Raw genomic sequence first — 225,600 nt, forward strand, 5'->3', positions numbered from 1 at the left:
TAGCTCTCCCGTGGCGCCCCATGGCGCAGATGGCGAAACAGTGAATGTGACGGCTCGACCAGTCCTCAGCCTGTTTCGAACAGGTGGCTGCGATCGTCGATCCGGTGTGATTCGATAAATGACTTGCTCGCTCAGGCTCCGCAAGAGGCAGGGCAGTGAAGTGCCGATCCGGCGAAAGAAAGCACCAAGATTACTGGCAGGCGCAACTGGTCTCATTTCGCCAAAATGGGCAGATATTGAAACAAAATCGGCACTTCAATGCCGATAATCGTTCCATCTGCCAGGGATTTTGCCGCTGCCAGCGATAGTCCTGAACAACGATGGGCATGAATGAAAAGGAGAAACTTCAATGGTTCGAGCAACGCGCAGCTTTAAACTGACCCTCTCGCCGGCCGGGATCGACATACTGATCGAAAGTCATTGTCATCTGATTCGTGCGACACGCGCTTTGATTGCCTGGGGGACGACCCTCCATGTGGCGGTCGATCACCTGGCTACATTGCCGGCCGCGAGGATATTGGCGAATCTCAGGCAACTTGATGTGCCCCGTTATAGTGGCGAGCATGAGCATCATGTCGGAGCACCGCACCGGCTAAAGTCGGTCGCCATCGCTATAGTAGAGCGGGTCAGGACGGTCGCACCAGGGCAATCCGCGCCGACGCTCGGTGCAATTTATATCGTTGCGCTTCATGAGCTCGCGAAGGCGGATCGTGCTGCATTGTTGGAGGCATTTGGACGAGTCCAATCGTCAGATTAGCTATCGACTATTGGCCTTGGGACCGGCAATTCAAAAGACTAGCTCGGCCAATCGCGACAAAATGGCCGATGTTGTCGTTGACACTGTTGGTATTACCAACTTAGCAATGAATCAGCTGAGGCCTTGGCGGGCGGACCCTCCATAAAGGAGATGCGGTATGTCGCGAATACATGCGGCTTCCGTTGCCGAATGCCCGATCGTGGACATCAAGTTACAATCGGGACGAAAAATCGAAGAGGCACGGAAGAGATGCGGAATAACACAGCAACAATTCGCCAGAGATTCTGGCATGGGTGTCCGTTGGCTGCGCGAAATCGAGGCAGGAAATCCAAGGTCACGACTGGATGACCATCTGATCTGTTCATATCTGCTCGATCTTTCGACAGGACACATTTCCATCCCGCTCCTATTTGCGGGGCAGAAGATGAACTTCCCGCTTCAATTGGCCACAGGCGATCTCAGTGAATTCGAGCGCACGTGCATCGAAGTGATATCGCAGCGCCACCTCGACCATCTGACACGCGCGCTAACGCCCTTATGGCTGTCGACATCTGGTGAGACCGGAGTAAAAATCTGATGGCGGCAGCGATGCCCTTTGTTCAGCAACGGATCTACAACGCGCTGAAGGCGGACTATCTGTCTGGGCTTTTTGTGCCGGGACGCAGGCTCGACATACAGGACCTTGCCGACCGGCATAGCGCGAGCAAAACGCCGGTCCGAGAAGCGGCCTGTATTCTGGTCGGGGAGCGCATCCTCGGCCATCATGCCGAGAGTGGCTTCATGGTGCCAGATCCGGTTTCAACGGACATCGCGGATCAGCAGGCGTGGCATATGCAGATGCTGATCTCGATCGTTGGGGGTCTGAAAGTCTCGGCCCTCCGGTCGGCATTATTGCGATTCGACGGGGCAGTCGACGCGACAGGGCCGGTTGGCGCGGCATTGCTGACGGCGGAGATCTTCATTTCCATCGCATCGGCGTCCGCTAATCAGCGGCTCCGGGATGACATCCGGCTCACGAATGAGCGGCTCCATTATGCGCGGATTGCCGAGCTGACCAATCTGCCGCTGGCTCTGGCAGAGCTTCGGACTCTGGTAAAATCGGATGTGAGGGATCTTCAGAAAAGCATGAGACGGCGTCTGGAATCCTATCATATGCGGAGAATTGGCCGTCTGAATATGACCAGCGATAGCCGGTGATGATCGCTGATAAGTAATTATATTCATAAAAAACAAAGAGATAATGTCGGAAAGGGGTTTGCCTGCATGTTTGGGGCGGTCGTGCAGGGTATTTCTCGCCAGAATGTCCAAAAATATCGAAGAAAGTCTTCGCGCTATCCGCCCTATTGTGTCCAGGCCGCAATTCTTTGGCGGCTGATATGAAGGAGCGTGTCATGCAGAATATCGAAACCCGTGAGGAAGATTTCGTCGATCTCGGTGTCGCCACAGAGGAAACGAAGGGCGGCATCTTCGGAGTTCTCGACGTGCAGCAGTCGCTGTATATCAACGGCGGCATTTCCGACGATTGATCCACCAGGGGCGCATGGTCCTCTGATCGTGCGCCCATTTTTTGAGAGTTCGCCATGCACTTACGATTGCGGGATGGTTTACATTTCTGCAACTGCGCCGGGCGCATCGTCTTTCTCGATGTGCATACCGACCGCTATTTTGCCTTGTCTGGAAATGCTGATCAGGCTTTTCGGGCGTGGATCGCTGGCGAAGTGACCGTTGAAGAACCAGATGAGCACCTCAATTGCCTGATGAGGATAAATCTGCTCGTGCTTGAGACTGGCCAAAGCAGGACCGGTATAGAGCCTTCGCTTCAGTGTGCGACACGCGATTTTCAGCCCCGTGCGGTCGGGAGCGCGTGCATTATCGGTGCCAGGGCGTTTCTGCTCAGATACGGCGCCCGCCGAAACATTCGCTCTCAATCCCTCAGGACGATTCTTTGGGGCGTGCGGGAGCGCAAGGCAGCGTTGACGTCCTTTGCGCAGGACGCCGTGGCGGAAATCTCTCTGGCTTGCAAAGCTTTCGGATCTACGGGATGGGCCTTCCAGTCAAAGGACCAATGCCTGCCGGAATCGATCGCATTTCATCGATTGTGCCTCGATCGGGGTGTTCCGGCCTCCCTTTTTATCGGCGTCAGCGTCAACCCTTTCATAGCGCACTGCTGGGTCCAGCACGGCGATATCGTGATCAATGACCGGGTGGAACGCATACGCCAGTTTACGCCGATATTGGAGATTTGATGGCACACCGCTACCTGATCCTCATTCCGCGTGGCGGCCGGAATGAGTTGGCCATTGGCTCGATTGCCGCGCGAACCGGGATGACCCATCACAGCGCCGTTGGGTCGGCCCATCTCCTGACCAACCAAAGCGGGTCACCACTGCAATTCCCCGGGGGCTTGGTCATCGGCAATCTTTTTCACCGTCATGGCGTCGGATCGGCGCTGACCCAGTTGGAGGCGGCTGACGCAACAGCGATCGGCCAGGACGTCGTCCGCATGCTCGCCAGCCGATACTGGGGCTCCTATGTTGCGCTATGGAACGAAGGCGGCCGAACCACCATCCTTCGCGACCCGTCAGGAAGCACGCCATGCTATTACAGCCGGAGCTCGCATGCGATTGCTTTTGCGTCGGATGCAGAACTCCTGGTGGGGGCAGGCATCGTCCAACCCGCGATCGACTGGGGCGGCGTTGCCATGACGCTCTATGCCAGAGACCTACCGCTCAGCGAAACTGGATTGGAAGGCGTCACTGAACTGCTTGCCGGTCATATGGCTACCATCGTCCAGGATGAGGTGGTGGCCCGCGAATTCTGGTCGCCATGGGACTTTGTGGCCCATGATTTGAAGATCAGTCCCGAAAAGCAAGCCGAGCGTCTGGGGCGCGTCGTACACAATTGCGCGCGGAGTTGGGGCGCGACACACAAGAGGGCTGTTCTTGCTGTTTCCGGAGGACTCGATTCCTCGATAGTTGCCACCTGCTTGAAGGGCACGCTAGATCTCGACTGCTTCACGATTTCCACGGTGGAACCGAGAGGAAATGAAGAGCCATTCGCGCGAGTGCTTTGCGATGAACTTGGATTCGGTCTGACAGCCAGGACCTATCAACTGGCCGATGCAGATATTGGCGTGTCAACCTTTGCGCATTTGCCGCGGCCCGGCGGTCGCACCCATGGATTGGCCTATGATGCGCCGCTCCTACGCCTGATAAAGGACAATGGAGCCGATGCCTTTTATACAGGCAGCGGCGGAGACAATGTCTTCCATTCCAGCCAATCCGCGCGGCCGCTCGTCGACCAGTATCTCGCCACCGGACTCAATGGTGATCTGATTTCCACGTGGCGCGACATTTCCGCCCTCACCGGCGCAAGCCCATGGGAAATATTGCGTCATGCTCTGCGTGTGCCGCGACGTGGTAGCCAGAAATATCGCTGGAAATTAGATTCTGAATTTCTTTCGCGCGATGCGCTAGAGATTGTCGAGGGACGGCCCCCCTCGCATCCTTGGCTGGACTCCCCCAACAAGGCGTTGCCTGGAAAGGCCGCGCATGTCGCCATGATTTTGCGAGCCCAGCACTATCTTCACGGCTATGATCGGCGGCTTCCTTTCACGCCCATCGCGCCATTGTTGTCGCAGCCCGTCATCGAACTGTGTCTCTCGATTCCCAGCTGGTATGTGTGCCGGGGCGGCGTGGACCGGTCGGTTGCGCGCGCCGCCTTCGCCGACCGGCTTCCGCCGTTGATCCGCGATCGCAGGATCAAAGGCGGGCCGGACAGCTTTGCGATTGAGTTGCTTCAGGCAAATCTCCCGGCGGTCAGGGAGCGGTTGCTGGACGGCCAATTGGCCGCGCGAGGCATTATCGATCATGCTGCGGTGGAACTCGCTCTCCAGCCAACAAGGCTCGCAACTCGGACAGAATATGTCCGCCTACTTCTCCTGCTCGATTCCGAAGCCTGGATCGACGTGTGGCAGTCGCGGGCCGGAACGCCAGTGGCGCAGAAACTCCGCTGAAAAGCAAAGCGTCACGAGATGTGGTGTCCTTAGGGTGATGGTTCTTAATGATTCAACGCATTCTCTGAATTTAGTGTATATGTTGGCTAAATATTTCTTGCCATAATGTCCTGAAATATTCGTGAAAAATTACAATGGACTGGGTATAGTATAAGCAAGCCAAAATTTTTTGGTTCAATAAAGAGGAATATGTGATGAAGTATATTCAGACCCGCGATGATGATCTTATCGATATGGGCGCTGTCATTGAGGCAACAAAAGGCGGCGGTGCCATGATTCTTGATCATCAGCAGTCCATGATGCCTATCGGACTTTCTGACGACTGATTGATTGAGGGCGCGCGCTCGTTGGAGCGTGCGCCCAGATGTCGGCATTTTACTCCGAGAATGCATTTCGGAAAGCAAGAATGGCACCGTATCTGCTTGGTATTGAGACGCAGGGGTTGGGAGTTACCCCCCTTTACCGTTTGACGTGGCCGTCATCGCGGACAACTGGTCCTCTCGCAATTTTTCGTGCCCGTCCCGTAGCACTTCCCAATTTCGCGCTTCAGCTTGGCGCCGCCCCTCTTCGGGAAGCTCATGCTTGAGCCAGAAATTGAACCAATCCAGGGATCGCTCATAAACGGCCAGTCGGTGGGATGGCTGCCACTTAATGTGATATTCGTCGGGAAACACAAACATATCCACGGGCATGCGCGCTTGGCGCAAGGCGGTGTAGCTTTGCAGTGCGGAGAGAAGTTCGTCATCGGAACTGCTGAACAGAAGGGGGAAACGTACCTTGCGCGGATTCCGGGCCAACGAAACCTGGGACCAGAAGTCAGGATTGTCGTCGATGAGCTTTGGCCATCCTATCCGGTGCAGCATAGCGGTCGTTGCGGGGCCGAACACAATGTCTTGAATGGGGTCCCAGCAACAGGCGGAAACTGCGCCCGCTGCGAACAGATCGCTGTGTAGAGCCGCAAACTGGACCGTTGATGATCCATCGCTTAGCCCTGTAATCCCGATACTCTTCCGATCTACAATTCCGCGCCTTACAAGCTCGTTGAGCGCTACCTCGATAGACGACAAGGTGCTGCGGCGATCCGCGAACCCGACAAGGTTTTTGGCGTTCGCCTCGTCCTGGTCCTTCGCCGACCCGTCAAGTCCAACGGGCCGAGGCCGTTGTACGCTCAGAACCGCATATCCGGCATTCGAATAGAGCTGGATTGGGAATTCGTCCCCGGTTCCACCCCGCAGAAAGCCCCTCGATATATATTGCACCACAATGGTGGGATATGCCCTGCCGGGTTGGTAGCCGACAGGGTAGACCAGATCCTCGAAGCTCTGCAGGCCAAGATCGTTGAGGCTGTTGATGCGCTCCGTCTTGCCGAGCGTCAGGTTTGCGAATTCTGGATTGGGATCGAACAATAGCTCTACCTGTGATCGTTTGAGGTCGATCCGGGCGAGATGTCGGGGAACCAGCGACTGTTCGCGAGCGCATAGCAGATCATCCCCCAGTGGCTGGCAGTCGACCAGATAGTCTTGTGTTTGATAGAGCCGCCTGACGCGATTGTTGACCAAGTTCCATTCATAGATACCGGTCAAGCTATTGGCCCAACCCTCACGCCGAAGGAAGCGGACGGAATTTTTATGGGCCGTCTTCCAAATCGGTCCGATGGCGTTAGCACAGCTCTCAGCCGGGCAGTGCGTCGCGGTTCCGTCGCGCGACCGTACTGTCGGGCGGGTCACAGGTATCAGTGCCGTCGATCCCATAGTCGAGAGCCACGCGTCGGGAGGGTTGGCTGACATAAGAGCATTCTCGTCTCCACGCGGGGATCGGGGAGCGGGGGTTTCGAGCACGGCCCGCTCGGCGTCGCTGGCTGGACGTTCTGTCCCGCTGGAGAGATCGAGCGCTGTAAAAGCGGATGGCAGACCATCTTTCGCGATTGGACGATTGCTTGCGACTGGCGAGTACCGGTCATCATAATGATAGCCGGTGCGTCCCTCGATATTTATCTGCTCCCTGGTGCGGGCAAGGGCCGGTCGGGTCGAATAGATCAGGGTCTTCCCGTTCGGGAGCAGTCGAAATGCCTCAATGTCGATGTCGGTGCGTGTGATGGCATGACTATCGCTTCCGTCTGTGCGGGCCAGCCATATTTGCGTTGGACCATTTTCCCGCTTGAGGAAAAGGATTGATTTGCCGTCGTTCGACCATTGCGGCGTGATGGGGAGGGGAATGCCGGACGGCATGCCGCTCTTGCCGAAACCATCGAGCGTAGCCCTGATCAAATCCCCGCCCAGGTCAACCGGCTGGGGTATGGCTCCTGGCCGTAGCGGCACGACAAACATACCGAGGCAATAGCTGTTGGTTTCAGGGATCGCTTGGCGCAATTGCAATGCCACGGCTCGCCCGTCCGGCGAGATGGCGAATAAGCTGTGTTCAGGCAGCTCATTATTGGCTGGCCCGATGTCACGCAGGCTGACCAAATCCGCTGCTGTCAGCGCCCGGCGATATTCTTTGGGGTTAATCGAGGTAGGGGGGGTAAGGTTTCGACATTCCGTGGACGTTGGTGGTTGAACGGCCTGCGCTGTCGGTTGAGTGAAGGCAGCAGACGTGGAAGCCAGAAGCAGGGCGATGTTGATCGGCATGGATTTTTACCACTTTTTCGAAAGGGTGAGACTGACGGCGCGTCCCGTCGCCGGATAATTTGTCGAATCGAACCCCGGATCGACGCTGCTCGCGCTGCGAATGCGGGAGGGCCCACGGTCGAAGATGTTGGACAATGAGAGGGTCGCATCCACGTCCTGGAGTGGACCCATTTGGGCGCTGCTGTGCCATTGGGCTACCATATCGACCGAGAAGAAGGATCCGACGCGGACGTTGGGAGCGCGGCGGTTATCCAATGTTCCGCCGATATAGCTTCCAAAGATCGAGACGCTGAAAGGCTCATGATCCCAGGTCCCGCCGGCTTGAGCTCGCCAGTGCGGTGGATTGAAGATCGTGCCGGCCTTCTGGATAGCCGTTTGCCCGGACACAAGCTGGAGTTCACTTTTGAGATAGCTGGCAGAGCCAGTCAGATTGAGCTTGTCAGCCTTCCCGAGCGTGAGGCTGTAGTTCACTGCTAGGTCAAAGCCGTCGGCTGATTGCGTAGAGATATTCTGGAGCCGGTTGTCGATGATCGCGATGACCGTGGCGGGATCATAGGCACGTCCGGTAAAGTTCTCCAATCCAAACAGGGCGGCGTACGTCGCTGCATCAATGGCAGCACCAGACGGCTGGTTCTGAATGAACGGACTGAACGCAAGGTTCGAGAGCGCGCCAAAAAGCGAACTTATCGGAGTTCCAACGCGGTTGCCGTATCGGATGTTGAAATAGCTCCCCTCGACCTTCAGTCCGTCGAGAAATTGTGGCGTTAGTTCGACGGTCACGGACCATGTCGTCGCTCGTTCGGGCTTTAGGGTGTCATTCCCGTCGGCCGCATAAAGGACGCTGTCAGTCGGTGCAGTCCCGCTACCGAAGAAGGAGGCGGGCAGCAGCAGTGTTTGATAGCCTCTGGACTGATCGTAGAGCGTTGGAGCCTTGAAGGACTTTCCCCAGTTTGCGCGCAGCGCGACAGAGCGGTCGGGGCGATAAACGACGCCGATCTTGGGCGCCGCGATGCTACCGACATCATAATGCTTCTCATATCGCAAGGCGCCGGTCAGCAGCAGGGAGTGGATAAGTGGAAGGCTGTTTCCCTCTCCCACAATCGGAACCGCGATTTCTCCGAATGCATAGGCAACGTCCCGATGGCGATCGAAAGACTGGATCGGGGTCACGGTCGTCCCGGTCGTCTGTGAGCTATCGGTCTTCAGGCTGACGGATCGATATCCACCGCCGAGCGCCAGTCGGACGTCGCCGCCAGGCAGAGTGAGCAGAGGCCCTTCCGCAAAGGCTTCGGCGCCTTTGGTCCCGTTTTTGTATCGGACGTCGCGATGAACGTTAAGGCTGCCATTCGTGTAGGTGTCGCCGGGCACGCGGCTGGTGCTCATCCCGTAAGTGCCGTTGAGCCGGGCTTCCCATCCGGCCCCCAGGCGAATGCGCAGCGAGGGGGAAACGGAGAAGGTTTTGACCAGAGGCCGGGTGACGACTCCGTTGGTGAAGATGTCCTGATCCACGAAACTGGGCAGGTAGAGCGTCGACCGGCGGTTGCTATACTGCCCGTCAAACTCAAAGGTCAGGGCGTCGCCGAATTCCTGATGCCCAGACAATATGGCGCTGATCTGGCGTTGTCGCGGGATGAGGGTCGCTGAGCCGTCGACGGCATCAGCGAACGATCTCTGGCCAGCTCTGATGCCGGTCGAGTGGCGATAGTCGGCCGTGGCGAGTATGCCGCCGGTCGACCATTTTGTTCCAGTGACAGCGCTATATTGCTGCTCGGTGCCGGCGCCTCTTGTCGTGGTTCCCAGCCGCGCGGAGGTCCAAAGTCCCTCAAAGTCTCGTCGCAGGATGATGTTGGCGACACCCGCAACCGCGTCCGATCCGTACTGTGCCGACGCGCCGTCCGCGACAATCTCGATCCGGTCGACCGCTGCGAGCGGAATAGACGATATATCGACACCCTGCGACACGCCGTCATAGGCAATGCGGTGGCCGTTCACGAGCGTCAGCGTCGCATCAGCGCCCAGCCCCCGGAGATTGAGCGTGGAGGAGGAGGTCAGATTTTCATTGCCACCCTGTGCGCCGGCACCCACCACGCCCGGATTCTGGCCCCCACTGTAATTCTGTGGCAGGTCGCGGACATAGGCGCCAAGGTCGGATCGGCCCCGCCGCACGATGTCGCTCCGGGTCGCGGAGATAATCTGTGAAACCGGTTCACTCCCCCGAATGCGCGATCCGGTCACGAACAGCTCGACTACATTCGCCGGATCTGAAGGAAGACCCGACGCTTCCGATCGCCCCCGGATCAGGATCACGTCCTTTTGAAAGTCTGCGACAAGATCCGATCCGCGAAGGAGGAGCTGCACAGCCTCGTCGGCGCCAAATCGCCCGTGGAGCCGGGGCGCCCGCTTGCCCGCGACGGCATCGGTATCGAAGATGATTTCGCGCCCGGAAAGGCGGCTGACGGCCCGGAGCGAGTTCCCCAGGTCGTCCGCGGGAAGGTTATATTCCTGGGCACTGGTCGCCTGCGCGAACGCACCGGGCACACTGGTCACTTGTACTGCTGCAACCGCAAGAAGCAGTTGGATTTTAAGCTTGTTCCGCATACGCACCATCACCGGCCCCCGCTCATTTCCCGCCCTTTTGGCGGGACCTCACGGAGTGCATCGCAACAAAAGTGCAATCTACGGGGTCGCCTTTCAAATAAATGTCACCGGCCTTTACCGCCGGCGAAGAACGATCATGTTCGGGGTTTCACGCTTGGCTTCGAGATCGAAGAGTGAAGCCAGCCGACCGGCAACCTGCTCCGGGCTGTCAACGCGGAAACGGCCTGAAACCTTGAGATTGCCGATCGAAGGATCGGCCAGGCGAATCGCGGTCAGGGAATCGCGGTTCGTTTCCGACACGACAGCAGACAGAGGCGCGCCATCAAACTCACGCACCAGCGAAAATTCGGGCTGATTGTCTGTCGCTGGGAGTCCCGATCCTGCTTCCGTCGCGCCAAGCCGCTGAACCGGTAGCGCGAAACTCAGTTCATCGCCAATGCTTAACCTCGTGACGGTGGAATGGACCGGTTGGCCAGAAGATCGCGCGGGTCGCTCAACATCGATCGCGCCCCGCAGCAGGCGGACGACAACGCGCCCGGGCGAGGTCAGGCTGACATCAAAGAGCGTGCCGCGCGCCGTGACACGTCCGCCGCCGGCGGACACGGTGAACGGCCTCCGCTCATGCGCGACATCGAATCGGGCACTGCCGCGCTCCAGTCGCAATTCGCGCCGGTCTGCGTCATATTGCGTGCGCACTATCGTGTCCGCTTCGAGCGCGACCACGGAACCATCGGGCAGCTTCACGCTGCGTCTGGTTGCACCGACCGTGGAATAGGAGCGGCTGTCGCCGATGGCCACCTTCGACATCAACGTCTGCGGGGCGCGATCGGGGCGGGGGCGGCTGAAACCGACCCAGCCCGCAACCCCCAGAGCGAGGACCAGGGCGGCGGAAATCGCGTAGATGCGCCACGGCGTTTCCGGGACGTAAGGGGTGCTGGCAGGAGCCGTGGACTTTTCATGGGCCAGAAATCGCCCGATGGCGAAGATTTCGCCGGCTCGATTATAAGCTCCCAGATGGGCGGCTCCCAGCGAGAGCCATTTCTCGAACTCCGGGCGATACGTCTCGGCGTCCGGACCGCGCATCCGCGCGAACCACAAGCTCGCTTCCTCAAGAAGCTGGTCCATACGCTCAGGCTCCGATGACATGCCGGTCTCAGGCATCGAAGCCAATGGATTTGCTTATGCGCACGATTGCCTGGGCCACATGCCACTCCACGGTTCGAATGCTGATGCCAAGTTGATCGGCGATTTGACGATATCCGAATTCTTCCGCCCGATGCAGCAAATACACTTCCTTTGTCTTGGGCGGAAGCCCGTCGATCGCCTTGCGATAGCGCTCGCGCATATCGCTGACCTCGGCGGCTACGTCCGGTGCTATCGGTTCCATTCCGCCTCCGATCTCCATTTGGCTGGATCGCTCAGACCTTGCCCATGCTCGAACCCTGTCTGCCAGAAGATGGCGCACGATGCCATGCAGATAGGCGCCCGGGTTTGCTCGGGCTGCACCCGAGGGCGAGGCCACGAGCCGCAGAAATGCCTCCTGAACGATATCGTTTCGATCCTCTTCCGCCCAGATCCGACGCTTGAGAAAGCGCCGCAATCGTGGAGCCTCGATCCGGTAGACTTGATCGAACCCATCTGCATCAGCAGTCGCGTCGGCAGGGCTGCTGCTGGCCCTTGCCCGATTCCGATGTGGCAGCATGGGTCAAGATGCTGCCGGACGATCCGCGACGCGGATTGAATGAAGGTGAACATTTCTTGATAACATGACAAGGCCACCGATCGGCGGCGGGTCTATCTGTCCAATGCCTGAGCCCAACCATCAGGGATGGGCTCCTTGTCATGCCTGGTAGGTTAATCCTGCAACGGGTCCCAGCCAATTTTCCACGTTGCGTCATGAAGTTGCTTCAATTTTCTTACGCTTGCAAGCCTGAGTTTTTCAGGCCTCTTTCATGCGCCAATGGGCCGCCATTACCGAGCGCTGCCTTTGTCCGGGTCGGATTTTGCTGTGCGAGCGTAACGAGCTGATCGAAAAAGCTGTCCAGCTCCTCAATCGCCTCTGGGGTCAATTCGACGATTTTTCGGCGTCCGTCTTTGGGATCTCGATAGCATTGCAAAAGGCCAACCTCGACCATTCGATGAATGATCCTTTGGGAATTGCGCTCCGATTGGCTGGAGGCAGCCGTCAGCGCAGTCAATGACCTGGGTCGGGGGCGGAGATAGAGATCGAGCAGCATTTCGAACGCCGGTGCCGAGAACAGATCCCTTCCGAACCGCAGCATCATGAGATGATGCGCTTTCGATGCGAGATTCGTCATCGCAATACGGTCGAGTGCAAATGTTGACCAATTTGTCTCATGCATCATCGGCAATGTTCCTTTTCTTGATCATGTTCCATTCACGATAAATTGTTGAAAATGATTTTGGTTACAATTGGGCAATATTTCCTGATCGCTATGATTAGGTGGTTAGTGTTTGATCGGTTTAGTCGACAATGGTTCGGTGGAAATTCGAATGAGTTTGTTATTGAATGCTTTGATATTCAAAAGATATTTGCAATATATTCGTTATATATTCCATGCGGTTCTCCGGCGTTCGATCAGCGAATGATCGCACTTTTCAGCCGGTCATCTTGTAGATTCGTGCGCCAAAAGCGCGGCGAGGATTCGTTTGCGTCCATTCTCGATGCAGCGCTGCAGCGTCGCCTTATCGCGGGACGGAGGGCACCTTGATCCAGAGGAGTTGACGCTCACCCGGTCAGGCGGCATCTGGGCTCGCGCTTCCACTACAAGGTATCAAATGTCCGCCGTTGCCTCGCCCAAAGATCTTCGTCGGCAACTCATGCAGCTATGGTCTGCGGAAACGGATAAGCCCAAGGCGTTCATCTTTCTGGCGGTCCCGGGGCGGGTGCCGGGTGATGAACTCCGGCCGATCGCCGAGGAGCTTGGGCTTCAGCTCATCAACATTCACCTCAGCCAGGTGGTGACGCCTGAGCAGCATTTGCTGTTCACCCAGGATAAGCCGCGGATGGTCGTCATGTCCGGGATCGACCGACTGACACCTGGCGAACGGGACGCCTTCGTTCGGCTCATTCATAATGGTCCCAGAACGCTTCCCATCGTCCTATGTCCGGTCGATCTGCACCAGGCCCAAAGGATTGTCCGAGCCTGGGCGAGGCTGCGTGCCCTTGAGCAGGAGCAGGAAAGCCGGATGGCACGGTACGCGGCCGCAAAGGGCTCCAGCCCGCAGGCAGCAGTTCCCATTCGTGCATAGCCCGCCGTTGGTTCGCGTTTAATGAAAGTCATGGCTCCGAATCGGCAGAATGTCGTCCGGCGCCGCTGGTGCATTACGATAGGGCGGTGACCCAAGCGTCCGCCCGTTGGGGAAGGCCGGATCGCGCGGATCAGGACCACCGTCATGGCTCGCGCCGTCGCCCCGACCCGGCGCGACATTGAAGTCCATGCGGCCCACGGAGCGCAGCATCTCGTCATGGTCGATGATCCGATCGCAGATGATGTGAATAACCTCGCCTTCTTTCTGGAGCCGTCCGCGCATCGCGATCATGGAGGCGGACATGACCTGCCGCCGGTAGATTTCGAACCGATCGGGCCACAGAATGCCTTGGGCGACCCCGGTTTCGTCCTCGATGGTGACGAATAATACGCCCTTCGCTGAGCCAGGCCGCTGACGCACCAGTATGACGCCGGCCACCTCGATATTGCGACCATTGCGGATCGACTTGAGGTCGGCGCAGCGCGCGATCCGCATGGCGTCGAGCTGGGGGCGCAGGAAGCTCAGCGGATGATTGCGAAGCGAGAGCTGGAGCGAGCGATAATCTTCCACCACCTCGCGGCCTTCGGTCATGGATTGGAGGGTAACCGGAACCTCCCGGCCTTCGGGCGAGAATTTGCCCTCGCGCGCGTCCGCGGCCGCGAAGAGGGGAAGGGGTGCTTCGCCCAGGCCCTTGACCTTCCACAGGCCCTGACGCCGATCCTGCGCGATGCAGGCAAAGGCGTCGGCCTCGGCAAGCCGCTCGATCGCGGCGCGCGGCACGCCCGCGCGGCGCCAGACCTCCTCGACGCTCTCGAACGGGGCAGGGCCGCGCGCACCGACGATGGCGGCGCCATGGAGATTGGCGAGTCCTCGCACCTGCCGGAACCCCAGGCGCACCGCCAGATATTGCCCGCGCGCCGGTTCGAGCGAGCAATCCCAGTGGCTATGATTGATCGAGACCGGCCGGACCTCGACGCCATGATTGCGCGCATCGTGCACGATCTGGGCGGGCGCGTAGAAACCCATGGGCTGGGCGTTCAAGAGTGCGGCACAGAAGACATCGGGATGATGATGCTTCATCCAACAGGAGGCATAGGCGATCTTGGCGAAGCTCGCCGCATGGCTTTCAGGAAAGCCGTAGCTGCCGAACCCCTCGATCTGCTTGAAGGTCCGCTCGGCAAAATCCTTGGGGTATCCCCGCGCGATCATGCCATTCACCAGCTTGTCGTAGAAGTGGCTGACCCCGCCGGTGAGCTTGAAGGTGGCCATCGCGCGGCGAAGCTGATCGGCCTCGGCGGGCGTGAACCCGGCACCCACGATCGCGACCTTCATCGCCTGTTCCTGGAAGAGCGGTACGCCCAGCGTCTTCTTGAGGACCGCTTCGAGCTCAGGCTTGGGATATTCAGGCACCTCCTTGCCTTCCCGGCGGCGCAGATAGGGATGGACCATGTCGCCCTGGATCGGGCCGGGACGGACGATCGCGACCTCGATGACGAGATCGTAGAATTCCTTGGGCTTGATCCGCGGCAGCATCGACATCTGCGCGCGGCTCTCGATCTGGAAGACGCCCAGCGTATCGGCCCGCTGGATCATGGCATAGACGGCGGGATCATCGTCCTGAAGATCGGCCATGCCGACTCGGACGCCCTTATGCTCCTCGAGCAGGTTGAAGGCGCGGTTCATGCAGCCCAGCATGCCGAGGCCCAGCACGTCGACCTTCATGAATTTCAGCGCATCAATGTCATCCTTGTCCCATTCTATGATTTGGCGATCTTCCATCCGCGCTGGTTCGATAGGTACGAGATCGTCGAGACGATCCTGGGTGAGCACGAAGCCACCGGGATGTTGGGATAGATGGCGCGGTGTGCCGATGAGTTGGCGGGACAGTTCCAGCGTCAGCTTGAGCCGATGGTCATCGGCATTCAAATTGACGCTCGCAATCTGCTCATCGGTGATGCCGTCCATCGACCAGCCCCAGACGAGGCCGGTCAGCATCTTGGTAAGATCACGGGGGAGCCCCAGCGCCTTGCCCACCTCCGCGACCGCGCCGCGCGTGCGATAACGGGTGACCACGGCCGTCAGCGCCGAGCGGGTGCGGCCATAGGTCTCATAGATCCACTGGATGATCTCTTCACGCCGTTCGTGCTCGAAATCGACGTCGATATCGGGCGGCTCCTTGCGCTCGCCCGAGACGAACCGTTCGAACAGCAACTCATGCTTGATCGGATCGATCGAGGTGATGCCGAGCATATAGCACACACAGCTGTTCGCCGCCGACCCGCGACCCTGGCAAAGAATGCCGCGCCGACGGCTTTCCGCGACAATCGAATGTACCGTCAGAAAATAGGGTGCGTAACCGAGCTGGTCGATCAATCGCAGTTCATGGTGGATCTGCTTGGTATAGGGCGTCGGCAGGCCGTCGGGAAACATCCGGGCTGCGGCCTGGCTTGTCAGGGCCGCGAGTGCCTGCTGCGCGGTGCGGCCCTCCATCACCTGCTCATAGGGATATTGATACTGGATTTCGCCCAGATCGAACCGGCATCGGTCGGCGATGTCAGCGCTCGCCTGGATCGCATCGGGAAAGGCCGAAAAGCGCCGCTCCATCTCCTCAGGCAATTTGAGGTTCCGATCCATGTAGCGCTCGCGCCTGAACCCCAGGCCATCGATCGTCGTCTTCTCGCGGATCGCGGTCATCACATCCTGGAGCGGCCGGAAATCGGGTGAATGGTAGAGGATGTCGCCGGTCGCGACGCTGCGCACGCCAGTGGCCCTCGCCATGGCATCCAGCTTGTGAAGGCGGGCGATGTCGTCGGGGCGGCGGCGCAGCGCGAGCGCCATATGGGCGCGCGATCCGAACGCCGTTCGGACGTCGTCCAGGTGGGCGCGCGTGACGCTGTCCGGCTCATCGGGCACGAGGATGGCAATCTGTCCCTCGGCATGAGCGGTGACGTCGGCCCAGTCGAGGAGGCAGCAGCCCTTGCCGCCGCGCGCCTTGCCGATCGAGAGCAGCCGGGTGAGGCGGGACCAGGCGGGGCGATCGGTCGGATAGAGGAGCAGGGCGCGGCCATCGGTGAGATCGATCCGCGCGCCTGCGATCATCCGGACGCTAGTCGCCTTCTGCGCGTCCCAGCCGCGCACCACGCCCGCGACGCTACCCCAATCGGCAAGGCCGAGCGCCTTGTGACCGAGCAAGGCGGCGGCCGAGAACAATTGCTCGGGAGAGGAGGCGCCGCGCAGAAAGGAGAAGTGGCTCGTCACCTGGAGTTCGACATAGCGGGCCATCAGCCAAAGACCCCATGCATGAACCAGCTGAGATTCCCCGTCTGCTCGTCGACGCCATCGCCCCGGCGGAACAGCCAGAAACGCTCGCCACCCTCTGCCTCGACCCGGAAATAGTCCCTGACCGCCCACATCTCCTGGGCATTGCGCCACCACTCGCCATGGATGCGCTCCGGGCCATCGCCGGCGATCACGCGATAAGGCTTGCCCCGCCAGACGAAGCGCCGGGGCGGATGGTCGGGCAGCAGCGCCACGACATTGGAGAGAAGCTCCGGCTTTTTAAGCATCCGTACCGGCCGTTTCCAGCCCGGCCAGCCCTTCGGCTTTGCCAAGGGACTTACACGCCGCACCGCGCGCTCGGGCACATCGCTTTCGTGGGAGGAGAGACGGAAGGGCGTATCAGGATCGATCCGGCCGGCAAGCTGATCGACAAGCGGTGCGATGTCAGGCGCGCGGTCGCCGGTGATAAGGCCGGCCTCCAGCATCTGCGCCTTCAATTCCTCGACGTGCGGGGCACCCAGCCTCATTACCTCGATGCCGAGGCCGGGGTCGATCCTCTCCACCCGCATGGTGAGCATTCGCTTGAGATGCTTTGCATCACGCGTGGCCCTGGCGGTGCCGATCGCGACGCGCTGCTCGCTCCCGTCGACAATCTGACAGGCGAGATGTGCGGCACGCAGGCCAAGGCCGCGCTCCATCAGCAGGGCCACCAGATCGTCGACCAGATCACTGATCACCTGGTTGATGGTCTCCGCCGTACCGATCGGTTCGAGGAGCCGCCGCTCCACATGGGGCGCCTCGAAGGGGATGACGGGAACGATGGGTTCGGCGATCATTCCGCGCGCCTGATCGAGCCGTCGCACTGTGGTCAGGCCGAGTCGGCGGGCCATTGGTCCGCGGGGCATGGGATAGAGGTCGGCGATGCGTTCCAGGCCGAAGCGGGCGGCGGCTTCGAGTACCCCCGGCTCTAGCCTCAGCGCGGAGAGCGGGAGATCAGCAATGGCCTGGGTCTCGCTGCCCTCCGCCAGAATGGTGACAGCCTCGCTGCCGTAGCGCGCGAGCGCGAAGGCAGCGCCGGGCGTGCCGGCGATCGCGATGCGGGCGGTGAATCCCAGGCGCTTGAGAAAGCCCAGTAGCCTTCGGCAGAAACGCTGCTCACCGCCGAACAAATGGGTGGTGCCGGTCAAATCAAGCCACAGCCCGTCTGCGCCTGAGATGCAGGCCGTGGGCGTCCAATGGGCGACCGCGTGCAGCGCCAGCCGGTCGAGCCAGGCCTGATCGGCATCCGGCTCAGCGTCACGCACCTCAAGGTCGGTCACCAGAGCGCGCGCATGGGCGGCGGCCATGCCGGGACGAAGTCTGAGGTCTTGGGCGACCGGACAGGCCGAGGTCACGATGTCCCGCTGCCCGGACCGGGCGATCAGGATCATGGGTTGACCCCAGAGCGTTGCCCAGCTGAGAGCAGTGGCGGAAGCTCGGCTGCTGCCTCCTGCATTGGCCGGCATGGTCTTGAAAGGATGTTCCGTCGACTCGCTGCGTCGCCCCATCTCGCGCATCGTCGGGCGTTGATGGGCCGGGAGCGCCTCGAGATCCGCCTGGGTGGGCTTGCTTCCCAGCGTGCCGTCGCGCGCCCAGCGCGCGCCGGGACGCCAGCCGCCCGCCTTGGGGACAGAACAGGCGCCTGGGGTATCGTCGATCGGCGGCGGGAAACGCGGGGCGACCGGTGTCGGGGCCGGCTCAGGCAGCCTGGTGGGCCGCTCCAGCTGCCGCAACCGCTCTATCGGGAGCTGCGGCAGGTAGAGCGAGGCAACCCGTGTCATCACACGCCTCGATTTCCAGAGAGAAAGGATTGCCGTTCCGTTGGCGGACCAGCTCAACCGCCCAGCGCGGTCGGCCAAGGCCGGCATGGGGGAGGGGGCTCGAAGGCGCGGTGCCGATGCGCCAGCGCGTCATGGCCGAGGAAAGGCCGCTCAAGGGGCAACGGTCGCGATGGCGGTGGCGGCGGAAGAGCAGCATCGGCGTCTTGCCGTCAGATGCTGCCAGCTGAAGCCGGCGGGTGGCGGTTTGGTCGGCGACTTTTACCTCAGCGACGACGCAGGCGAGAGACCCGTCGCGAAGGCCATCTTCGGCAAGCGCCAGAACTTCGGCATCCTTGCGACCCTGCGCATAGAGAATCTTGTCGGGGCCGAGCCCAATCTGCTCCAAGCCCGGCGCATAAAGGTCGAACCGCGTCACGGCCCAGAGGATGGTGAAGCCAGGTTCTGCGGCAAAACGCGCGGCGATCCCGGCGGTGAACAGGGTGGCGCAGGCATCATCATTGAAGCTGGCCGACGCGGCCGCGACCTCATGCAGGCCCGCGCCGTCAAGGCCATGATCGGCCAGGCGCTCGTCAATCGCGGGCAGCCCGAAGGGCAGCGCCGGCCCGCGTTCTGCGCGAGCATTCGCCAGCTGTGCACGAAGCACGGCAAGCTGATCGACCCGGTTCTGGTCGAGGGGAGAGGGACAAACGGACATGGGAACAACGACTCAAATGTTCCCTATATGTTCATTTGAGTCTCAGGATTCGTCAAGCGGCATGAATCTCGGTTCGTCCGAGGCTTAGGCGAGGAGGCGGAGCGTGCTGGCATCGCGCTCGCCATCGAACCAACGTTCGAGGGCATCGTCGATGAGCGATGATGTTCTGGCCGCCTCGAAAAGCGTCAGGGACGAGCGCAGTTTCATCGCGTCAACCGAACCGAAGACGGCGACCGGGTCACTGTTCGTCAGTCCCTGAAGCGCTTTCACGCATTCCAGATAGCGCGGACCCAGCACCGGATGATCGAGATACGCGCGGGCTTCGGCGAGCGAGGCGATCCCATAATAATGCGCGGTCGGGCTGTGGCCGAGGCCGCGAAGCTGCGGAAAAATGAACCACATCCAATGGCTGCGCTTCGCGCCGGCCCTGATCTCGGCAAGCGCTGTGTCGTAGCTTTTGGCCTGCGCCTCGACAAAGCGGGCAAGCGTTGCGTCAGCGGTCATAGGAGCGCCTGCTGCGCGGGCGGCGCGCCATAGACCTGGATCACCGGCAGGTTACCCTGCTTCAGCCAGCCCAGCACGTCTTTCGCCGGGACGGTGGGATCGAGCCAGTCGACCCACTGGTCGCGGGTGAGAGGGATGATCTGGCGATGGTGATAGGGGGCAACATCGGGGCCGGCATCCATGGTGAGCATCGTGAACGCCTCGCCTGCCGGGCTCTCCCGCCAGATGCCAGCGATGCAGAACCAGTCATGGTCTTTCATGGTGAAAAGCCATTTGTCGAGCCGCTTGTCCTTGGGGCGAGGGACGACAGGGTCGGTAAACTCGTAGAAGCCGTCAGCCAGGATGAGGGCGCGATGCGATTTGAACGCCCGGCCTTCGGACCGGAAATTATAGACGGGCTTTCCGTTGTTTCCCGGCCAACTCCATCGCCGGTTGACCAGTTCGCCCATACCTCGCTCGCCTTCGACGCTGCGCACGATCGGCGCCATGTCGGTCATCCTGATATCATCGCGCGCCGGCACATTGGGCTTGCCATCGGGCATCTTGATCTTGATCTTGAGGTCCTCGAAATCCTCGACGATCGAGGCAATGTCGACCTTCAGGCGATAATCATTGCACATGAATCCTCCGCAAGTCGCTTCAGCTTGCCCTTCTCAATCGTTCGCTATATGTTCTCATCATGGACTCGAAAGCAACACCCTTCGACTCCGACGCTCTCGGAAGTCGCCGTGCCATTATCCGGCGCAACCCCGATGATTGCCAAGAGATTGAGATGATCGAGGCGGCCTGGGGTTCCAACCCGCGTTTCAGCGATGGCGTCTCCTACGAGTTCATCCGGTCGGAAGGGAAAAACTTCCCGAGCAATCGCTGCCTCGTCCCGGCGTCGGAATTCCACATCCGTAACGGCGAGAAGAAATTCCGGGCCTTCCGGGAAGACGGCAATTTCTTCTATCTCGCCGCCATCTGGGAGCCGCCCATGGGCGACTGGCCGGTCAGTTACCGCATCCTTACGGTCGACGCGAACCCCGATGTCATCCGCTACCAGAGCCGGCACGGCGCGATCATCGAGCGGCGGCAGGTCATGCAATGGCTGGATTTCACGGTGCCCGAGGAGGAACTGTTGGCGACGCCGCCGGGCGACATCTTCACGATCGAGGAAATCCTCACGAAGCCCGTGCAGACGAACTTTGCCCTTTGATCGGCATGATCCGATGACCATGATGCTTCCACTCGATTTGCCGCTACCCACTCGCCATCGGGATGATCCGGTGCTGCCCGGGTTGCGCCAGCAGGACGATTTCATCACGGCCGACGAAGAGCGCGCCTTGATGACCGGGATCGATCGTGCGGGCCTGACGCCCTTTCTTTTCCAACGGTGGACCGGCAAGCGGCTGACCAAAAGCTTCGGGTGGAGCTATGATTTTCAGACCGGCGTCTTCGCGCCGACCGAGCCTATTCCGGAATGGGTTACGCCCCTCAAGGCGCGCGCGGCGCGATTCGCGGGCCTGGCGCCGGACGATCTCGAGCAGCTGCTGCTGATCCGCTATGATCCGGGCGCAGGGATCGGCTGGCATCGTGATCGCCCCGCTTTTGAGCATGTGATTGGGGTTTCGCTGGGTGAGCCGGCCACCATGCGCTTCCGGCGACGGATGGAGGCAGGGTTCAGACGCGCAAATGCGCCGCTCTTACCGCGCTCCATTTACCATTTGAGCGGCGAAGCGCGGCATGATTGGGAGCACAGCATCGTCCCTATGGAGGCGTTGCGCTGGTCCCTGACATTTCGCAGCCTGAAGCTATGGCCCCCAGAGCGGCAATAGAAAGGCACCTCGCCTGGAACCTCCCTCCTGTTCACCAGTTACTCACGCATCGGACCGCTTCATTTGCCCCCCGCTTAGGCGGTTCGATGATATTGCGGCCCGTCAACCATCCCCCCGGTTGGCGGGCCGTTTCTCCAGGCAGGAGCGCTTCACAGCTCGCTGGTCGGACAGCGTTGCCCCGGCTATCATGAAGCCCGGCGGTTGCGGTGACCTCATGCCCAAACCGCACCAGATGCAATGTCAGCGTCTATCCGGTATTTCGATCGTGACGAGCCTTGGAGGTCATCATGCGCCAAGAAAATGGGACCGACGATGAACGAGCCTATTTCGCGCTGGCCCTGGTAGAGCAATGCGTGCGCACCAGCTGTCTGGAAGATTTGCATTCCGGCGTGACGCCCAGTTCGGCGACAGGGGATTATAGCGACGTCAAAGTGGTGACGCCCTATGGAGAAATTCCCTGGAACGACCTTTCGCGGATATCCGACGTTGAGATGAAGGGGTTGATGATCGAGGTTACGAACCGGGTGTTCACCTTCCTGACGCATGCCGAGCATCTCCTGGAGCTTGGGCCGGCCGCGCGGTGGAACCGGCCGGAGCATGATCCCAATCTGCTGAAGACCGCGCAACGCCGGGCGACATTGCGCAAATGATCAAAACAGCCGCCGGGACGTTTGCTATCGAGTCATTGGAACGATGAGATCGCTGGTGTCCTCGACTGCGGCAACGAAAGGCCGCTCACCTTCAACCCGCCCGACCGCGGAAATGCCTCACTCGACGAGATTGGCCAGATTGCGCAAACTGGACGACATGCCCTCCCGGTGATCGGTCTCGGAGATACCAGGAGGCACGTTCTCTGCGAGGAAGGTGACCTTGCTGCTGTTTCCTTTTTCACGCTCGATCGTGGTGGTGACCGTCATGGTTCCGGCAAAGGCTGGGTCATCGCTTTGAAACGTTACCGTCTCGACGATCTTCTGGTCAGGAATGAGATCGACGAACTCACCTTCGAAAACGTCCTCACCATCCCCGCTCTTCCCTTCAGCGCTCCCCTCCGAGTAGACGAAGGCCATGCGATAGCCTCCGCCAATCTTCGGAACAAAGCGTTCGATGCGAGCTGTCATGCCACTGGGCGGACGCCAGGACGCGACGGCTTCCGCGTCCAGGAAAGCCCGATAGATGGCGCGCGGAGACGCGAGAATGGTGCGGGAAGCTCTATGGGTCTGCGAGTCGGACATAATGCCGACCTGTAAGGGGAGGGGACGGCAATCGGCAACTCGGGAACAGCAGATAAACGATAGGCCGCCTTGTGAAGGGCGGCCTATCCATTGTCTGTGCCTTGTGCGGCAGGCTTAGAGCCTGACCCCCGCGGAGGCCATGCCCAGACTCTCTGCCGCGCGCGGCGTTTGACAATGAGACATCTGACCACCTCCTTTCCGTTGTTGAACGTTAACCGGATATGGGTTCGAGCGCAGGACAATCAAGCGGTCGTGATGCAAGCAAGAAAGCCTAGGGTTAGGGGTACCCGGGGCAGATTTCCGGGCATGGGGATGTACAAATCGCTTTCGATCTGATTCACACTTTGGATGACTTCTGGTGGATCTGGCCCTGACGACGATGGCGGTTTTGCCGATTTACGCCGTGTGGTCGGTGCGCTGGCGGCGCAGGTCGGCACGCTTCAGGAGACGGTTGAGCGTCTGACGATAGAGAATGCCGAACTGAAGGCCGAGAATCTCGCGCTGAAGGACGAGATCGCCCGGCTGAAAGGGCTACCGCCGCGACCGAAGTTCAAGGCGAAGCCGTCGGGCATGGAGCAGGCAATATCGAAGCCGAAGAGCAAGAAAGGCCGTAAACGCGGCCGGGGATCGGTGCGTGCCAAACTGGCTGTAACGTCAGAAGTGAAACTGAAGGCCAATGCCCTGCTGGATCGAGGTTTCGCGGCTACGAAGACGTGCTGGTGCAGGATCTGAAGATCAGCGTCGAGGTGGTGCGCTATCGCCGGGAACGCTGGGAGACGGCGGCGGGCGAGCGGATTATAGCACCTTTACCGCCGGGCATTCTGGGTGGTTTTGGCCCCGAGCTTCGCCGCTTCATTGCCGCAGGTCACTTCCAGGGGCAGATGACGAGTGAACGGCTGACAGCCATCTTGAACGGGATGGGTCTGCACATCTCCAAGCGGCAAGTTGTTCGCCTTCTGAGCAGGGGACTTGAAGCCCTGGTGGCTGAAGATCAGGCCGTTTTGCGCACAGGACTGGAGACCGCCCGGTGGATCAGTGTCGATGACACCAGCGCTCCCCATGCCCGGCGCAATGGCTATGTCACGCAACTGGGTGACCAGCGCTTTGCGGTGTTCCGGAGTGGCGTGTCCAAGTCCCGTGCCGCCTTTCTGGGTCTGCTCCAGGCCGGGCGCAGCGAGCATGTCGTCAATGACGTGGCAGTGGCCCGGATGCGCGAGATGAACATGGCTGCGGCCCAGATCGATGCCCTTGCAAGCCATGGTGACAAGCGCTTCGCTTGTGCCGAGGCCTGGGCTGCCCACCTTGCGGCGCTGGGCTTCGACAAGCTCAACGTCCAGCCCGATCCGGTCAAGGTCGCTACCGAAAGTGCCCTGTGGGGTGCCATCAGCGAGCAAGGCTTGCTGGGCGACACGGCGATCGTCTCCGATGGTGCCGGCCAGTTCCGGGTCGGAGACAATCATGCTCTGTGCTGGGTCCATTGCGAGCGGCTGGTGCACAAGCTCCAGCCCAGCTCGAAGAAAGATCGTGATGCCGTCGAACTCAAACGGACGCTGATCTGGTGGCTTTATGCCGACCTCAAGGCATGGCAGCGCTATCCCGATCCCAAACGAGCCAGAGCCCTGCGGGCCCGCTTCGACCGTATTTTCACCAGGCGTACCGGCTATGTCATGCTGGACCGGCTGCTCACGCGCCTCCATCGCCACAAGGCACAGTTGCTGCGCGTCCTTGAGCGTCCGGAAATCCCGCTGCATACCAATGGCTCGGAAAACGACATCCGCGCCTTCGTCACCAAGCGCAAAATCTCCGGCGGCACCGTCAGCCAGGCCGGAAGGATCGCTCGCGACACCATGATTGGCCTGCTCAAGACATGCGCCAAGCTGCGCATCTCTTTCTACCAATTCCTCGGCGACCGCTTCGCTGTCCCCGGTGCCCCACATGTCCAATGGCTACCCGACCTCGTCCGGAACGCGCCAGCCTGAGCGCACGGGAATCTGCCCCGGTTACGGGTTAGGGACGTGCAATCGGCTGAAAAAAAAGGGGCATGGATGGTTAGGCGCACCCATCGCGCTAATGCTGGTCGCGCATTGTCGGTCATTTTTGGTGGCTTCGCGGCGCGGCTAAGCTTGGGACTTTTGCGAAGGGCGGCTTGAGAATCGTCGACTCGAGAAAGCCGACATTCGCAGTACCCAGATCGACGTATATGCGGCGACGGCAACGCCACTTTTTGCCGTTCCAAAGACACAATGATGATCCTGAAACCTGATTGCCTGCTTTTTGAGGCGATGCCCAGGCGACATGGTAATTGGTCATAGAGACAGTAGTCAGGATGCAGATTGTGGCACGGCTCAACGGTAGTGCATCAATCGATACTGCGAATGACAAGGCCCCAAGTATGTGTTTATCGTCGGCGCTCATTCGCGGTTACATCACATACCAATCCTCGGCAAGTTCCCGTTTGTCAGGTGGGAATCCAGTTTGATACTTTATGGTCAGTCCTCACCGTCGACGCAAGCTTGAGATATGCTAGAGACTCAAGCGATTTCCGACTATGATAGGCCGATGGGATATCGCGTCGCCGAAAAAACAAAGCTCAATCTGATCATTGCGGCGGAGGAATTGGTCGCCATTCATGGACTAGGTGGTGTTTCCGCCAGGGAGATAGCCAGACGCAGTGGCAAGAAGAATAATGTAGTTGTCCAGTATCATTTCAACTCAATCGACCAGCTTTACGACGAGGTCGTCAAGTTCAGAATGGCACAACTGGAGGCCATTCGAGCTGCCCGCGTGATCGGCTGCGATCTCGATGATCTTGGCATCGACGAGTTGGTCGCGCTGGTTTGCCTGCCCCATCTTCAGATCCGCGATAGCGATGGCCGTTATTCCTACGCGGCGTTCCTGTGCCATTATCTGAGTTTCAGCCAGCCCGCGGCGCCCGATCAGCGCCACACGCAGGTGTTCGAGATGATGCAGAATATGGGCATCTATCGTGATGGCTGGATGGCGGGCACCGCGCCCGCGGCGGCGCCATGGGACATCACCAAAGCGCAGAAGATTGACCTGACAAAGCGGAAATGGGAACTTTATCAGGTCTCAAAGGACTTTTCGCAGTCGAAGGATCTGGCGGCGGCCCAACCCGACAAGCTCAGGGAAATGCAGGCCCTGTTCTATGCAGAGGCGGAAAAGGCGAAGATCCTGCCGATCCATGGCATCATGGACGGTGCACAGGGCCGCCCCTCTCTGGCGGAAGGGCGGACCAGCTTCACCTATCATGCGGGGCTGACGAGGGTGCCGGAAAATACCGCGCCGCATGTCATCGGCCGGTCCTTCGACATTACCGCCGACATGGAGATTCCGGCGGGCGGCACGACCAACGGCGTCATCGTCACGCAGGGCGGCCGGTTCGGCGGCTACGCCCTCTATGTGAAGGATGGAAAGCCCGTATTCCACTATAACATGACCAATGACATGCAATATCGAATCGCGTCGCAGACCGACCTGACGCCGGGCAGGCATCAACTGGTCATGCGCCTTGTGCTCGACAAACCCGAACGCGGATCGGGTGGCGTGGTGACGCTGCTGCTGGATGGTGAGGCGATCGGCAACGGCCGGGTGGAGCATACGCACCGCGCCTGGATATCGAACGCCGAAGGTTTCGATGTGGGTGAGGATACGCTGACGCCGATAAACGACGACTACAAGATTTCGGAGAGTCGCTTCAACGCAAGGCTTGAAAGCGTGCGCATCGATCTCAAATGACCAATTGGGGGAGGGGCTTGCTTGAAGCAACGCCTCCCCCCTATAGATCTAATATATAGACCTAATATGAGGTGCTAATCTTCGGGGGCGATCGTAAACGATAATCCCTCCATATGCCTATCCACGATCAATTGGCATGCGAGCCGTGACGCCGAAAGGCGGGATGAAGAACTCTCAAGCAATTCATCCTCGTCCGCAGATGGTGGCGTGAAATGATCCGACCAGTCGTCCTGGACATAGATGTGGCAGGTCGCGCAAGAACAGCATCCGCCGCACAACGCGAGCAATTCATCGACGCCGGCGCTGCGGATGCCTTCCATAATGCTCAGCCCTTCCTCGACATTGATGGAAGAGATTCGGCCGTCGCGCAGCGCGATATGGATCATCGGCATGATCGCAACCTCACGCCGGCCAGACGAGGGGAACATTGTCGACGGCAGCGACAATACCGGAATGATAGGCCGGACTTTCCCCGTCCTTGAAGCCGAAACTCGGTATCCGCTCGAGCCATTCCTCAAGGGTCACGATCACCTCCATGCGGGCGAGATGCAGACCTGCGCAGCGATGGGGGCCGCCGCCGAACGTGCTGTGTGAAATGCCACGCCTTTCGAGATTGATCCGCCAGGGATCAGGATTTAGCGTTTCGTCCAGGCCGTGCAAGGCGGTGGGCAGCAGGATCATGTCCCCGCGCTTGAGGGAAAGTCCCTTATATTCCTGATCCTTCGCCACCATGCGCGGTAAGCGGGGCAAACTCCCGGGCGGTCAGGCGGGAGCGGCGCTGACGAGGTCCGGCAGCCATGGAACGGATGGCGCGCCGGGAACGGCGAAGCGATCACCGAGGAATTGGTAGAAGGAGACGCCAAGCTTGGCACAGGTTTTGATCAGGCCGAGCATGATGTCGCGAGCGATCCGTCCTTGTTCGCTAACGGTGCCACCGGAAATTTTGCGCTTGGTGACAAAGCTGCGGATATCGTTTTCCGAACCGTTGGTATGCAACGGGATTTCGGGACGTGTCAGAACGCGCAGGAGATCGTTTTTCTGGCGGTAGAGGCGTGCCAATTGCCGATCGAGCATCACAAAGCCGGTTTTGCGGGCAAAGATCCGGTCAAAACGAACCCTGAGGGCACGGCCCCGTTTGGGATCCGGATGCTTTTGCCAGGCTTTGAGATCGGCGTAGAACCACCAGATCAACGTGCGGATGAGTTCGAGCGCTTCACGATCTTTCTTCGAGCGGGGATGGAGTTTGTGGACCAGCCTTTCTGCATGTACCCAGCACAACGCATGGTTGCTGCCGACGCGGAACTGACCGGCGCCATCGGAGACGATAGCTGTGTCGCCGAGCAGACCTTGTTCGCAAAGGGCGCCCCATAGCGCGCCTTCGGTCGCGACCTTGGTGGGATCGGGCGTGACGCTCAACTTGTCAAAGCCCAGCGCGCAAAGATGCGCCTGCCACGCCTCGGGGCTCTCAAAATGCTTGGCTTCGTGGGCTTCCAGCACGGCAATCGGTTCGGACGCGAGGTTCATCTCGCGCATTTTGGCTAGCGCTTCGTCGTTGACGACAAAATGGCTGATGCCCGCCTGAAGAAGATTGAGAAAATTGCGCCGCGATTTGGAAAAGCTGCTGCGAAACACCGCGAAGCGCCGATCCCCAAGATGGGTGACATACCCATTCTTGCGAGCATGCGGAGCGGAAGTGTCGTCGACATTGATCCATTGCGCCGTGGAAATCCCCGTGGCTAAAATCGCCCGATCTTCGGCAACCAGATCGTCGAGCCCACGGCTGAGCAGTCGTACGACCTGGCGTTTGGAAATGGCCAAACCCATCCCGTTCAACATCGAGCACAGCCGTTCGCTGGTGATCTGACCTTGGAAATGACCCGCCGTGATAAAGCGCCGTAGCTCGGGGCCAAAGCCTCCCAAAATGCCCGCCGGCAACTCTGCTGCGATCCGCTTACCATCAGGACCCCGCCAAATCTCGCGACGATAGCGGATGACGTCAACTTCAAGCCGAAGATCCTGCACCAAGACGTCTTCGTAACCCTTGAAACGTGAGCCATCAGGAACTGCCGCTTTCAGCGTCACATCCCGGCTGACGGTGAGCTTCGATTGCACCGCCCCACGCCTCCGCTTGCTCCGCTTCTTCCCCGGTGTCGGTGACGTCGACTTCTCCATCCCCGATGGCTTCGACTTGAAGCGGGGACGCGGCGGATCGCCCTTCAATCGCGCAATCTCGTCCCGTAATGCCTGGATCTCCAGCTTGTCAGCCGCCCTCTCGATCAGCAGATCCTGGTTCGTCGCTTCCAGACGGTCGCAACGCTCAACCAGCGCAGCAACAACCCGACGAATATCCTCCTCGCCTCTTGTACCGCCAATGTCGTTGCCCGAAGTCATCGGCAGTGTGAATCACGCCAAACCAACCTTGTCCAGTCCCCCTGCCCGGAAATTTGCCCCGCTTACCCATGCGCGCTTCCGACACGACCGGGAAGCGGCGGAACATCTCCTCGGCGCTGCGCATCAGGGCGAGACTGTCCTGGCGCAATTCATCCACCAACGCGGGGTTCTTCGCCAGGTGGATCATCATGAAGCTGAGGAAATTAACGACGGTGTCCAGCCCGCCCAGAAGAAGCAGCGAGATCAGTCCCAACGCCTTGTCATGGCTGATCGGTGCGCCGTTGATCTCGGCATTCACCATGATGGTGATGAGGTCTTCGCGGTCGCTTCCCCGTCGCGCATGGATGATCGGTTCGACATAGGCGAAGAAGCCGTCATTGCCCGCTTGCAGGTCCGTCGCCATTTCTTCGGGCGTATGGCCTTCGGGCCGCGTCATCATGCGGGCATAGCGGCTGAGTGTCGGCACATCCTCCATCGGAAGATCAGCGAGCGCCATGAACACCTTGACCGGAAAAACATTGGCATAGTCGGCCGCAAAGTCGCACTCGCCCTGCGCGACGAAGCCTTCGATCAGTTCGACCGCGATGGCGCGGACCTTGTCCTCCACCTTGCGAATCTGGGCCAGGCTGAGGCCCTTGTCGAGCGCCTTCCGATAAGGCGTGTGCTCGGGCGGGTCCATGCGGGTGGGCACCATCTGATATTTCTCGCCGGCTTCTTTCGGCAGGAAAATCACTTCGCTCGAAAAGCGTGAGGGATCGCTATAGACGTCGCGCACGGTGTCGCCGTTGGTCGCGATCCAGTGGCCGCCGGTAAAAGGTGTCCAGACAAGGTCGGGCACGCCCAGCTTCTGAATGCTTTTCCACGCCTCATGATAGCCCTGCTCGATCCCGTCCAGCGCATACATGTCGATTTCATAGACATGATCGTCGGGCACATGGGCCGGCTTTGCAGCCCGGCTGCGTGGGGGAGGGGCGGGACGGTCGTCGGATATCGTTGCCAAGGCTGCTCTCCTGTCGTTGGCCGATATGGCGCTATCAGCATTATGCGTGTAAGTTACACGCATGGATGGGCCGCCGCAATGATTCTTTCAACGCATACGTTGATATGCAATGGCGGTGTTGAGGGAGATGCTTTGCGGATGAAGATGCGCGAACTGGAAGAGCGGACGGGCGTGGACCGGGAGGTGATCCGCATACTCATCCGCGAAGGGCTGCTGCCGCAGCCGGAGCGCCCCGCCCGGAACGCGGCCGAATATGATGAAAACCATGTGAGAGGCATTGCCGCGGTCCGCGAGCTTCAGAAAGGCGCGCGGCTGACGATCAAGCAGATCAAGGCGCTAATGAATGGGGATGGGGGTCAGCCGCTTGCTCCAAGTTCGCCCTATGCGCATCTTGAACAACTGCTCTCACACCGCTTCGGACTCGATACTGCGCCGACCGTATCTCTGGCGTCGCTCCAGCAACGCCATTCAGCCGCCGAGCGTGACGCCCAGGCCTTTGCGCAGATGGATATGCTCGACATGCGGGAGGGCGCGGATGGCCCCGAACTCAGCCTGCCCGATGCGCGCCTTGTCGAGATATGGGGTCGCATCCGTGAAGCCGGCTTTGTCGATGAAAATGGCTTCCCGCCGGAGAATATTGCCTTCTACAAGGCGTTGGCCGAACAGGTCGCGGCGCATGAAGCGGCGATCTTCTTCAATGCCAGCGATGGCCGTATCGAAGAGGAGAAGGCGGCGGCGATGCTGCACACCGCTCTTCCCCTGATGCTCGATTTTTTCGGTCTGCTGCGTATCAAGGCGTTCATGCGGCTGGTCAATGCCGCAACCAGCCCCGATGCGGCGGCCTAGGACACCAGCCGCACGCCATTTTCAACCAGCGGGCGCTTGGCGACGACGGTCAGCCCGAACCCTTCGAGCGCGGTCAGCTTGCCGGTGCTGGAGGTCAGCAGCACCATCTCGCCGACGCCCAGATCCTGCAGGATTTGCGCGCCGATGCCATAGTCGCGATAGCCGTGCGTGTCGGCATAGGCCTTTCGGTTGCCCTTGATCCGTTCCGAGATCGAGGTCGGACTGGGATCCCGCACAAAGACGGCCACGGCCGGGCCATCATAATTGGCCAGTTCCCTGAGCGCGGCGGGCACATAGTCGCGATGAGCGGCCCGCCAGCCAAGGACGTCGGCGGTAAGGTCGAGTTGATGGACGCGCACCAGCGTGGGACGGTCTTTGCTGGGCGTGCCGCGCACCAGCGCGACATGCTCACCGCCATCGATGACGTTGCGATAGACGATGATGCGAAAGTCGCCATACCAGCTTTCGAACGGCGCTTCGGCGACCCGTTCGACCAGCGATTCGAACCGCCGCCGATAAGCGATGAGGTCGGCGATGGTGCCGATATTCAGATCATGTTCCTTGGCGAATGCGATCAACTCGGGCAGCCGGCTCATCGATCCGTCATCGTTCATGACCTCGCAAATGACGCCGGCCGGCGTCAGGCCCGCGAGGCGCGAGATGTCGACCGCCGCCTCCGTATGGCCCGCGCGCACCAACACGCCGCCGTCGCGCGCGGTCAGGGGAAAGACGTGGCCGGGCGACACCACGTCCCGCGCGCCCTTGGTGGGATCGACGGCGACCGCGATCGTGTGGGCGCGATCATGGGCGGAAATGCCGGTGGTCACGCCCTCGCGCGCTTCGATGGAGACGGTGAACGCCGTTCCATGGCCGCTTTCGTTGCGCGGTGCCATGGGCGACAGGCTGAGCGTGCGGGCGCGCTCCTGCGTCATGGCAAGGCAGATCAGGCCGCGCGCATGCTTGGCCATGAAGTTGATGATGCGCGGCGTTGCAAACTGCGCGGGAATGATGACGTCGCCCTCATTCTCGCGGTCCGGCGCATCGATGAGAATATAGGGCAATCCGTTGCGGGCGTCCTCGATGATGCGCTCGATCGGTGCGATGCCGTCAACTCGGGTCATGGTCATATCCTGATAACAAGCGGGAAATATGGTCGGGAAGCGGATGCGGGAGGATGCCGTCCGTGACATCCCGCACATAGCCGACATGGCTGGTCGCGGTACGCCATTGCTCGCCGGCATAGCTGTAGCAGGCGTCCTCCATGTCCTCATAGGTGGTCAGGGGGACAGGGGCGGCATCGACGATATGGCGCCGGCCCCGCGCGACCCAGATACCGCGCTGGAGCATGATGGCGGCTTCGAGGTCGTCACCCTGGAAATGGGTCCGAGCGCTCGCCATGAAACCCCGCATCAAGGGCATGCCCGCCAGAGGCTCCGGCGCGATGACGGTGGAGCCTGATACCAGCCAATTGTGGATCGGCTTCCCTGCCTTCGCGATTTCGATCCGGAAAGGGGTTCCGTCATCGTCCTCGACGCGGATTTGATATTCGACACGACGGCCCACATTTCCGCTATGTGCGACCCGCAGGCTCCATGCGGCAAGGTCGGAAAGATGGGTGCAGTTCTGGACGCGGTCGAGAGTGGCGATCGCGGCCTGGCTTTCGGCCTGAAGAGGCAGGCCGACCAGTTTGCGCAAGCCGGCCGCCGATCCACGGCAACTGGTTGCGGGGCCTCGGCTGATGTCCGCTTCGACCGCCTCGATCCGCTGTCCATCATGACGCAGAAGGATCCACATGGCATGATGGCTGTCATCGATCGTGCCCAGAACGGCGCCGGGCAGCGCATAAAAGCGCAGCAGGCGACGATAGCAGCCCGACCCATAGTCCGGGTTCAAGGGGAAGCGTGCAAGTGTCATTCATCCTCTCCAGCCCCATCATATCGAAGCCTGTCTATTTTATCAACATCTACGTTGACGTTGTAACGTTGTTGAAAGTCGTACCCTTTCCATGCATCGTGCGCCCATGACGCAAACGAGCAATATTTCGCGCCGCCGGCGCACCAAGCAGGCCAAGGGTGGCGCAGATTATGAAGCCAAGCGCGCGGAACTGCTGCGAATCGCCGCCGAACTGTTCAAGGAACAGGGGTTTCAGTCCACCCGGCTTCTGGACATCGCCCAGGCGGCAGGACTGGACCGGGCGACGGTCTATTATTATGTCGGCAGCAAGGAAGAACTGTTCCACGAGACGGTGGAAGGGGTGCTCGACGCCAATATCGCGGTCGCCCAGCAGTTGATCGAGGACGACAGTCTAAGAGCGATTGAACGGCTGAAAAAAATCTTCGTCTCCCTGATGATCAGTTACGAGGATAATTATCCCGCGACCTTCGTCTATATTCAGGAGCAGATGCATCAGGTCGCGGCCGACGAAACGGCCTGGGCGCAGGACATCATGAAGAAGACCAGACAGTTCGATCAGATTCTGATCGGCTTTATCGGCGACGCTATCGCGCAGGGCGATCTGCGTGGCGATATCCCAGTCCGTCTGGTGGAAAACGCTTTGTTCGGGATGCTGAACTGGACCCATCGTTGGTTCGTCCCCGGCAAGGGCATGACCGGGCAACAGGTCGCGGAATCCTTCTGGTCGATCTTCATCGGCGGCATGGTGCCTGCCCGAGCGGATGCCTGACGTTTCCGATCATCCCGTCCCTTGCTTCAACCTTTCGCGCAAGGCGCGTTTGTCGATCTTGGTTGCCGACATCGGCCAGTCCGCCGCCTGCACGAAATATATGGCTCTGGGAACCTTGTAGCTGGCGATCCGACCGCGACAATGCGCGATCAGGGTCTCCTCGCTCGCTTCCATCCCTGCTGCCAGTTCGATGAAGGCGACCGGGACTTCGTCCAGTCTTGGGTCGGGGCGACCGACCACCTCCGCCGTTTTGACCGCAGGATGAGTGCAGAGAAAGGTTTCGATCTCGATCGCGGCGACATTTTCGCCGCCTACCTTGAGCATGTCTTTGTAGCGTCCGCCGAACACCAGACTTCCGCCGGACAGGCGCGTGTAGAGATCGCCGGTTTTGAGCCAGCCGTCCGACGTGAAGCTTTCCGCCGTCTTTTCCGGCGCGGCCCAATATTCGTCCATGACATTATAGCCGCGTACCAATATTTCGCCCAACGTGCCGTCGGGCAAATCATCGCCCGTTTCCGGATCGACGATTCTTACCTCGACGCCGGGGCAGGCCTTCCCATGCGTTGTGGAACGCGATTCGCGGCTTTCGTCGGGATCGCACATTGCAAAGAGCCCGGCGGTTTCGGTCATCCCGCACCCCTGGATCACCTCCGTATTGGGGAGCGCCAACTGTACCGAGTCGACGAGCGTTGGCGGCGCGATGATGAAAAGCTGGCGGAGCGATCCCAGCCGGGCCGCATCGAAATCGGGATGGCTCATCAACCCCTGCACGATGGCGGGGAACCACGGCCAGGCGAGGGTCACGCCTTCCTCGACCATGAGCTTAAGGCTGCGTTCCGGTTCGAAATAGCTGTCTGTCAGAAATGTCCCAGCGACCCCGACCGTGCCGATGAAGGGCGCCATCGTGCCGATGTGGAAGAGCGGGCCGGAACCCCAGACGACATCGCGGCCATCGGCTTTCAGCCGGTAGCGGGACCGTTCGACAGGGCCTCTGGTGACGGCCTCATGGCTGAGGACACAGCCCTTGGGATGGGCGGTCGTGCCGGAGGTGTAGATGATGATGGCGGGGTCCCGCACGCGGACCTGCCGGCGCAGCCTTTCGATGGCGTCCGCAGGCACCCGGTCCGCCTGGCCGGCAAACGACTCGAACGATTCGAATTCGGCATCGCCCTCGCCACGCATCAGAACGCGGTGCCGTAGATGAGGCGACGCGTCACCGGTCAGCGCTTCGCGCAGCACCGCCGGGAAATCGACGGGATCGCTCGCATGCCGGCTGGTGAGCAAGGCGACCGCTTGCGCATTGCGGATGATATATCCCAGTTCAGCCGCCTTGTGCCGGGCATTGAGCGGCACGGCGACGGCGCCGATCAGGGCGATGGCGAACAGGCTGATCGCATATTCGCAGCTATTGGGAATCAGGATCGCGACATGATCGCCGCGCTTCACATCCTTTGCGATCAACGCCTTCGCAACGGTTCGCGCGCGATCGAACAGCCCTTCGTAGCTGATGCGTTCGTCCGGCAGAACCAGGACATCACGCGCCGGATGCGTTTCGGCGGCACGCAGCAGCAGGTCGCCCAGCGTAGATACCTCGGTGACGATGGAGCCCATCATATCATTCCTCTTCCCGTTCTTCTGCTGTGCCGCACGGCATCCGGCAACGCTTATGGGAAAAAATTTCGCTGTTCGTCAACACGTGAGTTGACAACTTCGCCGGAAAGGGTTTGGATTAGGCGTCGACACAAGATCAACCTGATGTCGCGGCGTGGACCGCGACCCCATTTTTGGGGCGGAGAGGCTATGAAGTTCCATCTTATGCAAACCGGCGTCGTTGGACGCCGCAAGGAAATCGAGGCCGGCATGGCCGGCCAGCGGCCTGAGCTGTATCAGCGCTTCCTCGAAGAAGTGCGCGGCTATGTACGGCTGGCCGACGACCTGGGTTATTACGGCTATTGCCAGCCCGAACACCACCTTCAGATCGAGGGTTTCGAGGCGAACAACCATCCCGGAATGTTCAGCCTGTTCGTCGGGCAGAACAGCAAGCGCCTGCACGCGGGAACGATGGGCTACACGATGACGACCCATAATCCGGTCCGAGTCGCGGAGGAGCTCGCGACGCTGGATCATATGTTGCAGGGACGGCTCTATTGCGGCTTCACGCGTGGCTATCATGCCCGCTGGGTCGACGCCTATGGCGCCAAGGAGGGTGTGAGCGCGACCACGCCGGACAATGTCAAGGCACGCGACCAGCAGGATGCCCGCAACCGCTCGCTCTTCGAAGAAGGTGTGCGTGTCGTGAAGAAGGCTTGGACGAGCGACGTTTTCAGCCACAAGGGCGAAAACTGGCAGTTCCCGCCGGAAGGGGGCTCCACCGGGCATCCGGCCTATGCCAAGTTCGGCAAGGGGCAGGATGAAAACGGCATTGTGCGGGAAATCGGTATCGCGCCCCGCTGCTATCAGGCTCCGCACCCGCCGATCTATGGCGGCTTTGCGGCTTCGGGCCGGACGATCGACTTCTGGGCTGAGGAGGGCGGCAAGCTGATCGTCCTGTCGGACAATCTCGATTTCTGCGAATCGCTCAACAATCGTTATATCGCGACGGCCGCGAAGAATGGCCGTGAAGTGACTTCGACCGACGCGTCGGCATGGGGCGGTTTCCTGATGCTGACCGACAGCAAGGATCGCGCGGCCGAACTGATGCGGGAGCATATGTGGTTCTGGGACGAATGGTTCATCCCGCTGGGCCAGCGGCCGCCAAACGTCCTGATCGGCACCGCCGACGAAATTGCCGACCGGATCGGCGAGGCGCATGATCGCCTCGGCTTCAACGAGCTGTTCCTGATGTTTGGCCAGGGCCACCTGGAACCGGAAGCCAATCAGGAAGAGCTGGAACAGTTCATCAGCAAGGTTGCCCCGCGCTTCTCGACCAAGAATGAGAATGGTGTGTTCGTCTGATCGAACCGCGCGATAAATATTCAAGGAGAGTTATATCATGGCCATGCAGTGCGGGATCTTCATGACCCCTTATAACCCGCCGAGCCGCACGGCGCGGCAGGTGTTCGACTGGGCTCTCGACATCGCCCGGATCGCGGACGAGGCGGGCTATGCCGACTTCATGATCGGCGAACATTATACGCTGGGCTGGGAGAATATCCCGGTTCCCGAAGCCATCATTGCGGCCTGCGCGCAGACGACGAAGCAGATCCGTTTCGCGCCTATGGCGCACTTGCTGCCCTATCATGACCCGGCGACGCTGGCGGTCCGTATCGGCTGGCTGAGCCAGGTGATGGAGGGGCGCTATTTTCTGGGCGTGGCTCCGGGCGGCCACCATACCGACGCGATCCTGCATGGCTTCGACACTATCTTCGAGCTGCCGCCGCGCCAGATCGAGGCGCTGCACATGATGGAACGAGTTTGGGAGGGGAAACCCTTCCTGGAAAAGGGCAAATATTATCAGGCCGGTTTCCCCGGCCCGGACACTATGCCCGAATATGACGTCATCATTGCCGACAACAGCCCCTATGGCGGCCGCGACAAGCTGGAAATCGCTGTGACCGGCCTGTCGCAAAGCTCGTCGTCGATGAAATTCGCGGGCGAACGCGATTATTCCCCCATCTCCTTCTTCGGCGGCACGCCGCAGATGAAGGCGCATTGGGAAACCTGGGCGAATGCGATGGAATCGCAGGGACGCAGGCCCGATCGCAAGCGGTACAGGGTATGTCGCGACGTTTTCATCGCAGACACCGATGCGGAGGCCAAGCGGCTGTTCCTCAAGAGCGGCCTGATGCAGACCTGGAAACATTATCTGAAGGAAATCTACGTCAAGTTCGGCCTGTTCAATGGCATCATCGCAGACTCCGGCAAAGACGTCACGCCTGAGACGATTGATGAGGATTTCCTGGCCGAGCATGTCGTCTTGTGTGGATCGCCGGAGACCTGCATCGAAAAGCTGGAGTCTCTGGCCGACAAGGTCGGCGGCTGGGGCCAGATCGTCTACAACCAGCATGACAGCATCGACGATCCCAAGCCGTGGGAAGAGTCGATCCGCCGGCTGGCGACCGAGGTGTGTCCCAAGGTCCGCATGCCGAACTGAGGATGACCGGGGGCAGGCGCAGGATCAAGGCGCCGCCCCCTGCTTGCAGGAGAGAAGGCATGGCGACGGGCCGCGCGACCGTGTTGGTCGAACCCAACAGACTGGAAACCTGGGACGTCCCCGTGGTCGATCCGGAACCGGGCGGTGCGCTGGTGCGCATCGTCCTGGGCGGGGTATGCGGCAGCGACGTCCATATCGCCACGGGCGAAGCCGGGGTCATGCCTTTTCCGATCATCCTGGGGCATGAAGGGATCGGCCGGATCGAGAAACTGGGCGGGGTTGAGACGGACTATGCCGGCGTGCCGGTCAAGCCCGGCGATCTCGTCTACTGGTCGCCCATTGCCATCTGCAACCGCTGCTATAGCTGCAATGTGATCGATGAGACGCCCTGCGAGAATTCGCAATTTTTCGAGCATGCGGAAAAGCCGAACTGGGGCAGCTACGCCGATTATGCCTGGCTGCCCAATGGCCTGGCTTTCTTCCGCCTGCCCGACGGGGCGGACCCGCTGGCTATTGCGGCGCTCGGCTGCGCCTTGCCGACCGTACTGCGCGGCTTCGACCGCTGCGGCCCGGTGAAGATGGGCGAGGCCGTCCTGGTGCAGGGGGCAGGGCCAGTGGGCCTGTCCGCCGTGCTGGTCGCGGCACAGGCGGGCGCGCGCGAAGTGATCGTCATCGACGGCTTCGACAAGCGGCTGGACGTGGCCCGGTCGCTGGGCGCGACGGCCACCATTTCCCTGCGCGACAGCGCGGAGGAAAGGCGTCGCAATATCTATGATCTTACTGGTCCGGCCGGGCCTTCGCTGGTGGTCGAGGCGGCGGGTGTGTTGCCGGCCTTCCCCGAAGGCGTCGATCTGGCCGGAATCCATGCGCGCTACGTCATATTGGGCCTGTGGGGGGCGATCGGCACGCAGCCTATTTCGCCGCGCGACCTGACGACCAAGAATCTGACCCTCGCGGGCGCGACCTTCCCCAAACCCAAACATTATTATGAGGCCATGCATCTGGCCGCGCGGCTGCAGGACAGGGTGCCACTCGCCGCGCTGGTCAGCCATCGGTTTGCGATCGAGGATGCGTCCGCCGCGCTGGATGCAGTGCACAAGGGCGACGTCATCAAGGCGGTCATCGATCCGGAATGCCGCGCATCGGCGCGATAGGCGGTCTGCAAGGCAACGATCAGCAAGACAGGAGAAGAGATTTGGGCAATCGGCTGGACGGAAAGGTCTGCATCGTCACCGGCAGTGGCAGCGGCATGGGCCGCGCCTGCGCAATCGAGATGGCGGCGCAGGGCGGGCGGGTGATGGTCACCGACGTCAACGAGGCATCGGCGCGCGAGACGGTGGACAGCATCGTCGCTGCGGGCGGCGACGCGGACATGTTCGTCTGCAACCTGCGCAAGGGCGACGAGATCAAGGCGCTGATGGGCTTCACGGCGGAGCGCTTCGGCGGGATCGACGTGCTGCACAATAATGCGGCGGTGCATGAGACGGACCTGACCGAGAAGACCTCGATCGAGGAGCTGCCCGAAGAGATTTGGGACATCGTCTATGAGATCAACCTCAAGGCGCTCTGGCTGACGACCCGCTATGCCGCGCCCTATCTCAAACAGTCCAAGCTTGGCCCCGCCATCGTCAATGTCGCCTCGACGGGCTCGTTCGTATCCTATCCGCAGGCAGGGGCCTATTGCGCGACCAAGGGCGGGGTTCTGCTGCTGACCAAGGCGACGGCGGTGGATCTCGCGCCCTATGGCATCCGCTGCAACTGCTATTGCCCCGGCGCCATCGACACGCCCATGCTGCAAAAATATTATGAGGCGGCGCCCGATAAGGATGCGATCATGTCGGTGCTGACCGGCGCGCACCTCATCCCGCGTCTGGGCAAGGTCGAGGAAATTGCGAAGCTGGCCTGTTTCCTGGCGTCCGAGGACAGCTCATTCATCAATGGCGCATCCTATGTGATCGACGGCGGGACGCTCGCCTGGCGCGGGATGCGCGCCGCCGATTGAGGTGGGGGGCGCTCAGGCGACGCCGGCATGGGCCGGTGTCGCCTGAGCCAGTGCCACGCATTCCCTGATCGCCTTCCTGCCGGCACCCAATGTGACGGCATTCTTCAGGTGCAACCGCAGGCCCGGCATGAAGATGTGGGTCGGCATCGCATCGGTCGCCAGCGCGACCAGTTCCTTGACCTTTGCGCGAACCGTGCGGCTTTTCCAGGGAACGCTGCAATAGTCGAAGAAGGCTTCGAACTGGTCTGTGGACAGCAGCAGCATCGAGCGAAGGAAGCCGGGCAATTCCGCCTCCATCGCCAGCCAGAACGGATCGTCGCCGACACGGGCGTCCCAGATGGTCTGTTGCTCTGGCGTCAAGACCTTCTCCAGACCATGTCCCGCAAGCTCGGCCTGCTTCACGATGATGGCAGAGCTGACCATCAGGGAGTGAACGCCGAGTCCGGAGACAAGAGAGACGATCTCCTGCACCTGCGTCGGAGAGGCGCCCGTGCGGAAGGCGCCCTTGACCGCAGCCTCTATGTCCATCTGGTTGAGGCAGGGTAGGGAGGTGGCCAGTCCCAGCGACACAAAGGCGCGCTCCTGGGCGGACAATGAATCGCCTTCGGGCGCATTGAGCGCATCCAGCAGGGCTTCCAGACCATCTTCACGAAACAACGACAATCTCCTCTCCATTTATCGTCAACTTATGTGTTGACGATTCATATTTCGTATGTCAACTCATGCGTTGACAAGAGACCATTCTGAGTCTCGGTTGCAAGAAGGAGGAGGATATCATGAGGGCAATTGGAATGCGCCGCATCCACGCAGTTTCACTGTTACTGGCAAGCACATTCATCGGCGGATCGCTCTGGTCGGTAAAGGCAAATGCGCAGGAAGAGGCGCCCCAGGAGGGGGTTGCGAGAACCAGCCTGGACGATATCGTCGTGACGGCGCGTCGTACTTCGGAACGTCTGTCCGATGTCCCGGTTTCGGTCGCCGCGCTGAGCGGTGAGCAATTAGCCGAGCGCCGCATCCTGAGCGACGCCGACCTCCAGTCCGCCACACCGGGCCTCACCATCCGCCAGACCAATTCTTCGAACCAGATCAGCTATTCGCTGCGTGGTCAGTCGGTCGATGCCTTCTCCTTCGCAGCACCGGCGGTGTTGAACTATGTCAACGAATTCAACGCGCAGTCGACATCGTCGAGCGCCTTTTTCGATCTTCAGTCGATCCAGGTTCTGAAAGGGCCGCAGGGCACGCTGTTCGGCCGCAATGCCACGGGTGGCGCGGTGCTCTACGAAACCCAGAAGCCCGAGGATGATTTCGGCGGCTATCTGCGCCTGAGCTACGGCAATTACGACAACAAGCTGGCGGAAGGCGCGATCAACATTCCGGGCGAGGTTGTCGCTGGACGCCTCGCCATGCAATATCAGAAGCGCGACGGCTATCAGCACAATCTGCTGCTGGGCACGCGTAACGCCTCGGTCGACAATTTCAGCATTCGCCCGACCATCCGGATCAAGACCGGCGGCTTCACCAACACGACCGTCTATCAGTATAATTTCTCCGGCGGCGTCAGCGCCGGTCTGCGTGCGACCAACTATTATGGCGTCAACGGCAGCACGGGTGCGGCCGGCAATCCGCTGAACAATTATGTCAATGGCCAGCCCGTTTCCAACAATCTCAATTACGGCCTGCCTTCCGCGACCCTCTATCCTGACGGCATCGCGTCGTCGCTGGATGGCGGCGCGGCGTTTGCGCAATTCGGCTTCTCCGGCCTTCCCAGCTTCATCGACGCGCAGAAGAATTACGGCTTCTACGATATTTTCAACAACCAGACCGGCCGGCATCGCGCCCGCCAGCACATGGTCACCAATACGACGACCTATGAATTCGACAGCGGTATCCAGATCAAGAATGTCTTCGGGTTCAACCATAGCCGCTCGCGCGACAATACCGATGTCGACGGAACGCCGTTCGAGCCGCTGAACATCGGCTTCGGCGGGGGCACTGGTCCGAACAATCCGGGCAATCCCAATGTCGGCGGTCCCACGATCGAAGGCTATACCTATGTCCAGCGCCAATTGTCGGACGAATTGCAACTGTCTGGTAAAGCTGGCCGACTCAAATATATTGCCGGTCTCTATTATTTCAAAGGTAAGGACTATCAGCGGCTGCCCTTGGCCTTTGCACCCGATTATAGTCCAGCGCTGGGCGACAATCTGGGCTTCTTCCTGCGTGAATATACCAACCGCACGGTATCGAAGGGCGCCTATGCCCAGATCACCTATGCGCTGACCGACGCCCTGAACGTCACGGCAGGTGGTCGCTACACTTGGGAAAAGTCGATCTACAAACCCGCCGATCGCGTCGCGGGCAGTTACGACCCCTATTATGACGACTTCAACACCAGCCTGGGCGTCACCGGCGGCACGCTGAAGGCGAGCAAGCCGAGCTGGCAGGTCTCTCTGGACTATAAGGTCACGCCCGAACTGATGCTCTATGCCGTCCATCGCGGCTCGTGGCGCACTGGCGGCTTCAATGGCACGGCCGTCAGCGCCGACGCCAATGGCAATATCATTCCCAACTCGTTCAAGCCTGAAACCACCTATGATTTTGAGGTGGGCGCCAAATATAATGGCGATCTGGGCGGCATGCGGACGACCTTCAACATTGCCGTCTACGATCAATATATCAAGAACGTGATCCGGGCGATCTATCTGGGCGTGGCGGCGGTCAGCGGCAATGTGGAGCGCGCCCGCGTCTCCGGTGTCGAGGCCGATGCCTCCATCCGTCCCACCGACTGGCTCCAGATCGGTGCGACGCTCGCCTATACCGATGCGCGCTACACGCGGAATACGGCGACGGTTGGCAACACCGTCGTGCTGTTCGGCCCCTATGGCGACACGCCAAAATGGACCGGATCGGCCTTTGCCAAGGTGGAACATGAGCTGGGCGACGCCGGCACCGTATCGCTGCGCGGGGATGTCTACCGCCAGAGCAGATTCTTCTACTCGAACGCGGCCAACACGATTTTGCCGGGCACCGACATCAAGGGGTACACGCTGGTCGATCTGCGCGCCGAATGGGCGAATATCTCGGGCACCGGCCTTGGCGTCGCGGCCTATGTGAAGAACCTGACCGACAGGAAATATAATGTCGGCGGCTTCGCGCTGGGCGCGGTCAACGCGATCAATTCCGTCCTGCCGGGCCTGCCGCGCATGTACGGGCTCGAACTCAACTATAAATTCTAAGAAATCCGGGCGCCGGGCGCAGGCCCGGCCCCACGCTTTACATGGGGTTGGAATATGGATGACGTAAGCAAGGTCGTGGAACAGCAGGCCATCGAACGCATGATGTTCGACTATTCCTACCATCTGGACATGAACCATCCCGATCAACTGGCGGCGCTGTTCGTGGAGGATTGCGAGGTCAGCTACGCGCCCAATTTCGGCGCGACCGGCATGGAAGCCTATAAGAAGACGCTCGAAGGCATCGGCGCCTTCTTCAGCGGCACGAGCCATCACAATAGCAACATCACGGTCGATTTCATCAGCCCGACCGAAGCGGACGTCCGCTCGATCGTGCTGGCGATCCACCGCTATGTGAAGGAACGCCCGGACGGCATCCTCTATGGCCAGTATTTCGACCGCGTCGTGAAGGTCGACGGCCAATGGAAGTTCAAGCGCCGCGAACTGCGCACGACGATGACCACCGACTATCATGTGCGAGCGTCCAATCCGATCGGCCGGGCGGCCTAGTGCCATGACCGATTACCAGACCATCAGGTTGGAGCATGAGGCGTCGGTCAGTTGGATCGTGCTGAACCGGCCGGATGCCGCCAATGCCCTGTCGCCGCAACTGCTCGACGAATTTTCCGACGCGCTCGAACGGCTGAAGGGCGAGGGCGCGCCGGTCATCGCGATCCGGGCGGAAGGGCGGGGTTTCTGTGCCGGCATGGATCTGGGCAATTATGGCGGCGATGACAGCGGGCCGCCAGACATCATATCCGACCGCGACCGCCTGCACCGCAATGTCGAGCGCTGGCTGGCGATGTGGGACCATCCCAAGCCGGTGATCGCCGCCGTGCATGGCTATTGCCTGGGCGTGGCGGCGCAGATGTGCGTCTTCACCGACATCACCATCGTCGCTGACGATGCCCGCATCGGTGAGCCGACCATTCCGATCGGCGGCGGCTATGTCGCGCCGACCTGGGTCAGCCTGGTCGGCGCGAAGCGGGCCAAGGAACTCGCCTTCGTGCCCGGGAACTGGATCGACGGGCCGACGGCGGTGGAATGGGGCTGGGCCAATCATTGCGTGCCGCTGGCGGACCTCGTCCCCTCGGTGCGCAGCCTTGCCGAACGGATCGCCTTGATCCCGCCAGAAGTGCTGCGCATCAAGAAGCTGTCGATCAATCGCGCGGCGGAGGCGGCGGGTTTCCGCCAGGCTCTGTCCGGCATCGCGGAGATGGACTCGCTGCTCCATCTGGCGCCCGCCGTGCTGGAGGTACGCGCCCGCATCAAGGAACGCGGCCTCAAGGCCGTGATCCAGGAGTATAAGGTGCCGCCAACGACACCGCTGACCATCACCGAGGAGCAATAATGGCAGACGTCGAATTTTCGCGCGAGGGCAATGTCGCCCACGTTCATCTCAACCGGCCGCAGGGACTGAATGCCATCACGCAGGAGATGGACGATCTCCTGCTCGACGCCTGGACGACGATCAACGAAGACCCGGATATCTGGTGTGCGATCCTCTCGGCCGAAGGGGAGAAGGGCTTCTGCATCGGCGCCGACGTATCGGGTGGTGCGGAGCGCAAGACGCGCATGGCGCTCGGCGGCGGGCTGACCGGCATCGGCGGTCCCTGGGTGCAGCTCAGGAAGCCGTTGATCGCCGCGGTGCAGGGCTTCTGCGTCGGCGGCGGCTTTGAGCTGGCCATGTGTGCCGACATCATCGTGGCGGCGGACACGGCGCAATTCGGCCTGCCGGAAACCAAGGTCGGCATCATCGGCGAATGTGGCGTCGTTCATCGTGCGGTGCGCCAGTTGCCCCATCATATCGCCATGGCGATGATCCTGACCGGGGAACGGATCAAGGCGGACGTCGCCGAGCGTTTCGGCCTGGTGAACGAAGTCGTGCCCTATGCTGATCTCGCCGCCGCGGCGCAGAAATGGGCGGGCAAGATCACGGCTGCCTCGCCACTGGCCAACCAGGCGGCAAAGGCGGCGGCACTTGGTCGCCTCGGCCATCCGCTCGAGGTGGCGTTGATGACCCGCTTCGAGGAAATCGAGCAATATGCCGAAAGCGCCGACAAGCGCGAGGGCGAGGTCGCCGCGGGCGAGAGGCGCAAGCCCGTCTGGACCGGCCGCTGAGCTGTATGCGGCAGGGCAGGGACATGCCCTGCCGCACCGGCATTATCACAGCGTGAGAAGGCATCATGTCAGATAGTCAAACAGTCGATCCCAAGCTCTATCGGCAGGTGCTGGGCCAATATCCCACCGGCGTGTGCGTCATCACGGCCATCGGTGAGGATGGTGTGCCGATCGCCATGGTCGTGGGGTCCTTCACATCGGTGTCGCTCTCGCCGCCGCTGGTCGGCTTCTTCCCCGACAAAGCGTCCAGTAGCTGGGCCAAGTTGCGCTCGAGCAGCCATTTCTGCGTGAACATGCTGGCGGCGACGCAGGAGCATGTGTGCCGGAAGCTCGCGTCGAAAGACCCGGACAAATTTTCCGGCACCGCGCACAGCCTGTCCGACAAGGGCATTCCCTTGTTGCATGATGTCGTCGCCCGGATTGAATGCGACATGCACGACATTACCGACGCAGGCGATCATGAGCTGGCTCTTGGGTTGGTCCGCTCGCTGGAAATCGTATCGGACGCGCCTCCGCTCCTCTTCTGCCAAGGTGGCTATGGGAGCTTTTTGCAAGCGTCGCCTCACGCGCAACAAGGAGTGAAGTGCATTGGCTGAACCCGCCTATATCGTCGATGTCGTGCGTACAGCCGGAGGACGGCGCAAGGGCATGTTCGCGTCGCTACATCCCGCCGATCTGGGCGCCGCCAGTGTGGACGCCCTTCTGGCCCGAACGGGGATCGCTCCGCAGACAGTGGATGATCTCATCTTCGGGTGCGTCAGTCAGATTGGCGAACAATCCAACCATCTCGCCCGTCATGTCGTGCTGGCGTCCAAACTGCCTCAGTCGGTGCCGGCAGTGACGATCGATCGCCAATGCGGGTCTTCGCAGCAAGCGCTGCATTTCGCCGCGCAGGCTGTCATGTCCGGAACGCAGGACGTGGTGATCGCGGGTGGGGTCGAACATATGACCCGCGTGCCGATGGGCTCGCCCTTTCGTCTGCCGGCCGAAGCGGGACTGGGCGTCGGTCCCCTGAGCGAGCGGATCCAGCAGCGCTATGGGGTAAAGGCCTTCAGCCAGTTCATCGGCGCGCAGAGGATCGCGGACAAATATGGCCTCGACAGGGATGCAATGGATCGCTTCGCGCTGGAGAGCCACAGAAAGGCGGCGCAGGCACGTGCGTCGGGTGCCTTCGAGCATGAAATCGTCCCGCTGAGCATCGACCTGCCGGACGGACAAAACCTGTCGTGCGATCGCGACGAAGGAATACGCGAGGACGCTTCGCTGGAGGCGATGGCTGCCGTCGCGCCGATCCTGGAGGGCGGAACGGTTACGGCGGCGAATGCGAGCCAAATGACCGACGGCTCCTCGGCGGCTTTGATCGTCAATGAAAGCGCGCTGCGCCGCCACGGCCTGACGCCAATCGCCCGCATCCACGCCATGGCGGTGACAGCGGGCGACCCCGTCGTCATGCTGGAGGAACCCATCCCGGCGACGCGCAAGGTGCTGGAGCGGGCAGGGTTGTCGCTCGCGGACATCGATCTGTTCGAAGTCAATGAAGCGTTCGCGTCCATTCCCATGGCCTGGCTGGCGGGTATCGGCGCGGATCCTGCGAAAATGAACGTGAACGGCGGAGCGATTGCGCTGGGCCATCCGCTCGGCGCGACGGGAACCAAGCTGATGGCGACCCTGGTTCATGCCTTGCGCGCTCGCGGCAGGAAATGGGGGCTCCAGACCATGTGCGAGGGCGGCGGCATCGCCAATGCGACGATTGTCGAGGCATATTAAGGACAAAAGGGGCAAAATGGATATTCACGGCATTACGGCCATCGTCACGGGCGGCGCGTCGGGGCTTGGCGGCGCGACGGCCGCACGGCTGGCGGAGCGGGGCGCCAAGGTCGCCATTTTCGATCTCAACGAAGCGGCAGGCCGCGCGCATGCGGAGGCCATTGGAGCGTCCTTCCATAGCGTGAGCGTGGCCGATGATCAGGGCGTCGCCAATGCCATCGCCAGCGTGCGGTCCGAACTGGGCGTCCCCCGGTTGCTGGTGAACTGTGCCGGCATCGCCCCGGCGATCAGGACGGTCGGCAAGGATGGTGCGCCCCATCCACTGGATACCTTCCGCAAGGCTATCGAGATCAATCTGGTCGGTACCTTCAACATGATCTCCAAATTTGCGGTCGCACTGATTTCTGCCGATCCGATTGGCGAAGAGCGCGGCATCATCGTTAACACGGCGAGCGTCGCCGCCTATGATGGCCAGATCGGACAGGTCGCCTACGCGGCGTCTAAGGGCGGGGTTGTCGGAATGACGCTGCCGGTGGCGCGCGACCTTGCCCAGCACAGGATACGGGTGGTCACTATTGCACCCGGCATCTTCCTCACGCCTATGCTGATGGGCCTGCCTCAACCCGCACAGGATTCGCTGGGACAGCAAGTTCCGCATCCAAGCCGGCTAGGCAAGCCGGCAGAATATGCGCAACTTGTCGAAAGCATCGTGACCAATCCGATGCTGAATGGCGAGACGATTAGGCTGGACGGAGCGATCCGCATGGCGCCGCGATAGACAGGAGACGATGATGAGCGATCTGGAACTGCGTATCCGACGGCTGGAGGATCGGGCCGCGCTGGACGATCTCAACGTCCGCTATTTCCTAGCCTGCGACAACGATGATTATGCTGGGATTGGAGATATCTTCTCCCGGGAAGCGATTTTTGCGACCTCCGGTAAAGTGGCTGCCACTGGACGGGACACGATTGTTGAGTTCATCCGGGTTTCGCGAAGTCATATGGGGTTAACCGTACATACGCCTCATTATGGACTCTATACCTTCATTGACGATGATCATGTCCAAGGTTTGGTTGGAGTCCATCTGGAACTCGTTCTTGGGGAAGAGACTCTTTTTGGAGCCATGCGGTACCAGGACGAGTATCGCCGCACTGAGGATGGTTGGCGTGTCGCCAGCCGCAATATGCGAACCATTCATATCGCGCCTTGGTCGCAGGTGGGGCAGTCTCTGCTGTCTGACACGCCCGTCCGCTGGCCGGGCGTGCAACCCCTGCCAAGCGACTATCCGCGGCAGCGTTAAGCATCCCGCTTTTCCTGCGATCGTTGAAGATTCTTTTCGCAATCCGCAGTGGTTGAAAGGCAGCTATCCACCGTTTGCATCTTAAAGGAGACTGACCGGAATCGGCCAGCTTTGAGGTGCGTGGACTGGATAGCTGCCCTTCCGGATCTGGAGATCGAAAATGGGTCCCTGTACGGCAAAGAAGGGTCGCTCTCGGTGCCGCAGTTGACCCAATTAATGTTTCGTGACCGATGACAACTGCGAGCCACCTCCGAACGTCAAGGTGAGGGGCCAGAGCGCTGTCTTCGTGAAAAAACGCTCATTCCGGTTTTGCCGGGCCTCATGCAATAGGCCGAGCCAGCTAAGGGGCCGAAGGACATGCACATAGACGAGCGATTTTATATGGTAATCCTTATCATCGCTGCCCGTCAGCCTGGCGCAAAATTGCTTGTCCGTCACACCTGAATGGGCTTCGACGTTCACGGCGTTGAGGACGGAAACCCATTCGATTTCCATCATGTCATCGTGACCGGCGGAAAGGAGCAGATGCTGGGCTAGGGTAATCCAGAGGCTCCCCGGATGCTCCAACAGATCCTTTCCTATTTTGGTTATATGCAAGAAGCCTTTGCGGTGGCGGGCGAGTTTGGCGGCCAGCAGCAAATCATGCAGAATGGCCAATGGCGGGAAGTCATGTTCGTTCAGGACCTTATTGATCGCATAAAGTTCGTCGGCGGTGTAACCAGGCCAATTGAAGGCTTCGGCGGCCCAGGTGACGAAGTAGCGCTTTATCGCCCTGTTGGGCGTGAGGCCGATCGGACCGGCTTCGGCGAGATGACGCAATGTGAGCACGGCCGCTCGATGGAGGGGAGATAGCGCCAACTGCGGGGCGTCAGCGGCTGGGGCGTGAAACTCGATCATCGTGACACGGCTTCTGCCGCGTCGGGGACCTGGAGACAAGAACCGTCTAATCAGCTCCCGTGGCGCGGCTGCACTGCGCCATGTCTTGGAAGGAAATGTGGAAAACCGGGCTGACCGCAGCTGGAGATGAAAAATCGGCGGCTAAACGTCGTATGAGGGTCGACCAAGGAAGCGCTCGTAACCGCCGACATAATTGAGAGAAGAATTCGTAACCTGCCCCTCAGGCATGATGGTAAATTAAGGCGGTCTTCGGCGTACGCGCAGTGTCCCACGCGAAAGGCGTGTTTTGAGGAGGTCACCATGTACAAAGATCCGGCCCAATGGGCGCGTATCCGGCGTCGCGTGGCGGAAGGTGAGGCCATCAGGCAAGTTTCTCGGGCAGAGGGAATCAATCGTAAAACAGTTCGGAAAATCCTGCGAACTGAGCACCCCCTGAAATTCGTTCGTCCGAAGCGATTGACTTTGGTCAGCCATTACGAGGGGTTGATCGATTTGATGCTGTCCGAGGACGAGACCCGACCGCAATGCGATCGCCGAAGCGTGGCCGCCATCTTCCGCGCTATTCGAGATCAGCATGGCTACGTTGGCAGCTACGATTGCATCCTTCGATATTGCCGCAGTGTGCAAGTGCCTCAGATCAACTTTGTGGTTCGACCGACCGCCGGGTGCGGATCGATTAACAGCCTGAGCATCACAAGGGCGCCACGGGCTTACCGGCTCGATCCTCATGCCCTGCAAGAATCGCCCAATATCACACTCAGCCTTCACCGTGATCGCCGAACAGAGCGTGCTGCCGAAGTGGCGAATTGGATCGATAAGCTGCGTGGAGACCGACTGCAACTGCCCTTGCGTGGAGATTCCGAAACCAACCACCGGCTCCTTCGCTGCGTCCACGATTCTCGTAGCCGGCAGCGCAATCGGGCCATCACAGCCTTGGCGCACGAACAAGGCTTTCCCATCCGACGGATCAGTGAATCCCTTCAGATAAGCAGGAACACTTGTCGCCGTTATCTACGAACATATCGAGAAGGAGGCGTCGAAGCGCTTTTGGCGCCAATGACGCGAGGGCCGCGAAAGGCTGAAGATGAAGATCTGAAAACTGCGGTCTTCCGCGTTCTTCACGAACCGCCGAGGGATCATGGGATCAACCGAACGTCTTGGATCATGCGCGATCTCAGAGCCGTGCTTGCGCAGCAAGGACATCCAACCTGCTTGCACGTCCTTCGCCAGATCATCCACGACGCTGGCTGGAAGTGGCGAAAGGCCAGAATCGTCCTCACATCGCAAGACCCTGCCTATCGCGAAAAACTCGCCACAGTCCAAGCGATCCTGTCGAAGCTGGCATCAGACGAGGCCTTCTTCTCAATCGACGAGTTCGGCCCCTTCGCCGTCAAGATGAAACAGGGACTGATGCTCGACCCGCCCGGTCCTCATCGGGTCGTGCCGCAATGGCAGAAATCCAAGGGATGTATGATCATGACAGCGGCCCTTGAACTGAGCGGCAATCAGGTCACGCACTTCTACAGCGACAGGAAAAACACGACCGAGATGATCCGCATGATGGATGCCTTGCTCGACAAGTACGCGGATCGCCGCACGCTGTACCTGTCTTGGGATGCGGCGTCGTGGCACGTCTCCAAGAAGCTCAAGCAACGGATCAACGAGCATAACGCGACAGCGGAGGCATCCGATTTACCGCGCGTCGAGACGGTGCCACTTCCGTCTGGAGCACAGTTCCTCAACGTCATCGAGTCCGTGTTTAGTGGTATGGCGCGCGCCGTAATCCACAACAGCAATTACCTATCGGCCGACGATGCGCGTGCTGCGATCGATCGCTATTTTGCCAGCCGTAACCCTCATGAATCCCCTCATTCAAATGATTCCGAAAGTCCGTTTGAGGAGCTGATGGTGGCGGATAAGGTTCTCGAACTGTAGGATGAGAGGGCGTAGTCTTTCCTCGGGCATGTTGGGGATGAGTTGATAGTACATCACGCCCTGCCGGAAGAGTGAATGCACGCGTCGCGATGTCGTGCTGGTGCGCAGATGGCGGTCGTAGCCGATGGCCTCGCCGGCGGCGCCGAGCACGGTCAGGAGGACAATGGCGAGAGCGGCGATCAGCCACAGCCTGTCGCGCCGGGCGGGCGTGGAGACGCGGGTTGCCGACATGCCCATCCCGAACCGCCAGTCCTTGGCATCGCGAAACGAGCATTCGATGCCCCAGCGCCGCGAGTAAAGATCAATGAGGGTCTTGGCCGTCACCGTGGTCAAGCTGGTCGCGAGGCACCACGGCTCTTTCATATCCTTGGCCTGGACGCACACGACCGCCCCGACGGGGCAACCCTGCGCCGTGACCGTGGCCTCGCGCAACAGCCTGGCACGTCCCGATGGGCCGAGCCACTCCTTTGCCGGACGGCACTCACCGGCGGCCGTCACCTTGATGTTGCCACGAAAGCGGATGACATAGTCGAAGTGCAACTCGTCCTTGAGGACGCCGTAGAGCTTGGTGTCGCCAAAGCCGCGATCGGCGACGAGCAGCACCTTCACTTCTTCTGTCGGCAAGAGCTCGGCAAGCCGGGTGACGATCCAATATTCATAGTGATTGCGCCGCTCTTTCAGCTCCGCCTTGCGTACCGTCAACCACAGTAGCGGCGTTGCCCGGCCATGCTCGGTAAGCAGCGACAGCATCAGGGTCGAGTGCCCGTCGGCATCGAAGTCGGTCCAGTCCATGGCGACGGCGATCTCGGTGCGGCTACCCAGGCAATAGCCGGCCCAGTCGGCCATCAGCGCGTCGACATCGATCCCGTCATTCGACAGCATCCGGTCGACCTGCTTGATCGCGTGACGCGACAGCCCTCCCTGGGCCAGTGCGAGACCGTGGCCAATCGCGCTCACCGCCAGCGACGACGCCTGCAACGTGCCCACCGTCGCCTTCGCCAGCGATGTCACCCGCTTCGCGTGCAGGTCCGCGCCAAAAAGTTCGTCGACAAAGGAATGCACCGCCTCAGAAGAAAACTTCGCCTTGCCGCTCATCTCAATCTGATCCCCCTTCGACACGGAGATGCTGAATCATCTTTCCTGCCCTACGTCATCTCAAAAATGAGGGGATGCCTGAGGCCGTAACCAGCAGTTCCAGGACAACCCCAAGCGTGCTGGCAAACGTATCTGGGGTGAGGAACGTGTTCCATCAGCATTCACCGCGAGCAATAACTGCAAGGATCCTCGCTGGCGATAGGACTCTCTTCTCGGAGGTACGAATGCCCGTTCGCCACATTGCAGACCGACAGAAACTGGGAACGACAAATTGGCGGGTGACCGGCAAGAAAGGGTCGAGGCTGTGTAAAAACGCGTAGGTTTGGCTGGAGGAGCGAGGCGCGAGTAGGCGATGATCAGGCCCGGATCATCTGGATGAGTGGCCGGGTTCCGAAGATCTGGATCATGCGCTTCATATTATAGGCCAGGACGCTCAGGCTCATCTCGGTTCGGACGTTTTTCAGTGTTTTTGTGAGGAAGGGCGTACTGCCCATCCAGGCTTTAAGGGTTCCGAAGACATGTTCGACGGTCTGTCGGCGCAAGCCCATGGCGTCGGGCAGCCTGTCCAGGCGTTGCTGCATCGCATCCAGTACCGCCTCATGGGTCCACCGCTTTACGCGCTTCACCTTCTCCGGCGTACAGCGGGGCCGGAGCTGGCAGGTGGGGCAGGCAGCGAGATTGCGATACTGGTCGATATCACCGTGATGGTCGACGCGGACCCTGCCGCGGGTCAGGTGGGCACCGGCCGGACAAGTGTAATGATCATGGACGACATCGTAAATGAAGTCGGGCTTCGTGAAGTGGCCATGCTTTGCCCGGCCTGTGGTGTCGACCTTGGGCACGCAAGGCAAGACACCAGTTCCTTCGCATTCCAGCACCTGTGCACCATTGTAGTAGCCGCGATCTGCCAGCACCGTGAGTTGATCTGATCCTATGGCATCCAGCGCCGCTCGCCCCATCGGCGCCAGCTGGGTACGATCATGTCCATCGTTCAGAACCTCGTGCGCGACGATGAGGTGATGCTCGGTGTCGACTGCGGCCTGCACATTATAGCCGACCATTCCGGTGCCGCGGCCGGTGGTAGCCATGGACTGCGCGTCGAGATCAGTGAGAGAGACCTGATTGTCGGGAGCCACCTCGACCTGAACCGCCATGTCCTGCAGATACTGCATCTGGCGCCGTAATCCCGCGATCTTCTCCCGGATCTTGTCGGTTCGCACTTCGGGGATGTCGCTATTCTCACGATCGGCCCGGTCCAATGCCGCCAGATAGCGATCTATGCTGGCCTCGACCTGTTCGATCCGCTTGGCGGCCTTATGCGCAGTGAAGTTACGGTCCCGGTTGTTCACCGCCTTGAACTTGCTGCCGTCCACCGCAACCATGGCCCCGCCGAACAAGCCCATGCTACGGCACAGCATCACGAATTGCGCGCATACCGAGCGGATCGCGGTCCCGTTGTCGCGCCGGAAGTTGGCGGTGGTCTTGAAGTCAGGTGCCAGCCGACCCGTCAGCCACATCATCTCGATATTGCGACCTGCCTTACGCTCAAGCCGGCGGCTCGAATGGATCCGGTTGAGATAGCCGTATAGGTAAATCTTCAACATCGTCGATGGATGATAGGCGGGTCGCCCCGTCGCCGCCGGTTCCGCCCCGGCAAAACCAAGAACCGTTAGATCCAGCTCATCGATGAAGGCCTCAACCACCCGCACCGGATTATCCTCGGCGACATAATCATCCAGCGATGCAGGCAGAAAACTGTCCTGCCGCCGGTCTTCCCCTTCGACGAAACGGCCCATGCGAAAGCCCCCCGAAACACCGGAAAACTCTATCACAAACAGGTGTTTTTACACAGCCTCGGTCGATGAGGGCCACCGCCATTTAGTCAATTGCGGTTCATGCTTAAGCTGAAGGAAGCCATGGCGGTTTTTGTACATAGGTCCGCGATGCGATCATGTTCATCGCCTCCAGCCCTGGCAGGTCAAGCATGAAGTCTCTGCCGGTACGTCGAAGCAGCGAACGGCCTTCAAGCTCGTGGAGCATGCGGTTGACGTGGACAGCGGTCAGCCCTAATAGATCGGCAATTTCCTCTTGGATCGCCTCGGCAGCGCAGTGTCCGTTCCCTGCTCATTTTTTTTGGCCGAAACATCTTGAAAGCCGCGCGACTGAAATTAGCTCAATGATACCGGACGCCAAACCGGGTCCGGTTGGACATCGAGAGCGCCGGCTCTTGGTTACCGGCGCATCTCATGCCCAAATTGCTTCGTTTGGAGGATTTGGAGATGAGACCGAACTTTGACTTTACCCCCTATCGCCGATCGACGGTCGGTTTCGACCGGCTGTTCAACCTGCTCGAGGCGGGCGCGCGCGAGGACGATGGCTATCCGCCTTTCGATATCCAGCGGCTCGACGACGACAATTTTCGCATCACCGTCGCGGTCCCCGGCTTCAAGCCGGAGGATATCGAGATCGTCGCGCATCAGAACCTGCTCTCGGTGACCGGCAAGCGAGCCGATGACGCCGACAAGGGCGAATACCTGCATCGCGGTATCGCGGCCCGGGCCTTCGAGCGGCGCTTCCAGCTCGCCGATTTCATCGAGGTCGGCAACGCGAACTTCGAGCACGGCCTCCTGTCGATCGAACTGACGCGCGTCGTGCCGGAGGCGATGAAGCCGCGTCGGATCGAGATCGGCGGCAATGCGTCCGACAGCAAGCGACTGGGCGAGGTGAAGGAAAGAGCGAGCGAGCCTGCCTAAGCCGCGTCCACTGGCCTGCCGGCGCCGCCTCCCGACACACCCCCGCGCGCGGCGGCCGGCAGGTTCAGCCTTTCATCCAGCCAGAAAAGGAGATGTCATCATGGCAATTCGTGATCTCATTCCCTGGAGCCGGCAGGAAAACCGGCTGCCCGTTCCGGTGAGCGCCGAACGGGAAAGGGACACCCATCCACTGCAGTCGCTCCACCGCGACGTGAACCGTCTCTTCGACGATGTCTTCCGCAACTTCGGCATGCCCGCCTTTGCCGGTTTCGACCGCTTGTCGGGATGGCCCCACCTCGAGCTCGGCGAGACCGACAAGGAAATTCGTGTGACGGCGGAACTACCGGGTATGGACGAGCAGGACGTGGAGATTTTCGTCGAAGACGGCGCCTTGACCCTGCGCGGCGAAAAGAAGTCCGAAGTCGACGACAAGGATCGCGGCTACTCGGAGCGCAGCTATGGCCGCTTCGAGCGCCGCATCGGCCTGCCCAGAGGCATCGACCGCGACAAGGTCGCGGCCACCTTCAAGAACGGCGTCCTCACGGTGACGTTGCCCAGAACGGAGGCGGCGGAACAGAACATCCGCCGGATTCCCGTCAATGGCGGCGCCCGCTGAGGGCCGGGCCCGGACTTTCGAGTCCGGGCCTTCGGCCAACGACAACCATGCAGTTGCCGTCGCGGGTGCGACCTCGTTCCCGCACGGCGCCAATGCGATCATCGAGCCGCTGGCCTTGACGACAAACGGCGGCCGACGCCGCCAAAATCGATGGCGGGTCAGGTTCGCGCCGCGCTGGGGCCCGGTCGCCGACCCGCTGATTGGTTGGACCGGCGGAGGCGATCCCCTCGCGACGATCGAGCTACGCTTTCCCGACCGCGCCTCGGCCGAGCGATATTGTCAGAGGCAGGGTCTCATCTTCGAATGCCGGACGGCACGATCGCCAGGCCAAATCCGTCCCGCTATCCCCGATGCCCTGGGTCCCGAGCTTTCCTGCTGGCCCACGGGCCCGCATGCCTTGTGCTGCGGCAATTTCCCTTGTGCCAGCGCGGCCGCCAATGAGGACGATGATCGCAGGTCTGCATAACCTGGGGCGCGCTTCATGTGGGCGAGGACTGCTTGCCAGAGCTTGCAGCGTGCGATGGATGCTCGTGTCGATGCCATGCCTGGTCGAGGGCGGTGAGCACGCGGTCGATAACGGCCGTGTTGCTCGCCGCCTTGGGCAGTTCGCGCACCGCGAAATGCTGCAAGCGGGCAAGGTCTTTCTTGGGCAAGCGCAGTTCGATCTGCTTGGTGGCCAGTTTGTTCGGCGGCTCGGCCACAAGCCAGCATGTGATGGAGCAGCCTTTTGCGTTGGGCAAAGGTCCACCCCAGCGCTCGCAGTTCGCGAGGGGTGATCGACAGAAGCGCGATCGCGAACTCCATGATGTTGCTAAACGGCAGACGTACCGGCACGTCGTCCGGCTTCGGCTTGCGCCACCGCTTGAGCAGACTGCGCGTCACCGGATATCGATCACGCCATCGACCGCGCGCCACTTGGTGGGGCGGATCATCCCCTCGTGCGATATGCACACCGAGTGCAGCGCGGCCTCGATCTCGCGCCGCCAATGCTCGAGAAACTCGAACAGCACTGGAAAATCGGGCGCGAGATCGTACTCCTGCCAGACGAACAGTTGCAGCAGCGAAGGCGCATCGGGACGGTAGTAGTGGATCTGAGCCGTCGTCAGCCGACGGCCCTCTAGCTGCACGATAAAATCCCGGCGGCTCATGGCGAAGGGCGGTGACCTTCCAAGGGCCTGTCGATCGAATGTATGGCGGCAAGGATGTCATCGATCGGCACCGCGCGCCTGGCGCCGGGCGGCTTGCGCAGGCCGGGATGGTCGCGCACCGCGGCGCGGTCGGACGCCCAGGATGCCAGAATGGCGCGCTTCACTTCCGGCTCGAGGCTCGGGCTGTGCGCAACGTCGAAGGGATGAAGATAACGCGAAAATGGCTGCGACATGGCTGTGCCTCCTTCCTTTGTGTCGCTCCTTTTTCATCTGCGGGCGCGGCGGGCCCACGCTGCGAATTTTGGAACGCCGGCGAGTCGAGTCAAGAGGGGAAATTGGTCCAACAGCAAGCCGATAACGCTGGCATTGGCACTCAGCGCTTACGAGTGCCAAATTTTTTCGCGCACCATCTTGACGCAAAAAATGACCTTTCCTAATTCCGCGTCACCTGTCGTTCGAAGGATCGGCAGGTCTATCACATCTCAGTTTTGCATCTGGAGGTTATGCATGCATTTCCGCCCCTTGCACGACCGTGTGGTCGTCCGCCGCATCGAAGCCGAGGAGAAGACCTCGGGCGGCATCATCATCCCCGACACCGCCAAGGAAAAGCCGCAGGAAGGGGAAGTGGTCGCCGTCGGCGCGGGCCTGCGCGACGATAGCGGCAAGCTCGTTGAACTCGCCGTTAAGGCGGGCGACCGCGTGCTTTTCGGCAAATGGTCGGGAACCGAGGTCAAGATCGACGGCGAGGATTTGCTCATCATGAAGGAGAGCGACATCCTCGGCGTAATCGAGGCCGCGGCCCAGCTCAAGCAGGCCGCCTGACAGCGACCTGCATCCTCTGACACGTGGAAGGAAATCGAAGAAAGGAGACGAGGCAATGGCTGCCAAGGAAGTGAAGTTTGCGTCCGACGCGCGTGATCGCATGCTGCGCGGCGTGGATACGCTGGCCAACGCAGTGAAGGTGACCCTGGGACCCAAGGGCCGCAACGTGGTCATCGAGAAATCGTTCGGCGCGCCGCGCATCACCAAGGACGGCGTAACCGTCGCCAAGGAAATCGAACTCAAGGACAAGTTCGAGAACATGGGCGCGCAAATGCTGCGCGAGGTCGCGTCGAAGCAGAACGACAAGGCCGGCGACGGCACCACCACCGCGACCGTGCTCGCCCAGGCGATCGTGCGCGAAGGCACAAAGGCCGTCTCGGCAGGCATGAACCCGATGGACCTGAAACGCGGCATCGACCTCGCCGTCGGCGCCGTGGTCAAGGACCTCGAAGCCCATGCGCGGAAGGTCAGCGCCAACAGCGAGATCGCGCAGGTCGCGACCATCTCGGCGAACGGCGACGAGGAAGTCGGCCGCATTCTCGCCGAGGCGATGGAGAAGGTCGGCAACGAGGGCGTCATCACGGTCGAAGAGGCCAAGAGCCTCGCGACAGAGCTTGAAACCGTCGAGGGTATGCAGTTCGATCGTGGCTATCTGTCGCCTTACTTCGTGACCAACGCGGAGAAGCTCAAGGTCGAGCTCGACGATCCCTACATTCTCATCCACGAGAAGAAGCTGTCGAACCTGCAGGCGATGATCCCGCTGCTCGAGCAGGTAGTGCAGTCGGGCCGGCCGCTCCTTATCATCGCCGAGGACGTGGAGGGCGAGGCGCTGGCGACGCTGGTCGTCAACAAGCTGCGCGGCGGCCTCAAGGTTGCAGCGGTCAAAGCGCCGGGCTTCGGCGATCGCCGCAAAGCCATGCTGGAAGACATCGCGATCCTAACTGCCGGCAACGTCGTCAGCGAGGAACTCGGCACCAAGCTCGAGAACGTCACGATCGGGATGCTCGGCCGAGCCAAGAAGGTCATCATCGACAAGGACAATACGACCGTCGTCGATGGTGCCGGAGCCCGCTCAGACATCGATGCCCGCGTCGCCCAGATCCGCGCACAGATCGAGACCACGACGAGCGACTACGATCGCGAGAAGCTGCAGGAACGCGTGGCCAAGCTCGCGGGCGGTGTCGCGGTGATCCGCGTCGGCGGCGCGACCGAGGTCGAGGTGAAGGAGAAGAAGGATCGCGTCGATGACGCACTCCACGCCACCCGCGCCGCGGTCGAGGAAGGCATTCTGCCGGGAGGCGGTATTCCGCTGCTGCGCGCGCTCAAGGCGCTTGGCGGCCTCAAGGCGGCGAACGACGACCAGCAGTCAGGCATCGATATTGTCCGCCGCGCACTTCGCGCGCCGGCACGGCAGATCGCTGACAACGCCGGTGAGGATGGTGCCTTCATCGTCGGCAAGCTCCTGGAGAGCGAGGACTACAATTGGGGCTTCAACGCCGCCACCGGCCAATATGAAGATCTGGTCGGCTCCGGGGTGATCGATCCCGCCAAGGTGGTCCGCACCGCGCTTCAGGATGCCGCTTCGGTGGCCTCGCTGCTGATCACGACCGAGGCGCTCGTCGCCGAAGCGCCCAAGGATGACAAGGGCGCAAAGGCCGCGATGCCGGAGATGGAGTACTGACACACCAAGGGGCCGGCTGCAGCCGGGTCCCATCATCGAACATGAGGAACTCGACGATGAATGACCACTATCTGCGCTACCTCGAGCGCGAACATGCGCGTCTCGAAGCCGAAATTCGCGAGGAGGAGAAGCGTCCCCTTCCGCGCCATTTCCTGATCGGCCGGCTCAAGAAGCTGAAGCTCGCGGTCAAGGACGAGATAGCGGCCTGCTCGGGGCACGAGGCCGAGCGCGAAGCCGCCTGAGCGAGAGTTCGGTGCGGACGATTTGCGCATTTGCCCGTAACTTTTCGGCAACGAGCGTTTGCCGGAAACCTGAGGCCGACCATCTGCGTTGCATGATCGTCCGCCTCGTTCGGGGAAGCTCGCGAGGATGGAAAGGGGAGCCCCGAGCCAGCCGCCGGGGCTCCTTTCTCTTTCAGCAGCATGGAAAAGCGAGAGGGAGCCTATCACGGCCCTGAGCTGTACGAGCGCTTCGGCCTCGTGCGTCTGGCGGACTTGGCCGCAGCCCGCCGTGGGTGAAGGCGTGATGTCTTGTCCGAGAGCCGGATGCGGGAGATCTGCACGTCCGGTTCGATGAGCAGGGAGTGGAAACGGACCGTCTGGCAAGCCCCACAGCGCGCCGCACGACACCGCGCCACTTCCTGACTCTACCGAGCACGTCGGCGTTGTAGAACCGCGATCCCGCCCGTTAGACCTTAGTTCAGTTCGCAGCGGTAGCGAAATCGACCATGATCTCTCCCGATATGCCTTCGAGTGCCTCGCATACTATGTCGGTGGAGAGATTCTCAGGAATCAACAGCTTCATTTTCCCCTTAAACAGCGGCGCGCCGGACCATGCACTGCCTTCAATGGCAGTAGCAAAATCCTCGATATTGACTTCCAGCCCAGCGAGTACGGTGGTCACTTCACGAACGATTCCGGGGCGATCCTGCCCGACGATTTCGATTGTCAGCGATTGTCCTGCTCGCTCGTCCGTTTTGGCAGACCCGATGATGTCGACTTTGATCCCGAACGCATCGATCCCGCGGGCGGCCTTCTCAAGTTCATCCAGACGCTCTTCAGGCAGTTCGACCAACACCGAGCCGACATATTTTCCGCCGAGCCGCGAAAGATGGCTCTCCAGCCAGTTGCCGCCTGCCGCATATACCGCATCGGCTATCGCGCGAGTGAGGCCGGGGCGGTCGCTGCCGACCACCGTCAGGATTACCGTTCGATCCATGTTTTCACCTCTAGGTTCGGCACTCTCCAGCAACCACTGATAGGATGTTTGGCTTCTTTTGGAGAGGCCAAATGTCATCCCGCCTCCAAAAAATAGACGACAATGGAAGTCGGATTTGTGGAACATGATTTCCATCTCTGACTGGTCGGTCAGGCTCGGGGGCAACCATTTCAATAGGAGGTCGGTTCGACAGCCACAGCGATAGCATGGGCGTTGGATCGCCAAGAAAGATCGCAGGGATAGTGGCGCTTGCGGCTCGAAATTGTCGGGCAGGGGGGAGATTGGTAGCCTTCCACTTGGGCGCCGAGAACCACTGGCAAGGGTGCCACATGCCTTGATTTCCTCACCCCTTGCGGCGCGATCCGCGCCGTTTCCTGGTCTTGGACAGGGAACGAGAACGCCGTCCTCTCTCCCCCGCAACGACAATCGGCCGGGCCGTGGCTCGGCTGCGCCTGCGCCCGCACCACCCCGGCAGATTGTCGTTGCCCCCCTCTCTCCTGCTGCTCGCCGCGAGGCAGGGGCCAGGCGCCGATGACGGTGCCTGACCCAGCATCAGGAGCTTTAAGATGGCAAAGACACCGCAGCAGGAGGCGCGTTCGACCGGTATTCAGGCAAAGACCCAGTCCGTACCCCGCAACCGTATCGCCCATGGCAATTGTATCGAAAAATTGAGAGCGCTACCCAACGGCGCGGTCGATCTTGTCCTGACCGATCCGCCCTATATCTGCCGATACCGTTCGCGTGACGGACGCACGGTTGCCAACGACGATAATTCCGACTGGCTTCGTCCGGCCTTTGCCGAGATTGCGCGCGTGACGAAGCCTGGCAGCTTTGCCATCAGCTTCTATGGCTGGAGTGCGGTCGAAAAATTTGTGCTGGCCTGGCGTTCGGTCGGGCTTGTCCCGGTCGGTCATATCGTCTTCCGCAAACATTATGCCTCATCGACGCGCTTCCTGCGCTACGAGCATGAGCAGGCTTTCCTGCTGGCGAAGGGGCGGCCGGCGCAGCCCGCGCATGCTTTGCCGGATGTGATCGACTGGCCGCGCTATACCGGCAACAGGCGGCATCCCACCGAGAAGCCGGTGGAAATTCTGCGGCCATTGGTCGAGACATTCAGCGCGCCTGGCGACATTGTGCTTGATCCCTTTTGCGGCTCGGGATCGACGCTGGAAGCGGCTCGGACATGTGGGCGCGCTTTTCTTGGCGTCGAACTGGATGGCGAGCATTTCCGCACAGCGAGCAGTCGCATGGGGCTCTTGTCCTGATTTATGAAATGGGGCGCTTCCGTAATGGAAGCACCCCATTCGGAACCTCGGGGGAATGCCGATCGCCAGATGTAGAATCAGGGAATGACGACCGGAATCGTGTTCAAAGCCTTGGCACGCTTGGCCAATTTGCGGTCGAAGGTCAGAAATTCCGTGCAATGGTCCGATCGCGCCAGATGAAGGGCGTCGGCGAAATCCATGCCGCCTTCCATCCACTCCAGCGCCAGCGCCAGTTGAGCCGGTTCCTCCACGGTCATACCCGGCAGGCCGGCGAGCCCGCGCAAGGCGCCGGCAATCTGGGCGGGTTTAAAATCATAACCCGCGCGCAAAACCCACTCCGCCTCCAGCAGCACCGTCACGCCGAGAAAAATCTCCTTGCCTTCAATGGCTCGTCGGGCGGCTTGCGCCTGTTCCGCATCGTCAGCGGTCAGCAGCCGTACAACGATATTGGTATCAATCCCGCGCACGTCGCTTCGCTTCCCTGGCGATGACCGCGTTCATGGCATCGATGGACAATGCGGGCTTGGTCGACCGCAGCGAACCGAAAACGGCATCAATGTCGGTTGGTGCGAAGATCGGCATAGGTTTTAGGAGGACGCCCTCCGGCGTTTCTTCGACGATCAGCTTCGTACCGGCAGGCCAATGCCGCTGCTCGCGGATCGCCTTGGGCAAGATGACCTGTCCCTTGGTCGACACCGTGGTCGTAATCCGTTCCTGCACGCCCATGGCGCCCTCCAAAGTAAGACGAAGGTAAGGTAGGGTAGGCTGTGCTTTAAGGCAAGCGTCCCGGAATTTCAGTCTTCGGCTCCCAAGCCGATTTCGGCTCAGGGCCGAGCCTGTCGCACTGGCCCGCCGACTAAGGGTCAGGCCAAGCGGCCAGTCCAGGTGGACCGGGAGTTTCGGGGTGCTTCTTGCACCTTTTGTAGCAGGGGAGAGCCGCCGCGGCATGTCGGCGGTCGCACTGATCATGGCGCTGAACGACCGCCGTTGAGACTGCCGGACCTCCCGCTGACTTGACCGGCTATCTCTTGAGACCGTCGTTCATGGCAATGGCGGCCGGATAGCGACAACCTTGCCTCCCAGGCTTGACGAAGCGGCGCATGACTTTTCTGGAATGCAATGGGTTCCAGGCCGCTTGTGTCAGCCTTGAATGATCAGTGGAAAATGGAAGGAGGGCGCATCGTCGCCATGGCCCGGGCGTAACGCCGAATGAGAAATTCTCTTTGGACGGTGATCAGTTCAGACCGTTCGTCTGGAACTATCGCATCCCGTGTCTCGTGCGGCGGCTGGGACAACAAGTCGGCGTCATTGGACGTTCTCATGACGACCTCAGGCATCCCCTCATTTTTGAGATGACGTAGGGCAGGAAAGATGATTCTCATGTCCGAATTCAAGAGTGAGGTCGCGGGCTTCCAACCGCCTCTTTTGGCGTGAGAGGATATTGGCTGTGCAGGGTCGGACGCGGCGGCAGTAAGACGACGGTTGCTCAGACTCTGATACGCGGGTTGGATACCGCAGGACCGTGGTTCGTCTCGGGCCTTCCTCTGTCTCACGTCGCGCGAACTGAAGATCGCCGAATCACATCGAGGGTTGCCCTCAGACTCTGATACGCGGGTTGGATACCGCAGGACCGTGGTTCGTCTCGGGCCTTCCTCTGTCTCACGTCGCGCGAACTGAAGATCGCCGAATCACATCGAGGGTTGCCCTGACCGGCCACCGCGCCCGACGCTGCACAGCATGATGAGAAATTTGCTGCTCCTTTTTGCCTGGTTGCGGGGGTTCAAGCGGTTTGCGCCGGAGCGGGAGTCTGGATGGCTATCGCCCAGACGAAGGCGGCGAGTTCGCGTGCGATGGCGACTGTCACGACATTCTTGGGCCGTCCTGACCGCAGCAATCGACGGTAGCGCGCGCAGAGGCGAACCTGCGCCTTCCACGCGATGTCCCGCGCTTCCTGGGAGAGATTGGCACTGCGACGGAGGAGGTCTCCGGCGATCCGCGCCGGGAGCCGATAGGTCCAGGCGCTCTCCACCAACATGCGGCGGGCCCGGCTATTGCCTGCCTTGGTGATTTTTCCCTGTGAGCGGGTAGACCCCGACGACCGTTCGCGTGGCACAAGTCCGAGCCATCCCATAAGCTGGCGAGGATTGGCGAAGCGCCGGAAATCGCCCACCTCCGCGATGATGGTTACCGCCGCGATGAGCGATACGCCACGCAATGCCTGGATAGCTGCCACCACCGGATGGAGAGACCAGCTGGGAAGCAGCGCTTCGATTTGCTTCTCAAGTCGCGAACGGCGATCCTCGGCCTGCTCGATGGCGCGGATATATTCCTCGAACGCAATCTGCTGAGCGGGATGATCGAAACGCTGGTCGCCCAGCCAGCGACGATGCCTCTTGCTCCAATGTTTGATGCCATCCTTATAGATCCGGCCGTGGCGCAGGAGGAAGGACAGCAGTTGTTGTCGCGCCCGGCGCACCGTTTCCACTGCGGAAATCCGGACCCGGATGAGGTCACGCATGGCTTCATGCTCTGTGTCGGGCACCCAGATCGATGTCAGTTCACCGGCGCGAAACAGGCTGGCCAGAACGACGGCATCGCGGCGGTCGGTCTTGATCTGGCTGCCAGGCCGGGCCGGCGTCATCGAAGGCGCCACTACATGACAGGCATGGCCCAGTTCGATCAGTTGCCGATGCAGGCCATACCCGGTTGGCCCTGCCTCGTAAGCGAAGGCCAGCGACCTGTGCTTTGCCGCCAGCGTCTTGATCAGCTTGGCTACCGACTCCGGTTTACTCGAGATGGTTCCGTAAAACCGCACCTCGCCACGGCGACCACCGTCGGCGATCGCGACCGCGATCGTTTCCTTACTTACATCCAGCCCGATAAATGTTGTATTCCGTTCCATGGCTCGTCTCCCATGTCTGAGGCTCTGGTCGCAATACTAACCCTCGATACCGACATGTTCGAGGCGAGCCACCTGAAACCACCTCGGACATGGCGTCTCAGCATCTCCGTGTCGAAGGGGGATCAGATTGAGATGAGCGGCAAGGCGAAGTTTTCTTCTGAGGCGGTGCATTCCTTTGTCGACGAACTTTTTGGCGCGGACCTGCACGCGAAGCGGGTGACATCGCTGGCGAAGGCGACGGTGGGCACGTTGCAGGCGTCGTCGCTGGCGGTGAGCGCGATTGGCCACGGTCTCGCACTGGCCCAGGGAGGGCTGTCGCGTCACGCGATCAAGCAGGTCGACCGGATGCTGTCGAATGACGGGATCGATGTCGACGCGCTGATGGCCGACTGGGCCGGCTATTGCCTGGGTAGCCGCACCGAGATCGCCGTCGCCATGGACTGGACCGACTTCGATGCCGACGGGCACTCGACCCTGATGCTGTCGCTGCTTACCGAGCATGGCCGGGCAACGCCGCTACTGTGGTTGACGGTACGCAAGGCGGAGCTGAAAGAGCGGCGCAATCACTATGAATATTGGATCGTCACCCGGCTTGCCGAGCTCTTGCCGACAGAAGTGAAGGTGCTGCTCGTCGCCGATCGCGGCTTTGGCGACACCAAGCTCTACGGCGTCCTCAAGGACGAGTTGCACTTCGACTATGTCATCCGCTTTCGTGGCAACATCAAGGTGACGGCCGCCGGTGAGTGCCGTCCGGCAAAGGAGTGGCTCGGCCCATCGGGACGTGCCAGGCTGTTGCGCGAGGCCACGGTCACGGCGCAGGGTTGCCCCGTCGGGGCGGTCGTGTGCGTCCAGGCCAAGGATATGAAAGAGCCGTGGTGCCTCGCGACCAGCTTGACCACGGTGACGGCCAAGACCCTCATTGATCTTTACTCGCGGCGCTGGGGCATCGAATGCTCGTTTCGCGATGCCAAGGACTGGCGGTTCGGGATGGGCATGTCGGCAACCCGCGTCTCCACGCCCGCCCGGCGCGACAGGCTGTGGCTGATCGCCGCTCTCGCCATTGTCCTCCTGACCGTGCTCGGCGCCGCCGGCGAGGCCATCGGCTACGACCGCCATCTGCGCACCAGCACGACATCGCGACGCGTGCATTCACTCTTCCGGCAGGGCGTGATGTACTATCAACTCATCCCCAACATGCCCGAGGAAAGACTACGCCCTCTCATCCTACAGTTCGAGAACCTTATCCGCCACCATCAGCTCCTCAAACGGACTTTCGGAATCATTTGAATGAGGGGATTCATGAGCATGACGACCTCTTCTGCGAGTCGTGGGGCGAGGACCATATGCCCGCCCGGACGCCGGGGGAAGGCACATATATCTTGCCGTGACGGCGGCAAGCAGGCGCCCGGCCTTATGTCGTCTGTCATAGCCCATAATAGCCAGTGCAGGGATGACGCGGGCTGAGCATAATGGCTGCCTCTGAACCGGCCCCGCCTCTTCCCTTGGTAGGCGGGGCTTTTGTCAATCGGGTTCGGCGGCTTTGTTTTGGGCAGGCGCAATGACGCCGCTGATCGTCCGTGAATTGGCGGTCATTCACCCAATTTCCTATCCGCCGGTGGGTCTGCCGAGAACTGCCGATCAACAATCGGCCCGGGTCATGCTACATCGCCATGCCACGCCGGGAGAAGCCTCATGGCCCTGTTCGAACAGCGCGACCTCCATCTCGTCAAGAAGGGGCTCTGCCTGAGCGTGCTCGTCATGGGGGAGCAACCCGAAGGACCGTTCCGGCCTGATTCGGACCTGGCCGACATGAAGGATTTGTTGGACCGGCTGCTGCGAAGCGACAAGGAGTTGGGCCTCTATATGCGTTCGGCCCATCTCATCCTGAAAGGTTCGCCCGGCTGAAACGGCTACGGTCCGTGGGTCTCATGGGCATGCCGGCGGAGATGTGAGTTCGCCGGACCTGATCCTTCTCCTCCTGGTCTTCGGCATCTGTTGCTCTGGCACCCCTCATGCAGAGAGGGAGGGTAGGGCGTCTCCCCTGCTGGGGTGGGCCTGCTCCGCGTGCCGCTCCGTCGAGCCGGCTTTGCCGTCTCGACCCTTCGGCGACGATTCCTGACGCGGGCGCGGATTTGCGATCGAGGGCGATGGCGGTTTGGTATTGGCTGGCCGATATGCCAAGGGGGCCGGATTGATCCTGGTTGGAGAGCTTGATGACGGACGAATTGCTGGCAGCGCGGAATAACCTGATCACCCTGACGGCGGATATTGTGTCGGCGCATCTGTCGAACAATATGGTGCCGGTGCCCGAGGTGGCGGGGCTGATCGCCCAGGTGCATGGCGCGCTTTCCGGCCTGGGCACGCCTGCCTCCCCGCCGCAGGAAGACCTGAAACCCGCCGTGCCGGTCCGTTCCTCGGTGAAGCCGGATCATATTGTCTGTCTGGAGGACGGCAAGAAGCTCAAGATGCTCAAGCGCCACCTGATGACCCACTATCAGATGACGCCCGACGATTATCGCCGGAAGTGGAACCTGCCCGCCGACTATCCGATGGTCGCGCCCAGCTACGCTGCCAAGCGGCGCGATCTCGCCCTGACGATCGGCCTTGGCCAGAAGCAGAAGGGGCAGGGCGCGAAGGGGCGGAAGGCGTCTCCCAAAAAGGATTGATGGGCTTGCGCGGAACCTCGGTTATCGGGGTTCCGCGTCATGCCGTCTCGTCACGGCGGGTCAAGGGCGAACCGGTTCGTCGTTTGCGCCTGCCATGCGGTTTGTATGGTGGTACATGATTTCACTGATGGTCATGTTGAATTCCACCAGCCAGGGCGCGCCGGCAGCGAAAGTATGAAGGGCCGCTCCCACCAGGAAACTGATTACAAGCTGGCCTATCCTGCCTTCATAGGGCTCCAGCACTTTCGCTGCCTCGCGGATTTCGTTCGCGATGGCCTCGTCTTCCACCAATCCGAAATACTCCAGGTCCGTCAGCGATTCGGCTATCTGGGAGCGGGCGTTGGTCATCTTCAGGTTCGGATAGATGATGGGCGGGCGGGTCTTTTCGATCAGCCTGAATGTCTCATCGTGATTCAGGAGCTCGATGCGGAGCGCGGGAGATTCATTTGGCTCACACCGGAATGATCCGAGCATCATGGAACCGCTCCGGTTCGCCACCACCTGAAATTGTTCCAGCAACGCTTCGAGTTCCATGAACCTGCGCTCCATAGATATCATAATGATTACAATCGATAAGCTTGCGGAAGGCAGGAGGCCAGCGGTTTTGCAATTGGCGCGGCCCGGCATATTGCCTTGACCGTCCAGCTTGCAGCGTCGCGCGCGAAAAGCACCGCGATCCTGTCCTTCCTGTTGTGCCCGACATTGCTGTCTGCCGACCATCCATCCTGGGTGTCGCGCAGAATCGGTAACATCCCTTCTCAATACGGCTCGTACTTCCAAGGCTTGTCCAGCGTAACCGGCATCGCGAAGATCGTAGTGCTTGCGGGCGGTGCCACTGATCGGCCTGGATGGCTGACCTGGCCCACCGAGCATGACACTGGTTCCAAAGCGAGGAGCATCGATATTTCCACTACGATGCTGTACTGGCAAGATACGGAAATCCATGGCATTTGCCATTTCAATTAGGAAGCTGGTGCTCGATCGGAGTGGATCTCGAATGCTTGTCGGCGATGCGGTTCGTTTGCTTTTCCCCCAAGGTAATCTCGACTGGTGGGTCGATCTCAAATCGAAAATGGAGAATAAGGAGGCGTTCGGTCCCAAAGGCGATCAATATGGCCCTTGGTATCTGCCGCCGGTCGATCCGATCGATCTCTTCGCAATCACCGCCTTTCTGCTCTCGCGCAGCGGCGCCTATCATCATATTCAGCCAGAAACCCATCAAGGACCGCCAGCTGAGTTCCGTAAGCTGGAAGTCACGCTTTCCGACCGCCAGCATTGGGTCGAAATTGGTCGCGCGTGGGCTCAGGCGACCGTCCGGCAAGATGTGTCCGGCAATAGGGTGACGCTTGAAACCCCTGAGGCAGTTGGCCAGATGTGGTCTCGCATCTGGGCCGCATTCGATGAACCTCTCTTCAACGCCCTGGACGCGAGAGCAGAGCCTCCTGGTTGGTGGCGCGACGCAGTGGGCCTCCTGGCTATTGCTGATGAAGCAGCGACTGATGTGGGATTCCTGGCAAATGAGGAATTGCAGGAGACCACGCCTCCGCTTCTGACACTCGCGGTAGAATTCAGGATCCTCGCGGCCATGAAGGAATTGACCGACGGGGAAGGGCGGGGCGCCTACACATTGTCGCAAGCAGCACCAGATGTTGCGTGCGTTCTACCAAAATCCCGCACCCCTTCACGCGGCTGCACGGTCCGTTCCCTATCGCACAATCTTTCGCTCTTGCCGCCTCGCGGTCTCGCGCGCGCAAGATGGCTCGCACCGGTGGGTGAATATACTGCACGGCAGGCGCAGGCGTCTCTCAACCTCCTCATCATTCCCTATCCGTTTTCGATCGCTGCAAAGTCCTTCCATGTTGCAGGCCTGTCGGAGAGCGACGCGCGTGCGCCTTGGGGTTGGTTCGGCGTTGAACCGCTGAATGCCAAAGCGCAGGAGAGCCTGCTGTTGGGTCTGGTAGATGCCCTGATCGAGGAAGCACGCAGGGACGTGGGACAGGTCCATGGCGTCATTTTTCCTGAACTCGCCTTGAGCGGTGCCACCTATGCGAAGCTTATCACGCAGCTCGAGAAGGATGACGATATTGAGTTTGTCGCGTCGGGGCTGCACAGCGATGGAGAAGGCCGGGTTGGAAATTTCGCCGCTGCGACCATCATTCCGGTCAGGAGCAAAAGACAGAAAGTCAGGCGATGGGTCGAGGATGTCCGCCAGAAGCACCATCGTTGGCGTCTCGATGCCGACCAGATCAAAAGCTATGCCCTGGGATCTGTCCTCGATCCTGGGATGGGATGGTGGGAAAGGCTCGATGTCCTGAGCCGTAGTCTGACGGTCGGCGTGCTGCGCGGCGAAACCACGATCACCACGCTCATCTGCGAGGACCTTGCGCGCGTCGATCCGGCCCAGGAGCTGTTGCGGGCGATCGGACCCAATATCGTGATTGCGCTCCTCATGGACAGCGCCCAGCTTCAGACTCGCTGGCCGAATCGCTACGCCACGGTGCTGGCCGAAGACCCCGGCTCTTCGGTCCTGACCTTTACCTCGCTTGGTCTGATAGAGCGCGCCAACAAGACGGGATTTTTTCCGCCCAGTCGATGCATCGCGCTTTGGCGGGATGATTGCGGCGTACGCGAACTCAGCCTGCCCAAAGACAGTCATGCCCTCTGCCTGACGCTTAACCCGTTTAGGATTACAGAATCGACTCTGGATGGCCGAACCGACAGCCGTAATGCGCTCTCATGGCGACTGGGTGGGGTTCAGCCTGTCAGGACCGATGCGGAACTGCCTGAATGGTAATCTTAGCGCCGAGGAGGCTCGATAGGGCCGCGAGGTGCTGGCTGCCGGGGCTCGGACCGCTGGGGCGCATTCTGGGCAAGCCGCGTCATGCGCTCGAACAACTCGTTCGTACGCTCCCTTTTATAGCGATCGAAAGTCTGTGACGTCCGAACCATGCTAGCCTATCCATTTCCCGTCAGCAGATCGCTGACAAACCCTATGTAATCCGCAATAGATGAAGGAACAACGATCAAAGCGCGAAAATGGCCGCAAATCTGCGCGCTCGATCGCAAAAACCCTCCGCCGATCGGCTTTGCGATCCGATTGGATCGGTGTCCACACCATGAAAATAGGCCGTGGTTGATCGGATCGCAATGAATGAGGCCTGCCGGATCGCATTGAGCGAACAGAGCCAGGCGAAAGCAATTCATTGCCTTGGCGGTTTCTGGCGGACGGGAGCGAACGCTGAATGATGGCTTCGTGAAACTCTGGTGAAGTGAGGAGGGGATTTCGCCGGAGGTCGTGATTCGAGGGATTTACGCAAGTGCGATGGCGCGATTATCGGGCAGGCGATGAGCATCATCGCAACCATCATGAATTCCACTACCGGCCAGCCCATCCAGAAGATGACCTTCGGCCGGATGCCCAAGCCTTGGTCCACATTCAATCTGGAAACCGGCGAGCGCGTGACAGCGGATCGGGTTCACGTCGGCAAGCCTGCCCCTGGCAAATTCGTCGCGCCGGTCGAGGTCTGGGTGACGCCCAAAGGGTGAGACTGGCGCGGCATTTCGCTGGCCACCTCCATTTGGGCACAGGGCGATCGTGATATTCGGGGAGCCGATCACGCTGGGAAAGGATGGCCCCATTTTTGGTGGGCAGGTATTTTCTGCTGATCGGCGCTTCGCCCCTTGGGGGAAACGTGTCGGCCCGAGGGCGTGCGCTCTTCGGCAGAAGCATTCAAAAATATTTTCGCCGGCAATTATCCGATGGCGCAACGCTCAAATGGAGTCGCCGATGTTGAAGCACATATTTGACAAGAGGCTGGGGACCGACGAAAATCACCTTGCATGGTTGCGACGGGTCGATGACATCATCGTGAGGTTCGATGTCACGCGAGACGAAATCGCGCCCTGCATCGCTGAGCGAGACGGGTGGAAGACGATCACGGTGACGCTGCAAGGTGCGTCGGACGGTCAGCTGTTCGCTGCCTTCATGATAATTTCCTGCATGCGGTGATCAGGTGAAAAAGATTTTCAGCGGCCTTCGATCGTGCTTCTTCAGATCCGTTACCGGATACCATTCCGCCTTGCCTTTGCCCTTTGTGAGCGGCGCGCACAGCGCCCGATCGTTGGCGATGGAATCGATGCGCATCAGAAGCCGACGAGGAATGACCTCCACGACTTCTCCTACCTTGAAATCCATTATTTGCTCTCCAGGATCGCCCCGATCATACGGTCCCACGTCCAGCCTGCGATCTGCGCGCCGATCTTGAATCCTTCGGTCGATATCTGCTCGCCACCCGCTGCGGACACTTCCGCGCCGGGGTCCCTGACGGCCAGAAGCACGGCGCACGCTTGCGGCAGATAGCTTTGCCACATGGGCCTGCCCTCGAAAGTAGCGTTTTCCGGATTGCCTTCGAGGCTGCAAAGTGCGCGGGCCGCGCGCTCAAGGGGGGATTTCACCATGGAGGTACATTATCATAATATTGTCGGGCGGCCAGCGAGATGCACTTTACCTTGGAAGGAGGTTCTGGCCGCCGTCGGTTCTTCAAGGATCTGGCTCGACGAAGCTAACCGGTCGATCAACCAATTCACGGCCTCACCAATTTCTGGCCTCTTCGGCTGCTTCTATAAGGCGCCGCGCCGAAACCGCGAGCTCTTCATTTCCTTCGGCAGCAATCCGTTGGAGACGGGCAAGAATTTCGTCGTAATCCAGGAACGGGGCGATATTCTCGCGTCTTATGACCGTGTACCAGCTGTCGCTGGTGTCTATCCGGGTCGTCAGCCGGTTCATGATGCCGACCAGTCCGGCGTCGGTCCGCGTGGCTTCGGCGAGCAGTTTGCGTGGGCCGTCCGGGTCTCCGGCCTGGTTCCAGGCAAAAAATATCCAGAGCGGTCGGGGCGCCGCGATCACCTCGTCGATCGTCAGGGTCGAGAAGCGTGCAATCATGAGGCGGTTGGCGTGGTCAAGCTCCTCCTCGCTTAGCACCCAGTCGCTGTTCGGGCGTCTTTGCTCTCCAACGCGACCATGAGCGAAGGTCTCCCGTCGCAACAAATTGGTTGCCCAGCCAATGGCCGTGGCTTTGCTGAACAGCTGCTCAGTGACTTGCTCGCGGTCAGTTGCGTCAAGGCGTGGATAGAGGAGGGCAACCAGCTTTTCCGCACGATCCCAGGTGGTGATGATGATATTAGGTTCGCGGGGGCCGCGCCGAAAGGCGTCATCCATCATCTCCCCCAAAGCCAGCAGGAGGTTTGTCGCTCGCGTGCTGGACCAGAGCGCCAGGTCCGTCCCCCTCAGTCGCTCAAGGAGTATGTCGAGTTTCCTGAGCGTGCCAAGCGCCTTCTGCCCTTGGAATTCAAGCAGGGTTGCAGCAGCAGCAGCAGGCGTCTTGTCGACCGAATTCCAGAATTGATCGAAGCCCTCCTGTGTCACCGCGTACGAGGGCCCAACCAAGCTGAAATAAAGGCGGTAATGATCGGGGCTGGCGAGCCTGCGTCCAGCGATTGCCGCTTGAACGGCCTGGGGCGTGACGGCCTGGTGAATTTTGACCGGTTCATCCTGGTCGTCCATCGAGGTCTCAATGCCGGGGAGCAGTTCGCTGAAAAAATGGCGATAAAGCATGTCGTGGAGTTGCCGATCCTCCACTATCTCCAGCAGATTGGTGAGGCGAGTCTTCACGCTCCTTTCGGTAACCCTTGCCGTGCCGAAAGACGTTGCAGCGACGGAAGCGACATAGGTTTCGACCCAACGATAGAGATCGGGATTCCCATCCTTGATGAGCTGGAGCCAGACAAGGTCGGCCGCATCGATCTTTTCGCTGCGGGTCGCGGGCCAGAAGAAGCGGATCGAATCGAGGGTCCGAACGACCGACCGTGGTGTGCGGAGCTGGGCGCCGCCCTCCTGATCGATCACCGATTTCAGCCGCTCGCTCACCTCGTCCGAAATGGGTCCGAGGAGCGGGGCCAGATCTTCGGCGAACCATTGCCGAAGTTCAAACGGCTCGGGTTGGGGAACCATGACCGTGAGCTGGACAATTTTTTCGAGATAGTCCTTGCCGTCGTCCACCTGCGATGTGGTCTCAATGGCTTCGGCGAGCCGATCCACATCATAGCACAGCAGATAGATGATATTGGGAAAGTCGGCGACCGACCGCACAAGGCGCAGGACTTCCATGACCTCGGAAGGTTCAAGCCGGTCGACATCGTCCACCGTCACGATGAACCGGTGCCCTAGCTTGTGCAGATCCCGCGTGATTCTGGCTTTGAGCGTTGCTAGATCAGGACCCGTCTCTTCTTTCGAGCCTTTGTCGAAAAGCTTTCCGACCCCCTTGATGATCTTCCCGATCCATTCTGCCGGCGCCCATAATTTGCCGCCCGCCTCGACAAGCTCGCCCGTTCGGCCAAGCAGCGCGGCAAAGGTTCTGACCTGCCTCGCCAAGGCTGTCGCGGCGATCATCGAAGATTTGGTCGCGTCGCCTTCGGCGTGGCTGACGCTCGCAATTTTTCGTGCGAGATCGTTGAAGAAACTCGACAGCAGCGCGTCCCGGCGACCGACGAGCCAGGGACGAAAGCTAATGATCGTAGGGCGCTTCTCGTCTGGAAGCTGGTTCAGCTTGCGCTCGATGAGGTGCAGCAGGCTCGATTTTCCGGAACCCCATTCACCATCAATGCCAATGACCAGGCCATCGGCCGATGCGCGATCCATGACCGACAACGCGATTCGTTCAGCGACATCGGAGAAGCCGAGACGGTCTGGTTCGTCGTCCCGCAGTGCATGTTCACCCCGGATTCCAGGTTCGTTTTGCGTCATCTATGCCGTACCCCCGTTTGACCAATGGCACAGCAAGGCCGGAAGGGTCCAGTTGAACGGCCTCTGGTGCGAAGCAAGAAACTGCCAGACTGGTCAATCCCCTGCGCGATCGCAGGAGGGGGTATAGGTTCCGGTTCCCGGCCGTTCTTGTCCAGTTGATCGACGTCCGCTTCGTTACGGCGCTGAAGTTCATATCGGGCGTCTGACGCGAGAAGGGAACGGAATCAAGATTTGTGTTGCAATGGCTCCGGCAGTTGCGTGGGGCCGCCGGATTATTCCTTGACAGGATGCTGCCAACCCTAGGTCAATATTCTTCGTCCCATTCGGGCAGCCAGCCATGGACGGCTTTGATCATCGACGTCATGCGGCTGATCGTCAAAGCCATCTCGATGAGTTGCACCGGATCGATCGGCCGAGCGTGCATCGTCGGCCGACGAATCCCGTTGAGGCGTTGCATGTCCACCCGAAACGCCTCCATGCTGCCGAAGATCGGCTCGAAGATGGGCCAGTTCTTGCCGAACGTCACGATCGGAATGAGATCGCCTAGATCGACAAAGGCGATGGGATCGCTCGCGGACTCCCCGGCGCGCAACGCCTCGGCCCTGCGCTCGCGCGCCCGTTTGAGAACGTCGCCGGGAACACGCTGCTTGAACCAAGCGTCCGGATTGTCGCCTGCATCGCGTTGCGCCGTCATGAGAAGCCGCGAGATGAGGTCCCGCATCACGATTTCAAAAGCCGTGATGGCGCGATAAGCGCCGATGCGGGGGCGCGAGGCGGATATGCGCACGTTGATCGGTCCCGCCTCGATTATGGCCGAGACCGTCTTTCCACCCACCACTCCCTCGATGATGCCGCTTTCGACGAGGATTTCCACGGCCTCGCCGTTGCTTGCGTCGATAAGACCGGCGTCGACCTCGGCCTCTTCATAATAGCGTTGCCGAACTGATGGGCGTTGCCAATATTCCGTTGGGAGATCGGGTCTGGTCTGCCAGTCGCCAAGAATCGAAGCCAAGGCGGCCCCGCTTGTGGCACTCAGCGGGCCGACCGTATCCACTGCGCCCGCAAAGGCAGATAGCTTGGTTAGTGTCTGGGCGATTTCGGCGCTTTGTGCCAGGAGCGCTTCGATCCCAGGCGTCGATTTGAAGCCCTGCGCAATGTCCATCACGCGCAGTCCTTGAGCCCGCTCAGCGATGAGTTGGATTTCTTCGTCAAAGCCGATCGGAGCCGCGATCCGATTGATCCGGCCCGCGAGCAATCCAATCGACTCAGGCGCCCATCGTCCGGCCCAGCGCTGCTCGCGCATTAACTGGCCGATCTTTGAATGTTCCTGAAAGAGCATCCAATGGGGCAGGGCCATGCCGGGAGAGCTTTGCGCGAAAGCCTCCAGCGCCGGATAGCGGGCGATTACGCCGCCACCCGTGGCGAGGCTAAGACCGCCATTTAATTGCTGCAGGAGCCTTGACGAGGGAGGTACCAGTTCAGCGGCGCGCGCAAAAACGTTCATCTCAGCGAGCTTCGTAAAAGGGGATAGCTCCTTCGCCAAGACTCCCAATGCACCGCTTCCGGTCATCCTGGCGAGTGCCCCGATCTGCGTCCCGCGCGTGAGGGCGTTGAATTGCTCGTCGTGAAAGTTTAGGGCCCGGATGGACTTACGGGCCGGGGTAGCGGACCGGTCCTGAGAAGAAGGATCCGGCGTTTCCTGCGGTGGCTCAACGGGCTTCTCTATCCCGCGATCTGACTTGTCTTCAGGCTCGTCCATCATATTTCAAAAGGCCATCGCTCGTCTTGATCCGTTCCAAGGCACCGTCAGAGCATGGGGTCACACAGTAACGGTCTGTCCCGTTATACCGGCTTCATTGAACTTGGGCAGGGCGTAAATCCGATCGGCTTTTCATGGTCTTCGGGATGCTTTGGTCGTGGGCCGCATTGCTTGTCCCGACCTGTCACCGCTTTTTCAAGCCGGTACGGCAAATTCGAAAAGGGCGCGGCGTCTCCCCTGCGGGGCCGGGCTCTGCTTCGCGTGCCGCTCCGTCGAGCCGGCCTTGCCGTCTCGCCCCTTCGGGCATCGATCCCTGACGCGGATGCGGTCATCGCGCTGGCGCGCGATGGCGTTGAATTCGGCCGCGGCAAAAACGCGGTGGACGGCGCTGCCCTTTAGGCCCGCTGCGGCGGGCTGCAAGCCGGCATGCCGGCTCCTTCATTGCATTGCGGTCCTGGCGGATGCCGCCCGCCTCTGCCGGCGGGCCTGCCGGTTCGCTCTTGCCGCCCACCCCGTTTTCGCCGGGCCGGTGGTGTTTGGAAGCAAGGAGTGAATAGCATGGAACTCAAGCATATCGATATCGCCAATCTGGCCGTTTCGACCGCCAATATGCGGGGCGTGAAGAAAGCGCCCGACCTCACCAATATCCTGCCGTCCGTCCGGGCGCGCGGGGTATTGGTCCCGCTCATCGTCCGTCAGAACGGGTCGCCCGAAACCTATGAGATTGTCGCGGGCAAGCGGCGCTACCATGCCGCGCTCATCGTGGCGGAGGAAACCGGGATCAGTGACCCGCTGCCCTGCGCCGTCATGGCGACGGGGGATGATGCCGCAGCGCTCGAAGCCTCGCTCATTGAAAATATCGCACGGGCTGACCCCGATGAAATGACCCGGCACGAAACCTTCACCCGGTTGGTTCGGGAGGGGCGCAGCGTCGAGGATATTTCCCTCACCTTCGGGCTGACGGCCTTGCAGGTTAAGCGCACCCTCGCGCTCGGCAACCTGCTGCCCCGCATCCGCAACCTCTATCGCGCCGAGAAGATTGACGCGACCACCGTGCGTCATCTGACGCTCGCCTCCAAGGCCCGGCAGAAGGAATGGCTCGCGCTGCTCGACGATGAGGATGCCTATGTGCCCAGTGGCTACAGGCTCAAGGAATGGCTGTTCGGCGGGTCGTCGATTTCGACCAGCGCGGCCCTGTTCGATCTTGCAGGCTATGCGGGTGAGATCATTTCCGATCTGTTCGGCGAGGACAGCTATTTCGCCAATGTCGATCAGTTCTGGGAAGCTCAGCGCGCTGTCATTGAGGCGAAATCCGAGAGTTACCGTGAAGCAGGCTGGAGCGATGTGGTTACGCTCGAACCGGGCGAGCATTTCAACAGCTGGGAGCATGAACGCGCCCCCAAGAGAAAGGGCGGCAGGGTCTATATCGCCATCGACCATCGCGGCGGGGTCAGCTTCCATGAAGGCTATGTGACGATGAAGGAGGCGCGGCGGATCGAGAGGGGCGAGCCGATTGGACGGCCCGCCCGTCCCGAATTGTCCGCGCCGCTGGCCGATTATGTGAACCTCCATCGCCATGCCGCCGTCGCTGCCAAGGTGGCGGAAACCCCGTCCGTCGCCCTGCGGCTGATGGTCGCCCATGCCATTTGCGGGTCCACCCTGTGGCGGGTCGAGAGGCAGAGCCAGACCAGCCGCACCGATGCCATCACTGAAAGCGTCGAGAGCAGCCCGTCGGAAGGTTCGACCGACTTCTTCCGCCGGGAGGCGCTGGCGATGCTCGGCATGGACGAGGAGGAGCCGAACATTGTCGGCAGCGCGGATCACATCGTCCCTCTCTTCGTGAAGCTGCTCAGCCTTGCCGACAAAGATGTGCTTGCGATCCTTGCCGTGGTCATGGCCGAAACGCTGCAATCGGCCACCACCCTGATCGAGCTTCTGGGCAGCTATCTGGAGGTGGATATGGCCCAATGCTGGGAAGCTGACGAAGCCCTGCTCGATCTTATCCGGGACAAGGAAATCCTTGGGGCTGTCCTTGCCGATGTGGCCGGTGCCGATGTGGCGGCGGCCAACGCCAAGGAAACCGGCAAGGTCCAGCGCGGCGTCATTGCGGACTGCCTTGCCGGTGCCGGAGGGCGCGACAAGCGGACCGGATGGGTTCCGCGCTGGATGCAGTTCCCGCCCAGCGCCTACACCGCGCGCGGTGGGGTCGCCACGGTCGATCTGTGGACCAAATTGCAGGGCCTGCTTGAGCCTGAGCAGCCTGACGATCCGCAGTCGCCCGGTGATGCCGAGGTGCCCGTCATAGTTCCCGAGGCCGAAGCATCCGAACCACGGCAGGACGAGGAAGGGGGCGACCTGCCGCTCGCGGCCTGATCGTCTTGCCCGGCAGGCGGCGGGGCTTCCCGTCGCCTGCCTCATCCTTGAAAGGAGCCAGTCCATGCCTGTCCGCAGACCCGAAGGCACGATGGCCGACCGCTACCGCATCGGCCTTGCCACCCTCAATTATCTACCCCGCATCGTCTATTATCTCCATGTCCGGGATGACTTCACTTTTCCTGAGATCGCGTTCCGGCTGGGAACCTCCGTCTGGGAAGTCGAGGACCATTTCGCCGCCGCCCTCGCGCATCTCGACAGGGCCGTTCATCGCGAAGGCGAGGGGTGAGGCGGGCACCTCGCGCCGGGCGGCATCGCCATTGGGTTGGTGTCCACCATGGAAATGCGGTGCGCTGCGAAGGGCAGCGCGAAGAGTTGGCCAGCGGCCACCGCGCGGGGCGCGGTGAAGTCTTTCGGGTTTGACCGGCCTGCGGCGCGGCGGAGGTGGGCGTCGCTGCCCTATAGGCCCACCGCGGCGAGCCGCAAGTCGGGGCTGCGCCCCAACTCCTCCACTTCGTTGCGGCCCTTCGGGTGCTGCCCGCCTCATGCGGTGGGCCTGCCGGTTCGCTCCTGCCGCCCACCCCCGCCACTCCGGCGGCCGGTGCGCGAAGGGAGTAAGGAAAATGGGATATCATGACAAAGATCATCATACCGGTTCCACCCTCTACAGCGAGGTGACGGACCGGATCATTGCAGAACTGGAGGCGGGAACCCTGCCTTGGGTCAAGCCTTGGGATGACGGCAGGGCGCCGCTCGGCCTTCCCCGCAACGCCGGAACCGATCGGCGCTACTCAGGCATCAACATTCTCATATTGTGGCACACCCTTTTCGAGCGTGGCTATCATTCGCAGCGCTGGCTGACCTATCGTCAGGCGGTCGCCATGGGGGGCCATGTCCGCAAGGGAGAGCAGGGCACAACCGTCTGCTATGCCGACAAGTTCACACCGAAAAATGGCGATGATGCCCGCGAGCCGGATGGCGATAACCCCCGGCAGATTGCTTTCCTCAAGCGCTTCACGATCTTCAATGTCGACCAATGCGAGGGGCTTCCCGACGATTCGACAGACAGGATCACCACCCATAATGAAGCGGTTCTGATCCCCCGCGCCGAGGCCCTGATCGCGGCGACCGGCGCGGAAATCAGGATTGGCGGCAGCGATGCCTATTACGCCCCCGCGACCGATCACATCTGCGTGCCACCGCCCGAAGTCTATTATGAGCCGATAAACTGGTACCGGACAGTTCTGCATGAGCTCGGTCATTTTTCGGGCCACCCCAAGCGCCTCGACCGCCTCCCAAAGACCGGATTTGGCTCGCCCGACTATGCGAGGGAGGAGCTATGTGCCGAATTAATCAGCGCTTTTTTATGCGCCGAATTGGGGATCGCCCCGACCGTGCGGCATAGCGATTATCTGGGGGCGTGGCTGGGGGTCCTCAGAGAAGATTCCCGTGCCATCTTCCGCGCCGCCAGTCTGGCCAGCAAGGCCGCCGACTATCTGCTCGGCTTCCTTCCGGCACCCGATCAGGGGGAGGATGGGATAGCCACCGAAGGGAGGCTGGCATGATCCTCCTTGAACCCCAGCATATCGCGGCCCTTGAAGCGAACACCGCCGCACGGCGCGCAGCGCAGGCAGAGGGGAGAAGGGAACTGGACCCGGCCCCGCTGGTCAAATTCTTCAACCCCATGGGCGCGGCGACGTGGCTTGTAACGGAGCTTTGCGAGGATGGCGATTCCATGTTCGGACTCGCGGACCTTGGCTTTGGTTGTCCTGAACTGGGCTATTTCAGCCTGATGGAGATTGCGGCCATCCGACTTCCTTTCGGTCTCAGGATCGAGCGGGACATCGCGTTCAACAGCCTGACGCCGATCTCCGTCTGGTCCGATTGGTCGCGGCGCACAGGGTCTATCATCACGGCGCAAGCGAAACTGGCCCAAGCGCCCCATCCGCTACCACCCGGCTTTGATCCCGACATGATCGGCAAGGGTGGCCGGTAGCGATGATCTGAAATCCCAACGACGAAATCGGGGTCGCATCCGCGATCCCGATTTCTCCCCCAATAATCCCAGCATCGGAATCTGACATGACCCAAAATTCCATTGGCGCCGACGCCCATCGCGAGAACCCACTTTCGACTATCCGGGCGCAGCTTGAACGCGCCGCCGCCGAGGCGCAGCGCGGCTGCGGCCTCTCTTATGATCTCTATGTCCGGCGCTTCAACGCCGCAGCCGAACCCATTCTGAACGCGGTTGATCCCGATTTACGGAGCGAGGCCGCCGCGATTGCTGCCGCGCTCGGATATGGTGATGACGAGGCGGATGCCGACTATGGGCCGGGCATCTGTTCGCTCACCGGCATCGATGAATATTGCTGTCCTTGCGGGCGACATCCTTGAAAGAGGGGCCACCGGTCCGGCTCGCTCGCGTGTCGCGCGGCCCGGCCGGTCCGCGCGGCGCTACGCCTCGACCGGCCCCGGCCAACATCCAAACTCTCTCACAGACTTCCCATTGTGCCAGACCGCCTTCACCCGCCTCAAGGATCGGTGGTCCCCCCAATTTAGCCGCCGCCGCCGCTACGCTTCGCGCGGCAGCGGCGGCAACTAAATCGGTTCCCCCACCGCCCGCTGCGCGGTCACCGGCTGCGCCGGCGCTCCTTGACCCGTGCTCGCCGGCCCGACGCGAGGCCTCCCGTCTTTTCGACATGAAGGAGGCTCCCATGCAGACGAACGCCGCTTACAACCACAGCGCCTTTCTTGCCGCACTCCAAACCGCCCACCGTCGAGCGGCATGCAGCTATTACGATCAGCATGTCCTGGAGGATGGCGAGCAGGGCTATGTCGCCATCGACGAGGGGGATTATACCGAGCTGCCCCCGATGCTCATCGAGCGGATCGTCCACACCGTACCGGGCGCGCTCATCGACGAACTCTGATCCTAAGGGGAGGGCCAGCACGGCCCTCCGGCCCTTCCCGGTTCGAGACACGATCATGGGGGCATCGAACCCCCATGATCGTCATGGCGAGGGGAACGTCTCGACTTCAGGATGGTCGGGGCGGCAGCGCCTTGAGGGCCTGAAGCGAGGCCGTGGACCCGGCCTTGATCGCGAGGCTTATGAGGTCCCGAAAATCCCGCTCGGTCAGCAACTCCACCTCCAGTTCGGAGATGATGGCCGCATATTTGCCGCGCAGCGCGACGCGGGTCTGCTCTATCTCCTCGGCGATCTTGCGCTTGCGCTGCTCCAGTTCAGCTAGTCGTTCGCGGTCCGTCAATTTGGGCATGATGACACCTTCTACTCAGGAAGGTCGGTCCGCCACTCACGATGGTAGCAGGGGCGTCGGACGCGGCAAGAAGGATCGCGGCCAGAATGGCGGCTTTTGCCGATCAGGCGGGGAAGGGGCGGGCGTGAGGATGGGGCTTGCCTCTCACGAAGGGACCCGCGCCTTCCGGCACGAGGTCGGCGCAGCGGACAAGCGCGCTGCGAAGAGGGGACGCACGCCCTTGGGCGTTTGTAATGCACCGTACGCACGGGTGCTGCGGGCCTGAAACTCCAGCTTTTCCGCGGCTTTTCGCTGGCACAAGTTGGCAGCCATTTTGGCACAGGTCGGCAGCCGGCGGCAGCCATCAGCTGAGCGGGGAACGGCTAAGTCGCTGATCTGGCTTGGCACTTTGTGGCTGCCACCGGCAGTTTTCATAAACTATTGAGTTTGCGGCATAATTAGGCTATCAGGGCTGTGCTTCATCACTGTTTTCGCGTGTCGGATAAGGAGTCCGGCACGTGGCACGTATTACAATCCGAATAGATGACGACCTCTATGCGCGCCTTGTCAGGCAGGCGCGCGGCGCTGGCGTGGGTACGGCGAGTTATTGTCGCGACATATTGGACAGGTTCGATGGCGCGGACCCGACCGGTTATCACGCCCGCTTCGACGAACTCCATGCGACGGTCATTCAGGCCTTCGCCATTCTCGCGACATCGGTCGGTGAGCGTTCGCCCGAACTCCTCCAGAAGGGGCTGGTCGAGGCACGCCGTCTCCTCCGCGACAGGGGATTGCTCGAAGCCGGGGAGGACCGGCCATGAGTATCTTCCGCCATGATACGCTCGGTTCCTGGACCAGGGGCGGGCAGGCCATCGTTCACAATGTGCGGATGACGACGCAGGTCTTCTACCAGACGTGCCTTGCAGGGTTCGTCATCTGGATCGGCGGCATCATCTGGTATGCCTGTGAGGCGTCCACCGATTATGAACGGTTCGTCCTTCTGAAGATCGGGCAGGCGACGATCATGGGGGACGCGGTCCCCGGCAATGTCACGCCGATCCTCTTCAGGACGCCCGATGGGCAACAATATTGGACGAACCCCAAGGCTCTCATCGAGTCGGGCATCGCCCATAAAACGCTCGGTGCCTTCGAGACCTATCTGATCCACGGGGCGCTTATCTCCGGCGCCTTCGCCCTCCTCATGCTTTTCTGGGCCTGGTTCTACTTCACCCGGACGGGGAGGGGGCTGGGCTCCAACCAGTTCCTGCGCGGGGCGCGGTTCGGCACGGTCCGCCAGGTCCGCCGCGCGCTCTGGCGGCATGCCAAGGGTAGCTTCGATATCGGCGGCGTGAATGTGCCGGACATCTTCGAGCCGGAACATATTCTCATCTGCGGGGCCCCCGGGACGGGGAAGACGAACCTCATCGTAAAGATGCTTGAAGGGATCCGGCAGCGCAGGCGGCGGGCGATCGTCTATGACACCGCCGGCACCTTTGTGGAGAAATTCTACCGGCCCGGGATCGATGTTCTGCTCAATCCGCTAGATGCCCGTTCCGACTGCTGGTCGCCCTGGGTCGATGTTCCGCGCGACTATCATTATGACCAGATCGCGGAGTCCACGATCCCGGACAAGGCAGGTGATCCCTTCTGGGCAAAGGCCGCGAGAGGAACGCTCGTCGCGGTGTTGCGCAAACTTGCCCGGCAAGAGCGGCCGCTCATTTCGGTCCTCCTCGATATCCTGCTGCGCTCGAAGCTCAAGGATCTCGCCACCTTCGTCGACGGGACGGAAGCCGCTGCCTTCATCAGCCCGGAAGGGGAGCGCACCTCGGCCGGTGTCCAGGCGGAACTCGCCTCGGTGATGCGCAGCTTTTCCTATCTTGACGACACTGCGGACGGGCTTTCCATCCGTGACTGGGTCGAGCACGAGAAGGACGACAGCTGGCTGTTCATCACCGTGAAGTCGGATCAGCTGCCATCGCTGCGGCCCCTCATAACAGTATGGCTCGACATCGCGATCAGTGCGATCATGAGCATGACGCCCGACCGCAACCGCCGCCTCTATTGCGTGGTCGACGAACTTCCTACGCTCCAGAAGCTACCTTCGCTATCGGACTTTCTTGCCCGTGCCCGGAAATATGGCGGCTGCGGTGTCCTCGGCTTCCAGAGCTATCCGCAGCTCGAGGCGACCTACGGTATTCAGGATGCCGCCGCCATCACCGGCTATTGTTCGACCTGGGTCGCACTGCGCGCCAACGACACGCCGACCGCGAAGCATGTCAGCGAGAATCTGGGTCAGGTCGAGCAGGTCGAGGCCAATGAGGGCATGTCTTACGGCGTCAACGACATGCGCGATGGGGTGAACCTTTCGCGCATGCAGGTGACCCGTCCGCTGGTGATGCACACGGAGGTGACGAACCTTCCCAATCTGGCTGGCTATCTGCGATTCGGAAGGAGCCTGCCGGTCGTTCGTTTCGAGGATCGGTTCAACAAGGTTGCCTCCATCGCCACCGCTTTCGAGGAACGAACAGCTCCACCCGTTAGGCTGGACGGAGGCGCGCCAACGCCAGCGAGTGCGCCGCCCGAGCCACCGCGATCTCCCCGGGCAGCCGCGCCGAAGGCGAAATCCCGCAAGCCACGAACCGCACCCGAGGGGGCGGAACTGCCACTCCTGCCGCGTCCCGAAGCACATTCCGGGAAGGACAACGATCAGGCAGAGCCGACGGCTCATCCAGCTGGCACCGGACCGGGCGAATCGCCCGCAGTCCCCCAGCTTGAACTCTTCGGCAAACCTGCCGGCTTCCGTCTCCGGCAGCATGGCCGGCGCAACGGCCACCGTAACTCAGCGAGGCCGGCATGATCCATCCCCGCCGCCTCAAAGGCACACCCGCCAATATCGCCCGCTACTATACGGTGGGCGACTATTATACGAAGGGCGCCGACGAACATAGCGAATGGGGTGGGGCCATCGCGCGAGACCTCGGTCTCGAAGGGAAGGTGGACGGTGGCATCTTCGCGGCGTTGCTGGAAGGGAAGGTCGCGGACCAGCAACTCGGCCGACATCGCGCCAACGGGGAAATCCAGCATCACCCCGGATGGGACTTTGCCGTGAACGCCCCCAAGTCGGTGTCGATCATGGCGCTCGTTGCCGGTGACCGGCGCATCATCGACGCTCATGAGCAGGCGGTGGGAACTGCCCTTTCCTGGATAGAAGAGCATGCCGCGACGAGGGCGCGCGTTAACGGCGAGATCACCGAGCGCACGACCGGACGCCTTCTCTTCGCGCGCTTCACCGAACATGCCTCGCGCGAACTCGACCCCCATCTCCATACCCATGTCGTGGTGATGAACCTCACCAATGAGGGGGTAGGGCAGCGATTCACCAGCCTTGAAACCAGGGCCATGTATGCCGAGCAGATGGTGGCTGGGCAGATCTATCGCAACGAGCTGGCGCATCTTCTGCGCGAGCGCGGCTACGGCGTGGAGTTCGATCCGCGAAAGGGGCTGTTCGAAATCAGGGGCGTGCCCCGTGACCTGATGGCGGACATGTCGCAGCGCGCGCAGCAGATCGAGGCCCACGCCAAAGAGCACGGCCTCACCGGACAGGCGGCTCGCCGCCTGTCCTTCTACGCTACCCGGGGGCCGAAGGAGAAAGTCTCGCTCGAGACCCTTCATGACCAGTGGCATGTCCGCCTCGGCAAACATGAGCAGGCGGTCGAAGAGACGCGACTGGCGGCGGAGAAGATCGGTGACCGGACGCTTGATGTTCCTACCCAGCTGGCGGCGCGCTCCATGCTGTTCGGTCTGCGGCAGTCAGAGGGAAGGGAGGCGGTCAATAATCTGGGCCGGCTGCTCCGGGTTGCCCTGGCGTCCCATGTCGGGGAGGTCCGCCTGAGCGACATTCGTCCCCTGGCACATGAGCATGAAGCGCGGCGAAAGCTCCTGGCGACCCGGCACCAGACAGGAGATGAAATCCACACCCAAGGCCGCACGACTCGCCGAACCGCGCGGCTGGAGCTTGCCTTCTCGGATCACCTTGCCCTGGCCATTGGTGACGCCAAGCCGCTCGCGACACAGGCGCGACTCGTCGAGCAGGCAAAGGCGCATGACCTCAATGCCGGGCAGCGCGCGGGCCTCCTGCATCTGGGGACCAGCGAGGATCGGGTGATCGGCGTGCATGGGGTCGCGGGATCGGGTAAGTCGACGCTGATTGCCTCCCTGAAGCACGCCGCCGGCCCGGACGTGATTCTGGTCGCCCTCGCTCCGACATCGTCAGCGGCGGCCGAACTGGGGAAGAAGGCGAAGATCGAATCGCGAACCGTCGCGAGTCTGATCGCCGGGGGTGGTCGTGGCCTTGATGACCAACACACGCTCGTGGTCGACGAGGCAGGGCAGTTGGGTAACCGGCAGGCGATCCGCCTGTTGGAAATAAGTCGGCTCACTGGTGCCCGCATCATTATGCTCGGTGACAATCGCCAGACCGGCGCCATCCAGCAGGGTAAGCCCTTTTGGCTGATGCAGCGTCTGGGACTTCCAACGGTGGAACTCACCGAGCCGGTCCGCCAGCGGAATGACGCCATGCTGGCCGCGGTAGCGCAGGCCCGTCTTGGCAATTACGCAGATTCGATCGGGCATCTCGACAAGATCGTGAGCGGCGCATCAAGCGACAAACTTGCGGCGGGGCTGGTGGAGGAATGGACGCGGCTGAGTTCTCGCAGCAGGGACCGCACGAACATCCTCGTCCTGGAAAATGCCACCCGGCTGATCGTCAACTCCAAGGTCCGTGAGGCTCTCAAGACGGAAGGGGCTATCGCCGCTGAAGATGCGCGGCTCTCGATATTGGCCCCGTCCGGCATGACCGATCAGGAGAAAAATTTCGCCCGCTTCTATGCTCGCGGACAGGTCGTGACCTTTGCCCGTGACAATGCCGGCCTCGGGATTGCCCGCGATGCCCCATATAAGGTCATGGGCCTGTCTCGCGACTCGCGCGGTCGGCAGAGGGTCAGCCTCTCCGACGAGAATGGAAGGACGATCCAGTGGGATCTGCGACTCGGGCGAGCGTCGCAGATCAACGTGTTCAGGGAGGAAGACCGCGTTCTCGCAGCTGGCGACCGGATTCAGTGGCGGCTGGTGAACCACGAACTTGGTCTGAAGAATGCCGAACGGGGAACGGTCGAGCGCCTTGAAGGGCCGATCGCTTCAATTCGTTGGGACCGCGACGGAAAGGTGCAGGAGGTCGACCTGTCCCAGCACCGGACCTGGGACCACGGCTATGCCGAGACCATTTATGCGGCTCAGTCGAAGACCTATGATCGGGTCTATGTCCTAGCGCCGGTCAATTCCCCGCTGGTCACCGGTCAGAATTATTACACAGCCATCACCCGCGCCCAATTTGGTGTGAAGCTCTGGACCGAGGACCCAGAGCGGCTCGCCGAGAAACTCACCCAGAAGTCTGGGGAAAAGACCTCCTCTCTGGAGGGGCTCGGGCGCCTTGACCGGAGTTCCATCAAGGGACGAGCAAGGCAGCATGGTGAGCGGCTGGAGAGGTTGCGCGAGCAGCAGCTTGGAGATCGCGAAGCCCGTAGGGCGCGGCTGGCAGCAGAGCGGGCGGAACGGACGGCCAAGGAACCGGACGGAATTGCAGCGCTCCTTGCGGGCAGGGCTCAATCGGCGGCGCGCTACCTGGATCAGTGGCTCGTAAACCTTCTTGAACGAAATCGGAGCGCTTCGGATCGCGATCCACAGCCAAGTCGATCGGAAGCAAAGGCACCGACACCCGAGCCGATTCGCAACGAAGTTCAGGACCGGGGAGGCTCCCATGATCGCTGATCGGCTTGGGACCCGCATCCCATTCCTGCTTTTGCTATGTTTGGTCCAACCTGCCCATGCGAGACCCCGGCTTCCGAGGGATCATGAAATTCGCGTGGGTCAGTGCATCCGGCAGGCCGCAGATGGCCGAACATGGTTGGTACGAACGCTCTGGGGGCTGCGGGACCAGGAGGCCGGATGGATCGGGGCTGAAATCCTCAACAGCAATGGCTCGCATGATCTGGGGCCACTCCAGGTCAACAGCTTCTGGATTCCCAAACTGGCCGTGATGGTCGACCGGCCGCCGGCTCAGGTGCGGACATGGCTCGCTCATGATCCATGCTTCAATGTGCAGGCGGCGAGGTGGATCTTTCTGTCGGCACTTTCGGCGACGCGCGACTATTGGAAGGCGGTCGGGGTCTATCATAGCCCAACCGACTGGCGGCGACGCCGCTACGCTCAAAGCGTGGCGGCCCATATGAAGATGCGGTTTGGCAGTACCATCTTCGCGGCCACCCAGACTGTGCGTGGTTCTTCAGGCGAGGGGGGCAGGCCATGAGAAAAGGTCCGTCCACTCCTCCGCCGACCCATTTCGTCACCGTGGAGGAGTTTGCATCGATGGCGCGAATCTCGCGAAGAACGCTCGATCGCTATCGCCAAAGCCGACCTGCGGGTTTCCCGACGGAATATGATGTCGGTTACGGGCAAATTCGCCGGCCGCGTTTTAAGCTTTCTGACGTGGAGCAATGGCTCGATTCCCGCGCGCTCTGGTGAGGACTCGCCTTCGCCGGTCCAGTCCGTTGGCTTGGAAGAGGGGCTCCTCCACATCTCGATTTCAGGATCGGCTGATTTCGATCGGTGCGATTTATTCGAATGACGCTGGATGGCTTCGTGCTTTTCCTACTGTGCGATCACGGCGTGAGATGATGCCGGAAACAAGCAACAGTGGGATTATGACGGCGAGCGTGACGGCAATCGCTTTTGAAACGAGTAAGGGTGTCTTGAGCCCCGGTGAAGATCATGTTCAAACTGTATTGTCACTGGTCGGCGCCGGTCTAAGATGAATTTGTGAATCGGTCTTTGGGGGAAGGATTCGAGATGAACATTTATCGCTGGGACACTGTACTCGTGACGGTCACCGCAACGCTGTTGCTCGCCGGCACACCGCTGCAGGCAACAGAATGCCCCTTAAAGACGGGTTTCACTTTCAACGAGACGGTCAAGGTTAAATCGAAGGCGGGGATCACGAAGAAGGCGCATCCCGTATCCGTCCAGATGGGGCCGGCAAGCAGTCTGGTCTATACGAACAAATTGCGTGTCAACACCGATGGATCGCCACGGAGTTACAACCAATATGGCCGTGATGCTCCGGGGGCTGTGCAAGCGTACAACAGGCTTTGCAATGCGCTCAGCGTGAAACTGAAATCCGGTGAAATCCTGTCCGCAGAAACACAACCAAACTGTCACTTCATCACGCAATATTATCAGCCTACGCGTGACAGTGGCTGGAAGATCTCTCCAGAATACACCATTAAATGGTATGCCATCGAACATGAAGATCCAAAGGATGGACGTTATCGTCCTTGTGTTCAGCAGAGCGGCCCTTTCAAAAATTTCTTCATTTCCACCACCGCGCTGCCAAATGTCTTGAATCAAAAATCCTGTAACGTGGCAAACTGGGTCGACTCCGACCAGATTCCTTATATCACTTTGCCGCCCGACGGTCGGTTCGATCAGGGAGGTAAAGCGATGGGGTCTTTGGCACTCGTTCGTGCAACGATTGCAGGTCAGCGGCGGACTGTCGTGGCGATCGTCGCTGATACAGGGAACAGCTTCGAACTGGGCGAGGGGTCGATCGCCCTCCATCGGCTACTGCGCGGAATGACGCCTGACTCTTTCGCCCCCTATCAGAGCTATGAAATCGGGAGCGCGGTCACCACCATCTTGTTTCCGGAGCTCAAGGCTGAACGCCCCTTCACAAATGAGGGGCTCCAGGCGCAGCGCGAGCACCTCGAGGCTTTGCTGGGTGATGCAGATACAGCGGAGAATTGTCTGACTGCGCGTCCGTGAGATCAGTCACCGATGCGCCCGTCATTTGAGGGGAAATAATGTCTTATTCGAGAATAGCGCTCATCCTGGCGCTTGGTGCACTAGGCCTGCCTGGTTATGCCTGCGCTCAGGGACAATATGGCGAGACCACATTGCGCAAGGGTCTTGCGGGGCGCGTCGTGGAACTCGGCTCTGCCGAGGGGATTCAGCCTTCCCGAGACGAGCAGGGTCGGATCAAGGCCGGCTATTATCGCCTTCGTTTCACGGGCGTCGGCCTCACCAATGTCGGCCAATGTCCTCGAAGCCAGTTCCCGTCCAATTCCGAATTCAAAAAATGGCGTAGCGCTGAGAGCGGTCTTTATAACAAGGTGTTTAGCAGCAAGGGGCTGTGGAGCATCACCGCGTCCATGACCCTCCTGAAGGACAATATCGAAAGGACTCCGAGGGAGATCCGTCTCATTCGGGTTGAAAATCCCGAAGAGAAAAGTTGCAACGTTGTCGTTGCTGGCTCGCAAGCGGGCGATGCAGCAGCCATGGAATCTCTGTCCTTCCCGATCCCCATCAGCAGCGAGAATAAGGTCTACAGCCAGTCCCTGAATGTGGTGCTTCGATCGGCCTATCATCTGGATCCCGATAAAAACAGGATCGATCAGGTTTGGAAGGGACTCAACCTTTTTGCCACTGCTGTGAGTGCCGGTCTCGGCCCCATCGTCGGTGCGGTAACGCCCAATGGAAAGACCGAAACGATCAAGGCATTGACGGAAAATGTCGAGACAGCAGTGCCAATTCTTTTTGATGGCGTGCCCGCATCGGGAAGCCGAGGCAACAAGGTCTTTGTCTACCTTGGCTTCCCGCCATTGCCCACAACGCCCCCGACGGCCATTCAGGGTGGCTATGTTATAGCGCTAGACTATCAGGCGACACTTTATCGTGAGGGCCAATTTTTCGACCCCGTACACCCTATCACATCTGACGAAGTGTTGGCGGCGACGCCGATTCCTGGGGCTGGAGGCGGTGGAAGCGGTCTGCGTACTATAAGCGCTGCTCTTGATACCAACATGCTGCAGACCCTGCTGAAGGCAGCTGATGTTTCGGCATTTGATAGCGCATGCTTGGTAGCCCGACCCGCCCTGCGCCAGTTGGACCTTTCCGACGTCGATGCTGATTTGTATCTTTGGGCTATGGCCAGGCAATCGCCGCAGCCGGGCGTTTCGGGCAATATTGACAAGCTGACATGCTTCGGCTCCGTGGCCCGTGCCAATTTGGCAAGAGCGGGCGTGACGATCGAGGACCGGGTCCCGCAGATTAGCGTTGCGAATCTCAAGGACATGCATGACGCGATGACTATGCTTGGCTTCATCGCCCAGTCGCCAGTGCCCGCGTCAGGCGAATCATATCCCTCGGCGGTGCTCGATCCCTTTGCTGAGCAGATCAAGATCGTGGTGGCGGACGATGCTACCCGCGCCTGGGTTGGCTTGCCTGGCGTGGTACAGAACCTGTCGCGTCAAGACGCTCTGAAATTGCTTGCGAGTAAATTCTCCCGGATCGGTTGCTATGCGCCAAGGGCCGGACGCGACGACCTCATGTTGCCACTCCGCCCGGAATTCGCCCCGCTCCCAGCCAATGGTCGGGCCAGCGCCGCCCTTATCCTTTCCGATGAAGACAAGCCGCGTCCCTACATTGCGTCGCTCGGATTTGATCCCGTGCCGAAAGGCTCCCGCGCTAAAATTTCGATCATTCAGATAAGCCAGCGCGGTCTCGATGCTGACGCGGTGACCAAGGAACTCACAGAGAATCGCCGTCCCGTCAGTTGTTCCGAGAGCTGGATGGACGAAGCGTTCGTCGGTGTGAGCCAGTCAGGGAGTCAGGGTGGCGCATTGAGGGCGGGGCGATGACCGGTCGCGGCATGGCGATTGAAGCGTGACGTAGCTATGGCTCAGCGGGAGAGTGAGATACCGCGCTTGGGTTGGTCTGTTGATCGCTATTGAGAGGCGACGCGGGGTTCCTTGTGAGAAGTGACCAGCCGACTGGTGCTGTTTCGGATGTCATGGTCGAACATAAATTGTGTCATTATTTGTGTCATTGACCCCAAGGCCTTTCTGAACTACCTAGCGCGACACGGCAGATTTCTGCCGTTTTCGTTGCGTCGTTAGAGTTGGGATTGCGGAATCATAATCCGCGTGTCGGGGGTTCAAGTCCCTCCTCCGCTACCATTTTTCAAGCATTTGGAATCGCCAGAAAAGCACGGTTTACAAATAACTGTAAGCTGGCCGGCCGTTTTTGCACCCTGTAAAGCTTGTGTGGTGCAGCATGCCCCTCATCCTCATCGACACATGTGCAGCGTCCGGGCGGGCTGGAGGAGGGCGGCTGCCGCCCTGCGGGTCAAGCTGAACGTCAGCTAAACCGCTCATTCAGGTAAAGGCCAAATTGAGACAGCCATAGCCCCATAACGGATCAGGGAGACTGTCATGAGGATCAAGAACATCACTTTGGCGCTGAGTTTGGCGGCTGCGTTGTGCGGCGCCGTGCCCTCGGTTGCACTGGCGCATGATAACGGCTTGCATCGCGGCTGGTACAAGCATGGTCGCGACTATGATGGCGGCCGGTATGAACGGCGGCGCGTCTATGATGATCGCCGCTATTATCGCGATGATCGCCCACGTTATGCGCATCGCGGGTGCCGGACCAGCGGCACGACAGGCGCCATCATCGGCGCGGGTGCGGGGGCTTTGCTCGGCCGCTCGGTCGATCGTTACGGCGACCGCTTGCCTGGCACCATTATCGGCGCCGGCGCAGGGGCGCTGATCGGCAAGGAAATCGGCAGCAAGAGCCGATGCTGATTCGGTGAGGCGTGCACGGCGCGATCGGCTCCCGTCGGGAGCGTTCGCGCCGGACGCAAATCGCTACTCCTTGAACGGCCTGCCTGATTGGCTGTTGCGGATTTTCCGCTTGCATTCGTTCGTCCCTGTTGCACTAATGTTGCAACGCACAACCAGCTTTTGGCTGAGGGAGGATCGACACGTTGCCCTTCCATGAAATGTTTGAGCCTGATGGTTCGATACGCCCCTGCTATGCGGAAGTGCAGAATTGGGTGGAACGAACGGGTATAGCCGGGCTCAATCGTCGAATGGATGAGGCAGAGGCGATTTTCCGGCGGATCGGGATCACCTTCGCCGTCTATGGCGAGGGTGGGGACCCGGAACGCCTGATCCCCTTCGATCTGTTGCCGCGCATCTTCACGGGGCAGGAATGGCGCGTGCTCGACAGGGGCATTCGCCAGCGGGCGCGGGCGCTGAACGCCTTTCTGCATGATGTCTATCATCGCGGGGAGATTGTGAAGGCGGGGATCATGCCCGCGGACATCGTTTACCGGAACAACGCCTATCTCCCGGAAATGGCCGATTTCACGCCACCGGGGAAGGTGTACAGCCATATCGTCGGCATCGACATCGTCCGCACCGGGCCGACGCGGTTCGAAGTGTTGGAGGATAATTGCCGCACGCCCTCCGGCGTGTCCTACATGCTCGAAAATCGCGAGATCATGACGCGCATGTTCCCCGAACTGTTCGAGCAGGGGATGGTGGCGCCGGTCGACGATTATCCAGCGGAGTTGCTGAAAAGTCTGAAAGAAGTCGCGCCGCCGGCCTGCAAGGGCGATCCGGTGGTCGTGGTGCTGACGCCGGGGTCGCTCAACAGTGCCTATTATGAGCACAGCTTCCTGGCCGATCTGATGGGCGTGGAACTGGTGGAGCCTGCCGACCTGTTCGTCGACGAGGATCGGGTCTGGATGAAGACCACGCTGGGGCCAAAGGCGGTGGACGTCATCTATCGCCGCATCGATGACGAATATATCGATCCGCTGGTGTTCCGGCCCGACAGCCTGCTGGGCGTGCCGGGCATCTTCAACGTCTATCGCAATGGCGGGGTGACGCTGGCGTCGGCGCCGGGATCGGGGATCGCGGACGACAAGGCCGTCTATATCTACGTGCCGGAGATGATCCGCTTCTATCTGGGGGAGCAGCCGATCCTGGACAATATCCAGACCTGGCAATGTTCGAAACCGGATGAACGCACCTATGTGCTGGAAAATCTGTACGAACTGGTGGCCAAGGAAGTCCATGGCTCGGGCGGCTACGGCATGTTGATCGGTCCCAAGTCCACCAGGGACGAGGTTGCCGCCTATGCCGAGCGGATCAAGGCCAATCCGCATGAATTCATTGCCCAGCCGACGCTGGACCTGTCGACGGTGCCGACCCTTGGCCCGGCGGCGGTGGTCGGGCGTCATGCGGATTTCCGGCCCTATTGCCTGGTGGGCAAGCAGATCAGGCTGGTGCCGGGCGGTTTGACCCGCGTGGCGCTGACCGAAGGGTCGCTCGTCGTGAACTCCAGCCAGGGCGGCGGGGTCAAGGACACCTGGGTATTGCAGGACTGATCGGATGCTGAGCCGGACCGCCGAAAATCTCTTCTGGATGGCACGCTATATGGAGCGTGCCGAGGCCACAGCCCGCCTGCTGACCATGGGGCAGCGCATGGCGATCCTGCCCGGAGCGCATCATCGCGACGAGTGGCGGTCGGTGGTGCGGGCGACGGGGGCGCTCAACCATTTCCCCGAAGGCGGACAGGTGACGGAGAGCGATGCGATCGCGTTCCTGATGCTGGACCTCGACAATCCCTCCTCCATCCGCTCCTGTCTGCTGAAAGCCCGCGCCAACGCCAAGTCGGCGCGCACCATGCTGACGCAGGACATGTGGGAGGCACTAAACGAGGGTTGGCGCAAACTCGACAGCTATGATGTGGCGGAGGCGCGGCAACAGCTTCCGGCGCTGATCGACTGGGTGAAGACGCGGGTGATGACCTTCCGCGGCGCGGCCCATTCGGGGCAGCTCCGCAATGAGGGGCATGACTTCCTGCGCACCGGGTCGGCGCTGGAGCGGGCGCAGATGACGCTGCGGCTGCTGGACGTCAAATATTATGTGCTGCTGCCCGAAACCGAGGTGGTGGGCGGCAATCGCGATCATTATCAATGGACGTCGGTGCTGTACGCCCTGTCGGGCGCGCGGGCCTTTCACCATATTTATGGCGGCACCTACACGCCCTGGCAGATCACCGATTTCCTGATGCTCAACCGGCTTTTTCCGCGCAGCGTCGCCTATTGCTACGACCAGCTTGCCTATCGCCTGAACCGGCTGGCGGGGTGGCATGATGCGCGGGCGTCCTGCCATGATACCGTGCGCGAGATGGTGGCGGATCTGGAGCAGCTCGACAGTGGCGAGATTTTCCGCGTGGGCCTGCATGAAACGGTGCAGAACGGCCTCATGACCACCAACCGGCTGGGGGCGGAAATCGCCCAGGCCTATCATTTCGGCTGAAGGGGGCAGGGAATGAAACTGCTTGTCCGCCATCAGACGATCTACCGTTATCAGGTCGCGGCCGGGCGGGTGGCGATGCGGTTGAAGCTGATGCCGGTCGATACGCCCGCGCAAAAGGTGCTGGACTGGCAGGTCAGCGTGAACGGCGACGTGCTGACGCGTTTTGGCCCCAACGGCTTTGGGGAAATGGAGGCGATCTGGGTCCGGCATGACCGGATGGATCATGCCGTGATCGTGGCCGAGGGGCTGGTCGAAACAAGGGAGAGCCATGGCGTTCTCGGCTGGCCGCGCACTGCCGTGAACCCGCGTTATTTTCTGCGGGAGACGCGGCTGACCGGGGCGTCGGCGGCGATCCGGGACATGGCGCGCGCGCTGCCGGAGGGGGATGGAGTGCTTGCCCGGCTCCACGCGCTGTCGGCGGCATTGCGCGACGCGGTCGATTATCGCAGCGGCGTGACGACCGCCGCCACCACGGCGGCAGAGGCGTTCGCGCTGGGCGCCGGCGTGTGTCAGGATCATGCGCAGATTTTCATTGCCGGGGCGCGGGCGCTGGGGATTCCGGCGCGCTATGTGTCGGGTTATCTGCTCGCGGATGAAGGCGATGTGCTGCATGAAACCCATGGCTGGGCGGAGGCGTTGGTGCCGGAACTCGGCTGGGTCGGCTTCGATCCGTCGAACCGGGTCTCCGTGACGGAACGCTATCTGCGCGTCGCCAGCGGCCTGGATGCGGATGCGGCGGCGCCGATCCGGGGATCGGTCACCGTGGCAGGCGATATCCGGATTGACGCGGACGTCCGGATCGCGCAGGCGGAGGAAGGTGTGGAACAGCGACAGTTGCAACGGCAACAACAACAAAGTGCGCAGGCCACCACGCGGGGTTGAACGATTGAGAGGGCCTTCGGGCGATGACTTATTGCGTCGCGGTGCGCGTTGATCAGGGGCTGGTCATGCTGTCCGATACCCGCACCAATGCGGGAATGGACAATATCGCGCGTTTCCGGAAGAGCTTCACCTACAGCGTGCCGGGTGAGCGCGCGATCACCATGATGTGTTCGGGCAATCTGTCGATCACGCAGGGGGTGAAAGCGATGCTGGGCCGGGCGATCAAGGACGCGGCGCTCGATCCGGAGATCGAAACGATCCTCAATTGCCCGACCATGCACCGCGTTGCGCAGATTGTGGGGGACGCGATGTGCGCCATGCAGGGGCGCTATCGCAGCACCATCGAGATGCAGGGATCGGGGGCGGATGCCTCGATCCTGATCGCCGGGCAACGCAAGGGCGGCAAGCCGCGGCTCTACCTCATCTATTCGGCGGGCAATTTCATCGAGGCGACCGAGGACACGCCCTTCTTCCAGATCGGTGAGCATAAATATGGCAAGCCGATCTTGGATCGCATCATCCAGCGCGAAACCAGTCTGGAAGATGCGGCCAAGGCGGTGCTGTTGTCGATGGATTCGACCCTGCGCTCCAACCTGTCGGTGGGGATGCCGCTGGACCTGACGGTGATCGAGCGGGATCAGTTCGACTTTCGTGTCCGCACCCGGATCGAGGCGGATAATGAGGAGTTTCAACTCCTCTCCCACGGCTGGTCGGCCGCGCTGCGCAAGGGGTTTGAAGACCTGCCCAATGTGATCGACTGAATCCCAGCTTCTCGCCGTCCAAGCAAATCCATGGCTTGCGCGGGCGGGATGGCGGCCTATCTCATCGCGACAGACGAATCGTAGCCGGAAAGATTTTCATGACCGCCACCCACTCGACCCGCATGCTGATCCTCGGTTCCGGCCCCGCCGGCCTGTCTGCCGCCATTTACGGCGCGCGCGCGGGTCTGGCGCCGATCGTGGTGCAGGGCATGCAGCCGGGTGGGCAGCTGACCATCACCACCGACGTTGAAAATTATCCCGGCTTCCGCGACGTCATCCAGGGCCCCTGGCTGATGGAGCAGATGCAGGCGCAGGCCGAACATGTCGGCGCGCAGATGATGTACGACCAGATCGTGGACGTCGATCTGTCGGAGCGGCCCTTCCGTCTGAAGGGCGATAGCGGGACGGTCTATTATGCCGACAGTCTGGTGATCGCGACAGGCGCGCAGGCCAAGTGGCTCGGCGCGGAAGGCGAACAACTGTTGCAGGGCAAGGGCGTTTCGGCCTGCGCGACATGCGACGGCTTCTTCTATCGCGGCAAGAAGGTGGTGGTGATCGGCGGCGGCAATACGGCGGTCGAGGAAGCGCTCTACCTCACCAACCACAGCCACGACGTCACGCTGATCCATCGTCGCGACTCGCTGCGAGCGGAGAAGATCTTGCAGCAGCGCCTGTTCGCCCATCCGAACATCAAGATACTGTGGAATCAGGCGGTCGAACGCTTTGTCGGCGGTGGCAATCCGGAAGGGCTGGTCGGGGTCGACCTGATCGACACGGTGACGGGCCACAAATCGCATATCGAGACGGATGGCGCGTTCGTTGCCATCGGCCATCAGCCCGCCACGGAACTGTTCGTCGACAAGCTGCCGATGGATGAGGGCTATCTGTTGGTCGAGAAGGGCACGACAAGGACCGCCATTCCCGGCGTGTTCGCGGCGGGTGACGTCAGCGACAAGATCTACCGTCAGGCGGTGACGGCAGCCGGCATGGGCTGCATGGCGGCGCTGGATGTGGAGAAATTCCTGGCCGAGGCGGATTTCGAGGCGGTCGCGGCCGAATAAGGCTTCGTCTTGGAGCCATTTCCTCTCTGGAAATGGCTCCGGGCCGAACCGATCAGAGGGTCATTTCCCCTCAAGCATCTCGATCATCAACGAAAAGTCGCGTGCCGCTTCGCCGCGATTGGCGAGCAGTTGATAGAGCGCCTCCGCCGCATTGCCCATCGGCACGCTCGCGCCGACCGATGCTGCCGCTTCGCTGGCCAGTTTCAGGTCCTTCAGCATCAGTCCCACGGCAAAGCCGCCCTGATAGCCATTATCCGAAGGGCTTTGCGGCCCGACGCCCGGCACCGGGCAATAGCTGGTCATCGACCAGCTTTGTCCCGAGGACACGCTGGAAATATCGTAGAAGGTCTGCGGGTCGAGGCCGAGCTTCTTGGCCATGGCGAAACTTTCGCAAGTCGCCACCATGGTCGCGCCGAGCAGCATATTGTTGCAGATCTTGGCCGCCTGCCCATTGCCCGCGCCGCCGGCATGGATCACCGCCTTGCCCATGGCCGACAATATCGGCTTGGCCCGGCCGAAAGCCTGATCCGAACCGCCGACCATGAAGGTCAGCGTACCGCCATTGGCCGCCGCAATGCCGCCCGACACCGGCGCATCGACCATTTCGAAGCCTTTGGCGGCGGCGGCATCCTCGACGCGGCGCGCGGTTGCGACATCAATGGTCGAGCAGTCGAGGAACAGAGCGCCCGCCTTGGCCGCGCCGAACACATCGCCCGTATAGACGCTCTCGACATGCTTGCCTGCGGGCAGCATGGTCACGACCGCATCCGCGCCCGTTACCGCTTCCGTCGCACTTGCGCAGCGGGCGGCTCCGGCCTCGACGGCCTTGGCCAGCGCTTCCTCCGACAGGTCGAAGGCGCGCACGGCAAAACCATTCTTCAGCAGATTGGCGGCCATGCCACCGCCCATATTGCCCAGGCCGATAAAGGCGATGGTCTGGCTCATTTCAGGCACTCCTCTTGTCTTTCAGCCCCGTAATTCAGGCAGCGGCGTCCATTCCTTTTCCGGGGGCAGGGGCGCGAACAGACTGTCGACCAGTTCGTCCGTCACATCCTCCGGTCGCGCCGGGTTCCAGCGGGGCGCATTGTCCTTGTCGAAGATCACCGCGCGCACGCCTTCGATGAAATCGGGGCGACGGATGACATGATGGCCGATGCGATATTCGTTGCGCATATTGTCGGCAAAATCCGTGAAGGCGGCGCCTTCCACCATCTGGCGCAACGCGACCTTGATGGTCTGCGGCGACTTGGTGGCGAGGGTGGCAAGCTGCGCCCGCGCCCAATCCGAACCGTCCGCTTCCAGCGCGGCGAGAATGTCCTCATAACGGTCCGAAGCGAACAGCCGGTCGATCTGCTCCCGATGCGCTTCCCAATCGGAGGGCGGCGGGACGTCCGCCATCTCGTCCAGAATTTCCGACAGGCCATAGGGATCGGCGATGATCCGCGCTTTCACCGCCTCCAGCTTGTCCGACGCCATATAATGGGTCGCAATGCCAATGGCGGCGCAATCGGCGCCCTTGATCCGCGCGCCGGTGGTGGCGAGCCACGCCCCGGTCCGTCCCGGCATGCGCGGCAGGAACCAGCCGCCGCCGACATCGGGGAACAGGCCGATGCCCGTTTCCGGCATGGCATAGGTGGTCCGCTCTGTCGCGACGCGATAGCGGGCCGGATCGGAAATCCCCACGCCGCCGCCCATGACGATGCCGTCGATGAAGGCGACGATCGGCTTTTCATAGACGAACAGCAGATGGTTCATCCGATATTCGGTGAAGAAGAACCGCTCGGCCTCGGAGCAGTCGCCCTTGGCGCTGCTGGCGATCATGGCAATGTCGCCGCCCGCGCAAAAACCGCGACCCTCCGCATGGTCGAGCATCACGGCAACGATGCTCTCATCCGTCCGCCACGCCAGCAGCGCGTCGATGATGGCGCTGCACATCTCCGTGGTTAGCGCGTGGATCGCCCTGGGCCGGTTCAGCCGGATGCGCCCCACGCCATTGTCGATGGAAATCAGAAGCTGATCAGTCATATTGTCTCCCGCGCTCATTGCCGCAGCATGTCACGGGCGATGATCATGCGCATGACCTGATTGGTGCCTTCCAGGATGGAATGCACGCGCAAATCACGCCAGAAGCGTTCGATCGGATAGTCCATCAGATAGCCATAGCCGCCATGCAGTTGCAGCGCCCGGTCGACCACGGATGAGCCGGTGTCGGTCGCCAGCCGCTTGGCCATGGCGGCAAAGCGCGTCTTGTCGGGCGCATTTTCCGTCACCTTGACCGCCGCCGCGTAGAGCAGGGTGCGCGCGGCCTGCAATTCCGTCTCCATATCCGCCAGCATGAACTGGCTGTTCTGGAAATCCGCGATGCTCTGGCCGAACTGCTTGCGGTCCTTGCTATAGGAGAGCGCTTCGTCGATGCAGCGCTGCGCCCCGCCCAGCGAGCAGGCGCCGATATTGAGCCGCCCGCCGTCCAGCCCCATCATTGCGATGCGGAAGCCTTCGCCCTCCGCACCGACCAGATTTTCCACCGGCACGCGAACGCCGTCGAAATTGACCTGCGCCGTGGGTTGCGAATGCCAGCCAAGCTTGCGTTCCTGCGCGCCGAAGCTGACGCCGGGCATGTCCTTTTCGATGACGAGGCAGGATATGCCCTTGGGGCCTTCGTCGCCGGTGCGGACCATGACGACATAGATTTCATTCTCCCCGCCGCCCGAGATGAACTGCTTGGAGCCGGTGACGACATAATGGTCGCCGTCCCTGACCGCTTTGGTCTTGAGCGCCGCCGCGTCGGACCCGGACCCCGCTTCGGTCAGGCAATAGCTGCCGATCCGCTCCATCGGCACCATGGAGGGGAGATATTTGTCCTTCACCGCCTGCGAACCGAAGCGGTCGATCATCCAGGCCGCCATATTGTGGATCGAGATGAAGGCGCTGGTCGACGGACAGCCATAGGCCATCGCCTCCATGATCAGCGCCGCCTCCAGCCGGCCAAGGCCGATGCCGCCCGCTTCCTCCGACACATAGATGCCGCCAAAGCCCAGCTCCGCCGCCGCGCGGATCGTGTCGCGGGGGAAGATATGCTTTTCGTCCCATTCCGCCGCATAAGGCGTGATCGCATCGGCGGTGAACCGCCGCGCCATCTCCGCAATGGCCAACTGGTCCTCGGTGAGATCGAACTGGCTCACATGCTCTCCCTGATATCGGTGCGATATCTTCCCTAGATAAGATGCGGAATTGCACGCAACAACGTAGTTCTGCATAGCATGGCCGCAATTTTGCAGATGGGCGTGGGCGGCGGATGTTCGATTGGGATGATCTGAGGGTGTTTCTGGCGGTGGCGCGCACGCGCAAGATCGCGCCGGCGGCGCGCGCCCTGGGCATCGATGCGACGACGATCGCGCGACGGCTTGCCCGGCTGGAGCAGAGTCTTGGTCCCGAACTGTTCGAAGTCGGGGCCGGGGAGCGGACGCTGACCATTCGCGGTCAAGCGCTGCTGCGCCATGCGGAGAGCATCGAAAGCGCGGCCCTCGCGGCGATGGAGGATGCGACCGGCCAGGAGCATCATCTGAGCGGACAGGTGCGGCTCTCGGTGGCCGAGGGCTTCGGGACATGGGTGCTGGCGCCGGGCCTGGCCGATTTCAGCCGCCGTCACCCCGGCATCCGGCTGGACCTCATCACCGCCTCGGGCTTCCTCAACCCCTCGAAGCGTGAGGCGGACATGGCGGTCATGCTCGCGCGGCCGCAGCGGGGGCGGCTGTCGGTGCGGCGGATGGGGGATTACCGGCTGCATCTCTACGCGTCGCCCGACTATCTGGCGCGGGCGGGCACCCCGAAAAGCAGTGAAGAGCTGAGCGATCATGTGCTGGTCGGTTATGTGCCGGAATTCATCTTCTCGCCTGAACTCGACTATCTGGACGAGGTGGAAGCGGGGCTGGAGGCCGATCTGCGCGCCACCAGCATCAATATGCAGCACCGGATCATCACGGAAGGGGCGGGGATCGGCGTGTTGCCGGATTTCATTGCCGGGCGCGATTCTGCCCTGATGCCGGTGATGGCCGAAAAGGTGGAGATCACGCGCAGTTTCTGGCTGGTGACGCATGGTGATCTGAAAAAACTGCCCCGGATCGGGGCCGTCGCTTCATGGTTGCAGGAACGTATCGAAACCTTGAAAGCGTAAAGCCAATCGACGTCGCTCTTCCTGCCCGCTAAGGGAGTCGTCATGTCACGAAATGGTCGCACTTCGCTCATGCACAAGTCAAAGCGCAGCCGCGCGATCACCTTGCCGAACAATGAGTTCCGCGCCCGGGCGAGCGAATATCTGGATTTCCTGGCCGCCTGGGTGAAAAAGCCGCGCCAGACCGCCTCGGTCGTGCCCAGCAGCCGCTATCTCGCGCGGCTGATGGTCGAACGGATCGATCCAGAGGGCGGCCGGGTGATGGAACTCGGCGGTGGCACCGGAGTCTTTACCCGTGCGATTCTGGGCACAGGCCTGCCGCCTGAACATCTGGAGGTGGTGGAGATCAATCCCGCTTTCGCGCGCGGGCTACGCCGCCATTTTCCGCAGGTGTCGGTGCTGGAAACGCCGGCCCAGACCGTTTCCGCTTCCGCGGCCGGTGCGCCGGGCGATTATCAGGCGGTGATCAGCGGCCTGCCGTTGTTGGCGATGGACCGGCAGATGCATGCGGAGATCCTGTCGGAAAGCTTCCGGATGCTTCAGCCGGGTGGGGGCTTCATCCAGTTCACCTATTCCCTGCGCCCGCCCGTCAGCCGGGACATTCTCGACGCGCTGGACCTGGATGTGGTGCGTATCGGTCAGACGGTCCGCAATTTCCCGCCCGCAACCGTTTTCCGCTTTTTCCGCAAGGGCGAATAGCCGCGCGGTTGCGTCCCGGCGGCGGCATCCTATCTTTGCCGCTCAGTCAAAGGGGGCACAGCCGCGCATGGCGTCCATCATGAGCATTACCGGCCTGACCAAAAGCTATGCTTCGGGTTTTCAGGCGCTTAAAGGCGTCGATCTGGAAATAGAGGAGGGGGAGATTTTCGCTCTGCTGGGGCCGAACGGCGCCGGCAAGACGACGATGATCTCCATCGTCTGCGGCAATGTCCGCCCTAGCGGGGGCAGGGTGACGGTCGCGGGGCATGACATCATCACCGGCTACCGGGGGTCGCGCTCCGCCATCGGACTTGTGCCGCAGGAACTGTCGACCGACCAGTTCGAGCGGGTGATCGACACCGTCACCTTTTCCCGCGGCCTGTTCGGCAAGCCGCGCAACGACGCCTATATCGAGAAGGTGCTGCGCGACCTGTCGCTCTGGGACAAGCGCAACAACAAGATATTGGAACTGTCCGGGGGCATGAAGCGCCGCGTGATGATCGCCAAGGCGCTGTCGCATGAGCCGCGCGTCCTGTTCCTCGACGAACCCACGGCGGGCGTCGACGTGGAACTGCGCCGCGACATGTGGAAGCTGATCGGCGAACTGCGTCTGACCGGCGTCACCATCATCCTCACCACCCATTATATCGAGGAGGCCGAGGAAATGGCCGACCGGGTGGGCGTCATCAACAAGGGCGAACTGGTGCTGGTCGAGGAAAAGACCACGCTCATGAAGAAGCTGGGCAAGAAGACGCTGACCGTGACGCTCGGCGATCCGCTTGCTGCCGTGCCACCGGAGCTTGGTGAATGGCATGTGGCGCTGAAGAATGACGGCCATGAGATCGAATATGTGTTCGACACCAAGGCGGAACGCACCGGCGTATCCACGCTGCTGCGCAAACTGGGCGACCTTGGCATCGGATACAAGGACCTCAACACGCAGCAGAGCAGCCTGGAGGATATTTTCGTCAGTCTGGTCCATCAGGAGAAGGCGGCATGAGCGGCTTCAACTATCGCGCGATCTGGTCGATCTACAAGTTCGAGCTGCATCGTTTCCGCCGTACCTGGCTGACCGGATTGCTGGTGCCGGTGATCACCACCTCGCTTTATTTCGTGGTGTTCGGCGGGGCCATCGGATCGCGCATGACGCAAATCGACGGCATTCCCTATGCCGCCTTCATCGTGCCGGGCCTCATCATGATGTCGATGTTCACGGAGAGCATCTTCAACGCCAGTTTCGGCATCTACATGCCCAAATTCACCGGCACCATCTACGAACTGCTGTCCGCGCCCGTTTCGGCGGTGGAAACGATCATCGCCTATGTCGGCGCGGCCGCGACCAAATCGCTGATCGTCGGCTCGATCATCTTCCTGACCGCCCATCTGTTCGTGGACCTGCCCGTCGCCCATCCGCTGGCGATGGCGGCTTTCATGATCCTGATCGCGGTCAGCTTTTGCCTCTTCGGCTTCATCCTCGGCATCTGGGCACAGAGCTTTGAGCAGTTGCAGGTGATCCCGCTGCTCATCATCATGCCGATGACCTTTCTGGGCGGGGCCTTTTATTCGATCCACATGCTGGCTGAACCATGGCGGACGATCACTTTGTTCAATCCGATCGTCTATCTGATCTCGGGCTTTCGCTGGACCTTCTTCGGGCGCGGCGACGTGGGAATCGAGTTCAGCCTGCTGTTCATCGCCGGGATGTTGACGCTATGCCTGGGGATTATCGGCTGGATGTTCCGGACGGGATATCGGTTGAAGAAGTAGGTTGTGGGTTGGGTGGCGGTTTGGGGTGGGAAGTGGAATGTCGGGTTCATGTGTTAAATAGAGTATTATCGGACCAGACATCTTCATACCCCGGTGCAACCAAGAACCTCCATCCGGGTGGCAAAGCCAAAAATGGTAAAGCAGCAGGGCAGAGTTCTGGCATGTGATATAGATGCAAGGGTTGGAAAAAGTCGGGATCATCAGACCATTCGCCTGACCAGATGAACCAACCTGTTGTCCCGCTCTCTGGTGGGTGACGCAGGCCATTGAGCGGCAATTCTCCGCGCAGGGCACTCGCGGATATGCCCAGCTTATATGTCTCCTCGGATGGCATAAATTTCGTGCCATACCGGTGACATACTTCTAGCTGAGCTTGGTCCATATATGGGATTTAACGTGGCTTGCGTTGGTCCGCTATCGGGAAGTCTAGCGCTCACCATGAACAGCAACAAATGGTCGACTGTTTCCGGGCAGCTTGCCCGCCGGGGACTGGACCAGCGGCTGATCGGCGGCGCGAAGCAATTCGTTGGCTAGGGAACGACGATGCCGGGTGGTTTCGAGATGGTCGGCTTCCGGGAACTTTGTGATGAAAAGCAAACCTAAATATCCATGTTCCAGTAACCTTGAAACACGAACACAATCTGTATCAATGCGGTGGCGGTAAAAAATCCAGTAGCGACTTTCATGGCAACATCATCAAAGTTAGTAGCGAAGATACCGATCATCAAAAATGCCCAAGCAGGCAAACCGATGCAGATCGTGAAGAGCTTTACCCAGGTCGGCTGAACAGACCAGTGGGCCGCTTGAAGCGTTTGCGGGTCATCGTCTTTTTTCAGCCAGCTCATCCAACCATTTTGCACAGGCACGCAGCGTCTGCAATCGGTGGTAGAATTGTGCTCCACAAACGGCAAAAAGTGGTCGCGTGGATCGTGTCCCATTGCGTGGTGTAGGATCGCGGGCGTAGCCACGTCGATCTCCGGCTAGGCCGGGTTGATCACGCTGCCATGTTGGGCAACGTGATGAGGCTATTATCGCTCAATCCCGCGACGCTCTCAAGCGTCATATAGCGGGACCGCTGGACCGACCATTCATCGTTCTGTTCCAGCAAGATAGCGCCGACGAGTCGGGTAATGGCTTCTTCGTTGGGGAAGATCCCGACTACCTCGGTGCGGCGCTTGATCTCGCCATTGAGGCGCTCGATGGGGTTGTTGCTGTGAAGCTTGGTGCGATGCTGAGCCGGGAAGGTCATATACGCCAGGACGTCCTCCTCGGCACTGTCCATCAAGGCGGACAGCTTCGGGACGGAAGAGCGCAACTGGTCTGCGACCGCACGCCACTGGGTTTTTGCCGTTTCGGGTGTGTCCTGGGCGAAGGCGGTTGCGATGAACGCTGAGACGACGCGGCGGCCGCTCTTTCCGGCGTGCGCCAAGGCGTTGCGCATGAAGTGCACACGGCACCGCTGCCAAGTGGCGCTCAACACCTTGGCGACAGAAGCCTTGATACCCTCATGGGCATCGGAGATCACAAGCTTCACGCCCCGCAAGCCGCGGCGCGCCAGGCTGCGCAGGAACTCGGTCCAGAAAACCTCCGCCTCGGAATGACCGATCGTCATGCCGAGCACTTCGCGGCGGCCGTCACTGTTCACGCCGACTGCGATGATCACGGCAACCGATACGATCCGGCCTTCCCGGCGAACCTTGATGTACGTCGCATCGAGCCACACGTACGGCCAGTCGCCCTCGATCGGCCGCTCGAGGAAAGCTTTCACGCGTACGTCGATTTCTTCTTCGCACAGGCGGCTCACCTGGCTTTTTGAGATCCCGCTCATGCCCATCGCTTTGACCAGATCGTCGACTGACCGCGTCGAGACGCCCTGAATGTACGCCTCCTGGATGACAGCGGTCAGTGCCTTCTCCGCCATCCGGCGCGGCTCCAGAAACCCGGGGAAGTAGGTTCCCTTACGCAGCTTGGGAATCCGCAGCTCCACCGTGCCGGCCCGCGTCTCCCAGTCCCGCTCGCGATAGCCGTTGCGCTGGGCGAGACGTTCAGGAGCCTTCTCCCCGTACGCCGCGCCCGTCAGGCCGCCAACCTCCATCTCCATCAGCCGCTGCGCCGCAAAACCAATCATCTCACGCAGGAAATTGCCATCGGCGCTCTTCCCAATCAACGACTGCACGTCCATCATGTCCTTGGTCATCGGTGTCTCCGTAAGTTGAGTTTCGCAACCCAAGCTTATCCGAAGTTCGCCGATGGCCACCCGCAAAACTGACCGGCCGCTACAGCGCTTTATCGATGAGCGCGCGTCCGGTCAGTTTCGCTACCCTCAGAACCTACACCACTCGGCGGGGCACGATCGTCGCGTGCCGCTGGGCAGTTTTTCAATCCCGAACCGGACCAGCGGGTTATTGGCGGCTCAAAGCGACTCGTGCGCCGGGAGCGACGATGCTGGGTGGAGAGCGGAATGTCTGGTATTGGCACTCGGTGGGGTGGTGAGCGGACATTGAGGTAGCCCAGATCAGAACCGTCTTTGTCGAAAAATATCCGCAATTGCGACCCAGCCATGAAGAGCCATTGCCATAAACACTGGCAGCATGGGCCACAGCCGATCTTCTGGAGGGTCGGTGATGAAAAAGGTGATGAAGGCACCGACAGACAACAACGCAACGCCCGCCAATCTGACCTTCGCTAACGGCCAATATCTATAATCGAAGCTCGTCATCTTCTGCGCTGCGCCGTTCACCATCACCCAATCATAGATCGGTGCGCCGATGATTGCAGCAATGATTGCTTCTTTAAGGGCCATGTCAGTTCCCTATGCGGAAGTGACCCACGTCTGCAATTGGCAGATGATCTGAAAATCGTGAACGACAATAACTGGTCGATCAGCCCCAACCGCTATTTTCCAACATCTCCTGGCGCTCGTCATCGGCAAGCATCGCCATCTGACCGAGGCTGATGCGACCTTTCCCAAAGGCCAGGACGGCAATGATGCTGTCTGTCAATTCGGGCGCTGCCGATCCCGGTAGCTCATCCATTGCGAGTCTTTGCAGCTTCTGCCAAGCGGCGGCGTAATCATCTACCAGCCAATCTGGTAAACCGGGATTGTTTGGGTTGTGACGCGCCTCTTCAATAGTCGCTGCCAAGGCGTAAGTATTCCAGTCGGAAACGGCTCTCGCTTCATGCATGTCCGCTAGAGCAGTGAGCGCAAAGTAGGAATCGCGGACGATTCCTTTTTGCGCGGATTTGTGATTCATGTGCCTGTGGAGGTGAACCATGGGCAGAGCATATTCGGCTGATTTGCGGGAACGGATATCGGCGCACGTAAGGGCGGGACACTCGCGCCGGGCGGCGGCCCGCCATTTCGGTGTGAGCGCGAGTTGCGCAGTGAAGTTGTTGCAGCGAGTGGAACGAACAGGTTCGGCTGCTTCTTCACGAATAGGGCGGCCACGCGGCGCTGGTAAGTTGGCGCCGTATATGGCCCGGTTGACGGGCTGGGTGGATAGGGAACCAGACATCGGCATGTCGGAGCTGTCCAACAAGCTTGCAGCGGAGACGGGCGTAGTTGCCCATCCGGCATCCCTCTCGCGGGTGCTGATCCAGGCTGGCTATCGGGTAAAAAAAAACGCTGCTGGCCAGCGAGTGCGGACGCGATGATGTCGCTCATGCGCGACTGCGATGGCGCCTCGACCGGCAGCCGCAGATGCGCGCAAAGCCTCATCACCTCGTCTTTCTGGATGAGACGGCGACCACCACGAAGATGACCAAGCTTCGTGGCCGGGCGCCAAAAGGAGAGCGTCTCAAGGCCCGCGCTCCGTTCGGTCATTGGAAAACGCAAACCTTCATCGCGGGGCTGCGCTGCGATTGCTTGGTTGCCCCGTGGGTGATCGACCAACCGATGAACCGGCGCCTGTTCGAAACCTATATCGAAACCCAGTTGGCGCCAACGCTCAGCCCCGGCGATGTTGTGATCGCCGACAATCTGTCGAGCCACAAAAGCGAAAAGGTCAAAGCCTGCCTTAAAGAGCGAGGTGCGTGGATCCTTTTCCTCCCCGCTTATTCACCCGATTTGAACCCAATAGAAATGGCCTTCGCTAAATTGAAATCGCACCTGCGACGGATCGGGGCGCGGACCATCGATGAGCTATGGAAGGCTCTCGGACATATCTGCGACCTCTATTCTGCCGAAGAATGTTGGGAATATTTCAAGGCCGCCGGATATGCGTCCAACTAATCGCTCACCGCTCTAGCAATGGCACAGCAGCGTAAGACGCCTCCCCCACATCTCCTTGATGATACAATTCCTGCCAAAGCTCATCCCAAGCAACCTTAGCATCACCGTCGAGCAGTTTGCCAATCGCATTGCGCGGATCGTAGGGCGTGCGATAACCGCCGCAAAGTCCAGTCCACCGTCCTTCGTCCGCCATTCTCACCTCCCTCCAATCACCCGCAGGAACGGCAGGTTTAGGGAGCATCGATGTGCATCGCTATCGTCTTTTTCTGGTCGAAACCTGCCGCCAACTCATCCTCAAATGCAAAGGGCGGCCTATCAGGCCGCCCTTTGCCGTTCCCTAACCGTTCAGCCTTGCTCTTAGGCCGCAGCGCTCTCCGGCTCGATGGCGAACAGGGTCACGCCCTTATATTTGGAGTCGCTCTGGTCGTAGAGGCCGTGCATCGCCTCGAACTGTTCATCGATCAGGCTGACGTCGTTGAGACCCGCCAGCTTGAACGTGCCGAGCTTCAACTCACGCGGTGGGCGTCCGTCGCGTTCGATCGTCACCGCGTCGATGAACATTTCATCATGGCGGGTGTAGAGGATATGCGGCGCCAGTTTCACGACCATCTTGTTATAGGTCGCCATCAGGCATTTCTGGAGCGCGATTGCTTCGAAGAAGGTGGTTGGAGGGGTCATAACCCGTTTTTCATGACCGATTTGACGCGCCGGTTCAATTGCTTTGTGCGCCGCACCATCGCTTCGTGGCGCAACTGGCCTGTTTTCGGGACGAAAGGCGTTCTATTTCCTGCGTTTGCCTTGATCGCGAGGGGGCGGGGCGATGCTTTCAGTGCTTCTTGAACAGATGCAGCGCCGCCACGATGACGCCGCCGACGACCAGCCCCACCAGACCCCCGCCAATGGCATTCACCAGCCAATCGACAAAGGACGCTATGGCGGGAACGGCATGGGCGGCCAGTTCAGCGACATGATGGATCGCGCCGGGAATCGCGTCCCAATGAAACTCATGCAGGCCGTGGACGATCAGCCCGCCGCCGACCCACAGCATCGCCGCCGTGCCGACCGCGCCCAATATCGACATCAGCACCGGCATCGCCTTCACCATGGCGCGCCCAAGGGCTTGCGCGCCTGCCGAACGGCGCTCGGCAAGGTGCAGGCCGATATCGTCCATCTTCACGATGAAGCCGACCACGCCATAGACGCCCGCCGTGATGAGGATGGCGACGACCACCAGAATGATCGCCTGTTCCCAGATCGGTTCGCTGGCCACCGTGCCGAGCGCGATCGCCATGATCTCCCCCGAGAGGATGAAATCGGTGCGGATCGCGCCGGACACCTTCTGATCCTCCAGCTCTCGCGAGCTGTGCGTGGTCAGCGCGTCTTCCGCCACATCATGCCCGCCCTGAACCGCCTCCAGCAGTTTCTCGACCGCCTCGAAGCAGAGAAAGGCGCCGCCCAGCATCAGCAGCGGCGGCAGCAGCCAGGGCGCAAAGGCGCTCAGCACCAGCGCGGCGGGCAACAGGAACAGTAATTTGTTGCGCAGCGACCCCTTGGCGATCTTCCAGATGATCGGCAGTTCGCGTTCGGGCGTCAGGCCCATGACGTAGCGCGGCGTGACGGCGGTATCGTCGATCACCACGCCGGCGGCTTTCGATCCCGCCTTGCCCGCGGCGGCGGCGACATCGTCCAGCGAACTGGCGGCAAGCTTGGCAATCCCCGCTACGTCATCGAGCAGCGCGATCAGACCCGAAGGCATTGAACTTATTCCCCTGTTGATACCGGCGCACGACCGGAAGCCGTCTCATAGAGACGGGGCAGGGGACGGGCAATGCTCCTCAATCGTTGCGGCAAGGCGGCTTAATGAAGGCCGCGATAATTGCCCGGCGGGTCGCTGGCGGGGAAGCTCTCGTCAAGCTGTTCATCCACCATGTCCCAGTCGCGGGCGTCGATATGCTGCTCTGCTGGCCCGGCGTCGCGCACTTGGCCAGAGGAGAAACTGGGCGCCCAGACCTCTCCCTCACGCCTGGCCTGCCATTCCTTCCAGCCCTTCCATGCCGCCGCGCCAAGCCCGGTCAGGAAGGCGAGTTTCAACAACCCTTTCATTTCGGCTTCTCCTCTGGATCATGCAGATGCACCCAATCGGCGCGATTGCCGCTGACGCCATCGGGCGACAGGGCGATTTCGCCTTCCTCGTCGGTTCCGGCGAGCGGTTCGCTTGCCTGGGATGGCGCCCCGACGGCCCATCGTTCACGCAGCGCCGCGTCGATCATCGCTTCCCATATGCGTCCGTCGCCCGCCTTGCTCATGGCCTCATCGGGGCTTTTCAGCAGGGCGATCAGGCTTGCGGCATCCTCGACATGCTCTTCCCAGCGATCGGGATCGCGGGCGGCCAGATGGCGGGCCAGCCGTTCGATGAGAGTGCGCTGCTCCATGCCGCCATGAACGCCGTTCGGGTCGCTCTGTTCCGTCAATTCATAACGTCTGTGCAGCGGTGTGAACGTCGCTGCGCGCCGCTGTTTGGAGAGCGCGAAAAAGGCTTGGGGCGCAGGGCTGAAGCGGAGCGTTATTTCTCCATCCTGATCTCGAACAGCTTCGCCCAGTTCTTGCCGGTCACGAACAGGCGGTCGCCCTTGGCGTCATAGGCGATGCCATTGGCCACTGCGTCGCTTTCCCTGGCGCCGCTGTCCTTGATGAGGGGGGTGATGTCGAGCCAGTCGATGACGGCGCCGGTGCGCGGATCGATCCGGACGATATGGCTGTCGTACCAGATATTGGCCCAGATCTCGCCCTTCACATATTCCAGTTCATTCAGCCGTTCGACCGGGCGGCCATTCCAGGTTACGGTGATGCGCCGTTCCTCGGTCAGTTTTTCGGGATCGAGGAAGCGTAGTTGCGGGGAACCGTCGCTCATGATGATGCTGCGGCCGTCCTGCGTCAGCCCCCAGCCTTCCCCTTCATAACGAAAATCGGAAATGGGCGAAAAGTCATTGAGTTTCCAGACGAAACCCTGCCGGTGCCGCCAGGTGAGGCTGATCAGCCGGTCCTTCCAGTTGACGATGCCTTCACCGAAATAGGGACGGGGGATGATGCGGCGCTTCAGCGTCTTGCCGGTCTTGAGGTCGACCTTGCGGATGTCCGACTGCCCTTCAAGGCCGGTGCTCTCATAGAGCGCGCCGTCGTGGAAGAAGAGGCCCTCGGTAAAGGCGCCCGGATCGTGGGGCCAGGTTTTGACCAGTTTCCAATGCGTCTCGGCCAGCGCCGGAGTGGCCAGCAACAACGCGCCCAGCAGTGCGACGGACAGGTGCCTCATTCGGCTGCCTGCTCCGCCATCGCGCTGGCGAGCCAGCCGGGCAGGGCGGCGGGGTCGAGATCCTCTACCCGGCGCAGCTCGATGGAGAGGTCAAGATCGGGCAGCAGGGCCTTCTGGCGCTTCTCATCGGCCTGCGCCAACGGCACTGCGACCAGCCGCCGGTTCACCTTGTTGCGATAATGCATGCGGGCTGTATTCTCCTGCCCGACATAGCAGCCCTTGTCATAATCGACGCCGTGCAATTCCTCGGCATTGGTTTCCAGCCACAATATCTGATCCTGCCCCAGTTCCCCGACGCCCTCGAACACGCCCAGCGCCAGCCGGTGCGCGCGGAAAGCCGCCGACGCATCGCCGCCATCAGCCGGTGCGATCCAGCGATGGCCCAGGGCATTGAGGCGCGGATCGCGGGACTTGTCCTCCGCCTCCGGCGCCCAATGCACGGCCAGCCCTTCCTCCCTGGCAATCACGACCTTTCGCCGCAGCCGGTAAAGCGTCAGCCGCTTCGCCAGCGCATCGGCCTGTGCCGCTTCGCAATCGATCAGCACATCCGCGCCATCGGCCCAAAGGATGAAGTCGAACAGGGCCTTGCCCTGCGGTGTCAGCAGCCCGGTCCAGCGCGGCTCATCCGGTTTCAGCGTCGGCACGTCGCGGGTCAGCAGGCCCTGCAGAAAGGCTTTTGCTTCTTCACCGGAAATTCTGAGGATCGCGCGGTCGCTTAGGGTGGTGCCAGTCATCGGCTTTAGGTAGGACACTCGCCAACCATATCCAAGCGGTGAGCTGTGTCATGTCCCAAACTTTCGACCTTATCCTGAAGAACGGCACCGTCCACACCCCCGGCGGCGCGGAAAGCGTGGACGTGGGCGTGCGGGGCGGCCGGATCGTCGCCATCGGCACGAGCCTGGGGAACGGGGGAGGCGATGCGGGCGAGACGATCGATTGCACCGGACTCGACGTGTTGCCGGGCTGTATGGACAGTCAGGTCCATTTCCGCGAACCGGGGCTGGAGCATAAGGAAGACCTCGAATCGGGCAGCCGCGCGGCGGTGCTGGGCGGTGTGACGGCGGTGTTCGAAATGCCGAACACCAACCCCAATACCGACACGGCCGAACGCGTCCACGACAAGCTCAATCGCGCCCATCATCGCATGTGGTGCGATCATGCCTTCTATGTCGGCGCCACGGCCGACAATGCCGAGCAGCTTAAGGAACTGGAGCGCATTCCCGGTACTTCGGGCGTCAAGATCTTCATGGGTGCGTCCACTGGAAGCCTGCTGGTGGACGATGATGCAGCGCTTTCGCGGGTGCTGGCCAGCGGCACGCGCCGCGTCGCCATCCACGCGGAGGACGAAGCGCGGATGAACGCCCGCAAGGACTTGCGGGTAGAAGGCGATCCATCCTCCCATCCCGTCTGGCGTGACGATGAAAGTGCGATGATCGCGACGAAGCGCATCATCGACCTGGCCCGAAAGGCGCGCCGTCGCATCCACATCCTGCATGTCACCACGCCTGCCGAACTGGAATATATCGCGCAGCACAAGGACATCGCGACCTGCGAAGTGACGCCGCAGCATCTGACCCTCGCGGCGGAGGATGCCTATCCGCGCCTTGGCACCTATGCCCAGATGAATCCGCCGATCCGCTCGCAGGCGCATCGCGACGGGCTGTGGCACTGGCTCAACCAGGGCGTGCCCGATGTGTTGGGCAGCGACCATGCGCCCCACACGATCGAGGAAAAGGCGAAAGCCTATCCCGCGTCGCCCAGCGGCATGCCCGGTGTCCAGACGCTGGTGCCGCTGCTGCTCAACCATGTGGCGGAGGGGCGCCTGTCGCTGCGCCGCTTCATCGAGCTGACTTCTTCGGGTCCGCAGCGTGTGTTCGGGCTGGTGGGCAAGGGGCGTATCGCGCTTGGTTATGACGCCGACTTCACCATCGTCGATCTCAAGAAGCGCTGGACCGTCGGCAGCGACTGGCTCGCCTCGCGCTGCAACTGGTCGCCGTTCGAGGGGATGGACCTTACCGGCAAGGCGGTCGGCACCATCATTCGCGGCCATCGCGTGATGTGGGAAGATACGCTTGCCAATGAAGCGGTCGGTGAACCCGTACGCTTCGAAGCGACCGAATTCGCCTAAACGGTGGCCATCCGGTTGCGGCGGGCGGCGGTGAGGCTGTCCGTCGCAAACAGGATCAGACCAAGCCAGATCAGCGCAAAGCTCATCATCTGCCCTCGGGACAGTTTCTCTCCGAACAGCAGGACGCCGCTCAGAAACTGGAGCGTGGGCGCGATATATTGCATCAGCCCCAGCATCGCCATCGGGAGCCGCTGGGCAGCCATGGCGAACAGGACCAGCGGCACGGTCGTGACCGCGCCGCTGATGATCAGCAGCGCCGTCGTCCGGCCGTCGCTGCCGAGCGCCGAGCCGCCATGGCCCGACAGCCAGAGCAGATAGGCGAGCGCCAACGGCGCCAGCAGCATCGTTTCCGCACCCAGCCCCAGCATCGGCAACACCGGGGTCAGTTTCCGTACCAACCCGTAAAGCGCGAAGGTCAGGGCCAGAGCCACGCTGATCCACAAGGTGGTGAGCGCCGACGCCGCCATGATCGCTACGCCCGTTGCCGCGATGACAATGGCCGCGATCTGCCCGCGCCGCAGCTTTTCCTTGAGGACGACCACGCCCAGGCCGACACTGACCAGGGGATTGAGGAAATAGCCGAGGCTCGATGCGATCACATGCCCGCTGTTCACGGCCCAGACATAGGTCAGCCAGTTCGCCCCGATCAGCATGGCCGATGCGCCAAGCGGCAGCATCAGGCGCGGATTGCGCAGCACGGCCAGCAGCGCGGGCAGGTTCCGCCTGGCACCCAGCACGCTCAATATCAGGATCAATGACCAAAGGACGCGCTGCGCGACGATCTCGACCGGCGCGACATGGTGGAGCAGCCGGAAAAAGATCGGCAACAGCCCCCATGCGCCATAGGCGCCAAGGGCAGCCAGCAGGCCTGCGCGCGTCCGGGCGGCTTCTTCGGTCAGAATATGCCTCCGCCCAGAAACAGCCGCAGCGCTCCGAACCCCGCGACGGTCAGGCAGAAATTGCGCCCGCCATTGCTGGAGGAGAACAGGCCGACAAAGGCGCCGAAAAGCGCCATCGGCACCAGCAGCCAGTTCAGCGCGCCCAGCAACGGAAACACCGCCGGGATCATGCAGATCAGCGTGACAAGTCCGATCAGGGCTGACAGGATGTTGAACATGGCCGCACAGATGGCGTTTCCACAGCGTCGCGGCAAGCCGGGCGGAGATGCCAGTTGGCGCAAAATGGCCCGACCGCGCAAAAAGCCGATGATTCACCAAAATCCCTAACGAAAAATTAACCTCTGCTCTTCATCCCTTGTTTACGAAGGAGTGAAGCCATGGCGTCTGTTCGATCTTTCGGTGCCCTCGCGCTTGTCTTGGCCCTGTCGCTGACGGGTTGCGGCAAGGGGAAGAAGGAGGCCGATCTGAACGCGCTGGACAATGCGCTGACCGGCAATGTGGCGGAAGGAGCAATGGCCGGTGAGCCGGAGGCGAAGCTGCCTGCGCTGAAGGGCGATGCGGCCAAGGCGCTGGCGCAATCGGTCAAGCTCGCCGGGGGCAAGCTGCTCGCCACGCCCGCCGCGACCCAAAGCGAAACGCCGGAACCGGCTGACCGCCTGGCCACTGTCGCCAGCGAACAGCAAAAGCCCGGCGGCAATGCGTTTTGCCGCAAGCAACTGGATTATGGTGCGCAATGGGCGAGCCGCCTGCCGGAACCCTTCACCCTCTATCCGGGCGCGCAGCTGACGGAGGCGGCGGGTGCGGAGAAAAATGGCTGCACCTTGCGCGCGGCGACCTTCGTGACGCCGGTGCCGCGCCAGAGCGTGATGGATTTCTATTATACGCAGGCCCGCCGCGCCGGCTTCGATGCCGAACATAAGGTCGTGGGCGCCGATCATGTGCTGGGCGGCACGCGCAAGGATGACGGCAGCGCTTTCCTGCTGCTCTTCTCCGACGCACCGGGCGGCAGGACCAGCGTGGACGTGATCGCGGACAATGGGCGATAGGATGCTGCATCCTTTCCAATGATCGCTTCCCAATGCCGCCAAAAATGCTCTAGGGCGGGCGGCATGATCAATATCTTCCTCGTCATGGCAGGCGGCGCCGTTGGATCGGCGCTGCGCTATCTGCTCGGGCGTCTCGCAGGCCAGTTGCTTCCCGGCGCCCTGTGGCCCTGGGGCACCTATGCGGCCAATATCGTCGGCGGCTTTGCCATGGGCCTGCTGGCGGGCTTCCTTGCGCGCTTCAATACCGGGCCGGGCGAACCGATCCGTCTGCTGCTGGCCGTGGGCGTGTTGGGCGGCTTCACCACCTTCTCCTCCTTCAGCCTTGAGACGGTGCTGATGATCGAGCGCGGGCAGTTGGGCATGGCGCTGGCCTATGCCGCCTTTTCCGTCATCGGCGCAGTCGGCGCGCTGGCCGGCGGCCTTGCCATTATGAGGAGCGTAGCATGAAGGGGAAATCCTCCGGCCCGTCGCGGGGCGGCCCCCGCAAGCCCGGCGCTGCTCCGCAAGGCCGCGCTCGCGGCGCAGTGAAGGCGGCCCGCGCCCGCAAGCCCGATGCCCCCAAACCTGCGCCCAAGGCAGCGGCCAAAGCCGCGCCTGCCAAGGCGTCCCCGGCCAAGGGCGTCTCGCTGGACGTGCGCCAGTTTCGCGTGGGCGCGGATGATGACGGAATCCGGCTCGACCGCTGGTTCCAGCGGCATCTGCCCGATATCGGCTTCAACACCGTGTCGCGCTGGGCGCGCACCGGCCAGCTTCGCGTCGATGGAGCGCGCGCGGCGCCTGGCGACCGCGTTGCGGAAGGTCAGGCCATCCGGGTTCCTCCCGCCGAGCCCAAGGCCGCTGAGAGAGCCAGGCCCAAGCGTGTCCGCCCGGAACTGACCGACGATCAGGTCGCTTTCGCGCAGAGTCTGGTCATTCATCGCGACGCGCAGGCCATCGTCATCAACAAGCCGCCGGGCCTCGCCACGCAGGGCGGGACCAAGACCGACGATCATGTCGACGGGCTGCTGGATGCGCTGGAGTTCGAACTGGACCAGCGTCCCAAGCTGGTCCACCGGCTCGACAAGGACACGTCCGGCGCGTTGCTGATCGCGCGCACGGCGCGTTCGGCCGCCTTTTTCGCCAAGGCTTTTTCCAGCCGCACGGCGCGCAAGGTCTATTGGGCCATCGTCATGGGCGTCCCCTCCATCGAGGACGGCATGATCGAACTGCCGATCGCCAAGCAGCCCGGCACCGGCGGCGAGAAAATGCATGTGGATGAGGAGGAGGGGCTGCCCGCCCGTTCGCGTTATCGTGTGATCGAGCGTGCGGGCAACCGTGCCGCCTGGGTCGAGCTGCAACCCTATACCGGGCGGACCCACCAGCTTCGCGTTCATATGGCGGCGATCGGCCACCCTATCGTGGGCGACGGCAAATATGGCGGCAAGGAAGCCTTTTTGAGCGGCACGATCAGCCGCAAGATGCACCTCCATGCCCGCCGCATCCGGGTGGATCATCCCGATGGCGATCGCGTCGATGTACGCGCGGAGCTTCCCGATCATTTCGCGGCCAGTCTTGTCTCGCTGGGCTTCGACATCCATGCTGGTGATCTGCCGCTGGATGAGGAGGTTGCGCGCAAACCGACCCGCGAGGATGAGAAAAAGGCTGCCCGCGCCCATGCCAAGCAGATTCGCAAGGGCCGCAAGGGCGAACGCCGCGCACGCGGTTCGACCGGCGGCGCAAAGAGCGGTGGAGGCCAGCGCAGGAAATGAGCAACCGTCTGGCCGTGTTCGATTGCGACGGCACGCTGGTCGACAGCCAGCATAGCATCTGCACGGCCATGATCCGCGCCTTTGAGGGCGAAAAACTGGTCCCGCCCGATCGTGCGACGATCCTGTCCGTGGTGGGCCTGTCGCTGCCGCTCGCCATGGCGCGGCTGCTTCCGCAGGCGGACGCGGCCTATCACGATCATCTGGCGGAGGGGTACAAGCTCGCCTTCCGGCAATTGCGCCGTGAAAACGCCGTGTCGGAGCCACTTTATCCGGGCATTGCCGATCTGATCCGCGAACTGGATGCCGATGGCTGGCTGCTGGGCGTCGCCACCGGCAAGTCCGACCGGGGCCTTAATCTCTGCCTCAGCCATCATGGCATTCATGCGCATTTCGTGACGCTCCAGACCGCGGATCGTCACCCGTCCAAGCCGCATCCCTCAATGCTGCTGACGGCCATGGCGGAGGCGGGCGCGTCGCCGGAAAGCACGGTCATGATCGGTGACACCAGCTTCGACATCGACATGGCTCTGGCGGCGGGCACCCGCGCGCTGGGCGTCGGCTGGGGTTATCACACGCCGCAGGATCTGGTCGCGGCGGGCGCGCACAGCGTGGCGATGGACAGCGAAGAATTGCGCGGCCATATCCACGCCCGATGACCGAAATTCCACCGATCCCGCCCGTCGATCCTGAGAAGGTCGCCCGCCAGCGCTTCTTCGCATTGGGTCTGTTCCGCCTGTCCGGCGCGCTGCTGGTGATGTTCGGTTTCCTCGTGCTGATGCAGCGATTCCATTGGGTTCAGGGCAGCAAGGCCAAGGCGATGGGGGCGATCTTCGTGGTCGTGGGCCTGTTCCAGTTCGTCATTGTGCCCCGCCTGTTGCTGGCATTGTTCCGAAAGCCTCCAATATCATGAAACGCTTCTACAAGGATGTCAGCGTCGTTCCCACCGATGGCGGGTTCGAGATCCGGCTCGATGGCCGGCCCGTCCGCACTCCCGCCCGCGCGCCGCTGGCCTTGCCCAATGCCATGCTGGCCGAGGCCATTGCCGAGGAATGGCGCGCGCAGGGCGAGACGATCGATCCGCGCTCCATGCCCTTCACCGGCCTTGCCAATGGCGCCATCGACCAGATCGCGCCCAATCGCGAGAGTTTCGCCAGCGGCATTGCCCGCTATGGCGAGAGTGATCTGCTCTGCTACCGCGCCGAAGGGCCGGGGGAACTGATCGCCCGTGAGGCGGCCGCCTGGGACCCGCTGCTGGATTGGGCGCGTCATCGCTATGATGTGACCTTTGTCGTGACGCAGGGCATCATCCCTGTCGCCCAGCCTGTCGAGACGCTGGAGCGGCTGGACGCTGCGGTGGCTGCGCTCGATCCGTTCACGCTTGCGGGTCTGTCCACGTTGGTCACGCTTTCCGGCTCGCTGGTTTGCGGCCTCGCCATTGTCGAGGGTGGGCATGACGCCGAGCTGATCTGGACGGCAGCCGAAATCGATGAGGCGTGGGAAGTCGAGCAATGGGGCGAGGATGCCGAAGCGGCCGCCCGTTCAGCGCAGCGTCGAAACGAATTTGCCATGGCGCGAGCTTTTTGCGGGATGACCCGAGCCTGATCGGGTGGGATCGGCGGTCTATCTCTGGTCAATTGTCAGGGCAGGGCGCGGGGAGGTGCCCTGCACCTATTTTGGATGAAATCTCCAAGGAGACCTTGACCTTGTCCCGTTCCTTCATTGCTGCCCTGTTGACTGTTTCCGCCTCTCTGGCGCTGGCCGCCCCGGCAGTCGCCCAACAGGCCGCTGCTCCCGCCGCCAGCCCGATGACCTCGCAGCAGATCGCCGCCTTCAATCAGGCGGTCACGGACTTCACCGCCGGCCAGACCGCCCAGCAGGCAGGCGACAACGGCACCGCCGCCGCCAAATATAACGCCGCGCTCCCCGCCATCCGTGATGCAGTGGCGGCCGATCCGGGCAAGATCGAGAATGTGAACTTCCTGGCCAATGCGCTTTATGCCGATGCGGCTGCACAGGGCGCGCTGGGCAAGATGGACAGGGTGATCGCCCTCTACACCGAATCCGCGCCCCATTGGCGCAAGCTGGTCGAGGCCAAGCCGACCGATGCCGCCAGCCGGAACATCTTCGCTGGCATATTGATCCAGATGGGCAATCAGAAACTCGCCTCTCAGGACAAGATCGGCGCCGATCCGCTCTACAGGGAAGCGCTGACGCTGGCGCGCAGATCGGTGGCGGAAAACGGTACGGATGCGGTGAGCAGGAACGTCCTGTTGTCCGCGCTGATCGGCGCCAGCCAGACCGCCAACGACCCGGCGCTGACCAACGAAGCGCTGAGCATGGGCAAGGCGATGTTGAGCGACGGGTCGATCGACGCGATGAACAAGCCTTCTATCGAGGCGATGACCAGCGCCAGGGCGGGGTGATTTGGGTGTCGGCCGGGACGCTTGTCTCGGCCGGCCTTTTCAAAGGCGGCGTGCCCCTCAGGCCCCGATGATCTTGTCGGCGTAAAGCAGCCGCCCGGGTCCGACCAGCCCGATGAACTGCGGCAACATATGGCGGGCGAGCGCGAAGCAGCCTTCGCTGCGCCCGATCTTGCCCCAGGTCGCGATATGATCCTCGCTCACATAATCCGCGCCATGCACGACGATGGCGCGGATTTCGGCATTATTGTTCTGAGGGTCCAGCCCCATCAGGCGGATGGCGCGGCCGTGCTGCCCTTCATAGATTTCGCCCGTCTTGAACGCGCCCGAACAACTGGCCAGCGAATTGGGTTCGTTGGAGAAGCTCTGAAGCCATCCCGAATGTTCCGGGTCCGACCCCCGGCCATGGGCCACCAGATAGGAACTGGCCTGCCCGCCGATCAGATCGACCACATGAAAGCGCAATTCACGCGAGGGAGCGTTGAAATCGGCCAGCGCAACACGGTCGCGCAGTTCGAACAGATGCCCGTGCTGGTCTAGCGCGGCCTTGGCCCGCTCCAGCAATTTTGCATAGGGCTGCGCCGCCAGCGGCCCGGTGGGAATCGGACGCGGCGTTGCCGGCACAGGGAATTTGGGCAGCGTTTCGCCCAGCGAAGCGGCCCGACCCGCACTGTCGGCAAGAAAGGAAAAAGCCAGTCCGCTCAAGGCGAGCTTGGTAAAACTACGACGATCCATGCACCCAATATAGCAAATGCGCGCCACTGCTCCAAGGGCAGGGCGATCAGGCCCAGCCCATTGATGTGGCATTTGACGGGAAAGTCGACCTGTCGTCCCGTTTCCGGGACGAGGTGCAGGCCCTTACTGAGTCGAGTTGCTCGATTGACCCACCTCATCCCGGCTAAGGCGGGATGTCATGCCGGTGGCGGCGGCGTCATCCTCGATCTGCTGCTGTTCCGAAATGCTGGGCGGCGGCGCGGGCTGGGGCGCGACGGCGTTGTTGCTCGGCTCCGGCACGGGGGCCGCTTCCGGTTCGTTGACGATCACATTTTCGACCGGCGGCTCGACCAGATTATTGGTCGGCGCCTGCTCTTCCTTCTTGCCGCAGGCTGCGAGGGCGAGCGTCCCGGCAAGGGCGATAAGGGCGAATTTGCGCATGAAAAATCAGTCCTTGGATGCAATGGAGGCCGCAGGCGCGGCGGTCGGGTCGACGCGGCGGCTGGACGCCTCGATCTTGGCGGCGAGCAGCTTGTCCCAGCCATAGGGGTCGGAACGGAAGCTCATCGTGCCGTTATTGCTGGCAAAAGCGGTCCAGTAGAGCAGATAGACCGCCACCTGCTTGGGCAGAGACACGCGCTGGGTCTTGCCCGTGTCGATCAGCGACTGGATCTGCCCGGCCAGATCGGGGTCGCCCGCGACCATCAGTTCAGCCAGCGGCACCGGCTTTTCCAGACGGATGCAGCCATGGCTGGCCAGCCGGTCATAGCTGGAGAATTTCGCCCGCGACGGCGTATCGTGCAGATAGACGGCAAAGGGATTGTTGAAGTCGAACTTCAATCGTCCAAGCGCGCTGCCCGGCCCGGCGGGTTGCACGATCCGCTCGCCGGTTTCAGGCGTCCCGACGATCTTGTAGCCCTGCCGGATCAGCGTGGCGCGCCCCTTGGGCCACAATTCGCGCTTGGCGATGGAGGCGGGGACGTTCCACGGCGGATTGACGACGATCGAATGGATGCTGGAGGACAGCATCGGCGTCGCATTGTCGGGCGAACCCGTCACCGCGCGCATCGATGTCACGGGCTGATCGCCCTCGAACACCGTCAGCACGGCGGCGGCGATGTTCACCTGAACGCGGTTGACCGGCAATTCGCGCGGCATCCAGCGCCAGCGTTCCATATTCGCCATGATCGCGGCGATGCGATCGTCGACGGGCACGTTCAGTTCCTTGAGCGTCCGGGCGTCGAGCAGGCCGGTGGGGTTGAGGCCGTAGCGCCGCTGCGCCCGCTGCAACACCTCGACCAGCTTTTCGCCGGGCGCGACGCTCCTGTCCTCGATGGCGATGCGCGCCCGCACCACGTCGGGGGAGGATTGCGCGGTCAGCGTGGGCCAGCCGCCCGCGTCGCGAATCCGCTCATAATTGGCGAGACCCTTGCGCAGCCCGTCATAGCCTGAATAGGGCGGCGTCAGATTAAGCGCCCATTGCGGCAGCCGATCTTCGCCGAGTGCCTTGGCCAGACCGGGGCGCGGATCGAAGGGAGCAGGGCGCAGCGCCCAGATTTCCAGGAAGTCCGCCGTGTCGACGCGGCCGGTGCTGAGCGCCCGCGCACGGTCCAGTGCCGCGGACATCAGGGCATCGCCCTTGAGGTCGCCGGTCGCCTTGCTGCGCGCCATCAGCCCCTGCTGCGTGCCGCCCTTCAACCAGTCGTTGAGCCAGCGCTCCTGCGCGGCGGTCGGCTGGGGCAGCGGAACCGGAGGCGGCGGCGTCACGATGGACGGCGGCAGGATCACCTGCGGCTGCGGGGCCGGCAATGTCGGCGTGGCCGCCGGAGGTTGCGCCAGCGCCGGCACAGCAATCGTGCCAAGCAGGGAAAGAACGGAAAAATGGATCAATTTGGGACGCTTCATGCTGGACCAGATAGCGCAAAGCCCGCATCGTTCAAACTCGAAGATAGCGGAAAAGATGATGCTGCACGTCGTTCACCATCCGGCCTATGTCTCTCCTGCAACAGGGGGCAGTTCCTTTCGCTTCGATAAATATGGGCTGGTGATGGAAGCGCTGAGCATGGCGGGTGCGCCCTTTACCGTGCATGAACCTTCTCCCATGCCGCGCCGCTGGATCGAGGCGGTGCACGATCCTGCCTATGTCGAGCAGGTCGCGACGCTGAGCGTACCGCCGGAGAAGGAGCGCCGCATCGGCTTTGCCGTGACGGAGCGGGTGATGCGCCGTTCGATGCTTTCGCCCGGCGGCACCTGGGCGGCGGCGCGGCTGGCGATGGTGCATGGCTATGCAGCGAACGCGGCGGGCGGGAGCCATCATGCGCTGCATGACAGCGGCGCGGGCTATTGCGTGTTCAACGACCTGGCCATCGCGGCCAACCGGCTGATCGAGGAGGGGGATGCGCGGCGGATATTGATCCTGGATCTGGATGTGCATCAGGGTGACGGGACGGCGGCGCTGATGGCGGGGAGGGATGATGTTTTTACGTTCTCGATTCATGCCGAGAAGAATTTTCCGGTCCGCAAGGCGCGGTCCACGCTGGACATAGGGCTGCCCGATGGGACCGAGGATGAAGCCTATATGGCAGCGTTGAGTGGAGTGCTGCTGGGCGTCTTGGACGATTTTAGGCCTGATCTCATCTTGTATCAGGCCGGGGTCGATCCCCATGCCGACGATCGGCTCGGCCGATTGTCGCTGAGCGATGCCGGGCTGGATCGCCGCGACCGCACCGTCATGCGCGCCGCGAGGAGCCGGGGCATCCCGCTCGCCAGCACCATGGGCGGTGGATATGGCGAGGATCGCATGGCTGTTGCCCGGCGGCATGCGGATTGCATGATCCGATTGGCGGAAGAAAACGGAATGATGATGATGATGCGGTGAGGGGGCGGAATCGAGCAGCCTAATGCATCGTCTGTCCGTTCCCCGGCTGTGAAGCGGAGGCGTTCCTGCCCTCCATCAGCTTCGCCGCGATCAGGCCTGCCGCCGTCAGCGCGATGAAATCGCTGAAGGCGAGATAGAGGATATATCCCCAGGGCGCATGGTTGAACACGGCCTGCCCGACATGCAGCCACAGCACGGCAACCAGTGCGAACATGATGCTCAGCCGTGCGCGCACGCCGAAATCGCTGCTCACAAAGCGCAGCATCAGCGCGATCAGAAGGCCCACGACCAATGCCAGCATCAGTCCGCCGATCAAGGCTCCGGGGTCCGTCACCGGAAAGCCGCTATTATTGTAGAAGACCATCGCCACCGGCCCCTTGCCATAGAGCACGGTGCCTTGCGCGGTCGCCGGATCGGGAATCACATAGACGCCGGTGCCCGATGGGGTCAGCGTCTGCGCCATGGCGGCTTGCAGCGCGCCGCTCGCTCCGGCGTCCGCGCGATGAAAGGCAAGCGCGCTGAGTGGCGTGCCCCAGAAGATGAACCCGACAAGATACATGGCGACTCCGCCGATCAGGCCGCCCAATATGGTCTTGATCATATGCCCTCCTGTCCTCTCCTGAAATGAGAGGCTGAAGGACAAAGGCCGGATCGGCAACAGTTTTTCGCGTCCGGCCGGGTCGGATCAATCGGCTGGGCGCGAAGCCTTTTCCGCGATCCCCGAAACGCCTTCGCGCCGGTCCAGTTCATCCAGCACATCGTCGAGCGATATGTCGAGATCCGCCAGCAGCACGATGAGGTGGAACAGCAGGTCCGCGCTTTCCCCGATTGCGCCCTCACGGTCGGATGCCATGGCGGCGATCACCGTCTCCACGGCCTCCTCACCCACTTTCTGGGCGATCTTGCCGCGTCCCTTGGCGGTCAGCTTGGCCACATAGCTTTGGGAAGGGTCAGCCTGCCGCCGCTGGCGGATGGTCCGTTCAAGATCGAAAAGGGTCGCGCGCATGGCGCCATCAAGCGCCGCGCGCGCGGGCCGTCAAATGAAAACTGATTTCTTCCCCACTCACGGGCGACGAAAAGCTGCGTTCAGCCCGCCCGGACGGGCACGCCTGCCGCCGCAAGCGCCTGATGCGCCTCAGCAATAGTGTGTTGACCGAAGTGAAATATGGAGGCCGCCAGCACGGCGCTGGCATGGCCTTCGATCACGCCCTCCACCAGATGCTCCAGCGTACCGACGCCGCCGCTGGCGATCACCGGGACCGACACCGCATCGGCAATGGCGCGGGTGAGGGCAAGGTCGTAGCCCGCCTTGGTCCCGTCCCCGTCCATGGAGGTGACGAGCAGTTCTCCCGCGCCCAGTTCCGCCAGCCGGATCGCATGCTCCAGCGCGTCGATGCCGGTCGGTTTGCGCCCGCCATGGGTGAAGATTTCCCACCGGCCTTCTCCGACCCGCCGCGCATCGACGGAGCCGACGATGCACTGGCTGCCGAAGCGGTCGGCGATGTCGGCGACGACTTCGGGCCGGGCGACGGCGGCGCTGTTCACCGCCACCTTGTCCGCGCCCGCGAGCAGCAGCGCCCGCGCATCCTCCGGGCTGCGCACGCCGCCGCCGACCGTCACTGGCATGAAGCAGACCTCTGCGGTCCGCCGCACCACGTCGAGGATCGTGCCGCGCGCCTCATGGGTCGCGGTGATGTCGAGGAAGCAGAGTTCGTCCGCCCCGGCCGCGTCATAGATCTTGGCCTGCTCGACCGGATCGCCCGCATCGCGCAGATCGACGAAATTGACGCCCTTGACCACCCGGCCATTGGCGACGTCGAGGCAGGGAATGACGCGGGTGCGGACGGTCATCTTATGCCGCCGCCTGCGCCACGGCCAGCGCGGTCTTGAGGTCCAGCCGCCCGTCATAGAGCGCCCGGCCGGTGATCACGCCCTCAATGCCTTCATCGGCGTGGAGGCTGAGGATGCGGATATCCGCGATCCCCGCCACGCCGCCGCTGGCGATCACCGGAATGTCGGTGGCGCGCGCCAGATCGACGGTCGCCTCGATATTGCAGCCCTTGAGCAGGCCGTCGCGGCCGACATCGGTGAAGAGCAGGCTGGCGACGCCCGCATCCTCGAACCGGCGGGCAAGGTCGACGACCGGCATGTCGGACTTTTCGGCCCAGCCGTCGGTCGCGACAAAGCCGTCGCGTGCATCGACCGCGACGACGATGCCGCCGGGGAAGTCGCGGGCGGCCGCCTTGACGAATTCAGGGTCCTTCAGCGCTGCCGTGCCGATCACGATGCGCGAGGCGCCAAGGTCGAACCAGCGCTCCACCGCTTCGCGATTGCGGATGCCGCCGCCCAGTTGCACATGGCCCGGAAAGGCTTCGACGATCGCCTCGACCGCTTCGGCATTGACCGCGTGACCGGCAAAGCTGCCGTCGAGATCGACGACATGCAGATGTTGGGCGCCCGCCTGCGCGAACAGTTGCGCCTGTGCGGCGGGATTATCGCCATAGACGGTGGCGCGGTTCATGTCGCCCTCCGCCAGACGGACGACCTGTCCGCCCTTGAGGTCGATTGCGGGAAAAACGATGAGGCTCATGGACGCCACTCCAGAAAGCGGGAAAGGAAGGAAAGGCCATAGCTTTGGCTCTTTTCCGGGTGGAACTGGCAGCCGATGATCGTATCGCGCGCCACTGCGGCGACCAGCGGGCCGCCATGATCGGTCACGGCGGCGATATGATCGTTCTGCGCCACGTCGAAATGATAGCTGTGCAGGAAATAGGCTTCCCCCGCCTCCAGCAACGGCGGGTTGCCGCGCAGGGTCACGTCGTTCCAGCCCATATGCGGCACCTTGATCGCCGGGTCCTTCGGTTCGATCAGCCGCACGGTGCCGGGAATCCAGCCCAGCCCCTCATGTCGCCCGAATTCCTCCCCGGCATCGGCCAGCAATTGCATGCCCACGCACACGCCCAGAAAGGGCACGCCGCGCCGGTGCACGGCTTCGTTCATCGCCTCCACCATGCCGGGAATCGCGACCAGCGCATCGCGGCAGGCGCGGAAGGCGCCCACGCCGGGCAGGACGATGCGGTCCGCCTTCGCCACCAGATCGGCGTCGGCGGTGATGACGGCATTGTCCGCTCCCGCCTTGCGCAGGGCGTTATGCACCGAATGAAGGTTGCCCGCGCCGTAATCGATCAGGGCCAGAATGGTCACAGCATCCCCTTGGTCGACGGGATGGCGTCGGCCTTGCGCGGGTCGATCTCCACCGCCTGCCGCAGCGCGCGGGCCAGCCCCTTGAAGCAGCTTTCCACGATATGGTGGTTGTTGCTGCCGTAGAAATTTTCGATGTGCAGCGTGATCCCAGCCGCCTGCGCGAAGCTGTGGAAGAAATGCTCGATCATTTCCGTGTCCCATTCGCCGATGCGCTGCACGGTGAAGGGGGCCTTGAACACCAGCCAGGGGCGGCCCGAAATGTCGAGCGATACGCGGGTCAGCGTTTCGTCCATCGGGGAATAGACGCTGCCGTAGCGGGAAATGCCGCGCTTGTCGCCCAGCGCCTTGGCAATCGCCTCGCCAATGGCGATAGCGGTGTCCTCGGTCGTGTGGTGCTGGTCCACATGAAGATCGCCGACTGTCTTCACATTCATGTCGATCAGCGAGTGGCGGGACAGCTGCTCGATCATATGGTCGAGGAAGCCAATGCCCGTCGAAACGGTATAGATGCCGGTGCCGTCGAGGTTGACGGTCACGTCGATCTGCGTTTCCGCAGTGTTGCGGTGAATGTCGGCCGTGCGCATGGCTGCGCCCTATACCGAAGTGGGGGCGGCATGCAATGTGGTGTTGAATGTGCCGGGGCGCACTTGACCAGCGCCACGGCGTCGTTAGGACAATGGCGCATGAGTGACGACCTGCCCGACAGCCTGATTCCCTATGACGAAATCGTGCAGGAAGCCCTGCGTGCCGTGGTCGGCCGCGTGCTGGGCGAAGTCCAGCAATCGGGCGGTCTGCCGGGCGTGCATCATTTCTACATCACCTTCAAGACTCAGGCGCCCGGAGTCGATATTCCCCGCCATCTGGTCGAACGCTTTCCCGATGAGATGACCATCGTCCTCCAGAATAAATTCTGGGACCTGAAGGTCAGCGACGATGCGTTCGGCGTCAGCCTGACCTTCAACCAGGTTGCGGCGCATCTGCAGATTCCCTTTGCCGCGATCACGGCTTTCGTCGATCCGGCGGTGAATTTCGCGCTTCAGTTCCAGGTTCAGTCCGACACGGCGCCCGAACCGCATGAAGAGGCGGAAAACGACGCGCCGCAGGTGACGAAGGAAGACGGCTCCAATGTCGTCACGGTGGATTTCGGAAAGAAGAAATAAGCGCTGGAATCGGAGCGTACAGCTCCCCAGATTGGCGGCGCCCCATCATCAAGGGAGTGCCCGATCTTGAGCGATAGCCGCACAGAGTCCGATAGCATCGGCGTCATAGACGTTCCGGCCAGCGCCTATTGGGGCGCCCAGACCCAGCGCAGCATAGAGAATTTCCCCTTTGGCGCCCATGAGCGGATGCCGATCGGCATCGTCCATGCGCTGGCGATCGTGAAACAGGCCGCGGCGCGGGTGAACCGGGGCCATGGGCTCGACTCGGATCTGGCCAATGCGATCGAGGCGGCAGCCGCCCAGGTGATCGAAGGGCGTCATGACGATCAGTTCCCGCTCGTCATCTGGCAGACGGGCAGCGGCACCCAGTCCAACATGAATGTGAACGAGGTGATCGCGGGAATCGCCAATGAGGCGCTGACCGGCAAGCGCGGCGGGAAAAGTCCGGTTCATCCCAACGACCATGTGAATATGAGCCAGTCGTCCAACGACAGCTTTCCCACGGCCCTGCATATCGCGGCGGCACGGGCGGTGACGGGGCGGCTTTTTCCGGCGTTGGACCGGCTTCATGCGGCGCTCGATGCCAAGGCTGCCGCCTGGAACGGCATCGTGAAGATCGGGCGCACCCATTTGCAGGATGCGACGCCGCTGACATTGGGGCAGGAATTTTCCGGCTACGTCCATCAACTCTACCGCAGTCGCAAGCGGATCGAGCCGGCGGTCCTGCATGGCATGATGGCTCTGGCGCAGGGGGGCACGGCGGTCGGCACCGGGCTGAATGCGCCCAAAGGCTTCGACGTGGCGATTGCGCAGGAAATCGGCGTGCTGACCGGCCTGCCGTTCCGCACCGCCGACAACAAGTTCGAGGCGCTGGCCTCCAACGATCCGCTGGTGCATCTGTCCTCCACCCTCGCGACGCTGGCCGTGGCGCTGACCAAGATCGCCAATGACATCCGCCTGCTCGGGTCCGGGCCGCGATCCGGCCTTGGCGAACTGGACCTGCCCGCCAATGAGCCGGGCAGCTCGATCATGCCGGGCAAGGTCAATCCGACCCAGTGCGAGATGCTGACCATGGTGGCCGCGCAGGTCATCGGCAATCATCAGGCGGTGACTGTCGGCGGGCTGCAGGGCCATATGGAGCTCAATGTCTTCAAGCCGCTGATCGGGGCTGCGGTGCTGCGCTCGATCCATCTGCTCAGCGTCGGGATGGACAGTTTCGCGGAACGCTGCATCGAGGGGCTGGAGGCGAATGAGAAACGGATCGCCGAACTGGTCGACAGGTCACTGATGCTGGTGACGGCGCTGGCGCCGGAGATCGGCTATGACAATGCGGCGAAGATCGCCAAATATGCGCATGTCCAGGGGTTGACGCTCAAGGAAGCGGGGCTGGCTTTGGGGCTGGTCGATGAAGCGACCTTCGACCGGCTGGTGCGGCCGGAGAATATGGTCTGATCCAGATCAACATGGTGGAACCGACTGATATGCGGTACATTAACGCCTTATGAAAAAGAAAATCGATCAGGCGCCGACCAAGGGCCGTCCGCCGCGCAAGTCCAGTCTGCTGCAAAAGGCGGCGCGTGTCGGGGCGACGGTGGTGGCGGCGCGGGTCGCGGCGGATACCGGCAAGAAGGGTGTGATCGGGCTGTTGGCGGGCATGGGCGCCAAGCGGCTGATCATGCGCTATCCGGCGGGCGCGCTGTTCGTGACGGGCGCCTATATGGCGGGCAAGCTTTATGAGGCGAAGCGGGAGGCTGATCGGAAGCGCCAGGCCAAGGCTTTGCCGGACCAGAGCGCCCAACCCATATTGATCGAGGAAGCGCGCAAGGCCCGCAAAGGATAGAGTTCGTTTGGAAAATGCGCGAAAGCGCATTTTCGGTGCCGCAAATCCGGTTACAGCCAATAAACGCCCCGATAGTTCCTCTTGCCAAATGCCGTCCATGGCGGCACTAGCGGCCATGGCCGACAGCACCTCCATCGAGACGCCCGATTTCAAGCGCCGCGGCGTCCTTTTCGTTCTTTCATCGCCCTCCGGCGCCGGCAAATCCACCATTGCGCACAAATTGCTTGCCGCCGAGCCGGATCTGGCGATGTCGGTATCCGCGACCACGCGGCCGATGCGGCCGGGCGAGGTCGAGGGCAAGGATTATCATTTCGTCGATCTGGAGGAATTCCGGCGGATGACCGCCGATCATGAGTTCCTTGAATGGGCGCATGTTTTCGGCCAGCGCTATGGCACGCCGCGCGCGCCGGTCGAGGCGATGCTGAAGAGCGGGCGGGACGTGCTGTTCGACATCGACTGGCAGGGCGCGCAGCAATTGCACCAGATTGCGGGCGGTGACGTGGTGCGCGTGTTCATCCTGCCGCCGTCGATGGAGGAACTGGAGCGGCGTCTGCGCGGGCGGGCGACCGACAGCGAGGAAGTGATCGAGGGCCGCATGTCGCGTGCAGCGGGTGAGATCGCGCATTGGGACGGCTATGATTATGTCCTCTGCAATGTCGATGCGGAGGATTGCTTCCAGCGGGTGCAGACGATCCTGCATGCCGAACGGATGAAGCGCAGCCGCCAGACCGGCCTGATCGGCTTTATCCGCCGCCTGAGCCGCTATCATCAGGAGGATTGAGGGCTTTTCAGCCCTCAAAACCCGCCGGGTCTGCCCAGTCGGGGTGAACCCAGGCCATCGCCTTGAACAGCGTTCCCATGGCGTCATCGGCCGTCAGCCGGTGGCGGGCAGCCTCCACCTCTTCCGCGCGGGCGGGAGCGGTGCGGCTAAGCTGGTCGGCGCGGGCGTCTATGCCAAGCTGGCGCAGGAACGCGCCCTGACCGACGGTTCGCGTCACCCGAAGCCCGGCCTGACGCGCCATATTGCCGAGCATGGTGAAATCGACATGGGTGGTAAGGTCGCTTTCGCCCGGCTCCAGAAAAGGATCGGCGAAACGATGCGCACGGACCGCCTGGAGTGTGTCGCCGGTGGCGGGGCCTTCATAGCCATAGTCGATGATGATTGCGGCGCCGCCCTGCCGCAGGATGCGATGGGCCAGTTCGAGCGCAATGGCCGACCCGGCGAGCGGCATTTCCAGAATCGTGCCTTCCGGCGCGTCGGCAGCCATGGTGGGGATGCCGGCTTCGACACGGCGATAGCCGGCCATGGGGGCGAAGCGATCCGGTTCGTCGGGATCGGGCCGGACGACCACCCGCTCGCGCCACTCGTCGCCTGTGCGGACCAGTTGCCGAACGGGCAGCGCGTCGAAAAATTCATTGGCGACCACCAGCAGCGGCCCTTGTTCGGGCAGGCCGGAAACGGCGTCATGATGGAGGACATTGGGGACCAGCGCCCGCTGCCTTTCCCGCAGGCTGGGGCTGGTTTCGACGAAATGGACCCGGGGATGGAGCGCCGCACTGGCCATGGCCCGCAGCGCGTCGGAGGCCAAAGTGCCGCGACCGGGGCCGAGTTCGACATAATTTATTTCCGGACGGCTGCCCGATCGCATCCAGACGTCGGCGAGGCAGAGGCCGATCAACTCCCCGAACATCTGGCTGATTTCGGGGGCTGTGGTGAAATCGCCCGCCGCGCCGAGAGGGTCGCGGGTGCCGTAATAATGCTGGTTCGCCTCCGCCATATAATGGGCGACCGAAATCGGGCCGCCCGACGCAATCTGGCGCGCCAGCCGCTCTGAAAGGCTGAGTTCAGCTGACACTCGCGCTGCCTGCGATCGGTTCCACCCTGACCCGACGCCCCTTGGCGGTGACGATCAGGTAGAGGCCGCCAAGGATCATCGGCACGCAGAGCCACTGGCCCATGTGCAGGCCAGTGCGGGCGGCGAATTCCATAAGCTGGGCGTCGGCTTCGCGGAAATATTCGACGCCGAAGCGGAAGATGCCGTAGCAGAAGAGGAATATGCCCACGAGCATGCCGGGCTTGTAGCGGGCGCGGGTCCTCCAGAAGGCGAAGGCGAGGATCAGGAACAGCACGATGCCTTCGAAAAAGGCCTCGTAAAGCTGGCTGGGGTGGCGAGGGAAGGGGCCGCCGGTCGGGAAGATCATCGCCCAGGGCACGTCGGTTTCCTTGCCCCACAATTCCCCGTTCACGAAATTGGCGAGACGGCCGAAGAACAGACCGAAGGGAACGCAGCAGGCGACGAAATCATGGATGCGCAGCCAACTCAGCTTTTCCTTGCGCGCCATGTATAGGATGCCGAGCGACACGCCGATCGCGCCGCCATGGAAGGACATGCCGCCATTCCACAGCTTGAAGATGTCCAACGGATGCTGGAGGATTTCCGGCTGGTAGAAGAAGACATAGGCCAGCCGCCCGCCGATGATGATGCCCAGCGTTGCGTAGAAGATCATGTCGTCGGCATGGCGGCGCGCCATGGGCGAGCCGGGCTGGGCGATCAGCTTCAGCAGATACCAGTAGCCGATCAGGATGCCCGCCAGATAGGCGAGGCTGTACCATTTCAGCGTGAAGAAGCCGAGGTCGAGCGCGACCGGGCTGAGGCCGAGCTGGTCGAAACGGATGGCGCCGGATGCGGCGGCGGCAAGGTCAAGGATCAAGTCTTCGTTCCCCTTGGGAATATTGCTGCCGCCATAGAGCAAGGCGGGGGAGGGAGAAAGGGGTGATAGGATTTGGATTGCAAAGCTGACAGGCCCCAAGGGGGGAGCGGACAGGGGGTCAGTTCATAAGGTCGGCATAGCGGGTTGGCGGCGGGGGCAGCGCGATGCGCGCGATCGTGCCGGTGATCAGCAGCGCCGCGATGGCCAGCGCGCCGGGCATGGTCCGGCGGAGCCATGGGCGGCGGGGGCGCAGAATCAGCCAGCCAAGGGCCGTCGCGAACATGGCCCAGAGATGGTAGCGCAGGTCGGAGGATATGCTGATCGCCGCGAAGCTGGCCTCCTGAAACAAGGCGGAGAGGAAGAGCGCGAGGGCGAGGCGTCGTTGGGGGCTATCGGTTTCGGACGTGGCGAGCCACAGCCCCCAGAGCGCAGCGGCGACCCAGAGGATCGGCCATGCCAGCGGTGTTTCGACCAGCCGGGCGGCGATGCCCTGCCAGCGGATGGCGGCGCAGCAGGCAGGATTGGCGAGGCCCAGATTATTGGGTTCCGCCATGGCCGGCGGTCCGGCGAGCGGCCAGTGCAGCGGGACCAGCCAGCGCTCCGTGGAGTTCAGATGGGCGAAGCGGTGGGCGAGATAGGCGAAGGGGTGCCGCAGCGCTGCCTTGGCGAGATCGGCATAAAGCTGGCTGACGGGCCGTTTCTGCCAGGCTTTGGTGGTGGCTTCGCAGGCGGGGCTATTGCCGATCGGGTCCCAGAACAGGGGTTTGACACAATGGTGCTGGATCAGTGTCTGGATGGCGGAGGGGGGCAGGCCTCCGACGGACGGGTCGCCGGTTCGCACGGCGATGCCCGCAAGATCGTACAGGGGCTGGGTCCGGGTGACTCCGCTATCCCGCGCGCCGAGCAGGCCGTGGTTGATCGGCTGCGACAGGAGCAGGATTGCGGGGATGGCGGCGATCATCGTTAAAAATCGGGCGATGGTTCCCGTGGGACGCGGTATCAGCAGCATCGCCAGCGGGACTGTGGAAAAGACCGCATTGGCGCGGACCAGCGTGGCATAGGTCAGGCAAAGGATCGCGATAGCCAGAGCCGGGATCGGCATCGGCCGGTCGCGCAGGCGATAATGCGCGATCAGGCCCGTGGCGAGGCTGAGCGCGCCGATCATCTGGCTGTCCTTGATGACGATGGCGAGCCAGCCGAGCAGGAACGGGGTCGCGCCGATAGCGAGCAAGGCGACGGCCCGGCGGCCACCAATCGCGTGTGCCAACAGGGCGAGGCCAAACCAATAGGCGGCCATCTGCGCAATGAAGAGGGGCGAGGTGCCGGGGCCGGTGAAGGAAAGCGCTGTCCAGAGGCGGGCCATGATCGGCGGATGCCAATCGTCATAGCTCGCGCTCAGCACCTGTTGATATTGAACCGCCGTGTCAAAGCTGGCGATGCCGGGCCAGAAGATGAGCAATGATGCGAGCAGCAGGGCGAGCGCCGCGAGGATCGGGGGAGAGCGGAAAATGCTCACTGGGCGGCGAAGTCGGCGCGCACGACGTCGGTGAAATAGGCGACCCTGCGCCGCGAGATCATCGCTTCGGGACCGTGCCGACGCATCAGGATGCGGGCGCGGCGCGGTAGCAGGTTCTTGCTCCGGGCGGGGGACATGGCGATGGGCATAGAACATTCCTAAGTCCGCTGGAACAGTCGACGGCTCGCAATTTGCGGGAACTTAAAGTGAATTGGCGTGGAAGAGGGGGGCATTCTTGCCAGCTTGCCGGAAGGCATTTTCTCGCAAAACAAAAAAGCCGCCCGGCGAGGGGCGGCTTCTCTGCTCAGTCCGATACTGAAACTCAGGCTTCTTCGGCCGGAGCTTCTTCGGCTTCCACGGCGATCTCGCCCGGTTCCGCGTTCGGATCGTAATCTTCGGTGAAGCCGCTCTCGTCCTTTTCGAACAGGTCGGCCATCACGTCGACGCCCTGCGCCTGCAGATCGGCTTCTTCCGGCGAACGCGCGACGTTCACCGAGATGGTGACGGCGACTTCGGGGTGCAGCGCGACCTTGACGTCGAACAGGCCGAGCGTCTTGATCGGGCGTTCCAGCACGACCATCGCCTTGGTGACGTTGGTCACGCCGTCAGCGTGCAGCGCTTCGACGACGTCACGGACGGCGACCGAACCGTAGAGGTGGCCGGCGTTGGACGACTGGCGGATCAGGACGATCTGCTTGCCGTTGACGCCTTCGGCAGCCTTTTCGGCGTCCGAGCGGCGGGCGGCGTTGTCGGCTTCGATCTTCGCGCGGTTGGCTTCGAAGACCTTCTTGTTGGCGGCGTTGGAGCGCAGGGCCTTCTTGTTGGGAAGAAGGTAGTTGCGCGCATAGCCGTCCTTCACGGTGACGACGTCACCGATGGCGCCCAGCTTCTCGATGCGCTCAAGGAGAATGATTTCCATGGGTCTTTCTCCCTTACTTCACGATGTAGGGCAGCAGGCCCAGGTGACGGGCGCGCTTGATGGCCTGGGCCAGCTCACGCTGCTTCTTGGCGGACACCGCGGTGATGCGGCTGGGGACGATCTTGCCGCGCTCGGACACGAAGCCCTGGAGCAGACGGACGTCCTTATAATCGATCTTCGGCGCATCCTTGGCGGCGAAGGGGCAGCTCTTGCGGCGGCGGAAAAACGGGCGTGCCATGTTTCAGATCTCCTTATTCGCCAGCCGGGGCTTCTTCGCGCTCGCGGCGCGGGCCACGATCGCCGCGGTCACCACGATCGCCGCGCGGACCACGCTCAGCGCGTTCCTGCTTGCGCATCATGACCGACGGGCCGGCTTCCAGCTCATCGACCTTGATGGTCATGTAGCGGATGATGTCTTCGTTGATCTGGGTCTGACGCTCCAGTTCCGCAACGACACCGGCGGGGGCGTCGATGTTCAGCATCACATAGTGAGCCTTGCGGTTCTTGGCGATCTTGTACGCGAGCGAACGCAGGCCCCAGGTTTCGACCTTGGTCACCTTGCCAGCATTTTCCTCGACGATCTTGGTGGCGGTTTCCGCCAGAGCGTCCACCTGCGCCTGTGCCAGATCCTGGCGCGCAAGGAACACATGCTCATAAAGAGCCATGGGTATTGCCTCATCTGTTGGCCGATCGCTGACGCCCACCCCATGTGGAACGCCCCTCCGGCTGTCGTCTCAAGCATTGATCCGCGCGGCCCCGAGTCACCCCGTGGCCGTGCGAAGCGGCGCCTATGACGGAAATGCGGGCGAAAGGCAAGTGGGCATCGGTGCAGCAAATGCCGTCATTTCCACGGCGCCGGCCCTGCTTGTGCGCCCGGTCTTTCTCTCTATCGTGGCGGGCAAGATATTCGAACGAAAGGGGAGGGCGGGATGGCGGTCGGGATCGCGGCGCTGTCGCTGATATTGCTGATGGTTGCGGCCTACAGGGGGATGAGCGTCATCCTGATGGCCCCGCTGCTGGCGATGCTGGCGGTGTTCCTGACCGATCCCGCGGCGGTTCCGGCCGTGTTTTCCGGGCTGTTCATGGAGAAGGTGGGGAGTTTCCTGAAGCTCTATTTCCCGGTCTTCCTGCTGGGCGCGATGTTTGGCAAGCTGATCGAGATTTCGGGCTTTTCGCGTTCCATCGTGACGGCGGTGATCGCCCTGGTGGGCGCGCATAGGGCGATCCCGGCGATCATGCTGGTGACGGCGCTGCTGACCTATGGCGGCGTTTCGGTCTTCGTGGCGGTGTTTGCCGTCTATCCCTTTGCCGCCGAGATGTTCCGGCAGGGGGATATTCCCAAGCGGCTGGTGCCTGCGACCATCGGACTTGGCGCGATCACCTTCACCATGGACGCGATGCCGGGGACGCCGCAGATCCAGAATATCATTCCGACGAGCTTTTTCGGGACGACCGCCTGGGCGGCGCCGGTGCTGGGACTGATCGGCTCGGCCTGCATCATGGGGCTGGGGCTGACCTATCTTGGCTGGCGGCGGCGGGCGATGAAGGCGGCCGGAGAGGGCTATGGCGCGCCCGAGACATTGGTGAACGAACCGGAAGCGGTGGATGAGGGGGAGGGGCGCACGCATCCGCTGATTGCTTTGCTGCCCTTGCTGGTGGTGGGGCTGGGCAATTTGGCGCTGACCATGGTGATTCCGCGCATGGTGTCGGGGGAGGAGGTCAGCGTGTCGCTGGCGGGCCTGACCGAGCCTTTGGTGGTGAAGGTGGCGCAGGTGGCGGCGCTCTGGGCGGTGGAAGGGGCGTTGCTGATGGGGATCGCGACGATCCTGTTGTTCGCCTTCCCCGCAGTGGCGCGGCGTTTTGCCGATGGGTCGAGGGCAGCGGTCGGTGGCGCTTTGCTTGCCGGGATGAATACGGCGGTCGAATATGGGTTCGGGGCCGTGATTGCGGCGCTGCCGGGCTTTCTGCTGGTCAAGGAGGCGTTGAAGGCGGTGCCCAATCCGCTGGTCAATGAAGCGATCACCGTGACATCGCTCGCCGGGATTACCGGATCGGCTTCGGGGGGGCTGTCGATTGCGCTGGCCGCGATGGCGGAGCAGTTCGCGGCTGCGGGCGATGCGGCGGGGATTCCGCGCGAGGTGCTGCACAGGGTGGCGTCGATGGCGAGTGGGGGGATGGACAGCCTGCCGCATAATGGGGCGATCATCACCCTGTTGGCGGTGACCGGGCTGACGCACCGGCAGGCCTATAAGGATATTTTCGCGCTGACCCTGATCAAGACCTTCACCGTCTTCGTGGTGATCGCGGTCTATTATCTGACAGGGCTGACATAAGTGATTTCAAGTGAAATGGACCATTTCACGGCTCGGAAATAACGGACAGATAAAAGCAAAACGCCCCGGAGACGATCTCCGGGGCGTTTCTGGTGATTCTTGCTTGCCGCATTTTGCGAGCCGCCAGCTGTTCCAGCTGGCTTCAAAATGCTCTAGCGGATCGCGCCGGTGATGACCGAGGCGATGATGCCGCTGGTGATCGCGACCAGGACCGCGTCATTGCCCGAGCGGACCCAGTGATAGCCGCGCGGCGGGGCCTTCAGCTTGTAACCGCGATAATTGTCGATCACGCGATAGTTGTTCGCATAGCGGCGGTCGAAGCGCTGACCCTTGGCCCAGCGGCGGTGGTCATCCTTGCGAACGACCGTCTTCTGCTGGACCACGGTGCGGCCGTGCGGGCCCTGCTTGACGATGCGGGTTTCCTCGCGATGCGGGGCGGCCTGCGCCTGCACGCTGATCATCGGGCTGGCGACCATGGTGGTTGCGGCCAGGGCCATCAGAAACTTCTTCATCATCTTGTTGCTCCTCTTTCAATCTCGGCGCCGCTGTCCGGCGTTGAAAACAGATTTAGGAGGCGCTCGTCGCAGGGATGTGTCGCAACGCGGCGCAGTTTGTCGGAAATTGTAACAGAAGTGGAATTAGTCTGAACATCGGTTCAGAAAGCCACTGTTTTTCTACAAGAAAAGCCCCGGAAGTGGTCCGGGGCGAAGGGAGGGAGGGGAGGAGGTCAACTGGGGAGCAGGGTGGCCGTGACGATTATGCGTTTCAGGAGGATAGGACGGTCCTTGCCCTCCAGCAGCGGAGCAGGCGCGTCGGACTTGGCCGTGGCGAAAGCTGCGATGCTGGCACCCATCAGCAGGGCGGTGGCGGTCAGGCTGAGAGCGATGGTCTTCACGGGCTTCCCTTTCCATGCGTGCCCGGCGGGGCGGCATGGAAAGGGTCTTAGGAGGCAGGTGTCTCAGGATTATGCCGGAGCGCGGCAAAGCTGTCGCGAAATGTAACCTCTATTCATGGCGCAGCGCGTCGATCGGATTGAGCGCGGCGGCGCGGCGGGCGGGGAAATAGCCGAAGACGACGCCGATCGCGGCCGAGAAGAGGAACGCGATCAGGTTCACCTTTATGTCGAAGAGGAACGGCACCTGCATCAGCGGCGCAATGACGACCGAGGCGATGAGCGCCAGGAACAGGCCAATCAGGCCGCCAAGGCAGGAGAGCACGATCGCCTCGACCAGGAATTGCATCAGCACTTCGCGGGCGACGGCGCCGATGGCGAGGCGGATGCCGATCTCGCGGGTGCGCTCCGTCACGGACACCAGCATGATGTTCATGATGCCGATACCGCCGACCAGCAGCGAGATCGCCGCCACCGCCGCGACGATCTGCGTGAGGATAGTGGTGGTGCCGGTCAGTGTGTCGCTGATCTGCTTGGTGTCGAAGACGTTGAAATTATCCTCCGTGCCGGGCTTGATCTTGCGCCGCTCGCGCATGAGTTCCTCAAGGCTGGTCTGGACCGTGGCCGTGTCGTAGGCGTCGTCCACCGCGACCAGGATCTGGCTGATGTCGCGGTCGCCGGTAAAGCGGCGCTGGACGAACTTGATCGGCATCACGACGACATCGTCCTGATCGCCGAAGCCGCCCTGTCCTCGAGTGGCGAGTGCACCGATCACCTGACAGGACACGCCCTTGATCCGCATGCGCTTCCCGACCGGGTCATTGCCCTGGAACAGGTTGGTGCGGACCGTATTGCCGATGATGCAGACGGGTTTGCCGGCCTCTTCCTCTTCCGGCATGAACAGGCGGCCGGTGTCGGCCTTCCAGCTTTGCACCTCGAAATAGGCGGCGGTGGTGCCGTAGACGGTGGTGGACCAGTTGCTGCCTTCATAGATGGCGGTGCCGCTCGATTGGACCATCGGCGCGACGGCGCGGACGCCGGTGAGCTGGTTTTCGATGGCGGTCAGATCCTGCGGCTTGAAATCGGGCGGGCGCGGGCCGCCGCCGCCCCGGCCGAAGCCCTGACCGGGGCGCAATTGCAGGACATTGGCGCCCAGCGAACTGATCTGTTCGCGGACAGCCGCGGTCGCGCCATTGCCCAGCGTCACCATGGTGACGACCGCCGCCACGCCGATGATGATGCCCAGCGTGGTGAGGAAACTGCGCAGCTTGTGCCGGTTGATCGCGCGGAAGGCGAGGATGACGGTGGTGCCCAGCATCAGGCCTTCACCCCATTTTCGATGCCGTCGACCAGGCCGTCCTTGAAGTGAACGATGGTGCGGGCAAAGGCGGCCATGTCCGGTTCATGCGTCACCATCAGGACCGTGATGCCGCTGTTGCGGTTGAGGTCGGTCAGCAGTTCCATGATCTCCACCGAGCGTTCCGAATCGAGATTGCCGGTCGGTTCGTCGGCCAGCAGCACATCAGGCTGGGTGACGATGGCGCGGGCGATGGCGACGCGCTGTTGCTGGCCGCCGGAAAGCTCGGCTGGCGTATGGTCCCACCAGTCCTTCAGGCCCACCTTGTCGAGCGCGGTCAGGGCGGCGCGATGGCGGGTCTTCTTGTCCTCGCCGCGATAGAGCAGGGGCAGTTCCACATTCTCCAGCGCCGTGGTGCGGGAGAGCAGGTTGAAGCCCTGGAACACGAAGCCGAGATAACGGCGGCGCAGCAGGGCGCGCTGGTCGCGGTCGAGTTTTTCGACATGGCGGCCCTTGAACAGAAATTCTCCGGCCGAGGGCACGTCGAGGCAGCCCAATATGTTCATCGTCGTCGACTTGCCGGAGCCGGACGGCCCCATGATCGCCACAAAATCGCCCTGCGCAATGTCGAGGTCGATGCCCTTCAAGGCCTGAAAGGCGGTCGGGCCGGAGCCATAGACCTTGGTAACGCCGCGCAGGGAGATGATGGGATCAGCGGTCATTTCAGGTTCCGCTCTTGCGGCCGGTGCCGCGATTGCGGTCGCCCTTGGCGCCCTGATCGCCATTCTGGTCTTCGGCGGGCGCCTGTTGTCCGCTGGCAAGCTGTCCGGTGATGACCTTCATGCCGGGTTTCAGGTCGCCGCCGGTGATGACGGTGCGCGCGCCGTCGCTGGCGCCGACGGTGACGTTGACCGCCTTGGGATTGCCGTCCGCGTCCACGACATAGACGGTCTGGCTGCTGCCGATGCCGAAGCTGACCTGCCGCTGGTTGCCGCCCTGACGGAAGCGGCGCGGGCCGGGGACGATCTGGCTGGTGATGCCGCCGCCCTTGTTGCCGCTGCTGGGCTTGAAACGCAGCGCGCTGTTGGGGACGAGCAGCACGTCATGCAGTTCCTGAGTCACGATATCCGCCGTCGCGGTCATGCCGGGGCGCAATGTCTCGCCGCGATTGTCGACCGACAGCACCGCGGTATAGGCGACCACGGTGCCGGTGGTGCTGCTCGTGGTGGTCGTGGAGGAGGATGACGACGAGCTGCTGGAGCTGTTCGAGCCGACATTGACCCGCGTGACATTCGCCGGGAAGGTGCGGCCGGGGAAGGCGTCGACCGAGAAATTGGCGGTCTGGCCTTCCTTGACCTGTCCGACGTCGGCTTCATCGACCGAGACTTCGACCTCCATCTTGGTGAGGTCCTCCGCAATGGTGAAGAGGACCGGGGCGTTGAAGGAGGCCGCGACGGTCTGGCCCGGCTCGATATCGCGGGACAGCACGACGCCGGTGACGGGCGAGACGATCTGGGCGATGGAGAGGTTGGTCTGGGCCGTTGCAAGGCCGGCCCGCGACACCTTCACCTGCGCCTGTGCGGAGCGGAGCGTGGCGAGCGCGGATTCATAGGTGGCGCGCGCCGAATCCAGTTCGGTCTTCGCCGGGACGCGGCCGCCGGACAGCCTGTAGACGTTGAGCTGCCGGTCGAGCGTCGCCTTGGCCAGTGCCGCCTGCGCCTGCGCCTGCGCGACGCTGGCCTGAGCGGAGGAAACCTGCGCGCGGGTCTGGTTGACCGAGTCGACCAGTCGGCGGGTATCGAGTTCGGCGAGCTTCTGCCCCTTGGTCACGCGGTCGTTGACGTCGACATAGATCGCCGTGATCTTGCCCGACTGTTCGGAGCCGACATCGACCTGATTGATGGGCTTCAGGTTCCCCGTGGCCGACACGGTGACGGTAAGGTCGCCGTTGCGCGCTTCGCGGGTGGCGTAATTGGGTTTGTCCTCACCCGCGAAGCAGCGCGCGACGAGCAATATCAGGATCAGAAGGACAAGGCCGATGCCGCCCCGGATCGCCCAATTGCGCCACGGCTTTTCGGGGCGCGCGCCCAGAAAATCGTCGAGGTCCTGATCCTTGGTCATCTCATTGCTCATTGGGGGCGGTTTTCCATATTCTGCCAGCCGCCACCCAATGCATTGTAGAGTTGGGCGATGGCGAGGGCCTCATCGGACTGCGCCGAGGCAAGGCTGTTGCGGGCGCTCAAAAGCGTGTTTTCGGTGGTCGAAAGCGTCTGGAAGTCGATCAGACCCGACTGATACTGGCTGCGGGCCATGATTGCGGCGTTGTTGGACGCTTCATAGGCGGTGGCGAACTCGGTCTTGCGGGCGCGGGCGCTGGCGAGCGAGGCCATGGCGTTTTCCACATCCTCCAGGGCGGTCAGTACGCTTTTCTTATAGGCGGCGAAGGCGCCGTCGGTGGCGGCCTTTTGCGAGCGGACCTGGGAGACGCGGCGCCCGGCGTCGAAGATCGTCTGCGCGACATTGGCGAAGACGCCGCCGGTGATGAGGCTGAACAGGTCCTTGAACGCGTTGGAGGTGGTGCCGATGTTTCCGCTGATCCCGAGCGAGGGGTAAAGCTGGGCCTGCGCCACGCCGATGCGTGCGGTGGCGGCGGCAAGGGCGCGCTCGGCGGAGCGGACGTCAGGGCGCTGGCGCAGCGTGTCGGCGGGGATGCCGATGGCGATGTCGGTGGAGGCCGTGGGGATCGGCGCGGGGGTTTCGAGCGTGCGGGTGGCTTCGCCCGGCGCCTGCCCCGTGAGCACGGCGATGCGGTTGAGGCTGCCCTTCAGACTGGCCTCCAGTTGCGGGATGGTGGCGTTGGTCTGGGCGAGTTGCGCCTTGGCCTGCTGCTCGTCCAGAGCGGAGACGAGGCCCGCCTGAAGCCGCCAGTCCGCGATCTTGTAATTGTCCTGCTGGATCGTCTGGGTTTCGCGGGCGACGCGAAGCTGCTCCTGCGCGAGCCGGGCTTGCACATAGTTGGTGACGAGTTCGGAGATGATCGTCATCCGGACATTGGCGAGGTCATAGCCCGATGCCGCCAGATCGGCGCGCGCGGCTTCGGCGGAGCGGGAGAGTTCGCCGAACAGGTCGATCTGCCAACTCGCATTGGCGCCGACCGAATAGCTGCTCGACCAGTGGCTGGAACTGGAACTGATCGGCACGCCGTTCGAATCGAAACGATTGGCCGACGTCTGGCTGGTGTAGTTCTTGCCGCCACTGGCTGATCCGCTGAGCTGCGGCAGGAAGGCGGCATTGGCCTGACGCAGCGACTCCCGCGCCTGACGCAGCCGGGCCTGCGCCTGCACGATGTCGGGATTATTGGCGATGGCGCGGTCGATCAGCGCGCTCAGCGCCGGATCGTTGAGGCGGGTCCACCAGTTGGCCAGTTCCGTTTCGTCGACCGGAGTTGCATTGCCCTGGCTGTAGGTCGCGGGCACGCCGAGCGCAGCCGGGGCCGGGGCGCGATAATCGGGGCCGGCCGCGCAGGCCGAGAGGGCCATTGCCGTTCCGGCGATCCAAGCCTTGCTATATCGCACCTTTTCCTTGCACTCCGTCATCGTTAAAGGGACGCACGATTTCATGGTGAGGCAGTGAGGCGGATGCCTCAATGGCATTTGTGTCTCAAAGTGTAACGGCTTTGATAAATTGCGCTTTTGGAGCGCCAGCGTGTCAGAAGGTGGATGATGAGGGCATTTCTTTTTCCGGGGCAGGGCAGCCAGTCGGTCGGCATGGGCAAGGCGCTGGCCGAGGCGAGTCCGGCAGCGAAGGAACTGTTTCAGGAGGTTGATGACGCCCTGTCGCAGCATTTGTTCCGCATCATGGTGGAAGGGCCGGAAAGCGACCTGACGCTCACCGAAAATGCGCAGCCCGCGATCATGGCGAACGCGCTGGCGACGCTGCGCGTGATGCAGAAGGAGGGCGGTTTCTCGCTGGCGGAGAAGGGCGATTTCGTCGCCGGACACTCGCTGGGCGAATATAGCGCGCTGTGCGCGGCGGAGGCTTTCGACATTGGCACCACCGCGAAGCTGCTGAAGCTGCGCGGGCAGGCGATGCAGGCGGCCGTGCCGGTGGGCGAGGGCGCGATGGCGGCGCTGCTGGGCGCGGACATCGAAAAGGCGCAGGCGTTGGCCGATGCAGCGGCCGAGGGCGAGGTCTGCACCATCGCCAACGACAATGACCCGACGCAGGTGGTGATTTCCGGCCATCGCGGCGCCATTGAGCGCGCGGTGGCTCTGGTGAAGGAGCATGGGATCAAGCGCGGCGTGCTGCTGCCGGTGTCGGCGCCCTTCCACTGCCCGCTGATGCAGCCCGCTGCCGAGGCGATGGCGGAGGCTCTGGGCAAGGCGGCGATCAATACGCCGCTGCTGCCGGTCTATGCCAATGTGCTGGCCGCGCCCATCGCCGATCCTGAAGAGATCAAGGCGCGTCTGGTCGAGCAGGTGACGGGCCGGGTACGCTGGCGCGAATCCGTGGCGGCCATGTGGGACGCGGGCGTGACCGAGTTCGTCGAGCTGGGCGGCAAGGTCGTGGGGCCGATGGTCAAGCGCATCGCGCCCGACGCAACCGTGCGCAGCATCGTGACGATGGACGATATCGAGGCGGCGCTGGCCGCTTTCTGACGGGGTAAGGATTAGCAATATGTTCGATCTGACAGGCATGACCGCGCTGGTGACGGGCGCTTCGGGAGGCATTGGTTCCGCCATCGCCAAGGCTCTGGCCGCGCAGGGCGCCACGCTCGCCCTTTCGGGGAGCAATGAGGAGAAGCTGAAGGCCTTTGCCGCGGAACTGGGCGGGGATCACAAGATTCTGGTCTGCAACCTCAGCGATCCGGCTGCGGTCGATGCGCTGATCCCGCAGGCCGTGGAGGCGCTGGGCGGCAAGCTCGACATTCTGGTCAACAATGCCGGGATCACCCGCGACAACCTGATCCTGCGCATGAAGGATGAGGAATGGTCGGACGTGATCTCCGTCAATCTGGAGGCAGCCTTCCGTCTGGCGCGTGCCGCCGCCAAGCCGATGATGAAGGCGCGTTTCGGCCGCATCATCTCCATCACCTCGGTCGTGGGCGTCACCGGCAATCCGGGGCAGGCCAATTATGCCGCGTCCAAGGCGGGCATTATCGGCATGTCCAAGTCGCTGGGGCAGGAACTGGCGAGCCGTGGCATCACGGTGAACTGCGTCGCGCCGGGCTTCATCCGGTCGGCGATGACCGATGCGCTGAACGACGCGCAGAAGGGCGCGATTCTCACCAAGATTCCGGCCGGCGATCTGGGCGCGGGCGAGGATATCGGCGCCGCCGTCGTCTACCTTGCGAGCAAGGAGGCCGGGTACGTCACCGGCCAGACGCTGCACGTCAATGGCGGCATGGCGATGATCTGAGGGACCGATCGGCAATCAGCCCATACGGGCCTGCAAAGCGCGATTTTCTGCGCGCCGGCGCTCACGGACTTTAAGTCCGCTGCGCTCCGGTGCTCGAAAATCCCACTTTTCGGCTCCGTCTGAACTGAATGTCGACCGGCCCCTGCTAATTCGGGCGCGGCGGATTATTCCTTCGTGCCCGAAAATTTTGGGCATTTGCAAAGACGCCGCCTTGTGCCATCGGAGCAGCAGGAGTCGAATGCAGGCGAACGGGTGTGCGTTTCCCGATTGTCTCTTGCCTCTTGCCTCTGTAGGGGCTTGCCTCTAGGGCATGCCTTAACAAATATTCAGAACCATCAACGATACCCAGTAAAAAGGACCACTCATGAGTGAGACCGCGGATCGCGTAAAGAAAATCGTCGTCGAGCATCTGGGCGTCGAAGCCGAGAAGGTGACCGAGGACGCGAGCTTCATCGACGATCTGGGCGCTGACAGCCTGGACATCGTTGAGCTGGTGATGGCGTTCGAGGAAGAATTCGGAGTCGAGATTCCTGACGATGCGGCGGAAAAGATCGCCACCGTCAAGGACGCTATCGATTACATCGACAGCAAGCAGTAAGAACGCTTGGCGGCCTGCCTGATCGGGGTGGGACCGCAGTCGTTTGAAAGGAAATGGCTCCTCCTGTCCGGTAGAACCGGGTCTTGGGGAGCCTTTTCGTATCTGGCATGCCGTTCACAAGCGCTTTTGAAGCGGCTAAGGGACGGCAAACGCCAATGAGAATTTTTCGGAGCAAGGATATGCGTCGCGTCGTCGTAACCGGCCTAGGCATGGTGAGCCCGCTGGGCGGGAATGTCGAAACCACCTGGAAGAATATCATCGCGGCCAAGTCTGGCGCAGCGACGATCACGCGCTTCGACGCCAGCGAGTATAAATGCCGTATCGCCTGCGAAGTGAAGCCGGCGGACCATGAATATGGCTATGACGCGTCGCTGGACGTGGATCACAAGATCCAGCGCCAGGTCGATCCGTTCATCGTCTTCGGCATCTCCGCCGCCAGCGAAGCGCTGCGCGACGCGGGTCTGGACAATATGAGCGAAGAAGAGCGTCTGCGCGCCGGTTGCTCCATCGGTTCGGGCATCGGCGGCCTGCCGGGCATCGAGAGCGAATCGCTGGTGCTGGCGAACAAGGGGCCGAACCGCGTGTCGCCGCACTTCGTCCACGGGCGCCTGATCAACCTGATCTCCGGACAGGTCTCGATCAAATATGGCCTGATGGGGCCGAACCATGCGGTCGTGACCGCCTGCTCCACGGGCGCGCACTCCATCGGTGACGCCGCGCGCATGATCGCGATGGACGATGCCGACGTGATGCTGGCCGGTGGCGCGGAGAGCGCGATCTGCCCGATCGGCATTGCCGGATTCGCGCAGGCTCGCGCGCTGTCGACCGGCTTCAACGACACGCCGGAAAAGGCGTCGCGGCCCTATGACGTCAACCGCGACGGCTTCGTCATGGGCGAGGGTGCGGGCGTGGTCGTGCTGGAGGAATATGAGCGCGCCAAGAAGCGCGGCGCGAAAATCTATGCCGAGGTCATCGGTTACGGCCTGTCGGGCGACGCTTATCACGTTACCGCTCCGCATCCGGAGGGCAATGGCGGCTATCGTTCGATGGAGATGGCGCTCCGCAAATCAGGGCTGTCGCTGGCGGACATCGACTATGTGAACGCGCATGGCACTTCCACGCCTTTGGGCGACGAACTGGAACTGGGCGCGGTGAAGCGGCTGTTCGGCGATCACCTGAGCACCATGTCGATGAGTTCGACCAAGTCGGCCATCGGTCATCTTCTGGGTGGCGCGGGCGCGGTGGAGAGCATCTTCTGCATTCTTGCCATGCGCGACCAGATCGTGCCGCCCACGCTGAACCTCGACGAGCCGAGCGAAAGCTGCAAGGGCGTTGATCTGGTTCCGCATGTCGCCAAGGAGCGCAAGGTGCGCGCGGTGCTGAACAATTCGTTCGGCTTCGGCGGCACCAATGCCTCGCTCATCATGAAGGCGATCTGAGACGAAACCCATGCGGCGGCTTGGCTGTAGCATATTGCTCATCGGTCTGGCCGTCGCGGCCTTTGTCGCGTTCCGCTTCGTCTATGGCTGGACCGAGGCGGGGCCGGCGAAAGCCGATATCACGATCGTGGTGCCCGACGGCGCGACGATCGCGGATGCGGCGGTGTTGCTCAAGCAGAAGGGCATTGTGCGCTCCGCCGATGCCTTCCTGACCCGTGCCAAGGTCTTCGGGCGCGGCAAGTCGATCAAGGCGGGCGAGTTCCTGATCCCCAAGGGCGCCAGCAACAGCGATATCTTTCGGATTTTGCAGGGCGGCAAGACGCTGACCCGGCTCATCACCATACCGGAGGGCATGCCCTCGATCCTGGTCTATGAGCGGCTGAAGGCGAATGAGGAACTGACCGGCGACGTCGCGGTGCCGGAAGAGGGCAGCGTGCTGCCCGACAGCTATGCCTTCGACAAGGGCGAGAGTCGGGACGTGGTGCTGAAGCGCATGCAGTCCGCGATGGACAAGGCGCTGGCGACATTGTGGGCGGACAGGGCGCCCGATACGGTGGCCAAGTCCCCCAGGGAAGCGATCATCCTCGCCAGCATCGTAGAGAAGGAAACCGGCGTTCCTTCCGAACGGCCGATGGTGGCGGGGGTTTACGGCAACCGTCTGAAATCGCACATGATGTTGCAGGCGGACCCGACGATCATCTACCCCATCACCAAGGGCAAGCCGCTCGGGCGGCGGATCAAGAAGTCGGAGATCGCGGCGGTCAACGATTATAACACCTATGCGATGACTGGCCTGCCCAAGGGGCCGATCGCCAATCCGGGGCGGCTGTCGATTCTGGCGGTGCTGCATCCGGCGGAGACGAAGGCGCTCTATTTTGTCGCCGATGGGAAGGGCGGGCATATTTTTGCCGATACGCTGCAAGAGCATAATGAAAATGTGCGGAAATGGTTCGAAATCCGCCGGGCTCGGGGTGAGCTGTAAACTGGCTATTGGGTTGGCCTCGCCCATTTTCGATGGCGCTCCAATTTTTCCTTTTCTCCTGTAAAGCAGCGATTGCCAAACCGTCTTCGCGTGCCTAAATGGGCGTCAGCATCAAGAGTTGGGGCGACGCCCAACGCCAACCTGCCGATCCGGGCAAGGTGGCACTCCCGCAGGGAGGATGTGGCCGATCCGGCAATCAAGCGGACCCAAGCCACGTCGTCAAGCGTCGCTCCCTGACAAGGAATGACGTGAAGTGCCGATCAAGATAGCCGATGACCTGCCCGCCCGCCGCACGCTGGAGGCCGAGGGCGTCGTTGTCATGCGCGAAGCCGATGCGGTCCGGCAGGATATCCGCCCGTTAAGGATCGCGCTGCTCAACCTCATGCCCAACAAGATCAGCACCGAAACGCAACTGGCCCGGCTGCTGGGCGCGACGCCGTTGCAGGTGGAACTGACGCTAGTGCGGATCAGCGATCATGTGTCGCGCAATACTTCGGCCGATCATATGGCGTCCTTCTATCGCCCCTGGAGCGATGTACGGGATGAGCGGTTCGATGGCTTTATCATCACGGGCGCGCCGGTGGAGCAGCTGCCTTTTGAAGAGGTGAGCTATTGGGAGGAACTGCGGTCGATTTTCGACTGGACGCAGACCCATGTGCACCGTTCCCTCAGCATCTGCTGGGCGGCGCAGGCGGCGCTGCATCATTTCCATGGGGTGGAAAAGCATGCGTTGGAGCGGAAGGCCTTCGGCGTGTTCCGCCATCATGTCCATTTGCCGTCATCGCCGTGGATGCGGGGGCTTTCCGATGATTTCTGCGTGCCGGTGTCGCGCTGGTCGGAGGTGCGGCGGGAGGATATTCCGGACGGGCGCGGCTTGCAGATATTGGCGGATAGCGCGGAATCGGGCCTGTGCCTGGTCGGCGATCCGGGACGCGGCTTCCTGCATATGTTCAACCATCTGGAATATGACGGCCAGACGCTGGCCGACGAATATGCACGCGATGGGGCAGGGCAGTTGCCGGCCCATTATTTCCCCCATGACGATCCCACCCAGACGCCGCAGAATCATTGGCGCAGCCATGCGCATCTGCTGTTCGGCAACTGGATCAACGAAATCTATCAGACCGTGCCTTTCGAATTTGGCGCGATCGGGCAGGGGGCGGTGTTGAACGCCGCCTAGTGGAGAAGGCCCCTGCCGGTCAGGGTGCGGGCATAGCGCCACTGGAAGATGGCGATGATCAGGATCACGGCCGGGAAGATTGCGGCCGTGGCGCCTTTTACCGCCAGCAGGTCGGTGTGGATGAAGCTGTAGCCGAATTGCACGATCACGCCGATGATCGAGAGCAGGAACAGGGGCACGGCGGCCGCTTTGCGGAGCAGCAGAAGGATCGCCCCCAAAGTACCGGCGCCGACCGCGACCGCATAGGCTGTCCAGGCCCAGCCGGGCATGGCCGCGAAGATTCGGGCGGTATAGGGATCGGTCTTCGCCAATTGGTTGAGGTCGGCGCTATATTGCATGATGAAGGCTGCTACCCCCATCAGGTTCCAGAGCAGCAGGACGATGCCTATGCCCCAAAAGGATCGCGCTACGGTCATGGCTGTTTCCCCCTCCGTTGGCGGCCCGGCCTTTCAGGGTCGCTGACGATGGATCATACTCTTAGCCATGACTTTTCGGAAGCGGTCGCAGCGCCGATCATAGTGACGGCCCTGATGAGCGCGTCGGATTTCCGCTGGGCGGAAGGACTGCGGCGCGCGCATTTCCCGGCCGAGCGCAATCGGGTGCCAGCGCATGTCACGTTGTTCCATCATCTGCCGCCCTCGGCCCTTGATGAAGTGGCGCGGCGGTTGAAGCGGCTTTGCGTGGGGCCTGCCCCTGCCGCGCGGCTGACGGAAGTGATGCTGCAGGAGAGGGGCGTCGCCTATCGGGTAGACAGCCCGGAGCTGATGGCGATGCGCGATGAATTGACGGAGGCTTTTGCGGGCCTGCTCGTGCCGCAGGATCAGGCGCGGCCGCGCTTTCACATCACGGTGCAGAACAAGGTCGAACCCCAAGAGGCCAAGGCGTTGGCGGAGGCGCTCAGGCGGGATTTTCGTCCGAGGCCGCTCATGATCGCCGGGCTTGCGGCCTGGTATTATCGTGGCGGCCCCTGGGAATTGGCGATGAAGGCCGGCTTTCGGGGCTGACCTTCATCGGATCGATCAGGCGAGGCCGACTTCCTTGAGCGGCACGGCTGGGTCAGCGAGCTGCGACTGGTCCAGCACCGCGCCGGAGATGACATGGGCGCGGCCCTGCACATAATCCTTGACCGCATTGACGCAGTCGAGCGCGATCAGCTTGCCGCCCTTCAGATACAGGACGGAAAAGCTGCGGGTCGCCGGATCGCCGCGCAGGATCGTCTGGTCATGGCCGGTGGAGAGGCCCACGGTCTGGAGCTTGAGGTCATATTGGTTCGACCAGAACCAGGGCACCGCATGATAGGCTTCTTCCTTGCCCATGATGTGGCTGACGGCGACCTTCGCTTGATCGTTGGCGTTCTGCACGGATTCAAGGCGAATCTGCGCGCCGCGGGCGAAGCTGTTGGCATGGGCCGCGCAATCGCCCACCGCATAGATGTCGGGCAGGCTGGTGCGGCAATATTCGTCCACATCCACGCCATTGCCGCCCACCGCGCCGGCCGCGATCAGCGGGCCGGTTTCGGGGATGATGCCGATGCCGACGATCACCATGTCGGTTTCGATCCGTTCGCCATCCTGCATCAGCACGGCGGTCGCCTTGCTGTCGGTCACTTCGATGCAGTCCATCCGCGCGCCGGTGCGGAGATCAACGCCATGGGCGCGATGTTCGGCTTCGTAGAAGCGCGACAATTCCTCGCCCGCCACGCGCGCCAGCACCCGATCGAGCGCTTCGAGCAGCACCACCTTCTTGCCGAACTTCGACAGAACGGCAGCGGCTTCCAGACCGATATAACCGCCGCCAATGACGGTCACATGATTGATCTGGTCGATCTTCGCCATCATCGCATCGACATCGTCGCGGCGGCGGACGGCGTGGACATTGGGGGCATCGGCGCCGGCGCAGGTCAGCATGCGCGGGGAGCCGCCGGTCGCCCAGATCAGCTTGCCATAGCCGATTTCGCGATCGCCCGCGGTCACGAACTTGCCCACCGGATCGACCGATTTCACCCGCAGGCCCAACAGCATGTCGATCTTGCGCTCTTCCCAGAAGCTCGCCGGACGGATCAGGATGCGATCGAAGCTCTTGTCGCCTGCAAAATATTCCTTCGACAGCGGGGGACGCTCATAGGGCGGGTCCTTTTCATCGCCGATCATGGCGACCGAACCGTCAAACCCGAGCTGGCGCAGCGAAATCCCGGCCTGCGCTCCTGCATGACCGGCGCCTACGATCAGGACGTCATAATAGCTCATTAGCGCGCAATCCCCTCACAGCATAGTGTGGCGTCCTTGGCGCGCTTTCGCGGGGCTGGCAAGCGGATTGTCGTGCGATACCGCTATCATTGGGATCGGTGGCCCGATGCGCTGTCGGCGAATTTCCGACGATTTTCATGAGCGCCTGGAGAGCCCTGTGATCCCGTTCAAAGGGTCGGTTAAAAGGCGGAAGAAGCGATCGCCCTGTCTGCCCGACGCCATGCCGCTTCGAAATCGGCGCGAGTACGGGCTGCTTCGGCGCCTTTGCCTTGCTGTTCGAGGGCCAATGCCAATCCTTGAAGGGCCCAACCATTGGCTGGATTGCGTTTCAGGTCCTCACGATAGACGGTTTCCGCTTGGGCCGTCTGTCCAGCCGCCAGCAACGCCGCGCCCAGAAGATGGCGGGTCGGGAAAAATTCGTCGCTGGGCTCGTCGTAGGACAGGCTGTCCTCCTTGCCCACGGCTTCTGTGAGCAGGGCGATCTCTGCCGTGCGATTTCCCTCCGCCTGGGCGATGCGCGCGCGGGCGCGCAGCAGAGCGATTTCGTACAGGGGCTTGCCAGCATTCATCGCGGCGGTTGCATCGGCGGGCATGGCGGCCGTTGCCTTTTCCGCCGCCGTCAGTTCGGTCCGGGCCTCCGCCAGCCGGCCAAGAGCTGCAAAAGCCTGTGCGCGGTCGGCCAGATAGGCGATCATCAGCCCTTTCAACCGTGGATCGGGCATGGGTTCGGCGATCATTGCCTCCCACCGGCCGAACCGGATCATCGCATCGTAGGAAAAGCCGAGTATCCAGTCGGAGCCAGCCATTCCGGCGACCATATCGTCGGACATGACGGTACGGACCTTGTGCAGCGCGGCCATCGTCTCCGCCTCGCGGCCTTCCATGGAAGCGGCTGCCGCCAGAAACTGGAGGTTGTGCGCCGAATACATGGGATAATAATCGATGGCGGCGGTCTGTTTGTAATAGGCCTCGTCCGACTGGGCGGCGCGGCGATTGGCTTCGGCCGAGGCTTCATAGCGTCCCACCCGCTGCATGATGTGGGACGGCATGTGGACCAGATGGCCCGCCGCGGGCATCATCGCCCCTACGCGCTCGGCGGCGGTGATGCCCTTGTCGGGGGCGTTCGATGCTTCGATGGCGTGGATATAATAATGGTTCGCGCCAGGATGCTCCGGGTTTCTGGCCAGTGCGCGTTCGAGGGTCGAGACGATTTCCGCCGTGCCGGGCGCGGGTCTGCCGTCATTGTCCCACAGTTTCCAGGGGTTGAGGTTCATCAGGGCCTCGGCAAACATCACCTGGACATCGATATCGTCGGGATAGGCATTCGCCACCGTCCGCATCGCATCGGCATAGGCCCGAAGCAAGGGTGGGCCATTGGCGGGGCCGATCCCCTTCGTGCCGTCGAATCGCCGGGCCAGCGCTTCGATCAGCGCCCGGTCGACGTTGGGCGCTCTGGGGGCGAGTGAGCGAGCCTGTTCCAACGCCTGCCATCCCACTTGCGCGCGAATATCGGCCATGGTCATCATGTTGTAATTGGGGCCAAGGCTCAGCGCCACGCCCCAGAAGCACATGGCGCAAGCCGGATCGGCCACCGTGGCACGCGCGAAGGAGCGTGCGGCCTCATCATGATTGAACGCCCAGAGAAAGCGCATGCCCTGATCGAAATAGGCCTGAGCCTCCGCCGAATTCGTGCCGGCGGGCCGATGGAAACTGCCCATGCCATCGAATATCCGGGCGCCGTTCGCCCATTCGCCGATCGTGCGGGGAAAGGCATGATGCATGCCCGCCATGTTCTCCTGGGCGTGAAGCGGGCTTGCCGCCAATGCTGCCATGACGGTCAGAAGCGTTGCGAAGCGGCGCATCCCACTCTCCCCCAAAGCCTGGCCCGCCACAGGACATGGTTGCTGACGCTGTTTCGACCAAGGATGGTGCTCAGTTTATGCACGATCCGTGCGCATGAGAAGCCATGGCCAGGGCCGTCGAAAAGAATATTTGTGGGATGAACTGCCCTGACGCCATCGTCTCGCAATGGTCATGATGTCTGGGGGAGCGCCTGTCTTCCCGGCGCATCGGGACTTGACGGCTCGTCGACGGCCTTCGGGACAAGGATCGTGATGAGGTATGAAGGCGTGTGGCTCCCCGAGTAGGATTCGAACCTACGGCCATTCGATTAACAGTCGAATGCTCTACCGCTGAGCTATCGGGGAGCAGCCCGGCTTCCGCTGGGCAGGCCGCGCCTATAGCAGCGGCTTTGTTGAAATGACAAGGGCTTCGGATGCCTTGAATCATAAAAAATACAGAAAGACGTCATGGACATTCACGCCCGCCGCGACCGGCTGGCTGTCGGGCATGGTGACGTTCACCGTGCCTGGGCCGCTTCCCAACCTCGAACGCTATGATCGGTTTATTGGCGGCTCAAAGCCATTCGCGGATGGGCAAGGACGGGGTAGGAGGTTATGTTACAGGCAGTTCCCGAACCGCACCGGCAATGTTCGCCGTCAAAGACCGCGGCACTGTTTCGGAAGCTTCCCGAAGTGTCCCATGCTTTTGCTTCGGTTGGCAGGGCGACCAGCGGCGGCATGGAAGCCACGTTCGGCGCCCCCTGATGGATAGACGGAGACATTTCCCCTCGCTTTTGGCAAGGTGATAATCAGCAGCAGCTATTGGGAGGGGAACAACCGTGACCGCTCAAGTTCCTTCGGAAACCGTCACCTGTCCGTTCCATGATGGGGAAGATCAGCGCAAGTCGGCAGTGGCTTCGGCCGGCGGTGGTACGGTGAAGGCGGCGGTGCGGACCCAGACGTTCGAACGGGCCCGCGCGGTGCTCCGGAACCAGAGCGCGCGGCAGGCGGGCTTCATGGCCGAGCAGGTGGGCAAGATCGGCAGCGCCACGCGCCAGCCGATCCTCTTCCTCGAAGGTGAGGCGCATCGCGTGCAACGCAGCGCCACTGCCCGCTTCTTCACACCCAAAATCGTCACCACGCGCTATCGTGGCCTGATGATCCGCCTGTCGGATGGCCTCGTCAGCCGATTTCAGGCGCGCAAGCGGGCGAAGCTCGACGATCTCAGCCTGGAACTGGCCGTGGCGGTCGCGGGCGACATCGTCGGCCTGACCGACAGCGATCCGGATGGCCTTGCCAGACGGCTGGATGTTTTCTTCACCGGCAATTTCGATCCGCCGAAAAATCCGATCAAGGCATTCGCAAGGTTTCTTCACCAGCAATATCTGGTGCTGCGCTTCTACTATAAGGATGTGGCGCCCGCGATCCGCTCACGCAGGAAGCAGCGCAAGGACGACGTGATCTCGCACCTGATCGATCAGGGTTATAATGGCCGGGAGATATTGACGGAGTGTCTCGTCTACGGCGCTGCCGGGATGGCGACCACGCGCGAATTCATCGTCATGGCGGCCTGGCACATGCTGGGCAATGACGAGATTCGTACCGCCTTCCTTGAAGGCGATGAAGGTGACAGGATCGGGCTTCTCGAGGAAATTCTGCGGCTCGAACCGGTGGTCGGTTACATTTACCGCCGCCTGCATGAGGATCTGCCGACGGCGGACGGGAGCGCGCAGCATGTCCGTAAGGGCGACGCGGTGGCGATCGACGTGCGCGCCGCCAATACCGACGCGGCGGCGTTCGGCGCCTGTCCGATGCAGGTTCAGCCGGGGCGCAAGGTCAGTGCCAAATATGGCAATGCGGGCCTCGCTTTCGGCGATGGGGAGCATCGCTGCCCCGGCGCGCAGGTTGCGCTGCAGGAGACCTGCCTGTTTCTGGAGCGGTTGATGCAGGTGCCCGGACTGAAGCTGGAGCGGGCGCCCGATCTTGCCTGGAATCGGCTGGTGACCGGCTATGAGCTGCGCAACTGCGTGATTATTTGCGACTGAATGAGTCTCGTTGGATGCGCTGGCGGAGATCGACCAGGCACGCCATGATTTCGGACGAACGTAGTTTGGCGGATGGCCATGGCCCGTTGCGGGACCCGTGCATGAGGCGGGAGAGGGGCGTTTTGCCCGCTATCCGGGGTGTCAGGAGTCAGTGTTCCCGCCTGTCACCTGAATGTAAGACGAGGCAGGTCGCCGGAGATGGTGACCTGTCTTTTTTGGGCGATAACTGAATCATGTCGGAACATTTCGTTAATGTAACGAAATCTGCTTTCAAGATATGGATATTTATATCTATAGATATATAAATAATGGGATGATTTTATTTCATATGTGGAATTATATCAAGGCATGATTTTTCTGTTTTGACGATAGAGTCTTTCAATATTTCATTCGTAAATAATGTATTAAAACTTGATATAATATAGAGATTAACGAGATTGTAAGAGCTGTTTGGCGGTGGCTTTGTGCAGTTGCTGCCTTTGTATTTTGAACCATTTTGTCTCATAAGAAATATGCCGCTTCCCCATTTGCGATGAGAAGATCGCTAACGGTTCTCTAACCTTTTTCGAGCAAATTGATCCACGTTAAGACGTGTCGACTTTAAGTTGGGGAGGAACGTCGTGTACAGATCGTGCATAATATTCGTCATGCTTCTGGCACCAGAAGCTGCGTGGGCAACAGATGCCACGACGACTATGGGTGTATCAGCTACGGTGTTGAATGCTTGTCTGGTGACGGCAACCAGCCTTGCCTTCGGAACCTATAATCCCACCTCTTCGACGCCGACGGACGCGACCAGCACGATCAACGTCACGTGCACGCCCGGAACATTGTTCAATGTCGGGTTAAGTGCCGGAAGCACAGGTGGAGCCACGGTTACCACCCGGCAAATGCTGAACGGTGCAACGCCGCTCAACTATTCGCTTTACAGTAATGCGGGGCGCAGCACCAATTGGGGTAATACGCCAGGATCGGACACAGTCTCGCAGACAGCCTCGACCATCCTGCCGATATCGTTCACCGTCTATGGCCGCATCCCTCAACAACAGAGTGTGGGGGCCGGAAACTACACAGACACTGTCACCATTACTGTGAGTTACTGAAGAGACATCAACCATGACAGGAAATTTATATGGCTCCAGACCCAGCCGGGGTCTGGCGGCGGCGGGCTTGTGCGCCCTGCTGATCGCGGGCACACCCCCTGCGGACGCTGCATCTTTGCGCATCCTGCCGGTACGGATCGAAATGGCCGCAGAAAAGCAGTTCTGTGCGCTGAGCATCGCCAATGACGACGCGAATGCGACAACGGTGCAGATCAGGGGCTTTGGCTGGCGCAAGGATGAGACGGGCAATGACCAGTTGGACCCTGACACCGGCCCCATGGTCAATCCGTCGATCGTCAGCATTCCCAGCGGGGGCACTCGTCTGATCCGTTGCAGCCTGCCTGCCAAGGCCAGGCCGCGCGAGGAAAGCTACAGGCTGGTCATTGACGAACTGCCGACGGCGACGGCTGCTCCCGGCACCGTGCGGACGCTTTTGCGCTTCAGCATTCCCCTGTTCCGCGTCCGGTCCAGCGCATCACCCCTGCTTAGCTGGTCGCTGGGGAAGGGTGCCGGTGGGCAATCGAAGCTCATTCTTGTCAATCAGGGGGACCGCCATGCTCAAGCCGTGGCAATAAGCCTGCGGTTCAGAGAGGGGGGCAGGCAGGCCGTGAAACTGGACCGCAGCTTCTACCTCCTGGCTGACGGGCGTATCGAATTGCCGGTCGGTCCACTGGACGGCCGCAGCATCATGGGTGTGGAAGTGGAAACCACCCAGGGAAAGCTGATCGCTTCTCGCGCGAGCAGCGAGCAGTAAGGCTCCTGTTCGATGATAACCGCCCCTGCATTGCGACGCGTGGGGCAAGGTACATCGATCTTGGTCGTGACCCTGCTCATCGCCATGGGCAGGCCGGCCATGGCGTCCGGCCTGCCCATGGCCCTCTCGGTTCCGACGGTTTCGACGCCAGAGATGCTGCCAAAGACGCGGGCCATACCTGTCGGCGTTATCGTCAACGGGCAGCCGGTCAGAGACCCCTGTCTGATCGTGAAAAGCCAGGGGCAATTGTTCGTAAGGCAGGACGTGCTGGGCCAATGGGGCCTGCAACTGCCCGAGGGGCGTCCGCAGATCCGCGTGGACGGCGCGGATTTTTCCTCTCTGGATGGACTGCCCGGCCTTTCAGCGAAGCTGGACAGCACGGGCGCGACGTTGCTGATCGATGCGGCGCCGTCATTGTTTCCGACTCTGTATGTCGGGGGATCGCAACACAGCCTGCCTGTCATGGAGGCCACGCCCGCTCAATATATTGGCTATGATCTGTCCTTGTCACGATGGAGTGGGCAATGGGCCGCCTCCGCCGTTCTGGATGCAGGGATGTCGGGCGGCTGGGGTGTTATCGGCACGACTGCGCTGGTGCAGCAGGGCACGGATAGCCGGGGTGCGATCCGGCTTGACAGCAATTTCATCCGTGACTTTCCCGATCAGCGCCTTCGGCTGATGCTGGGCGATGCAGTGACGCGCGGCGCCGACTGGAACCAGCCGGTTCGGTTTGCGGGGATACGGTTGGGCACGGATTTCTCACTGGCGCCTGATGATATCACCTATGCCCTGCCCCGGCTGTCCGGCTCTTCCACCCTGCCTTCGGTGGTGGAACTGGCGGCGGTCAGCAGCCGCCAGAGCATGGCCGTGCAGCCGGGTGATTTCACGATTGATTATCAACCCGTCTTCACGGGTGCAGGAGAGGTGACGATGACGGTCCGCGACGCCAACGGCACCGCGCACACCGTTACGCAAAGCTTCTACACCAGCCCGCGGCTGCTGCGTGAAGGGCTGGACGACTTCTCGCTGGAGGCGGGGTTTCTGCGCAAGGATTTCGGCGAACGGAGCTTTTCCTATGGCGCGCCCTTCGCTGCTGGTTTCTGGCGCCATGGTCTTGGCGGCGGACTGACGCTGGCCGGGCGTGTGGAGGCGAGCAAGGATGTGCAGATGGCCGGGCTGGGTCTGGGTGTCATACTGTCCTCCTGGGGCGAGATCGCATTGTCAGCGGCGGGATCGCAAAGCCGTTTCGGCGATGGTTTCATGTGGCGCGCCCAGTTTCAACGCATCACCCCGCGCTATTCCGTGACTGCCAGCTATCAGGAAGAAAATGCCGCCTTCGTTCAGGTCGGTGATGACAATCCTGCACCGGAAAGCCGCCGGGAACTGATCGTGGCGGGCAGTCTGGCTCTTGGTCGATTGGGTAGCATGTACGCCAATTATCTGGAAACGGATGGAGGGGAGGGGCACCACTTTTCCACGGGCTCTGTTTCCTACGCTACCAATGTCGGGCCCGCCTGGCTGTCGCTGGGGGCGCGGCAGACGCGGATGGCGGAACAACGGAATAACAGCCTGTTCGGATCGCTCACCTTGCCTTTTGGCGCGCGCTCCAGTGCGGGACTGTTCGTCGATGGAAAACGCGTCGCCGCCAGCGTCAACCAGACCCCGCCGCCGGACAAGGGCTGGGGCTATCGCTTCCTTGCCTCACGCGACGCTCAGGACCTGTCGCTCATGGAAGCTGGTGTTACGTGGCGCACGGCGGCGGGTGATATCGATCTGTCAGCAAGCCGTATGGGCGATGTCGAAGGCATGCGTTTGCAGGCGCGGGGCGCGCTTTTGCGGGTGGGTGGGAAGATCGTCGCCGTGCCCCAACTCGATTATGCCTTTGCCGTGGTCGATGTAACCGCGGATCAGGCGGTGACGGTCCTTTTCGAAAACCGCCCGGTCGCGCGCAAGGCGGGTGACGGCAGGCGAGCCGTCATCACCGGGCTGCAACCCTATTCGGCCAATCGGATTGCTGTGGATCTGGATGATCTGCCCATCGATACGATGGTCACATCAGCGGAAAAAACCGTGGTTCCCGGCTACAGGCAAGCTGTCAAGGTCAGCTTCGGGGGCGCGCCGACCCATCCGGTCACATTGCGTCTGGTCGATGCGGATGGGGTCGCGGTCGCGGAGGGGCTGGCTGTCACTGCGGCTGATTCTGCACCCGGCATCACCGGTCATGATGGCGCAGTATTCCTGGCCGACGCGCATGCCGGGCAAGAGATTGTGCTGACCGGCCCAGCTATGGCATGTCGTGCAGTTGTTCCGGCCTTGCCAGCCGATCAGGCCGTGGCGAGAATCGCGCCCGTGCCCTGTACCGCATTGCAGGAGGGAAAATGATGAAGGCCGTTGGATATGGGCTGGTTGCTCTGGCCAGCATGACCATGGCAACACCGGGCTGGGCGTGCACGCTGTGCAGTTGTTCGGCTTCGACGACAGGCGTGAGCTTTGGCGGCTATGACCCCGGCTCCTCCAGCCCGAAAGACGGTTCCGGGAGCGTCACGCTCAGCTGCACGGGTCTGGTTTCGTTGGCCGGAACCATAGACATCGCCATGAGTCCGGGCAATTCGGGCAATGTGCTCGCCCGCCAAATGTCGCAGGGCGCGTCAGGTCTGAACTATAATCTCTACACGAACAGCAGCCGGACAACCATCTGGGGTACGGGTTCGGCGGGCACCAGCACCGTGAGCGCTACATTGACGGGCCTTTTGTCCTTCAGCCAGACCGTCTCTGTCTATGGCCGGATTCCGGCAGGGCAATGGGTGCAGGCTGGCCCCTATGCCGACAGCGTGATTGTCACCATCACCTATTAAACGGCCGGTTAAACGGCCGGGAGGCGATCGTCCTCCGGAGGGGGGCCGATCAGGAAGATGCCTCCCGCCTGCCCATCGGCCGAGCGGAGGGGCGCCGCATGGACCCAGATCGCCTTGCTCCCGGCGTCACTGCCCACCAGTCCTGCGGCCATGCCAAACGGCGTTCCGGATGTCAGCAGGCTTTCCATGGCATCGCCGATCGTTCCCCTGTTCGATGCGTCGAACAGGGTCGCAAATCTGACACCGACGATGCGACTTTCATCGGTCCCTATCAATTGCGCCAGCGCGGGAGAGGCGTGGGTCACGCTGCCCCTGATATTGAAGGCCCCGCGGGCGAGGCCTGGCAAGCCGTCGATCAGATCTTCATAGGCGGCTGTCCGCGCGTCCTGATCGCGCAATGTCACGCGGTCGCTGATTTCATCGGCCAATAGGACGAAGCCACCTGGGAAAGGCGTGATCTGAAAGCGAAAGATCAGGGGACGCCGGCCCGGAAGGTTAAGCTCGAACTCTTCCGCGACACCTGTGTCACGCACCCTCTCGAGAGCGCGGAGGGCGAAATGATAATCCTGGCCCGCCAGAAGTTGAGACACGGGCGTGCCACGCACATCCTCTTCGCTCACCTCCATCCGTTTGCGCGCCGCAAGATTGATGCGGATCAGATTAAGCTGCTGATCGGCCAAGATCACCTGCGTCGCGATCATGTCGAGCAGGATATCGAACCTTGCGGCCAGATGGCCGGTATCGGGAACAGATTGCTGACCATTGGACAGGCGGAGGAACAATTCGGTCGAAATCAGCGACAGGTTGATATGGCCATGATTCATGATGTGGACGGGTTCGTGCAGCGCATGACGTGAATGCACCGCAAAATGCCGAATCAGGGCTGTGGCGGTAACGATCTGGCCTGACGGAATGTCCTCCAATGTCCTGCGCTCCCTGTCTCCTGCCAATCCCATCCGATGTTCGTAAATTACATCCGACCATCTTATTTTATTAAAACGCTATCGTAATGATAATCTTCTGTCGACCCGATATTGACGCGAAATTCCTGCCAAAGCACCAAAAAATCAAAGGATTTATTGATGGCGAGGGATTGTTTCGATCGCATGGGCAATACGTATTTTTCGTAAAATCATATATGCGGGCCTTCGCACGGTCTTAGCCGCACGACCCGCATTTTGCCCCAGGGACGTGGAATTTTCGGTTCGCGCTATCGCCGGGGGAGGCGCGAGTGGACATTCCCTCAACGGGGCCAAGTCATGCCGGACGAAGCATCGCCAGAGATATCCAAAGCCGTTGTGGCTGAAGCATGGGGGAAACGACGAACATTGCCGTCGGGGCGATGGCTGATGACGGCCGCGCTGCTGGCTGGGGCTGGCCAGAGCATCACTGCCCATGCCAATGTGGTCAGCGCCTGTTCGGGTGTCAGCCTGCCGAAATCAGTGCTGACCCAGACCATCGGGGACGTCATCACACCCGTGCTGGCACCCGTGGAGTCGACGCTGAATGCCTTGCCGCTGGTGAATATCAATCTGGGCATCAGTTCGGCACTGAGCAACGCGGCGGCGGGCGCGCCGATCAGCCTCAACGCACTCGACATCAATGGCAATGCCGTCAACCTGCTGGCAGATCCCACCTGCGAAACCACATCGGACAGTTTCAGCCTTCTGACACCGAAGGGCATTTCCTTCGGCGGCAACAAGATAACGGGATTGGGCACGCCCGGCCTGCAAGCCAGTGCGGGGGAACTGGACGCCATCGCCATCGGCAATCTCGCCAATACCTCCATCGGCGCCTTCAATGCGGTCGCGATCGGTTCGGGTGCGTCGGTGACACAGGCAGGCAGCGTCGCGCTGGGTTCGGGATCGGTCGCGAACGGGTTGACGCTCAATCTGCCCGCTTATCTCGTCGGTGGCACAGCCAGCGCGGAGGTGAACATCGGCGGACGCCGCATCACCGGCCTTGCCGCTGGCGCCAATCCGACGGATGCCGTCAATGTGGCGCAGTTGCAGGCCGTCAACGATGCACTGGGGGCGTTGACAGCCAATGCCGTGCAATATGACAGCAGCGCACGCACGCTCGTCACCCTGCAAGGCGCTTCCGGCACGCGGATCACCAATCTCAGCGCCGGGACGGTCAGCGCCACCAGCACCGATGCGATCAACGGATCGCAACTTCAGGCAACGAACGATCTGGTGGCCCAGAACAGCGCGGCCATCACCCAACTCAGCTATGATCTGGCCGCGCTGAACGATCTGGCGGTCAAATATCAGGACATCACGAAGTCCAGCATCCTTCTGGGCGGCGTGAGCGGCACGACCATCAAAAATCTCGCACCCGGCAGTGCTGGCAGCGATGCAGTCAATGTTTCGCAACTGGCCAGCGCCTCCAGCGGCGGCGGGGGAGGAGGGGGAACGCCTCAGGACGCGCTTCCCTACGACCCCGCCGTCCAAGCCTATAATGCGGCGCGCGGCGGTGTCGATCAGCAGATCACCGGGGTTGCTGCCGGAAATCTGAGCGCCACCTCGACCGACGCGGTGAATGGCGCGCAGCTTTATGCGACCAATGTACAGCTGGCCTATAACACCACCGCCATCACCGATCTCCAGGAAGGGCGGGCGGGGTTCCTTCAGGTGAACAACAGTTCCAACTATGCCAAGCCCGTTGCGAGCGGCGCGGACACGCTGGCCGCAGGAGCGGGCGCCGTGGCGTCAGGCGTCAACAGTCTGGCCGTCGGCACGCAGGCTGAGGCGCAGGCCACGTCCAGCGTCGCCCTTGGCTATGCATCGGTGGCCGACCGGGCGAACAGCGTATCGGTGGGCAGTGCGGGCGCGGAGCGGCAGGTCACCAATCTGGCCGATGCCACGGCGGCCACGGATGCGGTCAATTTGCGCCAGCTGCAAAACGGCATGGGACAGGCCGTCACCATTGCCAATAATTATACGGACGCGCGGATCAACGCCCTGGCCGCGAGCGACCCGCAACTCGGCTATAATCTGACTGCGATCACGGATCTTCAGGAAGGGCGCGCCGGTTTCCTTCAGGTCAACAACAGCTCCGGCTATGCCAAACCCGTTGCAAGCGGGACGGACACGCTGGCCGCGGGAGCTGGCGCGGTGGCGTCTGGCCTCAACAGCGTGGCGGTCGGCACCCAAGCGCAGTCACTGGCGTCATCAAGTGTCGCGCTGGGCTACGCATCCGTGGCTGATAGGGCGAATAGCGTATCGGTTGGCAGCGCGGGGGCTGAACGGCAGATCACCCATGTGGCCGATGCCACGGCGGCCACGGATGCGGTCAACCTGCGCCAGTTGCAAAACGGCATGGGACAGGCGGTTGACGTTGCCAATGCCTATACGGACGTCCGGTTCAATTTGCTCAGCAATGGCCTGCGCGATCTGCGCCGCGATGCCGAGGGTGGCACAGCGGCGTCCATGGCAATGGCCGGCATCCCGCAATTTTCAGAAGCAGGGACGGGCACCTTGGGCGTTGGTATGAGCACCTGGCAGGGCGAACATGCCATCGCCATGGGCCTGTCCAAGGTTTCCGACAATGGCCGCCTGATCATTCGCGCGGCTGCGACTTATAACAGCCGCAATCAGGGAGGCGCCAATGCCGGACTCGGTATCGCATTCTAAGCTTGGCTGGTGCTTTGGGGGACTCATCCTGGCCCTGTCGATGCTTCAGGCGCAGGCGGCTGAGCCCGTCTTTCTGCCGGATATCGCCCCCTTGTCGGATTTCCCCGACCCTGCACACGCAACCCGCCGTGAAGGTCTTTTCCTGCCGCTCGAAATGCCACGCCTGCTGACGCCGGGCATGACCAAGCGTCAGGCCGATGCCTTGTTGGGCGTACCGCACTTCCATGAAGGCCTGTTCGGTGAACGCAGGTGGGATTATATCCTCAATTTCTATACCGGATCTGGGACAGCCTACCAGATATGTCGGCTGCAACTGCGCTGGGACCGCCACATGCGGTTGGAGGGCATGGCGTGGAGCAGCGAGGAGTGTCGTGCCGCTGTCTACCCCATGCCGGAAAAGCGCGATGTCGTAGCTCCCGTGTCGCAGGCGCCTCCGCTCGCCCTCTATTTCGACTTCGACAAGGCTGATCTCAGCGAAAAGGCGCAGCAGGATCTGGCAGCGTTCGTGGCGGCGAATCCAGGCACCGACCATAAATTGTCTGTCATTGGCTATACTGACGGGGCGGGACCCGATGCCTATAATGACCGGCTGAGCCTGGTTCGGGCAGACAGGGTGTCAAAAAATCTTGTCGCCTTGGGCGTGCCTCTATCGAATTTGCAGATTTCTGGAGCGGGAGAGCGATCCCCGGCTCGCAGGGGCGAGGACGGAATGAGGGAGCCCTTGAACCGGCGGGTCATGGTGATGATCATGAGTGGTGCATAGATATGGCGAGACAGACATCGCGCCATTATCGGATGCCCCTGATATTTGACCAGATTATGGAGAATTGATCGCACTGAAGGGCGAATCGCGCCACATGGGAGCGCTATGCGCGAGGCCCCTGGAGCGTCCCCGCCGAGATGAGCGCAGTTGGCGGAAGGCTGTGACTGCCGCAGGTCTACCGATAGACACCGTCATGCCGCTTGTGGATGCCGCCGATCGCTCCCGTGAACGGCAGCAGGCCGTCAGCGGCTCACACAATTGACTATTGTCGCTTGGCATGGTTCGGCTGGCTCTCATTTCAGCCGGTGTAGCGATCTGGCAGATTTGAAGCCCATGCCTGGCTGGAGTCTTTATGAGCGTTGTGGCCGCCTATCTATATCGCGATGGCAAGCCTGCGGAGCCGGTGTCGCTCGATCATCGGCCACCCATCACCCAAGCCTCCGACTTTGTGTGGATCGGGCTGGTCGAGCCGGACGAAGCGGAACTGAGAATGCTTCAGGAAAATTACGGACTCCATCCGCTCGCCGTCGAAGACGCACTGAAGGCGCATCAGCTGCCCAAGGTCGATGTCTATGGCGATCAGCTTTTCATCGTCGCACGCACCGCCCATCTGGAAGGCGACACCATCGCCTATGGCGAAACCGCGATCTTCGTGGGCGAAAACCATATCATCACCGTCCGGCATGGCTCGGCACGGGCGCATAGCGAACTGCGCGCCCAGCTCGAAGCTGCGCCTTCCCTGCTGAGCCATGGTGTCGACTATGTGCTTCACGCGATTCTCGATTTTATTGTCGATGGCTATCAGCCGATCGTCGAGACGATCGAGGAAGATGTGCTCAAGATGGAGCATCGGGCGCTCGACACGTTTCTGGGCCGCGACGAGGTGATGCGCATCTTCACGCTGCGGGGTGAGTTGATGCGCTTCCGGCGCATCCTTGGGCCAATGTCGGAAGTGGTAAGCCGGTTGGTGCATCTGGACCTGCCCTGCCTGGATGTCGAGGTTCGCCTTTATTTCGGAGACGTGCTTGACCATGTTCGTCGGGTCGAGCTGATGGTCGAAAATCTTCGCGAGGTGCTGACCTCGGTGTTCGAGGTCAGCCATCTGCTCGAATCCCAGCGACAGGGCGTGATTACCCGCCAGCTTGCGGCCTGGGCTGCGATCCTGGCGGTGCCGACGGCCATTGCCGGAATTTACGGCATGAATTTTGAGCATATGCCTGAACTCAAGACCCAATATGGCTATTTCATCGTGCTGGGCGTGATCGCCTTGCTGTGCGTCGCGTTGTTCATCCGGTTCAAGCGGGCGCGATGGTTGTGACGCGCATCCGTAGAAACACCTTGGACCGCGTAACGCACTTCCCGTCGCGGCTGCAACGCGACCGTGCAGGAGCGGCGATGCGCCGGGCCGTCCGCTGGTGTCTCCATCGGCTGTCGTTCCAGTTCTTGCGTCTGGCTTTCATGCTACGTCGTCGAGGTTCCCAGATCGAAGCGGCCCGCATACCGGCGATTTCGTAGCGGTTGCGTCATCGTGCCGCAGCACGGCATGCCAGCCCGGTGAGCCGCGCATATTGGGCGGCTGGGCGCAAAAAACACGGAAATCATATGTAATTACTATGTCTTCCCGTGGTCCTGTCTCTCGAAATCAAATGGCGCGATAGCCTAGTTCACTGGCGGCACACGAATCGGAGCCGCAACTCTCGCGGCCCCTACGCCGTGCGGGAGATGAATAATGCAGGACATCCTCTGGATCGGCCTCATCCTTGGCCTGCTGGCTGCAACGCTCGGCTACGCCGCCCTTTGTGACCATGCATGATTCTTCGGCCATGCATTGGAAAAGGACATGAGGAGCATCGGACGTGACAATTGACCTTTGGCTGGCCGCGCTGACCGCGATCGGCCTTCTCATTTATCTTGTGGCCGTCCTCGCGCGGCCGGAACGCTTCTGACGGGAGGCGACATCATGACATTTCAGGGATGGATATTGATCCTCGTCTTTGTCGGCATATTGCTGGCATTGACGAAACCGGTCGGCCTGTGGCTCTTCACCTTATATGAAGGCCGAAGGACGCCGCTGCATGGGGTTCTCGGCCCGGTCGAACGTGGCTTTTACCGCCTCTCGGGCATCGACCCGAACGAGGAGCAGGGCTGGCGCCGCTACGCCGTCCACATGCTGATCTTCAACGCCGCGCTGCTGCTCTTCACCTATGCCGTTTTACGGCTTCAGGGCCTACTGCCGCTCAACCCCCTGGGCTATGCAGGCACGAGTGAGCATTTGTCGTTCAATACGGCGGTCAGCTTCACCACCAACACCAATTGGCAGAGCTATAGTGGGGAATCGACACTGTCGAACCTCAGCCAGATGCTGGGTCTCACCATCCATAATTTCCTGTCGGCGGCGACGGGTATTGCTCTGGCCTTCGCTTTGTTCCGTGGGTTCGCCCGGCGCAGCGCGACGACCATCGGCAATTTCTGGGCGGATATGACACGGGTGACGCTCTATCTGCTGCTGCCCATCTGCATCGTCTATGCGATCTTCCTGATCGCCAGCGGCGTGCCGCAGACCTTGGCCGGATCGGTCGACCTGACCACGCTGGAAGGCGTTAAGCAAACCCTCGCCCTTGGTCCGGTCGCCGGTCAGGAAGCGATCAAGATGCTGGGCACGAATGGCGGCGGCTTCTTCAATGCCAACAGCGCCCATCCGTTCGAAAACCCGACGGCGCTCACCAATCTGGTGCAGATGCTGTCGATCTTCACGATCGGCTTCGGCCTGACCTGGACGTTCGGCAAGGCCGTCGGCAATCCGCGTCAGGGCTGGGCGATCCTCGCCGCCATGCTGACCATCTTCCTGATCGGCGTGACCATCACTTACTGGCAGGAAGCGGCCGGCAACCCGGTCCTCCACCATCTGGGCGTCCCCGGCGGCAATATGGAGGGCAAGGAGGTGCGCTTCGGCATCGCCGCCTCGGCGCTCTTCTCGGTCGTCACGACTGCGGCAAGCTGCGGCGCGGTCAACGCCATGCATGACAGCTTCACAGCACTGGGCGGCATGATCCCGCTGCTCAATATCCAGTTGGGCGAAGTCGTCGTCGGCGGCGTGGGGGCCGGCATTTACGGTTTCCTGCTGTTTGCCATCCTTGCCGTGTTCGTCGCGGGGCTGATGGTCGGCCGCACACCCGAATATGTCGGCAAGAAGATCGAAAGTCGCGAGGTCAAACTCGCCGTTCTCGCCATCGCGGTGCTGCCGCTCATCATCCTTGGCTTTTCAGCGATCGCATCTGTCCTGCCCGCCGGGCTGGCCGGACCGCTCAACAAGGGACCGCACGGATTTTCCGAAATCCTCTATGCCTTTACCTCGGCCGTGGGCAATAATGGCTCCGCCTTTGCCGGGCTGACCGCCAATACGCCATTCTACAATGGCATGCTGGGCGTCGCGATGTGGGTAGGCCGCTTCTTCATCATCGTGCCGATGCTCGCCATCGCAGGCAGCCTGGCGGCGAAGAAATACACGCCCGAAACGGCGGGCAGCTTCCCCACCACTGGGCCGCTATGGACCGGCCTGCTGGTCGGCATCGTGCTGATCATCGGCGGTCTCACCTTCCTGCCCAGCCTCGCCCTTGGTCCCATCGCCGATCATCTCGCGATGATCCGTGGCCAGCTTTTCTAATCGGAGCATAGCAATGGCACGCAAAGCGTCCAAATCGCTCTTCACCGCTGACCTGATCCTTCCAGCGATCGGCGACGCCTTCCGCAAGCTCAACCCGAAGGAATTGATCCGCAACCCGGTGATGTTCACCACGGCGGTGGTCGCGACATTGCTGACCGTGCTGCTGGTCGTGGGCCATGATGGCCTCGCGCTTGGCTTCAAGCTGCAACTGGTGATCTGGCTCTGGCTGACGGTGCTGTTCGGCACCTTCGCCGAAGCCATCGCCGAAGGGCGCGGCAAGGCGCAGGCCGCCTCTCTGCGCGCGACCAAGGCGGAACTCACCGCCAAGCGTCTGAAGGGCGATGGCCGGGACTATGAGACGATCCCGGCCAGTGCGCTCAGGCTGGGCGATATCGTTCTTGTGGGAACCGGCGACCTGATCCCGTCGGATGGTGATGTTGTTTCCGGCGTCGCCTCGGTAAACGAAGCGGCCATCACCGGCGAGTCCGCGCCGGTGATCCGCGAGGCGGGCGGCGACCGTTCGGCGGTGACGGCGGGCACGCGCGTCATTTCCGACCAGATCCGGGTCCGCGTGACGGTCAATCCGGGTCAGGGCTTTCTCGACCGCATGATCGCTCTGGTCGAGGGCGCTGAACGGCAGAAGACGCCCAATGAGATTGCGCTGACGCTGCTGCTGGTGGGCCTTACCATCATCTTCCTGATCGCTGTGGGAACCATTCCAAGCTTCGCCACCTATGCGGGCGGCGGGGTGCCAGTGGCGATTCTCGCCGCGCTGCTCATCACCCTTATTCCAACCACCATCGCAGCCCTTTTGTCGGCCATCGGCATTGCGGGCATGGACCGACTGGTGCGTTTCAACGTGCTCGCCAAGTCGGGCCGCGCGGTCGAGGCGGCGGGTGACATCGACACGCTGCTGCTAGACAAGACCGGGACCATCACCGTGGGCGACCGTCAGGCCACCGAGTTCCGCCCGGTCGGTAATGCGAGCCAGGCCGATCTCGCGGAAGCCGCGCTGCTCGCGAGCCTCGCCGACGAAACGCCCGAAGGCCGCTCCATTGCCCTGCTTGCCCGCGAGAATTTCGGTCAGACCGTTACCAGCCTTCCGCAAGACGCGGAGGTCATTCCCTTTACCGCCCAGACGCGCATCTCTGGCGTGAAATGGAATGGCAGCATCATCCAGAAAGGCGCGGTGGACAGCATATTGCGCGCCAATCCGGGCCTGGACAAGGAAGTGCCCACGCAGGACTTGCGTCGCATCGCCGATGAAATCGGGCGAGCCGGCGGAACGCCGCTCGCCGTTGCGAAGGACGGAAGGCTGCTGGGCGTCATCTTTCTCAAGGATATCGTCAAGGCCGGCATCCGCGAACGCTTCGGCGAACTGCGCCAGATGGGCATCCGCACGGTGATGATCACCGGCGACAATCCCCTGACCGCCGCATCCATCGCCGCCGAGGCCGGGGTGGACGATTTCCTCGCCCAAGCCACGCCGGAAGACAAGCTGGCCCTGATCCGCAAGGAACAGCAGGGCGGACGGCTGGTCGCCATGTGCGGCGACGGCACCAATGACGCGCCCGCTCTGGCGCAGGCCGATGTCGGTGTCGCCATGAACACCGGCACGCAGGCCGCGCGCGAGGCGGGCAATATGGTCGACCTCGACAGTGATCCGACCAAGCTGATCGAGGTCGTGGGCCTCGGCAAGCAACTGCTGATGACGCGCGGGGCGCTCACCACCTTCTCGGTCGCCAATGACGTTGCCAAATATTTCGCGATCATCCCGGCCATGTTCGTGGCGCTCTATCCGGGACTCGCCGTGCTCAATGTCATGGGGCTGGCGACGCCACGAAGCGCGATCCTCTCAGCGATCATCTTCAATGCGCTCATCATACCCCTGCTGGTTCCGCTGGCGCTGAAGGGCGTGACCTATCGCCCGATCGGCGCCGGGCCGCTGCTGGCGCGCAATCTCGCCATCTACGGTCTGGGCGGCCTCGTCGCGCCGTTTGTCGGGATCAAGCTCATAGACCTGGTCGTCAACGGCCTGGGCCTCGCCTGAGGAAATGACATCATGAACAAGGACATATTGACCTCCTTCCGCCCGGCGATGGTCATGACGCTGCTCTTTGCCCTGCTGCTTGGTCTTGTCTATCCCCTGGTGCTGACTGGCATCGGACAGGCAATCTTCCCGTCCCAGGCCAATGGCAGCCTGATCGAGGCGAACGGCAGGGTCATCGGTTCGGCCCTGATCGGGCAGGGATTTATGAACGACCGCTATTTCCATCCCCGTCCCTCCGCTGCGGGGAAGGGCTATGACGGCCTTGCCTCCTCCGGCTCCAATTTCGGTCCCACCAGCAAGGCGCTGGTCGCGCGGGTCGCGCAGGACATCAAAACCGAACAGACTGCCTCACCCGGTCGCCCCGTTCCGTCCGATCTGGTGACAGCCTCCGCATCGGGGCTCGACCCCCATATCAGCCCCGATGCGGCTTTTTATCAGGTCGACCGGATTGCGAGGGTACGTGGCCTGGCGCCCGCGCAGGTCCGTGCCCTGGTCCAGCAGAGCATCGAACAGCCGATCCTCGGCTTCATTGGAGAACGCCAGGTCAACGTTCTCGAAATCAATCGACGGCTGGACCAGATCGGCGCTAGTCAGAGCCTATGAACGACCCGGACCGCCGCGATCCCGAAGCCTTTCTGCGTCAGGCGGCGCAGGAGGGCCGTGGCCGTCTCAAGATATTTCTCGGCGCTGCGCCCGGCGTCGGCAAGACCTATGAGATGCTGACCGATGGGATGCAGCGGCTCAAGGCAGGGATCGATGTGGTCGTGGGCGTGGTCGAAACCCATGGCCGCCGCGAAACCGAAGCGCTGCTGTCAGGGCATGAGGTCATTCCCCGGCGCGATGTCGATCACCAAGGCCACAAATTGGGAGAGATGGACATCGACGCCATCCTGGCCCGTCATCCTCAACTCGTGCTGGTCGACGAACTGGCGCACACCAATGCGCCGGGTAGCCGCCATCCCAAGCGCTATCAGGATGTCGTCGAACTACTGGACGCTGGGGTCGACGTCTATTCGACGGTGAATATCCAGCATGTCGAGAGCCTTAACGACATCGTTGCGTCGTTCACGCGTGTTCGGGTGCGGGAAACCGTTCCCGACTCCATTCTCGAAATGGCCGAAATCGAGGTTGTCGACATCCCGCCCGACGAACTGATCGAGCGGTTGAAGGAAGGCAAGGTCTATATCCCGGCCGAAGCCAGCCGGGCACTCAACCATTTCTTCTCCAAATCCAATCTGACCGCGCTGCGTGAGATGGCGCTCCGCCGCGCGGCGCAGGCGGTCGATGCCCAGATGCTGGACTATGTGCGGGCCCACGCGCTGGCAGGCACCTTCGCCGCGGGCGAGCGAATCCTCGTCGCCATCAGCGAATTGCCCAGCGCCCAGGGTCTTGTCCGCGCCGCCAAGCGGCTGGCGGATGCGCTCAAGGCGCCATGGAGCGCTGTGCATATCGAGACGCAGCGCAGCCTCCAGTTTTCGGAAGCGGAACGAGCCCAACTGGCCGACACCATGGCGCTGGCGTCTCGCCTTGGCGCAACCACGGCGACGATTCCCGCATCAAGCGTGGTCGAAGGGTTGCGGCGCTATGTCGCCGATGCCCGCGCGACGCAGATCGTCATCGGCAAGGCATCGCGATCCTGGTGGTTCGAATTGCGTCACGGGTCGGTTGTCGACAAATTGGTGCGTGCAACCGGGGATGTCGCGGTTCATGTGCTACCCTGCGATGACGGTGGGCGACAGGCTGCCGCGGCAGCCGCGCTGACGGGCGGGAACTGGGGCAAGCCCGCCGACTATCTCTGGACGAGCCTGATGATCGTGGCGATGACCGGGGCCGGCCATCTGCTGGTCGAGACGATTGATCTCGCCAATATCGCGCTGCTCTACCTTGTGCCTGTCATGTTTGCGGCGGCCTCCTTCGGCTTGAGGGCCGGGCTGTTCGCCGGCATCCTTTCCAGCCTTGCCTATAATTTCTTCTTCCTTCCACCGACCGGAACATTGACGGTCAGCAATCCCGAAAATGTCGTCAGCATCTTCGTGCTGCTGGGCGTTGCCATCGTCACGAGCCAGTTTGCCGCGCGCATGCACGCCCAGACCGATCTTGCCCATATGAGCGCGCGGCAGAATGCGGCCCTGGCGGGCTTTTCCCGTGAACTCACGGCGGCGGCGAGCCAGGAAGAGTTGATGCAGGCGATCTGCGGGGAAATAGCACGCCTGTTCAATGTCCGCACCGTCCTGCTCCTGCCCTCGCGGGATGGCCCGCAACTGCGCGCGGCGGTTCCGCCCGAAGACCGGCTGGAGCAGATCGAACGGGCGGCTGCGCAATGGGCCATGGACAATGACCAGCCGGCAGGGCGCGGGTCGTCCACACTCACGGCGTCGGATTGGCTCTTTCATCCCTTGCGTACCAAGCGCGGGGTGCTGGGTGTGCTGGGCCTTGCCAGGGAAGATGCGGGTGAGCCGCTGCGGTCGGATCAGGTTCCCTTGCTCATGAGCCTCCTCGCTCAGGCGTCCATTGCCTTTGACCGCATGACCCTGGAAGAGGAGATGCTCGACGCACGCCAGATCAGGGAACGTGATCGGCTGCGGTCGGCACTGCTGTCTTCGGTGAGCCACGATCTGCGCACGCCGCTCACCACGATCATCTCGGCCATGCACGAACTCAGGCGGCGCCATCCGTCTGAATTGATGGACACGGTCGATACCGAGGCGCAGCGCCTCAATCGTTTCGTCGCAAACCTGCTCGATATGGCACGGGTGGAGGCAGGGGCGCTGCCGCTCAAGATCGAACCTGTCGATCTGTTCGATGCCGTAGCCAGCGCTGTCCATGATACGCGGCAATCGCTGCTGGGCCATGAAGTGAAGGTCGACATCCTGCCCGATATTCCGCTGGTCAAGGTCGATCCCACCCTGCTGCATCATTGCCTCATCAACCTGCTCGACAATGCCGGACGCTATGCCGATCCCGGCACGCCCGTGACCATAAGGGGGCAGCGCTTTCCAGACGCTCTTAATCTGTCCGTGATCGACCAGGGTCCTGGTATCCCGCTTGGCAGCGAAGCGCGCGTCTTCGATACGTTCACGCGCATGGAGGGATCGGATCGGGTCAAGCATGGCACCGGTCTTGGCCTTGCTATCGTCAAGGGCTTTGCCGAAGCGATGGGGATGAGCGTATCCGCATCGAACAATGAAGAACCTTATGGTGCCTGTTTCACGCTCACCATTCCTGAGCGTCTGATCATCACCAGTATGCCCAATGAGGACGATCAATGAAAACGCGTCACAAGGTGCTCATCGTGGATGATGAACCTCATATCCGCAAACTCATCCAGACGGCGCTGGTCCGCGCCGATTATGGGACGGTAGAGGCTGGAAATGCGCGCGAGGCGCTGGAAAAGCTTGAAGCCGAGCGGCCCGACATCAGCCTGCTCGACCTTGGTCTGCCCGATCGCGACGGCCTGGAACTGGTGCCGTTGTTCAAACAACGTTCCGATACGACACTCATCATCGTTTCCGCGCGGGATTCGACGGAGCAAAAGGTTACGGCGCTGGATCTGGGTGCGGATGATTATCTGACCAAGCCGTTCGATACCGACGAACTGCTGGCACGCGTGCGGGTCGCGTTGCGCAACCGGATGGCCAAGGATGGCGGGGTTGCCAAGGTTCGGGCCGGCAATGTCGAGATTGACATGATCGCGCGTACCGTCACCAAGTCGGGCAAGGAAGTGCATCTGACGCCCAAGGAATATGCTGTGCTTGCGCAGCTTGCCAAATTTCCCGGTCGCGTCATCACGCATGAGCAGATCATGAAACAGGTCTGGCCTGCGGAACAGGAGCATCATGTCGAATATCTGCGCGTTCTGGTGCGGACGCTTCGGCAGAAGCTGGAACATGATCCGCAGCGTCCACGCATCATCGGCAATGAACTGGGCATCGGCTATCGTTTGCGCTTCAATGTGGAAGGCGAAACCGACGAGTTTGTCCCTGGCGCCGACGGATAATCACACGCTCGTGCTGTGGTGCCGATGCCGCCGAAAACGACGCCCAGCGCGCCGTGCGCAAGTAGGGAAAGCTTTCCATGCGAGCTCGCTCCCTGGATCGACATATCCTCCGCCATTACCGTCATCAAATGCTCGACCTTCGATTGCCTCGGTTTCCCACCGCACGTATCGGCATTGTGTTTCCACGGGAGGTCAGGCCCGTCGGCATATGATTTGCATATGAATGGGGGCAGCGTCCGACATTTCCTACGAAAATTCAATGCGGATCGGTCTGCCTCGCTCTCGAGAATCTATGCGGTGATGCGCAATTAACTATCCTCCCTGGAGAGGTGTCATCATGACGCAATGGTATGAAAAGCTGGGAGCCCAGATCGGCCTGCGCGTGGCGGGGCTTGGACTGCTCGTATCTGCCGGGTTCGAATGTATCTGGTTGCGCAAGATCGTCATGGCAAATCCCGCTGCCGATATGACTGGCGGGGAATTTCTGCTTGCCGCCCTCATGTTTATAAGCGCCAGTGCAGGGGCTGCATTGACAATTTTAGGTGGAGGTCTGTGGAAGCCCGTCCAGCTTTCCGCGCGCTGGACCGATGGTCTGGTGGCACCGGCTCCCCGTGAACTTGAGGTGTCGCGCCATCAACCGGGCATGGACAGGCGGGGAAATGGTCCGAATGAGAAAGGAAAAGCAGATTCCCGTGATTCTGGAAAATCTTAGCTTCTGTCCAATGTTCGGGAAGAGAGCCTTGTCCCAGCTTGAACTCCCGTCCTGGTGAACGGCAGCTTACCGCCGTTCGTCAGCTGCCATCCGGGCAAGTTGTCGTCGGCTGCGGAGAGAGGCCGCAATTCAATGGATTGCCTTGAAGACCATGATTGCTGCGCTTTGACGGTCCTGCCCCCTCGCTGCGACATAGAGGCGGTCTTCCTGAGAGACATACAGCCCGGTTCGAGCGCCCGGCCGGGTCGCCATTCTGTCCGTCAGCACATATCCCAAGGCTTTGCGCTGGTAGACATCGATTTCGCCGGACCCACATAGTGCGAAGAGTTGGACTCCCGTTCGATCGAAAAAGAGATCGTCTGAATCGCCACACGTGCCAAGCACTTGCCGATTGGCCCCGGTCAGGGGATCGACAAGCACAAGCCGCGCCGGCAGCCGATAGGCGACAGCAAGCGTCCGACTGCCCGGATCAAATGCCATTGGAAAATTGAGCCGATGCAGCCCGGTCGGCCAGCGCACGACGATCTTTCCGGACGACAGGTCCGCGCGAACAATCGAACCATCGCCCGGCAGGTTGATCCATACTATGTCGCCATCGAGGCGAAAGCCTTCGGGATGGGCTGGCAATGGCAAACGCTTGAGAAGCGCATGCGTTTTGCAATCGACGATCGCGAGCGCGCCACCGCCATATCCAACGATCACATTACCAGTTCGCTGATCGGCGCGCAGATTGTCGGCATCGTCTCCGACCTTCAAAGTCGTGGCGAGTTCGAACCTGTCGCCTTTGTAAAAGTGAACCATGCCGTCATCGGTCGCGACGGCCAGTTCTCGTGACCTCTCAAGCCACGCCAGTCCCTGCGGATGATGCAGGCCCGTTATTCGGGTTATTCGCTTGCCAGAGGCAAGATCGACCACATCCACACTGTCATTGCCGAGTTCCGCTACAAACAGCAAGCGCCTGGCCGGATCATAAGCAAGATGGTCGATCCGTCCCTTGGTGTCAGGTAACGGAATCGTTCCTTCCAGGCTCAGCGCCGACGATGCCGGGCGTGCGGACTTGCTTGGACCGCAAGCGCAGACCGCCATCAGGGCAATGGATAAAAGCAGGCCTCGGTTCATTGACTGTCCTGTCCGGCTCGGTTTTGTCGCCTCCCGCGCAAGCTTGTGACGAGGTGGGGGAGTGATGGCCCTCGATCGCTTCATTTCAGGCAGATCAGGAGACTCGTCCGGTTCCGGCAAATCCTTCCGGCGGCCAATTGTGGCTCTCCCCCTGACAGGATCTGCACCAGGCATAGAGGGCGTCATAGATGACGAGCCCCTGCGTGAGCATGGCATGATCATCAGCATGGGTCGCCGACAGCCCCAATGAAATCGCGAACAGCCCAGCCGATTGGGGTGTCAGGTCCAGCCGGGACGTATCCGCGCCTCGGACGATCATGGCCAACTGATCAAGCGCTGCATCGTGCAAATCATAGCGGGCAAGAAAGGCATCGAAGCTGCACAACTCGCCGACATGGCTGAGTTCGGCGCCGGGTATGTCATAGGCGATGGCTCCCTCGCGCTTCGCGACCTCAAACACTTCCCCTGCGGGGAGGTAGAGAAATTCGGGATCGTCATCGATGAACCGTGTAACCAGCCAGGGGCAGGCGATCCGGTCAATCTTCGGGCGCTCGCGTGTAACCCATTTCATGATAGGGCTCCTTCATCTCAGGAGTGCGGCAAAGCGATCGCCTGGGCGTAACGCTTGTCGATCGCTTCCCAATCGAGATTGGCGAACCAGGCGTCGATATATTTGGCGGCCTGCGTGCCATAATCCATGTGGAAACTATGTTCGTACATATCGAGGGCGAGGATCGGAATGCCGGCGGCGGCGCCGTGCATATGGTCCCATGCCCAGTGATTGTGGAGCGAACGGGTATGATGGTTCCATGCGAGGATCGCCCAGCCTGAGCCGCCGGCCAAGGACATGCCGGTCCGGCGAAGTTCTGCCGCCCACGCATCGAAGGAACCCCATGTCCGGGTCAGCGCATCCCGGATATGACCTCCCGCCTGTCCATTGCCCCCCAATCCATCGAAATAGATTTCATGCAGGACGACCGAGCCGGTGCGGTGCAATTCCTCCCGCTTGAGGCCCCCATAGACCACCGGAGGTAGATCGGGGTCGGCCATGGCGGTGGCGAGCCGGGTTTGGATGGCGTTCAGCGTCTTGACCGAGCCGATATAGTTATTTTCCCAATGCGACCGGATCAGCTTTTCGGAAAGGCCGGTCAATTTGGCGGGATCGAATTTGAGGGGGCTGGGCTGATGATTGCCGGCAAAGGCGGGAACCGCTGCGGGCGGGCTGCCCTGCGCCTGGACTGTCTCTGATGCTGCCATTGCTATTGCTCCTAATCCCAGAGCCTTGACGGCTTTTCTACGCGACAGGTCGGTCATCATGGTCTCCCATCAGATGAAGAGGACATAGGCCGCGCCGATTGCGGCACAGGCGCCCAGAACGGGCAGGACGCCGATCTTGAAGCGGAACACCGCGATCATGGCGCCGATCGACAGCAGCGCCGCCGGGATGTTGATCGAGGCCAGCACCGGCATGTCTACCGAACCGGTGGGCGTCACGATCGGCCTGACCTGTCCGAACAGCGTGTGGATGGCAAACCAGATGGCAAGGTTGAGGATCACGCCCACCACGGCGGCTGTGATGGCGGTGAGTGCCGAGGACAAGGCTCTGTTGCCGCGCAGCCGTTCGATGAAGGGGGCGCCAGCGAAGATCCACAGGAAGCAGGGGACGAATGTCACCCAGCTTGTCAGAATCGCGCCCAATGTCGCTGCGAGGAGCGGGGAGAGCGGCCCGGCATCACGGAAGGCAGCGAGGAAGCCCACGAACTGCGTCACCATGATCAGCGGTCCGGGCGTGGTTTCCGCCATGCCGAGGCCGTCGAGCATCTCGCCGGGGCGCAGCCAGCCGAAAGTGCCGACTGCCTCCTGCGCGACATAGGCCAGCACCGCATAGGCGCCGCCGAAGGTCACGACCGCCATCTGGCTGAAGAAGCTGGCGATGTGCGAGAACACATTATTTGGCCCCAGTGTCAGGAACAGGGCGAGAACCGGTCCCAACCAGAGCAGCAGCAGTACCGAGCATATCCGCAGCGACCAGCCGAGATTGGGCTTGGCATGGTCGGGCAATGCCTCGCCCAAGGCGGTGTCGCGGTCATGGACAATGTTGCCGCTGGCCGCGCCATGACCGCCGCCGCCCTTGAACTGGGCGATGCCGCTACGCCCGCCGAGATAGCCGATCAGCCCCGCCGCCAGCACGATCAGCGGGAAGGGGGCATTGAGGAAGAAGATCGCGACGAAGGCCGCGACCGCTATCCCTCGCATGACTCCATTCTTGAGCGCCCGCGAGCCTACGCGCACCACGGCCTGCACGACCACGGCCAGCACTGCCGCCTTGAGGCCGAAGAACAGCCCCTCGATCAGGGAGACATGGCCAAACAGAACATAGATGTAGCTGAGGCCCAATATGGCAAGGAAACCCGGCAGCACGAACAGCGCGCCCGCGATCAGCCCGCCCTTGGTCTTGTGCAGCAGCCAGCCGATATAGATGGCGAGTTGCTGTGCTTCAGGCCCCGGTAGCAGCATGCAATAGTTGAGGGCATGGAGGAAGCGCTCCTCCCCGATCCACCTTTTCTCTTCGACAAGGATGCGGTGCATGACCGCGATCTGTCCGGCCGGGCCGCCAAAGCTGAGCGCCGCGATCCGCGCCCAGACGCGGGTGGCTTCGCTCAGGGAAATGCCGTGGTCCCCATCGGAAGGGGCTTCTGTAGAGGCGATGGAAGAGGCGCTGGCCGTCATCGGTCGGACTTCCTGTTGCTGAAAAAGGCGTGGAACTGATTGAGGGTGTCGCTCGCCATCGCGATGCGCTGGAGGTCGTCATCGGTGGACGCGCAGACGCCGGACAGCATGGCGCCGACGCCCGCTGTTTCGGGCCGGGCGAATTTGCCGTCGCCAATGTCGAGTTCGTGGATGATCTCTCCGATCGCGACGAGGGCCGGATCGTCGGTGAGGCTGGCGCGGAGCAGCAGCGTTTCGAAGCTGCACCGATCACCCTCATGGGTGAACTCGGCATCCACCATGTCGAAGCGAAACTCGCCGTCGACCGGATCGTAATGGCGGCTGTCGACAAATTTGAAGCGGGCGTCGGGATCGATGAAGCGGCGGACCAGCCAGGCGCAGGCGATGCGGTCGACATGCACGCCGCTCCGCGTCACCCAGGTTCGACCCAACAGATTGAGCGGTTCCGAAACATCCGATGGCTCGCTCCGGCTGACATCGGGATGCTGGTAGCGCTGGCGATCCAGTTCGGCGAGCGCGGCTTCGGCCTCCTGTCGGCCATGCGCGCCGAAAAAGTCGAGCCTGCCGACCTCTTCAAGCCGTCTCTGGAGCTTTGTGATGTCTGGCCCGCTTGCCGGTCCCGTTTCCAGCAGGCGCCGGGCAGCCTGCGCAATCTCGTCATAATCGGCGTCGCGCGCGGTATCGAACAGCAGACGAACGTCGCTGTCAGACTGGCCGACCAGCAATCTCGCCTCGATCATGATGGCTTCGCCGCCGCTGGCAGTGATCTCCTCCAGCAGGTCGCGGAACGCCGCTTCCGACTCCGGTGAGCGCGGCAGGACATGCACCGCATTTTTGAGCGGTACAGCACCAATCGCCTGTAATCGCCGCCAGATTTTCACGCGCAGATAGGGCGGCTTCGCCGGAAGCTGGTGCAGCAAGGCAAGCCAGAGGGTGGTGTCGGGCAAAATCATGATGCATATGTATCATCATAATTGATTCGTGGAAATGCCTATATCTATGTTGCGGCCTTGCCTTTCTTCCCAATCATGGTTGGCGGTGCTGCCAGCCCTTGTCTGAACGGCGCCGGCCTTTGCCGGAGAAGATGGCTTCTCGCTGAGTGGCAGCGTGCGCCTTCGCTTCGAGGAGATTGAAGGGCAGCCTCGCGCCGGATTCGATCGCGACGACAGCCTGTTCAATATCTGCACGCAGTAGCTTGCCGAATATCGATCCGGCGCGTTTCGGGTGGACGCGGAACTGTTCGACAGCCGCGCCTATGGCGCAATCCGGCATGGTGCGGCCTTGAGCGACGATGGCGAGCGTCGAAAGGCATTTTCGTGACGCAGTAAAATGCTGTCAGAAATTTCTCATTATTTTCAGTGCTATGAGTGGCATTCCCCGCGTGATTCCAATCGCTCACTGGCCCATCCCAAGGCCATAAACGCCATATGCACAGGGCACCCTGCGGGCAAAATCAATTACAATTGATGATCAATGGAATTTCTATTGATTAAATCTTGGAAGTGTTTAAAGCTTCGAATGGGCGTTAAAAATGACCGAATGTGCCGGGCCAGGGCGAAAGCAGGAATGCGCCGTGTCCGCAAAAGAGCACCAAGGCTAGCGCGCCACAGGCTTTTGCTGTGATGGGGAGATATTGGGATGAGTGCCCGTAAGACTGGAGTTCTCAGGCTGTGTCTGGGATCGGTAACGCTGTACGCATTGTCGCCGTTGGTGGCTCAAGCTCAGGAACCGGTGAATAGCGGCGCGGAAATCATCGTTACCGCCAATAAGCGGGAACAATCGATCAACAAGGTAGGCCTCGCCATTACCGCGCTCAGCGGAGATGCACTCAAAAACCAGAATATCGTCTCGTTGAGTGACCTGGCCAATTCCATTCCGGGCCTGAGCTATTCGCCATCGGCCACCCAGACGCCAGTCTACACATTACGCGGCGTCGGCTTCTACGAAACGTCCCTCGCGGCCTATCCGACGACCAGCGTCTATGTCGATCAGGTCCCGCTGTCGTTCCCCGCGCTCTCCACCCATGCCAATTTCGACTTGGAGCGCGTGGAAGTGCTCAAGGGGCCACAAGGCACGCTGTTCGGCCAGAATTCCACGGGCGGTGCCATCAATTTCATCGCGGCCAAACCGACGAAAAGTTTCGAAATAGGCGGCGACCTTTCCTATGGCCGCTTCAATCGCGTCGAAGGCAATGCCTATGTCAGCGGTCCGTTGACGAATACGCTGCGCGCGCGCCTGGCCGTTACTGGAGCACATGCCGACGACTGGCAATATAGCTATACGCGTAACGACAAGCTGGGCGAGGCCGCATATTATGGCGCGCGCCTGCTGCTCGACTGGGATCCGGTCGAAACCGTCAGTGTCGAGGTCAACCTGAATGGATGGCGTGATCGCAGCGATCCTCAGGCGCCGCAATATCAGACCCTGCTGTCACAATCGCCCTCGACTACGGTTCAGGCGTTGCGTGACTTCCCCTTTGCTCCGTTCAAGGCGCGCGCCGCTGACTGGACTCCGTCGACCCGCCCGCATGCGGATAACCGCCTGCTCCAAGGTTCTGCGCGCGTCAATTGGGATGTCGCCGACAATGTTACGGTGACCTCGATCACGTCCTATGTCGATTACAAACCCGATCAGGGGTTCGAAACCGATGGCACCACGTTGAAGGCAGATGATTTTGTCATCGACCGTGGCCGCATCAAATCATTCAGTCAGGAACTTCGGGTCGCAAACAAGCCGAATGGTCCTCTGCGTTGGGTGATCGGTGGCAATTACGAAAAAAGCCACGTCTATGAATATCAGTTGCAGACATTCTCTGACATCAGCACGGCGCCTATTTTCGGATATACCGGTGCCTATGTCTATTCTGACCAGCATATGCGTAACTATGCTTTCTTCGCAAATGCTGAATATGACATCAGCGACCGGATCACGCTAAAGGGTGGCGCCCGCTACACTAATGCACGGCGGACCGCGGCCACCTGTACCGGCGATCCGGGTGACGGCAGCTTCGCCGCCGCGTTCGACGGCCTGGCCAATGCGATTCAGCTTGGTTATTATCCGGTCGCCGGTTTTTCTCCCACCGGTGTTCCCGTGCCGCCGATCGGAATGGGCTGTGCGCCGCTCGACAATACCACGCAGGACGGAACGCCGGCGACCTATTTGCCGGGTGAATTCCACGACATTCTGAAGGAAGACAACGTCTCCTGGCGTGCGGGCGTGGATTACAAGCTGTCGAGCAGCGCACTGCTCTATGTCAATGTCGCCAAGGGCTATAAAGCGGGCAGCTTTCCGATAGCATCGGCCGCGACATTTGAACAGTTCCTGCCGGTCACGCAGGAATCGCTGCTGTCCTATGAGGCCGGCTTCAAGTTTTCGGCCTTCGATCGCCGGCTTCAGATCACCGGCGCGGGATTCTATTACGACTATAAGGACAAGCAACTCCGCTCGAAGATCGTCGATCCGATTTTCGGCGTTCTCGATGCACTCGACAATATTCCCAAGTCGCGGATGATCGGCGCGGAACTCGACATGACGTTGGCGCCAGTTCCGGGCCTGGTGCTGGGCGCGTCCGGTTCCATCCTGGACAGCAAGGTCACGAAATTCGTGGGCCTGGATACGGCGGGTGGATCGATAGACTACAAGGGATCGGTCATTCCCTATACGCCAAAATATCAGTTGCGGCTGTCAGCGGACTATAAATGGCGGATGGGTTCGGCTGAACCTTTTGTGGGCGTGGTCTATTCGACGCGCAGCAAGGCCTCGGCCAATATCGGCGGCGCACGCGGTCTGGTGCTGACGTCGGATTTCGCCTCGTCCGTGCCGATCGAGGACACATATACCATCCCCGGCTATTCGCTGGTGGACCTGCGTGCCGGCGCTTCGTTTGCCGATGGCCGCTGGCGCGTGACAGTGTTCGGCAAGAATGTGTTCGACAAATATTACGTCACGAACATCTTCACCGATTATGACACCATCGCTCGCTTCTCTGGACAGCCAGCGACTTATGGTGTGACTGTAGCGTTCAAGTTCAACTGAGAAGCCGGGCAGGCATGAGACGAAGCGGAGTGTGGAGTTCATGAAGTTTCCGCCATTTTCCTATGCCTGCCCCACATCGCTTGCCGAAGCGATCGACCTGCTGAACGATAATGAGGATTCCCGCCCGCTTGCCGGTGGGCAGTCCTTGCTGCCGATGATGGCGCTGCGCGTTGCCGCGCCGGGGATGCTGGTCGATCTTGGTGATATCGAGATGCTCCGGCAAAATATGGTGTTGCCGGAATCGATGCGCATCGGGGCCATGGTGACGCACGCGACCAATGCGGCGTCGCTCGACATCTGGATGCATTTCCCCCTCATGTCCCAGGCGCTGCATCATGTCGCCCATCAGGCGGTGCGGAACAGGGGCACGTTCGGGGGCAGCATCGCCCATGCGGATGCCGGGGCGGAAATGCCCCTCGTGGTGTCCGCGCTGGACGGCATGCTGCTGCTTCAGGGAAGGGAAGGGGAGCGCTCCGTACCCGCAGCCGATTTCTTCCAGGGCCATTATACGACTGCAATCGAGTCGGGAGAGATATTGACCGGGGTGGAGATTCCCTTTTCCGACATGGACTGGGCCTTTGAGGAAATGGCGCGCCGGTCGGGCGATCTTGCCATTGCGATGGCGGCGGCAGGCGTGCGTATTGAGGATGGCGTCTGCCGTAAGGCGCGGCTGATGTTCGGCAGCATTTCCGATCGCCCGGTCCGCGCGGACGAGGCGGAGGCCTTTCTGATCGGAAGGGAATTGACGCCCCCGGTCATTCGGGAGGTGTCGGCCATGGCGGCGGCAGGCATCCATGCCCGGTCCGACACCCATGCCAGCGCCGAATACCGGCTATCGCTGGCCACGGCGCTGATGCGCCGCGCCCTTACCCGCCTTGCAACCGGAGCCATGTGATGCGGCGCGCAGACGAAGACCAAAGACTGGATGTGGTCGCCACCGTCAATGGACGGGAACGGCGTTTCAGCGTGCTGCCGCGCCTGAGCCTCGCGGATACGCTGCGCGAGGAACTGGGCCTTTATGGGGTGCGGACCGGATGCGAGCATGGCGTTTGCGGCGCCTGCACCATCCTTGTCGATGAACTGCCGGTGCGGTCCTGCCTGATGCTGGGCGTGCAGGCGAACGGGAAGACGATCCGCACTGTCGAAAGCCTTGCCGAGGGCAGCAGCCTGCACCCCTTGCAGGAGGCGTTCCGTCGGCATCATGCGCTGCAATGTGGTTTCTGCACGGCTGGCATATTGGCGACATCGCAGGCCCTGCTCGCTGAAAACCCCTGTCCGACGCGGGAGGAGGTCCGGGAGGTGCTGTCCGGCAATATCTGCCGCTGCACCGGCTATCAGACAATTGTGGATGCGATCATGGACTATGCCGAAAACGGGCAGGCAGGCGTTGCAGGTGGGGAACGGGGACCGGCCGAATGAGCAAGAGCGAAGTCGCCCAGATACGGCCCAAATCCATCGGGACGTCCATCCCGCGCCGCGAAGATCCCGGCCTGCTGACCGGGCGTGCGCGCTATATCGCGGATATCGTGCTGCCCGATATGCTGCATATCGCGATCCTGCGCAGTCCGGTCGCCCATGGCCGGATCAGGCATATCGACACCGCCGCGGCGCGGGCGATGCCGGGGGTGGAACTGGTCTGGACCGGGCAGGACAGCAAGGCGCGTTGTCAGGGGATAGCATCAACCCTTGAACAGAAGGGTTTTGTCGCGACGATCCAGCCGCTGCTGGCCCATGACGAAATATGCTTCGTTGGCGAGGGCATTGCCGTTGTCGTCGCGCACAGCCGCGCGCAGGCGGAAGACGCGCTGGCGCGGATCGAGGCCGATATCGAGGAACTGCCCGTCGTCACTGACGCAGCGGCGGCGATCGACACGGACGATCTGGCCAATGCCGCCGTGCCTGCCAATATGGTCTATCGCTCGAATCGCGTGACCGACCCGGTGGAGGAGGCCTTCGCCAGCGCCGCCATTTCGGTCGAGGGGTGTTTCCACACTCCGCGCGTCAACGCATCGCCCATGGAAACGCGCGGCTTTGTCGCTCGGCATGAATGGACCACGGGCACGTTGACCTGCTGGTCGGCGACACAGATGCCCAGCTTCATCAAGACGATGATCGCGATCTTCCTCCAGTTCCCGGAGCATAATCTGGAGGTGATCACCCCGGCGGTCGGCGGCGGCTTTGGCCAGAAGGCGCATCTTCACCCGGAAGAATTGCTGACCTGCCTGCTCAGCATCGAACTGGGGCGGCCGGTGAGCTGGATCGAGGATCGGCAGGAAAATCTGTTCCGCGCCCCGCAGGCGAAGCAACAGATCAATGACATGGCGCTCGCCGTGGACGATCAGGGACGCTTTCTTGCGCTGCGCGACCGGGTGATCACCGACAGCGGCGCCTATAATTCCCTGCCCTGGACCCCGCTGGTCGAAGGACATGCGGGCATATTGGTCGTCACCGATCCCTACAGGATTGCCGCGCTTTCCGCTGAATCCCTGTCCGTCACCACCAACAAATGCCCGATCGGGGCCTATCGCGGCGTCGGCTTTTCCGCACCGACGCTCGCGCGGGAGGTGTTGATCGACCGGGCGGCGCGGCAATTGGGGCTTTCGCCTTTCGAAATCAGGCGGCGCAATGTGATCCGGCAAGAGGATTTCCCTTACCAGACCCGTGCAGGCATGATGATCCGCGAGGGGACTTTCCTGGAAACGGTGGACCGGCTGGAGGCAATGGTCGGCTATGAGGATTTCCGCAAACGGCAGCAGGAGGCGTTCAGGGAAGGACGGTTGCTGGGTCTTGGGGTTTCGATCTTCAGTGAAGTCAGCGGCATTGGCACGCGTGCACTCAATTTCCTCGATTTTCCGCTCACCTCGCATGATACCGCCACGGTTCGTGTCGAACCGACCGGCAAGGTGACGGTCACGACCGGCATCGTGACCTCGGGCCAGGGGCATCCCACCACCCTGGCGCAGATCGCGGCCGATGCCTTTGGCGTGCCGATGGAAGACGTGACCATATTGGCGGGGAGTACCCATCATGCGGTCGGTTTCGGGACTGTGGCCAGCCGGTCGGCGGTGTTCGGCGCGGGGACGATCGGCCGGGCCGCCGAAATCGTGCGGGGACGGATGCGCGCGGTTGCTGCGCGGCTGCTTCAGGCCGCGCCGGATGATATCGAGATGACGGGGGGGATGGTCCATGTCCGCGACGATCCCGGCCGCACCATGCCGTTCGCGGCGGTCGCGGGCGCGGCCTATTTCGCGGAGGCGACCCATCCCGACGATTTCGATCCCGCGCTGGAGGCGACGGCGGCGTTCGATCCGTCCGACATCGTGCTCGCCAATGGCGGCCATGCAGTCATCGTCGAGATCGACATGGAAACCTGCCTGGCGCGGGTTGAGAAAATGTATGCGGTCGAGGATTGCGGCCGGATGATCAACCCGATGATTGTCGAGGGACAGATAAGGGGTGGCATGGCCCAGGGGGTGGGCATGATCCTGCTGGAAGAACTGGTGCATGACGAGCGGGGGCAACTCATCACCTCCACCTTCCAGGATTATCTGCTGCCGACCAGCCTCGACATACCGGATATCGAGATTTCCCATCTGGAAACGCCGTCCCCGCTGGTGCCCGGCGGCATCAAGGGGATGGGCGAGTCCGCAATGATTTCGACACCGGCGGCGGTGGCGGGTGCGGTCAATGATGCGCTGGCCTGCCTTGGTGTCGCAATCGAACAATTTCCCGCCTCGCCCCAGCGCATATTCGAGGCCTTGTCGAAGGTCGGCGTGATGGATCGAGGCAATAATTTCCCAGTTTGATCAAGGAGCCGGATCGGTGAATTTCCAATATCGCTTCAAATTGCCGGTGCCGGTGGAGCAGGCATGGCCGGTCCTGCTCGACGTTCGCCGTGTCGCGCCCTGCATGCCTGGTGCTGGAATCGAGTCCGGGGAAGGTAATGACTATGTCGGCCGCATGAAGGTGAAGCTCGGCCCGATCGAGATGGCCTATCGCGGGGATTTGCATTTCGTTGAGCGGGACGATGCGGCCCATCGCCTGAAGGTTGAGGGCGTGGGCAAGGAAGTGCGCGGCGGTGGCGGCGCGAAGGCGCTGGTGACGATGCAGGCATCTTCCGTGCCGGGCGGCTGCGAGATTGCAATCGACAGCGAATATGAACTGAACGGCCGCGCGGCGCAGTTCGGAACCGGCATGATCGACGAAATCGGCGGCAAGCTGATGCAGGAGTTCGCCCGGCGTCTTGAGAAACTCATTCTGAACAGCAACGCGCAGGAAAGTGGCCCGACGGTGGCCGCTGCACCCGCGCCATCGATCCCGCAACCCGCGCCCACTGCATCAGCGCCGGCGGGCGGAAAGGATTGGGCGGTGGATGACAATGAAGCACTCGATCTGGTCGGGCTGGCCTGGGGGCCGGTCCTCAGCCGCAGCCTGCCGGTCATCCATCTGCTGATCTCGACCGCGACCTTGATCTATCTTCTCACGCACAAATGATGATGGGCGGCGGTTGAGACAGGGTTGTCGATGAAGGGCGCCACATCCCTTTTCCGGTTTCTGGACGATGCCGCGGCACGGGGAGAGCGCTCTGCGCTGGTGACGATCACCGATGTCATCGGGCAATCGTCCCGCGCGCCCGGTACGCATATGGCCGTCACGGAGAACGGGGATTATCATGGCTCCCTTTCCGGCGGTTGTGTCGAGGCTGCCGTCGTCGGTGAGGCGCTGCGTATCATGGCGTCGGGCGTCACCGAATGGCTGCGTTTAGGCGTCGGTTCACCCTATATCGACATACGTCTGCCCTGCGGCGGCGGCCTTGACTTGCTGATCGTGCCCGATCCTGCGCGGGGCAGCATCGCGACGGTCCGGCATATGCTGGAGGATCGCGAGCCAGTCGCGCTCGCCATCAGCCGGGATGGCGCTCTTGCAGTGGAACGGCCCACGTCCATCACCGGCTGCCGCTGGCGGGGAAAGGCATTTGTGGCGCATCATCATCCCGATCTTCGCCTGATGATCCTTGGCCATGGTGCGGAAACGGAGGTGCTGGCGCGGCTTGCCTTGGGCTATGGCGCTGAGGTCATGGTTCTTTCACCAGACCCTGACATCGTCGCGCGCCTGGCAGGATCGGACATTGCGGCTGCACTGCTCAAGACCCCGGCCCGGTCGGACCATTTGCGCACCGATGCCTATACGGCCGTCGTGATGCTGTTTCACGATCACGACTGGGAACTGGACCTGATCGGTCAGGCGTTGGAGCAGGAGGCGCTGTTCATTGGCGCGATGGGCAGCCGAGCGACGCAGGCGCGGCGGCTGGACGGGTTACGAGTGCGGGGCGTGCCGGACGATATGCTGGCGCGCCTGACAGGGCCTATCGGTCTGATTCCTGCGACACGCGACCCAAACACACTGGCGCTTTCCGTCCTCAGCGAGATCGCGGCGCTATATCAGTCATATATAGTCACGCTCCAATGAGACAGGCGCCTGAAAGCCATTCAGCGCGCCGGCCGTTCGTTAGGCGTGATCGTTGCGCTGTCCCGGCCGGCCTCTTCATAAACGCCAGTCAGGATTGACAGGAAATTGGTCAGCATCTCGAGCTTTTCCGGCGCGTTCTGGATTTCGATCAGCCGATTCATCAATATCTGCGCCTTGATGTCGTGATATTCATCCGTCACCTTTTCACCTAGCTCGGTGACCGCATAGTTGAACTGATTGCCTTTTCCCTCACGGATCTTCTGGACAAGGCCTGCTGACTCAAGCTTGCGAAGGCTGTATTGAATATTGGGTATGTCGTCTCTGTTCATCAGGCGAGCGATCGTCGCGCTGTTTTTGGGGCGGTCCTGCATTCGGATCACATGCAGGATGATATGTTCCGACATCTTCAGGTCACCACCGAGAATGACGGAACCTGTTTCAGCGACGAAACGCGCGAATGATTCCGAAAACCGCAGAATCGACCATTCGAAATTGGTAACCTTATATTCGAAGTCCGATTTTGCGAGGTGCCAGCCTCTGTAATATTTTGCTTCCATCACGCCGCTCATTTCAGATTGCCGGGTCCTGCCTCGGGGGATTGCCTGGTTCATCCCTTACCGCAACGCCAAAACCCCTTCAACGTTCAAATCAGTTTTATCCACTGTCCATTGAATGTCTATTGACTTTCAGTTGACGGTGATGTTTTCTGATGTCGGTTCGGGATGACCGGCGAATCCGGCGCGCAACAGGAAGCGCCGATGAGGAATCAGGAACGGCGGAGAGACTAATGAGCGAGAGCGACACTTCGATCGTGCGGCGGCGTGAGGTTCGTAGTGAGGGCGGCGCCGGCGCGGCGCGCGTGAACGACAGCGGGCTGCAAAGCCAGTATCAACCCTACAAGGACGCAGCCTGGGGTTTCATCAACCACTGGTATCCCGCGCTGTTCAGCGAGGAACTGCCTGAGGAAGCTGTCGAGGGCATCCAGATTTGTGGCGTTCCCATTGTGCTGCGCCGGGTCAATGGCAAGATTTTCGCGCTTAAGGATCAGTGCGTGCACCGCGGCGTGCGCCTGTCGGCCAAGCCGACCTGTTTCACCAAGGATACGATCAGTTGCTGGTATCATGGCTTCACCTTCGATCTCGAAGGCGGCAAGCTGTCGACCATCGTCGCCAATCCCGAAGATCCGCTGATCGGCACGACAGGTCTCACCACCTATCCGGTCGAGGAAGTGGCGGGAATGATCTTCGTGTTCGTGCGCGAGGACGACTTTGCGCTGGAAGACGTGCCGCCGCTGGCGGAAGATCTGCCTTTCCGTTTCCCGGAAAGCAGCGAACGTTTCCCCCATCCGCTGTGGCCCGCGGCGCCCAGCGTTCTCGACGAGAATGCGGTGGTGAAGGGCATGCATCGCACCGGTTTCGGCGACTGGCGCATCGCCTGCGAAAATGGCTTCGATAATGCCCATATCCTTGTCCACAAGGACAACAGCATCGTTCACGCGCTGAACTGGACCCTGCCGCTCGGTATCCTGCCGACTGCGGAGGACTGCATTGAGGTGGTCGAGGATGAGAACGGCCCCAAGGGCATGGTCCAGTGGCTGTTCACCGATAAATGGGCGCCGGTTCTGGAAAATGAAAGGCTGGGCCTCAAGATTGAGGGAATGAACGGGCGATTCTACCGTACTTCGGTGGTGATGCCCGGAGTTCTCATGGTCGAAAACTGGCCAGAGGAACATGTCGTCCAATATGAATGGTATGTACCGATCACCAACGACACCCATGAATATTGGGAAGTTCTGGTGAAGATTTGTCCAACGGAGGAAGACCGTAAGGCCTACGACTATCGGTTCAAGACTTTCTATAAGCCGCTGGCCTTGAATGGCTTCAACGACTGCGACATCTACGCCCGCGAAGCGATGCAGGATTTCTACGCCGATGGGAGCGGCTGGGATGACGAACAGCTCGTTTCCACCGATGTCTCCCCGATCACCTGGCGGAAGCTCGCCTCGCGCTGGAACCGCGGCATCGCCAAGGCGCCCCGTGGTGTGGAGGGCAAGATTCCGACGACCAGCCTGCGCATGCGCCGCACGGCGGAAGGCGTGCCGCCGGGCTATAAAGTCCAGAAGATCGAGGATTGACCCGTGGCCGACGCTGCTGACGTCCTCTTCGCTTTCGCTGACGGGGTGGAACGCTCCGTCAGCATGTCGCCGGGCGAAACCATACTCGACGCCGGTCTGGCCGCCGATCTGCCGCTGCTTTACCAGTGCCGGTCGGGCAGTTGCTCCAGTTGCATCGCGCGGCTGGTCGAGGGGGAAACCCGGCAAGCGGCGGGCCACACCACCTTGTTGCGCAGCGAATATGAAGCGGGCCTGCGCCTGCTGTGCCAGTCGCAGGCTGTCGGCTCCTGCCGTTTCGAACTGGGCTATGACAGTGAGGCAGGGGCGGTCAGGGCGACAAAGGCCAAGGCGTTCGTCGATGAGGTGGAACGGATCGCATCCAATGTGGTGCGCCTCAGGCTGGAACTGGCGGCCGACAATTGGGTTGATTTCCGTCCCGGCCAGTTCTTCCAGATCACTGTGCCGGATGTAGGGGCCGTGCGCAGCTATTCCCCGGCCAGCACGCCCAGGGACTTGCCCCGGATGGAATTTCTGATCCGCCTGCTGCCGGGCGGCGTCATGTCGGAATGGCTGACGAACAGGGCAAAGCCCGATGACGTCCTCGAGATAGAGGGCGCGTTCGGGGCCTTCTTCCTTCGGGAAAAGGTGCGCGCGCCGCATATCCTGGTCGCAGGCGGTACGGGTCTTGCGCCGATGCTGTCCATATTGGATGCGCTGCGGGAACAGTCGGGGCGTAGGCCGGGGATGCTGCTGAGCTTCGGCTGCACCGATCCCGATGCGCTGTTCGGCCTTGATGCGATCAGGTTGCGGGAACAATGGATGCCTACCTTCCGCTCTCGCGTCTCGGTCGATCGAGGGGCGACCGGTAACCTGCTCTCCGGTACTCCGGTGGATGCGCTACGGCCGGAAGACGTCACCGATCCCGACACCGTGGCCTATCTCTGCGGCCCACCCCGGATGATCGAGGCGGCCCATGCCCGGTTGGAGGCGCTAGGCGTCAAACCGGAAAACATCTTCGCGGAACAGTTCGTGCCCAGCGAAACGGCGGGAGTGACCCCATGAAACCCACTGTGCAAATTCCCTTTGGGGAGCAACGGCAGAAATGGTTGGATGCGACGATTGCGCGTCTTGATCCCGAGCGGCTGAAGCGCTTGCTCTTCGCGCTCACCGATATTCACAGCCCGACCGGGGCAACGCGGAATGCCAGCGAATTCATGGCCGCGAGGCTGGGCGCTATCGGCATGAACGCGCGCTATATGCCGATGAATGAACGCACCGGCAATGTCCTCGCCGAAAGGCGGGGCAGCGGCGGCGGCGCAGCGGTGATGCTCTATTGCCCGATCGACACGCATTTGGAGGGCAATGAGGATGACCAGCCCTGGGTCGGCCCATCCCATTTCGTTGACCTCCACCCCAAGGCGAAGCAGTTGGGCGACTGGGTTTACGGCCTCGGCGCGTCCAATCCCAAGGGGATGATTGCAACGCTGACCGAGGTGGCGACCGCGCTGATCGAGGCGGAGGTGCCGCTGACCGGCGACCTGCTCTTCGGTCTGGCCGATGGCGGCATGCCGGTCGATATTGCCGCCCGCGACCATGCGGGCATGTCGAACGGTCTGCACCATCTGCTGGCGCGCGGCGCGGCGGCGGATTTCGCCATCATCATGAAACCGTGGAACTTCGTCTATCATGAGGAACCGGGCATCGGCTGGTTCAAGCTACGCATATTGGGCAGCTACGGCTATGCCGGCGTCCCGCGCGGGACGCCCGGTTTCCGCAGTTCGATCGTGCCGGCGGCGACGGTCATCCCGGAACTGGAGCAATGGCTGATCGACTATGCCGAGCGCAACAACTCGGGCGTGGTGAAGCCCCACGGATGGATTGCGGGCATCCGTTCGGGTTCCGACGAGCGGCCGTCCTTCCCCTCGGCGGTGACGGAACTGTTCTTCGACGTGCGCATCAACCCGCGCACCAGCCCGGCGGAGGTGAAGGCGCAATTCGCTGCCTTCATGCGCGACCTGTCGGCGCGTTTCCCCGATCTGAAACTGGAATGGGAAATGTACGGCTCGGTTCCGGGCGGCACCACCGATCCCGACAACTGGATCATCCAGTCGGCTCGGCGCGGTTGGGAAGCCGTAGAGGGGCGCCCCCATCCCGTGCCCGATCCGCTGGGCGGGCAGACCGACGGCGCGGCGTTGCGGCGTTATGGCGTGCCGACTGCGCGGATCGGCTGGCCCTGGCCGGCGACGGGCTCGCCCGAACCCGTGGCCGAAGGGCTGGGCGGCATGGGCGCGACCTATATCCCCGATCTCATGCCCTGCGCACAGAAGATTGCCTATGCGCTGATCGACACATTGACCCGCCCGCGTAGTGAACTGGGCCTTCCATAATCCAAGCGAAAAAGGAGAGAAAACATGGCCAGCATGAACGCAGCGCGTGTCCATATGCCGGGCGGCGCCTTTCAGGTGGACGAAATCGACCGTCCGGTGCCCCGCGCCCATGACGTGGTGATCGCGATCAAGGCGGCGGGTGTCGTCCCCAATCTGCGCAATGTGATGAGCAATTATGGCGACCGGTCCTATCTGACGGTGCCTGAACTGCCTGCCATCTACGGTCTCGACGCCGCCGGTGTCGTGGAAGAGGTGGGCGAGATGGTGACCGGCATCGCGCCCGGCGATCGGGTCTATATCAATCCCGGCCGTTCCTGCGGTTCCTGCCATGCCTGCCGGTCCCTGGACGCGATCAACTGCACGGCTTATACCTTTCAGGGCTATTTCGGTTTCGGGCCGGCGTCGAAGCAGGTCTATCGCAACTATCCCTATGGTGGTTTCAGCCAATATGCGACTGCGCCGGCCAATGGCCTGGTCAAGCTGCCCGAAGCGGTAAGCTTCGAGCAGGCGGCCCGGTTCGGCTATCTTGGCACTGCCTATTCCGGTCTGATCAAGGCGGGCGTCGGGGCGGGGCGCACCGTGCTGATCAATGGGGCGAGCGGCACGCTGGGACTGGGCGCGGTGTTGCTGGCGCGGGCCATGGGGGCGACCCGCATCCTGGGCGTGGCACGCAACAGGGAATTGCTGGAGCGGGCACGCGCAATCGATCCCGCGCGCATCTTCGTGCTGTCGTCCGGCGATGAACCGGTGGACGAATGGGCGCATCGCATGACCGGTGGTCTGGGCGTCGACGCGGTGCTGGACACCATGGGACCGGGCGCGCCCTCGCAGGTGATGATCGATGCGATCGGCGCGCTGCGGCGTGGTGGACGGCTGGTCGATGTGGGGGGCATGAACGCGCCCATTTCCGTCAATATGCATCAACTGATGTGCGCGCAGATCAGCCTGATCGGTTCGCTCTGGTTCACTGTCGCCGAAGGGCAGGACATGGCGGCCATGGCGGCGGCGGGGACGCTGGACCTGTCGGTGTTCGAGCATCGCATCTTCTCCCTCGATCAGGCCAATGAGGCGCTCGCCACGGCCGAACAGCGGGCAGGTGGTTTCGTGAATGTTGTCGTCCGCCCCTGAAACAGGCGATTGAAGGAGAAGAGAAATGGTAAGACGCATCGTTACGGCGGAACGCGATGGGCGATCCTATGTCCAGTCCGATGGCGCGGTCGGCAACACGCATGATTTCGTGGCCGTGCCCGGTTTCCAGACGACCCTGGCATGGGCGGCGCCGGCCGTGCCCACCCTGCCTTTCGACGGGGCCGATCCGGTGGCGCAGGTGACGTCCATGTTGCCGACGCCTTATGGCTCCTCTCTCATCATCGTCCAGTTTCCGCCGGACAGCGTGATGGCTTCGCCGGATTTTGATCCGGTCGCCGCCGGTGCAGAACAGATGCAGTTCCTGCCCGGCCTTGCCGAAACCTTCGATGCCGATGGTTCGGGCAAGCACAAGACCCGGACCGTCGACTACGACATCATCCTGGAAGGGGAATTGTGGATGGAACTCGACGATGGCGAACTCACCCATCTGCAGGCGGGGGACGTCGTGATCCAGAACGGCACGCGCCATGCGTGGCGCAATCTGAGTGACAAGCCAGCACGCATGGCTTCGATCCTGATCGGCGGCGGCGAATAGGCGTTGGGGCGTGACGCATGTCCCGCCCGCTTTGCACGACATCGGAAATAAAGTCAGATGATCCGAAACGACCTTCATTATGCTGATCTGGCGACGATTGGCGGCATGTTGCGACGGCGGGAGATTTCCGCCGTCGAACTGATGGCCCATATGCTGGAGAGGATCGCTCGCCTCGATCCGCTGCTGCATGGTTTTGCCTTCCTTGATACCGATGCCGCCCTGGAACAGGCGCGGGCGGCCGATATCCTGCTGGCGGGGGGCGACTGTGGGCCGCTGACCGGCATTCCGATCGCCGTGAAGGATCTGTTCTGGACAGCCGACATGCCGACGGCAGCGGGCATGACGATATATCGAGATTTCCGTCCTCCAGAGGACGCGACGGTGGTGTGGCGGCTGCGGGAGGCGGGCGCGGTCATCTTCGGCAAGCTCCAGATGACGGAGGGCGCCTTTGCGATGCATCATCCCTCGGTCGAGCCGCCGGTCAATCCATGGGGTGAAGCATTGTGGACCGGCGCCTCGTCAAGCGGTTCGGGCGTGGCGGTGGCTGCGGGGTTGAGCTTTGCGTCGCTGGGATCGGACACGGGTGGTTCCATCCGCTTCCCCGGTGTCGCCAACGGGCTGACGGGCCTGAAGCCAGGCTGGGGCCGGGTCAGCCGCCATGGGACGTTCGAACTGGCCGCCAGCCTCGATCATGTCGGGCCGATGGCGCGGTGCGCGAGCGATGCCGCGATGCTCTATGCGATTATCGCCGGACATGATCCGGCCGATCCGACAAGCTGGCCGGGTGGCCCGGACCCTCTCGATATGGATGCCGTCATCGACCTGGGCGGCTTGAGGATCGGTTACGCGCCTGCCGCTCAGGAAGGTTGCGACGCTGAACTCGGCACCGCGATCGGGGAAGCTGTGTCGGTCTTCGCGGGCATGGGGGCTGGGCTGCAGGAGGTTTCCCTGCCCGACATGCTATCGGGCGCCGCGCAATGGGAGTTGTTGGCCGGGGTGGAGGCAGCGCTGGCGCATGCATCGACCTATCCGGCGCGGGCGGAGGAATATGGTGTGGCGCTCAGCCGCCTGATCGGCCTTGGCCGGGATGCGTCAGCCATGGCCTATCAGAAGGCGCGCCTCATCCGTATGGACCTGAGCGGACGCCTGGATGCGCTGTTGGCGGACGTCGACATGCTGATCTTGCCTGTCCTGCCTTATGCCGCCCCGACGCTGGACCGGTTGGGCGCACTGGCCGAGGACCCGGACGCCAATACGCGGCTGATCTCCTTCACCGCGCCATTCAATCTGAGCGGCCAGCCCGCGCTCTGCCTGCCTTGCCGGCCTACCTCGGATGGCGCTCCGCTGGGGTTTCAACTGGTTGCCGCGCGCGGGCGGGAGGATGTGCTGCTGCGGGCCGCCATCGCGTTCCAACGAGAAACGGAATGGCATCTGCGCCACCCATTCGACTGACAGGACGCCGAAGCAGGAGAGACATGGCATGGAACTAAACGGTAAATTCGGCATCGTCACCGGCGGCGGTTCGGGCATGGGGCGCGCGGCGGCGCTGGCCATGGCGCGGGAAGGCGCGACTCTGCTGCTGGTCGGGCGGCGGCTCGCTCCGCTGGAGGAGGTCTGCAACGAGATCGAGGAGATGGGCGGCAAGGCTTTCGCCTACAGCGCCGATGTTTCCATCCGAGGAGAGATACAGACTGCGGTCGCGCAAGCTGTCCGTCGCTTCGGCCGTCTCGACCTTGCCTTCAACAATGCAGGCGGTCATGCCGATTTCAAGCCCATCCACCAGATCCCCGAAGCGGAAGCCGAATGGGTGATCGACCTGAATTTCAAGGCGACCTATTGGGGCGTGAAATATCAGTTCGAAGCCATGGCGGCTTGCGGTGGCGGCGTCATCGTCAATAATGCATCGATCTTCGGCCTTAAGGCGATGCCCGGTCTGTCCCATTATGTCGCCAGCAAATTCGCGGTTGTCGGCCTGACAAAGGCGGCGGCGCTCGACGGTGCGAAGATGGGCATTCGCGTCAATGCCGTCTGTCCCGGCGGCACCCATACACCGAATTTCCTCCAGGTCACGGGCGGCGACGCGCATGCGATGGACGATATCGTTCCCGTGGGCCGCATCGGACAACCGACCGAGGTGGCCGAGGCAGTGCTCTGGCTCATGTCCCCGCGTGCCGCCTATGTCACCGGCGCGGCGCTGTCGGTCGACGGCGGCATGTCCTGCGGCTGAGGCGACAGGGCGCAGAACCGCATCCCGGCATCCATTCCCCTGATTGTGCGACAGGAACAAGATTATGACCATCAGCGAAGATAGTTCGAGCCGCTTCGTCACCGTGCGCGAAGGCGATGGCGAACTGAACATCCATTATAATGATCTGGGTGACGGCGCGGAGGTTGTCGTGATGCTGCACGGTTCCGGCCCGGGAGCCAGCGGCTGGGCGAATTTCCATCGCAACCTCGACCCGCTGGTCGATGCCGGGTTTCGCGTGCTGCTGATCGATCTTCCCGGCTGGGGCAAGAGCGACAGCATCGTCAACAGCGGATCGCGGTCGGACCTCAATGCCCGGATCGTCAAGGGCGTGATCGATGCACTGGGCATCGAGCGCATTCATGTTCTGGGCAATTCCATGGGTGGACACAGCGCCGTGGCCTTCGGCCTGACCTGCCCCGAGCAGACCGGCAAGCTGGTCCTGATGGGGGGTGGAACCGGCGGCATGAGCCTGTTCGCGCCGATGCCGACGGAAGGTATCAAGCTGCTCAACGGCTTGTACAGCAATCCCTCGTTCGAAAATCTCAAGCGCTTCAACGAGGTCTTCGTGTTCGATGCGTCGGTCCTGACAGACGAGCTGCTCGAGGCGCGCCTGGCCAATATGCTGAACCGGAAGGATCATCTGGAGAATTTCGTCAAATCGTCGGAACTCAATCCGCGCCAGTTCCCTGATTTTGGTCCTCGCCTGCCATCGCTGGCCGCCTCGACGCTGATCGTCTGGGGGCGTCAGGACCGGGTGGTGCCGATGGATGGCGGCCTGCGTCTGGTCGCGGGGATTCCGAATTCCCGGCTGCACATCTTCAACCAGTGCGGTCACTGGGCCCAGTGGGAACATGCCGATGAATTCAACCGGATGGTGCTGGACTTCCTGCGCCACTGACGCCGCACGGAACACGCACTTGCGTTCAATGATGAAAATGCGCCGGAAAGGATTGAGGACATGATTATCGGCTCCATCTGCATGAGCCATTCGCCGCTCATGGATCGCAACCGCGCCGAACCGGAAACGGAACGGCGTTTCCATGCCGCAGTGCAGGAGACGGCGCGGATATTCAATGCGATGCGGCCGGACTTGATCATCGCCTTCTATCCCGACCATATGAACGGCTTTCAATACAATATCCTGCCGCCTTTCTGCATCGGTGCGCGGGCACGGTCACTGGGCGACTATGGGTCGGTGCCAGGGGAATTGCTGGTCGACGAGGACGCTGCGCTTTCCCTTGCCGCTTCGGTGCTGGAGCAGGGCGTCGACGTCGCGTTGTCGTTCAACATGCTGGTCGATCATGGCGCCACTCAACCGCTCGAACTATTGGCCAGCGAAAGCACTGTCAGACTGCCGCCGATCCTGCCGGTCTTCATCAACTGTGCGGCGGGGCCGCGCCCGCCCTTCCGCCGTGCCCGCGCGCTCGGTGAGGCGGTGGGCGAATGGTCCAGGGCGCGGCCCGAACGCATCCTGTTCATGGGCTCGGGCGGCCTGTCCCACGATCCGCCGCTCCCCAATATCGCGACGGCCAGCCCCGATGCGAAAGAGCGCATGATCGCGGGCGGGGCAACATCCTTCGCCGACCGCATGGTGCGGCAGCGCAATGTCTTCCGGGCCGGAGCAGCGTTCAAGGACGGGGAAACCGCGCTGCGCGATCTCAATCCCGAATGGGACCGGCATTTTATGGCGGCGATGGCGAATGGCGATACCGCAGTCGCGGATGATTGGACCGATAGCGAGGTCAGCGAAGCGGGAGGCGGCGGCGCCAATGAAGTGCGCTGCTGGTTGGCAGCCATGGCGGCGCTTTCCCGAGATGGCGCCTACCGAGTGGCATCTGAATTTTATGAACCCGTCCCCGAATGGATCACCGGCATGGGCCTGATGAGCGCGTGGTCCCAAGCGGCCAGCACTGAACGGGAAACATCGGCGGGATAGCACTGGCGCGATGCCGCGCGGCAGTGAGGTCGATCGCGACAAAGGCGACCAGCCTCTATGAGCACAGGATCGCCTAACCTTTCTCGCCCGGATGAAGTACGGCGGCTTCCGCCAATTTGTGCAGCAGCGCGCGAAACGCGGAAAGTTCAACGGGATTCGCAGGATCATAGCTGCGCTCTTCTCCCAACTGCCCGCCATTGCAGACGTAGAAGAGCGCGCCTCCCGCTACCCCGTTCAGGATATGCATGGCGGAGACAGGGCGGAATGCCCCGACCTCCACGCCCATGGTGATGACCGCTTCGATATCCCGCAGCGCAGTCTCTGAAAAACGCACCGGATTGTCGCCACGCGGGGCGGAGTCCGCAATCAGTCGCTGGATGATCCGTGCTGCGGCCGGGCGTTCCACCAGGAAATCAAGCCATGCATCAAGCAGCGCGAGCAATCGCGCCATCGGATCACTGGCGTCCTCCACTCGCTTCAGCACGAAATCATGCATCGATGCGAAAATGTCCGCTTCCACCTGATCGTAAAGCTGCTGCTTGCCGGGAAAATAATAGACGATCGAGGGACGGCGGATGCCCACCGCCTGCGCCACATCCTCCAGTCGGGCGGCGGCATAGCCCAGATCGGCGAAGACCCGTTCCGCGGCCTCCAATATTGATTGCCGGGTGGCATCGCCGCGTGGCTGCCGCGCCACCTGCCTCTCCGCATTCGCCACCGTCATTCCTCTCGATTGAGCCTTGCCCTCCTATCCGCATGGCGATGCACGAAAGCAATCTCCAATGTTGATATTCTACCTACGTGACGGTAGACAAACCAGCGACGGGACAAAATGGCGCACAAAAAAGCGCTGGAAAAGCCCGTTTTTGGGGAGAGAGACTATGCCGAATCGCCTGTTCATCTACGCAGTCCTGACGCCTTTGCTTGGTTCCGTGGCGCTGCCCGCGCTCGCCCAGAGCGGCGCGTCGGATGGTATTGAGGAAATCGTCGTCACCGCCCAGAAACGCGAGGAATCCCTTCAGGATACTCCCGTTTCGATCGCGGCATTCAGCGCGAAGGATCTGGAAGCGAAGGGGATCAGCGGCCTTACCGACCTGCGCGCCAATGTACCGGCGCTGCAACTGACGCCCTTTCCCAACAATGCCGCGACCACCCAGATTTTCATGCGCGGGGTCGGTTTGTCCGACGATCAGATCACCCAGGACGGTGGCGTCGCGGTCTATATGGACGGTGTCTATGTCGCCCGCAGCCAGGGCATGGCGGTCGAAGTGGCCGATCTGGAGCGGATTGAAGTGCTGCGCGGTCCCCAGGGCACGCTCTATGGCCGCAACGCGACCGGTGGCGCGATCAATTTCATCACGCGCAAGCCCGATCTCGACGATTTCGGCTTCAAAGGGCAGGTGACGCTCGGCAATTACGACAATCGCCGCTTCAAGGTCGCGGTCAATGTGCCCATTGGCCAGACCATCGCCGCCCGCCTCTCTTATGTGAACCAGCAACAGGACGGCTTCATCCGCAATCCGGGCACCGGCGTGAAGCGCTGGGGCGACAAGGACCGGCAGGCGATGCGCGGCGACCTGCTGTGGCAGCCCTCGGACGTCTTCAACCTGCGCTACAGCTATGACCGGACCGAGATTGGCGACACGCCCGCTTATGTTGCTCTGTCCCCGCTCTTCCCGCTGACGGCGCCGCGTCCGAAGGCAGGCAGCGCCTTCGTCCGCAACGTCCTGCCCAATGACATCGTGTCGCAGGGCCACAGCCTGATTGGCGAATGGAAAGCGACGGACGGCCTCACTGTCCGTTCGATCACCGGCTATCGCAAGCTCTATAATTTCCAGAACCAGGATTATCTGACCGGCGCCACCGGCCCCAATCCGCTGCAGAAGAACAGCAGTGTCGCCAGGCAGGATCAGTGGAGCGAGGAACTGCAACTGGTCGGAGACGCCTTTGACAAGGTGCTGCAATATGTCGCTGGCTTCTATTATTTTCAGGAAGACGGCGATAATTTCAGCAACAGCTACAGCCCGCCGACGCTGACGCGCAGTTTCACCACCGCGACCATCCATAACCGTTCCTATGCGGTCTTCGGTCAGGCGACCGTAACGCCCGCCTGGCTCGACGGGCGGCTGCATTTCACCGTCGGCGTGCGCCAGAGCTGGGACAAGCGCGAAGCGACGCTCGCCCGCCAGTCGCAGATCGCCGGCGGCCCGATCACCAACGTGCCGGGCCTGGGCGACGGCAGCCGCAATTTCAAGGATTTCAGCCCCAGTTTCGTGATCGGCTTCGATGCCTCGCGCGATGTCCATCTTTATGCCAAGGCGGTGAAGGGCTATAAGAGCGGTGGCTATAATATCCGCGCCAGTTCCATCGCCCGCTTCAACCAGGGTTTCGATCCCGAAACGCTCTGGTCCTATGAAACCGGCATGAAGAGCCAGTGGCTGGACAATCACCTGCGCTTCAACATTGCGGGCTTCATTTCCAAATATCGCGACATCCAGATCAACGTTCAGTCGGATCCGACCAATGCGCGCATCACCGACGTACTGAACGCCGGGCGCGCAACGGTGAAGGGCGTGGAAATGGACCTGACCCTGGCCCCGGTCCGCGAATTGCGTGTCACGGCCAACTACAGCTATCTGAAGGCACGTTACGACAGCATCATCGGTCCTGGCGGCACGGATATTGCCAGCGGCTACCGCTTCACCAATGCGCCCGAACATACGTTCGCTTTCGACATCAGCTACGACCTGCCGCCGCTGCCGATCGGCAAGTTGACCGCCAATGCCAATTATACCGCGCAGAGCGACAAGTTCACCAATGCGACCATCAGCGGCGGCAAATATATTGTCGGGGACTATGGCCTGATCAATGCGCGGCTGGGCCTTAGTGACATTCCCGGCCTGCCCGGCGTGAAAGCGGCCCTCTGGGGCCGGAATCTTGCCGACAAGGACTATTATCTGATGCAGTTCAACATCGGCCGCCCCGGCGCGATCTTCGGAGAACCGCGCACCTATGGCGTCGACCTGAGCGTCGAATTTTAAGGGAGGCTGACATAAAGCATCGCGCCCTTTTGACCGCTGCCTTGGCCCTGCTCCTGTGCGGAGCAGGGCCAGTGGCGCCCGACTATCGGCCTGGCAATTCCGATGTCGCACGCACCGGCAAGGACTTTGCCGGCGGCAGGGATGAATTCCGCTTCGTCGTCATCGGCGACCGGACGGGCCAACACCGTCCCGGCGTGTTCGAACATGCGCTGGAGGAGGTCAACAAGCTGCGTCCCGACTTCGTCATCAATATCGGTGACCTGATCGAAGGGAACAGCGAAGACCTCCGTCAGATCGACGCGGAGTGGCAGGAAGTCACTGCCGCGACGGGTAAGCTCGACATGCCCTTCTTCTATGTCCCGGGCAATCATGACCTGACCAATGACGTCCAGCTCCAGGCATGGCGCAAGCGGCTTGGGGCGGATTATTACAGCTTCACATATAAGAACGCGCTGTTTCTGGTCCTCAACACCGAAGACCCGCCACAGCCGAAGATCGCCCGCCGCAAGCTGTTGGAGGAATATGGCCCGCAGGCGATGGGTGTCGCGCTGCAGGCCCTGCAGGGCGATGCCGAACAGGCAAAGGCCCTGTTTGCCCGCGATCCCCGGATCGGGGAGCTGGCGGCCAAGCTGCGCGCGTCCGAAAATGTCGCCTTCAGCGCGGCTCAGCTCGCCATGGTTCGCTCTGCCCTTGCGCGCAATCCCCATGTCCGCTGGACCTTCGTGCTGATGCATCGTCCGGCCTGGAAAGTGGATTCGACCGCTTTCCGAGAGATCGAGGCGATGCTGCAGGGCCGCGACTACACGGTGCTCGCCGGGCATTTCCACAAATATGAGCATCAGACGCACGACGGCCACGATTATATCCAACTCGGCGTCACCGGCGGCACGCCGGGGGGCCGCGCAGACGATCCGGCGGTGCTCGATCATATCATGTGGGTGTCGGTGGCGAAGGGCGCGCCGCAGATCAGCAATATCCGGCTGGACGGCTTTTTCGCCAAAGAAGGGGCACCAGCAGCCGCGTCGTCGTCCCGTCCCTGAACCACCATGAAAGGAAAAACTGCATGACTGTCTCCCCCGCTCTGGGCACACCGGGCACGCCGGTGATCGTGACCGGCGGCGCATCGGGCATTGGGCTCGCGTCCGCCGAAGCGCTTGCGGCGGTGGGCCGCGGGGTTGCGCTCTGGGACATCGATGCCAGTGCAGCGGGTGAGGCGGCGGCGCGGATCGCCGCGCGCTTTGGCGTCGCGACCATCGGTGTCGCCGTTGATCTGCGCGATCCGGCGGCGATCGCGCCTGCCCTGGCAGCCACCCGGTCGGGCGTGGGGGCGCCGGGCGGGCTGGTCCATGCCGCAGGCACGGTCGACACTGGATCGCTCGATGGGTTGACGGTGGAAGGATGGGATGCGGGCATGGCGGTGCACCTGCGCTCCTTCGCGTTGCTGACGCAGGCGATGCATGCTGATCTCGCCGCACAGCCGGGATCCGCGATCGTCGCCATTGCCTCCATCAACGCCACGTTGGGCAATGCCATGAACCCGATCTATAGCGCTGCCAAGGGTGGGCTGCTGTCGCTGGTCCGGTCGCTGGCGGACAGACTTGCGAGGGATGGCATCCGCGTCAACTCGGTTTCGCCGGGTCAGATACTGACACCGATGATGCGCCCCGCCATCGAGGCGTTGCCTGACCGCTTTTTCGAAAAGCGCATCCTGTTGGACCGGATCGGCGATCCGATGGAGGTCGGCCGCGTCGTGCGCTTTCTTTTGTCCGACGAAGCAAGCTATATCACCGCCAGCGAAATCGTCGTCGATGGCGGCAACATTTCTTCTCAGCGAGGCTGATCATGCGACAGGCCCTTTCCTGTATTCTGGCGCTGGCTCTGGCAGCTTGTTCCACGACGGTCGATCATTCCGCCGCCCGATGGGACGCATCGGCGGCACGATCGGCGGCACCTATTCCATTCACCACCGCCTCGGTCGAAAAGCAGGCGGACGGCAGCTATCACATAGCCTGGCAAATGGCGGGTGCAGGCCATGTTCGCATTTTCGCGAGTTCGGACCCGGCCGCTCTCACGACGGCTCAACCCGTTGCACAGGGCCGGGCGACGGATTCGACGACGATCGCGAGCCTTGCGTCGGATAAACGCTGGTATTTCACGCTCATGCCGGATCGCGGTGGTCCGCTGCTCCTGGCTGATCGCGCCTTGCATCTGTCCACAGCGCCCAATTTTCGCGATATTGGCGGCTATCGGACCAGTGACGGCCACTGGGTGAAGCCGGGGCTGATCTATCGCTCCGACCAGCTCGACCGCTTGAGCGACGGAGATCTGGCCGCGATCGGCGCGCTGAAGCCCGGCCTGTTGGTCGATCTGCGTACCGAAACCGAGCGCAAGCGTGAACCGGATCGGGTGCCGCCGGCTGTGCGGCAACAGATACTCGATGTAGCCGCCGACAGCAGCGGTTCACTGGGCGGCGACATGCGCAAGGCACAGGCTGCCATTGCCAGCGGGCAGGGCGCCGCGCTGCTGGCCGCCGCCAATCGGGATTTCGTCTCTCTGCCCAGTGCCCGTGCGGCTTATGGCACGCTGTTGCGTCAGCTTGCCGAAGGGAATGACGGACCACTGATCTATCATTGTACCGCGGGCAAGGACCGCACGGGCTGGGCCACCGCCATCATCCTCACGCTGCTGGGCGTCCCGCAGGAAACGGTGATGGCGGATTATCTCGCCAGCAATCACTATTTGCAGGCCAAGAATGAAGCGACGATTGCCACGCTGAAGGCATCGGGAGCGGCGTTCGATCCCGCTTTCCTCGAGCCTGTCCTGACCGTCCGGCCTGAATATCTGCAAAGCGCCTTTGACGAGGTTCAGCGCCGTTATGGATCGTTCGACGCCTATGTGCGTGATGGGCTTGGTCTCTCCCAGTCGGATATCGCGGCCCTGCGGCGGCGCTACCTGACTGGTCCTTGATCGGCGGATTTGTGGCCTGCCTTCCTGAGCAACCAGCGCAGTATTGGAGCGACCAAATGCCTTTCCAGGCATGCGCGCCGGCAACAACCGTCTGGTCATTGCCAGTAACGCCAATGTGTCGTCTTCCATAAGGTTCGTCATGCGGCGTCAAGAAGCCGTTGGAGTTATGAACGAACGGCAGATTTCTGGAACCCGGAATTGATCATCGCACGACCGGAAAGGGTTGATGCCGCACGGTCCGCGAGTCTCAATATCCATCAACGAAGGATTTCGTGATGCTTAATTTGGGGGCTTCGCGGTCCCACGAAATGCTTATTAGGGCGGATCGGCGCTTAGCCGCCCGCCAGCAATTCGGCAGCCCGTTCACCGATCATCAAGGCCATGGCAGTCGTGTTTCCATTGACCAGCAGGGGGGCGATCGACGTGTCTGCAATGCGCAATCCGCCGATCCCCCTCACGCGCAATGCCGGATCGACGACGGCGCCGCTGTCGGTGCCCATGCGGCCGGTGCCTGCCATATGATAATAGGCCCCGGCGTGCTGGTGGATGACCGATGCGAGCGTGGCGTGATCATGATCCTTCGCAAAGCTGCTGAGCAGTATCGGCGTCGCGCCGTTAGCGCCGGAAAGGCCGGTTTCGACGAGGGCGCGAGTCCGCAGGACTGCGTCGGCGAGGATCGTCCTGTCGCGGGGTTCACGGAAAAAGCCGTTCTCGATGACGGGCGGGACGAAGGGATCGTTGGAGCGCAGCCTGATATTGCCTCGGCTTGCCGGTCGTCCCTGGTTGACCATCAGCATGAATCCCGGAACATGGGACAGCAGGGCGCGCCATCCGCTGCCCCGGCCGGGCAGGCCGACGCCCAGGATGATCTGGGTGTCGGGGACCTTGCCTGAACTTCCCTCATCGGCGCAAAGCAGGGCACCTGCCGGTGTGGGCAGTTCGGACAACAGGCCGCCGCGGTATTTCAAATATTGCGCCCCGGCGGTCAGCATGCCCATGCCCCGCACCCGGTCGATGGCGGTCATGCCGGCGTCGAACGCGAACTGGAGCGTGGCGGCGGCATGATTTTGCAGGTTCGCGCCGACTTCGGGGGCGTGGACGTGCACGGCAATGCCGTGGCGCGCCAGATCATCGGCCGGCCCTATTCCGGAGAGCAGGAGTAACTGGGTCGTGTTGACGCATCCGGCGGTCAGCACGATTTCCTGAGCGGCTTCGACGCGATGGGACTTGCCATCCTTCACATAGCGGACCGCCCGGGCGCGGCCGTGAACGATATCGATGCCGGTGACATGGGCGCCGATGATCACGGACAATTGCCGGGAATCGGCGATATGATCCAGATAGTCGCGCGCCGTTGATCGCCGGCCGTTGCGGATCATCCGGTCGTAAAGGCCTGACCCTTCGCCGGTCAGCGCGTTGAGATCGTCTGCGACGGCAAGGCCGTTCCTTTCGCAGGCATCGAGAAAGGCTGCCGTGATGGGCAGCGACGAATGGCCCTTGCTGGTTCCGATCGGGCCGGAATCGCCATGCAACAGGCTGGCTCCGCGATCGCTTGCCTCTGACTTGCGGAAGAAAGGCAGCACGTCGGTATAGCCCCAGCCCGGACAGCCTGCCTCGTCGCGCCAGCGGTCATAATCCGCCGGTTGGCCGCGCAGATACATCATGCCGTTGATGCTGCTGCCCCCGCCGATCATCCGGCCGGCGATCAGGCCGGACGGATGCGCGCCCACCAGCGGATCGGGTTCGGTGTCGTAGCGCCAGGCGTAGCGCGAGGTTCGCATGGTGAGCGGCGCTGCGGCGGGTATCCGGAGCGCCGGGTTGCGCCCGAAACCGCCAGCCTCCAGCAGCAACACACGGCACCCCGCAAGCCGGGACAAGCGTGCGGCAACGGCGCAGCCCGCGGGACCGGCGCCGATCACGACAAAATCATACCCCCTGGCGGCCGCACCGCCCTTCCGGAAAGCCATGAAGCGTGCCCGTTCAGTTGCTTGCCACGGCGTCGATCGTCCGGGCATAGGAGCGGAGGCCCGACCAGGCGGCGATCGTCGCCAATGATGTGGCGCACAGGCCGATCAGCGCCAGCGCCGGGCCGATATGCCCCAGTCCGCCAAAGAAGGCGCTGTCGATCAGCGGGACGATCGCCGTTCCCAGCGACAGCCCGATCAGGCTGTTGGCGAGGAGGAAAAGGGCGGCGCCCGTGGCCCGCATCCAGACCGGCGTGGTGAGCTGGATCGCGGCCAGCGCACAGCCGAAATAGCCGTTGAAGAAGAAGGTCAGCAGCGCGAAAAATATCAGCAGCAGCGTTGCGGATGGCATCAGCGGGGCAAGCGTGGCGGGCAGCAGGCTAAGCAGGCCCAGCAGCATCGGGATGCGCAGGTTCGCATCACGCATGCCCCTGAGCGAAAGCCGTTCGGCAGCAAGGCCGCCCGCCAGCGAGCCCAGGCTGCCGAGTATGAGGTAGATCAGGCCGAGCCGCAGCGATGCCTGGCCCGGCGTCATGGCAAAGCTGCGGATCAACAGGCTGGGATACCAGGCGGTCAGGCCATAACCCATGATGGCGAGCAGCACGGAATTGCCGTAAATCGCGGCGAAGGTCCGCTTGTTGGAGGCCAGATGGGACAGCGCCGCGCGCAATGGCATGGCGGTCATGGCCGGACGTGCCCGCCGTGACGGTTCGCGCGCGAGGAAGACCAGCGTTGCGACGATCACGCCGGGCAGCGAGACGAGCAGGAAGGCCGCCCGCCATGTGGGTATGGCGCCCACGACCGGCAATATCGGCGCCCCCCGCGTGGCCACCATATCGACCACCGCCCCGCCCACCAGCAGCGCAAGCCCGCCGCCAATGGTGATGCCCAGATTATAGATGGCCATGGCGCGGGAAAGCCGCGCCGGGGGATAGGCATCGCTCAACCAGCTATGAGCGGAGGGGGAGAGGGATGCCTCGCCCAGACCCACCCCCATGCGTGCGACGAACAGATGGGCATAGCTTCCGGCGAAGCCGCACAGGCCCGTGCACGCGCTCCAGAACAGAACACCTGCTGCGATGATCTTGCGGCGGCTGACCCGGTCGGCCAGCATGCCGATGGGGATGCCGATCACCGCATAGAGCGCGGCGAAGGCCAGTCCCTGCAACAAGCCGACCTGCAGATCGCTGAGGCCCAGGTCCTGCTTGATCGGTTCGACCATCAGGCTGAGGATCTGCCGGTCGATGAAGGACAGGATATAGGCGACGAGGAATATGCCGAGCGCGATGTTCGCGTGCCGCAGGCCGATGCCCTGATCGATGTCACCGGATGGGCTGGCCGGCATTTCCCCGTCACCTCTTGCCATCGTCAGAACTTCTGTCCGATCGAGACATAGATCACCCGGCCGCGCGGATCGTGCACGATCGGGTCATAGCCCAGGTTGAGCTGTGCCAGCGGCGGATCACGGTCGAACAGGTTGATCGCGCCGACCGTCAATTTGGTGCTCTTTCCGATCATACCATCCAGATCCAGCGAATATTGCAGGTCGAACGTGTTCCAGGAACGAATGTGCGTCTGAGTGATCCCGGTCCGGTCGTTCCTGTAACCGCTGACATAATGACCCAGCAGATTCAGGCTGTGCGGTCCCGAAGCCCAGTTGACGCCATATTCCACCCGGTCACGCGGCAGCGAACGGCCCAGATTGTTGAAATTCACGCTGCCTGCGCCATCGATCACCGGCTGACCGGCCGCGATCTGGATGCGGTAGTTGATGATGTGGTTCCACTGCGCATTCAGCCCGAAATGGCCCAGGCCGGTATCGAAACCGGCGTTGGCGGCCAGGTCCAGCCCCTTGGTCTTGACCGCGGATGCGTTGATGAAGTTGATCTTCACCAGCCGCAGCGCGCCCAGCGAATCCCGCACGACCCGCTGTTGCGCAGGCGTATTCGTCAGGCCAGCGGCAGTATCCGCCCGTTCCTGATTGATGATGACCTGCGGATTTTCCTTCACGATCAGGTCCTGATAGTCGAAGGAATAATAATCGAGCGACAGGTTGAACTGGCGGGCAGGCTTGACCGTGAAGCCCAGATTATAGTTGGTCGATTTTTCTGGCCGCAGATCGGGATTGCCCCGCGCCTGGGTGTTGACGAAGACGAAGGTGCCGCCGTCGCTGACCGACGGTTGCGAGCTTTGGACAGCGACGGTCTGGTAGATGGAGGGCGCACGGAACGCCTTGCCGTAGGAGCCGCGCAGCGACAGCCAGTCGGTCGGCCGCGCAAGGAGCGAGAATTTCGGGCTGAAATTGCTGAAGCTGCCTTCATATTTCTCGAACCGTCCCGAAGCCTGCGCCTCGACATGATCGCCGAAGGGGATGCGCAGTTCGCCAAAGGCCGAATAGACCTTCTGGTCGCCGGAGAAGTCGGGTGCCTGGCCCAGAGTGATCAGCTCTCCCGCATTGACCAGATCGCTCCAGTTGTGGCGGAAGGTGCTGCCACGGAACTGGACGCCGAACGCGCTAGCCACCGTGCCGCCGCTATAGTCGAACAGGTCCCCGCTCACGACGCCTTCGACGGTCGCCAGCGTGCTCTTGCCGTGCATGTCGGTCGACCCGAACAGCCAGTTCATCAATTCCGGGCTGTTCGCCTTTGACGCGTCCAGCGTCGCCGTGCCGAAGGGATTGAAATATTGGCAGCCGCCCACTCCGGCCGTGCCGGTCGACGCGTTGCAGGCCGGGCCGCCGAAGCCGTTGAGCGCTGCCGTCAGGCGGGATGCAATGGTGTCGGACTTGTTATACAGCGCCGTCTGCTGGCTGTAGGTCGCGGCTGCATTCCAGCTCCAATTGTCGCTCAGCTTGCCTTCCAGCGCCGCAGCCAGGCGGAAGGTGTTGTAGCGGTTGATCGTGATGGTGGGGCCATAGTCGGCACCGCGCACGCGACCCCGGAACAGCACATTCTCCCCAAAGGGGTTGTAGGGGTTGCTGGCCGGAACGACCGGACTGATCGACAGGATCGGGAAGGAAGGAGAGGATGTCGTCTCCGAATTGGTATAGGCATAGGCGCCTTCCAGCGTCAGCTTCGTGCTGCCGCCCAGATCGGCATTATAGGATGCGAAGACCTGCGCCCGCTGCTCCTTGGGAAGCAGGTCGTAGAAATCGGAAAAGTCGAACCGGCAGAATGTATCGGCCGCCGAATTGCGATAGCTGTCCGGGAAGGCGGCGTTGGTGCAATTGGGGTCGGGCACATAGCGGCCCTGGCTCGGCACATAATAGGAACCGGGCTGCCCGTAGCTGGACACCGAATGCCAACTGGGCCGGCCGAAGGTGCGCGCCCGGCTGAAGGGCCGTTCGTAACTGGCGAGGCGCGTGCTGGCATAATAGGATGCCGCCAGCACGAGATCGCCGCCGCCCAGCTTGAACCCCGTGATCCCCTCGACCGAATATTGGTGTGCGCCGTCCATGAAATAGGTGCGCGCGTTCATCTCCAGACCATCGACCGACTTGCGGGTGATGAAGTTGACCACCCCGGCCACCGCGTCCGAACCATAGGTGGCCGCGCCGCCATCCTTGACGGTTTCGATCCGCTGAATGGCGATCAGCGGGACCAGCGAATTGATGTCGACGAAGGTGCTGCCGTCGATCGATGCTACCGCGCTTAGCGTTTGGCGCCGCCCGTTCAGCAGCACCAGCGTCGAACCAAGCCCCAGGTCGCGCAGGTTGAACTGCGCCGTGCCCGCCGTCAGCGTCTGGTTGAGGGAGTCGACCTGCGATTCCGAACCCGCGTTCGCCGATACGGCGCGCACCAGTTCCGATGCGTTGACGATGCCGCGCGTCTCGATGTTCTGGGCGCTCACGATATCGGTGGGCGATGGCGTGGAGGATTGTTTGATCAGCGATCCCGTGACCACGATGTCGGCGGCAGGATCGCCCGCAGCGGCGCTTGCGCCCGTCTGGTCCGGCGCCTGCGCGGCAAGCAAGGGCAACGGCATGGCCGCAGTGCCCGCCAGCAGCAGCAGCGCCAACCGGCGGCGCATGGAAATATGATCCATTTTCATATATTTATCCCCTTCCCAATATCATTCTTGTTTTTGAATATGCTCGTTTGTGCCTCAGGCGTCGGCCATGGCCTCCTGTCCCAAAAGGCGGCCATAATGGTTGGCGGCAAGGCGCGGGCCGTCACCCAGGCCCAGCTTCTCGCGCAAGGAACCCCGCCGGTAGGCTGTCTTGTAGGCTCCCCGTTCCTGCAGGCGGGGGATGACAAGGCGCACGAAGTCCTCGATCGAGTCCGGCATCAGCACGCGGGCAAGGTTGAAACCGTCGATCCCGGTTTCCGCGACGACCGCGATCATTTCCTGCGCAACCGTATCGGCATCCCCGACGATCAACAGGTTGCGGGACGACAGAGACATTTTCTCCGCCACCTGCCGGATGGTGAAACGGCTGCCGTCGGGCTGCCGCGTCAGATTTTCCATTAGCGTCCGGTTCGCGTCGGTCTCGCTATATTCGATCTCGCTGTCATAGGGGTAGGAGGATAGGTCGACACCCAGTCCGCCTGACGCATGAACCAGCGTCGCTTCGGCGCTCGCTGCTGCGTTGAAGGCTTCCTGCTTTTCGCGGGCCTGCGCCTGCGTCTCACCGACGATGACCGTCAGGCCGGCGAGAATGCGGACCTGATCCGGCGTGCGTCCCTGTGCCGCCAGCGCCTGATGCATGTCCGCGACTGCGCGGGCCAGCGATGTGCGCGACGTGCCGTTCACGAACATGCATTCGGCATGACGGCCGGCGAACTGCTTGCCCCGGCCGGAGGCGCCCGCCTGGAACAGGACCGGCGTGCGTTGGGGAGACGGCGCCGTCAGATGGATGCCCGACATTTGCAGGTGCCGCCCGTGGAAGGCGACGTCATGGACCTTGTCCGGATGGGTGAAGATCTGCCGGCTGCGATCCTGCACAACAGCATCATCTTCCCAGCTATGCTCCCACAGGCGATAGACGATCTCCATGAACTCGTCGCCGAAGTCGTAGCGCTCGTCATGGCCCATAAGGTCGCGGCCGAAGGCCCGTGCGCCGCTTGCCAATATGCCGGTCACAATGTTCCACCCGACCCGGCCGCCGGTCAGATGATCGAGCGTGGAAAGGCGGCGGGCGAACAGATAGGGCGGCTCGTAAAGCAGGTTCCCGGTTGCCGCGAGGCCCAGATTGTCCGTCGCTCCCGCCAGTGCTGCGATCAGGACGAAGGGATCGTTGATCGGCACCTGCACGCCCAGCCGCAGGGCCGCATCGCGCGACCCGCCGAACACGTCATAGACGCCGACCGTATCGGCCAGAAACAGCAGGTCGAACAGGCCCCGTTCCAGCAGACGGGCATAGTCGGTCCAATAGGAAAGCCGGTTGAAGTCCGCCGTCCGGTCGGCCGGGTGCGCCCACATGCCCTGGGCCAGAAAACCCGGCGCAAAACAGTCCAGCGCGCCCAGAACGATTTGCTTTTCAGCCTGCATCATTCGGTTTCCTTCGGGAATTGCGATCAAAGCTGCGGCAGCGGCCGGACGGGTTCGCGTCCGTCCCATTTCTGTCCATGCAGCAGGATGTGGGCGTACATGGCCTCACGCGATGGGGTGCTTTCCAGCAGCTCCAGATAGGTTCCGGGGGTGCCGGGATGCGCGAAATAGGTGAAGCGCCCGCGGACCGTCGCGCCCTCCATGACCGGAACATAGCCTTCGGCCGCCAGACGCTGTTCGCTGCCGGCAAAATCATGGGTGCGTTCGCAGACATGATGAAAGCGTTCGCGCTCCGCCCCGTCCCGGAGGAAATCGTTCCAGATCGATGGGGTATCGTCCAGCTGGTGGACCATCTCGAATTCCATGCAACCGTTATTGGCGAAGGCCACCTGCACCTGCGCGGCGCAGGGGTGGCCCTGAAAGCTGGTGTCAGCGAAACGGGCGGCGGGAAGAACGAACCATGGGCCTATGCCCAGATGCCGGGCATAAAATGCCATGCTCGCGTCGAGATCGCGGGTTGCAAAGGCGATCTGCGTGATCTGGCGGGGCGATGTTGAGCCCAAACTCTCTCTCCTGCTGCGCCTTTTTGGCCGCGCCTGTCCGGGAGTTGTGAGCAACAGATTCTACGCCGTCCAATAGCGATGTGCGTGCATTCTATCTCGAAACGAGATATTGCGGGGCCGAAGGGGAGGGACGAGGCATATGTCCTTGCACAAGCTCAAATATTTTATCGCCGTGGCGGAGCATCAGAGCTTCAGCCGGGCGGCCACGGTGCTGAATGTCGCGCAGTCCGCCTTGTCGCGGCATATTGCCGAACTGGAGCAATCGATCGGCGCACCCTTGCTGGAGCGCTCCGCGCATGGCGTTCACATGACCCCGGTGGGGCGTGTCTTCTTCGATGAGGCGCGAGACGCGCTGGCACAGGTCGACAACGCATTCGGCCAGGCGCGATTGGCCGCTTCCGGATCGGTGGGGGCGCTGGCCATCGGGGTGAACGAACTGGCGGTGCGGCATCCGACGGTGATCTGGGCGCTGACCGAGTTCGTCAAATTGCATCCGGCCGTTCTGCTCAAGGCGATGATGATGTCCTCGATCGAACAGTTTCGTGCTCTGCGTAACCGTCAGATTGAAGCCGGTTTCGTGGTCGAAAGGCCGCTTGCCATGTCGGAAATGGACCACCTGCCGATCGCTCGTGACGATTTCGTTCTGGCCCTGCACAAGGATCATCCGCTGGTGGCGCACCAGACGGTTGCCGTTGCCGATCTCATGGACGAACCCTTTGTTGCGATCTCGGCCGAGCGGCACTGGTTGTCCCAAAGCAAGTTGCTTGCCCGCTGCCATGCCAGCGGCTTCACGCCGCAACCCGTCATCCAGGTGGATTCAGAGCGATTGCAGATTGCCCTTGTCCGCGAGAAGATGGGGCTGGGCTTTGTCAACGCATCCGTTCGCTTCACCCTGCCATCCGATGTCGTCTTGCGCCGTGTTCGCGAATTCCGGGTCGGACTCGATCTTGATTTGGTATGGGCACGGCAAAATGGCGGAGGACTGGTCGGCGCCTTTCGTGATCTGGTCGCCCAGCGCACCGACGGCACCGACTATCGGGAGGAAACGGCCTGATCGCCGGTTGCCGGCATGTCATGCGATCGCATCGCTGCCGCGGATAATGCCGTCCCTGATCGCAGCCTGTTCCACAGGGCGTGCGCCATGGTGGCATTTGCGCGAGCGTCAGGGTGAAATTCGGGGAAGAGCCGCCATTCATCATCCAACGGAAGGGTTTGCAGGCAATGGCTTAACTTTCGTGTGCATAATATCAATTTCAGATCTTTTTAATTATTTGCTGAATAAAGGTTAACCATCACTTGCTAGGCGACTGCCTCGGTGATGGAGGATCGAATGGCAACTATATTGATCACTGGAGGGTCTGGTTTCTTCGGAACCCTGTTGATTAACAAATTGTTGGGTGATGGCCATAGGGTTGTTAGTATAGATCTTTTGCCGAACACAATCGTTCATCCGCATCTTCGATCTGTAATTGGCGACATTAGAAACCGGGTCGATCTCGGTATATTGTTCGCTGAATGCAAGCCTGACGCAGTAGTCCATTGCGCCGCACTGTTGGCTCACGGTTCTATATCCGATAGGGAACTCTGGTCGTCCAATGTCGAAGGGACGCAGGTGTTGGCTGAAACGACGGCCGCAGCAGGCGTTCGTAATCTTGTGTATTTGTCGAGCAACTGTCTTTGGGGTCAGGGATTCGATCGTCCTGTAACAGAAGCAGACGAACCCGCTCCTTGCGAACTTTATGGCCGGAGCAAATGGGAGGGCGAGCGTATTCTCCATGCTTGGCACAATAGCTTTGCCACAACCACCATTCGTTGCCCGACGATCATCGATGAAGGCCGGTTGGGTCTGCTTGCCATCCTCTTCGAATTCATTGCGGACGGGAAAAAGGTCTGGACGGTCGGCAAGGGGGATAATCGGTATCAGTTCATCTACGCCGCGGACCTGATCGATGCAATAATTCGGGCTATCAGGCAGGAACGTTCGCATATTTTCGGGATCGGATCCGATGCTGTTTCAACGATGCGCGACACCTTTCAGCATGTCATTGATGCCAGTCACAGTCGTTCCCGAATTGGAGCGCTCCCCAAGGCCCCTACGATCGCTGCGATGAAACTTGCTCACCATCTACGCATTTCACCGCTCGGTCCCTATCATTATCGCATGATCGCATCGTCCTTCATGTTCGATACGAGCAGGATCAAAGCCGAATTGGGGTGGCAGCCAACGCTGACCAACAGCGAGATGCTGCTGCGAGCCTATAACTATTATCATAAGAACCGCAGGGAAATCACGGAGCGCAATGGCGTGTCCGCGCATCGTCAGGCTTCCGGTATGGGCGTCATACGTGTCTTGAAATGGGTATCGTAAGCCCGCCCGCCTTGTCACTCGCTCCGGATGCCCGATCTGTCGCCGCGCGCGCGATGGTTGCAGCCATTGGATGGCAATGGCCCGTGCTGGCGATTTACGGAATCTGGATTCTCTATGTGGGCCATCAGCACGAGCACTGGTTTGATGAAGCGCAGGCGTGGTTGCTCGCACGCGACAGCAGTCTGTGGCAATTGCTCGCAGAACGCATCCGCTATGAAGGAAGCCCCGGCCTTTGGCACCTGATCCTCTGGATCGTCATTCGTTGTGGCTTACCCTATGAGTTGTTTTTCGTAATTCCAGCGGGCTTCGCGATCGCGGGCGCGGCGCTGCTGCTTTGGCGCGCGCCATTTCCGCCCTGGGTCCGGATACTGATCGTCGGCTCGTATTTCTTTGGCTATCAATATGCAATTGTCGCCCGGAGCTATTCGGTCGATCTGCTCTTGGTGCCGCTCGCGGCAATGTGGTTCGCTGACCGGATTGACCATCCGGTTCGCTATGCGGTGGTGATTGGCCTGATGGCCAATCTCAATGCGCATGGCTTTCTCGTCGCGGGGCTTCTTGGCCTGGAATTTCTGGGACGACTGGTTAGGAATTCATCGCTGCCCGGCGCGAAGGCGTGGGCGGCATTAGCCATCGCGGGTACGCTTGGGCTTTTGGCATTGGCGACGGCATGGCAACCTGCTGACAATGGATTTCTGCCCGCAGAGCGCGAACGGCCAATTTATATTGCGATAGATTTTGTCCGTAATGCATTCGTCGATGGGGTTCCGCCTCTTGGAACGGGCGGGTCGGACATGCTTCAATTTATCTTGGGGTTTGAGGGATCGATTTTATTTCTCATTCCATCCGCCGTCCTCATCCGCGCCGCTGGCCATGGCATTCTTGCACTGGCAATGCTGACTGCCCTCATAGGCTTTTCCATATTAACCTATGCCAGTGCCTGGCATGGCGGTCTCTTGTTCCTGTTCTGGATATTCCTTCTGTGGATCAGTTGGCCGACGACGGTTTCCATTTCAATGCGTCGCTGGCTGGTGGGGACGATTGCCATCATCTGTGCCTGGCAGGGCGCGCAATCAATCCGGACTGGTCTGTGGGACATAGGGCATATCTTTTCACCAGGCCGAGAGGCAGCCAAGGTCATTGCAAACTATCGCGCAACTCATCCCGATGGGCGCATTGCCGCATATGGTTTCAAGGTCTTTTCCGCTCAGCCCTGGCTGCACGCAAATCCATTCTTCAACTATCACGAAGGGGCACCGAAACCGGCCTATTTGAGCTGGAAAAAATCCGAGCCCTGGAAGCCGTTTGGCGATAGCCGGGAATGGTCCGCCATATTTCGTAGTCACCCCGATCTTATTGTAGCATCGACATCTCTACAAAATGGCCGGCGAGATCAATTGATGGCGCACGCTTGCCAGGCAGGCTATGGCATCAGCCAGATATTGCCTGGCGCAATGATGTGGCGAGGGCGCTTGGTGCAGGATGACACCATCATGATACTGACCAAAAGGTCTGGCAGTGGCTGCGTCGGCGCATGCAACGTCAATTTTCCTTAACCATCCCCTGCCGATGCCACGAATGGCAAACGTTCCGTGTGTCCGCGAGCGGAGGCAACAGATTGACTTCTGAGCGTCCATAAATGGTCGCGTGCGGCCAGACGGCTTTCTATCCGGTGGGAGTACAGAGGCCGGGAATGATCCTATTTTCCCGCTGGAATAGGCCAGTTCTGCTTTAAGCCTCAACCTTTGGGAACTTGCCTTCGATCACCTTCGCGCCGTCGCGCAGGAAGTCGATGTGATCTGACCAATGCTGCATCATGCGGACACGCTCATCCCAATATTCCCCGCGCGTGTAGGCGCGGCGCTCGGCGTTGTTGTCGCAATGGGCAAGCTGACGCTCGACCGCGTCGGGATGCCATAGTCCCATCTCGTTCAACAGTGTGGCCGCCATGGCCCGGAAACCGTGGCCGGTCATCTCATTCTGCGTATAGCCCATGCGGCGAAGCGCGGCGTTGATCGTGTTTTCCGACATTGGGCGATCGACCGAACGCAGGGATGGGAAGAGGAAGCGGCCATAATCCGCATCGTGCTCGATGGTCTCGGGAATCGCGAGAGCCTGACCGAAGAGGGGAATGGTATGTGCCCCGCGCATCTTGGTCTTGTGCGGCGGAATGGTTCACAGCGCCTTGTCGAAATCGAAATCGGCCCATTCGGCGTACCGCAGTTCGCCGGGACGGACGAACACATGCGGGAGCAGGCGCAGGGTAGTCTTGGTGTTGGGATGGCCTTCGAACGCATCCAGTGCGCGCAGCAGCCTGCCGGCCTCATTGGCACCAGTAATGGCGGCGCGATGGACCGGCTTGGGCGCGATCAGCGCGCCGCGCAGGTCGGCAGCGACGTCGCGCTCGGCGCGGGTCGTGGCGATGGCATAGCGGAATATCTGTGAACCGGTGCTGCGCAGGCGCTTGGCCGTCTCATATTTGCCCTTGCTCTCCCTCTTGCGGAGCATCACCAGCAATTCCTGCGCGGAAATGGAGGCGATGGGGCGTTTGCCGACCGACGCATTGATGAAATCCAGAAGCCAGCGCAACTTCTTCATGGTGGTGGCGGAGCGATCCTCTCGCTCGACCTTGATCAGCTATTCGTTGGCTACTGCCTTGAAGCTGTTGGAGGCCGCTACCGTGGCGGCGATGTGATCCAGCTTGATTCGTTCGCCTGGATTTTCGCCGCGCGCCAGCAGCTTGCGGGCGGCGTCACGTTGTTCGCGCGCATCGGCAAGGCTGGTGTCGGGCCAGACGCCAAAGGCCAGGGTCTTCTGCTTGCTGAGATGGCGATAGTTCATCCGCCAGTAGCGCCCGCCATTGGGGGGCGCATAGAGGAACACTCCGTCGCCATCGGTGAGCTTGTAGGGTTTGTCGCGGCCCTTGGCTGCCTTGATGGCGACAGCAGTCAGACCCATGATGGTATCTCCCGTCAGGGGAGCAAGGTCCTACCATCAGATTGTTGATATGAGGTGGTATCCAACTGCTCAGTTTGAGACGAGTATACCGCAGAAAAGCCCAAGAAAACAGCCGTTTACGAGACGTAATGGCACCTTCCGGGAGATGAAGGTGGTGACCCCTACGGGAATCGAACCCGTGTTTCAGCCGTGAGAGGGCCGCGTCCTGACCGCTAGACGAAGGGGCCTTGAGGTCGCTCTGGGCGACCGGCAGGGGGACGCCTTTAGGTGGCGGTTTCGTCGGCGTCAAGCGAAACTCTTCGGCTCTGATTGAGCCAATAAAAAACCACCCCATGCATTCGCATGGGGTGGCCAAGGTTCAGGGAGGAGACGCCTCCAAAAGGGGGAGGCGCCCATACGACACACCCGAAAGGGGGGCAGGTGCGCCGTATGTTCAGTAAATAGAGGAGGCAGCGCGGAGTTTCAAGTGGCAACGCGCAACCTTCTTCCTCAATTTTTTGTCATGAAACGGACAGGCTCCCGTCAGGCTTCCGCAGCCTGCGGCACCGTTGGAGCGGCGATCGGGCCTTTGCCCTGGGCCACCTGGGTTTCGAACACTTCGCGCATCAGCTGGAGCGAGAAGAGGTGCGCATAGATCAGCGGCAGCATGCCGTTCTGGCTGATCTTGCGCAGTTGATCGCCGCGCATGTCCCGCAGCTTTTCCTCATTCACCATGCGGAAGCCGCGATAGACGAAGGGCTGCTCATTGCCCGGCACCTGAATGGCGACTTCGCCGTCCATCAGCAGGTCGAGCTCCTTCAGGTCCTTCATGAACTGGCCGGTGCGGGCGGCGGCCTGTTCGAAATCCTCGCAGAATTTGAGGACGCCCTGCGTCAGTTCGCTGGGCTTGCCGTCTTCGAACAGCGGCTGGCCGTCCTCGAACTCGCCGATGGCGTCGCTGGTCGGGTCGAAGCAGAGCGACAGTTCGTCGCTGTCGGGGCGCAGCTTCGCCAGCATCCAGGGATAACGGCGGACATAGGCCGGAACATAGGCCGGGCCGCGCAGCTTGCCTTCATCGTCGAGGAAGGTGTTAACCCCTTCGTTGAGACCCATCAGCGCCAGCGGCACGGACTCGTCACCGGCCGAGAAGATGATCGGCACGAAGCGCTGGGCTGCGACGAATTCGTCCACGGTCAGCGGAACGGCGTGCTGCGTGGTGAGGAAGGGCGCCGCGTCGACGGAGCGGCTGCGATAGGCGGCGTGATCGACGCTGCTCAGCGGAATGAGGTCGTTGTAGAAAACGGGGAGGCCGTTCGCGGGCGCGCTTGCCATGATGTGCTAGTCCATTTCTAACAAAAAGCGGCGCATTTTCCTTGCGCCGCTGGGCCTGATACTGGGCCGAGGGGGATAAAGGGCTTGGGCGCGCTAGGCAATCGCTTTGTCGACGCCCGGTGCCTTTAGCGGGCCTGCCTTCACCCTTCTTCCGGCCGTGGGATCAGCTTGTCTGGATTCATGATGTTCTGCGGGTCGAAAGCGGCCTTGATCGCGCGCAGGGCGTGGAGGCGCGCCGGGCTGGCGAGGCGGCCCAGCTCCGCGCGCTTCATCTGGCCGATGCCATGTTCGGCGGAGATGGAGCCGCCCGCCGCGACCACAGCGTCGTGGACGAAGGCGTTGATGGCCTGCCCCTTTGCGGCGATCCAGGCCGGGCCGTCGGTCGTGCCCTTGGGTGCGCGGACGTGGAAATGGACATTGCCGTCGCCCAGATGGCCGAAGGAGGAAGCGGTGGTGCCGGGGAAGGCCTTTTCCGCTGACGCCGCGGCATCCACCATGAAGGCGGGCATGCGAGCGATGGGTACGCTGATGTCATATTGCAGTGCCGGTCCCTGTGCCCGCTCGGATTCGGAGATCGATTCGCGGATGCGCCAGAAGGCTTCGGCCTGCGCTTCATTGGCGGCGATGGCGGCGTCGACGGCAAGATTTTGCTCCAGCGCCTCGGCCAGCGCGGCTTCAAGCCGTTCGGTGGGGCCGGGTTCGCGCAGGTCGCCATGGTCGACTTCAATCAACACATGCCAGGGTGTGCGGGCTTCGATCGGGCGGCGGGCGCCGGGAATGTGCGAGAGGACATGGCCCAGGCCATCGTCGGCGATCACCTCGAACCCCTCGACGCTGTCGCCCAGCCGCGCTTCGCAGAAACGGAGCAGGGCGAGCGCCGCCATGGGGGAGGGGACGCCGATCCAGCCGACCGCGCGGGCGGCAATGGCGGGGAGCAGTCGCAGCGAGGCGGCGGTGACAATGCCCAGCGTGCCTTCGGCGCCGATCAGCAATTGCTTGATGTCATAGCCGCGATTGTCCTTCTTGAGCGCGTCGAGGCCGTGGAAGATGCTGCCGTCGGGCAGCACGGCCTCGATCCCTTCGACCAGCGCGCGCATCGTGCCGTGGCGCAGCACCTGCGTGCCGCCGGCATTGGTCGAGATCAGGCCGCCGATGGTGGCCGATCCCTTGGCGCCGAGGCTCAGGGGAAAGCGGCGGTCGGCGGCGGCCGCAGCTTCGTGCAGATAGGCAAGGATCACGCCCGCCTCGCACAAAGCGAGATTGTCGTCCGGCGACAGGCTGCGGACGCGGTTCATCCGGCGCAGCGACAGGATCAGGGCGGAACCGTCCGCAGGGGGCGTGGCGCCGCCGACCATGGAGGTGTTGCCGCCCTGCGGCACGAGCGGCACGCCGAGATTCGCGGCCAGTTTGACGGCGGCGGCGACCTGTTCGGTCGAATCCGGCTGAAGGATGGCGGCGGTCCGTCCATGATAGCGGCCGCGCCAGTCGCTGACCCAGGGCGCAATATCGTCGGAATCGGTAATGATCCCTTTGGGTCCCAGAAGTTGCTGGAAGCGCGCGATAATGTCTTGTTCTATCATGGCACTGTCCTATGCCTTCAAATTCATCGACCGTTCAACCTTCGGCCCATAGCGTTTGCGTCCCAAAAGGGGTTCGACTTGTTTTATTCCATCCTGCTGCTGTTGAATGCGCCAGCTGCCCAACCCGTGCAATGGGCGCAGCTGTCGATCGAGCAGCGCATCATCATCCGTGTGCCGATGGCGAAAAAGGGGCGCGCGCCTGCTCGCTCCGTGCCGGAAGCGCGGAATGAGTGGAAGGAGAAGAAGGGCCCGCGCTGCATCGCCCTGCGTTCGATTCGGTCGGCCAATATCGTCATGGATAATGCCATAGACCTGCTGCTGGCGGATAATCACCGCTATCGCGCCCGACTGGTGCGCGGATGCAGGAGCACAAGCTTTTATTCCGGCTTCTATGTCGAGCCGGATGAGGATGGTTCGCTCTGTTCGGGCCGGGACGAGTTGCAGGCGCGCAGTGGCGCAAGTTGCGGGATCGACAGTTTCCGGCGGCTGGAGCCGGTCGAGCCCGACGATTAAGCCTGCCTGCGTCGCGATTTTCTTGACAAGAGGGCGATATTTCAGCAAGGCGCGCGCGATTTCCTTTATCGTGCGTTTCTGTGCGGTGGAGAGCCTCCTGTCCCGGACATCTGAATGACTTTTGCCGATCTCGGCCTTTCCGACGAATTATTGAAGGCCGTAACCGAGGCCGGATATGACACGCCCACACCGATTCAGGCGCAGGCGATCCCGCCCGTGCTGATGATGAAGGATATCATCGGCATCGCCCAGACGGGGACCGGCAAGACCGCCAGCTTCGTCCTGCCGATGATCGACATTCTCGCCCATGGCCGTGCCCGCGCACTGATGCCGCGCTCGCTGATCCTGGAGCCGACGCGTGAACTGGCTGCGCAGGTCGCGGAGAATTTCGAGAAATACGGGAAATATCACAAGCTCTCCATGGCGCTGCTGATCGGCGGCGTGCAGATGGGGGATCAGGTAAAGGCGCTGGAAAAGGGCGTCGACGTGCTGATCGCGACGCCGGGGCGGCTGATGGACCTGTTCCAGCGGGGCAAGATCCTGCTCAACGGCTGCAACATGCTGGTGATCGACGAAGCCGACCGGATGCTCGATATGGGCTTTATCCCGGATATCGAGGAAATCTGCACCAAGCTGCCTGCCCAGCGGCAGACGCTGCTGTTTTCCGCGACCATGCCGCCGGTCATCAAGAAGCTGGCGGATCGCTTCCTTTCCAATCCCAAGTCGATCGAGGTGGCGCGGCCCGCCACCGCCTCGACCAATATCACCCAGCGGCTGGTGAAGGTCGATTCGCGCAAGAAGCGCGAGGCGTTGCGCGCGATGCTGGAGGCCGAGGACGTGCAGAGCGCGGTGATCTTCTGCAACCGCAAGACGACGGTGCGGGAACTCAACAAGAGCCTGCAACGGCACGGCTTCAAGTCGGGTGAGATCCACGGCGATATCGACCAGTCGGCGCGCATTGCCGAGCTGGAGCGGTTCCGCACGGGGACCGTGAATATCCTCGTCGCGTCGGACGTGGCCGCGCGCGGGCTGGACATCAAGGGCGTCAGCCATGTGTTCAACTTCGACGCGCCCTGGCATCCGGACGATTATGTCCATCGCATCGGCCGTACCGGCCGCGCGGGGGCGAAGGGGGTCGCCTATACGTTCGTCACGTCGGACGATGCAGAGGCGATCGACAATATCCAGAAGCTGATCAAGCAGAAGATCGATACGATCGACGCGCCGGTGGCGGTAGCCGAAAAGGTGGTGGAGGAACCGCGCAGGGCGGACAAGGACCGGCGGAAGGATCGCAAGGACGAACGCCGCAAGGATGACGGACGGCGCGCAGAACCCCGCCCGGCGCGTACCGAAGGCAATGGTGCCCGTCCGCGCCGTCCTGAGCCGGTGGATGACGGGCCGGACGACGGCTGGAACGGGCCGGTGCCGGAATTTCTGTCGGTGGGATTTGGGGCTTAGGGAACTGGGGCGGTTTCAGGCGATCCACACGCCTCGCTCTTAAAGCAACCCCTTCGCGCGCAGGCTGCTATGCCCCTGCGATCCGATGATGATGTGATCGTGGACCGCGATATTAAGCCTTTTGCCGGCCTCCGCGATCTGGCGTGTGATCTCTATGTCCTGCCGGCTGGGTTCCGGCAATCCGCTGGGATGGTTGTGGACTAGGATCAACGCGGCTGAACCGAGGTCGATGGCCCGGCGGATAACCTCCCGCGTATAGATTGCCGCCTGATCGATCGAGCCATCGCCCATATGTTCGTCGCGAATCAGCATGTTGCGGCTGTTGAGATGCAGAACCCGCACCCGTTCCACCGTCAGGAATGCCATGTCGGCACGCAGATAGTCGAGCAGGGCCTGCCAACTCGCCAGCACCGGCTTTTCGGCTACGTCATTGCGTAACATCCGCAGGGCGGTGGCCTGGACGATCTTGATTGCCGCGATGCTGGTGTCGCCCATGCCGGGTATGCGGGCGATGGCCTGCCAGTCCGCCGTCATCAGGCCCCCGATCCCGCCAAATTCACGCAACAGCGCCTTGGCCAGCGGCTTTGTGTCGCGACGGGGGATCGCCAGCGCCAACAGATATTCGATCAGTTCATGATCATGCAGCGCATCGCCGCCACTCTTCGCCAATTTCTGCCGCAGTCGGGCGCGATGCCCCACGCCATCATGCGCGGCCTTCAAATCCTTTTCCGGCAATGTCTTATCCGTCCCCCGTTGACGGATCGGGATGCTAAAGCATTTTGAAGACGGCTGGAACAGCCGGTGGCTCGCAAAATGCGGTAAACAGGAAAAGCATTTTGAAGACGGCTGGAACAGCCGGCGGCTCGCAAAATGCGGCGAAAAGGGAAAAGCACGACTCGATCGTGCAATGCATCGTTGTGGATTCGCCGGGTAAGGATATTTAGAAGCAGTCAGACGTTGTTAAGGCGTTACGGACGTAAATTGCGCGTTTTCAAAGCCGGGGTTGGCCATAGGCATGGAAGATGAAGGCGGCGAAAAGGAAATTCGCCGGGGCTGGCTGCGCTGGCTTGGGGTGGGGACGGGATCGCTCGCGCTGATCCTAGCCGCGCTCTGGACCCAGCGTGCGCCCATCGCCGAAAATTTCATCAGCCGTGAACTCAACCGGCACGGGGTCGAAGGCAGCTATGACCTGAAGGAAATCGGCCTTCGCACTCAGCGGATTGAGAATATCGTGCTGGGCGATCCGGCCGATCCTGATCTGACGGCGCGCTGGGTGGAGGTCGACATTGCCTTCACCGGCCTGACGCCGGGGGTCGCGGCAGTGCGGGCGGGCGGTGTCCGAATGCGCGGGTCGCTCCGCGGCGGCGTGCTGAAACTGGGCGAGATCGACAAATTTCGCGATTCGACCTCGACGGCGCCGTTCAGCCTGCCCGACATCCTGCTGGGGTTGAGCGACGCGCGATTGCGGCTGGAAACCGATGCTGGAACGGTGGGCATGCAGATTGACGGCCGGGGCAATCTGCATTCGGGCTTTCGCGGGAAGCTGGCGGCGGCGATGCCTGAAGCGGGGTTCGGCGGCTGCGGCCTTGCCAATCTGTCGGCGCTGTTGGACGTCGCCATGCGGGACGGGCGACCGCATCTGTCCGGACCGGTGCAAGGGGATGCCGTTGCCTGCCGCGATGCCGCCACCGCCATGGCAAAGCCTGCGGCGAATGTGGATATCTGGCTGGGCAAGGCGCTGGATCGCTGGAGCGGCCATGTCGATCTGACGGGCGAGGCGCTCAAGTCCAAGGGCATGGTGTTGGCGCACCCGTTTGGCCGTGTCGACTTCGACGGGACGGCGGCATCGACCGGGGGCAGGGCGCAGATCGGCGCGGCGGCGCTGTCGGCGGCAGGGACGCTGGCCGGAACCACCGAGATTCGGGGCGCCTGGCAAGTCGGCAAGGACGAGGCGCGGATGCAGGGGCGGCTTTCCGCACGGCAGATTCGCCTTGCCGGGCGCGATCCGCTGGCGGGGTTGCGCGAATCGGGGGCGGGAACGCCCGTTGAACCGCTCACGGTCCGATTGGCCGATGCCGTGCGGCGGGCGGGCGAGGATAATGTGTTGCAGACCAGTCTAGCCTTTGCCCAGCGGGGCGGAGGCGGCAGTCTGGTCCTCACCGGCACGCAATTTACGGCGCGCAGCGGGGCGAAGGCGGCGATTCCCGGCGATGGGCGAGTGACCATCGGCTGGCCGGGCAAGGGGCGGGCGGCGCTCGGCTGGGCGCTTGACGGTGCGCTCACGACGGAAGGCGGCGGATTGCCCAAGGCAGCGCTGCGGCTGGCGCGGCGGGCTGGCGGCGGCTTTGGCGGACAGCTTTTCGTGGAACCCTATGCCGCCGGACAGGCGAAGCTGTCGCTGGAGCCGGTGCGTTTCGTGGCGGAGCCGAAGGGTGATACGCGTTTCTCGACCGAAGTACGGCTGGATGGGCCGTTGCCGGGCGGGCGGCTGCGCGGACTGGTGGCTCCCGTTGAGGGGCAATTGAGCGCCGATGGCACGGTTGCGGTCAACCGGCGCTGTATGCCGGTTTCGCTGATCGAGGCCCGTTATGGCAGCTTTTCCGTTGGTCAGACCCGACAGATCCTGTGCCCCATTGGCGGCGGTGCGCTGTTCGCGGCCGGTCCCGATGGCGTGCGCGGCGGCGCGGAAATCCGCAAACTTGCCTTGGTCGGAAAGAGCGGTGACAGCCCGATGCGGCTTTCCGCCGATAGCGCACGCGTAGCGCTGGGACGGGAGGGCTTTGCGCTTTCCCATGTCGAGCTCAGCATCGGGGCGGAAGATGCGCCGGTCCGTCTGACCGCGGTGGCGCTGGATGGAAAGGCGGTAGGCAAGGGGCTGGGTGGCCGTCTGACCGGAGCGGGCGGGCGAATCGGCGCCGTGCCGCTGATTGTTGAAAATGGTGCGGGCGACTGGGGCTTCGCGGGTGGTGTGCTGAAGCTGGCGGCGGCGATGACGGTGCGCGATGCGCAGACGCCGGGACGGTTTGAGCCGCTGAAGGTGCCCGATTTCGCGCTGACCCTGAAGGACGACCGGATTGCTGCGACGGGCGCTCTGCGGGTGCCGCGCAACGATGCCCTGGTGGCGAGAGCCGTGATCGAGCATGATCTCGGCAACGGACGGGGCAAGGCGGATCTGGCCGTTCCCGCCCTGGCCTTTGGTCCAGCGCTTCAGCCCGAGGAGGTGACGGGGTTGGCGCTCGGCGTCGTCGCCAATGTGCATGCGACCGTGAGTGGGGAGGGGCATATCCGTTGGGACGGCAATCATGTCACCAGCGACGGCCTGTTCCGCACCGACAACGCCAATCTGGCCGCCGCCTTCGGTCCGGTGGAGGGGCTGACGGGAGAATTGCGTTTCACCGATCTGCTCGGACTGGTCAGCGCGCCGGGGCAGGAAGTGCGAATCAGGTCGGTCAATCCGGGCGTTGAGGTTCGGGACGGCGTTGTGCGCTACCGGCTGGACGCGGGCCAGAAAGTGCGTGTCGAGGGCGGCGGCTGGCCCTTTTCGGGCGGGCAACTGGTGCTGTTGCCGACGACGATG

At 61.8% G+C, this 225,600-nt stretch carries 222 protein-coding genes, 2 tRNA genes, 1 pseudogene and 1 riboswitch (1 of these 226 running past the window's edge); of the genes and pseudogenes, 128 read left to right on the forward strand and 97 right to left on the reverse strand.

Translation table 11 applies throughout. From position 1 onward, the window contains the following. Positions 1–349 precede the first annotated feature (349 nt). The 7 genes from HUK73_RS03485 (at position 350) to HUK73_RS03515 (ending at position 5,098) form a co-directional block, all read left to right on the forward strand. Positions 350–757, forward strand: a complete 408-nt coding sequence (locus HUK73_RS03485) for a hypothetical protein (RefSeq protein WP_176590658.1) — start codon at positions 350–352, stop codon at positions 755–757. Positions 758–914: 157 nt separating this feature from the next. Further along, positions 915–1,334, forward strand: a complete 420-nt coding sequence (locus HUK73_RS03490; RefSeq protein ID WP_176590659.1) for a helix-turn-helix domain-containing protein — start codon at positions 915–917, stop codon at positions 1,332–1,334. Then, entirely contained in the window at positions 1,334–1,954 is a 621-nt protein-coding gene (locus HUK73_RS03495) for a GntR family transcriptional regulator (RefSeq protein ID WP_176590660.1), read from the forward strand. The genes HUK73_RS03490 and HUK73_RS03495 overlap by 1 nt, the downstream gene beginning before the upstream one ends. Before the next feature lie 194 nt (positions 1,955–2,148). Continuing rightward, the gene (locus HUK73_RS03500) at positions 2,149–2,283 is read left to right on the forward strand and encodes a benenodin family lasso peptide (RefSeq protein ID WP_176590661.1); all 135 of its coding nucleotides are present in this window, start codon (positions 2,149–2,151) and stop codon (positions 2,281–2,283) included. A 54-nt stretch (positions 2,284–2,337) separates the two neighbouring features. After that, positions 2,338–3,003 carry a lasso peptide biosynthesis B2 protein gene (locus HUK73_RS03505; protein ID WP_176590662.1) on the forward strand — a complete coding sequence of 222 codons (666 nt, stop codon included), beginning with the start codon at positions 2,338–2,340 and terminating at the stop codon, positions 3,001–3,003. Further along, entirely contained in the window at positions 3,003–4,772 is a 1,770-nt protein-coding gene (locus HUK73_RS03510) for an asparagine synthetase B family protein (RefSeq protein ID WP_176590663.1), read from the forward strand. The genes HUK73_RS03505 and HUK73_RS03510 overlap by 1 nt, the downstream gene beginning before the upstream one ends. Before the next feature lie 194 nt (positions 4,773–4,966). Then, positions 4,967–5,098, forward strand: a complete 132-nt coding sequence (locus HUK73_RS03515) for a benenodin family lasso peptide (RefSeq protein WP_255326317.1) — start codon at positions 4,967–4,969, stop codon at positions 5,096–5,098. Positions 5,099–5,221: 123 nt separating this feature from the next. On the opposite strand, the gene HUK73_RS03520 is transcribed toward HUK73_RS03515, so the two are convergent. From HUK73_RS03520 to HUK73_RS03540, 5 genes are all read right to left on the reverse strand, one after another. Further along, a complete protein-coding gene (locus tag HUK73_RS03520) occupies positions 5,222–7,399 on the reverse strand; it encodes an Atxe2 family lasso peptide isopeptidase (protein WP_176590665.1) in 2,178 nt (725 codons plus the stop codon). 6 nt (positions 7,400–7,405) lie between these two features. Next, positions 7,406–9,946: a TonB-dependent receptor gene (locus tag HUK73_RS03525; RefSeq protein WP_176590666.1), complete on the reverse strand. Its 2,541-nt coding sequence runs from the start codon at positions 9,944–9,946 to the stop codon at positions 7,406–7,408. 165 nt (positions 9,947–10,111) lie between these two features. After that, positions 10,112–11,122, reverse strand: a complete 1,011-nt coding sequence (locus tag HUK73_RS03530; protein WP_255326183.1) for a FecR domain-containing protein — start codon at positions 11,120–11,122, stop codon at positions 10,112–10,114. A gap of 28 nt (positions 11,123–11,150) precedes the next feature. Then, complete coding sequence (locus HUK73_RS03535) at positions 11,151–11,699, reverse strand: RNA polymerase sigma factor (protein WP_176590667.1); 549 nt, start codon at positions 11,697–11,699, stop codon at positions 11,151–11,153. Between the two features lie 214 nt (positions 11,700–11,913). Further along, positions 11,914–12,363, reverse strand: a complete 450-nt coding sequence (locus HUK73_RS03540) for a MarR family winged helix-turn-helix transcriptional regulator (RefSeq protein WP_255326184.1) — start codon at positions 12,361–12,363, stop codon at positions 11,914–11,916. Between the two features lie 433 nt (positions 12,364–12,796). Between HUK73_RS03540 and HUK73_RS03545 the strand changes: the two genes are divergently transcribed. Then, positions 12,797–13,270, forward strand: coding sequence for a hypothetical protein (locus HUK73_RS03545; RefSeq protein WP_176590668.1), 474 nt, complete (start codon positions 12,797–12,799; stop codon positions 13,268–13,270). Positions 13,271–13,288: 18 nt separating this feature from the next. Here the strand turns inward: HUK73_RS03545 and HUK73_RS03550 are convergent, their stop codons facing one another. From HUK73_RS03550 to HUK73_RS03570, 5 genes are all read right to left on the reverse strand, one after another. Continuing rightward, on the reverse strand, positions 13,289–16,552 hold the full coding sequence (locus HUK73_RS03550; RefSeq protein WP_176590669.1) for an error-prone DNA polymerase: 3,264 nt from the start codon (positions 16,550–16,552) through the stop codon (positions 13,289–13,291). Then, complete coding sequence (locus HUK73_RS03555) at positions 16,552–18,369, reverse strand: DUF6504 family protein (RefSeq protein WP_176590670.1); 1,818 nt, start codon at positions 18,367–18,369, stop codon at positions 16,552–16,554. Before HUK73_RS03555 ends, HUK73_RS03550 begins: the two co-directional genes overlap by 1 nt. Next, positions 18,287–19,063 (reverse strand): ImuA family protein, encoded by a 777-nt coding sequence (locus HUK73_RS03560; RefSeq protein ID WP_176590671.1) that lies wholly within the window; start codon positions 19,061–19,063, stop codon positions 18,287–18,289. Before HUK73_RS03560 ends, HUK73_RS03555 begins: the two co-directional genes overlap by 83 nt. A gap of 84 nt (positions 19,064–19,147) precedes the next feature. Continuing rightward, positions 19,148–19,567 (reverse strand): DUF1810 domain-containing protein, encoded by a 420-nt coding sequence (locus HUK73_RS03565; protein ID WP_176590672.1) that lies wholly within the window; start codon positions 19,565–19,567, stop codon positions 19,148–19,150. After that, on the reverse strand, positions 19,564–20,187 hold the full coding sequence (locus HUK73_RS03570) for an SOS response-associated peptidase (RefSeq protein WP_176590673.1): 624 nt from the start codon (positions 20,185–20,187) through the stop codon (positions 19,564–19,566). Before HUK73_RS03570 ends, HUK73_RS03565 begins: the two co-directional genes overlap by 4 nt. Positions 20,188–20,339: 152 nt before the next feature. On the opposite strand from HUK73_RS03570, the gene HUK73_RS03575 reads away from it, so the two are divergent. From HUK73_RS03575 to HUK73_RS03585, 3 genes are all read left to right on the forward strand, one after another. Beyond that, positions 20,340–20,765 carry an SOS response-associated peptidase family protein gene (locus HUK73_RS03575; protein ID WP_176590674.1) on the forward strand — a complete coding sequence of 142 codons (426 nt, stop codon included), beginning with the start codon at positions 20,340–20,342 and terminating at the stop codon, positions 20,763–20,765. Positions 20,766–20,784: 19 nt separating this feature from the next. Beyond that, positions 20,785–21,384 (forward strand): alpha-ketoglutarate-dependent dioxygenase AlkB, encoded by a 600-nt coding sequence (locus HUK73_RS03580; RefSeq protein WP_255326187.1) that lies wholly within the window; start codon positions 20,785–20,787, stop codon positions 21,382–21,384. Positions 21,385–21,671: 287 nt separating this feature from the next. Beyond that, entirely contained in the window at positions 21,672–22,034 is a 363-nt protein-coding gene (locus HUK73_RS03585) for a hypothetical protein (protein ID WP_176590675.1), read from the forward strand. Between the two features lie 117 nt (positions 22,035–22,151). Here the strand turns inward: HUK73_RS03585 and HUK73_RS03590 are convergent, their stop codons facing one another. Next, entirely contained in the window at positions 22,152–22,616 is a 465-nt protein-coding gene (locus HUK73_RS03590; RefSeq protein ID WP_176590676.1) for an SRPBCC domain-containing protein, read from the reverse strand. Positions 22,617–22,964: 348 nt separating this feature from the next. Here HUK73_RS03590 and HUK73_RS26510 point away from each other — a divergent pair, with 348 nt between their 5' ends. From HUK73_RS26510 to HUK73_RS03600, 3 genes are all read left to right on the forward strand, one after another. Further along, on the forward strand, positions 22,965–23,348 hold the full coding sequence (locus HUK73_RS26510; RefSeq protein WP_218036415.1) for a hypothetical protein: 384 nt from the start codon (positions 22,965–22,967) through the stop codon (positions 23,346–23,348). Then, positions 23,336–24,595: a transposase gene (locus HUK73_RS03595; protein ID WP_218036416.1), complete on the forward strand. Its 1,260-nt coding sequence runs from the start codon at positions 23,336–23,338 to the stop codon at positions 24,593–24,595. Before HUK73_RS26510 ends, HUK73_RS03595 begins: the two co-directional genes overlap by 13 nt. Positions 24,596–25,175: 580 nt before the next feature. After that, entirely contained in the window at positions 25,176–26,372 is a 1,197-nt protein-coding gene (locus HUK73_RS03600) for a TetR/AcrR family transcriptional regulator (RefSeq protein WP_176590677.1), read from the forward strand. 74 nt (positions 26,373–26,446) lie between these two features. Here the strand turns inward: HUK73_RS03600 and HUK73_RS03605 are convergent, their stop codons facing one another. The 4 genes from HUK73_RS03605 to HUK73_RS03620 are packed head-to-tail and all read right to left on the reverse strand — an operon-like array spanning position 26,447 to position 29,754. After that, positions 26,447–26,764 (reverse strand): 2Fe-2S iron-sulfur cluster-binding protein, encoded by a 318-nt coding sequence (locus HUK73_RS03605; RefSeq protein WP_176590678.1) that lies wholly within the window; start codon positions 26,762–26,764, stop codon positions 26,447–26,449. Positions 26,765–26,774: 10 nt separating this feature from the next. After that, on the reverse strand, positions 26,775–27,122 hold the full coding sequence (locus HUK73_RS03610; RefSeq protein WP_369805428.1) for a cytochrome P450: 348 nt from the start codon (positions 27,120–27,122) through the stop codon (positions 26,775–26,777). Between the two features lie 12 nt (positions 27,123–27,134). Beyond that, the gene (locus HUK73_RS03615; RefSeq protein ID WP_218036409.1) at positions 27,135–28,763 is read right to left on the reverse strand and encodes a transposase; all 1,629 of its coding nucleotides are present in this window, start codon (positions 28,761–28,763) and stop codon (positions 27,135–27,137) included. Next, positions 28,690–29,754 (reverse strand): cytochrome P450, encoded by a 1,065-nt coding sequence (locus HUK73_RS03620; RefSeq protein WP_369805508.1) that lies wholly within the window; start codon positions 29,752–29,754, stop codon positions 28,690–28,692. Before HUK73_RS03620 ends, HUK73_RS03615 begins: the two co-directional genes overlap by 74 nt. A gap of 147 nt (positions 29,755–29,901) precedes the next feature. Here HUK73_RS03620 and HUK73_RS03625 point away from each other — a divergent pair, with 147 nt between their 5' ends. Beyond that, positions 29,902–30,609 (forward strand): MerR family transcriptional regulator, encoded by a 708-nt coding sequence (locus HUK73_RS03625; RefSeq protein WP_176590679.1) that lies wholly within the window; start codon positions 29,902–29,904, stop codon positions 30,607–30,609. Here HUK73_RS03625 and ribB read toward each other — a convergent pair. Both ribB and HUK73_RS03635 read right to left on the reverse strand, forming a co-directional pair. Next, positions 30,606–31,730, reverse strand: a complete 1,125-nt coding sequence (gene ribB, locus HUK73_RS03630; RefSeq protein WP_176590680.1) for a 3,4-dihydroxy-2-butanone-4-phosphate synthase — start codon at positions 31,728–31,730, stop codon at positions 30,606–30,608. The genes HUK73_RS03625 and ribB overlap by 4 nt on opposite strands. After that, a complete protein-coding gene (locus HUK73_RS03635; RefSeq protein ID WP_176590681.1) occupies positions 31,717–32,523 on the reverse strand; it encodes a DUF2889 domain-containing protein in 807 nt (268 codons plus the stop codon). Before HUK73_RS03635 ends, ribB begins: the two co-directional genes overlap by 14 nt. A gap of 106 nt (positions 32,524–32,629) precedes the next feature. On the opposite strand from HUK73_RS03635, the gene HUK73_RS03640 reads away from it, so the two are divergent. Next, positions 32,630–33,292: a TetR/AcrR family transcriptional regulator gene (locus tag HUK73_RS03640; protein WP_176590682.1), complete on the forward strand. Its 663-nt coding sequence runs from the start codon at positions 32,630–32,632 to the stop codon at positions 33,290–33,292. Between the two features lie 9 nt (positions 33,293–33,301). Here the strand turns inward: HUK73_RS03640 and HUK73_RS03645 are convergent, their stop codons facing one another. Continuing rightward, a complete protein-coding gene (locus HUK73_RS03645) occupies positions 33,302–34,906 on the reverse strand; it encodes a class I adenylate-forming enzyme family protein (RefSeq protein WP_176590683.1) in 1,605 nt (534 codons plus the stop codon). Positions 34,907–35,092: 186 nt separating this feature from the next. Here HUK73_RS03645 and HUK73_RS03650 point away from each other — a divergent pair, with 186 nt between their 5' ends. The 4 genes from HUK73_RS03650 to HUK73_RS03665 are packed head-to-tail and all read left to right on the forward strand — an operon-like array spanning position 35,093 to position 39,387. Continuing rightward, positions 35,093–36,247, forward strand: a complete 1,155-nt coding sequence (locus tag HUK73_RS03650) for an LLM class flavin-dependent oxidoreductase (protein WP_176590684.1) — start codon at positions 35,093–35,095, stop codon at positions 36,245–36,247. A gap of 37 nt (positions 36,248–36,284) precedes the next feature. After that, positions 36,285–37,385: an LLM class flavin-dependent oxidoreductase gene (locus HUK73_RS03655; RefSeq protein WP_218036417.1), complete on the forward strand. Its 1,101-nt coding sequence runs from the start codon at positions 36,285–36,287 to the stop codon at positions 37,383–37,385. 59 nt (positions 37,386–37,444) lie between these two features. Next, positions 37,445–38,539: a zinc-binding dehydrogenase gene (locus HUK73_RS03660; protein ID WP_176590685.1), complete on the forward strand. Its 1,095-nt coding sequence runs from the start codon at positions 37,445–37,447 to the stop codon at positions 38,537–38,539. Positions 38,540–38,580: 41 nt separating this feature from the next. Beyond that, a complete protein-coding gene (locus HUK73_RS03665) occupies positions 38,581–39,387 on the forward strand; it encodes an SDR family NAD(P)-dependent oxidoreductase (RefSeq protein ID WP_176590686.1) in 807 nt (268 codons plus the stop codon). Between the two features lie 12 nt (positions 39,388–39,399). Here HUK73_RS03665 and HUK73_RS03670 read toward each other — a convergent pair whose 3' ends face one another. Continuing rightward, the gene (locus tag HUK73_RS03670; protein ID WP_255325995.1) at positions 39,400–40,044 is read right to left on the reverse strand and encodes a carboxymuconolactone decarboxylase family protein; all 645 of its coding nucleotides are present in this window, start codon (positions 40,042–40,044) and stop codon (positions 39,400–39,402) included. A gap of 119 nt (positions 40,045–40,163) precedes the next feature. Here HUK73_RS03670 and HUK73_RS03675 point away from each other — a divergent pair, with 119 nt between their 5' ends. From HUK73_RS03675 to HUK73_RS03710, 8 genes are all read left to right on the forward strand, one after another. Next, positions 40,164–42,623 (forward strand): TonB-dependent receptor, encoded by a 2,460-nt coding sequence (locus HUK73_RS03675; RefSeq protein WP_176590688.1) that lies wholly within the window; start codon positions 40,164–40,166, stop codon positions 42,621–42,623. Positions 42,624–42,677: 54 nt separating this feature from the next. Beyond that, positions 42,678–43,130 (forward strand): nuclear transport factor 2 family protein, encoded by a 453-nt coding sequence (locus tag HUK73_RS03680; protein WP_176590689.1) that lies wholly within the window; start codon positions 42,678–42,680, stop codon positions 43,128–43,130. A gap of 4 nt (positions 43,131–43,134) precedes the next feature. After that, positions 43,135–43,971, forward strand: a complete 837-nt coding sequence (locus HUK73_RS03685; RefSeq protein WP_176590690.1) for an enoyl-CoA hydratase/isomerase family protein — start codon at positions 43,135–43,137, stop codon at positions 43,969–43,971. After that, entirely contained in the window at positions 43,971–44,741 is a 771-nt protein-coding gene (locus HUK73_RS03690; protein WP_176590691.1) for an enoyl-CoA hydratase-related protein, read from the forward strand. Before HUK73_RS03685 ends, HUK73_RS03690 begins: the two co-directional genes overlap by 1 nt. 65 nt (positions 44,742–44,806) lie before the next feature. Beyond that, on the forward strand, positions 44,807–45,337 hold the full coding sequence (locus HUK73_RS03695; RefSeq protein WP_176590692.1) for a flavin reductase family protein: 531 nt from the start codon (positions 44,807–44,809) through the stop codon (positions 45,335–45,337). Next, positions 45,330–46,508: an acetyl-CoA C-acetyltransferase gene (locus HUK73_RS03700; protein ID WP_176590693.1), complete on the forward strand. Its 1,179-nt coding sequence runs from the start codon at positions 45,330–45,332 to the stop codon at positions 46,506–46,508. The genes HUK73_RS03695 and HUK73_RS03700 overlap by 8 nt, the downstream gene beginning before the upstream one ends. A gap of 16 nt (positions 46,509–46,524) precedes the next feature. After that, positions 46,525–47,286 carry an SDR family NAD(P)-dependent oxidoreductase gene (locus tag HUK73_RS03705; protein WP_176590694.1) on the forward strand — a complete coding sequence of 254 codons (762 nt, stop codon included), beginning with the start codon at positions 46,525–46,527 and terminating at the stop codon, positions 47,284–47,286. Positions 47,287–47,296: 10 nt separating this feature from the next. After that, entirely contained in the window at positions 47,297–47,809 is a 513-nt protein-coding gene (locus HUK73_RS03710; RefSeq protein ID WP_255326188.1) for a nuclear transport factor 2 family protein, read from the forward strand. A 213-nt stretch (positions 47,810–48,022) separates the two neighbouring features. On the opposite strand, the gene HUK73_RS03715 is transcribed toward HUK73_RS03710, so the two are convergent. Further along, positions 48,023–48,706: a hypothetical protein gene (locus HUK73_RS03715; protein WP_087574457.1), complete on the reverse strand. Its 684-nt coding sequence runs from the start codon at positions 48,704–48,706 to the stop codon at positions 48,023–48,025. Positions 48,707–49,006: 300 nt separating this feature from the next. On the opposite strand from HUK73_RS03715, the gene HUK73_RS03720 reads away from it, so the two are divergent. Beyond that, positions 49,007–50,641 carry an IS630 family transposase gene (locus HUK73_RS03720; RefSeq protein WP_176590696.1) on the forward strand — a complete coding sequence of 545 codons (1,635 nt, stop codon included), beginning with the start codon at positions 49,007–49,009 and terminating at the stop codon, positions 50,639–50,641. On the opposite strand, the gene HUK73_RS03725 is transcribed toward HUK73_RS03720, so the two are convergent. The 3 genes from HUK73_RS03725 to HUK73_RS03735 form a co-directional block, all read right to left on the reverse strand. Next, complete coding sequence (locus HUK73_RS03725) at positions 50,579–51,736, reverse strand: IS4 family transposase (RefSeq protein WP_176590697.1); 1,158 nt, start codon at positions 51,734–51,736, stop codon at positions 50,579–50,581. The two genes, HUK73_RS03720 and HUK73_RS03725, sit on opposite strands and share 63 nt — an antisense overlap. A gap of 356 nt (positions 51,737–52,092) precedes the next feature. Next, positions 52,093–53,532, reverse strand: a complete 1,440-nt coding sequence (locus tag HUK73_RS03730; RefSeq protein ID WP_176590698.1) for an IS1182 family transposase — start codon at positions 53,530–53,532, stop codon at positions 52,093–52,095. Positions 53,533–53,635: 103 nt separating this feature from the next. Continuing rightward, complete coding sequence (locus HUK73_RS03735; RefSeq protein WP_084733210.1) at positions 53,636–53,830, reverse strand: helix-turn-helix domain-containing protein; 195 nt, start codon at positions 53,828–53,830, stop codon at positions 53,636–53,638. Between the two features lie 185 nt (positions 53,831–54,015). Here HUK73_RS03735 and HUK73_RS03740 point away from each other — a divergent pair, with 185 nt between their 5' ends. The 3 genes from HUK73_RS03740 (at position 54,016) to HUK73_RS03750 (ending at position 55,571) form a co-directional block, all read left to right on the forward strand. Next, entirely contained in the window at positions 54,016–54,489 is a 474-nt protein-coding gene (locus HUK73_RS03740; RefSeq protein WP_176592802.1) for an Hsp20 family protein, read from the forward strand. 100 nt (positions 54,490–54,589) lie between these two features. Further along, positions 54,590–55,105, forward strand: coding sequence for an Hsp20/alpha crystallin family protein (locus HUK73_RS03745; protein ID WP_176590699.1), 516 nt, complete (start codon positions 54,590–54,592; stop codon positions 55,103–55,105). Beyond that, positions 55,089–55,571: an NADH dehydrogenase ubiquinone Fe-S protein 4 gene (locus HUK73_RS03750; RefSeq protein ID WP_176590700.1), complete on the forward strand. Its 483-nt coding sequence runs from the start codon at positions 55,089–55,091 to the stop codon at positions 55,569–55,571. Before HUK73_RS03745 ends, HUK73_RS03750 begins: the two co-directional genes overlap by 17 nt. 13 nt (positions 55,572–55,584) lie before the next feature. Here HUK73_RS03750 and HUK73_RS03755 read toward each other — a convergent pair whose 3' ends face one another. The 3 genes from HUK73_RS03755 to HUK73_RS03765 form a co-directional block, all read right to left on the reverse strand. Next, positions 55,585–55,845: a hypothetical protein gene (locus HUK73_RS03755; protein WP_255326189.1), complete on the reverse strand. Its 261-nt coding sequence runs from the start codon at positions 55,843–55,845 to the stop codon at positions 55,585–55,587. 138 nt (positions 55,846–55,983) lie between these two features. Then, on the reverse strand, positions 55,984–56,253 hold the full coding sequence (locus HUK73_RS03760) for an usg protein (protein WP_046764602.1): 270 nt from the start codon (positions 56,251–56,253) through the stop codon (positions 55,984–55,986). Next, positions 56,250–56,486 carry a hypothetical protein gene (locus HUK73_RS03765; protein WP_176590701.1) on the reverse strand — a complete coding sequence of 79 codons (237 nt, stop codon included), beginning with the start codon at positions 56,484–56,486 and terminating at the stop codon, positions 56,250–56,252. Before HUK73_RS03765 ends, HUK73_RS03760 begins: the two co-directional genes overlap by 4 nt. Before the next feature lie 274 nt (positions 56,487–56,760). Between HUK73_RS03765 and groES the strand changes: the two genes are divergently transcribed. Genes groES through HUK73_RS03780 form a run of 3 tightly spaced genes read left to right on the forward strand, consistent with a single transcriptional unit; the run spans position 56,761 to position 58,998 of the window. Further along, on the forward strand, positions 56,761–57,075 hold the full coding sequence (gene groES, locus HUK73_RS03770) for a co-chaperone GroES (RefSeq protein WP_087576271.1): 315 nt from the start codon (positions 56,761–56,763) through the stop codon (positions 57,073–57,075). Positions 57,076–57,130: 55 nt separating this feature from the next. Then, positions 57,131–58,756 carry a chaperonin GroEL gene (gene groL, locus HUK73_RS03775; protein WP_176590702.1) on the forward strand — a complete coding sequence of 542 codons (1,626 nt, stop codon included), beginning with the start codon at positions 57,131–57,133 and terminating at the stop codon, positions 58,754–58,756. 56 nt (positions 58,757–58,812) lie between these two features. Beyond that, positions 58,813–58,998 (forward strand): YdcH family protein, encoded by a 186-nt coding sequence (locus HUK73_RS03780; RefSeq protein WP_176590703.1) that lies wholly within the window; start codon positions 58,813–58,815, stop codon positions 58,996–58,998. A gap of 457 nt (positions 58,999–59,455) precedes the next feature. Here HUK73_RS03780 and HUK73_RS03785 read toward each other — a convergent pair whose 3' ends face one another. Then, positions 59,456–60,052, reverse strand: coding sequence for a glycine cleavage system protein R (locus HUK73_RS03785; RefSeq protein ID WP_255326190.1), 597 nt, complete (start codon positions 60,050–60,052; stop codon positions 59,456–59,458). Between the two features lie 488 nt (positions 60,053–60,540). Between HUK73_RS03785 and HUK73_RS03790 the strand changes: the two genes are divergently transcribed. Then, entirely contained in the window at positions 60,541–61,239 is a 699-nt protein-coding gene (locus HUK73_RS03790; protein WP_176590704.1) for a DNA methyltransferase, read from the forward strand. 77 nt (positions 61,240–61,316) lie between these two features. Here the strand turns inward: HUK73_RS03790 and HUK73_RS03795 are convergent, their stop codons facing one another. The 3 genes from HUK73_RS03795 to HUK73_RS03805 form a co-directional block, all read right to left on the reverse strand. Further along, the gene (locus HUK73_RS03795) at positions 61,317–61,706 is read right to left on the reverse strand and encodes a type II toxin-antitoxin system VapC family toxin (RefSeq protein WP_176590705.1); all 390 of its coding nucleotides are present in this window, start codon (positions 61,704–61,706) and stop codon (positions 61,317–61,319) included. Next, positions 61,693–61,965: an AbrB/MazE/SpoVT family DNA-binding domain-containing protein gene (locus tag HUK73_RS03800; RefSeq protein ID WP_176590706.1), complete on the reverse strand. Its 273-nt coding sequence runs from the start codon at positions 61,963–61,965 to the stop codon at positions 61,693–61,695. The genes HUK73_RS03795 and HUK73_RS03800 overlap by 14 nt, the downstream gene beginning before the upstream one ends. Positions 61,966–63,019: 1,054 nt before the next feature. Then, the gene (locus HUK73_RS03805; RefSeq protein WP_176590707.1) at positions 63,020–64,141 is read right to left on the reverse strand and encodes an IS110 family transposase; all 1,122 of its coding nucleotides are present in this window, start codon (positions 64,139–64,141) and stop codon (positions 63,020–63,022) included. A gap of 132 nt (positions 64,142–64,273) precedes the next feature. Here HUK73_RS03805 and HUK73_RS03810 point away from each other — a divergent pair, with 132 nt between their 5' ends. From HUK73_RS03810 to HUK73_RS03820, 3 genes are all read left to right on the forward strand, one after another. Then, positions 64,274–65,428 carry an IS4 family transposase gene (locus tag HUK73_RS03810; protein WP_176590506.1) on the forward strand — a complete coding sequence of 385 codons (1,155 nt, stop codon included), beginning with the start codon at positions 64,274–64,276 and terminating at the stop codon, positions 65,426–65,428. A 405-nt stretch (positions 65,429–65,833) separates the two neighbouring features. After that, the gene (locus tag HUK73_RS03815) at positions 65,834–66,046 is read left to right on the forward strand and encodes a hypothetical protein (protein ID WP_176590708.1); all 213 of its coding nucleotides are present in this window, start codon (positions 65,834–65,836) and stop codon (positions 66,044–66,046) included. A 308-nt stretch (positions 66,047–66,354) separates the two neighbouring features. Beyond that, positions 66,355–66,807: a MucR family transcriptional regulator gene (locus HUK73_RS03820; protein ID WP_176590709.1), complete on the forward strand. Its 453-nt coding sequence runs from the start codon at positions 66,355–66,357 to the stop codon at positions 66,805–66,807. A gap of 60 nt (positions 66,808–66,867) precedes the next feature. Here HUK73_RS03820 and HUK73_RS03825 read toward each other — a convergent pair whose 3' ends face one another. Further along, entirely contained in the window at positions 66,868–67,341 is a 474-nt protein-coding gene (locus HUK73_RS03825) for a hypothetical protein (RefSeq protein ID WP_176590710.1), read from the reverse strand. Between the two features lie 99 nt (positions 67,342–67,440). Between HUK73_RS03825 and HUK73_RS03830 the strand changes: the two genes are divergently transcribed. From HUK73_RS03830 to HUK73_RS03845, 4 genes are all read left to right on the forward strand, one after another. Further along, positions 67,441–67,773 (forward strand): hypothetical protein, encoded by a 333-nt coding sequence (locus HUK73_RS03830; RefSeq protein ID WP_176590711.1) that lies wholly within the window; start codon positions 67,441–67,443, stop codon positions 67,771–67,773. 31 nt (positions 67,774–67,804) lie between these two features. Beyond that, on the forward strand, positions 67,805–69,601 hold the full coding sequence (locus HUK73_RS03835; RefSeq protein ID WP_176590712.1) for a hypothetical protein: 1,797 nt from the start codon (positions 67,805–67,807) through the stop codon (positions 69,599–69,601). 551 nt (positions 69,602–70,152) lie between these two features. Further along, a complete protein-coding gene (locus HUK73_RS03840; RefSeq protein WP_176590713.1) occupies positions 70,153–70,353 on the forward strand; it encodes a hypothetical protein in 201 nt (66 codons plus the stop codon). 241 nt (positions 70,354–70,594) lie between these two features. Next, positions 70,595–70,816 (forward strand): hypothetical protein, encoded by a 222-nt coding sequence (locus HUK73_RS03845; protein WP_176590714.1) that lies wholly within the window; start codon positions 70,595–70,597, stop codon positions 70,814–70,816. Here the strand turns inward: HUK73_RS03845 and HUK73_RS03850 are convergent, their stop codons facing one another. From HUK73_RS03850 to HUK73_RS03865, 4 genes are all read right to left on the reverse strand, one after another. Beyond that, positions 70,817–71,002, reverse strand: a complete 186-nt coding sequence (locus tag HUK73_RS03850; RefSeq protein WP_176590715.1) for a hypothetical protein — start codon at positions 71,000–71,002, stop codon at positions 70,817–70,819. Next, on the reverse strand, positions 71,002–71,265 hold the full coding sequence (locus HUK73_RS03855) for a hypothetical protein (protein WP_176590716.1): 264 nt from the start codon (positions 71,263–71,265) through the stop codon (positions 71,002–71,004). Before HUK73_RS03855 ends, HUK73_RS03850 begins: the two co-directional genes overlap by 1 nt. Positions 71,266–71,398: 133 nt before the next feature. After that, positions 71,399–73,609, reverse strand: coding sequence for a P-loop NTPase fold protein (locus HUK73_RS03860; protein ID WP_176590717.1), 2,211 nt, complete (start codon positions 73,607–73,609; stop codon positions 71,399–71,401). A 304-nt stretch (positions 73,610–73,913) separates the two neighbouring features. After that, the gene (locus HUK73_RS03865; protein ID WP_176590718.1) at positions 73,914–75,371 is read right to left on the reverse strand and encodes a hypothetical protein; all 1,458 of its coding nucleotides are present in this window, start codon (positions 75,369–75,371) and stop codon (positions 73,914–73,916) included. A gap of 555 nt (positions 75,372–75,926) precedes the next feature. Between HUK73_RS03865 and HUK73_RS03870 the strand changes: the two genes are divergently transcribed. The 6 genes from HUK73_RS03870 (at position 75,927) to HUK73_RS03895 (ending at position 80,671) form a co-directional block, all read left to right on the forward strand. Next, a complete protein-coding gene (locus HUK73_RS03870) occupies positions 75,927–77,741 on the forward strand; it encodes a ParB/RepB/Spo0J family partition protein (protein ID WP_176590719.1) in 1,815 nt (604 codons plus the stop codon). A 64-nt stretch (positions 77,742–77,805) separates the two neighbouring features. After that, the gene (locus tag HUK73_RS03875) at positions 77,806–78,030 is read left to right on the forward strand and encodes a hypothetical protein (RefSeq protein WP_176590720.1); all 225 of its coding nucleotides are present in this window, start codon (positions 77,806–77,808) and stop codon (positions 78,028–78,030) included. Positions 78,031–78,364: 334 nt separating this feature from the next. After that, positions 78,365–79,306 (forward strand): ArdC family protein, encoded by a 942-nt coding sequence (locus HUK73_RS03880; RefSeq protein ID WP_176590721.1) that lies wholly within the window; start codon positions 78,365–78,367, stop codon positions 79,304–79,306. Further along, positions 79,303–79,737 (forward strand): DUF2958 domain-containing protein, encoded by a 435-nt coding sequence (locus HUK73_RS03885; RefSeq protein WP_176590722.1) that lies wholly within the window; start codon positions 79,303–79,305, stop codon positions 79,735–79,737. The genes HUK73_RS03880 and HUK73_RS03885 overlap by 4 nt, the downstream gene beginning before the upstream one ends. 86 nt (positions 79,738–79,823) lie before the next feature. After that, positions 79,824–80,135 carry a hypothetical protein gene (locus HUK73_RS03890; protein WP_176590723.1) on the forward strand — a complete coding sequence of 104 codons (312 nt, stop codon included), beginning with the start codon at positions 79,824–79,826 and terminating at the stop codon, positions 80,133–80,135. Positions 80,136–80,455: 320 nt separating this feature from the next. Then, entirely contained in the window at positions 80,456–80,671 is a 216-nt protein-coding gene (locus tag HUK73_RS03895) for a hypothetical protein (protein WP_176590724.1), read from the forward strand. A 106-nt stretch (positions 80,672–80,777) separates the two neighbouring features. On the opposite strand, the gene HUK73_RS03900 is transcribed toward HUK73_RS03895, so the two are convergent. Then, positions 80,778–81,017: a hypothetical protein gene (locus HUK73_RS03900; RefSeq protein WP_176590725.1), complete on the reverse strand. Its 240-nt coding sequence runs from the start codon at positions 81,015–81,017 to the stop codon at positions 80,778–80,780. 497 nt (positions 81,018–81,514) lie between these two features. On the opposite strand from HUK73_RS03900, the gene HUK73_RS03905 reads away from it, so the two are divergent. The 13 genes from HUK73_RS03905 to trxB all read left to right on the forward strand — a co-directional run bounded on the left by HUK73_RS03905 (position 81,515) and on the right by trxB (position 96,923). After that, positions 81,515–81,817 (forward strand): hypothetical protein, encoded by a 303-nt coding sequence (locus HUK73_RS03905; RefSeq protein WP_176590726.1) that lies wholly within the window; start codon positions 81,515–81,517, stop codon positions 81,815–81,817. After that, complete coding sequence (locus tag HUK73_RS03910) at positions 81,814–83,853, forward strand: type IV secretion system DNA-binding domain-containing protein (protein WP_176590727.1); 2,040 nt, start codon at positions 81,814–81,816, stop codon at positions 83,851–83,853. The genes HUK73_RS03905 and HUK73_RS03910 overlap by 4 nt, the downstream gene beginning before the upstream one ends. Then, the gene (mobF, locus tag HUK73_RS03915) at positions 83,850–86,822 is read left to right on the forward strand and encodes a MobF family relaxase (RefSeq protein ID WP_176590728.1); all 2,973 of its coding nucleotides are present in this window, start codon (positions 83,850–83,852) and stop codon (positions 86,820–86,822) included. Before HUK73_RS03910 ends, mobF begins: the two co-directional genes overlap by 4 nt. 94 nt (positions 86,823–86,916) lie before the next feature. Continuing rightward, complete coding sequence (locus HUK73_RS03920; protein WP_369805429.1) at positions 86,917–87,360, forward strand: lytic transglycosylase domain-containing protein; 444 nt, start codon at positions 86,917–86,919, stop codon at positions 87,358–87,360. Further along, positions 87,357–87,575 (forward strand): AlpA family transcriptional regulator, encoded by a 219-nt coding sequence (locus HUK73_RS03925; RefSeq protein WP_176590730.1) that lies wholly within the window; start codon positions 87,357–87,359, stop codon positions 87,573–87,575. Before HUK73_RS03920 ends, HUK73_RS03925 begins: the two co-directional genes overlap by 4 nt. A gap of 324 nt (positions 87,576–87,899) precedes the next feature. Then, positions 87,900–88,871, forward strand: coding sequence for a glycoside hydrolase family 75 protein (locus HUK73_RS03930; RefSeq protein WP_176590731.1), 972 nt, complete (start codon positions 87,900–87,902; stop codon positions 88,869–88,871). A gap of 38 nt (positions 88,872–88,909) precedes the next feature. After that, positions 88,910–90,745: a hypothetical protein gene (locus tag HUK73_RS03935; protein ID WP_176590732.1), complete on the forward strand. Its 1,836-nt coding sequence runs from the start codon at positions 88,910–88,912 to the stop codon at positions 90,743–90,745. Between the two features lie 573 nt (positions 90,746–91,318). After that, positions 91,319–91,690: a glycine zipper 2TM domain-containing protein gene (locus HUK73_RS03940; protein ID WP_176590733.1), complete on the forward strand. Its 372-nt coding sequence runs from the start codon at positions 91,319–91,321 to the stop codon at positions 91,688–91,690. A 182-nt stretch (positions 91,691–91,872) separates the two neighbouring features. Continuing rightward, the gene (locus HUK73_RS03945) at positions 91,873–93,282 is read left to right on the forward strand and encodes a circularly permuted type 2 ATP-grasp protein (RefSeq protein ID WP_176590734.1); all 1,410 of its coding nucleotides are present in this window, start codon (positions 91,873–91,875) and stop codon (positions 93,280–93,282) included. Positions 93,283–93,286: 4 nt separating this feature from the next. Beyond that, a complete protein-coding gene (locus HUK73_RS03950) occupies positions 93,287–94,219 on the forward strand; it encodes an alpha-E domain-containing protein (RefSeq protein ID WP_176590735.1) in 933 nt (310 codons plus the stop codon). Positions 94,220–94,231: 12 nt separating this feature from the next. Then, positions 94,232–95,101, forward strand: coding sequence for a transglutaminase family protein (locus tag HUK73_RS03955; RefSeq protein ID WP_176590736.1), 870 nt, complete (start codon positions 94,232–94,234; stop codon positions 95,099–95,101). Positions 95,102–95,124: 23 nt separating this feature from the next. Next, positions 95,125–95,862, forward strand: coding sequence for a peptidase (locus HUK73_RS03960; protein WP_176590737.1), 738 nt, complete (start codon positions 95,125–95,127; stop codon positions 95,860–95,862). A gap of 98 nt (positions 95,863–95,960) precedes the next feature. Then, positions 95,961–96,923 carry a thioredoxin-disulfide reductase gene (trxB, locus tag HUK73_RS03965; protein WP_176590738.1) on the forward strand — a complete coding sequence of 321 codons (963 nt, stop codon included), beginning with the start codon at positions 95,961–95,963 and terminating at the stop codon, positions 96,921–96,923. Between the two features lie 60 nt (positions 96,924–96,983). Here trxB and mmsB read toward each other — a convergent pair whose 3' ends face one another. From mmsB to HUK73_RS03980, 3 genes are read right to left on the reverse strand one after another with little or no spacing between them, the layout of a single operon-like run. After that, positions 96,984–97,868, reverse strand: a complete 885-nt coding sequence (mmsB, locus tag HUK73_RS03970; protein ID WP_176590739.1) for a 3-hydroxyisobutyrate dehydrogenase — start codon at positions 97,866–97,868, stop codon at positions 96,984–96,986. Between the two features lie 21 nt (positions 97,869–97,889). Next, positions 97,890–98,948: an enoyl-CoA hydratase/isomerase family protein gene (locus HUK73_RS03975; protein WP_176590740.1), complete on the reverse strand. Its 1,059-nt coding sequence runs from the start codon at positions 98,946–98,948 to the stop codon at positions 97,890–97,892. Between the two features lie 14 nt (positions 98,949–98,962). Continuing rightward, positions 98,963–100,105, reverse strand: coding sequence for an acyl-CoA dehydrogenase family protein (locus HUK73_RS03980; RefSeq protein ID WP_176590741.1), 1,143 nt, complete (start codon positions 100,103–100,105; stop codon positions 98,963–98,965). 113 nt (positions 100,106–100,218) lie between these two features. Here HUK73_RS03980 and HUK73_RS03985 point away from each other — a divergent pair, with 113 nt between their 5' ends. From HUK73_RS03985 to HUK73_RS04000, 4 genes are all read left to right on the forward strand, one after another. Next, positions 100,219–101,097: a LysR family transcriptional regulator gene (locus HUK73_RS03985; RefSeq protein ID WP_176590742.1), complete on the forward strand. Its 879-nt coding sequence runs from the start codon at positions 100,219–100,221 to the stop codon at positions 101,095–101,097. Positions 101,098–101,139: 42 nt separating this feature from the next. Beyond that, positions 101,140–101,793 (forward strand): class I SAM-dependent methyltransferase, encoded by a 654-nt coding sequence (locus tag HUK73_RS03990; protein ID WP_176590743.1) that lies wholly within the window; start codon positions 101,140–101,142, stop codon positions 101,791–101,793. Between the two features lie 67 nt (positions 101,794–101,860). Then, positions 101,861–102,793 carry an ABC transporter ATP-binding protein gene (locus HUK73_RS03995; protein WP_176590744.1) on the forward strand — a complete coding sequence of 311 codons (933 nt, stop codon included), beginning with the start codon at positions 101,861–101,863 and terminating at the stop codon, positions 102,791–102,793. Continuing rightward, positions 102,790–103,560, forward strand: coding sequence for an ABC transporter permease (locus HUK73_RS04000; protein WP_176590745.1), 771 nt, complete (start codon positions 102,790–102,792; stop codon positions 103,558–103,560). The genes HUK73_RS03995 and HUK73_RS04000 overlap by 4 nt, the downstream gene beginning before the upstream one ends. Before the next feature lie 599 nt (positions 103,561–104,159). On the opposite strand, the gene HUK73_RS04005 is transcribed toward HUK73_RS04000, so the two are convergent. From HUK73_RS04005 to HUK73_RS04020, 4 genes are all read right to left on the reverse strand, one after another. Beyond that, positions 104,160–104,528, reverse strand: a complete 369-nt coding sequence (locus tag HUK73_RS04005; protein ID WP_176590746.1) for a hypothetical protein — start codon at positions 104,526–104,528, stop codon at positions 104,160–104,162. Between the two features lie 26 nt (positions 104,529–104,554). Next, complete coding sequence (locus HUK73_RS04010) at positions 104,555–105,757, reverse strand: IS256 family transposase (protein ID WP_176590747.1); 1,203 nt, start codon at positions 105,755–105,757, stop codon at positions 104,555–104,557. Between the two features lie 318 nt (positions 105,758–106,075). Then, positions 106,076–106,363, reverse strand: coding sequence for a hypothetical protein (locus HUK73_RS04015; protein ID WP_176590748.1), 288 nt, complete (start codon positions 106,361–106,363; stop codon positions 106,076–106,078). 79 nt (positions 106,364–106,442) lie between these two features. Continuing rightward, positions 106,443–106,814: a hypothetical protein gene (locus tag HUK73_RS04020; RefSeq protein ID WP_176590749.1), complete on the reverse strand. Its 372-nt coding sequence runs from the start codon at positions 106,812–106,814 to the stop codon at positions 106,443–106,445. A 19-nt stretch (positions 106,815–106,833) separates the two neighbouring features. On the opposite strand from HUK73_RS04020, the gene HUK73_RS04025 reads away from it, so the two are divergent. Then, positions 106,834–107,791, forward strand: a protein-coding gene (locus HUK73_RS04025; RefSeq protein ID WP_176591283.1) for an IS630 family transposase whose coding sequence is annotated in 2 segments (ribosomal slippage) — positions 106,834–107,175 and positions 107,177–107,791 — 957 coding nt in all. Because the reading frame shifts where the segments join, the coding sequence is not laid out codon by codon here. 4 nt (positions 107,792–107,795) lie between these two features. Here the strand turns inward: HUK73_RS04025 and HUK73_RS04030 are convergent. From HUK73_RS04030 to HUK73_RS04060, 7 genes are all read right to left on the reverse strand, one after another. After that, positions 107,796–107,984 carry a hypothetical protein gene (locus tag HUK73_RS04030; protein WP_176590750.1) on the reverse strand — a complete coding sequence of 63 codons (189 nt, stop codon included), beginning with the start codon at positions 107,982–107,984 and terminating at the stop codon, positions 107,796–107,798. 164 nt (positions 107,985–108,148) lie between these two features. Further along, entirely contained in the window at positions 108,149–108,469 is a 321-nt protein-coding gene (locus HUK73_RS04035; RefSeq protein ID WP_176590751.1) for a hypothetical protein, read from the reverse strand. Between the two features lie 148 nt (positions 108,470–108,617). After that, the gene (locus HUK73_RS04040) at positions 108,618–109,547 is read right to left on the reverse strand and encodes a DUF808 domain-containing protein (protein ID WP_176590752.1); all 930 of its coding nucleotides are present in this window, start codon (positions 109,545–109,547) and stop codon (positions 108,618–108,620) included. A gap of 101 nt (positions 109,548–109,648) precedes the next feature. Further along, positions 109,649–109,894, reverse strand: a complete 246-nt coding sequence (locus HUK73_RS04045; protein ID WP_176590753.1) for a hypothetical protein — start codon at positions 109,892–109,894, stop codon at positions 109,649–109,651. Next, positions 109,891–110,223, reverse strand: coding sequence for a hypothetical protein (locus HUK73_RS04050; protein WP_176592804.1), 333 nt, complete (start codon positions 110,221–110,223; stop codon positions 109,891–109,893). The genes HUK73_RS04045 and HUK73_RS04050 overlap by 4 nt, the downstream gene beginning before the upstream one ends. A gap of 131 nt (positions 110,224–110,354) precedes the next feature. Further along, entirely contained in the window at positions 110,355–111,101 is a 747-nt protein-coding gene (locus HUK73_RS04055) for a glutaminyl-peptide cyclotransferase (protein WP_176590754.1), read from the reverse strand. After that, positions 111,098–111,835, reverse strand: coding sequence for a folate-binding protein YgfZ (locus HUK73_RS04060; protein WP_176590755.1), 738 nt, complete (start codon positions 111,833–111,835; stop codon positions 111,098–111,100). Before HUK73_RS04060 ends, HUK73_RS04055 begins: the two co-directional genes overlap by 4 nt. Before the next feature lie 50 nt (positions 111,836–111,885). On the opposite strand from HUK73_RS04060, the gene HUK73_RS04065 reads away from it, so the two are divergent. Further along, positions 111,886–113,229, forward strand: coding sequence for a dihydroorotase (locus tag HUK73_RS04065; protein WP_176590756.1), 1,344 nt, complete (start codon positions 111,886–111,888; stop codon positions 113,227–113,229). Here HUK73_RS04065 and rarD read toward each other — a convergent pair. Together rarD and HUK73_RS04075 are read right to left on the reverse strand one after the other, a co-directional pair. Continuing rightward, positions 113,226–114,092 (reverse strand): EamA family transporter RarD, encoded by an 867-nt coding sequence (gene rarD, locus HUK73_RS04070; RefSeq protein ID WP_255326322.1) that lies wholly within the window; start codon positions 114,090–114,092, stop codon positions 113,226–113,228. The two genes, HUK73_RS04065 and rarD, sit on opposite strands and share 4 nt — an antisense overlap. Positions 114,093–114,124: 32 nt before the next feature. Continuing rightward, positions 114,125–114,346, reverse strand: coding sequence for a hypothetical protein (locus HUK73_RS04075; protein WP_176592806.1), 222 nt, complete (start codon positions 114,344–114,346; stop codon positions 114,125–114,127). A gap of 159 nt (positions 114,347–114,505) precedes the next feature. Between HUK73_RS04075 and HUK73_RS04080 the strand changes: the two genes are divergently transcribed. The 7 genes from HUK73_RS04080 (at position 114,506) to HUK73_RS04110 (ending at position 119,345) form a co-directional block, all read left to right on the forward strand. Continuing rightward, the gene (locus HUK73_RS04080) at positions 114,506–115,174 is read left to right on the forward strand and encodes a hypothetical protein (RefSeq protein WP_176590757.1); all 669 of its coding nucleotides are present in this window, start codon (positions 114,506–114,508) and stop codon (positions 115,172–115,174) included. Between the two features lie 63 nt (positions 115,175–115,237). Further along, positions 115,238–115,621, forward strand: a complete 384-nt coding sequence (gene crcB / locus HUK73_RS04085) for a fluoride efflux transporter CrcB (RefSeq protein ID WP_176590758.1) — start codon at positions 115,238–115,240, stop codon at positions 115,619–115,621. Then, positions 115,618–116,922 carry an RluA family pseudouridine synthase gene (locus HUK73_RS04090; RefSeq protein WP_176590759.1) on the forward strand — a complete coding sequence of 435 codons (1,305 nt, stop codon included), beginning with the start codon at positions 115,618–115,620 and terminating at the stop codon, positions 116,920–116,922. The genes crcB and HUK73_RS04090 overlap by 4 nt, the downstream gene beginning before the upstream one ends. Continuing rightward, positions 116,919–117,578 carry an HAD-IA family hydrolase gene (locus HUK73_RS04095; protein WP_176590760.1) on the forward strand — a complete coding sequence of 220 codons (660 nt, stop codon included), beginning with the start codon at positions 116,919–116,921 and terminating at the stop codon, positions 117,576–117,578. Before HUK73_RS04090 ends, HUK73_RS04095 begins: the two co-directional genes overlap by 4 nt. Then, positions 117,575–117,832, forward strand: coding sequence for a hypothetical protein (locus tag HUK73_RS04100; RefSeq protein WP_176590761.1), 258 nt, complete (start codon positions 117,575–117,577; stop codon positions 117,830–117,832). Before HUK73_RS04095 ends, HUK73_RS04100 begins: the two co-directional genes overlap by 4 nt. Continuing rightward, complete coding sequence (locus tag HUK73_RS04105) at positions 117,829–118,524, forward strand: ATP12 family chaperone protein (protein WP_176590762.1); 696 nt, start codon at positions 117,829–117,831, stop codon at positions 118,522–118,524. Before HUK73_RS04100 ends, HUK73_RS04105 begins: the two co-directional genes overlap by 4 nt. Before the next feature lie 101 nt (positions 118,525–118,625). Beyond that, the gene (locus HUK73_RS04110; RefSeq protein WP_176590763.1) at positions 118,626–119,345 is read left to right on the forward strand and encodes a hypothetical protein; all 720 of its coding nucleotides are present in this window, start codon (positions 118,626–118,628) and stop codon (positions 119,343–119,345) included. A gap of 57 nt (positions 119,346–119,402) precedes the next feature. On the opposite strand, the gene HUK73_RS04115 is transcribed toward HUK73_RS04110, so the two are convergent. The 3 genes from HUK73_RS04115 to HUK73_RS04125 all read right to left on the reverse strand — a co-directional run bounded on the left by HUK73_RS04115 (position 119,403) and on the right by HUK73_RS04125 (position 121,961). Further along, positions 119,403–120,077 (reverse strand): murein L,D-transpeptidase catalytic domain family protein, encoded by a 675-nt coding sequence (locus HUK73_RS04115; protein ID WP_176590764.1) that lies wholly within the window; start codon positions 120,075–120,077, stop codon positions 119,403–119,405. A gap of 123 nt (positions 120,078–120,200) precedes the next feature. Then, the gene (locus tag HUK73_RS04120) at positions 120,201–120,497 is read right to left on the reverse strand and encodes a hypothetical protein (protein ID WP_176590765.1); all 297 of its coding nucleotides are present in this window, start codon (positions 120,495–120,497) and stop codon (positions 120,201–120,203) included. 6 nt (positions 120,498–120,503) lie between these two features. Continuing rightward, positions 120,504–121,961 carry a L,D-transpeptidase family protein gene (locus tag HUK73_RS04125; RefSeq protein WP_176590766.1) on the reverse strand — a complete coding sequence of 486 codons (1,458 nt, stop codon included), beginning with the start codon at positions 121,959–121,961 and terminating at the stop codon, positions 120,504–120,506. Between the two features lie 58 nt (positions 121,962–122,019). Here HUK73_RS04125 and HUK73_RS04130 point away from each other — a divergent pair, with 58 nt between their 5' ends. Beyond that, entirely contained in the window at positions 122,020–122,934 is a 915-nt protein-coding gene (locus HUK73_RS04130) for a histone deacetylase (protein ID WP_176592807.1), read from the forward strand. 19 nt (positions 122,935–122,953) lie between these two features. Here HUK73_RS04130 and HUK73_RS04135 read toward each other — a convergent pair whose 3' ends face one another. From HUK73_RS04135 to hisB, 6 genes are all read right to left on the reverse strand, one after another. After that, positions 122,954–123,535: a hypothetical protein gene (locus HUK73_RS04135; protein ID WP_176590767.1), complete on the reverse strand. Its 582-nt coding sequence runs from the start codon at positions 123,533–123,535 to the stop codon at positions 122,954–122,956. A gap of 84 nt (positions 123,536–123,619) precedes the next feature. Further along, a complete protein-coding gene (locus HUK73_RS04140; protein WP_176590768.1) occupies positions 123,620–123,940 on the reverse strand; it encodes a phosphoribosyl-ATP diphosphatase in 321 nt (106 codons plus the stop codon). An 80-nt stretch (positions 123,941–124,020) separates the two neighbouring features. Beyond that, the gene (gene hisF, locus HUK73_RS04145; protein WP_176590769.1) at positions 124,021–124,785 is read right to left on the reverse strand and encodes an imidazole glycerol phosphate synthase subunit HisF; all 765 of its coding nucleotides are present in this window, start codon (positions 124,783–124,785) and stop codon (positions 124,021–124,023) included. 1 nt (position 124,786) lies between these two features. Then, positions 124,787–125,524 carry a 1-(5-phosphoribosyl)-5-[(5-phosphoribosylamino)methylideneamino]imidazole-4-carboxamide isomerase gene (gene hisA / locus HUK73_RS04150; protein WP_176590770.1) on the reverse strand — a complete coding sequence of 246 codons (738 nt, stop codon included), beginning with the start codon at positions 125,522–125,524 and terminating at the stop codon, positions 124,787–124,789. Further along, positions 125,521–126,138 carry an imidazole glycerol phosphate synthase subunit HisH gene (gene hisH, locus HUK73_RS04155; RefSeq protein WP_176590771.1) on the reverse strand — a complete coding sequence of 206 codons (618 nt, stop codon included), beginning with the start codon at positions 126,136–126,138 and terminating at the stop codon, positions 125,521–125,523. Before hisH ends, hisA begins: the two co-directional genes overlap by 4 nt. Next, the gene (gene hisB, locus HUK73_RS04160; RefSeq protein WP_176590772.1) at positions 126,135–126,722 is read right to left on the reverse strand and encodes an imidazoleglycerol-phosphate dehydratase HisB; all 588 of its coding nucleotides are present in this window, start codon (positions 126,720–126,722) and stop codon (positions 126,135–126,137) included. The genes hisH and hisB overlap by 4 nt, the downstream gene beginning before the upstream one ends. Positions 126,723–126,821: 99 nt before the next feature. Between hisB and HUK73_RS04165 the strand changes: the two genes are divergently transcribed. From HUK73_RS04165 to gmk, 4 genes are all read left to right on the forward strand, one after another. Then, positions 126,822–127,298 carry an SspB family protein gene (locus tag HUK73_RS04165; RefSeq protein ID WP_176590773.1) on the forward strand — a complete coding sequence of 159 codons (477 nt, stop codon included), beginning with the start codon at positions 126,822–126,824 and terminating at the stop codon, positions 127,296–127,298. Positions 127,299–127,364: 66 nt separating this feature from the next. Next, positions 127,365–128,750, forward strand: a complete 1,386-nt coding sequence (gene fumC / locus HUK73_RS04170) for a class II fumarate hydratase (RefSeq protein WP_176590774.1) — start codon at positions 127,365–127,367, stop codon at positions 128,748–128,750. 49 nt (positions 128,751–128,799) lie between these two features. Then, positions 128,800–129,138, forward strand: a complete 339-nt coding sequence (locus HUK73_RS04175) for a hypothetical protein (protein WP_176590775.1) — start codon at positions 128,800–128,802, stop codon at positions 129,136–129,138. Positions 129,139–129,253: 115 nt separating this feature from the next. Then, positions 129,254–129,919, forward strand: a complete 666-nt coding sequence (gene gmk, locus HUK73_RS04180; RefSeq protein ID WP_176590776.1) for a guanylate kinase — start codon at positions 129,254–129,256, stop codon at positions 129,917–129,919. Between the two features lie 7 nt (positions 129,920–129,926). Here gmk and HUK73_RS04185 read toward each other — a convergent pair whose 3' ends face one another. The 7 genes from HUK73_RS04185 to rpsF form a co-directional block, all read right to left on the reverse strand. Beyond that, complete coding sequence (locus HUK73_RS04185; protein WP_176590777.1) at positions 129,927–130,994, reverse strand: SAM-dependent methyltransferase; 1,068 nt, start codon at positions 130,992–130,994, stop codon at positions 129,927–129,929. Beyond that, a complete protein-coding gene (gene lgt / locus HUK73_RS04190) occupies positions 130,984–131,850 on the reverse strand; it encodes a prolipoprotein diacylglyceryl transferase (protein ID WP_176590778.1) in 867 nt (288 codons plus the stop codon). The genes HUK73_RS04185 and lgt overlap by 11 nt, the downstream gene beginning before the upstream one ends. Positions 131,851–131,968: 118 nt before the next feature. Then, positions 131,969–133,366, reverse strand: coding sequence for a hypothetical protein (locus HUK73_RS04195; protein ID WP_176590779.1), 1,398 nt, complete (start codon positions 133,364–133,366; stop codon positions 131,969–131,971). Further along, positions 133,363–133,515, reverse strand: a complete 153-nt coding sequence (locus HUK73_RS04200; protein WP_176590780.1) for a hypothetical protein — start codon at positions 133,513–133,515, stop codon at positions 133,363–133,365. Before HUK73_RS04200 ends, HUK73_RS04195 begins: the two co-directional genes overlap by 4 nt. A 173-nt stretch (positions 133,516–133,688) precedes the next feature. Beyond that, on the reverse strand, positions 133,689–134,285 hold the full coding sequence (gene rplI / locus HUK73_RS04205; protein ID WP_176590781.1) for a 50S ribosomal protein L9: 597 nt from the start codon (positions 134,283–134,285) through the stop codon (positions 133,689–133,691). A gap of 13 nt (positions 134,286–134,298) precedes the next feature. Then, positions 134,299–134,523: a 30S ribosomal protein S18 gene (gene rpsR / locus HUK73_RS04210; protein ID WP_004212076.1), complete on the reverse strand. Its 225-nt coding sequence runs from the start codon at positions 134,521–134,523 to the stop codon at positions 134,299–134,301. A gap of 13 nt (positions 134,524–134,536) precedes the next feature. Next, positions 134,537–134,950 carry a 30S ribosomal protein S6 gene (gene rpsF, locus HUK73_RS04215; protein ID WP_176590782.1) on the reverse strand — a complete coding sequence of 138 codons (414 nt, stop codon included), beginning with the start codon at positions 134,948–134,950 and terminating at the stop codon, positions 134,537–134,539. A gap of 264 nt (positions 134,951–135,214) precedes the next feature. Here rpsF and HUK73_RS04220 point away from each other — a divergent pair, with 264 nt between their 5' ends. Next, positions 135,215–136,618, forward strand: coding sequence for a GntP family permease (locus HUK73_RS04220; protein WP_176590783.1), 1,404 nt, complete (start codon positions 135,215–135,217; stop codon positions 136,616–136,618). Positions 136,619–136,770: 152 nt separating this feature from the next. On the opposite strand, the gene HUK73_RS04225 is transcribed toward HUK73_RS04220, so the two are convergent. The 6 genes from HUK73_RS04225 to HUK73_RS04250 form a co-directional block, all read right to left on the reverse strand. Continuing rightward, positions 136,771–137,133, reverse strand: coding sequence for an RcnB family protein (locus HUK73_RS04225; RefSeq protein ID WP_176590784.1), 363 nt, complete (start codon positions 137,131–137,133; stop codon positions 136,771–136,773). Positions 137,134–137,345: 212 nt separating this feature from the next. Beyond that, complete coding sequence (locus HUK73_RS04230) at positions 137,346–137,513, reverse strand: hypothetical protein (RefSeq protein ID WP_176590785.1); 168 nt, start codon at positions 137,511–137,513, stop codon at positions 137,346–137,348. A gap of 109 nt (positions 137,514–137,622) precedes the next feature. Continuing rightward, on the reverse strand, positions 137,623–138,828 hold the full coding sequence (locus HUK73_RS04235) for an ABC transporter permease (protein ID WP_176590786.1): 1,206 nt from the start codon (positions 138,826–138,828) through the stop codon (positions 137,623–137,625). Continuing rightward, positions 138,828–139,529, reverse strand: a complete 702-nt coding sequence (locus HUK73_RS04240; protein ID WP_176590787.1) for an ABC transporter ATP-binding protein — start codon at positions 139,527–139,529, stop codon at positions 138,828–138,830. The genes HUK73_RS04235 and HUK73_RS04240 overlap by 1 nt, the downstream gene beginning before the upstream one ends. Position 139,530: 1 nt before the next feature. After that, positions 139,531–140,940: an efflux RND transporter periplasmic adaptor subunit gene (locus HUK73_RS04245; protein ID WP_176590788.1), complete on the reverse strand. Its 1,410-nt coding sequence runs from the start codon at positions 140,938–140,940 to the stop codon at positions 139,531–139,533. Further along, a complete protein-coding gene (locus HUK73_RS04250; RefSeq protein ID WP_176590789.1) occupies positions 140,937–142,403 on the reverse strand; it encodes an efflux transporter outer membrane subunit in 1,467 nt (488 codons plus the stop codon). Before HUK73_RS04250 ends, HUK73_RS04245 begins: the two co-directional genes overlap by 4 nt. A 126-nt stretch (positions 142,404–142,529) precedes the next feature. Here HUK73_RS04250 and fabD point away from each other — a divergent pair, with 126 nt between their 5' ends. The 6 genes from fabD to metA all read left to right on the forward strand — a co-directional run bounded on the left by fabD (position 142,530) and on the right by metA (position 148,424). Continuing rightward, entirely contained in the window at positions 142,530–143,465 is a 936-nt protein-coding gene (gene fabD, locus HUK73_RS04255) for an ACP S-malonyltransferase (protein WP_176592808.1), read from the forward strand. A 19-nt stretch (positions 143,466–143,484) separates the two neighbouring features. Beyond that, the gene (gene fabG, locus HUK73_RS04260) at positions 143,485–144,225 is read left to right on the forward strand and encodes a 3-oxoacyl-[acyl-carrier-protein] reductase (RefSeq protein ID WP_176590790.1); all 741 of its coding nucleotides are present in this window, start codon (positions 143,485–143,487) and stop codon (positions 144,223–144,225) included. A gap of 364 nt (positions 144,226–144,589) precedes the next feature. Next, a complete protein-coding gene (locus HUK73_RS04265) occupies positions 144,590–144,823 on the forward strand; it encodes an acyl carrier protein (RefSeq protein WP_007689016.1) in 234 nt (77 codons plus the stop codon). A 179-nt stretch (positions 144,824–145,002) separates the two neighbouring features. Continuing rightward, a complete protein-coding gene (fabF, locus tag HUK73_RS04270) occupies positions 145,003–146,262 on the forward strand; it encodes a beta-ketoacyl-ACP synthase II (RefSeq protein WP_176590791.1) in 1,260 nt (419 codons plus the stop codon). 10 nt (positions 146,263–146,272) lie between these two features. Continuing rightward, entirely contained in the window at positions 146,273–147,244 is a 972-nt protein-coding gene (gene mltG, locus HUK73_RS04275) for an endolytic transglycosylase MltG (RefSeq protein WP_176590792.1), read from the forward strand. Positions 147,245–147,347: 103 nt separating this feature from the next. Continuing rightward, positions 147,348–147,454: riboswitch (SAM-I-IV-variant riboswitch) on the forward strand. 43 nt (positions 147,455–147,497) lie between these two features. Further along, positions 147,498–148,424 carry a homoserine O-succinyltransferase gene (gene metA / locus HUK73_RS04280; protein WP_176590793.1) on the forward strand — a complete coding sequence of 309 codons (927 nt, stop codon included), beginning with the start codon at positions 147,498–147,500 and terminating at the stop codon, positions 148,422–148,424. Here the strand turns inward: metA and HUK73_RS04285 are convergent. Continuing rightward, a complete protein-coding gene (locus HUK73_RS04285) occupies positions 148,421–148,840 on the reverse strand; it encodes a sugar transporter (protein WP_176590794.1) in 420 nt (139 codons plus the stop codon). The two genes, metA and HUK73_RS04285, sit on opposite strands and share 4 nt — an antisense overlap. A 48-nt stretch (positions 148,841–148,888) precedes the next feature. On the opposite strand from HUK73_RS04285, the gene HUK73_RS04290 reads away from it, so the two are divergent. Then, positions 148,889–149,428 (forward strand): 2'-5' RNA ligase family protein, encoded by a 540-nt coding sequence (locus HUK73_RS04290; RefSeq protein WP_176590795.1) that lies wholly within the window; start codon positions 148,889–148,891, stop codon positions 149,426–149,428. 15 nt (positions 149,429–149,443) lie between these two features. On the opposite strand, the gene HUK73_RS04295 is transcribed toward HUK73_RS04290, so the two are convergent. The 3 genes from HUK73_RS04295 to HUK73_RS04305 form a co-directional block, all read right to left on the reverse strand. Then, positions 149,444–150,670, reverse strand: a complete 1,227-nt coding sequence (locus HUK73_RS04295; protein WP_176590796.1) for an NAD(P)/FAD-dependent oxidoreductase — start codon at positions 150,668–150,670, stop codon at positions 149,444–149,446. Positions 150,671–150,849: 179 nt separating this feature from the next. Further along, positions 150,850–152,532, reverse strand: a complete 1,683-nt coding sequence (locus HUK73_RS04300; protein WP_176590797.1) for a hypothetical protein — start codon at positions 152,530–152,532, stop codon at positions 150,850–150,852. 270 nt (positions 152,533–152,802) lie between these two features. Beyond that, positions 152,803–152,877 (reverse strand) — tRNA-Asn (locus tag HUK73_RS04305). A gap of 473 nt (positions 152,878–153,350) precedes the next feature. Between HUK73_RS04305 and HUK73_RS27105 the strand changes: the two genes are divergently transcribed. From HUK73_RS27105 to HUK73_RS04330, 5 genes are all read left to right on the forward strand, one after another. Continuing rightward, positions 153,351–154,556 (forward strand): cytochrome P450, encoded by a 1,206-nt coding sequence (locus tag HUK73_RS27105; RefSeq protein ID WP_369805430.1) that lies wholly within the window; start codon positions 153,351–153,353, stop codon positions 154,554–154,556. 695 nt (positions 154,557–155,251) lie between these two features. Then, positions 155,252–155,659, forward strand: a complete 408-nt coding sequence (locus HUK73_RS04315) for a spore coat U domain-containing protein (RefSeq protein WP_255326326.1) — start codon at positions 155,252–155,254, stop codon at positions 155,657–155,659. A 13-nt stretch (positions 155,660–155,672) separates the two neighbouring features. Beyond that, positions 155,673–156,413, forward strand: a complete 741-nt coding sequence (locus HUK73_RS04320) for a molecular chaperone (protein WP_176590799.1) — start codon at positions 155,673–155,675, stop codon at positions 156,411–156,413. A gap of 12 nt (positions 156,414–156,425) precedes the next feature. Beyond that, on the forward strand, positions 156,426–158,795 hold the full coding sequence (locus tag HUK73_RS04325) for a fimbria/pilus outer membrane usher protein (RefSeq protein ID WP_176590800.1): 2,370 nt from the start codon (positions 156,426–156,428) through the stop codon (positions 158,793–158,795). Beyond that, positions 158,792–159,268 (forward strand): spore coat U domain-containing protein, encoded by a 477-nt coding sequence (locus HUK73_RS04330; protein ID WP_176590801.1) that lies wholly within the window; start codon positions 158,792–158,794, stop codon positions 159,266–159,268. The genes HUK73_RS04325 and HUK73_RS04330 overlap by 4 nt, the downstream gene beginning before the upstream one ends. A gap of 8 nt (positions 159,269–159,276) precedes the next feature. On the opposite strand, the gene HUK73_RS04335 is transcribed toward HUK73_RS04330, so the two are convergent. Further along, positions 159,277–160,191 (reverse strand): PAS domain-containing protein, encoded by a 915-nt coding sequence (locus tag HUK73_RS04335; RefSeq protein WP_176590802.1) that lies wholly within the window; start codon positions 160,189–160,191, stop codon positions 159,277–159,279. A 426-nt stretch (positions 160,192–160,617) separates the two neighbouring features. On the opposite strand from HUK73_RS04335, the gene HUK73_RS04340 reads away from it, so the two are divergent. The 10 genes from HUK73_RS04340 (at position 160,618) to HUK73_RS04385 (ending at position 174,089) form a co-directional block, all read left to right on the forward strand. Then, the gene (locus HUK73_RS04340) at positions 160,618–162,903 is read left to right on the forward strand and encodes a YadA-like family protein (RefSeq protein ID WP_176590803.1); all 2,286 of its coding nucleotides are present in this window, start codon (positions 160,618–160,620) and stop codon (positions 162,901–162,903) included. Further along, positions 162,878–163,666 carry an OmpA family protein gene (locus HUK73_RS04345; RefSeq protein WP_176590804.1) on the forward strand — a complete coding sequence of 263 codons (789 nt, stop codon included), beginning with the start codon at positions 162,878–162,880 and terminating at the stop codon, positions 163,664–163,666. The genes HUK73_RS04340 and HUK73_RS04345 overlap by 26 nt, the downstream gene beginning before the upstream one ends. Positions 163,667–164,018: 352 nt before the next feature. Next, a complete protein-coding gene (gene corA / locus HUK73_RS04350; RefSeq protein WP_176590805.1) occupies positions 164,019–164,984 on the forward strand; it encodes a magnesium/cobalt transporter CorA in 966 nt (321 codons plus the stop codon). Between the two features lie 538 nt (positions 164,985–165,522). Further along, on the forward strand, positions 165,523–165,612 hold the full coding sequence (gene kdpF / locus HUK73_RS04355) for a K(+)-transporting ATPase subunit F (RefSeq protein WP_176590806.1): 90 nt from the start codon (positions 165,523–165,525) through the stop codon (positions 165,610–165,612). A gap of 14 nt (positions 165,613–165,626) precedes the next feature. Further along, positions 165,627–167,330: a potassium-transporting ATPase subunit KdpA gene (gene kdpA, locus HUK73_RS04360; RefSeq protein WP_176590807.1), complete on the forward strand. Its 1,704-nt coding sequence runs from the start codon at positions 165,627–165,629 to the stop codon at positions 167,328–167,330. Between the two features lie 13 nt (positions 167,331–167,343). Further along, positions 167,344–169,380, forward strand: coding sequence for a potassium-transporting ATPase subunit KdpB (gene kdpB, locus HUK73_RS04365; RefSeq protein WP_176590808.1), 2,037 nt, complete (start codon positions 167,344–167,346; stop codon positions 169,378–169,380). A 12-nt stretch (positions 169,381–169,392) separates the two neighbouring features. Further along, entirely contained in the window at positions 169,393–169,983 is a 591-nt protein-coding gene (gene kdpC / locus HUK73_RS04370) for a potassium-transporting ATPase subunit KdpC (RefSeq protein WP_176590809.1), read from the forward strand. Beyond that, positions 169,980–172,649: a sensor histidine kinase KdpD gene (locus HUK73_RS04375; protein ID WP_176590810.1), complete on the forward strand. Its 2,670-nt coding sequence runs from the start codon at positions 169,980–169,982 to the stop codon at positions 172,647–172,649. Before kdpC ends, HUK73_RS04375 begins: the two co-directional genes overlap by 4 nt. Then, entirely contained in the window at positions 172,646–173,377 is a 732-nt protein-coding gene (locus HUK73_RS04380; RefSeq protein ID WP_176590811.1) for a response regulator transcription factor, read from the forward strand. Before HUK73_RS04375 ends, HUK73_RS04380 begins: the two co-directional genes overlap by 4 nt. Positions 173,378–173,714: 337 nt before the next feature. Beyond that, complete coding sequence (locus tag HUK73_RS04385) at positions 173,715–174,089, forward strand: hypothetical protein (protein WP_176590812.1); 375 nt, start codon at positions 173,715–173,717, stop codon at positions 174,087–174,089. Between the two features lie 129 nt (positions 174,090–174,218). On the opposite strand, the gene HUK73_RS04390 is transcribed toward HUK73_RS04385, so the two are convergent. The 6 genes from HUK73_RS04390 to HUK73_RS04415 form a co-directional block, all read right to left on the reverse strand. Continuing rightward, the gene (locus HUK73_RS04390; RefSeq protein WP_176590813.1) at positions 174,219–175,208 is read right to left on the reverse strand and encodes a YncE family protein; all 990 of its coding nucleotides are present in this window, start codon (positions 175,206–175,208) and stop codon (positions 174,219–174,221) included. Between the two features lie 94 nt (positions 175,209–175,302). Beyond that, positions 175,303–175,779: a chromate resistance protein ChrB domain-containing protein gene (locus HUK73_RS04395; RefSeq protein ID WP_176590814.1), complete on the reverse strand. Its 477-nt coding sequence runs from the start codon at positions 175,777–175,779 to the stop codon at positions 175,303–175,305. Between the two features lie 17 nt (positions 175,780–175,796). Beyond that, complete coding sequence (locus HUK73_RS04400) at positions 175,797–176,465, reverse strand: superoxide dismutase (RefSeq protein ID WP_176590815.1); 669 nt, start codon at positions 176,463–176,465, stop codon at positions 175,797–175,799. A gap of 69 nt (positions 176,466–176,534) precedes the next feature. After that, positions 176,535–177,938: a chromate efflux transporter gene (chrA, locus tag HUK73_RS04405; protein WP_176590816.1), complete on the reverse strand. Its 1,404-nt coding sequence runs from the start codon at positions 177,936–177,938 to the stop codon at positions 176,535–176,537. Continuing rightward, positions 177,935–178,891: a chromate resistance protein ChrB domain-containing protein gene (locus HUK73_RS04410; RefSeq protein WP_176590817.1), complete on the reverse strand. Its 957-nt coding sequence runs from the start codon at positions 178,889–178,891 to the stop codon at positions 177,935–177,937. The genes chrA and HUK73_RS04410 overlap by 4 nt, the downstream gene beginning before the upstream one ends. A 73-nt stretch (positions 178,892–178,964) precedes the next feature. Next, positions 178,965–179,210, reverse strand: a complete 246-nt coding sequence (locus HUK73_RS04415) for a hypothetical protein (protein WP_176590818.1) — start codon at positions 179,208–179,210, stop codon at positions 178,965–178,967. Between the two features lie 366 nt (positions 179,211–179,576). On the opposite strand from HUK73_RS04415, the gene HUK73_RS04420 reads away from it, so the two are divergent. Genes HUK73_RS04420 through HUK73_RS04445 form a run of 6 tightly spaced genes read left to right on the forward strand, consistent with a single transcriptional unit; the run spans position 179,577 to position 187,442 of the window. Continuing rightward, positions 179,577–181,973, forward strand: coding sequence for a TonB-dependent receptor (locus HUK73_RS04420; RefSeq protein ID WP_176590819.1), 2,397 nt, complete (start codon positions 179,577–179,579; stop codon positions 181,971–181,973). 40 nt (positions 181,974–182,013) lie between these two features. Further along, positions 182,014–182,868, forward strand: a complete 855-nt coding sequence (locus HUK73_RS04425; RefSeq protein ID WP_176590820.1) for a xanthine dehydrogenase family protein subunit M — start codon at positions 182,014–182,016, stop codon at positions 182,866–182,868. Beyond that, the gene (locus tag HUK73_RS04430; protein ID WP_176590821.1) at positions 182,868–183,392 is read left to right on the forward strand and encodes a (2Fe-2S)-binding protein; all 525 of its coding nucleotides are present in this window, start codon (positions 182,868–182,870) and stop codon (positions 183,390–183,392) included. Before HUK73_RS04425 ends, HUK73_RS04430 begins: the two co-directional genes overlap by 1 nt. Then, the gene (locus tag HUK73_RS04435) at positions 183,389–185,779 is read left to right on the forward strand and encodes a xanthine dehydrogenase family protein molybdopterin-binding subunit (RefSeq protein WP_176590822.1); all 2,391 of its coding nucleotides are present in this window, start codon (positions 183,389–183,391) and stop codon (positions 185,777–185,779) included. Before HUK73_RS04430 ends, HUK73_RS04435 begins: the two co-directional genes overlap by 4 nt. A gap of 16 nt (positions 185,780–185,795) precedes the next feature. Next, complete coding sequence (locus HUK73_RS04440) at positions 185,796–186,467, forward strand: SRPBCC family protein (protein WP_176590823.1); 672 nt, start codon at positions 185,796–185,798, stop codon at positions 186,465–186,467. A 30-nt stretch (positions 186,468–186,497) separates the two neighbouring features. Further along, entirely contained in the window at positions 186,498–187,442 is a 945-nt protein-coding gene (locus HUK73_RS04445) for an XdhC family protein (RefSeq protein ID WP_176590824.1), read from the forward strand. A gap of 20 nt (positions 187,443–187,462) precedes the next feature. On the opposite strand, the gene HUK73_RS04450 is transcribed toward HUK73_RS04445, so the two are convergent. Continuing rightward, positions 187,463–188,011 carry a winged helix DNA-binding protein gene (locus HUK73_RS04450; protein ID WP_255326191.1) on the reverse strand — a complete coding sequence of 183 codons (549 nt, stop codon included), beginning with the start codon at positions 188,009–188,011 and terminating at the stop codon, positions 187,463–187,465. 218 nt (positions 188,012–188,229) lie between these two features. Here HUK73_RS04450 and HUK73_RS04455 point away from each other — a divergent pair, with 218 nt between their 5' ends. The 9 genes from HUK73_RS04455 (at position 188,230) to HUK73_RS04495 (ending at position 197,810) form a co-directional block, all read left to right on the forward strand. Continuing rightward, the gene (locus HUK73_RS04455; protein ID WP_176590825.1) at positions 188,230–189,576 is read left to right on the forward strand and encodes a Rieske 2Fe-2S domain-containing protein; all 1,347 of its coding nucleotides are present in this window, start codon (positions 188,230–188,232) and stop codon (positions 189,574–189,576) included. A gap of 3 nt (positions 189,577–189,579) precedes the next feature. Beyond that, positions 189,580–190,617, forward strand: coding sequence for an FAD-binding oxidoreductase (locus HUK73_RS27110; RefSeq protein ID WP_218036418.1), 1,038 nt, complete (start codon positions 189,580–189,582; stop codon positions 190,615–190,617). Next, on the forward strand, positions 190,614–191,942 hold the full coding sequence (locus tag HUK73_RS04465) for a M20 family metallopeptidase (RefSeq protein ID WP_176590826.1): 1,329 nt from the start codon (positions 190,614–190,616) through the stop codon (positions 191,940–191,942). The genes HUK73_RS27110 and HUK73_RS04465 overlap by 4 nt, the downstream gene beginning before the upstream one ends. Positions 191,943–191,966: 24 nt before the next feature. Continuing rightward, a complete protein-coding gene (locus HUK73_RS04470) occupies positions 191,967–193,070 on the forward strand; it encodes an alcohol dehydrogenase catalytic domain-containing protein (RefSeq protein ID WP_176590827.1) in 1,104 nt (367 codons plus the stop codon). A gap of 25 nt (positions 193,071–193,095) precedes the next feature. Continuing rightward, positions 193,096–193,626 carry a cupin domain-containing protein gene (locus tag HUK73_RS04475; protein WP_176590828.1) on the forward strand — a complete coding sequence of 177 codons (531 nt, stop codon included), beginning with the start codon at positions 193,096–193,098 and terminating at the stop codon, positions 193,624–193,626. Positions 193,627–193,683: 57 nt separating this feature from the next. After that, entirely contained in the window at positions 193,684–195,078 is a 1,395-nt protein-coding gene (locus HUK73_RS04480; RefSeq protein ID WP_176590829.1) for an amidase, read from the forward strand. A gap of 28 nt (positions 195,079–195,106) precedes the next feature. Beyond that, positions 195,107–195,853: an SDR family NAD(P)-dependent oxidoreductase gene (locus HUK73_RS04485; RefSeq protein WP_176590830.1), complete on the forward strand. Its 747-nt coding sequence runs from the start codon at positions 195,107–195,109 to the stop codon at positions 195,851–195,853. A gap of 64 nt (positions 195,854–195,917) precedes the next feature. Continuing rightward, complete coding sequence (locus HUK73_RS04490; RefSeq protein ID WP_176590831.1) at positions 195,918–196,772, forward strand: alpha/beta fold hydrolase; 855 nt, start codon at positions 195,918–195,920, stop codon at positions 196,770–196,772. A gap of 60 nt (positions 196,773–196,832) precedes the next feature. Further along, positions 196,833–197,810, forward strand: a complete 978-nt coding sequence (locus HUK73_RS04495; RefSeq protein WP_176590832.1) for a 3-carboxyethylcatechol 2,3-dioxygenase — start codon at positions 196,833–196,835, stop codon at positions 197,808–197,810. 73 nt (positions 197,811–197,883) lie between these two features. Here the strand turns inward: HUK73_RS04495 and HUK73_RS04500 are convergent, their stop codons facing one another. Beyond that, entirely contained in the window at positions 197,884–198,534 is a 651-nt protein-coding gene (locus HUK73_RS04500; protein ID WP_176590833.1) for a TetR/AcrR family transcriptional regulator, read from the reverse strand. A 157-nt stretch (positions 198,535–198,691) separates the two neighbouring features. Between HUK73_RS04500 and HUK73_RS04505 the strand changes: the two genes are divergently transcribed. Genes HUK73_RS04505 through HUK73_RS04520 form a run of 4 tightly spaced genes read left to right on the forward strand, consistent with a single transcriptional unit; the run spans position 198,692 to position 203,818 of the window. Continuing rightward, positions 198,692–200,851 (forward strand): TonB-dependent receptor, encoded by a 2,160-nt coding sequence (locus tag HUK73_RS04505; RefSeq protein WP_176590834.1) that lies wholly within the window; start codon positions 198,692–198,694, stop codon positions 200,849–200,851. A 29-nt stretch (positions 200,852–200,880) separates the two neighbouring features. After that, positions 200,881–201,891: a metallophosphoesterase gene (locus HUK73_RS04510; RefSeq protein WP_176590835.1), complete on the forward strand. Its 1,011-nt coding sequence runs from the start codon at positions 200,881–200,883 to the stop codon at positions 201,889–201,891. A gap of 23 nt (positions 201,892–201,914) precedes the next feature. Then, positions 201,915–202,691, forward strand: a complete 777-nt coding sequence (locus HUK73_RS04515; protein WP_176590836.1) for an SDR family NAD(P)-dependent oxidoreductase — start codon at positions 201,915–201,917, stop codon at positions 202,689–202,691. 2 nt (positions 202,692–202,693) lie between these two features. Beyond that, a complete protein-coding gene (locus tag HUK73_RS04520) occupies positions 202,694–203,818 on the forward strand; it encodes a tyrosine-protein phosphatase (protein WP_176590837.1) in 1,125 nt (374 codons plus the stop codon). A 332-nt stretch (positions 203,819–204,150) separates the two neighbouring features. Here the strand turns inward: HUK73_RS04520 and HUK73_RS04525 are convergent, their stop codons facing one another. Genes HUK73_RS04525 through HUK73_RS04545 form a run of 5 tightly spaced genes read right to left on the reverse strand, consistent with a single transcriptional unit; the run spans position 204,151 to position 211,835 of the window. Further along, positions 204,151–205,785 (reverse strand): GMC family oxidoreductase, encoded by a 1,635-nt coding sequence (locus tag HUK73_RS04525; RefSeq protein WP_176590838.1) that lies wholly within the window; start codon positions 205,783–205,785, stop codon positions 204,151–204,153. 13 nt (positions 205,786–205,798) lie between these two features. After that, positions 205,799–207,148 carry an MFS transporter gene (locus HUK73_RS04530; protein ID WP_176590839.1) on the reverse strand — a complete coding sequence of 450 codons (1,350 nt, stop codon included), beginning with the start codon at positions 207,146–207,148 and terminating at the stop codon, positions 205,799–205,801. A gap of 2 nt (positions 207,149–207,150) precedes the next feature. Next, on the reverse strand, positions 207,151–209,832 hold the full coding sequence (locus HUK73_RS04535) for a TonB-dependent receptor (RefSeq protein WP_176590840.1): 2,682 nt from the start codon (positions 209,830–209,832) through the stop codon (positions 207,151–207,153). Between the two features lie 54 nt (positions 209,833–209,886). Then, a complete protein-coding gene (locus HUK73_RS04540; protein ID WP_218036419.1) occupies positions 209,887–211,275 on the reverse strand; it encodes an LLM class flavin-dependent oxidoreductase in 1,389 nt (462 codons plus the stop codon). A 23-nt stretch (positions 211,276–211,298) separates the two neighbouring features. Next, entirely contained in the window at positions 211,299–211,835 is a 537-nt protein-coding gene (locus HUK73_RS04545; protein WP_176590841.1) for a VOC family protein, read from the reverse strand. Between the two features lie 139 nt (positions 211,836–211,974). Here HUK73_RS04545 and HUK73_RS04550 point away from each other — a divergent pair, with 139 nt between their 5' ends. The 3 genes from HUK73_RS04550 to HUK73_RS04560 all read left to right on the forward strand — a co-directional run bounded on the left by HUK73_RS04550 (position 211,975) and on the right by HUK73_RS04560 (position 215,759). Further along, entirely contained in the window at positions 211,975–212,889 is a 915-nt protein-coding gene (locus tag HUK73_RS04550) for a LysR family transcriptional regulator (protein ID WP_176590842.1), read from the forward strand. 276 nt (positions 212,890–213,165) lie between these two features. Next, positions 213,166–214,203: an NAD(P)-dependent oxidoreductase gene (locus tag HUK73_RS04555; protein ID WP_176590843.1), complete on the forward strand. Its 1,038-nt coding sequence runs from the start codon at positions 213,166–213,168 to the stop codon at positions 214,201–214,203. Between the two features lie 83 nt (positions 214,204–214,286). Then, positions 214,287–215,759, forward strand: a complete 1,473-nt coding sequence (locus HUK73_RS04560; RefSeq protein WP_176590844.1) for a hypothetical protein — start codon at positions 214,287–214,289, stop codon at positions 215,757–215,759. A 175-nt stretch (positions 215,760–215,934) separates the two neighbouring features. Here HUK73_RS04560 and HUK73_RS04565 read toward each other — a convergent pair. The 4 genes and pseudogenes from HUK73_RS04565 to HUK73_RS04580 all read right to left on the reverse strand — a co-directional run bounded on the left by HUK73_RS04565 (position 215,935) and on the right by HUK73_RS04580 (position 220,052). After that, positions 215,935–217,161 (reverse strand): annotated as a pseudogene (locus HUK73_RS04565) (tyrosine-type recombinase/integrase). A gap of 152 nt (positions 217,162–217,313) precedes the next feature. Further along, a tRNA-Glu gene (locus HUK73_RS04570) sits at positions 217,314–217,388 on the reverse strand. Positions 217,389–217,683: 295 nt separating this feature from the next. Next, positions 217,684–218,472 carry a SapC family protein gene (locus HUK73_RS04575; protein WP_176590845.1) on the reverse strand — a complete coding sequence of 263 codons (789 nt, stop codon included), beginning with the start codon at positions 218,470–218,472 and terminating at the stop codon, positions 217,684–217,686. 140 nt (positions 218,473–218,612) lie between these two features. Beyond that, complete coding sequence (locus HUK73_RS04580) at positions 218,613–220,052, reverse strand: FAD-binding oxidoreductase (protein WP_176590846.1); 1,440 nt, start codon at positions 220,050–220,052, stop codon at positions 218,613–218,615. A gap of 78 nt (positions 220,053–220,130) precedes the next feature. On the opposite strand from HUK73_RS04580, the gene HUK73_RS04585 reads away from it, so the two are divergent. Together HUK73_RS04585 and HUK73_RS04590 are read left to right on the forward strand one after the other, a co-directional pair. Further along, entirely contained in the window at positions 220,131–220,565 is a 435-nt protein-coding gene (locus HUK73_RS04585; RefSeq protein WP_176590847.1) for a hypothetical protein, read from the forward strand. A 114-nt stretch (positions 220,566–220,679) separates the two neighbouring features. After that, positions 220,680–222,023, forward strand: coding sequence for a DEAD/DEAH box helicase (locus HUK73_RS04590; protein WP_176590848.1), 1,344 nt, complete (start codon positions 220,680–220,682; stop codon positions 222,021–222,023). A 39-nt stretch (positions 222,024–222,062) separates the two neighbouring features. Here HUK73_RS04590 and radC read toward each other — a convergent pair whose 3' ends face one another. Beyond that, positions 222,063–222,758: a DNA repair protein RadC gene (gene radC / locus HUK73_RS04595; protein WP_176590849.1), complete on the reverse strand. Its 696-nt coding sequence runs from the start codon at positions 222,756–222,758 to the stop codon at positions 222,063–222,065. A 280-nt stretch (positions 222,759–223,038) separates the two neighbouring features. On the opposite strand from radC, the gene HUK73_RS04600 reads away from it, so the two are divergent. Beyond that, positions 223,039–225,600 carry the 5' portion of a YdbH domain-containing protein gene (locus tag HUK73_RS04600; RefSeq protein WP_176590850.1) on the forward strand. It continues 660 nt past the right edge of the window, so 2,562 of the gene's 3,222 nt are visible here — the first part of the coding sequence; the start codon lies at positions 223,039–223,041; its stop codon lies off the right edge, out of view.

Source organism: Sphingobium sp. EM0848, from assembly GCF_013375555.1.
In the GTDB taxonomy this organism is placed as follows: Bacteria; Pseudomonadota; Alphaproteobacteria; order Sphingomonadales; family Sphingomonadaceae; genus Sphingobium.

What these genes read in the sequence shown, in the direction of transcription:
- HUK73_RS03510 (WP_176590663.1), top strand. Translation starts at nt 3,003, where the DNA reads ATGGCACACCGCTACCTGATCCTCATTCCGCGTGGCGGCCGGAATGAG.
- HUK73_RS04325 (WP_176590800.1), top strand. Translation starts at nt 156,426, where the DNA reads ATGATAACCGCCCCTGCATTGCGACGCGTGGGGCAAGGTACATCGATC.
- fabD (WP_176592808.1), top strand. Translation starts at nt 142,530, where the DNA reads ATGAGGGCATTTCTTTTTCCGGGGCAGGGCAGCCAGTCGGTCGGCATG.
- HUK73_RS04050 (WP_176592804.1), bottom strand. Translation starts at nt 110,223, where the DNA reads ATGGAGCAGCGCACTCTCATCGAACGGCTGGCCCGCCATCTGGCCGCC.
- HUK73_RS03890 (WP_176590723.1), top strand. Translation starts at nt 79,824, where the DNA reads ATGACCCAAAATTCCATTGGCGCCGACGCCCATCGCGAGAACCCACTT.
- rpsF (WP_176590782.1), bottom strand. Translation starts at nt 134,950, where the DNA reads ATGGCTCTTTATGAGCATGTGTTCCTTGCGCGCCAGGATCTGGCACAG.
- HUK73_RS03555 (WP_176590670.1), bottom strand. Translation starts at nt 18,369, where the DNA reads ATGACACGGGTTGCCTCGCTCTACCTGCCGCAGCTCCCGATAGAGCGG.
- HUK73_RS03710 (WP_255326188.1), top strand. Translation starts at nt 47,297, where the DNA reads ATGATGAGCGATCTGGAACTGCGTATCCGACGGCTGGAGGATCGGGCC.
- HUK73_RS04410 (WP_176590817.1), bottom strand. Translation starts at nt 178,891, where the DNA reads ATGATTTTGCCCGACACCACCCTCTGGCTTGCCTTGCTGCACCAGCTT.
- HUK73_RS04285 (WP_176590794.1), bottom strand. Translation starts at nt 148,840, where the DNA reads ATGACCGTAGCGCGATCCTTTTGGGGCATAGGCATCGTCCTGCTGCTC.
- HUK73_RS03575 (WP_176590674.1), top strand. Translation starts at nt 20,340, where the DNA reads ATGATCGAGGCGGCCTGGGGTTCCAACCCGCGTTTCAGCGATGGCGTC.
- HUK73_RS04375 (WP_176590810.1), top strand. Translation starts at nt 169,980, where the DNA reads ATGAACGACCCGGACCGCCGCGATCCCGAAGCCTTTCTGCGTCAGGCG.
- HUK73_RS03910 (WP_176590727.1), top strand. Translation starts at nt 81,814, where the DNA reads ATGAGTATCTTCCGCCATGATACGCTCGGTTCCTGGACCAGGGGCGGG.
- HUK73_RS04000 (WP_176590745.1), top strand. Translation starts at nt 102,790, where the DNA reads ATGAGCGGCTTCAACTATCGCGCGATCTGGTCGATCTACAAGTTCGAG.
- HUK73_RS03865 (WP_176590718.1), bottom strand. Translation starts at nt 75,371, where the DNA reads ATGATGGACGAGCCTGAAGACAAGTCAGATCGCGGGATAGAGAAGCCC.
- HUK73_RS03725 (WP_176590697.1), bottom strand. Translation starts at nt 51,736, where the DNA reads ATGAGCGGCAAGGCGAAGTTTTCTTCTGAGGCGGTGCATTCCTTTGTC.
- HUK73_RS04450 (WP_255326191.1), bottom strand. Translation starts at nt 188,011, where the DNA reads ATGAGCGGCGTGATGGAAGCAAAATATTACAGAGGCTGGCACCTCGCA.
- HUK73_RS03815 (WP_176590708.1), top strand. Translation starts at nt 65,834, where the DNA reads ATGGCCCTGTTCGAACAGCGCGACCTCCATCTCGTCAAGAAGGGGCTC.
- HUK73_RS04040 (WP_176590752.1), bottom strand. Translation starts at nt 109,547, where the DNA reads ATGCCTTCGGGTCTGATCGCGCTGCTCGATGACGTAGCGGGGATTGCC.
- HUK73_RS03680 (WP_176590689.1), top strand. Translation starts at nt 42,678, where the DNA reads ATGGATGACGTAAGCAAGGTCGTGGAACAGCAGGCCATCGAACGCATG.
- HUK73_RS03765 (WP_176590701.1), bottom strand. Translation starts at nt 56,486, where the DNA reads ATGTCGCAGCCATTTTCGCGTTATCTTCATCCCTTCGACGTTGCGCAC.
- HUK73_RS04200 (WP_176590780.1), bottom strand. Translation starts at nt 133,515, where the DNA reads ATGCCCATCGCCATGTCCCCCGCCCGGAGCAAGAACCTGCTACCGCGC.
- HUK73_RS03855 (WP_176590716.1), bottom strand. Translation starts at nt 71,265, where the DNA reads ATGGTGAAATCCCCCCTTGAGCGCGCGGCCCGCGCACTTTGCAGCCTC.
- HUK73_RS03925 (WP_176590730.1), top strand. Translation starts at nt 87,357, where the DNA reads ATGAGAAAAGGTCCGTCCACTCCTCCGCCGACCCATTTCGTCACCGTG.
- HUK73_RS04425 (WP_176590820.1), top strand. Translation starts at nt 182,014, where the DNA reads ATGAAGTTTCCGCCATTTTCCTATGCCTGCCCCACATCGCTTGCCGAA.
- HUK73_RS04035 (WP_176590751.1), bottom strand. Translation starts at nt 108,469, where the DNA reads ATGACCCCTCCAACCACCTTCTTCGAAGCAATCGCGCTCCAGAAATGC.
- HUK73_RS04550 (WP_176590842.1), top strand. Translation starts at nt 211,975, where the DNA reads ATGTCCTTGCACAAGCTCAAATATTTTATCGCCGTGGCGGAGCATCAG.
- rplI (WP_176590781.1), bottom strand. Translation starts at nt 134,285, where the DNA reads ATGGAAATCATTCTCCTTGAGCGCATCGAGAAGCTGGGCGCCATCGGT.
- HUK73_RS04105 (WP_176590762.1), top strand. Translation starts at nt 117,829, where the DNA reads ATGAAACGCTTCTACAAGGATGTCAGCGTCGTTCCCACCGATGGCGGG.
- HUK73_RS04320 (WP_176590799.1), top strand. Translation starts at nt 155,673, where the DNA reads ATGACAGGAAATTTATATGGCTCCAGACCCAGCCGGGGTCTGGCGGCG.
- HUK73_RS03530 (WP_255326183.1), bottom strand. Translation starts at nt 11,122, where the DNA reads ATGGACCAGCTTCTTGAGGAAGCGAGCTTGTGGTTCGCGCGGATGCGC.
- HUK73_RS03750 (WP_176590700.1), top strand. Translation starts at nt 55,089, where the DNA reads ATGGCGGCGCCCGCTGAGGGCCGGGCCCGGACTTTCGAGTCCGGGCCT.
- HUK73_RS04140 (WP_176590768.1), bottom strand. Translation starts at nt 123,940, where the DNA reads ATGCGCGCGACCCTTTTCGATCTTGAACGGACCATCCGCCAGCGGCGG.
- hisA (WP_176590770.1), bottom strand. Translation starts at nt 125,524, where the DNA reads ATGAGCCTCATCGTTTTTCCCGCAATCGACCTCAAGGGCGGACAGGTC.
- HUK73_RS03600 (WP_176590677.1), top strand. Translation starts at nt 25,176, where the DNA reads ATGGGATATCGCGTCGCCGAAAAAACAAAGCTCAATCTGATCATTGCG.
- HUK73_RS04130 (WP_176592807.1), top strand. Translation starts at nt 122,020, where the DNA reads ATGCTGCACGTCGTTCACCATCCGGCCTATGTCTCTCCTGCAACAGGG.
- HUK73_RS04060 (WP_176590755.1), bottom strand. Translation starts at nt 111,835, where the DNA reads ATGACTGGCACCACCCTAAGCGACCGCGCGATCCTCAGAATTTCCGGT.
- HUK73_RS03780 (WP_176590703.1), top strand. Translation starts at nt 58,813, where the DNA reads ATGAATGACCACTATCTGCGCTACCTCGAGCGCGAACATGCGCGTCTC.
- HUK73_RS04250 (WP_176590789.1), bottom strand. Translation starts at nt 142,403, where the DNA reads ATGACGGAGTGCAAGGAAAAGGTGCGATATAGCAAGGCTTGGATCGCC.
- HUK73_RS04100 (WP_176590761.1), top strand. Translation starts at nt 117,575, where the DNA reads ATGACCGAAATTCCACCGATCCCGCCCGTCGATCCTGAGAAGGTCGCC.
- HUK73_RS03615 (WP_218036409.1), bottom strand. Translation starts at nt 28,763, where the DNA reads ATGACTTCGGGCAACGACATTGGCGGTACAAGAGGCGAGGAGGATATT.
- HUK73_RS04300 (WP_176590797.1), bottom strand. Translation starts at nt 152,532, where the DNA reads ATGCGCCGCTTCGCAACGCTTCTGACCGTCATGGCAGCATTGGCGGCA.
- HUK73_RS04340 (WP_176590803.1), top strand. Translation starts at nt 160,618, where the DNA reads ATGACGGCCGCGCTGCTGGCTGGGGCTGGCCAGAGCATCACTGCCCAT.
- HUK73_RS04095 (WP_176590760.1), top strand. Translation starts at nt 116,919, where the DNA reads ATGAGCAACCGTCTGGCCGTGTTCGATTGCGACGGCACGCTGGTCGAC.
- HUK73_RS04470 (WP_176590827.1), top strand. Translation starts at nt 191,967, where the DNA reads ATGGCCAGCATGAACGCAGCGCGTGTCCATATGCCGGGCGGCGCCTTT.
- HUK73_RS03875 (WP_176590720.1), top strand. Translation starts at nt 77,806, where the DNA reads ATGCCTGTCCGCAGACCCGAAGGCACGATGGCCGACCGCTACCGCATC.
- HUK73_RS03485 (WP_176590658.1), top strand. Translation starts at nt 350, where the DNA reads ATGGTTCGAGCAACGCGCAGCTTTAAACTGACCCTCTCGCCGGCCGGG.
- HUK73_RS03545 (WP_176590668.1), top strand. Translation starts at nt 12,797, where the DNA reads ATGTCCGCCGTTGCCTCGCCCAAAGATCTTCGTCGGCAACTCATGCAG.
- HUK73_RS03845 (WP_176590714.1), top strand. Translation starts at nt 70,595, where the DNA reads ATGTTGAAGCACATATTTGACAAGAGGCTGGGGACCGACGAAAATCAC.
- HUK73_RS03840 (WP_176590713.1), top strand. Translation starts at nt 70,153, where the DNA reads ATGAGCATCATCGCAACCATCATGAATTCCACTACCGGCCAGCCCATC.
- HUK73_RS04045 (WP_176590753.1), bottom strand. Translation starts at nt 109,894, where the DNA reads ATGAAAGGGTTGTTGAAACTCGCCTTCCTGACCGGGCTTGGCGCGGCG.
- mobF (WP_176590728.1), top strand. Translation starts at nt 83,850, where the DNA reads ATGATCCATCCCCGCCGCCTCAAAGGCACACCCGCCAATATCGCCCGC.
- HUK73_RS04245 (WP_176590788.1), bottom strand. Translation starts at nt 140,940, where the DNA reads ATGAGCAATGAGATGACCAAGGATCAGGACCTCGACGATTTTCTGGGC.
- HUK73_RS04400 (WP_176590815.1), bottom strand. Translation starts at nt 176,465, where the DNA reads ATGGCAGCATCAGAGACAGTCCAGGCGCAGGGCAGCCCGCCCGCAGCG.
- HUK73_RS04065 (WP_176590756.1), top strand. Translation starts at nt 111,886, where the DNA reads ATGTCCCAAACTTTCGACCTTATCCTGAAGAACGGCACCGTCCACACC.
- HUK73_RS04445 (WP_176590824.1), top strand. Translation starts at nt 186,498, where the DNA reads ATGAAGGGCGCCACATCCCTTTTCCGGTTTCTGGACGATGCCGCGGCA.
- HUK73_RS03695 (WP_176590692.1), top strand. Translation starts at nt 44,807, where the DNA reads ATGTCAGATAGTCAAACAGTCGATCCCAAGCTCTATCGGCAGGTGCTG.
- HUK73_RS04475 (WP_176590828.1), top strand. Translation starts at nt 193,096, where the DNA reads ATGGTAAGACGCATCGTTACGGCGGAACGCGATGGGCGATCCTATGTC.
- HUK73_RS04115 (WP_176590764.1), bottom strand. Translation starts at nt 120,077, where the DNA reads ATGGATCGTCGTAGTTTTACCAAGCTCGCCTTGAGCGGACTGGCTTTT.
- HUK73_RS03805 (WP_176590707.1), bottom strand. Translation starts at nt 64,141, where the DNA reads ATGGAACGGAATACAACATTTATCGGGCTGGATGTAAGTAAGGAAACG.
- HUK73_RS03760 (WP_046764602.1), bottom strand. Translation starts at nt 56,253, where the DNA reads ATGAGCCGCCGGGATTTTATCGTGCAGCTAGAGGGCCGTCGGCTGACG.
- groL (WP_176590702.1), top strand. Translation starts at nt 57,131, where the DNA reads ATGGCTGCCAAGGAAGTGAAGTTTGCGTCCGACGCGCGTGATCGCATG.
- gmk (WP_176590776.1), top strand. Translation starts at nt 129,254, where the DNA reads ATGGCCGACAGCACCTCCATCGAGACGCCCGATTTCAAGCGCCGCGGC.
- HUK73_RS03995 (WP_176590744.1), top strand. Translation starts at nt 101,861, where the DNA reads ATGGCGTCCATCATGAGCATTACCGGCCTGACCAAAAGCTATGCTTCG.
- HUK73_RS03895 (WP_176590724.1), top strand. Translation starts at nt 80,456, where the DNA reads ATGCAGACGAACGCCGCTTACAACCACAGCGCCTTTCTTGCCGCACTC.
- HUK73_RS04420 (WP_176590819.1), top strand. Translation starts at nt 179,577, where the DNA reads ATGAGTGCCCGTAAGACTGGAGTTCTCAGGCTGTGTCTGGGATCGGTA.
- fabG (WP_176590790.1), top strand. Translation starts at nt 143,485, where the DNA reads ATGTTCGATCTGACAGGCATGACCGCGCTGGTGACGGGCGCTTCGGGA.
- HUK73_RS03825 (WP_176590710.1), bottom strand. Translation starts at nt 67,341, where the DNA reads ATGGAACTCGAAGCGTTGCTGGAACAATTTCAGGTGGTGGCGAACCGG.
- HUK73_RS04315 (WP_255326326.1), top strand. Translation starts at nt 155,252, where the DNA reads ATGGGTGTATCAGCTACGGTGTTGAATGCTTGTCTGGTGACGGCAACC.
- HUK73_RS04505 (WP_176590834.1), top strand. Translation starts at nt 198,692, where the DNA reads ATGCCGAATCGCCTGTTCATCTACGCAGTCCTGACGCCTTTGCTTGGT.
- HUK73_RS03540 (WP_255326184.1), bottom strand. Translation starts at nt 12,363, where the DNA reads ATGATGCATGAGACAAATTGGTCAACATTTGCACTCGACCGTATTGCG.
- HUK73_RS04480 (WP_176590829.1), top strand. Translation starts at nt 193,684, where the DNA reads ATGATCCGAAACGACCTTCATTATGCTGATCTGGCGACGATTGGCGGC.
- HUK73_RS04075 (WP_176592806.1), bottom strand. Translation starts at nt 114,346, where the DNA reads ATGTTCAACATCCTGTCAGCCCTGATCGGACTTGTCACGCTGATCTGC.
- HUK73_RS04415 (WP_176590818.1), bottom strand. Translation starts at nt 179,210, where the DNA reads ATGCCGGATTGCGCCATAGGCGCGGCTGTCGAACAGTTCCGCGTCCAC.
- HUK73_RS03820 (WP_176590709.1), top strand. Translation starts at nt 66,355, where the DNA reads ATGACGGACGAATTGCTGGCAGCGCGGAATAACCTGATCACCCTGACG.
- HUK73_RS03550 (WP_176590669.1), bottom strand. Translation starts at nt 16,552, where the DNA reads ATGGCCCGCTATGTCGAACTCCAGGTGACGAGCCACTTCTCCTTTCTG.
- HUK73_RS04515 (WP_176590836.1), top strand. Translation starts at nt 201,915, where the DNA reads ATGACTGTCTCCCCCGCTCTGGGCACACCGGGCACGCCGGTGATCGTG.
- crcB (WP_176590758.1), top strand. Translation starts at nt 115,238, where the DNA reads ATGATCAATATCTTCCTCGTCATGGCAGGCGGCGCCGTTGGATCGGCG.
- HUK73_RS03955 (WP_176590736.1), top strand. Translation starts at nt 94,232, where the DNA reads ATGAAACTGCTTGTCCGCCATCAGACGATCTACCGTTATCAGGTCGCG.
- HUK73_RS03635 (WP_176590681.1), bottom strand. Translation starts at nt 32,523, where the DNA reads ATGACACTTGCACGCTTCCCCTTGAACCCGGACTATGGGTCGGGCTGC.
- HUK73_RS03650 (WP_176590684.1), top strand. Translation starts at nt 35,093, where the DNA reads ATGAAGTTCCATCTTATGCAAACCGGCGTCGTTGGACGCCGCAAGGAA.
- HUK73_RS03675 (WP_176590688.1), top strand. Translation starts at nt 40,164, where the DNA reads ATGAGGGCAATTGGAATGCGCCGCATCCACGCAGTTTCACTGTTACTG.
- HUK73_RS04120 (WP_176590765.1), bottom strand. Translation starts at nt 120,497, where the DNA reads ATGCGCAAATTCGCCCTTATCGCCCTTGCCGGGACGCTCGCCCTCGCA.
- HUK73_RS03535 (WP_176590667.1), bottom strand. Translation starts at nt 11,699, where the DNA reads ATGCTGCCACATCGGAATCGGGCAAGGGCCAGCAGCAGCCCTGCCGAC.
- HUK73_RS03790 (WP_176590704.1), top strand. Translation starts at nt 60,541, where the DNA reads ATGGCAAAGACACCGCAGCAGGAGGCGCGTTCGACCGGTATTCAGGCA.
- mmsB (WP_176590739.1), bottom strand. Translation starts at nt 97,868, where the DNA reads ATGAGCCAGACCATCGCCTTTATCGGCCTGGGCAATATGGGCGGTGGC.
- HUK73_RS04500 (WP_176590833.1), bottom strand. Translation starts at nt 198,534, where the DNA reads ATGACGGTGGCGAATGCGGAGAGGCAGGTGGCGCGGCAGCCACGCGGC.
- trxB (WP_176590738.1), top strand. Translation starts at nt 95,961, where the DNA reads ATGACCGCCACCCACTCGACCCGCATGCTGATCCTCGGTTCCGGCCCC.
- HUK73_RS03950 (WP_176590735.1), top strand. Translation starts at nt 93,287, where the DNA reads ATGCTGAGCCGGACCGCCGAAAATCTCTTCTGGATGGCACGCTATATG.
- HUK73_RS03590 (WP_176590676.1), bottom strand. Translation starts at nt 22,616, where the DNA reads ATGTCCGACTCGCAGACCCATAGAGCTTCCCGCACCATTCTCGCGTCT.
- HUK73_RS03690 (WP_176590691.1), top strand. Translation starts at nt 43,971, where the DNA reads ATGGCAGACGTCGAATTTTCGCGCGAGGGCAATGTCGCCCACGTTCAT.
- HUK73_RS03800 (WP_176590706.1), bottom strand. Translation starts at nt 61,965, where the DNA reads ATGGGCGTGCAGGAACGGATTACGACCACGGTGTCGACCAAGGGACAG.
- HUK73_RS04590 (WP_176590848.1), top strand. Translation starts at nt 220,680, where the DNA reads ATGACTTTTGCCGATCTCGGCCTTTCCGACGAATTATTGAAGGCCGTA.
- HUK73_RS04295 (WP_176590796.1), bottom strand. Translation starts at nt 150,670, where the DNA reads ATGAGCTATTATGACGTCCTGATCGTAGGCGCCGGTCATGCAGGAGCG.
- HUK73_RS03520 (WP_176590665.1), bottom strand. Translation starts at nt 7,399, where the DNA reads ATGCCGATCAACATCGCCCTGCTTCTGGCTTCCACGTCTGCTGCCTTC.
- HUK73_RS03730 (WP_176590698.1), bottom strand. Translation starts at nt 53,532, where the DNA reads ATGGGCCGTTTCGTCGAAGGGGAAGACCGGCGGCAGGACAGTTTTCTG.
- HUK73_RS03880 (WP_176590721.1), top strand. Translation starts at nt 78,365, where the DNA reads ATGGGATATCATGACAAAGATCATCATACCGGTTCCACCCTCTACAGC.
- kdpC (WP_176590809.1), top strand. Translation starts at nt 169,393, where the DNA reads ATGAACAAGGACATATTGACCTCCTTCCGCCCGGCGATGGTCATGACG.
- HUK73_RS03720 (WP_176590696.1), top strand. Translation starts at nt 49,007, where the DNA reads ATGTACAAAGATCCGGCCCAATGGGCGCGTATCCGGCGTCGCGTGGCG.
- HUK73_RS03715 (WP_087574457.1), bottom strand. Translation starts at nt 48,706, where the DNA reads ATGATCGAGTTTCACGCCCCAGCCGCTGACGCCCCGCAGTTGGCGCTA.
- HUK73_RS03740 (WP_176592802.1), top strand. Translation starts at nt 54,016, where the DNA reads ATGAGACCGAACTTTGACTTTACCCCCTATCGCCGATCGACGGTCGGT.
- HUK73_RS03745 (WP_176590699.1), top strand. Translation starts at nt 54,590, where the DNA reads ATGGCAATTCGTGATCTCATTCCCTGGAGCCGGCAGGAAAACCGGCTG.
- groES (WP_087576271.1), top strand. Translation starts at nt 56,761, where the DNA reads ATGCATTTCCGCCCCTTGCACGACCGTGTGGTCGTCCGCCGCATCGAA.
- HUK73_RS03990 (WP_176590743.1), top strand. Translation starts at nt 101,140, where the DNA reads ATGTCACGAAATGGTCGCACTTCGCTCATGCACAAGTCAAAGCGCAGC.
- HUK73_RS04530 (WP_176590839.1), bottom strand. Translation starts at nt 207,148, where the DNA reads ATGGCAAGAGGTGACGGGGAAATGCCGGCCAGCCCATCCGGTGACATC.
- HUK73_RS04490 (WP_176590831.1), top strand. Translation starts at nt 195,918, where the DNA reads ATGACCATCAGCGAAGATAGTTCGAGCCGCTTCGTCACCGTGCGCGAA.
- HUK73_RS03885 (WP_176590722.1), top strand. Translation starts at nt 79,303, where the DNA reads ATGATCCTCCTTGAACCCCAGCATATCGCGGCCCTTGAAGCGAACACC.
- HUK73_RS03860 (WP_176590717.1), bottom strand. Translation starts at nt 73,609, where the DNA reads ATGACGCAAAACGAACCTGGAATCCGGGGTGAACATGCACTGCGGGAC.
- HUK73_RS03655 (WP_218036417.1), top strand. Translation starts at nt 36,285, where the DNA reads ATGGCCATGCAGTGCGGGATCTTCATGACCCCTTATAACCCGCCGAGC.
- rpsR (WP_004212076.1), bottom strand. Translation starts at nt 134,523, where the DNA reads ATGGCACGCCCGTTTTTCCGCCGCCGCAAGAGCTGCCCCTTCGCCGCC.
- HUK73_RS04390 (WP_176590813.1), bottom strand. Translation starts at nt 175,208, where the DNA reads ATGAACCGAGGCCTGCTTTTATCCATTGCCCTGATGGCGGTCTGCGCT.
- HUK73_RS03570 (WP_176590673.1), bottom strand. Translation starts at nt 20,187, where the DNA reads ATGTGCAATGATTATCGCCTGAAGGTCGACATTGCCTCGATCGTCGAG.
- HUK73_RS04380 (WP_176590811.1), top strand. Translation starts at nt 172,646, where the DNA reads ATGAAAACGCGTCACAAGGTGCTCATCGTGGATGATGAACCTCATATC.
- mltG (WP_176590792.1), top strand. Translation starts at nt 146,273, where the DNA reads ATGCGGCGGCTTGGCTGTAGCATATTGCTCATCGGTCTGGCCGTCGCG.
- HUK73_RS03580 (WP_255326187.1), top strand. Translation starts at nt 20,785, where the DNA reads ATGATGCTTCCACTCGATTTGCCGCTACCCACTCGCCATCGGGATGAT.
- HUK73_RS03960 (WP_176590737.1), top strand. Translation starts at nt 95,125, where the DNA reads ATGACTTATTGCGTCGCGGTGCGCGTTGATCAGGGGCTGGTCATGCTG.
- HUK73_RS04495 (WP_176590832.1), top strand. Translation starts at nt 196,833, where the DNA reads ATGATTATCGGCTCCATCTGCATGAGCCATTCGCCGCTCATGGATCGC.
- HUK73_RS03585 (WP_176590675.1), top strand. Translation starts at nt 21,672, where the DNA reads ATGCGCCAAGAAAATGGGACCGACGATGAACGAGCCTATTTCGCGCTG.
- HUK73_RS03975 (WP_176590740.1), bottom strand. Translation starts at nt 98,948, where the DNA reads ATGACTGATCAGCTTCTGATTTCCATCGACAATGGCGTGGGGCGCATC.
- HUK73_RS04395 (WP_176590814.1), bottom strand. Translation starts at nt 175,779, where the DNA reads ATGAAATGGGTTACACGCGAGCGCCCGAAGATTGACCGGATCGCCTGC.
- HUK73_RS04330 (WP_176590801.1), top strand. Translation starts at nt 158,792, where the DNA reads ATGATGAAGGCCGTTGGATATGGGCTGGTTGCTCTGGCCAGCATGACC.
- HUK73_RS03505 (WP_176590662.1), top strand. Translation starts at nt 2,338, where the DNA reads ATGCACTTACGATTGCGGGATGGTTTACATTTCTGCAACTGCGCCGGG.
- HUK73_RS04125 (WP_176590766.1), bottom strand. Translation starts at nt 121,961, where the DNA reads ATGAAGCGTCCCAAATTGATCCATTTTTCCGTTCTTTCCCTGCTTGGC.
- HUK73_RS04090 (WP_176590759.1), top strand. Translation starts at nt 115,618, where the DNA reads ATGAAGGGGAAATCCTCCGGCCCGTCGCGGGGCGGCCCCCGCAAGCCC.
- HUK73_RS03935 (WP_176590732.1), top strand. Translation starts at nt 88,910, where the DNA reads ATGTCTTATTCGAGAATAGCGCTCATCCTGGCGCTTGGTGCACTAGGC.
- HUK73_RS04030 (WP_176590750.1), bottom strand. Translation starts at nt 107,984, where the DNA reads ATGGCGGACGAAGGACGGTGGACTGGACTTTGCGGCGGTTATCGCACG.
- kdpB (WP_176590808.1), top strand. Translation starts at nt 167,344, where the DNA reads ATGGCACGCAAAGCGTCCAAATCGCTCTTCACCGCTGACCTGATCCTT.
- HUK73_RS03810 (WP_176590506.1), top strand. Translation starts at nt 64,274, where the DNA reads ATGAGCGGCAAGGCGAAGTTTTCTTCTGAGGCGGTGCATTCCTTTGTC.
- HUK73_RS04080 (WP_176590757.1), top strand. Translation starts at nt 114,506, where the DNA reads ATGGCGTCTGTTCGATCTTTCGGTGCCCTCGCGCTTGTCTTGGCCCTG.
- HUK73_RS03560 (WP_176590671.1), bottom strand. Translation starts at nt 19,063, where the DNA reads ATGTCCGTTTGTCCCTCTCCCCTCGACCAGAACCGGGTCGATCAGCTT.
- HUK73_RS04240 (WP_176590787.1), bottom strand. Translation starts at nt 139,529, where the DNA reads ATGACCGCTGATCCCATCATCTCCCTGCGCGGCGTTACCAAGGTCTAT.
- HUK73_RS03645 (WP_176590683.1), bottom strand. Translation starts at nt 34,906, where the DNA reads ATGATGGGCTCCATCGTCACCGAGGTATCTACGCTGGGCGACCTGCTG.
- HUK73_RS04485 (WP_176590830.1), top strand. Translation starts at nt 195,107, where the DNA reads ATGGAACTAAACGGTAAATTCGGCATCGTCACCGGCGGCGGTTCGGGC.
- HUK73_RS04575 (WP_176590845.1), bottom strand. Translation starts at nt 218,472, where the DNA reads ATGGCAAGCGCGCCCGCGAACGGCCTCCCCGTTTTCTACAACGACCTC.
- HUK73_RS26510 (WP_218036415.1), top strand. Translation starts at nt 22,965, where the DNA reads ATGACTTCTGGTGGATCTGGCCCTGACGACGATGGCGGTTTTGCCGAT.
- HUK73_RS03515 (WP_255326317.1), top strand. Translation starts at nt 4,967, where the DNA reads ATGAAGTATATTCAGACCCGCGATGATGATCTTATCGATATGGGCGCT.
- corA (WP_176590805.1), top strand. Translation starts at nt 164,019, where the DNA reads ATGAGCGTTGTGGCCGCCTATCTATATCGCGATGGCAAGCCTGCGGAG.
- fabF (WP_176590791.1), top strand. Translation starts at nt 145,003, where the DNA reads ATGCGTCGCGTCGTCGTAACCGGCCTAGGCATGGTGAGCCCGCTGGGC.
- HUK73_RS03900 (WP_176590725.1), bottom strand. Translation starts at nt 81,017, where the DNA reads ATGCCCAAATTGACGGACCGCGAACGACTAGCTGAACTGGAGCAGCGC.
- HUK73_RS04290 (WP_176590795.1), top strand. Translation starts at nt 148,889, where the DNA reads ATGGATCATACTCTTAGCCATGACTTTTCGGAAGCGGTCGCAGCGCCG.
- HUK73_RS04555 (WP_176590843.1), top strand. Translation starts at nt 213,166, where the DNA reads ATGGCAACTATATTGATCACTGGAGGGTCTGGTTTCTTCGGAACCCTG.
- HUK73_RS04540 (WP_218036419.1), bottom strand. Translation starts at nt 211,275, where the DNA reads ATGATGCAGGCTGAAAAGCAAATCGTTCTGGGCGCGCTGGACTGTTTT.
- HUK73_RS04520 (WP_176590837.1), top strand. Translation starts at nt 202,694, where the DNA reads ATGCGACAGGCCCTTTCCTGTATTCTGGCGCTGGCTCTGGCAGCTTGT.
- HUK73_RS03705 (WP_176590694.1), top strand. Translation starts at nt 46,525, where the DNA reads ATGGATATTCACGGCATTACGGCCATCGTCACGGGCGGCGCGTCGGGG.
- HUK73_RS04135 (WP_176590767.1), bottom strand. Translation starts at nt 123,535, where the DNA reads ATGATCAAGACCATATTGGGCGGCCTGATCGGCGGAGTCGCCATGTAT.
- HUK73_RS03930 (WP_176590731.1), top strand. Translation starts at nt 87,900, where the DNA reads ATGAACATTTATCGCTGGGACACTGTACTCGTGACGGTCACCGCAACG.
- HUK73_RS03685 (WP_176590690.1), top strand. Translation starts at nt 43,135, where the DNA reads ATGACCGATTACCAGACCATCAGGTTGGAGCATGAGGCGTCGGTCAGT.
- chrA (WP_176590816.1), bottom strand. Translation starts at nt 177,938, where the DNA reads ATGACGGCCAGCGCCTCTTCCATCGCCTCTACAGAAGCCCCTTCCGAT.
- HUK73_RS03500 (WP_176590661.1), top strand. Translation starts at nt 2,149, where the DNA reads ATGCAGAATATCGAAACCCGTGAGGAAGATTTCGTCGATCTCGGTGTC.
- HUK73_RS03605 (WP_176590678.1), bottom strand. Translation starts at nt 26,764, where the DNA reads ATGCCGATGATCCATATCGCGCTGCGCGACGGCCGAATCTCTTCCATC.
- HUK73_RS04165 (WP_176590773.1), top strand. Translation starts at nt 126,822, where the DNA reads ATGAGTGACGACCTGCCCGACAGCCTGATTCCCTATGACGAAATCGTG.
- ribB (WP_176590680.1), bottom strand. Translation starts at nt 31,730, where the DNA reads ATGACCCGAGTTGACGGCATCGCACCGATCGAGCGCATCATCGAGGAC.
- kdpA (WP_176590807.1), top strand. Translation starts at nt 165,627, where the DNA reads ATGACATTTCAGGGATGGATATTGATCCTCGTCTTTGTCGGCATATTG.
- HUK73_RS04535 (WP_176590840.1), bottom strand. Translation starts at nt 209,832, where the DNA reads ATGAAAATGGATCATATTTCCATGCGCCGCCGGTTGGCGCTGCTGCTG.
- hisB (WP_176590772.1), bottom strand. Translation starts at nt 126,722, where the DNA reads ATGCGCACGGCCGACATTCACCGCAACACTGCGGAAACGCAGATCGAC.
- HUK73_RS03490 (WP_176590659.1), top strand. Translation starts at nt 915, where the DNA reads ATGTCGCGAATACATGCGGCTTCCGTTGCCGAATGCCCGATCGTGGAC.
- HUK73_RS03940 (WP_176590733.1), top strand. Translation starts at nt 91,319, where the DNA reads ATGAGGATCAAGAACATCACTTTGGCGCTGAGTTTGGCGGCTGCGTTG.
- HUK73_RS04430 (WP_176590821.1), top strand. Translation starts at nt 182,868, where the DNA reads ATGCGGCGCGCAGACGAAGACCAAAGACTGGATGTGGTCGCCACCGTC.
- HUK73_RS04385 (WP_176590812.1), top strand. Translation starts at nt 173,715, where the DNA reads ATGACGCAATGGTATGAAAAGCTGGGAGCCCAGATCGGCCTGCGCGTG.
- HUK73_RS03985 (WP_176590742.1), top strand. Translation starts at nt 100,219, where the DNA reads ATGTTCGATTGGGATGATCTGAGGGTGTTTCTGGCGGTGGCGCGCACG.
- HUK73_RS03640 (WP_176590682.1), top strand. Translation starts at nt 32,630, where the DNA reads ATGACGCAAACGAGCAATATTTCGCGCCGCCGGCGCACCAAGCAGGCC.
- HUK73_RS04220 (WP_176590783.1), top strand. Translation starts at nt 135,215, where the DNA reads ATGGCGGTCGGGATCGCGGCGCTGTCGCTGATATTGCTGATGGTTGCG.
- HUK73_RS04015 (WP_176590748.1), bottom strand. Translation starts at nt 106,363, where the DNA reads ATGGCCCTTAAAGAAGCAATCATTGCTGCAATCATCGGCGCACCGATC.
- HUK73_RS04265 (WP_007689016.1), top strand. Translation starts at nt 144,590, where the DNA reads ATGAGTGAGACCGCGGATCGCGTAAAGAAAATCGTCGTCGAGCATCTG.
- HUK73_RS04235 (WP_176590786.1), bottom strand. Translation starts at nt 138,828, where the DNA reads ATGCTGGGCACCACCGTCATCCTCGCCTTCCGCGCGATCAACCGGCAC.
- HUK73_RS04435 (WP_176590822.1), top strand. Translation starts at nt 183,389, where the DNA reads ATGAGCAAGAGCGAAGTCGCCCAGATACGGCCCAAATCCATCGGGACG.
- HUK73_RS03870 (WP_176590719.1), top strand. Translation starts at nt 75,927, where the DNA reads ATGGAACTCAAGCATATCGATATCGCCAATCTGGCCGTTTCGACCGCC.
- HUK73_RS04020 (WP_176590749.1), bottom strand. Translation starts at nt 106,814, where the DNA reads ATGAATCACAAATCCGCGCAAAAAGGAATCGTCCGCGATTCCTACTTT.
- HUK73_RS04010 (WP_176590747.1), bottom strand. Translation starts at nt 105,757, where the DNA reads ATGACCAAGGACATGATGGACGTGCAGTCGTTGATTGGGAAGAGCGCC.
- HUK73_RS03565 (WP_176590672.1), bottom strand. Translation starts at nt 19,567, where the DNA reads ATGACCGCTGACGCAACGCTTGCCCGCTTTGTCGAGGCGCAGGCCAAA.
- HUK73_RS03495 (WP_176590660.1), top strand. Translation starts at nt 1,334, where the DNA reads ATGGCGGCAGCGATGCCCTTTGTTCAGCAACGGATCTACAACGCGCTG.
- HUK73_RS03660 (WP_176590685.1), top strand. Translation starts at nt 37,445, where the DNA reads ATGGCGACGGGCCGCGCGACCGTGTTGGTCGAACCCAACAGACTGGAA.
- HUK73_RS03850 (WP_176590715.1), bottom strand. Translation starts at nt 71,002, where the DNA reads ATGGATTTCAAGGTAGGAGAAGTCGTGGAGGTCATTCCTCGTCGGCTT.
- HUK73_RS03835 (WP_176590712.1), top strand. Translation starts at nt 67,805, where the DNA reads ATGCTTGTCGGCGATGCGGTTCGTTTGCTTTTCCCCCAAGGTAATCTC.
- HUK73_RS04465 (WP_176590826.1), top strand. Translation starts at nt 190,614, where the DNA reads ATGAAACCCACTGTGCAAATTCCCTTTGGGGAGCAACGGCAGAAATGG.
- HUK73_RS04525 (WP_176590838.1), bottom strand. Translation starts at nt 205,785, where the DNA reads ATGGCTTTCCGGAAGGGCGGTGCGGCCGCCAGGGGGTATGATTTTGTC.
- HUK73_RS04175 (WP_176590775.1), top strand. Translation starts at nt 128,800, where the DNA reads ATGAAAAAGAAAATCGATCAGGCGCCGACCAAGGGCCGTCCGCCGCGC.
- hisF (WP_176590769.1), bottom strand. Translation starts at nt 124,785, where the DNA reads ATGACCGTCCGCACCCGCGTCATTCCCTGCCTCGACGTCGCCAATGGC.
- HUK73_RS04055 (WP_176590754.1), bottom strand. Translation starts at nt 111,101, where the DNA reads ATGAGGCACCTGTCCGTCGCACTGCTGGGCGCGTTGTTGCTGGCCACT.
- HUK73_RS03625 (WP_176590679.1), top strand. Translation starts at nt 29,902, where the DNA reads ATGAAGATGCGCGAACTGGAAGAGCGGACGGGCGTGGACCGGGAGGTG.
- HUK73_RS04455 (WP_176590825.1), top strand. Translation starts at nt 188,230, where the DNA reads ATGAGCGAGAGCGACACTTCGATCGTGCGGCGGCGTGAGGTTCGTAGT.
- HUK73_RS04225 (WP_176590784.1), bottom strand. Translation starts at nt 137,133, where the DNA reads ATGATGAAGAAGTTTCTGATGGCCCTGGCCGCAACCACCATGGTCGCC.
- HUK73_RS04580 (WP_176590846.1), bottom strand. Translation starts at nt 220,052, where the DNA reads ATGATAGAACAAGACATTATCGCGCGCTTCCAGCAACTTCTGGGACCC.
- HUK73_RS03785 (WP_255326190.1), bottom strand. Translation starts at nt 60,052, where the DNA reads ATGACATTTGGCCTCTCCAAAAGAAGCCAAACATCCTATCAGTGGTTG.
- HUK73_RS04345 (WP_176590804.1), top strand. Translation starts at nt 162,878, where the DNA reads ATGCCGGACTCGGTATCGCATTCTAAGCTTGGCTGGTGCTTTGGGGGA.